Raw genomic sequence first — 230,686 nt, 5'->3', positions numbered from 1 at the left:
GTACTGGCCGGTGAAATGCCCGATCGCGGTCGAGCTGCTCACCAGGATCGTGCCCGTCGGCGTGGCGGCCGCGCTCCTGGTCGGCAGCGAGACGTGGCTTATCCGCGTATCGGAGAGATCCATCGTGGAGGAGCCCAGGCTCGGTCGGTGCGCCTCCGGCAGCTCCCGCGGCCGGACGCTGCTGCGCCGGAGCATGAGCATGTCCTCGAGGAACGCCACGATGTGGGCGGCGGACGGCCGCTCCTGGGGCCGCTTCGACATGCAGCGGCGCAGGAGCTCCGCGAGGAGCGGATCGATGTCCGGCATCGACAGCTTCGGATCCGGGACGGGCGAGTGGCAGTGCGCCTGGAAGCAGCCGGCGAGGTCCCTCGCCGAGTACGGCGTCCTGCCCACGAGCAGGTGATAGAAGGTGCAGCCGAGGCTGTAGATGTCGGACGGGGGCGCGATCTCCTGCCCGGTCCACTGCTCCGGGCTCATGTAGAAGGGGGTGCCCTCCAGCGTGCGGGCGGCGGCGCTGCTCCCGAGCGGGCCGCTCCCCGTCCCCGGGTGGGATGCCAGGCCGAAGTCGGCGATCTTGAGCGTCCCCGAGGCGTTGAGCAGGAGGTTCGCGGGCTTGATGTCGCGGTGGGAGATGCCGAACGACGCCGCGAGCTCCAGCGCCGCCGCGGCCTCGCGCATCTTCTCGATCCCGAACTGCTCCGGCAGGCGGCCGCCGTGCTGCTTGGCCGCCTGGGCCATGGTCAGGCCGTGGACGTACTCCATGGCGATGTAGCGGACGTCCTCGTCCTCGCCGACCTGGAAGATCTGCACCACGTTCGGGTGGAGCAGGCGCGCCGCCGCGCGCGCCTCGCGCAGGAAGCGGTCGCGCCGATCGAGATCGGTGTCCGCGCTCCCCTTCGCGATCAGCTTCACGGCGACGTCGCGCTGGAGGACGCTGTCCCTGGCGAGGTACACGGCGCCCATCGCGCCGATCCCGAGCAGCTGCACGAGCTGGAATGGTCCCAGCCATTGTCCCGCCAGGTGGGTCAGCGTCGGCGCAGGATCCGCGATCATCGGATTTTCATTCCCATGGTGCCATCAAACCCTTGCGCTCGCCGGGCGCATCTGTCCACCCGAGGTCACGTCACGCGCGTCACCCGCGTCACCTCATTCCGCCGTCGCCCCGCGCCCGACCCCGCCCCAGGATGTGGCCCATGGTGAAGGCGGAGAGGACGAGGACCGTGACGATGATCGGCACGGCGTAGGTGGCGAGGGACGCGACGTTCTGGGAGGCCCTGTCCGCCGCGGCGCCCGCCCCGGCCGCGGCGCGGTCCGGCCCGCCCACCGTGAGCAGGATGGCCGTGGCCATCGAGGCGGCGATGGAGAGCAGGGCGATCGCGAGCCCCGCGACGAGGCCGCTCGGCCCGGTCGGCTCCGTCGCCGCCGGCGCGGCGAGCGCCGGGGCAGCGGGCGCCGCGGCCGGGACCGTCACGAGCGGGCCGTCCAGCTTGACGTGCACGTTGACGACCATGTCCTGCCCCGCCCACGGGATGACGATCCCCTGCGGGCTCGCCACCGGCGCCGGGGCGCCGGCCGCGGGCCGCGGCGCGTCGAGGCTCGATCCGCTGACCTCATGCGCCGGGTTCGTCTGGTAGTGCAGCGTGTCGGCGTCCTCGTCGAGCGGGCTCTTCTGCCGCTTCTTCGGCGGCATCACCTCCGTGACGCTCTGAGGCGCCGGCGCCCGCGGCTCGGACATGGGCGGCCGCTGCGGGCGCTCGCGCGCGGGCGGCGGTGCGTCGGCCACGGGGCCCCCGCGGCCGACGTGCTCGGCGGCCGCCTTCTTCATGACGTCGGCGACGAGCCCGTAGACCTCTTTCCACGCGGTCTCCACGTCGCGCGTGAAGCCGTCGCCCAGCCCTTCGCGCAGCGTCCAGAGCAGCGCCTCGCCCACCACGTCGTAGTGGCGATCCTCGACCATGTAGCCGTGGTGGCGCACGCCGAGCGCCTGGAGCACGGGCACGAGCTTCTGCAGGTTGTTCAGCCCGTCGACGGCCACGGAGAGCGTCTGCATGAGCTTCCGCTTCTGCTCGTTCATGTCGTTCTTGAAGAGCGGCCGCGTCGACGGATCGAGCTCGAAGAGGCGCTCGTAGAAGAGCGCCGACGCGGCGTCCGAGATGGGCATCACCTTCGCCCACGAGCGCTGCACGAGCTCGATGGTGCGCGGGCTGATCGGCGCGCCCGCGTTCGCGGGCGCCGGCGGCGGAGGCGGCTCGTTCTGCTGCCAGGGGGGAACGACCCCGACGAGCGTCCGCGCGGCGACCTGGTGGGCGGAGGACGGGGGCGGCACCGACTTGGGCCGATCGGCGGCGCCCGGCCGCGCGGCGGGGCCATGCGCCGGCTGCGGGGGGCTCGACCGGGCGCCGAGCGCCGGCTGCATCGCGGCCGGGGGGAGCGCCTGCGTGGTGCCCACGGCCGCGTGAGACGCGGCGGCCTTCTTCATGACGTCGGCGATGACGCCGTAGACCTCTTTCCACGCGGCCTCGACGTCGCTCGAGAAGGCGTCGCCGAGCCCCTCGCGCAGCGTCCAGAGCAGCGCCTCGCCCACGAGATCGTAATGGTGCTCGGCCACCATGTACCCCTGGTGTCGAACGCCCAGCGACTGGAGCACGGGCACGAGCTTGGGCAGGTTGCTCAGCCCGTCGACGGCGACGGAGAGCGTCTGCATGAGCTTCTTCTTCTGCTCGGTGATATCGCTCTTGAAGAGCGGCCGCACCGACGGGTCGAGCGTGAACAGCCGCTCATAGAACAGCGCCGACGCGGCGTCCGAGATGGGCATCACCTTCGCCCACGACGACTGGACGAGCTCGATCGTCCGCGGGCTCACGAGGTCGGACGGCTGCGCGCGCGCGGCCTTGCTCAGGAAGTCGGGCGCGCCGTACGCCCCCGGCCCTCGCTGGGTGGCGGGCCCCGCCGTGGCCGGCACCGCGCGCGCGGGCGCAGGCGCGCTGACGCCGCGCTGCGGCCGCGCGCCGTCCCCCGGGGTCGCGGAGCTGCGCGTATTGGTGGGGGGCGCAAAGGGATCGTTCGGTTTGGCCATCGTGGGTTGTCCGCTGGAGGTTTCCGGGATTGCTTCGGTGAGGTGCGCGCCGTGAGGCGCGTGTTCAGAGCACAGGAGCCGCCGCTACATCCATCCTACATCAGGGAGCCGGCGTCTGCCTACGGCGCGGCGAGAGGGTCGCGGCCGCACGACGCCCGGCGGAAGCGAGCACACCGCGGCGGGGACCTGACCGGTGCGCGACGGCAGGGCGAGCGGCGGCGCGCCAGGGTGTCGTGCGTCCCGAAGCGGCCCCCTGCAGCGGCGCGGCGCGCGCTCCCGGGCGACGCTGCCCTGGCAAGCCTCACTTATGCAACCGTCACCGACGCGGCGGCTGCGACCGCGGAGCCCGAGGCGGCGGGTGGCACGTCCGCCGAGGGTTCCGTGGGACTGGATTCCCGGGGGTACCCGGCGCGACGCCGCTCCAGAGAGCGCGCGCCATGACCCCTATCGAGGCGGGCCGCCGCATTCCCCTCGCGGTGATTGGCCTGCTCTGCCGCGAGCTCGCCCTCACCCAGGTGAGCGCGCCACGCCCACGCAGCAGGCGTGTTCAATGACAGAGAGGGGGGGACCTCTCCTCTTCTTCCTATCTCCGCAGAGGATGACTTCCTGTGCGGAGGCCCCGGCGGCTCGCCCGATCGTGGGTGAGGATACCGACGGAGGCGAAGCGGCCGGCGCCGCGCTCAAGCATCCCTGCACAGGACCTCGCGCCCGCTGCCATGGTGAAGCAACAGGCCGGTTTCCTTGACCATGCCCCCGGCGCCGGCGCCTGGTTCACCCTCGTGGACCATGGCCCGCGGAAGCGTCATCGAGGCCAGAGGTGCTCCGAGCTCACGATACGTGCCGGCGCAGCCCGGCAAGGTCAGCCTTCCGCACCGTGGTCCGCAGCTCCGGAGCCCCCGGCGCCGGCCGGCCAGGAGACCAGGGACCAGAGACCAGGCACCAGAGACCAGAGACCAGAGACCAGAGACCAGAGACCAGAAACGAAAAACGCGAGGTGGCCAGATTCGGCCAATCCTCGCGTCCTCATTGCTGCTTACTGCTTGGGTCGTGGTTGCGCGGGCGGGATTTGAACCCACGACCTTCGGGTTATGAGCCCGACGAGCTACCAGGCTGCTCCACCGCGCGAGAGGGAATCTACTCACGGCCCCCCGTTGGTCAAGGATTCTCTCACGGCCCCCTGTCGATTGTGTCCATCTGCCTTGCCGGGCTTGCCGAGCGCCTGCCGAGGGCGGCGGGCCTCGGTTCAGCCCGGCCGCCGCCCTCCCCCGGAGCCTTCAGCCCAGCCAGTCCGGCACGAGCGGCGACGGCGCCGACGTGGAGATCACCCAGAGCTGGTGCGCGGCGCGCGTCGCGCCGATGTGCAGCAGGTGCCGCGACTCGTCGTCCGCCGAGTAGGTCGACGCGTTCACGTCGACCAGCACCACGTAGTCGTACTCCAGGCCCTTCACCTGCCGGATCTCCGTCACCTCGACGCCGGGGCGGAACGCGAACTCGTAGGCGCGGATGCGCCGGAGGTTCGGGATCTCCGCCATCTTCAGGGCGTCGTAGTACACGTCCGCCTGCTCGGGGTGGCGCGCCAGGATCGCCAGGGTGGCGCGAGGCTCGCGGGCGAACAGCGGGCGGATCGCGTCGGCCAGGAACGCGACCGCGGCGCCGGCGCTCGGGAAATGGTGGTGCTCGACCGGCGCGCCGCTGCGCGGCGCGAGCGGCGGCGTCGGATCGGCCAGCGGGCCCAGCACCGCGCGGGCGAACGCGAGCACCTCGCGCGTCGAGCGGTACGCGATGCGCAGCGGCTCGACGTCGACCCGCGACAGGCCGAGGTCGTCGAGCGTCGCGCGCCAGTCGCGGAAGCCGGAGTCCATGAAGAGCCGCTGCGCCGTGTCGCCCGCCAGCGTCACGCTGCGCGGCTCGGCCACCACGCCGAGCAGCACCGCGAGGTCGATCGGCGCCAGATCCTGCGCCTCGTCCACGAAGAGGTGCTCGTAGACGAGCACGTTCTTCCCCTTGCGGAGCTCGCCCCGGAGGAGCTGGTACGCCCGCAAGAGGAGCGCGTCGTCCTCGGGGTCGAGCACGGCGCGGTCGTCGTTCGAGACCTCGCCCCTGTCCGCGCCGCGCTCGTCGTCGTCGTCCGCGGGCTCGTCGGCCATCGCCGCCTTGCGCTCGGCGCGATCGCCGGGGTCGAGATCGAGCACCGCGGGGCAGCGGTCCGCGCACCAGCGCCACGCCCGCTTCACCTGCTCGGGGCCGAACTCGGGGTCGCCCGCGGCCTCGAAGGCGGCCGTCACCCGGTCGAGATCGGTGAGCACGTCGGCCCAGAAGGCGAGCGTGCCGCGCGAGTCGCGCCGCGCCCGCGCGTCGTCCTTGAGCTCCGCCGCGCGCTGCTCGAGCAGGTGGAGCATCGCCGGGTGGGTCTTGTAGCGGGTCACCACCGAGGGCGTGTTCTCCTCGACCGGCGCCTCGAGCCACGGGAACGCGCGCTTGCGGGCCGCGCGCGCCCACTCGGAGAACGTCTCCACTGCGATGCCGGCCAGGCCGAGCGCGGGGAGCGCCTCGCTGATGTACGCGCGGAGCGCGGGGCTGCCGACGATGACGAGCATCTTGTCGGCCGTGAAGCGGCGGCCGCCGTTGTAGGCGAGGAAGGCGAGCCGGTGGACGCCGATCGTCGTCTTGCCGCTGCCGGCGCCGCCCTGGATGACCACGATGCCCGAGTCCGGCTTCGAGATGAGCTCGAACTGCCGCGGGTCGAGCAGCGCGGCGATCTCGGGCAGGTGCCGGTCCTCGCGCGCGTGGAACGTCGCCCCGGTCCCGAGCCCGCCGCGCGCGGCCGCCGCGCCGGCGAGCGCGATGTCGCGCATGTCCTCGGGGCGGACGGCGCTGCCCTGGCCTCCGGAGAGCTCGGTCGCCCGCGTCGCGATCTCGCGGAAGCTCCCCGAGGGCGCGCGCACGAACGTCCCTTGCGGCGCCGAGATGCGGTAGAGCTCGCCGTCGTCGATGGTGACGGTGCGCCGCACGAGCACAGTGCCCTCGACCTCGCGCTCGCCGAAGGTCTCCTCGTACTCCGCGCCTTCCTCGTAGCGGTAGTAGATCTGGCTGACGGGCGCGTGGCGCCAGTCGACGATGCGCACGCCGGCGCTCGCGTCGACGAGCGTCGTGCGGCCGATGAGCACGTCGCGCTCTGGACGGCCCTTCTCCCGCAGGCGCAGGTGGCCGAAGTAGGGCGACTTCGGATCGACGGGCTCGACGACGTTCTCGTTCCGCCGCGCGGCGATCCCCTGCAGGCGCTCCATCTGCTGCACCAGCGCCGGCACGTCCTCGAGCCGCGCCGCCGCGATCTGGTCGCGCAGCGAGAGGAGCTGCTCCTCGTAGTTCTCGATGGGCGGCGGCCGCGACGGCTTGTTCGCCGCGGCGGCGAGGTGCGCGCACACGCGGGCGAGCACGGCTTCCTCCTCGCGCACGATCGCCTCGCCTCGCTCGCTCAGCCCGGCGCCGGGCGCGCCGTCCTTGGGCGCAGGTGGGCTGACCTGGCTGATCGCGGCGGCGCTCGCGACGGTGGCCGAGGTGGGCTCGGTGGACTGCTCTTCGGTGGGCGTGGGGCTCGTGGGACGATTCGCGGTCACGGGAATGCCGATGCGATGATCAGGTGACAGGCCGATCAGGGAGCACCGGCGCGCGCGACATCCGTCGCGGCCCGCCGGCGCAGGAGGGTCGGACCTATTGACCGATCCCGCACAGCTCCGCAACCGTCGCGTGGGGTCCCCCACCTCGCCGGCGCCTCGGCGGGGCGAGGCGCCACGCGGGCGCCCGCGATGCGTAACGCACCCCGCGCTCGCCGGTCGATCCGCCGCGGGCGGTGGCGTTCTGGATTGAGGTCCCGTGGGGGAACGCCGTAAAAGGCGGCGATGCAAAATTGCGCGACCCGGTCCGACCGGCTCCTCGAGCTGATCCTCTACTCGCTGCGTGACCGCGGGGCGCTCTGCGCGCTGGTGCTCGCGACCTACCGCGTCGAGCTCACCGGCCTGCTCGACCGCGTCTCTTCGGGATCGATCGGCGATGGTGACGACGAGCGCGAGGTCGCCGCGCTCGTCCGTGAGGACGGCGCGGGCGGCACCCCGGCGCGCGCCGGGGCGCGCCGCGGGCGCCGCGCGGAGCCCCGGATCAGTGAGGAGGACGCGTTCCTCGTCTACGATCTCGCCGGGTGCATCGCCGAGGCGGCGGCCGCCGCCCGGCTCCCGGTCGTCCGCCGCGACGCGCTCACCCTCCGCGAGAAGGCGGCCGAGGTGCACGCGGGGGGCGAGCGCGCCGAGCGGGACATGCTCGCGGCCGGGCTCAGGGTGATCGACAGGATCCTCGACGCGGCGCGCGCGCAACCCGCGCCGCGGAACGAGCCGACGAGCAAGGACCTGAACTGAACGCGGCCCGCGGGCGGCGCGGAGCTCGCGGCGCGCGGCGGGCGCGTGATCTCCGTCCGCAACTCAATTGCAAGGAAGGACGCGCGGCGCGCGTGCGCCTGCGGAGGACGGCGCTGGGAGCCGCGGTTCGGGCGCTGTTCGGGGGCGGGCGTGCGTGCACGCCGGGCGCTCCATGACTGGCTCGCTCCCTGCACGAGGTGCCGCCGCGGGCGCTCCGCGTCGGTCCCTGGGATTCCTCCTCTGCCGGCGGGTCGCGCCCGCGCGGGAGCGTTGAGGCGTTGAAGAGGCGTTGAAGACGACATGAGCACCCCCTGCGCCGGCTCTCTCCTCGCGTCGCGAACGCTGCGAAGCCCGCTCTGGCGCGCGGCCGCGAGCGCCCCGATGCGCGTCTCCTTCGCCGGAGGAGGCAGCGACCTGCCCGGCGTCGCCCGGCACGACGGCGGTCGCGTCGTGGGCGCGGCGATCGATCTGCGCGTCCGCGTGGTCGTGGAGCCGTTCGATCGAGGCTGGGTGCGGCTGGAGCTCGCCTCGCGCGGGCGCGGTCGGGAGCAGCCGGGCGGGAGCGCCGAGGCCGTGGAGGCCACCGAGGCCAGCGCGCCGCGCGTGCTCACGCGGCGCCGCGGGGATCCGCCGCGCGACGACCTCGCGTTCCGGCTGATCGAGGCGACGCTCGCCGCGGCGGGCGTGGGCGACGGGGTCGCGCTCCGGGTCGAGGCCGAGACGTCGCCCGGCGCTGGCCTCGGCGGCAGCGCGTCCGCGGCGGTGGCGGCGCTGTTCGCGCTGCGCGCCTCGGTGGGTGAGGTCGCGTCGCCGGAGGAGCTGGCGCGCGAGGCGGTCGCGATAGAGCGCGAGCGCCTGGGCAACGCGTGCGGCGCGCAGGATCAGGTGTTCGCCGCCTTCGGCGGGCTGCTCGATCTCGCCTTCGACGCGCGGGGCTGCTCGGGGGTGCGGCCGCTCTCGATCGGCTGCCCGGAGCTCGTGCCGGCGCTCTCGGCGGGGCTCTTGCTGGTGGACACGGCGCTGCGGCGCGTGTCCGGTGACGTGCTGGACCGGGTGGACGCCGGCGCGGCGCGCGAGGCGAAGGGCGAGCTCGTGGCGGCGGCCGGCGACGTGGCGCGCGGGTTCGAGATCGGCTCGCTCGCGCTGGTGCTCTCGGGCATGCGCCGCGGGGCGGCCGCCAAGGTGCGGCTCTCGGAGGCGGCGAGCGCGATCGCGCTGTCCATGCAGCAGCGGCTCGACGGGATCGGGGTCGAGGTGCTCCGGATGTGCGGCGCGGGCGGGGGCGGGCACATCCTCGTGTGGGCGCCTCCCGAGCGCCACGCGCGCCTCCTCGACGCGCTCGGCCCCTGCGTCGTGCGGCGGCCATCGCTCGGCGCGCCCGGGGTGCGGCTCGAGCCGGCGTGAGGCCCAAAGCGGAAGCGGAGGCCTCGCCGAGCTGCCCGGCCCGCGGAGGGACGCAGCTCGCGAGGCCAGCGGGGCCGCCTACCTCCAACGCGGCCGCCGAGCTGCGCCTCGACGCGCGCGAGGACCGATGCGGTCCGCGCGCGCGGCTCGGCTGGGGTCGTTCATGGTGCAAAGACCGTCGTCCAGGCGGAGACGAGTCTGTGTTCGTTCGCTATCGGCGGTCGAAGGTCCGCGTCTCTTGATAATTCGTGCTGAGCTCGCACCGTCCGTCGGTGCCTATGATCACCGCTCTCGCCGTGTTCTCCTGGATCAGCTCCCAATAGCCATACATGACCGTGACGCAGCCGTCGCTGGTGTTTCTCCTGTTGACCTGCATGGTGACCTTGGTCGCGGTGTCGTGCGTACCACTGAGGGTATGCTCGAAATGGCCGGCGTTGAGCGTGCCCGACACCGAGAATCCGGTGTCGCTCAGGTTGACGACGACCCCGTCCGGTTCTCGCGACTTCCACACGCCGCTGAAGTTTGCGGCGAACGCCACGCTCGGGATGACGAGGCAGCACAGCGCTGCGAGCAGAGAAAAACCCTTCATGTAACCCCCCACAGACAATCCTCGGAAGAGCATGACGCTCGGAGAGCGCACCACGCTCGGAGTCCGTAGAGACGCATAGGGTGACAGCCTTGATACCGCAAGCCGCGAGGAATCCGTGGTCTGGTGTCGTGAGCGAGGACTAGCCGCCACGCTCCGCGTTCAGGCAGGGGGGGCAGATCCGCGGGCCGGTGATGGGGAAGGGCTCCGCATCCCGGTGAACGGCCCGCCGCTCAGCGCCCAGACCAGCGCGTCCGGCGCCCGGCAGCGCGTCCGACGCCTGGCAGCGCGTCCGGCGCTGGCAGCGGAGGCGCAGATCGACGTGGGGGATGCAGGCGTAGGCGGCTAGGGTGCGCCCGTGCGATGCACGGTGAGGGACCTCGATATCCAGGTCGAGGCGATCGGCTCCGGGACACCCATCCTGATGCTCCACGGCTGGGGGCCCGACCACAGGCTGATGAAGGGGTGCATGGAGCCGGTGTTCCGGTCGGCGCCGGGGAGCTGGAGGCGCATCTACTTCGACCTGCCGGGCATGGGACGGACCCCGGGGCGACCTTGGATCGACGGGTCGGACCGCATGCTGGAGGTGGTGCTCGGGATCGTCGATCAGATGCTATCCGGCGAGCGGTTCCTGGTCGCCGGCGAGTCCTACGGCGGCTACCTGGCCCGGGGTGTGGTCCACGAGCGGCCGCGGAGCGTCGCGGGCCTGCTGCTCGTGTGCCCGGTGGCCGTGCAGGAGACGCGGGAGGCCAACGCGCCCCCGCTGCGGGTGCTGGAGCGCGACGAGGCGTTCCTCGCGACCCTTCCCGATGAGGACCGGCGCGCGTTCGAGGCGATCCACGTGCGCCAGGTGCCCGCCGTCTGGGAGCGGTTCCGGGACGAGATCCTCCCCGGGCTGCGCGCGGCGGACACGGTCTTCCTGGAGCAGCACCTCGGCCGGAAGGTCCCCTTCAGCTTTGAGGTCGACGACCTGGAGGCGCCGTTCCCTGGGCCGGCCCTGATGCTGGTGGGACGCCAGGACAGCGTGGTCGGCTACCGCGATCTCTGGGGCATCCTCGAGACGTACCCGCGGGCGTCGTTCGTGCTGCTCGACCGGGCCGGCCACAACCTGCAGACCGAGCAACCGGCGCTGTTCGAGGCAGCCGTGAAGGAGTGGCTGGAACGGGTGGCCGCTACCCGTTCGCCTCCCTGACGGGGACGGCCCGGGCGCGCGCCTTCGCCCCTGCTGGGCGCGCGCGTGCCGGGCGCGATGGCCGCGGGGTGGCGGGTTTGGAACCGCCTGGCGGCCGCCAGGTCCCGGAGCGCGGGGAGGGTCATAAAACCCGGCAAAATAGCCGCGGCACACCGCTCGCAAAGCGTGCCCACCGGAGCGCCGCGAGGTCCGACCTCGCGCTGGCCTCGCCGTTGCGAGGCAGCGCGGGGACCCGGACACGGCGCGCTAGCTCGAGCCGGCGCCGCGCGCCGCGCTCGGATGGAGGCACCTATGTTGGCTCGTCATTCCATGTCCATGCTCCTCCCTGTCCTCGCGCTCGCGTGCTCTGCCGCGCAAGGCGCCGCCCCGGAGCGACCGGATAGCGCCGCTCCGCAGCACGACGACGCAGCGGCCCCGGTCGGCTCGACCAGCGCCAGGAGCTTCGTCGAGGCCGGGTCGTACTTCACGAGCTCGGACGCGATCGACGCCTGGTACGGGCTGCTTCGCGCGCTGGACGACGACTTCGACGCCGTGTGCGGCGACACGTTCTGCGAAGGCGATTACAGCAACTACGAGTCGCTTCGATTCCGTTGCTCCGTCGAGGAGCACACCGGGACGATAGGCCGCTGCGTCTGGATCTTCGCCGCGAGCAGCGAGGAGATCCTGCCCTCCACGGGCGCCGTGGAGGTGGACGCCAGGACCTTCGTCTGCGACATGCCCATCGCCCCGAACACCGCGGTGGTCGACCTCGTCGAGGCGCTCTCGGCGCCGGCAGATCGGGCGATCGACGCCGCGCTCCCCGGAACGGAGAGATCGCTCTACGACGGCCTCGTCGATTGCTTATGAGAGCGCGCCGGCCCTGACCCGCAGGCTCGTCGAGCCGCGCTGGCGCCAGCAGACCCCGCTGCGCGCCGGCGCGGAGGACGAGGCCGGCGACGTGCGCGCGGCTGGTCGTCCCTGGACGACGCGGTGCTAGGCGCTCGTCCGGAGGCGGGCCTTCCGCGCGCCCCGCTCGAGCGCGAGGTCGATCAGCCGCGCGATGAGCTCGCGCGCGGGGATGCCGCTCGCCTCCCAGAGCTTCGGGTACATCGAGATCGCCGTGAAGCCGGGGATGGTGTTGATCTCGTTCACATAGAGCGAGCGGTCCGGGGCGAGGAAGAGGTCGACGCGGGCCATCCCCGACGCCTCCAGCGCGCGGAACGTGCGGAGCGCGAGGAGCTGCACGGCGTTCGCCTCGGCCGGGGAGAGGTCGGCCGGGATGCGGATCGTGGCGCCCTCGGCGTCGATGTACTTCGCGGCGTAGGAGTAGAAGCCGTCGGCGTGCCCGACCACGATCTCGCCGGGCACGGAGGCGATCGGGTCGTCGTCGCCGAGCACGGAGCACTCGATCTCGCGCACGCCCTCGATGCCCTGCTCGCAGACGATCTTCAGGTCGAACTCGAAGGCGTGCTCGACGGCCGCCTCGATCTCGGAGCGCGTCGTCACGCGCCGGACGCCGACGGACGATCCGAGGTTCGCGGGCTTGACGAAGATCGGGCCGAAGCCGCTCCCGGCCGGGGACAGGGCGGCGATCTGCTCGAGGCACGCGCCGCGGTCGCGGTCCCACGCGGCCCGGCGGAGCGACACGTGGGGCACGATGGGGATCTCCGCCTCGCGGAGCAGGCGCTTCATGACGTCCTTGTCCATCCCCACGGCGGAGCCGAGGACGCCGGAGCCGACGTACGGGACGCCGGCGAGCTCGAGCAGGCCCTGGACGCACCCGTCCTCGCCCGTGGGCCCGTGCAGGACGGGGAAGACGACGTCGATCGGGGAGCGCGCGCCGCCGGGCACGGTCAGCGTGGCCTCGCCGGCGGGGCCCGGGTGGGCGTCGAGCGCGATCTCCGGCATCGCGTCGTTGAGCCGGGCGAGGCGGGGGTCGCGGGCCGCGCTGAGGAGCAGCGCCTCGTCCTGGAGCAGCCAGCGGCCGGACTTGTCGATGCCGATGAGCACCGGCTCGAAGCGATCGCGGTCGAGCGCCTCGACGACGAAGCGCGCGGAGAGGAGGGAGATCTCGTGCTCGGCCGAGCGCCCGCCGAACAGCACGGCGACGCGCACCTTCGCGGAGTTCCGCATGGCGGCACCCTAGCCGCGTTCGGGCGCGGGGGCGAAGAAGCGGCGATCGGCTACTCGGAGAGGGTCGGCTACTCGGAGAGGACGCGGAACGACGCGCGGACGGTCGCCATGGCCACGCGCGCGATGTGGCCGTCGGCGAGCTCGACGTCGACGGCGGTGACCCGGCCCTGCCGCTCGATGAGCCTGGCGACGCTCACCGTGGAGCCCCGGGCGACCTCGGCCCGCGCGACCTTGACGTCCGCGACCGCCTCCAGCCGAACGCCGACGGCGATGTCGGTCGCCACCTTGGCGGGCGCCTCGTCGGACGCCGGCGCCTCGTCGGCCGTCGGCGCCTCGTCGGCCGTCGGCGCCTCGTCGGACGCCCCCGCCGCTCCGCCGGGGACGATGGCGGCGAGCGCCGCGACGACCGCAACGATGAGGCTGCCAGGCATGCTCCTTCGACCGCGGATGAGCATCGGGGGGTGATTCTACGCGGAATGTGGGCGATGTCACCCGCGTTGTCGCGCGATCCGGCGCTCCGTCCAGGAGGCGCCTCGCGACGACATCGAGCGCGGCTGTCCGCAGAGGGGCGCGTCGCTCCCCTCCCCCGGAGCGAGCAGGGCGGGCCCTCGACGCGAGAGGCTCGAGACGGGCGATCCGATCGCAGCGACCGCGCAGGCGTGCGCCGGGCTCCATCATCGGGGTCAGCAAAAGATGCCCAATGCGCGGTCCTCGCTCGTGTCCGATGAGAGCGAGGAGGCTTGATGAAATCGCGATCGCTCTTTTCGGCCAAGGCCGCGCTGCTGGTCCTCTGCGTCTCGATCCCCGAGGCCGCTGCGCAGGACAGGACCTCGATCAAGGACGAGAATTACAGCTATACCTTCGTGGACGACCTTCTCGATGCGTCGAATCGCGACGCGGGGGGCGCCGTGCTCCAGGTCCGTCAGCCCGGGCGTCGCGACAGGCTGCTCCGGCCGAGGCTCCACTTCGTCCCGGAGATGCTCAAGTCGGTCGAATCGATGTGATGGGCCGTCTCGCCCCCCCGGCGTCCGTGCAAGCCGCAGTCCCTGCGACGCCGGGAATCATTCACGACGGGACGAGTTCCTGCCTGGAGCGGCGCTGCGAGCCAGAACACGACCATGGCGTGGCTGGCACACCCGGCGAACTTCAGGGTGCGATGCTGCTCGACAAGCGCGGTGTTGACAGGCCCATCGCATTCTGTGATTGTGGGCTATCGTGAGCGACACGAGCTCCACGGACAGGCCTGCCGGTGACCCGCGCCGCCGCAAGCTGATGAGGCGGGTCACCGGGCGCCGGCCCGAGATCCATGCGGGCACACGCGACGTGTCCAGCAGGGGATTTTCATGCAAATCGCTTCTACGCTGCTCGTCCTCCTGGTTGCCATCGAGCATATCTACATCCTCGTTCTGGAGATGTTCCTCTGGACCACGCCGCGCGGCCTGCGCACCTTCGGAATGACGCAGGAGCTCGCCGACACCACGGCGACGCTGGCGAAGAACCAGGGGCTCTACAACGGCTTCCTCGCCGCCGGGCTCTTCTGGTCGCTCCTCTCGCACGACGCGGGTGACGCGCTCGCTCGAAAGACGTTCTTCCTCGTCTGCGTCGTCGTCGCTGGCGTCTACGGGGGCCTGACCGTGGGGCGCAGGATCTTCTTCGTGCAGGGCGCGCCCGCGCTGCTCGCGCTCGCGCTCGTGTGGCTCTCGCGGGGCGCCTGAGCGCTGGCATCGTCGTCCTGCGGCTCGTGGGGAATCGAGGAGGCGGGCCGCCTCGCCTCCTCGACCGCGGACGGGTCGAGGCGGCGAGGAACGCGCGGCGGGCTCCTCCCGCCCTCCCCGAGGCTTACGCCTCGTCGGCGACAGGCAGCGGAGCCGCTGCCGGAGCCGCCTTGCGGCTCTTCCGCGTCGCGGCCCCCGCGGCGGTGTTCTTCCGCATGAAGTCGATGACCGGGGCCAGGACATCCATGACCTTCCGATCCGTCTGCGCGTGCGCCTTGGCGATCCGGTAGGCCGCATAGAGCGTCTCGCGGAACTTGATGGCCGTGTAGAGCGCCGAGTCGCCGAGCTCTCCGCCGACCGGCGCGAGGCTCTCCGCGACCTTGCTGAAGAGCAGGTGCTTCTCGACCCGCTCCCGGAGCAGCGCGGTCTCGAAGCGGTTCGGATCCATGCCTTCGTCCTGGTCCGCGAGCGACTCGAACAGAACCGGCTTCATTTCCACAACATCGAGCACCTTGTGCAGCATCGCGTGCTCGCCGTCGCGCAGCCGCGGCGCGGTTTGTCGCTGTTCCTTCGTCAGCGTCACGAGACCCGGGAAGAGGTCATCGAGCTCCTCGACGAACTCAGCGGCCATCGCTTTGGCCTTCTCGGCGCGCGATCGGAACTCGTCGATCGGCATGTCTTCCCAGGTGGTCCAGTTCGAATCCTTCTTCTTCGAGGGCATTGATATATCCTCCCGTGATGCCGTTGCGAGCGGGTACGTTAAGATCTCATGGAAGCGCTCACAAGCATGCCTGTTTGCCAGAGCAAGAACACCGCGCTTCAGGAAGCGATGAGATCCCCGCCAGGCGCACCTCAATCGCAGCAGCAAGGGTTCCAAGTACGCTACAAGAAACAACGAACGACCGCCTCATGCCCGCGGTGCCATCCCTCCGGCGCGGCGGCGACCCCTGCGCCGAACCCTGATGGCCGTACCCGACGCGGCCATCCACCTCGTCATCGCCCGACGCGGACGCAGCCCAACGAGCTCACTCGGCCGCGTGCCACTGTCTACACCACGCTGGCTCATAACGGCCAGCGCTCGAGGCTCGTCTGCACGTGTGGTCTCGAGGGGCGCAGGACGGCCGGGGCCGGCTTCCTGGACGCAGGCGCCGGGAGCTCGCGTGCAGCTTGACCCGACGGGAACCACGTCTTCACCACGGACCTCGGGCCAAAGAAATACGAGTCGCACTGGGGCCCTCCCGCGTAGCGGGCGTTGTTGAGCAGGATCCGGTGCGCCTTGGACAGGTTCACCATCGGGACCTTGGGGATGAGATGGTGAACCAGGTGGTAGTTGTCGTTGAACGGGTGCAGGAGCCAGGAGAGAGCGTTCTTGGGCATATTGCGCGTGTAAGCGATGATGGACGTGGTCGGGAGCCGCGCGTGGTCGCAGAGCTCGCAGAACGCCTGGACGCAATGGTAGGTGGTGGCCTTCGACAGCATCCAGAGCCCGAGGAAGCAACCGACCGCCGCAGCGCTGGTCACGACCCCGAGGACGGCGGAGAACGTCGCCCACCAGCCCACGATGTAGAGCCGCTGCTTGCCGTTCAGCCTGGGGAGGCTCTCGCCGACGGAGAACTTCCACATCGACCAGCTGAGCAGCATCTTGAGGTACAGGCGCCACGCGCTGCCGTTGGTGCCTCGGTCGTCCGGCGGCATGAAGTCCGGATCCTTCGCCGAGCCCAGGTGGGCGTGGTGGAGCATGTGCTTCTCGCGGTAGACGTCGAAGTCCTCGAAGGTCAGCGGCGCAAGCAGGTACCTCGCGAGCAGGTCGTTCCACCTCACGCTGCGGGAAAGGTTCCGGTGAGAGGCGTCGTGAACGAAGTTCTTCAGCGCTCGCTGCTGCGACGCCACGACGATGATGCTGACCGGGATGAACCACCACGACACGTACAGCACGACGGCCGTGGCGCCGGCGACGAGCGCCCCGATCAGGGACAGATTCATCAGCAAGATCCCGTCGCGCGGGCGGTACAGGCGGGTGATCGCCTCGAGCAGCCCATCCCGACTCAGCTCGCTGCGGAAATCCTGGCACTCCTTTGCAGGGCGAATGGTGCTCACCTTCATGTCTCCCATGTGTAAGAATTTCGAGAACAACGCGCGGCTTGGTCCGCTCGGGTCGCCTTCGCGGTCAGGGCCGCTGCCTGCTGCCGTTGCGGATCAGCCGATCATGTGGATGCGCGAGATGCCAAGTGATGAGACGCGCAATCCGGCGCACTCCTCGACGTTCAGGTGTCCTGGGTGTCAGCGCGAAACGGCCGTCGAGCACGCAGCACGCATCCGCCGCGCGTGCCATCGAGAAGGCAGTCGAAGCTCCTCTGGCGGCACGCGTCCGTCATGGACCGTGTTGGCGGACTCAGGCGTTCCTCGATTCCCCGCTGTCCGTGACCCCAGCACCCCTCCCGTCGACGGGCGCCCCATAGCAATCGATGTGCCGAACGTACCAGACCTGGAAATTGACAATTGTCGTACTCACCGTCAGGTACGGGGTTGCGTGATCACGCAACCTGTTGCGCACCAACCCTCGTGGCTGCCCTGCCAGCGCGCTGCTGCGCAGCAGGAATTCACCCTGTCACGGCGGCGTAGATGCTTGGGATGTCACGGTGTCACGACACCGAGGTCATGGCGGAGTGGCGTCGAATTCTTGGCGTCACGCCGCCAGGGTCACGGTGACACCGTGCCAGGGTCACGGTGGCACCGTGCCAGGGTCACGGTGACACCGTGCCAGGGTCACGGTGACACCGTGCCAGGGTCAGGGTGTCACGCTGCCAAGGTCACGCCTCGAAGGTGAGACCAGCGGAAGTTGCCTTGCTTTGAGTCGCGAGATGCGGGTTGCAGGGGCGGCTGCGACCGGGTACGACGCTCCTCTTACTGTTACTGGAGAGACAGGTATGGGATCGCAAATTATCGTCGCTCTGCTGGAAGGACTGGCCCTCGGCGCGAGCCTGATCATCGCCATCGGACCGCAGAACGCCTTCGTGCTGCGCCAGGGGCTTGTGCGGCGGCACGTCGGTCCGCTCGTCGCCATCTGCGCCCTCAGCGATGCTGCCCTGATCCTGGCCGGCGTGGCGGGCGTCGGCTCGCTCGTGAACTCCTCGTCGAGCCTGTTCACCGCGCTCGCCTTGGGCGGAGCGGCCTTCCTCGCGTGGTACGGGGTCTCCGCGGTGCGCCGGGCGCTCTCGCCGTCGAGCCTCGGCACGGAGCGAGGCGAGGGAGGGTCGCTGCGCCAGGCGATCACGACGGTCCTGGCGCTCACGTGGCTCAATCCCCACGTCTACCTCGACACGGTGGTGCTCCTCGGCGGCATCTCCGGTCGCTATCCGGTCGAGACCCGCGCCTTCTTCGCGGGCGGCGCGATGCTCGCCTCCGTCCTCTGGTTCACGGCGCTCGGGTACGGCGCGCGGCTCCTGGCGCCCGTATTCCGGCGGCCGTTCGCCTGGAGAGTCCTCGACAGCATCATCGCCCTCGTCATGTTCGCCATCTCCGCGCGTCTGTTCGTCGAGGGCATCACGCTGCTCAGCGCGAGGCTGAACGCCTGACCGCGGAGGGGCGCGGCGCTCGTCGGGGCCCTCAGCTCGACGCCGCGCGCCGCGCTGGTCGTGAGTGCCCGACGCGCGTCGCCAGCACGAAGCCCGCGAGGGCGAGAGGGAGCATCGCCCGCGGCGATTGCATCCAGTTTCCCGGGCGAGGTTTGCCCGCGCAAAGCCATCCGTCGATTCGGTGTAACAAAACGCCTCGCCTCCTCGGCCGCGAACGGGCCAAGGAGGCGAGAAACGCGCGGCGGGATCCCCCGCCCTCTCCGAGGCTACGCCTCGCCGGCGACGGCGTCCGGGCTCGGGCTCGGCGCCGCCTTGCGGTTCTTCTTCGTCGCGGCCCCCGCGGCGGTGTTCTTCCGCATGAAGTCGATGACCGGGGCCAGGACATCCATGACCTTCCGATCCGTCTGCGCGTGCGTCTTGGCGATGCGGTAGGCCGCATAGAGCGTCTCGCGGAACTTGATGGCGGTGTAGAGCGTCGAGTCGCCGAGCTCTCCGCCGACAGGCGCGAGGCTCTCCGCGACCTTGCTGAAGAGCAGGTGCTTCTCGATCCGCTCCCGGAGCAGCGCTGTCTCGAAGCGGTTCGGGTCCATCCCTTCGTCCTGATCGGCGAGCGACTCGAACAGCGCAGGCTTCATGTCCACCACGTCGAGCACCTTGTGCAGCATCGCGTGCTCGCCGTCGCGCAGCCGAGGCGCGGTCTGCCGCTGCTCCTTCGTCATCGTCACGAGCCCCGGGAAGAGGCCGTCGAGCTTCTCAGCGAGCTCCGCGGCCATCGCCTCGGCCTTCTCGGCGCGCGACCGGAACTCGTCGATCGGCATGTCTTCCCAGGTGGTCCAATTCGAATCCTTCTTCTTCGAGGGCATTGATTTCTCCTCCCGTACTGCGGTTGCGAGCGCACACCGTAAGATGGCGTGTCTGCACTGGCAAGCATGGCAGGTCGCCGGAGCAAGAACTCCGCGCCGCGGGGAAGGCGACCTGAGGTACAGGAGTTCACGAGCGCCGCGACGTCACGCGGGCGGCCGGCAGCAATACCTCACAAGGCCTACCGGCCTGATCTCGCCGCTCTGCTCGCCGCCTTTGGGCGCGCACTCGGCGATGCTCTCGAGGGTGTACGTCGCGCTGACGCTGCGCGGAGAAGCGCCGGGCGGCAGGTCGTGGCATCGACCGTCACCCCAGGTATCGGTGCTCGGCATCGGCTCCGTACAGTGCTCGTCGGCGTAGAAGGTGAGCGCCTGCTGGCGCTCCCAGGACCCGTTTATCCGATCGGCATCGCACGGGGAGCACCCGGCCACGCCGAGGTAGGCCTGCACGAGCTCCGGGTGGCTGCGGGGACACGCCTCGAGCTCGCCATCCGCGCGGTATTCAAGGCACTCACGGAAGCCTGGCGCCATGTCCGGGATGCAGAGGGCGTCAAGGTCCTCGCAGTCCTGGTCGAGCCTCCAGGAGCGGCTGCACGTCCGGACCATCTTTCCCCAGAGGGCGTCCACGTCGTCGAGGGAGAGCGACGTCCGGCAGGCATAGCCTACAGGCTCGGTGCTGCCCATGGCGAGATCGAAGTCCTCCGGTGGGGGCGACATGTCCGACCTCTGGGACACGCAGCTTCCGTCCCACCCGGCCGGAACGACGAACGCGCCGGCGACGAGGGCATCGTTGTAGGTGCCATCGCCACAGTGGCCACCCTTGCGGAGATCGACCCTCTCGTACCGCTCGTCCCTGTGCGGCTCGGCGATGCAGCGGGGGCAGCGGTCGATGGACTTCGGCTCTTGATAGTGGTCTCCCGAAGGAAAGTAGTTGGACGATTCACAGCTCGGCGCGTCGCGCGGCCTGCCCACCCAGAGGGCGAAGACCACGCCGTTGCTGAAGCCGTCGACGGAGTAGCTGGTGCCGTCCCACACGGGCTCTGCGCAATGCCAGGGACACGTGCCGGTGCGGGGACCAGGGCAACCCGGGCCGCGACACTGGCCGTAGTGGCACGACGCCCCGAGCAGCGCCGCTCCGGCGCCGAGCGCGACGATCGCCGCCGCCATCGATGTCACCCGGTTCCTCGTCGTCTTGATCGCGCGCGTCATGTTCCCTCCGGCAAACAGCAGGCTGTCACCTGGCCGCTCAAGCTCAGCTCGCCCACGAGCTCCCCGCCGCTCGGCGCGCAGCTCCCCGGCGCGTCGACGAGCCACGCCGCGCTCACGCTCCCGAGCGCCGAGCCCGGCTCGGCGTCGTGGCAGACGCCGTTCCCGGCGACGACGGCGGCGGCGACGAGATCGCGGCAGGCGCCGTCCTCGAACGTCGACACGAGCGCCTCGCACGTGCTCGGCGCGGTCTCGGTGCACGCGCACGGCGTGCACGCGCGGCTGTCCTCGACCTCCTCCCAGAAGGTGAGCTTCTCCGAGAAGTGGAGGCCCGCGGTCCTGTCGCTGGAGGGACACTCGGCGTCCTCGTCCTCCGCGAGGAGGCACCGGCGCCAGCCCGGGCGGAGCTCCGCCGCGCCGAGGACACAGGAGTACCCGACGGCCGGGCAGCCGTCTTCTCGCCGCGCGTAGCAGGTGGTGACGGCCTGCCCTCCTGCGTGCGCATCGCCGTCGCGCGGCACCGGGGACGTCACGACCTCGCAGGCGCGCGCGGTGACGGGCGCGATCCGGAACGAGCCGAACGCCTCGGCCCCGACCGCGCCGGGCGCGACGCACGCGCCGTCCCAGCCGGCCGGCGCGTCGAACGGGGTCAGCGTCACGCCGGGGCTGTCGTCGCACATCCAGCCGGAGCTCACCGTGAGCCCGGCCGGGAAGGCGCACGCGGGCGCGGTGCACGCGCACGGCGCGCACCCCGGATGCGCTCCCGGCGCGACGAAGAAGTCCCTGTGGGGCGGCGGGCTCATCGCCTTGCGCTGCTTCAGGTCCAGCCCCTCGGTCTGCAGAAGCGCGTCGGCGCACTCCAGGTCGTCGAGCCCTGCCTTCCTGCCGACGAGGTACACGCCCGCTCGAAAACCATAGACCTCGGTGGGGACACAGTTCCCCTCGCAGCCGCCGTTGCTGCTCCCGTCTGGGTTGATGACCTCGCACGCCAGGTACTCGTCGCAGTCGTACCCGTCGACGGCCCCGCAGCCGCTCGCCGCCGCGACCGCCGCGCCGCCCGCGCTCGCCAGCGCCGCCAGGACCCGCCCGGCCTCCCATCGCCTCATCGCCGCTCCTCCTTCTGCCCGCCGGGCCTCACCACGCCCCCCCGATCCGGACGCCGCCGCCGTGCGCCGTCACGCGCGGGACGACGCGGACGCCGCGCTGGTCCGGCGAAGGCGCCCACCAGAACGACGAGAGCGCCGCCGCGCCGACCACACCGCTCGCCACAAAGCTCGCGACCGCGATCAGGCCCAGGGCGTCGCGGGCATCGACCGCGTCCCGCAGATGGGCGCATCGCGTGTCGGGGATCGCCTTGCTCGGGCCGCACGCGTGCGCCCCGCTCTCGCCGCGTATCTGCTCGCGCAGCGTCCCGGCCTCGCCGTCCTTCACCGCCCAGGCGATCGCGAACCCCGCGCCGACCACGACGCCCGCCGACGCGAGCGCGAGCCCCCCGACCCGGACCGCCGGGCCGATCGCCGTCCCCTCGGCCCCGGGCCGCAACGCCGCCGGCCCCACCGCAGCCGCCGCGGCGCGCGGCGGTACCTCTGGCACCGACGCCGGCGGCTTCTCCTTCAAGGCCAGGCCGATCGCCGGCGTGTCCCCGCGCTGCGCCTCGAAGCGCCCCACCCCGTCCTCGTGGCCTGCGAGCGTCGCCCGCGCCTCGTGGCTGCCGGGCTCGACATAGACAACGTACGTGGCGAGCCCCTGGCCGACGCGCCGGCCGTCCATGAACAGCTCGGCCTCGGGCTCGCCCACCACGATCGCGACCGCGGCGACCTCCCGCGCGGCGCGCTGGAGCCCCTGCTGAAACCGGGCCCGCGCCCCGGCCGCGAGCGCGTCCGCCGCGTCGAGCGCCCGACGCAGGTGCTCCGCGGCGTCGCGGTATCGACGCAGCGAGAGCTCCGCCAGCCCGAGCTCCCCGGCCCAGCGAGGGTCGCCGGTCGACTCCCACGCCGCTCGATACGCCGCCGCCGCGTCCTCCCATCGCCCGGCGCGCCGCGCCTGCTCCGCGCGGCGGAGCGTCTCCGCGAGCGCCGCGGGCGAGACGCCTGGGGACGAAGCTGTCGCACGCGCGGCTCCTGAGGACGAGTCCGCCGAAGGCGAGCGCCCCGCCCCCGTTCCAGGCAACGGCGGCGCCTCGGCAAGCGCGCCGCGGCTCCAGCCTGAAGCGCACAACACGAGCGTAAGCCCCAGGCCCCTCGTCCAGCGCATGGGCGGCGAGCCTATTCAGCTCACCGATCGCCCGCAAGCACGCATCCCGGGCGCCGCGCGTGCGAGATTTTTCATGGCGAATCAGAAGATACCCACGTAATGCAGCCAGAAACCGCCCTGCCGTCGCACCTCGCCACGTCGGTTCAGCGCCTGGTGGGATCCGGAATCCACCAGGAACGCAACCTCGGCACCCCGGCGGCGCGGGAACGATTTCGAGCACCATCGAGTAACCGGCGGCTAATGAAACGGGCATGGATGCAAAGGATCCGCGCGGCGTATCCGCCGGAGCGCCGCCCACCTGGGAGACCGTCGTCCGCGAGCACCTCCGCTACCTGCGCGGCTGCGTGGCATCGGAGAGGATCCCGGAGGCCGACAGGGAGGATGTGCTTCAGGAGGTGCTGCACAGCATCTCGCGGGCCCTCAGCACCTTTGATCCGGCGCGTGGCGAGCTGCGTGCCTGGTTGAAGGCCATCGTCCACAACCATGCATCCAACTACCGGCGCCGCGCCTACCGGCGGCGCGAGCAGCCGTGGCCGGACGGGCCGCTGGAGGTCGCCGACGAGGCGCCGAGCTCCGAGGAGCGCCAGATGGAGCACGAGCGGCGGCAGCTCCTGTCGGCGCTGCTCCTCGAGTTACCGCCGGAGCGGCGCCAGGCGGTGATAGCCCACGAGCTCGACGAGGCGGGCATTCCGCGTGTCGCGGAGCAGCTCTCGATACCCGCCACCACCGCGAAGAGCCGGGTCCGCCACGGCCGCGCGGAGCTCAAGGCGGCGGCGCGCCGCTGGCAGGCGCGCCATCACCGCCGCCTCGCCGCGCTGCTGCCGATGCGCGCGACCGGTTGCTCGGGGGAGCGTTCCCGGCGCGCCGCATCGCGGGAGCACCTGCTGCAGCGCGCCCGGCGCGCGCTCCGGGATGCGGTGCGCGGCGCGCGGGCCTCGCGGATACGGACGGTCGCTCACGCCTGCACCTCGCTCGCGGTGAGCGCCTGGAGCGTTGTCCTGGCCGCAGGAATCCTGCTCGCCGGGCACGGCGGTTTTCGCTCCGGGGGCGCGGCGCTGTCGGGCTCTTCTCTCGCGGCGCGCGCTCACGCCCCATCGAGCGCGGCGCCGGCGGTGGAAGCGCGCGAGCTATCGTATCTATCCGCGGACGACAAGCTACCTTCGCCAGGAACCATGGCGGCATCGAAAGTCAGCGACAGCGCGCCTCGTCGTCCTCGAGACATGTCGCGCCCGCCGCAGCGCTGGCCCGTCGCGCCGGGCGACGAGCAGGAGCGCCTGAGGATGGCCGCCGCCGCGCGCGCCATCGGGAACGACGCGCTGGCGCGTGCGCTGCTGGAGCGGACCCGCCGCGACGTGCCGGGCGTCGCTCCCGGGTCCGACCGCGACGAGTCCCTGGCTTTCGCGACTCCCGCAGCGCGCGTTCGCTGAAGACAAGCGCCTCCACCGCGGCGACTCACGAGCATCGTCAACCGAGGGCCTCGACGCTGGTCGGCTCGACCCGCGAGCTGCGGTGTCGGCCGGCGCGCACGGCCGCCGCGTGGTTTTCACGGGCGCGCGATGGCGTCGAGGGCTCTTCGACAGACACGACTTGCCGAGGTCCGGTATGCAGACTCGACGCCGCACGACCACCGCTGTCCACGAGCGCAGCGCTCCCCGGCGGCGCCGTCCGTCGTTCGCCAGCCACCCCGCGATCCGCATTCCTGTGGAGCGCATCATCGCCGAGCGCCCCTGGATCGCCGCGCTCGTCACCGCCGGCGGTGTATCGCCCCGCGACCGAGAGGACGTGGTGCAGGCCGTGGTCATGGCCGCATGGATGGCCGTCGAGGAGGGCCGGTACCGCCCGGACCCGTCCGTCGATCCGCGGCGAGCGCTCCTCGGCTGGCTCCATGGCATCGTCTGGCGCAAGGTGGGGCACCACTGCCAGCGCGCCTGGGTCCGCCGGGAGATCCCGGTGGCGGACCCGTGGCGCGTGCAGCCGGAGCCGCCGCGGGACGACGAGCTCCGCGTCGCGGCGCGCGAGCGCCTCCTCGCCGTACGCCTGGCCCTCTCCAGGCTGCCGCAGCGCGACCGGCAGATGCTCGCCCTCTGCGCGGCCGGCCATGGCGTCTGCGAGGTCGCCCGCACACGCGACATGCCGAACTCGGCGGCGGTGCAAGAGATCGGCCGAGCTCGAAGAAGGCTGCGCGTTCTCCTCGGCCGTTGAATACCAGCGACTGGCAGCCGAGGAGGTGAGCTGCCCGGGCCGGTCCAGTCGCCCTGGAGGTGGCGACCATCAATCGCTCCACGGTTGCCCCGAACCGCTTCATCGCTGCCCCGAACCGCTTCATCGCTGCCCCGAACCGCTTCATCGCTGCCCCGAACCGCTTCATCGCTGCCCCGAACCGCTCCACCGTCGCCCTTTTCGCCTCACACCCCGGGTGGCCCCCCCCCTGGAGCCGCAAGGGCAGCATGACGCCTGGCAGGAGCCACCGCGCGAGTTCGTCGTGCAGGCGAACGTCCGCGGCCGCGACGTGAGCACCTGCGTCAACGAGGCGAGAGCGAGGCTCGATCTGGAGGTCGAGCTCCCGCCGGGCTACCATGACACGAGAGACGTCATGACAAGCAACGCAACGGCCAGACTGCTCGACAAGAGGCACTCCCACGATCGCGGCACCGAGATGCCCTCCCCCGAGGCGAAGACGCGCCGAGGCGTCGCGCTCACGTTCGTGATGACGGTCGTCGAGCTCGCCGCTGCACGCGCGGCGCACTCGAGCTCGCTCGCCCTGGACACCGATGGCCCGGCGGCGGGGGTATCGTGAGCTTCGGCGCCATCTTGCTCCTCGCTCTCGGCCTCGCCATGGATGCGACGGCGGTCTCGGCCGCGCGGGGGCTGGCAGTCCCCGAGATCCGCGCACGGCACGTCGCGCTCGTCGCGGGTTTCTTCGGCGGGTTCCAGGCGCTCATGCCCTTGATCGGGTGGCTCCTCGGCGCACGTGTCGGGCCCCTCGTGCAAGCGTGGGATCACTGGATCGCCTTCGGGCTCCTCGGAGCCATCGGCGGCAAGATGCTGTGGGAAGCGCGGGCCAGCGCTGACGACAAGGACGATGACGCCCCGAAGGACCTGTTCGCCCTGAAGGTCATGTTCGTCCTGGCCGTGGCGACCAGCATCGACGCGCTCGCGATCGGCTTCACCCTTCCGATGTTGAATGCGCCTCTCGCGCTCTCCCTCGTCACCATCGGGATCACGACAGCGGTCCTGAGCGCGATCGGCCTCTACGCCGGCAGGCGCTTCGGAGCGATGCTCGGCAAGCGGCTCGACGCGGCTGGCGGCGTCGTGCTCATCGGCCTTGGCGTGAAGATCCTGATCGAGCACCTGCAGGCGACTTGAGCGCTGTCCCCTGGCTTCGGCGTGGCCGGCCTCGCAACGGGCGGGCAAGTCCTCCCCCCTCGAGGCGCTCGCTGGCGTCGCGCTGGTAGCAAAAAAATCCAGCGAATCTAACCGGTTGCACGCCGGTGCTGGCGGTGGTCGCCGTCCGCCGCCTGGGCTGCGCCGGGTTCGGCGCAGGGAGCTTGCTCGCGGTGCTCGGCGCGCTGGCGGCCGGCGCCGTCGTGGCCGTGCCGCTGGCGGTATGCCTGATCCGGAGCGGCGGAGCGGCGCCACCCGAGGGCCTCGACGTCGGCCGCCGCCGCTCCGCGGAGCGTGCGGCCAAGACCGCCGTGATCGCCGTTCTACGGCGCCCAGAGCACGGAGAGGTCGAGCTCGATGGCCTCGAAGGGCGCGAGGCGGACGCGCGCGGCGTCGCGGTGGACCGGGCCGCGCTCCCACCCCGGGCCAGGGACGAGAGAGAAGGTCTCGAGCGTACGCTTGACCGGATCAACGAGCCAGGCGTGCCGCACGCCTTCGCGTGCGTACACGGGCATCTTCTCCTCGCGATCGACCCGCTCCGTCGACGGGCTCAGGACCTCGCAGATCCCAATCCGGGGCGAGTGGGAAGTAGGCCGTCTCCATCGAGGCCAGCCTCCGTGCCGCGCGACGCGGAGAGCGACGCCTTCCATCAAAGAAGCATACGTTCCCAGATATCAATCATCCTGTTCTCTGCCGGTCTTCCATCACTCCCCCCTGCCACGCCCACCGCTGCCGCCGGATCCCCCCATTCATCTCTTCAACGGACGTCCAGGCGTGAGCGCCGGGGTGGGGCTGTGCGCGGCAGCGCGCGGGGGGCGCGGTGGAGCACCGAACGAGGTGCAATAAGGTCTCCGCGGGCTCCACGTCTCAGGCGCGCCTTGTGTGGCGCGCGACGAAACGTCTCAGATGGCATGGCCCGAAGTGAGACATGCCGGGCGGTGTTCCCATGCGCAAGCTCTCCCGCCGCCCGTCTTGGCGGATGGCCGAGCGCCCCCCGCGCGCTGCCGCGCACAGCCCCACCCCGGCGCGTGCCCCCTGGAACCTCCGTCACTCCTCCCGGGACCACGGCAGCAGCCCCGTCGCGAGGCTCTTCACCGCCGCCGCCAGTTCGATCGGCTCGATCGGCTTGGGCACGTGCATCTGGTAGCCCGCCGCGAGCGCCCGCACCCGGTCCTCGGTCCGCGCGTACGGCGTCAGCGCCAGGGCCGGCGTGCGCCCCACCTTGCGCGGCAGCAGGTCCCGCACCTTCCGGATCAGCGAGTAGCCGTCCTCCCCGGGCATCCCGATGTCGACCACGAGCAGCGCCGGCTCCGACGTCTCCAGCAGCTTCAGCGCCTCGGTGCTCGACGTCGCCGTGCTGACCTCGGCACCGCAGCGCCGCAGCACCGACGAGAGCATCGCCAGCGTGTCGGGATCGTCGTCCGCGATGAGCACGCGCACGCCGGTGAGCCGCGGGAACGGGTTGCGCGGGTCGGGCGCGATGCCGGCGCTCGTCAGCGCCGTCGCCGTCGCGCCCGTCGACAGCGGGAGCTGCACCGCGCACGTCGTCCCGCGCCCGGGGCCGGCGCTCGTCATGCGCACCGTGCCGCCGTGCAGCCCGACCACGTGCCGCACGATCGACAGGCCCAGCCCGAGACCGCCGTGCCGGCGACCGCTGGGGTTGTCCTCGTGCCGGAAGCGCTCGAAGACGTGCGGGAGCTGATCCGCCGAGATGCCCTCCCCGTCGTCGATCACCTTGACCTCGGCGAAGCGCTCGTCCTGCGAGAGCTGCACCTGAACCAGGCCGCCCGGCCGCGCGAACTTCACCGCGTTCGAGAGCAGGTGCCACACCACCTGCTGGAGCCGCGCAGGATCGCCCTCCACGAACACGCCCTCCGGGTCGAGCCGCGTCTCGATCGCCACCCCCTTGCCCGCCGCGGAGGGCAGGATCGACTCGACCGCGGTCTGCACCGGCAACGTCAGCTCCACCGCCAGCCGCTCGATCTTCAGCGTGCCCGTCACCACCTGCGAGGCGTCGAGCAGCTCGTCGATGAGCGTCACCTGGTGCTCGGCGTTGCGCTCGATCGCCGACAGCGCCCGCGTCTCCGCCACCCGGTCGAGCGAGCCCGCCTGCATCATCCTCGCCCAGCCGAGGATCGCGTTGAGCGGCGTGCGCAGCTCGTGCGACACGGTCCCGAGGAACTCGTCCTTCAGCCGGTTGGCGTCCTGCACCTCGCGGTAAAGACGCGCGTTGTCGAGCGCGAGCGCGGCGCGGTGCGCGACCTCCTCCGCGAACGCGACGTCCGCCCGCTCGAAGAACCGGCCGGACTCGGACGACACGAGCGAGATCGCCCCGAGGATGCGCCCGCGCGCCCGGAGCGCCACCACGAGGTACGAGAGCGGCGCGAGCGCGCGGTTCGCCGCGGCCTCCTCCGTCGTCAACGCCTCGTGCAGCAGCACGTCGCCGCGCACGTCCGCGTAGAGCTCCGACCGGCCCGTGCGCAGCACGCGCGCCACCGGGCCGGGCTCGCCGTCGACGCGGCTCGGGTGGAAGTAACGGAGCAGCGGCTCCTTCAGCGGGCTCACGTGCGCGACCGCGACGTGGCGCAGGCCGAGGCCGTCGTCGATGTCGACCAGGCAGAAGTCGGCCAGCATCGGGAGCACGAGCCGCGCGAGCGACTGGAGCGTGGCCGTGAAGTCCAGCGACGCGGCGAGCGCCGTGCTGACCTCCGCGAGGAACGCGAAGCGGCGCGCCGCCTCCTCGGCCTCGGCCCGCGCCGCCTGCACGCGGATGAGCCGCGCCCGCTCCTCCTCGGCCCGCTTGCGATCGGTGATGTCGCGGTGGATGCCGACAAGGAACAGCGGCCGGCCCTCCTGATCGTGCACGGCGTAGGCCGTGACCTCGATCGGCACCTCGGAGCCGTCCCGCCGCACGCACGGGACCTCGCCGACGAACGTGCGCGAGTCCTCGATCTGCTGGAGGATCCGGCCCGTGGTCTCCTCCCGGACGTCCTCGCGGTGGAGGAGCGCCATGCTCTTGCCGACGATCTCCTCGGAGAGGTAGCCGAAGATCGACTCGGCCTCGCCCATCCAGTAGCGGATGTTGCCCTCGACGTCCGTCACCAGGATCGCCTCGGGCATCTGCTTGAGCACCTCGTGCGAGAGGTGCATCGCCTCCTCCGTCTGCAGCGCGGAGAGGCGCGCCCGCTCGAGCGCCTGCGCGCTCTGCTGGACCAGCGCGAGCATGAACGCCCGGTCGTCCTCGGTGAACGACTGCGGCGTCGGGAAGCCGAAGCCCACCGCGCCGAGCACGCGCCCCTCGAGGAAGAGCGGGATCGCGGCGTACGCGTGCTCGCCCGTCGTGGCGCAGCACGCCGCGAAGCCGGGATCGAAGTCGCCGAAGCGCTCGTCCGAGCCGAGGAAGATCGGCTGCCGCTCGCGGACGGCGCGCGCGAGCGGCAGCTCCGCGTTGAGATCGTAGCTCTTGAAGCGCGCGACCTGCGCCTCGAGGTAGCCCGTCGAGCGCACGGTCTCGAGCTCGCCGCCGAGCCCGGCGCGCAGCGCCACCATGCCCGTCATCGCGCCGGCCGCCGCGACGACGTCGCTCGCGAGCACGCGGAGCACCGCGGGCGGCGTGATCGCGTCGGACAGCGCGGCCGTGACCGCGAAGAGCCACGCGGCCCGGTCGGCGCTCCGCTCCGCGGACTGCCGCGCCTCCTCCGCCTTCCGGTAGAGGTAGGCGTTGTCGAGCGCCAGCGCCACGCGGTGCGCGAGCTCGGCCGCGAGCACGAGGTCGTCGGCGGAGTAGACGCGGTTCGACTCGGAGACGCCGAACGAGAGCACGCCGAGCTTGCGGCCGCGCGCGATGAGCGGCACCGCCATCGCGGAGCGCGTGCCGAGCTGCTCGAGCGCGGCGGCGCGCTCGGCGGCCTCCTCGCTCTGGCCGCCGTCGAGCTCGTGGAGCAGCTCGGACTCGCCGCTGTGCAGCACCTTCGCGATGCCGAGGCGCTCCTCGGCGTCGGGCGCGATCGCGCGCAGGAGCCCCTCGCGCTCGGGGTTCACGTGCTTCGCCGCGACCCGGCAGAACCGGCTCCTCGACGCGCCCGGCGGGCCCGGGCGATCGGAGCCCGCGGCGTCGGCCGCGGCGCGCTGGCGCCGCGCGGCGTAGATGCCCTGCGGGGGCGCCGCGTCGCCCGCGTGCGCCCCGGGCGCGAACGGCAGCGCGTCGCCGTCCGACGGCGGCGGCACGGAGCCGACGAGGCCCATGGTGTCCGCGGCGCCGCGTTCGATCAGGTCGACCGTGCACCAGTCCGCGAGGAACGGCACCGACAGGCGCGCGAGCCGCTCGAGGATCGTGTGCGGATCGAGGGATCCGGTGAGCTGCTCGCTCGCGTCCGCCAGGAACATCAGCTCATTATGGATCGCTCCACCGCGGGGCTGCTTCAGGACCTGCCACACCGTGGCGGCCTCGCTGGGGTTGCCTTCACGCTCCATGATGGTCGACGGCCGGCCGCATGGTAGCGAGGCGCGATCGCAGAAGCCAGCGGCGCAGGCGCGCGATCGGCGCGCGGCGCGCTTATGCGTCGGACACGTCGGAGCCGAGCCGCGCGCGGGCGCGCCGGACCAGCGCCTGGACGGTCCGATGCGCTTCGTCGCGGACCGCGTCGACGTCCTGGCCCGCCGTGGCGATGGGCTCGCCGACCTCGAGCGCCACGGGGATACGTCGCGCACGGCTCACCCGGGCCATGTGCGCCGCGAACGACTCGTCCACATAGGAAGATTCGGCGCCGCCGTACACGAGGCCGACGGGGACGATCTCCGCGCCGACGCGGCACGCCGCGGTGAACGCGCCCGCGCGGAACGGCCGCACCTCGTCCCCCGAGAACGTGGTCCCCTCGGGGTAGACCATCACACCACGGCCGCGCTTGAGCGCGGCGCACATCGCCTGCACGACCGCGGAGCCGCTGCGCTTGCTCGATCGGTCGACGAAGAGCGTGCCGACGCGGCGCGCCGCCATGCCGACCACCGGCCAGCCGGCGAGGTCGGCGCGGCTCACGACCGTCGCCTCGAAAAATGCGAGCGTCACCATGATGTCGAGCGCGGAGCGGTGGTTCATCACGAACACGCGCCCGACGCCGGAGGCGGCGCGGCCGGGGTAGTACGCCGCGCCGGGTCGATCGCCGCCTGCGCCGGGACCCGACGCGGGCTCGCCGTGGACGAGGCCGCCCACGCGCGCGTCGAGGCCGTACAGCTTGAGGAGCGCGCGACCGTACCGGCGCATCCATGTATGCAGGACCACCTCGCGATCGGCCGCGCTGGAGATCGCTGTGTCGACCTCGAGCAGGCCGTACATGCCGAAGGTGAGGCCGACGAAGCCGGCGGCGCGAAGGGGGAAGCGGAGGACGTCGAGGGGGTGAGCGCTGGGCATGCTCCGGGTGTCCTGGCAGGATTTCTGACCCGCGGTCGCAGCCGCCGGAGGGCCGGGACCGCGCGGGCCGCCGAAGAGCGGCTACCCTATTTCACGCCCGGGCGCGGAGAAAGCTCCTTCACGCGCCCGCGACAGGAGCGCCCTCGAGCAGCCGCTTGAGCACCTCGTTCACGACCGCCGGGTTCGCGCTGCCCCCCGTCTGCTTCATGATCTGCCCGACGAAGTAGCCGAGCAGCGCGGTCTTGCCGGCGCGGTACGCCGCGGCCTGCTTCGCGTTCGCGGCGATGACCGACGCGGCGATCGCCTCGATCGCGGACGCGTCGCTCATCACGGCCATCCCCTTGTCGCGGACGATGTCGCCGGGCGCCCGGTCGGTGCCGGCCATCTCCGTGTACACCTCCTTCGCCTGCTTGCCGCTGATCGCGCCCTCGTCGACGAGGCGCAGCAGCGCGGCCACCTGCGCCGGGGAGACAGGGAACGCCGCCGACAGGCCCGTCGTGCGGGCGTCGCGCAGCACCTCGCTCTGGACGAAGTTCGCGACCTTCACCGCGTCGCCGTGCAGGCGCGCCGCCTCCTCGAAGAACGCCGCGATCTGCGGGTGGCCCGTCAGGACCGACGCCGCGTACGGCGTGAGCCCGAGCGACTCGGTGAGGCGGCGCCGCTTGTCGACCGGCGGCTCCGGGAGCGCGGCGCGCACCTCGGCGAGGAACGCCTCGTCCACGACGAGCGGCGGGAGATCCGGCTCGGGGAAGTAGCGGTAGCCGGACTCGTTCTCCTTGTCGCGGAGGAGGTACGTCTCCTTCTTCTCCGCGTTGTACCCGCGCGTCTGCTGGCGCACCCGGCCGCCCTGCTCGATGAGCGCGATCTGCCGCCGGATCTCGAGGTCGATCGCCTCGGCGACGAAGCGGAACGAGTTGATGTTCTTGAGCTCCGTCCGCGTGCCGAGCTTCGTCTCCCCCGCCCTGCGGACCGAGACGTTGGCGTCGCAGCGGAAGCTGCCCTGCTCGAGGTTGCCGTCGTTCACGCCGATGAACATCAGGATCTCGCGCAGCCGCTTCAGGTACTCGGCCGCCTCGATTCCCGAGCTCAGGTCGGGCTCGCCGACGATCTCGATGAGCGGGGTCCCGGCGCGGTTGAGATCGACGACCGACAGGCCCCCGATGCCGTGGAGGTTCTTGCCGGCGTCCTCCTCCATGTGGACGCGCGTGATCCCCGCCCGCTTCTTCCCCGCCTCGGTCTCGATCTCGAGCGCGCCCTTCAGCGCGAGCGGCCGGTCGTACTGGCTGAGCTGGAAGCCCTTCGGCAGGTCAGGATAGAAGTAGTTCTTCCGCGCGAAGATGCTGCTCTCCTGGATGGCGCAGCCGAGCGCGAGCGCGGCGCTCACCGCCATCCGGACCGCCTCGCGGTTCAGCACCGGGAGCGACCCCGGGAGCCCGAGGCACACAGGGCACGTGTGCGTGTTCGGCGGGTCGCCGAAGCTGGTCGCGCAGCCGCAGAACGCCTTGGTGCGGGTGAGGAGCTGCGCGTGGACCTCGAGCCCGATGACCGCCTCGAAGGAGCCGTACGTCGTCGCCATGGCAGGCTCTTCTAGCAGAACCTCGCCCGGGCGAGGGGCCCCCGGCTCCGCCGGCGGCGGGCCAGGGCGCGCGCCGGGCGAGCCGGCTCAGTGATCGGCGTGGTCGCGGGTCAGGCCGGGGTGCGTCGGATCACCCGGCTCGTGGCGCTTGTTCGCGGTCAGGCGCGAGCCCGTGCGATCCGCGAGGCTCATGAGGAGGTCGCGCCGGTAGATGAACTGCTCGCGGGAGTCGTAGGGCACCGCGTGCAGGCCCGTGTCCATCCGGATGGCGTCGACGGGGCACGCCTCGACGCAGTAACCGCAGAACACGCAGCGGAGCTCGTCGATGACGAAGCTGCTCGGGAACCGCTCGTAGCCCTGCCGGCGATCGCCCTCGGGGTACTCGGCCGGATCGATCGCGATGCACTGCGCCGGGCACGCCGTCGAGCAGCAGAGGCACGCGACGCAGCGGGGCGAGCCGTCCTCGCGCAGCGTGAGCCGGTGGATGCCCCGGAAGCGCTCCGGGTAGGGGCGCTTCTCCTCCGGATAGCTGATCGTCGTGACGCCGGGCCCGAGCGAGTCGAGCACCGGGTCCGGCTTCTGGCCGAGCACCATCTCCTTCGTGTTCTTGAAGAAGTGCTTCATCGTGATGCCCAGCCCCTTGACCATCTCGGGGATGTAGGCCTGCACGTCGGCGCTCCGGGAGGGGCGCGGGATCGGCTTGCCGGCGACGGGCCGGCCGGCCGGCTTCGTCCAGGGGTTGCTGGGGGTAGCTCTCGCCATGGGACTCTCTCCTCTTCGCCTGATCACGCCTGCTGCGGCGCGGCCTTGGTGCCCCCCGCCGCAGCGGCGAAGCGGGCCGAGGTGGAATTGAGGATGCGGTGCCGCTCGACCGGCTCGAGGAGCCCCGCGATCATCGCCACGACCGCGGCGAACCCGCCGAGGGCCACGACGCCGTGGGTGATGTCGGCCGCGACCTGGAGGCCGCCGCGGACCCCCGCGGGCGCCGCGTCGACCGCCAGGATCACCACGCCGGTCACCATCATGTTCACGAGCGTGAGCGGCAGGAGCTTCGTCCACCCGAGCCGCATCACCTGATCGTACCGGAAGCGCGGCAGCGTCCAGCGGAAGAAGACCTGCACCCACGTCATGAGGATCGTCTTCCCGAAGAACGCGAGGAAGTACGTCAGGCTCACGGCGAAGTGGGTCATCTTGTACTGGAACAGCGTCGTGTCGCCGAAGGCGATGTTGATGCCGTCGCGGTCCAGGAACGGCAGGTGGTAGCCGCCGAAGAAGAGCGTCACGAGGAGCGCGCTCGACGTGATGAGCTCCACGTACTCGCCCGTCATGAACATGCCGAACTTCATCCCGGAGTACTCGACGAAGTAGCCGGCGACGATCTCGCTCTCCCCCTCGGGCTGATCGAACGGGATGCGCTTCGTCTCGGCCGCGAGCGCCGCGAGGAACAGGAAGAACGCGACCGGCTGGACGAAGATCCCCCACGCGTGCTCGGCCTGCCACTGCACCATGTCGCCGAGCCGGACGCTGCTGTAGATCATGAAGAGCCCGACGACGCTGAGGCCCATCGCGACCTCGTAGCTGACCATCTGACTCGCGGCGCGCAGGCCGCCGAGCAGCGAGAACTTGTTGTCGCTCGACCAGCCCGCGAGCGCGGCGCCGATGATGCCCGTGCCGGCCATCGCGAAGATGTAGAGGATGCCGACGTTGAGGTCGGCGACCTGCAGGTTCACGACGTGGCCGTTGCACGAGAACGCCTGGTCCATCGTGCGCTTGAGGAGCGGGAGGTCGCCGAAGCCGAAGACCCGGTCGCCGTTGTCCTCGAAGCAGAGCTTGTCGCCGAAGGGGATGACCGCGAACGTCACCAGCGCCGGGAACATCGCGAGCAGCGGCGCGAGCGAGTGGAGGAGCCGGTCGGCGTTCTTCGGGATGAAGTCCTCCTTCCAGATCATCTTGATCGCGTCCGCGGCCGCGTGGAGCGTGCCGAGGAGGCGCAGCGGCACCTTGCCCTCGGGCACGCGCAGCGCCGTGTAGCCGCCCGCGAGGACGAGCAGCGCGCCGAGCAGCACGCACGCGACCCGCGCGGCGGTGGGCGCCGCCGAGAGCGGGACCGCCTGCGTGACGAAGAAGGCGAGCACGTGGGCCATGACGCCGGCGTAGAAGACGCTCCGGGGGTCGAACCTGGCGAGCAGCTCCTCGAGCGCGTTGCTCGGGCCGCCGCGGCGGGCCGACGCGCAGATCACGAGCAGGCTGAGCCAGGCCACGAAGACGGCGAACTGCGCGCTGATCACCAGCGTCTCGACGGCGCCCGGCCCGGACATCGGGCGGGTCGCCGTGAACACGGCGAGCGCGCCGAGCGCCGCCGGGGGCAGGAACACGACGCCGCGCGCGAGCATCGACGGCAGGTAGACGACCGCGCGGTTCGGGCCGACGCGGTCCTGCACCATCGCGCCCTGGCGCCGGTCGGCCCAGGTCGCGATCGCCGCCATGTTCAGCAGGAACATGACGACGATGAGGATCTTCACGATCGCGAGAACGAGCTCGACGAGTGTCATGCCGTGGCCTCCGTCTTCTTCGGCTCAACCCGCGACCCGTCGGCGATCGCCGTCGCCGCCGCGGCGTGCGCGGGCGGCGCGGCGCCGATCACCGCCTCGGGCGCGGCGGCCCCGCCGGCGACCGCGCCGGGCGGCATCGCGCGGCGGAGCTCGGCGAGGGTCTTCCACCCGGTCGCGTACCCGAGCGTGCGCCCGAGCCGGCCGATGAGCTCCCAGGCCGGGCGCGCGTCGCCGTGCGGGAGCAGCGCCCGCTCGCTCCGCTGCGCCAGGCCCTTGCGGTTCACGTACGTCCCCTCGGCCTCGGCCCACGAGCACGCCGGCAGGGACACGCGCGCGGCCTTCGCCAGCGGCCCCTCGTGGGCGGCGATCGTCACCACCCCCTTGAGCCGCGACAGCGCCCGCTGCGCCTCGACCGCGTCGACCTCGAGGTCCGACCCGAGCGCGACCACGTACGCGTACTGCCCCGACGCGATCCCCTGGAGCAGCTCCGCGACCGGGCGCGGCGGGGTCGCCGCCGCGATCTGCACGGCGCCGCGGGTGTTCGGGTTCTTGTCCTCGCTGATCAGGATGTCGTCGCCCTGGCCGAGCGGCTTGCCCGACACGAAGAAGTCGGTCGCGCCGAGGTACGTCGTCGCGAGGTGGTAGAGCGCGAAGTTGTCCTCGTTCGAGTGCTGGGCCGACAGGACGATCGCCACCTTCGACGGGTCGTCGGCGTGGCCGCCGAGCTGCTCCTTCGCCGCGGCGAGCGCGTCCTCGACGCTCGCGTCGTCGTTGCCGACGAGCGCCGTGAGCAGCCGCCCCTCGACCGCGCGGCGGTACGAGAGCATCCCCTCGTCGCACATCCAGTACGTGTTGACCGCCATGTTCTCGCGCGGGCGGTGCCGGTACGGCGTGTTGTTGCGCGGGTCGTAGTCGAGGTACGCGTTGCACCCCGTCGCGCAGCCCTGGCAGACCGTGCGGGCGCTGCGGAGGAACCAGACGCGCGCCTTGAACCGGAAGTCGCGCGAGGTGAGCGCGCCGACCGGGCAGACGTGCTCGGTCATCAGCGTGTAGTTGTGGTCGAGCTCGCGCCCCGGCGAGACCGTGATCTCCCCGAGGTTGCCGCGCTCGCGGACGGAGAGCACCGGGTCGCGGGCGAGCTCGTTGCAGACGCGGATGCAGCGCGTGCAGACGATGCAGCGCTCGGCGTCGTAGACGATGGTCGGCCCGAAGGTGACCGCCTTCGGCTTGTGCACCGGCTCCTGCCGCATGCGCTTGCCCTTGCGCTGGTGCTCGAGCCAGTAGTCCTGGAGGCGGCACTCGCCGGCCTGGTCGCAGATCGGGCAGTCGACCGGGTGGTTCAGGAGCAGGAGCTCCTGCACCGCCGAGCGCGCCTCGGACACGTGGTCGCTGCTCTCGGACAGCACCTCCATGCCGCTCGCGCACGCCATCTGGCAGGCCGGCTGGAGCTTCGGCTTGGCCGCCGGCACGTAGTCCTGCTTGGCCGGGTCCCAGCGGAGGATGTCGAGGCTCATCGCCGGGCGACCCGGCGGCGGGAGCACCTCGACCAGGCACATCCGGCAGTTGGCGGCGACGCTGAGGCCGGGGTGCCAGCAGTAGTGGGGGATGTCGATCCCGGCGCGGTGCGCCGCCCGGATGATCGTGTCACCGCTCTCGAAGGGGATCTCCCTTCCGTCGATCTTGATCGTAGGCATCGTGATCTCGATTCCAGGCGGGGCCGCGCAGGGCCCCCGCTTCCTTAGCTCGATGACGGGAGCGCTCCGCTCGTCGTCGCTAGTGGTCGCACTCCCCGCCGATCATGTTGAGGGAGCCGAACGTCGGCACGACGTCCGGGATCATCAGCCCGGTGATGAGCTGGGAGAGCCCCTGCGTGGTGGCGAAGCACGGCGGGCGGATGCGGACGCGGTAGGGCGTGCCGCTGCCGTCGGACACCAGGTAGAAGCCGAGCTCGCCGTTGCCGGCCTCGGTGTACGAGTAGCACTCGCCGGCGGGCACCTTGATGCCCTCCATGACGATCTTGAAGTGCTGGATGGTCGCCTCGATGGTCGTGTAGACCTCCTCCTTCGGCGGCAGCACGATGCGCGGATCGTCGATGTTGATCGGCCCCTCGTCGGGCATCTGGTCGAGCGCCTGCTCGATGATCCTCGCCGCCTGGCGGATCTCCTCCTGGCGGCACATGAACCGATCGTAGTTGTCGCCCCGCGTGCCGACCGGCACGTCGAACTCGAACCGGTCGTAGACCATGTACGGGTTCGCGCGGCGCACGTCGTACGCCACGCCGGAGGCCCGGAGGACGACGCCGGTCCAGCCGAGCGCGAGCGCGTCCTCCTTCGAGATCACGCCGACCCCGTCGAGGCGATCGAGGAAGATGCGGTTCTTGAGGATGAGCTTCTCGGAGTCGTTCACGAGCGTGAGCACGCGCGCGAGGCCCGACCGCACCATCGACTTGAAGTCGGCCGTGGGCGGCCGCGCCATGCCGCCGACGCGGCCGAAGCTGTGCGTCAGGCGCGCGCCGGTCTCCTCCTCGAAGATCTCCCAGAAGATCTCGCGCGCGCGGCACAGGTAGAGGAACGGCGTGAACGCGCCGAGCTCCATGCTCATGGCGCCGCTGCAGATCATGTGATCGCAGATGCGCGCCATCTCGCCGAGGATCACGCGGTAGTACTGGCAGCGCTCGGGCACCGTGACGCCGAGCATCTTCTCGACCGCCAGCGCGAAGCCGACGTTGTTGAGCATCGGCGAGACGTAGTTGAGCCGGTCGACGTACGGGAACACCTGCGTCCACGTGCCGCGCTCGCACATCTTCTCGAAGCCGCGGTGCAGGTAGCCGATCTGCACGTCGGCCTTGTTGATCGTCTCGCCCGAGAGCTCGAGCACGATCCTCACCGTGCCGTGCATCGCCGGGTGCGAGGGCCCCATGTTGAGGAGCATCGGCTCGCTCGGCAGGTCGAGGTGGGCCTCGTCGAGATCGCGATCCAGGGGTTCCATCGTTCAGCTTCGCTCCTGCAGCGCACCCACGCCGATGCCCTGCGGTTTGCCCTTGTCCGAGGCCTCGTCCCCGCCGGTCGACTCGAGCGACGTCCCCGTGCCGGCGTTGAGCAGCGCGAAGTCGTGCGTCTGGCGGCCGAAGCTCATGCCCTCGTCGGGGCCGAACGGCGGCAGCTTGCCGATGTTCGGCACCTCCCGGAACGGGATGAGCGGCTGGATCCGGTTGGCCGGGTAGTCCTTGCGCAGCGGGTGCCCCTCGAACTCCGGGTACATCAGGATGCGCCGGAGATCGGGGTGCCCACGGAAGACGATGCCGAGCAGGTCGTAGCACTCGCGCTCGAACCAGTTCGCGCCCTTCCACACCGGGACGATCGAGTCGATCTCGGCGCCGTTGCCCTCCTCGTCGCCCACGCGCGCCTTGATGCGGATGCGGTGGTTCCGCTCGAACGAGCGCAGGTGGCAGACGACCTCGAAGCGGGGCACGTCGCCGCGCCAGAGGTAGTCGACCGCCGTGAGGTCGACGAACATGTTCATCAGCGTCCGCGGGTCGTTGCGGAGGAACAGGGCGACGTCGCGCCACGCGGCCGGGTCGATCACCGCCGTGTCGTCGCCGAACTGCGAGTGCGTCTCCAGGACGGCGCCCGGGAACTGCGCCGTGAGGATCTCGAGGACCTTCTTGCTCATGGCTGGCTCCGCTCCTTGCGCTGGAGGGTGACGAGGCGCTCCGCGGTCTGCGCGGGGTCCTCGCGCGGCTTGACGATCGCCGGCGTGCGGTCGCCGCGCGCGATCTTGTCCTGGAGCAGCATGAGGCCGTCGAGCACCGCCTCGGGGCGCGGCGGACAGCCGGGCACGTAGACGTCGCAGGGGATGATCTTGTCGATGCCGGCGACGGTCGTGTAGTTGTCGTAGAAGCCGCCGCACGAGGCGCACGTGCCGAAGGCGAGCACCCACTTCGGGTCCGCCATCTGCTCGTAGATGCGCCGGAGCGCGGGCGCCTGGCGCTGGCTGATGGTCCCCACGACCCAGAGCAGGTCGGCCTGGCGCGGCGAGAAGCGCGGCACCTCGGCGCCGAACCGCGCCATGTCGTAGCGCGGGCTCGCCATGGCCATGTATTCCATGCCGCAGCAGGCCGTCACGAACGGGTACTGGAACAGGGAGTACTTCTTCGCCCAGTTGAGCAGCGCGTCGAAGCGCGTGGTCGCGAACCCGTGCTCGGAGCCCTCCATCACCCGCGTCGAGGGGCCTCCGCCCATCATTTCTCCCATTCCAGAGCTCCCTTCTTCCACACGTACACGAGCACGACGACGAGCATCGCGACGAACGAGCTCATCGTCGCGAGGCCCGTCCACCCGAGGGAGCGGAACTGGACCGTCCACGGGTAGATGAGGACCGCCTCGATGTCGAACACGACAAAGAGGATCGCCGTCAGGTAGAACTTCACGCTCGGCTTGACGAACCGCCCGCCCGTGGAGTCGCTGCCGCACTCGTACGGCATCATCTTCTCGGGCGTCGGGTTCCTCGGGCCGAGCAGCGACGTCAGCGTGAACATGGCGAGCGCGATGACCGCGGCCACGAGAAACAGCAGGAACAAGGGGATGTAGGTGGCCATCGAGAGAGCACTCCTACGGGTCGGACCCCTGGAGGGTCGACCGTCTCGCCGCAGCGCGCGGCTTCTCGGGCGAGACCTCAGGGCCCGCGGCCCCGAACCATGCAGTCCAAAAAGGTGAGAGCGACGCGGCGATGCTGGGTTGAAACAGCAAAAATCCGAGCGATCCCGGCTTAATCCGCGCCGGATCTAGTCGGCCGCCGCGGGGGTGTCAATGGAGGCGGTCCGTCAACCGGCGGGCAACCAGCGGGCCGCAATCCTAGGAGCGGTTCGCCACGAGGACCAGCCCTCGCCACGCGGTGAGCGCCGTCCCCAGGCTGGCCTCGATCTCCCGGATCTCCTCCACCATCTCGGCGTCCGGCACGCCGGCGCTCCGCGCCTCGCGGACGCAGGCGAGCGCGGCGACGAACTTCTTGCGGTGCACGAACGCCCGCGCGAGGAGCGGCCAGATCTGCTTCGGCGGGGCGCCGAGGTTGGCGGCGCGCCGGAGGGGGCCGATGGCCTCGCCCGACCGCCCGTCTTCGAGCATGGCCTCGCCCAGCCGGCGGAAGATGTCGCCCGCCGCGGCCCCGTCGTGCGCGTACTGGACCGCGAGGCGCATGACCTCCTCGCCCTGGTGCTCCTCGCCGAGCTTGACGCACGCGGTGCCGAGCAGGCCGAGCCCCTTGGCGATGAGGCTGCGGGCGTCCGGGGTGAGCATCTGCCCCTCGGGCGTGCGCAGGAAGATCGCGAGCGGCGCCGGCCAGGTGCCGAGGAGCTGGATCACCTTGGGGTAGTCGCCGCGCTGCGAGGCGACCTCGGCCTCGGCGACCTTGGTGAGGTCGATGGCGGAGCGCGCGCCGGCGGAGGCGCGCTCGAGCTCGTCGCGCACGTGCGAGCGGATCCGGGCGCGGAACTCGTTGAGCTCGTGGGTCTCCTCGATGCCGTCGCGCAGGAGCAGGAGGCGCGAGGTCTTCCCCTCGACGGAGAGCTTGCGGAGGCTGTAGCCGTAGAGCGGGGCGAGCAGCAGGTAGCGGACGCCGATGTGGAGCTGGATACCCTCGAGGTCGGTGTCGCGCTCGGGGGCCGCGGGCGTCGTGTCCTCGGTGAGGAGCGCGCCGACGAGCCGGTGGCGGAAGTCCGCGAGCGTGAGGCGCTGGACGTCGCCGTCGATCTCCTCCTCGCCCGGCGGCGCGATAACGAAGTCGACCAGCGTGTTGTCCGGGTTGCGGCGGTCGACGGTGAGCGCCGTGATGCGGGCGCCCGTAATCATCGAGAAGGCAAAGAACGCCTCGCCCACGATCTCGCAGAGCGCCTGGAAGCTGCCGATGCCGTCGCCTATGCGCTCGAACCAGCCGTCGGTCCGAACGGCATCGAGGGAGAACACGCGTTCCTTTGGCATGGTTCGACCCGGATCACAGGGCCGCGTCCCGGTGGAAGGACGCGTAGCCCAGGGGGTGCGAGACTCGCACGGGCGCGCGCCGCCCTCAAGAAAACTCCTAGCCAGCGCGCGTCGAAGCTCGAGCGCGCCGGCCGTCCCGTCCCCTGGCGCCGCCCGCCATCCATCGCTCCACGCGCGTCCACCTGCCCCCACGCACCCCGCCGCCGCCCCGCCCTCGCCGAGGCCGCAGCGGCCGACCCGACACAGCCCGGCGTCGCGCGCCCAGGACCGAGCCGCCGGCGCTGGCGCTGTCGCGACACGCGCAGCAGCGCCGCACTTCTACACGCGCACCAGGCCGAGCGCACACCAGAGCGCCCCCCTCTCTGCGCGCAGCGGCGGGCCCTCCCGCACAGGAGACGGGCCCAGATCGGCGTTTTCGGCGCGGAGGCGTACTCCAGTACGCCGAGCACCGAAAACGTCGAGGTGGGCCCGTCTCCGAAGCGGGAGGGCCCGCCGCTAGGGGGCGGCGGTGATGTGGAGGGTCAGGTTGCCGGAGGAGGACGGCTTGCTGTCGCCGACGATCGTGATCACCTGCCCTGCAGTCAGGGTCACGCTCACCCGCGAGCTGACGCCGCTCGCGTTGTCGTTGCACGCGAGCTCCGCGCCGGCGCAGCTCTCGCCGTCGTGCACGTGGAGGACCGTGTCGAAGGTGGAGGACAGCGTGTCGATGATGTAGGTGCCGTCCGCGGGCGCGGTGAAGCGATAGACCCTGTCGTTGCCGCTCGACGCCGTGCAGCTCGGCGCGCCCGAGTTCGGCTGGAGCAGCGTGGGGCCCGTCGCCGTCTGCGGGACCGTCGAGCCGAGGTCGATGGGGTTGTCGCAGGTGGCGTTGCCCTCGAACAGGGTGATGTTGAGGTGGAACGCGCCCGAGGCGGCGGCCCCGGCGCCGTCGACCACGGCGACGACCGCCTGCCCCGCGACGAGCGGCACCGCGACCCGCGACTGGAGGCCGGCGGTGTTGTCGTTGCAGCCGAGCGACGCGCCGCCGCAGGTGCCGTCGTGCACGTGAACCACCGTGTCGAAGCTCGATCCGAACGTGTCGAAGATGTACACGCCGTCGGACGGCGCCGTGAAGCTGTAGGTCTGCTCCGCGCCGCCGGCGGCGCCGCACGGCGCGCTCACGAAGTCGCCGAGGCCGGCCGTCGTCCCCGTCACCGCCTGCGGGACGGCCGACTCGAGGGTGTTCGCCGGGCAGGCGGGCGCGGCGATGCCGCTCACGTTGAGCGTGTAGGCGCCCGAGGACGAGTACGCGCCGTCCACGGCCACGTACACCGTCTGCCCCTCCGCGAGCGGCGTGACGACCCGCGACTTGGACGAGGGCGCCCCGTTGTCGTCGCAGGCCAGCGACGGGCCGTCGCAGCTCCCCTCGTGGACGTGGAGCACCGTGTCGAAGGTCGAGCCGATCGTATCGAAGGTGTAGCGGCCGGCGACGGGCGCCGTGAAGCTGTAGGTGACCTCGGGGGCGCTGTCCGTGGCGCAGGGCGCCACGAGGTAGTTGTCGAGGCCCGACGTGTTGCCCGTCACCGTCTGCGGGTAGGTGGTGCCGAGATCCACCGTGGGGCACTCGGGCGGCGCCCACTCGGAGACGTGCAGCGTGTAGGGCCCGCCCGCGCCCTCGAAGCCGTCGACGATGACGACGACCGTCTGACCGGCGGTGAGCTCCGCCGTGATGCGCGACTGCGCTCCTCCGCGCGAGTCGTCGTTGCAGGCGATCACGTCGCCGTTGCAGTCGCCGTCCCGCAGCTCCAGGACGGTGTTGTACCCGGAGTCGAACGTATCGAAGACATACTTCCCGTCCGCGGGGGCCGTGAAGGTATAGCTCACGTCGGGCCCGCCCGGCTGGCCGCAGCTCGGCGTGATCGCGTCGCCGAGCAGCGCGGTGTCGCCGGTGAAGGTCTGCGGGAGCGTGTCGCCGACGTCGCCCGAGGGGCAGATGGGCGGCCCGGCCTTCGCCAGGTTGAGCGTGAAGTCGCCTTCCGCGCCGTCGAAGCCGGTCACGACGATGAGGACCGACTGGCCCGCATCGATGACCGCGCGGACCCTGGATTGCGCGGTGTCGGTGTCGATGTCGTCATTGCAAGCGAGCTGATCGCAGGTGGCCGCCCCCACCACGCCAAGGGCCGTATCGAACATGGACCCTGAGGTGTCCATCGTGTAGGTCCCCGCCTCGGAGGGCGTGAAGAGATAGACCCGCTCCGACGCGCCGGCGGCCACGCACGCGAGACCGTAGTTCGACTCGCCCGCGACCGTGGTCCCCGTCACGACCTGCGGGAACGTGTCGCCGAGCTCCTCGTGGGTGCCGACGACGCAGGTGCACGCGCCCGCCTGGCAGAACGCCCCCCGCCCGCACGCGTTCCCGCAGCTACCGCAGTGGAGCTCGCTCGTCTGCAGGTTGGCGCACGCGCCGTCGCAGTCCGTGAGCTCGGCGGAGCAGGAGCAGGCGCCCTCGACGCAGAGCTGCGTGGGCGCGCAGGAAGACCCGCAGCCGCCGCAGTGCGCCCGGTCGCTCTGCACGTCGACGCACGCGCCGTCGCACTCCATCAGCCCGTCGGCGCAGGCGCAGTCCCCCTCCACGCACTCCTTCCCCGCATCGCACTGGACGTCGCAGTCGCCGCAGTTCCGCGCGTCCGTCTCGACGTTCACGCAGCGCTCGCCGCAGGCGGTCTCCTCCTCGCTGCACTCCTCGGGCCCGCCCATATCGACGCCGCCCTCGCCGCCGCCGCCGGCGCCCCCCGCGCCGCCGCTGCCGCCCGCGCCGCCGCCCCCCTCGCAGCGTCCGTCCGTGCATTGCTGCCCCTCCGCGCAGGCGTCGCCGCACGCGCCGCAGTGCTCGGCGTTCGTCTGGGTGTCGACGCACTGGCCATCGCACGGCGACTGCCCGTCCGTGCACGCGCTCGGCTGGCTGTCGCCCTCGGCGCAGGACGCCGCGAGGACAACCCCTGCGACGAGGAGCAGCGCGGCGGACGAGAGGGTGGGCCTGAGGCGCAATCCGGATTTGTTCATAGCCATCCTTGGGGGTACCTGGCCGTTTGAGGCGGAGCGGATAACGAGTCGCGCGCCAGGATACGCGCACGTCCGAGGGTATCGCAACCGGCGGGGGCGCTGGAGGTGTGCCGGGTTCGCCCCGGGAGCGCGCGCCGCGCCGCTGCCGGGACGGCGCCGGCGGCGCCTCGCGAGGGCGTCGCCGGCGCCCTCAGCAGAGCGGATCGCAGCATCGTCGGCCGGACTTCAGGGCGCACGCGGCGCGGGCTCAGGGAGCGGCGATGTTCAGGGTGAAGCTGCCCGACGCGCTACCGTAACCGTCGACAACGATGGTGATGACCTGACCGGCGGTGAGCGTCACCGTCGCCCGCGACGTCGAGCCGACCGAATCGTCGTTGCAAGCGACCGAGGTGCCGCTGCAGCCGTCCGTGTGGACGTGAAGGACGGTATCGTAGGACGAGCCGATCGTGTCGATGACGTAGCGGCCTTCGGCCGGCGCCGTGTAGGTGAACACCATCTCCGAGGCGGTCGACGCGGCGGCGCAGCTCGGCGTGACGGAGTTGGGCTGCCCCGCCGTGGAGCCGGTCCTGGTGAGCGGCAGCTCCGAGCCGAGATCGATCGCCGTCGAGCAGGTCCCCTCGCCGTCGAACTTGTCGACCTGGAGCACGTAGTCGCCGCTGCTCGTGTTGCGGCCGTCGATGGCGACGAGGGCGGTCTGACCGGCCACCAGGTCGACGGTGAGGCGCGACTGCGGGCCGCCCGCATCATCGTTGCACCGGAGCGCCGTCCCCGCGCAGCTCCGATCGAAGACCTGGAGGATCGTGTCGAAGCTCGATCCGAGCGTGTTGAAGATGTAGGTTCCGTTCTCCGGCGCGGTGAAGCTATAGATCATGTCGGGAGCGTTGGAGGATCCGCACGTCGGGGTGACGGACTCGGGCTGTTCGGCGGTGCTCCCGGTGACGACCTGCGGGACGGTGGAGCCGAGATCGATCGGAGTCGAGCAGGTCCCGCCGCCTTCGTACTGCTGGACGTTGAGCGTGAACTCGCCCGACGCGCCCGCGGAGCTGCCGTCGACGACGAGGAGGATCGTCTGGCCCTCGTCGAGGTCCATCGTCAGCCGCGACTGCACGCCTCCGGCCGCGTCGCCGTTGCATTTGAGCACGGCCCCGGAGCAGTCGCCGTCGCGCGCGGAGAGGACCGTGTTGAAGCTCGATCCGAACGTATCGAAGATGTACGTACCGACGGCGGGCGCGGTGAAGCTGTAGGTCGCCTCGTTGCCGCCGGTGCCGCCGCAGGTCGAGCTCATGATGTCGACCGCGCCCGCGGTCGTCCCGGTCACCGTCTGGGGCACCGTCGATCCGAGATCGATCTCCGGGCACGGGGGGATGATGGTCTCCTTGACATTGAGCGTGTAGGCGCCGGAGCTCGACGTGGTGTAGCCGTCCACGACGACGACGACGGTCTGCCCCCGCTGGAGCCGCACCTTCACCTGCGATTGAACGCCAGACGTGTCGTCGTTGCACCCCAGGTTCGGTCCGCTGCACGTCGCGTCGTGGACATGGAGGACCGTGTCGAACGCGGTGCCGAAGGTGTCGAAGGTATAGAGCGCGTCCGCGGGCGCGGTGAACGCATAGGTGGCCTCAGGGCCGCTGCCACCCGCGCAGGGCGCCGAGATCGCGCTCACGCGATCCATGATCGCGGTCGTGCCCGTCACCGTTTGCGGGAAGGTCGAGCCGAGGGTGTGCTCCGGGCACGGCGGCGGCACGTACTCGGTGACGTTGAGCGTGAATGGCCCGGAGTCGCCGTCGAAGCCGTCGACGATGGCGACCACCGTCTGGCCCGCCGAGAGGCTCGTGATGACGCGGGACTGCTCCGTGTCCGCGGTGTTGTCGCTGCAGGAGATCACCGAGCCAGCGCACGTGCCGCTGCGCAGCTCGAGGATGGTATTGTACGAGGAGCCGGCCGTATCGAAGATGTACCTGCCGGCGCGCGGCGCGGTGAACGTGTAGCTCGCGTCGGGGGTATCGACCGACCCGCAGCTCGGCGCCACGGCGTCGCCGAGGAGCGTCGTGTCGCCGGTGATGCGCTGCGGGAGCGTCGGCTCGATGTTGCCCGACGGGCACACCGGCGGCACCGTCTTGTCGATGCTCAGGGCGAAGTCGCCCTGCGCGCCGTTGTAGCCCGACACGACGACGAGGATCGCCTCGCCCTCCTCGAGGAGCACCGAGGCGCTCGCCTCGGGCCCGCCGCGATCGTCATTGCACGCGCGCTCGTCGCACAGGTCGAAGCTGAGCAGGCCGATGGCGGTGTCGTAGCTCGATCCCGCGGTATCGAACCTGTAGCTGCCGGCCTCGTCCGCCGTGAACCTGTAGACGACCTCGGTCGATCCGATCGCCACGCAGGCGAGCCCGAAATACGTCTCTGCGCCGAGCGTGGTGCCCGTCACGACCTGCGGGACCGCCCCGCCGATGTCCTCGTAGTCGCCGACGATGCAGGCGCACGTGCCCTCCTGGCAGACCAGCCCCGGGCCGCACGCCGCGCCGCATTCGCCGCAATGCTCCGGGCTGTGCATCAGATCGGCGCACTTTCCGCCGCAGTCGGTGAGGCCCTCGTTGCAGACGCACGCCCCGTCCGTGCACGTCTGGTTGTGGGCGCACCGCGCCTCGCAGCTCCCGCAGTGCTGTGGATCGCTCGCGAGGTCGACGCAGGCGCCGTCGCACGCCTCGAGGCCGGCGTCGCAGACGCAGGCGCCGTCCTCGCAGCGCTCCTCGGCCGCGCACACGTTGCCGCAGCGCCCGCAATGCCGGCGGTTGGCGTCGAGATCGACGCAGCCCCCATCGCACGCCTCGAGGCCGGGGGCGCAGGCCGCGCCGCCGGTGCCGCTGGCGGCGTCGGTGTCGTCCTCCCCTTGGCTCGCGCCGTCGCCGCCGCTGCCGCCGACGCCACGATCGCTGACGCACTCGCCCGCCTCGCAGCGCTCCCCGCTCGCGCAGACGCTGCCGCACTCGCCGCAGTGGTCGGCGTCGGTCTGCGTGTCGACGCACGCGCTCGCGCACAGCGCCAGGCCTTCATCGCACGTCATGCCCGAGTCGTCACCGTGCGCACAGGACGCGGAGGAGACGAGGAGGGCGGCCGCCGTCAGCCAGCGCGCCCTCGACGACAGAGGGGACGACAGGTCGAATCGGGAGCGCAATCCGGGTTGACTCATGAACATCCTTTGGCGGACACGCCGGCCACCGCGTGGCGCGAGAAACCCGTCCGCGAGAGTACGCCTGTTCGCTTTCGCTCTGCAATCGCAGACCCGCGCGCCGCGACGCGCGATCGTCCGATTTCGTTGCGGCTTTCACTTCCACGTCCACTTCCACGTACGCGATGAGTCTGGATGATATGGAAGGCGCGGAGCCGAGCGCGCCGGGGCGGCCCGGACGAAGCACCGGTGAGCCGAGCGCGCGAGCGTCGGTCAGGCGGCGGGGAGATCCGGCAGCGGATCGGCCTCCTCGGAGGTGGGCTGACGCGCCTGGATGGACTCCAGCGCCGGTGCGCCGGTCTCCGGCCCCGGCGCGCCCTCGGGCTGCGGATCCGGGCCGAGGAAGCGCGCGATCGGCTCGAAGAGCTCGGCGCCGGTATACGCGCCGACCGCCAGGTCGCCGTGGCCGTAATCTTCGCGCGCCCCGAAGTCGCGCCCGAGGACGAGAAAGCGCTTCGGGGTCTCGGGGTGATCGCGCCCCCACGCGTCGAACGCCGCGCGCACCGACGAGACGGGGGCTATCCGGTCGGCGCTGCCCGCGATGAACAGGGCCGGCGCCGCGACGGACGCGAGGCCGTCGAGGACCCTCTCTCCGTCCACACGGATCTCCCCGTCGCCCGTCATCCACGCGGCGAAGTCGGCGTTGAGCGCAGCGGGGATGTCCTCGATGCAGTTGACGAGCGCGAGCCGCGTGACGCCCGGAGGCACGTTGCGCGGGTTGGCCACGGCGTGATGGAGCGGCGTGGGCAGCCACTCCGAGGCGAACGCGACGCTGCGCGCCATGAGGCGCAACGGCACGCCCGGGAGCAGCCGGCCCGGCAGGAACCGCATGAGGCGCGCCGGCGCGGTGAAGCGGCCTGGGGAGCCGACGATGACGACGCGGCGAACCTGAGGCTCCGGCACGCTCCGCCCCAGCGCCGCATAGAGGAGCATGCCGCCCATGGAGAAGCCGACGTAATCGAGCGATCGGGCGCCGGTGCGCTTCAGGATCGCCCCGAAGGCGCAGGGGAGATCGTACCGGACCATGGCCGAGAAGCGGACGCTGCGCCGCTCCAGGCGGGTGAGGAGGCGGCCGCTCCGCAACGTCAGCAGCCACACGTCGCGTCCGAGCGCGGCGAGGTGGCGCGCCAGCGAGTAATCGGGGTGGATGTCCTGGTTTCTGTGGTTCGCGGCGATGCCATGGACGAGGACGATGGGCGGCAGGTCCGGCTGCGCGGACGCTCCGGGCGGGAACGGGACGCGGCGGAGCTCGATCTGCGCGCCGTCCTCGGTCCGCAGCACCTCTTCCACGCTGTACTCGAGCGGCAGGGTCAGCCGTTTGACCCAGTAAAAGAGGTGCGCCCACAGCCCGATCGCGCCCAGCACCGCGAGCGCCAGCGCGACCAGGAGGTAAGCCCCGAATGTCCAGACCATACGCCCAATCTACCCGCCGGAGCCATTTCCGCATGCGAGCAGTCTCGACATCATGGCGCAGGGACGGAGCGAGAGCCAGTTACCGCTGAGGCCGCTTCCCGGCTCGCTCGCCCGGATGATCATCAATGATGCGAAGAATGCAAACAGCACGTTTCGCGATCATTTCCACGAGCGCGCGAGAAAGGCACACAGCGCCCGGGAAGGACATCGCCCTCACGCATCGGACTGCGCGCCTCGGGAACTGCCGTTGACGGACACGCATGTCGGCGCTGGCTCGTTTTCACCTGCGCCGCGTCTGGCCGCGACATTGCCGTGTGACCAGCCCCACTGCGATGCGATGCGGGGAGCCTCCAGCCCGGGCGTGCACAAAGGTTCCACCGCGCGGCGCGAGCGACGTGGCATGCGGGTCGCAACGAGGTGGGCGAGAGAAGCGGTGAGGATCCCGCAAGAACCCCGGTGACCCCGGGGTACGCACACCAGGGCGCCGCGGCGGAGCTCGGGGGGGCTCCGCTGCGGCGCTCTTCTTGTGCCGTACCCGGTGCGCCGTGCCGGACGTACGCGCACAGGCGCGCTCGCAGGAGACAACGGCGACAAAATGAAAAAAGCGCCTCGCGGACCTGGGGGGGGGAAGGTCTCCGCGACGGCGCTCGATGACCAGTAGAGCAGGCTCTGTGCCGACCTATCTGAAACAAGATTTCAGATAGTTATCGACCGGGGATCCAGCGACTATTGCATCCTTGAAAATCAGATTTGAAATCGGCTGCAGATCCGAAGGGAGTTCTGTTCCGGTCGGACAGACACGACGGCTGTTCCGGACGGACGAGGCCGTACACGACGTGCTCACCCTTCCCAGTACCGGCAGACGGCCTTCACGCCACAGCCCTCGCAGCGGACCGGATCGCGCCGCGACGGGCACTGCTGGAGCATGCCGAGGTGGCAGAGGGCGAAGTCGTACTTGACCGGGTCCGCCGGATCGAAGCCGCGGAGCGCGGCGGTGATCTCCTCGGCGGTCTTCCAGGTGGCTCCCCTGCGGTCGGTGAGGCCGATGTTGTAGCCGAGCTTCTCGATGTGGGTGTCGACCGGGATCAGGAGGGCGGACGGGGGTACCGGCCACAGGCCGAGATCCACGCCGTCGGCGGGGCGGATCATCCAGCGCAGCAGGAGCATGAGCCGCTTGGCGGCGCTGCCCTTCTCGGGGTCCGGGAGGATGTGCGCTGCCCCGCGGTCGCCCGGGCGGCGGTCGAGGCCGCCCGCGCGCCGGATCGCCCGCACCCACGCGCCCAGCGCCTGGCGCAGGTCGCCGGTGCGCGCGAGCTCGGCCGCGAACGCGGCGCCGAGCGAGCCCGAGGCGCGCTGCACCCGCCGCGCGCCGACGAGGAGCGCGGCGACGTCGCGATCGCGGTAGACCCGGTGCCGGAAGCCGCGCAGCCGCGCCGAGACGGCCCGGGGGTCGTCCGCCGTGAGGGCGATGTCCGGCCCGAGCCGATCGAGCGCCTCGGCGATCTTGGCGCGCAGCGCCTTCACGTTGCCGAAGGCGAGCGACGCGGCGATGACCGCCACGAGCTCCTGGTCGGCCGGGTTCGTGTAGCGATGGACGAACGAGACCGGGTCCTGCGCGCGGCGCTCCGCGACGGCGCACCGCGCGCGCACCTCGTCGAGCGCGGCCAGCAGGGCGGCGCGCCGCGAGGCGTCGCGCCGGGGCGCCGCCTCACCAGCGTCGCGCCGGGGCGCCGCCTCACCAGCGTCGCGCCGGGGCGCCGCCTCATCAGCGCCGCGCCGGGGCGCCGCCTCGCCAGCGCCGCGCCGGGGCGCCGTCACGTCGCCCCCGCGCCCGGCGCCTCGTCGGCCGCGCTCGAGGCGAGCTGCGCCTCGCGCTCCGACGCCTCCCGGCCGTGCTCCAGCGCGGGGAGCGACACCACGAAGGCGCTGCCGTGCCCGTCCTCCGTGAGCGGGCTCTCGACCCGCACGGAGCCGCCGTGGCTCTCGGCGATGTGCTTCACGAGCGCGAGCCCGATCCCGCTGCCGCGCACCTGCCGCTCGCTCGCCCGCCGCCCGCGCGCGAAGCGCTCGAAGATGTGCTTCTGCTCGTCCGGGTCGATGCCCGGCCCCCTGTCGCTCACCCGGATGGCGACGCGCCTCGCCGGGCGCGTCAGCGCCGAGAGGCGCCCGCCGCCGCCGCCCTCGGCGACGACCGCGACGTCGACGCGCCCGCCCTCCTTCGCGTACTTGAGCGCGTTGTCGAGCAGGTTCACGATCGCGAGCTCGAGCGCGCGCGCGTCGATGAGCGCCTCGGGCAGCTCCTCGGCGATCGTGAGCTCGACGCTCATCTCCTCGCGCTCGGCGCGGTAGCGGTACATGTCGACGGCGCGCGTCGCCACCTCGGCCACGCTCCCGCGCGCGAACTCGTAGGCGGCCTTGCCCCGCTCGACCCGGGCGAAGTCGAGGACGTTCTCGATCAGCGCGGTGAGCCGCTCGCTCTCGCTCACGATGATCTGCAGGTACTGGCGGCGCTTCGCGTCGTTGGGGACGCGGTCGCCGAGGAGGAGCTCGCCGAACATGCGGACCAGCGAGAGCGGCGTCTTGAGCTCGTGGGACACGTTGGCGACGAAGTCGCTCTTCAGCGCCGCGAGCCGCCGCTCGTTCACGGAGGCGACCACCACGATCGCCAGCCCGGCCAGGGCGACCAGGGCGGAGAAGCCGACCATCAGCAGCTCGATCAGCCGCTGCCGCTCCACCTTCTCCCCGAGCTCCTCGGCCGTGGTGAGCGCCATCTGGAGGCGCCAGTTGTAGAGCGTGGTCGGGAACGGGCGCCCGACGGTGAACTCGCCGCCGATGATGGGCGGGCCGAACACGATGCGGCCCTCCTCGTCGATGACGTTCATGCGGCTCTTCTCTCGATCGAGGTCGCGGAAGAGGCGGGGCATCACCTCGTGCACCAGGCGCGGGACCTCGTGCCACGCGATCACCAGGAACCGGCGGCCCATGTGCTCGCGCTGCCAGTAGCTCACGAGCAGGCTCTGCTGGTCGATGACGTGGTGGAGGTGCCGGAGCTCGCTCGCGTCCCCCGAGAAGTTCATCTGCGGCAGCAGGCGCGCGAGCAGGAGCTTGCGGAACGCGTCGTCCTCCCGCCCGGACGCGCCGCGCGAGGCGAACGCGAGCACGTCGTGCGCCTCGTGGTCCATGTCGAGGACGAGGATGGCGCGCACGGTCGGCGTCTCGCGGGCCGCGGTGGGGAGCCACCGGCGCGCGATGACCGAGAGGTTCGCGACGTCGACGTGCGCGGCGACGACGTTGTCCTGCGCGATGATCAGCTTGTCGAGCCGGTCGACGCGCTCGTCGGCGAGGGTGAGCGTCGCGTCGAAGACGGTCTGCTGGCGGGCCTTCTCGATCTGCAGCGTCGTGCGCAGGGCGATCCCGCCGAGCACGAGCACGGCCACGACGATGGCCGGCACGAGGGCGAAGTACGGGACGCGATGGCGCTGCCCGACCGAGGGGAGGAGGTCCATCGCTGCGCGCCGCTAGCGGGCGGCCCTCCTGGTGGCCGCGGTGACGAGGCCCGGCTCGGTGACCACGCCGCGCGCCCCGACGAACTCGGCGAACTGCTGGCCGATGTAGGTGAGCGCGTTGCCGTCGCTCTCGGAGAAGGGCTTGCCGTCGAGCGGGTTGGCGATCTCGAGGAGGCCGAGGTAGCGGCCCGCGAGCTCCACCGGCGCGCAGACGACGCTGCGGAGCTCGACGCCGGTGGCCTTCCAGCGTTCGTCCATGACGCGCTCGTCGCTGGACACGTCGGGCACCACGACGGCGCGCCTCGACCGCATCGCGGCCAGCGCGAGCGGCGCCCGCTCGGACAGCCTGGTGAGGAGCGCGGTCTTGCCGCCGTGCTGCCGGACGACGACGAACTCGCCCCGGTTGATGTCGAACAGCGACACGAGCCCGAGGGCGCACGGGATCTTGTCGAGCGTGAGCGAGAGGATGAAGTCCGCGCCGGCGAGGGTGTCCTGGAGGAAGTGCAGCTCGCTGCACGCCTCGAACAGCTCGGCGATCAGGTCGTCGCCGGAGAGGCGCCCGTTCCTGGGAGGGTAGGACGACCGCCTCCGCGGCGGGGGGCTCGGCGCGGGGGGAGCGGCCTCGGCGGCCGGCGACGCGGCCGGCAGCGGCGTCGCGGTGGCGGCGGGCGGCGCCGCGGCGGCCGGCAGCGGCGTCGCGGTGGCGGCAGGGAGCGGCGCGGCGCCCGGCAGCGGCGTCGCGGTGATGGCAGGGAGCGGCGCGGCGCCCGGCAGCGGCGTCGCGGTGGCCGACGGCCCCGCGGCCGGCGGCGGCGTGGTGCCGCTGGTGCGCGGACGGAACTGGATCTCGGGCTCCCCTGAGCGCCAGTCCTTCCAGGCCAGGGTCGCGAGCGGGCTGCGCTGAGGTCGGCCCTGGAAGACGTGGTCGAACACGGCGATGTGAATGAACTTGCCCGGACGGGCGTCGTCGATGAGCTTCCGTGCCACATCGAGCCGGTCGAGCAGCAGCGCATTGACGAGCTCGCGCGGGGTGCCGGTCGCGACCGCATAGACGAGCTCTCGGTACGTGAGCGGCGAGCGCTCGGACGGGTCCTCCGCGCGCTGCGACACGAGCTCGAACGCCGGCAGCGCGCCGGGCGCCGGCGCCGGCTCGGCCGCCACCTGCGCAGCGCCCGCGGGTTGCGCCGCGCCGTCCGCCGGCGGCGCCGCGCCGTCCGCCGGCGGCGCCGCGCCGTCCGCCGGCGGCGCCGCGCCGTCCGCCGGCGGCGCCGCGCCGGCGGCCGGCGGCGCCGCGCCGCTCGCCGGCTGCGTCACCACGAGCGCGGTCCCCAGCGAGATGAACGGGACCGTGGGCGCCGGCGCGCGCCTCGCCGGAGGGCGCACCTCCGGGGACGCCGCCGCGGCCGGCGGAGCGCCCGCGTCGTCCGTCAGCGCCGCGTCGTCCGGCGCGCGCTGCACGACGTACCGCACGCGCGTCGCCGGATCGATCGCCCGGTAGCCGGTCTCCAGCAGATCCACGGAGAAATTGTTGAGCGGCCCGTCGTCTCCGCGGAGCGCCCGGGCCTTCTGCAGCGCGGGCTGCCACTGCGCGGCCTCGACGCACACCTTCCTGCTCGGCGGTGCGTTCTGGCCTAACGACGAGATCTCGACGAACCAACGCATCGTTTGCGGTTCCCATCCGCGCTGGCGCTGACCGGGTCGCGCGCTCTGGCGCGAGGATCTTTCTACTCGACGCGCGCGAGATGGGTCAACGCGCAGGCCGCACGGAGAGAGCGCGCCGACGCGCGGGCACACTTGCGAGGAAGGCCTGAAATATTCTCAGAGCGAGGCCGGCAAGGAGAATCGGGCCTGTCCTGAGATCGCGCCGCCCGCGCGGCGAGGCGCCGCAGCCGCTCGGCCACTGAACGGCCGCCGGGTACTCCCTGCCGCTCACGGCGACACGAGCAGACCGGTGAACGCGTAATCCAGGCCGATCAGGGGGGTGGTCGGCGCGCGGCCCGGGGAACGATCCGTGAGCCCCGACTCTGCATCATGTCCACTCGTGCGCTGATCCACCCCTGTCGGGTCCGGCGACGAGCGCTATTGCGTCCGCAGGATGACGTGGAAGCCGAACGGCGTCTCCACGACCCCGCTCAGCGCGCCGACAGCGACGCTCTCCAGCGCCTGCTCGAACTCCCGCACCATCGCCCCCTTCGGGAACTTGCCGAGATCGCCGCCGCGCGCGGTGGCCCCCGGCTCGTCGCTGTACCGGGCCACGAGGTCCTCGAACCTCGCCCCCTGCTGCGCTGCCTTGAGCGCCTGCTCGGCGAGCGCGCGCGCCTCGTCCCGGCTGCGGGTCACGTGCGACGGGGCGCGACGTGAGCCAGCATACATCACGAGCAGGTGCCTGGCCCCCATGAGCCCCGGGTTCGCGGGCGGCTGCGCCGCGGCCGGCTGCGGCGGTGCAGCCGGATGCGCTGCGGGCGGCTTCACGCCGTGCAGCGACTCCATCGTGGGGGGATCGGGCGGGCCGAGCGCCTTGTCCACGAGCCGCTTGAAGCGCGCGGTCGCCTGCGCGCCGCTGAGGAAGTAGTCGTTGATCGCGAAGGCCGGCGTGCCGGTGATGTGGAGGCTCGCGGCGAGCTTGCTGTCCGCCTCGACCGCCGCGCGGTGCGCGCCCGAGTCGAGCGCGGCGCGGAGCTTCGTCGCGTCGAGGCCGATCGCGGCCGCGTGACGCTCGATGGCCTCGCGGCTGAGCCCGGTCTCGGACTGGTCCTCCCACAGGCGCTGCGCCATCGCCCAGAAGCCGGCGTCGCCCTTCTGCCGGAACGCCTCGATCGACGCCTCGGCGGCGAGGGGCGCCTGCTTGTGGAAGGGGAGCGGCAGGTGCCGGAAGACGACGCGGACCTTGCCCGGATAGGCGGCGATGATCTCGTCGAGCGTGGGCTGGACGCGCTTGCAGAACGGACACTGGAAGTCGGCGAACATCTGGATCGTCACCTTCGCGCCGGGCTTCGCCCCCTTGCCGGGGTTGTCCCTGGTCGGCGCGGGGGCGAGGACCCGCTCGAGGGGCGCGCCGGCCTTCGCGTCCTTCTGCAGCGCGTCGTAGACCTTCGCGGGCGGCGTGCCCGCGGCGACGAGCTTCGCGGCGCGCGCGAGCTGCTCGTCGATGAGGGCCTCGAACTTCTCCGCCGGCTGGGCCCCGAGCAGCCGCCTGCCGTTGATGAAGAAGTGGGGCGTGCCTTGCGCGTTGAGGGCTTCGGCGAGGCGCTGATCGCGCTCGATGCGCGCCGCGTGGCGACGGGCAGCGATCGCCTTCTGCGCGCGCGGCACGTCGAGGCCCAGGGTCTTCGCGTGCGCCGCGAGGTCCGCGTCCTCGAGGGTGCCCTGCCGCAGGAGCTCGTACGCCTGCCAGAACGCCGCGTCGCCCTTCTGCGCGCTGGCCTCGAGCGCGAGCTCCGCGGCGGGCTCGGCCCGGCGGTGGAAGGGCAGCGGGTTGTGCTTGAAGACGAGGCGGAGCTGCTGGCCGTACTTCTTTTCGAGGGCGTCGATGGTCGGGGCGACCTTGCGACAGAACGGACACTCGAGGTCCGAGAACATGACCAGCGTGACCGGAGCGCTCGGGTTACCCCGGGTCGGCGAGCCGTCGACAGGCACCTTCCAGTCGGTCGGGTCGTCCTCGGTCGGGGTCGACGACCGCGCCGGGGCCGGCGCGCGCGCCCTGTTCTGCGCGGACAGGGCGGCGTAGAGGCGCTCCCGCGGGACGCCGGATCGCCGGAGCTCCTCGGCCGCCCGGAGCTGCTCGTCGATGACGTCCCGGAACCTGTCGATGGGGTGCGCGCCGCTGACGAGCACGCCGTTGATGAGCGACGCGGGCGTCCCCGTGACCCCCGCGGCCTTGCCCGCCTGGAGGTCCTTGTCGATCTTCGGCGCGTGCTGCTGCCCCGCGAAGGACGCGCGGAACGCCGCCCGATCGACGCCCGCCTCGGCGGCCCACGCCTCGAGCGACTCCGGCGTGAGCGCGCGCTGGTTGGCGAACGCGAGCCCATGGAACCTCCAGAACGCCTCGGTCCCGCCGAGCCGGAACACCGTCTCTGCGGCGAGGTGCGCGGGGCGCGCGTTCCTGTGGAACGGCAGCGGGTTGTGCTTCCAGACGACGCGCAGCCGATCGGGCCCGTAGGCCTGCTTGAGCTGCTCCAGCGTCGCCATGTGCCTGCTCGTGAAGGGGCACTCGTAGTCCCCCCACACCACGACGGTCACCGGCGCGAGCGGATCGCCCCACCACGGATCGGCGCGGGTGACGGGCACGGCCGTGCCGGGGTCGGGCTCGGGCTCGGCCACCCTGACGGCGGCCGGCGCGGCGGCCGGCGCGGGAGGAGGCGGAAGCTCGACCGTCTTCGCGGGCTCGACCGCCGGCGGCGTCGTCGCGCTCGGCGCGCACGCGGCGAGCCAGATCCAGAGGAACAGCAGGATAGATGGGCGAAAGAGCGGCGCTGGCGCTGGCATGGTCCCCCTCGTGTGGCGTGGTCCCGCCCGCGAATCCTACACGGACAGCGGATGCTCAGGTCGCCTGGCGGCGCGCCGCGCTCGCCGGCCCGGCGGCTTCCCCTCGGACGGGGTTCCACGGGCTCGGATCGCGCGAAAGTCGTGTAAAAGGGCCGCGTGTCACCGTCCAGCGCCGACCCCGTGCCCTCCGCGCCGCCTGGAGGAGCTGCGCCCCCGTCCCGGCCGAGCAGCGCCTCTCCGGGCGAGCCAGAGGACGCGGCCGCCGGCGACGCGAGCCCCGGAGCGCGCGCCGGCCGGCTCGACCGCCTGGTGGCCGCCTGGCCGCGCGTCGATCCGGTCCTGTTCGCCGTCTATGCGGGGGCCTGCGTGCTCTACGCCGCGGTCGCGTTCTACGGGGCGATGCACCGGCAGACGGGCGGCATGTGGTCGGCGCCGCTCGACGACGTCTTCATCCACTTCGATTACGCCCGCGCCACCGCGCGCGGGTACCCGTTCGAGTGGTCCGAGGGCAACGGGTTCTCGAGCGGGAACACCAGCCTGAGCTACCCCTTCGTCCTCGCGCTCGGCTACCTCATCGGGTTCCGCGGCCTGCTGCTGATGCAGTGGGCCGCGATCATCGCGTGCGCCTCGACGCTCGGCTTCCTGCTCGTGGGCGCGCGGCTCCTGGAGCCGATCGGGCGCTGGGCCAAGTACCTGCTGCCGCCCGTGGCGCTCTGCATCGGCGCGCTCGACTGGTCGCTGTTCAGCGGGATGGAGAACGCCTTCCACCTCGGCGCCTGGGCCCTCGCCACGCTCGCCGCGCTCGAGGTCGCCCGCGCCGCCAGCGCCCCGCGCGCGCCGCGCGATCCGGGCGGCGCAGGGGACCGCGCCGCGGCGCCAGCGAAGCGCCTCGCCCGCCTGGGCTGGCTCGCCGGCCTCGCGGGCGCGCTCCTCTACGTCACCCGGCCGGAGTCGGTCGTCTGCGTCGCGGCGCTGGGCGTGTACGCCGCGATCGCCGTGGGGCGCGCCCACGGCGCGCGCGCCGCGATCGCGACCCTGCTGCGGACGTCGGTGCCGGGCGCGCTCGCGTTCGTCGCCCAGGCGATCGCCAACCGCGTGTTCACCGGCGAGTGGGCGGCGAGCGGCGCCATCGCCAAGCTCGCGCTGAACAACCCGTACATGACGTCCGAGGAGAAGTGGAACACCTACGAGTTCCTCGCGACCTACGTCATCACCCGCAACACCAACCACCACTTCTCGGACGCCCTCCCCTGGGGATGGCTCGTCCCCGCCCTCGCGCTCGTCCCGCTCGCCTCGCGCAAGACCCGCGGGATCGCGTCGCTGCTCTGGATCCAGGTCGTCGGCTGGCTCGCGCTCGTCGCGCTGAACGGCCAGGTGCGCTGGCAGAACGAGCGCTACACGATGCCGGCGGTCGCCTGGCTCCTGGTCCTCGCGGCGATGGGGCTCGCCCTGCTCGTCGCGCGGGCCGCATGGAGCGCGCCGGACAGCGCCGACGGCCGCCCCGCGCGGCGCGAGGGCGCCCCGGCCGGGCTCTGGGCGCGGCTCGCCGCCGTACCGGCGCGCGCCCTCGGCGCCCGCGGCGGCCTCGCCGGAAAGGGTGGCCTGGCCGCCAGCGGCCTCTGGGTCGCGCGCGTCGCGCTCGCGCTCGCCCTCGCCGCGGTCTTCTGGGCCCACCAGCTCCCGAGGATGCGCGACCAGATCTGGTTCTTCGGCCGCGCCAGCCGGAACATCCGCGACCAGCACCTCGTCGCCGGCAAGGTGCTCGCCCAGCTCGACGTGCGCCGCGTCCTCGTCGGCGACGCGGGCGCGCTCCTCTACGCCTCGGACCGGCCCGGGCTCGACCTCATCGGGCTCGGCGGCTACCACGACCTCCCGTTCGCGCGCGCGGGCGTCCACGGCCTGGGCGCCTCGCTGGAGCTCGTCGAGCGCATCCCGCCCGACGACCGCCCCGACGCGATGGCCATCTACCCGGGCTGGTGGGGCGAGCTCCCGGCCATCTTCGGCAAGCAGATCGTCTCGGTCCCCGTCGTCGGGAACGTGATCTGCGGCGGCGCCGAGAAGGTCATCTACAGGGCCGACTGGAGCCCGTTCGCGCACGGCGAGGCGCCCGCGTCGATGCGCGCGGACGAGCAGGTCCTCGACGAGCTCGACGTCGCCGACCTCGTGAGCGAGCGGGAGCACGGCTACACGTTCCCGAGGCCGCAGGCCGGCTTCGTCGGCTTCAACGTCCTCCCCGACCCGCGCGGGTCCGGGCGCGATCGGTTCGACGCGGGCCGCGTCATCCCGGGCGGCAGGAGCGAGACCGCCCGCCTGCGCGCCCCGCGCAACGGCCCGGGCAGGCTCGTGCTCCGCACCGCCGCGACCCGCCCCGCCGTGATCCGCGCGACCGCGGACGGCCGGGAGCTCGGCCAGGTCGCCGTCCGCGCGAGCGACGGCTGGACCGAGGCCTCGATCGCGCTGCCCGAGGGCCTGGCCGAGACGTTCACGCTCACGCTCACGCCGGTCGAGGGGGAGTGGATCGACCACCACGTCTGGGTCCTCGAGCGCGCCGCGCGCCCCGAGGCGCGCCCGCTCGCCGGGCCGTGACGTGCGCGCCGGACTGCCCCGCGACCCGGCGCAGTGGGTCGCGCTCGCGCTCTCCCTGGCCGCGCTGCTCGCGGGCGCCTGGCTCCTCCGCCGCGGCCGCTCGCCCGCGGCCTCGCGCCCGGGCCCGGCGCCCCGCGCGGGCGCGGCCCCGGGCCTCGCGATCGCCGCGGCCCTCGCGGTCGTCGCGGCGCTGATCTCGGCCGCGTACGTCGCGGTCTACCTCCGGGGCGGCCCCCGGATCATCGACGCCACGAGCTACTGGCTCGAGGCGCGCGCGATGGCGGCGGGGTACCTCGCGTGGCCGCTCGACGAGCCCGCGGCCTCGGTGCTCGGCCGCTTCCTCGTCCGCAGCGACGCGGCGGCCCACGGCGCCGCGGCCCTGAGCGCCGCGTCTCCGGGCGGCGCCGCCCCGGGCGACGTCGACCGCGTCGCGGTGCTCTTCCCCCCGGGCTACCCGGCCCTCCTCGCGCTGGGCTTCCTCGCGGGAGCGCCGCTCGCGGTCGGCCCCCTGCTCGCCGCCGCGCTCGCGATCGCGACCTACGACCTCGCCGCGCGGTTCGCGCCGGAGGACCCGGCCGCCGCCGGGGGCGCCGCGCGGATCCCCTTCGTGCCGGTCGTCGCCGCGCTCTTCTCGGCGCTCTGCGCCGCGCTCCGCTACCACACGGCCGACACGATGTCGCACGGGCTCGCGGCCCTCTGCTTCACGGTCGCGCTATCGTCGGCGCGGCGCGCGCTCGACGAGGCCCGCGACGCCCCGACGCGCGCTCGGCGGGCGCGTCGCCTCGCCCCGGCCGTGCGCGCGGCCGCCCTCGCCGGGCTCGCGGCCGGCTGGCTCGCGGCGACGCGCCCGCCGAGCGCGCTCGCCCTCGCCGCGGCGCTGCTCCTCGTGCTGCTGCCGGGGAGCGCGCGCGGGCCCGCCGCGGCCGCCCGTCGCGAGGGCGGCCCAGGGCCCCGCCCTGCGCCGCGGCTCGGCGGGCTCGCCGCGGCGATGGTGATCGGCGCGCTCCCCGGCCTCGCCCTGCTCGCGGCGCACCAGCGCGCGGCGACGGGCGGCCTCGCCTCGTCGCAGGCCGCCTACTACGCCGTCTCCGATGGCCCGCCCGGCTGCTTCCGCTACGGCTTCGGCGCCGGGGTCGGCTGCCTCGGCGAGCACGGCGATTTCGTCCGCCACAACCTCGCGGAAGGATACGGCTTTCTGGCGGCCGCCGGCACGACGCTGCGCCGCCTGAAGCTCCACCTCGTCGACGCGCTCAACGCCGAGCCGCTCGCGCTCCTCGTGATCGTCGGCGCCGCGATCGCGCTCCGGCGCCCGCGCTCGCGCCCCCTCGCGATCGCCCCGCTCCTCCAGATCGCCGCCTACGCCCCGTTCTATTTCGACGGCAACTACCCCGGCGGCGGCGCGCGCTTCTTCGCCGATGTCCTGCCGATCGAGCACGTCCTCGCGGCGATGGCCGCCCTCGCCGTCGTGGAGCGCGGCGTGGTCGAACCCCGCGCGCGCGAGGGCCGCGGCCGCGAGGGCCGCGGCCGCGAGGGCCGCGGCCCCGCGGGCCGGCCGCGCGCGCAGCTCGCGGCGGCGCTCGTCGCGGCGGCGCTCGCGCTCGCGGGCTTCGCCTTCCGCGCGGGGTTCGATCACGCCGCGCTGCGCGATCGCGAGGGCGGCCTGCCGATGTTCGACCCCGCCGCGGTCGCGCGGGCGGGCGTCGCGCGCGGCCTCGTGTTCGTCGACACGGATCACGGGTTCAACCTCGGCTTCGACCCCGCCCCGGGCGACGTCGCGGTGCTGCGCTACCGCGGCGACGCGCTCGACCGCATGGCCTGGGAGGCCCGCGGCCGTCCGCCCGCCTACCGCTATCGCTTCGCGATCCCGGACGACGGCGGCCTCGCCGCCGTCTCGATCGCGCCGCTCGTCTTCGACGGCGTCGACGGCCCCGGCGACACGGTGCCCGGCAACGCCCAGCGCGACGCCGTCATCGAGGGCGAGTCGCTGTGGCCGCCGCGCGCCCAGCGCGACGCCTGGGCGCTGCCCGAGCACGCCGGCGGCACCTGCGCTTCCGGAGGGCGCCTCCTCGCGGTGCACGCGGCGGCGGGCGGCGGCGCCGCCACGGCGAGCGGCGCCTCCGTCGTGCGCGTCGGCCTGCCCGCCCCGTGGCTCCGCGGCGCCCGGATCAGCCCGCGCATGGCGGTCTCGGGCGACGGCGCGGGCGAGGTGCGCCTCCTCGTCGACGGCGCCCTGCTCCACGTATGGCGGGTCGAGCCCGCCGCGCCGGGCGCCTCCGCAGCGCCGGGCTCCGCCGCGCCGCTCACCTGCGCCGAGCTCCCGCCGCACCCGATCCCCGAGCGCGCCGTCGAAATCGAGCTCTCCCTTGCGCGCAGGAGCGCCGCCGGCGCCGGCGCCGGCGCCGCGAGCCCGCCAGAAAGCCCAGAAAGCCCGCGCCGCCGCGCCGGAACCGACGGATCCGAAGGCGGAGCCGAGGGCCTCTTCGCGCTCGACGCGGTCCGGGTCGCGGGCGGAAATTCGATTGACCGCTAGTCCCGTAACATGCGAGCTTTTCTTAGGATTCTGTTGTCATGCGGCCCCTGGACCGGCGCATCCTCCGGGGCCCTGCGGTGAAGGCGGTAAGCCGAGCGCCGGCGGTGGTCCGCTCGGGTGGGGGAGGTGGACCATGACGAAAAGCGAGCTCATCGACGCGATCGCGGGACGGGGGGAGCTCACCAAAGCTCGCGCCGAGCTCGTGGTGAACTGCGTCTTCGACGCGATGACGCAGGCGCTGCAGCGCAACGAGGGCATCGAGATCCGCGGGTTCGGCAGCTTCACGGTCAGACCGTACAAGCCCTACAGCGGCAGGAACCCGCGCACGGGCCAGCCGGTGCCCGTGCCGGCCAAGCGGCTCCCGTTCTTCAAGGTCGGCAAGGAGCTCAAGGAGCTCGTCAACGCCAGCCGCGCCTACGCCATCTCGGGCGACGACGACGACGAGGATGACGACGACGAGGACACCGACGACGAATGAGGTGACGCGCCCCCTGCCCTGCCGGCGCGCGCGCGACGTCGGGGACGTCGCGCGCGGCGCGGGGGCCTTCGCCCCTCTGGCGGGCGGTTGCGCTGCGCGGTAGAAGCGGGCCCCCATGGTCCCCGCCGAACGTCAGCTCGAGATTCTCTGCAAGGGTGCCGTCGACCTCCACGTCCGCGCCGAGCTCGAGGAGCGGCTCCGCGAGGGCAAGCCGCTGCGCGTGAAGGCCGGCTTCGACCCGACCCGCCCCGATCTCCACCTCGGCCACACGGTCGTGATGCAGAAGATGAGGGAGTTCCAGGACTTCGGGCACACGGTCATCTTCGTCGTGGGCGACTTCACGGCCATGGTCGGCGACCCGACCGGCAAGAACGAGCTGCGCCCGCGGCTCTCGCGCGAGGAGGTCGTCGCCGCGGCGGAGACCTACCAGGCGCAGGCGTTCAAGGTCCTCGACCGCGACAGGACCGAGGTCCGTTACAACTCCGAGTGGCTGAACAAGCTCGATCCGACGCAGATGATCGAGCTCTGCGCGAAGTACACGGTCGCCCGCATGCTCGAGCGCGACGACTTCAAGAAGCGCTACGAGGAGGCGCGGCCCATCTACGTGCACGAGTTCATGTACCCGCTGCTCCAGGCCTACGACTCGGTCGAGCTCGAGGCCGACATCGAGCTCGGCGGCACCGACCAGCTCTTCAACCTGCTCGTGGCGCGCGACCTGATGCCCCGCTACGGCAAGCGCGCCCAGATGGTGATGACGATGCCGCTGCTGGAGGGCACGAACGCGCGGATCGAGGACGGCAAGGTGGTCGGCGCCAAGATGTCGAAGAGCGCGGACAACTACGTCGGCATCACCGAGCCGCCGTTCGACATGCTGCAGAAGCTCATGCTCGTCGATGACGGCGTGATCTGGCGGTACATGGAGCTCCTGTCGTCGCGCCCCCCCGAGGAGGTCGCCCGCCTGCGGGAGGCCGTCGTCCGCGGCGAGCAGGGCGTCATCGCGGTGAAGGAGCTCTTCGCGCAGGAGATCGTCGCCCGCTTCCACTCGGCCGAGGACGCGCGCGCGGCCCTCGAGCGGCGCCGCAGCGTCGCGGCCGGCGGCCTGCCGGACGTCATCGAGGAGATCCGCGTGGCGAGCGACCGCGACACGATCCCGATCGGCAACGCGCTCGCGCTGGCGGGGCTCGCCGAGTCGACCTCCGCGGCGCGGCGCCTCGTGAAGGGCGGCGCGGTGCACCTCGACGGCGAGGTGGTGAAGGACGAGCAGCTCAAGCTCGAGCGTGGGAAGCGATTCCTGGTCCGCGTCGGCTCGAAGAACCGCCGCTTCGCCTACCTCGTCGTTGGCTGACGCGCCCGGGCCGAGGCTGCGCCGGCGCAGCGTGATCGGCGGCGTCCTGGGCTGCGTCTTCGGCCTCGCGCTGCCCGCGTGCGGCGGCGCGCCGAGGCCGCCCGCCCGCCCGGCCCCGCCGCTGCCGCCGCTCGCCACGGCGGACCTGACGCGCCTCCTGCCGCAGGCGGGGCTCCGGTGGCTGGTCCTCGCCCGGCCCCGCGAGATCGCGGCGGTGCCGTGGCTCATCCCGTCGATCGCGATCGTGGCGCCCGAGGAGAACCTCGCCCGGCACGCCGGCGCGACCGGCGTGGATCTGCGGCAGGTGCGCGAGGCGGCGATCGCGTCGTACGTGTCCGACGAGGGCGAGGCCCGGCTCTACGTGGCGCGCCACAGCGGCGACCCGCGGACCATCGAGCGGCTGTTCCGGCGGCGGCTCACGGGCAAGGAGCGGCGCGCGCTCGATCGACCGGACGTCGTGCGCGTGACGGGCGACATCGGCAGGGCGCCGCACGCGCTCGTGCTCCTCGGCCCGGACGTTGTCGGCGTGCAGGACGGCGGCAGCCCGCTGCGCGGGCCGGCGCGCGTGGCGTCGCTGTACGCGCTCGGGCGCCTCAAGCGCTCGCCCACGGCGCTCTCGGAGGGGCCGCTGGCCGCGCTGGCGGCCCGGTTCGGCCCGGCGCCCGTGCGCGCGTTCGCGCCGGGGCCGTTCGACGGGGAGCTGGCCCGCGGCGCGCGGGGGCTGCTCGCGGCGGCGACCGCGGTGGGCGCGGCCGCGAGGCCGAGCGCGCGCGAGGGGATCGCGCTCGCGATCGCGGTGGCGGGCGATTTCTCGACGAGCGGGGAGGCCGCCTCGGAGGAGCTGCTGCTCGCGTGGAACGAGCTCGCGCGCGGGTCGTTCGGCCACCTGCTCGGGCTGGACGCGCCGGTCGAGCCGCCGCTCGCCACGCACGCGCCGGACGCCGTGGCCATCGCGGTCGAGCTGAACCCGCGGGCGCTCGCCCGGGGGCTCGCGGCGGCGACGGGCGAGCGGATCGAGGAGATGCTGCGGTAGGCGCGGCCGCGCCTCGCCGGTAAACCTGATCAGAGACATGCCCACCACGATCAGCGGCTCCTTCCTGCAATGCGCCACGAGCGGCGCGCTCGAGCTCGTCCTGCCGGCCGCCGATGCGCCGTTCGGCGTCGAGCACCACCGCCGCGAGGACGCCGCCGGGCCGTGGCGCCACGTGGCGACGTTCGCGAGGGAGCTCGGCCAGGTCGGCGCGGTGTCGATGATCCAGAGCAATTTCGGCGATCTGGGCAACCTCGAGGCGGTGGCGCGCGCGGGGGATCGGCTGGCCGCGTTCTGGTGCGCGCCCGCGGGCGAGCCGTCGTGGAGCGAGCCGCGCTTCTTCGCGGAGGGCGCGGCCGGCGACCCGGCGCTGATCCAGGGCGCCTCCGGGGGACGCGGCAACTTCGAGCTCGTGGTCCCTCACGTGAGCGGCGGGATCGCGCACTACCACCGCGACAACGACACCGCGGAGCTCGTCTGGCGCGGGCCGACGATCTTCGGCGCAGACCTCGGGCGGTTCGAGGCGGCCGCGATGATCCAGCGCGCGGGCGACCTCGAGGTCGTCGCGCGGGCCGGCGATCGCCTGCTGATGTTCTGGCGCTCTCCCGGGGCCGGGGCGGCGTGGCAGGGCCCCGAGGAGGTGGTCTCCGGGGTCCGGGGGACGCCGGCGCTCTTCCGGAGCGGGTCCGGCGGAGAGGGCGCGCTCGAGCTGTTCTCGCCGCTCGCGGGCGTGGGGCTGGCGCGGTGGTGCCGCAGCGACGGCGCCCGCGGGGCGCGCTTCCGCGGACCGACGGTGTTCGCCACCGAGCTGGGCCGGTGCGAGACGGTGTCCGCGATCGAGAGCCGCCCGCTCGGGCGGCTCGAGCTCGCCGTGCGCGCAGAGGGGCAGATCGCCCATCTCGTGCGCGACGGGGTCATCTGGTCGCGGCGCGCGGTGCTCCGCGGCGGGTCGTCATCCCCGTCGGCCGCTCCCTCCCCGGAGACGTCACGCCCGCCCTCGCCGCCTCCGCCTACTGCCGCGCCGCCTCCGCCCTCTGCCGCGCCGCCTCCGCCTGCTGCCGCGCCGCCTCCGCCCTCTGCCGCGCCGCCTCCGCCCTCCTCGCCATCGCGCCCGCCGTCCTCGCCATCGCGCCCGCCGTCCTCGCCATCGCGCCCGCCTGCGCCGCTCCCCACCAGCGCGGCGCCACGGCTGCGTCTCGGGCCACACCGGGCAGGGTTCCGCCGCATCGGCGCGCTCTCGCTGTCGGCAGACGCCTGTTACCCGGAGATCTGGGCGTTCCAGGGCGCGATCTACCGCTCTCCCGCGCGCGGCGCCGCGCTGCTCTACTACCCTGCGTCGGCGGACGGCGAGGAGGCGCCGCTCTCGCCGGGAAGCCCATTCCCCGTCCTCGCGATCGCACACGAGCGGCGCCTCGCCGCGAGCGCGGCCGCCGCCGGGTCGGCTGCGGGTCTCGGCCAGGACTACCGCCAGCTCGCCGGCGTCATGGCGCACCTCGCGCGCTGGGGCTTCGTCGTCGTCGCGCCGGACCTCTCGTGGCTCACGCCCGACGACGCGCCCCAGCGCCGCGCCGCGGTGCTCCGGGACGCGCTCTCGCACCTCCGGGCCGGCTCGCGGGGCCCGCTCCTCGCCGACTTCGATCGGGTGGGGCTCCTCGGCCATGGGCTCGGCGCGCAGGCCGCGCTCGCGCTCGCGCTCGACGCGGCTTGCCCGTTCGACATCCGCGCCCTCGCGCTGCTCGCGCCGGCGGGCGAGCCCGAGCGCGCCTCGCCCATCGACGCGCTCGCGCCGCGACCGGTGCTCCTCGTCCGCGGCACCGCCGACCCCATCGCCGCCGCCGTCCCGGCGGCGCTCTACCAGCGCGCGCGCGCGCCCAAGCACCTCGTGACCCTGCCCGGCGCAAACCACTTCGGCTACACGACCTCGCTCGGCCCGGCCGAGCCGCACGACGGCCCTGCCGAGCTCCCGCGGCGCGAACAGCAGGCGATCGCGATGGGCTACATCGCCGCGTTCTTCAATGGCTACCTCCGGGACGCGCGCGGGTGCCTCGACGCGCTCTCGGGCAAGGAGTCGATCGAGGGGCTCGAGGCGAGAGAGATCCCGGTCCGCGCGGAGCTGCCTGGCGGCGACGCTTGACCCTGGCGCTGGCCGCACGCCACACGGCCGGCGCAGCGGGTCTCCTCGACGGGACGTGCACCGGAGGCGCGGTGTTCGAGCGGCCGACGCGGCCGGACGGGCGAGCGACGCGATGCTACTTTCCGGCGGGTGTTCCAGCTCGGCGGCCTGGTCGTCACGCTCGTCAACGGGCTCCTCGGTCTCATCCTCTGGCGGCGGCTCCGCGCGGCGTTCCCGCGGCACGGAGCGCTGATCGACGGGGCGTGCGCCGCGGCGCTGCTGCTGCTCGGGCACCCGGCGCTGCTCTTTGCCGTGGCGAGCTTCTCGGGGCTGCGGGCGACCCAGCGCTACCTGCCCGATCCGCTGTCGATGATCGCGCTGGGCGCCCAGGTGGGCCTGCTCCTGTACGGGGTGCTCCTCGGTGTGGCCGCGGTCGCGCGCGCCGTCCTGCGGGCGCTTCGCAAGGCACGATCAGCGACGGACGCCAGGGCCATCACGCACGCCCAGGCCGGCATCGACTCCCGGGCTGGCGCGGACGCCCAGGCCGCTGCCACGGACGCTCGGGCCGCCTCGGATGCCGGGACCATCGACGCGCCAGGCGGCGGTGCGATCCGGCCGGAGGCCGTCGACGAGACCCGCCGCCGGCTGATCGTCGGCGCGACCTGGGCGCTGCCCGCGGCGGCGGTCGCTGTGTCGATGGGCGGCGTGCTCGCCTCGCGACAGCGCCCGGTCGTGGTGAGGGTCGCGCTGCCCGTGCGGCGCGAGCTGACGAGCCTGCACGGCATCACCATCGCGCAGCTCAGCGACGTGCACGTCGGCAGCTTCATGGACGCCGAACGACTCGACGAGCTCCGCGACGCCATCAACGCGGTCCGCGCCGACATCCACGTCATCACGGGCGATCTGCTCGATCACCACGTCTCCCAGCTCGAGCTCTCCACTCGGCTGCTCCGGGGCCTGCGCCCCACCCGGGGGCAGCTCTTCTTCTGCATGGGCAACCACGAGTACATCGCCGCGCGGTCGGCCAGCATCCCGGCGATCATGAAGGGCCTCGAAGAAGCGGGCGCCCAGGTGCTCGTCGACGAGGCGCGCGAGGTCCGCCTCGGCGGCGACCGCCTGTGGATGGGCGCCATCGACTACCCGAGCCGCGCGCGCCCGGGCGAGCCAGCCCGGCGCCCGACGGTCGACGGGCTGGCTCGAGCGCTCGGCCAGATGCAGGACGACGGCGCGCCGCGCGTCCTGCTCAGCCACCACCCGGGCACGTTCCGCGCGGCGCGCGAGCTGCCGTTCGATCTCATGCTGTCCGGCCACACGCACGGCGGGCAGATCTCGCTGGGCCGGATCGGCGATTACGCGCTCACACCGATGTTGCCCGCCGGGCTCTATCACAACGGCTCTTACGAGCACCGCGGCCGGCGACTCCACGTCAACGCGGGCGCCGGCGGGTGGCTGCCCGTGCGCATCAACTGCCCGCCGGAGATCACGCTGGTCGAGCTCGTGCCCGCCTGACGCCCCCTGAGTACGGGCTCTCGCCGCCTCCCCTACCTCGTGCGTTCGCTCTGCGGTGCGGCCCGGAGGGATCCCGCCCCCCTGCACGCGCTCCGCACTCCGCTCCGGAGGGGGTGCCGGACCCGGCCGTGCGCTCCGCACTGCGCTCCGGAGGGGTCCTGACCCCCTGTTGGCACAAGATCGAGCCCCTTCACCGGGGAGATGGCACAAAATGCCGCTCCACGGACCGAATTTTGGCACAGGTCCGCGCCGAAGAACGCTCCATGACGCGTCGGGGAGGGGGTCCGGACCCCGGTGTGTCGCAAGGCACTGCGGTTGAGCCAGTGTCCGACCCCCTCGAGTGGCACAGATTTTGTGAGGTTAGGCACACCCGGGCGCTGGCGACCGGACAGGATTGGCCCCCGGGAACGTCCTGTGGCGGGGAGCCGCTTCGCCGGTAGGGCCGAGGTGGCTGCAATCACGTCGGCGCCCGCCGCGCCCGCGCGGGCGCGGCGTCGCGCCGCCGCGTGGACGCGCTCCTCCCGATGGGTGAAGCTGCAGGCCATGGCACAAGCCGCGGTGCGCACCGGCCTTTCGCCGCAGGAATACCTGGACTTCGAGCGATCGTCGCCGCTCCGCCACGAGTACGCGGACGGCGAGATCTTCGCCATGGCGGGTCGCACGCTCGAGCACAGCGCTGTCGCCACCAGTGTCATCGGGGAGCTGCGGAGCGCGCTCCAGGGGCGAGGATGCCGGGTGCTCACCTCCGACATGCGCATCAAGATCGCCGCGACGCGCCGCTACGTGTACCCCGACGGCGCCGTCGTCTGCTCGCGTCCCGAGTTCGAGGACGAGCAACGCGATACGCTCCTGAACCCGCGCCTCGTCGTCGAGGTGCTCTCCGAGTCGAGCGAAGCCTACGATCGAGGGGAAAAGTTCGCCCAGTACCGGACGGTGCCGTCGCTCGAGGAGTACGTGCTCGCGTCGCAGAAGGCGCCGCGAATCGAGGTCTTCACGCGGCAGCCAGACGGGGCCTGGCTGCTCCGGATCCACGGTCCGGGCGAGCGGGCGGAGCTCTCGTCCCTCGGCTGCGCGCTCGACGTCGACCGGGTGTACCTGGACGTCTTCGAACAGGGTGCGACAAGCGATGAGCCGCCGGCCGCGCCCTGACCGCGGCGGAGCGCCCCCGCGCCCGGCCGCGGCGGTTACAGCGTCACCTCGAACGGCGCGCGCGCGAGCTCCTCGCCCGTCTCCGACCGCACCACCGCCGTCCACTCCCCTGCCCTGCGCACCCCGCGCGTGAACGCCCACGTGCGCCACCGCGGCGAGGGGCCGACCCCGAGCGTGACGTTGCCGACCGGCGCCCCGCCGTCCGGCGGGACGAACGACACGGTCACCTCCCCTTCCACGTCACCCCGGTTCTCGAGCTCCACGAACGCATAGAGCCGCTCCGTCTCCGGCGCGCGGAACGTTGTCCCCGGCGCCACCGGCTCTCGGTCCTTCACGCCCTCCGCGATCACGAACCGCTTCACCTTGAGCTCCGCTGCCCCTGTCGCCTTCTCCTTGCGCTCCTTGCCCCCGGCGACGCTCGGCGCCGGCGCCGGCACGGGCGCCGTCATCGTCGCGGCCGGCGGGCTCGCGGGCGCTGCCGCCGCGGCGACCGGCTCGGGGCACTGCGTCGCCGCGGGGGTCGCGGCGGCGGACGGCGCAGGAGGGCGCGCGTCGTGCCGCTCACCGCAGCCAGCGAGCGAAACCGTGCCGAGCGCCAGAAACATCATCCGTCGAGCCATCTTCGTCGCCATGGAAGTACTCCTCCGTGTTCCGGGGCGTCCCCGTCTCGGCGCTCGATATGGCAAGGCGCGGACCGCTCCTGGGCCCTTGAAATCATTGAGGATTCCTGGTGGGCGTGTGGTCGCCCGACCGCGCCCTGTGTGTCCAGCGCGACGGCCGACCCGCGCCGGCGTCATCGGCATCCCGGCGGCTCGCGGGAGCAGGGAGGCGGCGAGCGCCCCGTTCAGGCGGCGTCGTCCATGCTCATCCCCGACGCCGTGATGGGGAAGAGATTGAACCACAGAGGCACAGAGGGCACAGAGGGGAGAACAGAGAGAGCGTGTTCCCCGTGCCTCTCTGCCGCCATGCCGCTGGGGTTTCTCCCATCACGGACCAGGGGCGAACTTGGGAGATGCGGCGGTCGGCTTGTACGTGGCAATCCACCAGATGTTGCCGAACGAGTCCTTCACCCCGGCGGCGCGCTCGTCATAGGGCTTGTCCTCGGGCGCCGAGATCGACACCGCGCCGAGCTCGAGGGCCCGGGCGTAGGCAGCGTCGACGTCGTCCACGTAGACATAGACCGAGGCCACCGTCGCGTCCGCCGGGCGCGGCTCGCCCGTCTCCAGCACCACGACCGAGTCGGCGATCTGGAGCTCGACGTGGAAGGACTCGGGACCCATCTGCTGACGCTCGAGCTCCACGGCGCCAAAAGCCTTCTTGACGAGATCCGTGAGATCGAGATGGCCGAACACATAGGGTCTGACAGCCCCTATGCCATGACGGATATGGCCGCGATGAGTCATCCTGCGCTCCCTCGGCGTCGCTGCCCGACCAGCCATCAACCGTCATGAGACTGCCGCTGGTCAGCGATGAGTCCGGTCAGAGTATCCGACCGAACTGCACCTCGGTCAACCCGATTCCCTGCCATACTTGACAGGACACGCTCAGGAAACACCCGATCGTCAGGAGCGGAACACGTCGAGAAACGTACCCACGAGCACCGGTGAACTGCACCTCCGTCGGCCCGATTCCCTACCATCTCCAACGGGATCTACTGGACACGTTCAGGAAACACCCGATTGCCATGTTCCGCCCCCGTCGAGAAACTCATCCGCCAGGTTTGGTAGAATTCCCCCCTGCGGCCGGGTCGATCCCGTCCGCGCGCATCCGATCCGCGCTCGCCGGTCCGGCCACGGTGCCGGCCGGGTGCGTGTACCAGCCGTTGGGGTCGGCCTTGTCCGGCTCGTCGCGGACCTTGAGGATCGTGAACATGCCGCCCATGTCGATGTACGAGAACGGCCCGGCGCCGCCGCGCATCGGCAGGCTGTTCGCGGGCATCGGCATCTGCATCTCGCCCATGCCGCCCATCCCCGTGGTCCCCATCGTCATGTAGCCGGGCATCACGCGGCTCATCCGACGATCGAGCGTGCGGGTGTCGGCGCCGACCATGTTCGGCAGACCATGGCCCATCTGCATCATCGTGTGGTGCGTCATGTGGCAATGCACCGCCCAGTCGCCCGGCTCCTCGGGGACGAACTCGATCACCCGCGTGCTGCCGACCGGCACGAGGACCGTCGTCTCCGGGTACTGCGCCGACTCGGGGACATACCCGCCGTCCGTCGCCGTGACGTTGAACGCCAGGCCGTGCAGGTGGATCGGGTGGTGATCCATCGGGCCGAGGTTCCCGAGGCGGATGCGCACGCGCTCGCCGCGGCCGACGACGAGCGGCGCCGTCGCGGGGAACGCCTTGCCGTTGAACGTGAGGACGTTGAAGTCGCTCATCGCGTTCGGGTCCGGCCGGCGCGCCCCCGCGTTGATCTTCCACTCGTGCGTCATCAGCACGAAATCCCGGTCCACGCGCGGACCGCGAGGCCGCTTCGGGTGCACGACGAACATGCCCACCGCGCCCAGCGCGATCTGGGTCATCTCGTCGAAATGCGAGTGATACATGTACGTCCCCGGATACCGGACGATGAACTCGTAAACATACGTCTCGCCGGGCGGGATCGGGCGCTGGTTGAGCCCGGAGACTCCATCCATGCCGTTCGGCAGCACGAGGCCGTGCCAGTGGACCGTCGTGGCCTCGGGCAGGGAGTTCGTCACGTAGATGCGCAGGCGATCGCCCTCGACCGCCTCGATGGTCGGGCCCGGGGAGCCGCCGTTGTAGCCCCACACCTCGCACTTCAGGCCGGGCGCGAACTCGTGCTCGAGCGGGCCCGCGACGAGGTGGCCGACCTTCACGCCGTCCACCACCCGGAGCGGGAGCGTGCTGCCGTTCGGTGTCACCACGGCGGGCTGCGCCCCGGGCGCCGCGGTCCGGCGCGGCGGCGCGCCCGGGCGCTCCTGCGCGTGCGCGACGCCGCGCGAGATCAGGGCAGCGCCGGCCGCCAGGCCGCCCACGTGAATGAACGAACGTCGATCCATGTCAGTGCCCTCCTTCGCCGGCGCCCGAGGCCCTCGGCATCGCAGCGGGGGCGTCCGCCCCCCCAGAGTCGACGAGGCGCCCCGCAAGGAGCGCGTCGAACGCGGCCTTCGCCGTCCAGTACTCGCGCAGCGCCTCGACCGCCGCGAGCTCGGCGTCGAGCTGCCCGCGCTGCGCGTCGAGGAGCTGGAAGACCCCGACCTGCATCGCGTTGTACTGGAGCAGCGTCTGCTCCAGCACCCGCTTGCGCGCGGGGACGACGACCCCCTCCTGGTGCCGCGCCCGCGCGTGCGCGGACACGAGCCGGTTGCGCGCCTCGCGCAGCGCCGATCGGAGGTCGATCGCGCGCCCGTGGTAGCGCTCGAGCAGGCCGTCGAACTCCGCCGCCTGCGCCGCCTGGGCGCCGCTCCGCCGGTCGAAGAGCGGGAGCGCGACGCGGAGACCGGCGCCGATGACCCACGGGTGGGCGTCCGCCTCGCCGCTCTCGGGGAGCTCCCGCTCGCCGCGCACGCCGACCGACATGTCCGGCACCCAGCCCTCGGCGCGCAGGGCGCCGGCGCGGCCGGCCGCCGCGTCGAGCCGGCTGCGCAGCTCCGCGAGCTCAAGGCTCGCCCGCACGGCCTGCGTCTCCGCGCGCGGCGGCGTCGTGACCGCCGCGGGCGCCTTCGGGATCGCGCCGGCGAGCGTCCAGGTGGTCGCCGCGCCGGAGAGGCCGAGCAGCCGGTGCAGCCGCTCGCGCCGCGAGAGGAGCTCCAGCTCGAGCTGCGCGGCCGTGACGCGGGCCTCCTCGTAGCCCGCCTCCTGCGTGGCCACGTCGAGCTCCGGGATGTTGCCCGCCGCGAACAGCGCGCGGGCGGCGTCGCGGGCGGCGGCGAGCGCGTCGAGCGCGCGGTTCGCGACGCCGAGGCGCTGCTCCGCGGCCTGCGCGGCGTAGAACGCGGCGCGCACCTGGTAGCCGAGCTCGACGACCGCGCCGGCGGCGCGGAAGCGCGCGGCCAGGTGCTCCGATCGCGCCGCCCGCGCGCGGAGCGGCGCCAGCAGCGCCGCGGTCAGGTCGATCTCCACCGCGAGCTCGACGTGCGTGTGCTCGTTCCCCTCCTGCCGCGGCGTCACCTCGACCTCGATCTCCGGGTTCGGCAGCGCGCCCGCCTGATCGAGGTTGCCGCGCGCGATGCCGACCTCCTTGAGCGCGGCGCGCAGCTCGCGGTTGTTGATCAGCGCGACGCGCACCGCGGCGTCCGCGGTGAGCGGCCGCCCCTCGAGCGCCCGCGCGTCGCCGGCCGGCTCGGGGTCGACCTCGTCCGACGCGGCGCTCGGCGGGAGCGCCGCGCCGGAGAGCTCGCGGATCCGCGTCATGTCGGCGGTCGCCGAGGGGGCGGCGCAGCCGGCGGCAGAGAGCAGCGCGAGGCCCGCCGCGAGCGGGAGGAGGCGCGCGGCCAGCGAGCGCGCGCGCGGGCGCTCGCCGCGCAGGGGACGGCTCGGATCAGTGCGCATGGGACGGCTCCGGGGTCGAGGGCGGCGCGCTGGCGGGCGGCGCGCTGGAAGGCGGCGCGCTGGCGGGCGGCGCGCTGGCGGGCGGCGCGCTGGCGGGCGGCGCGCTGCCGTGCTGATGGTGGTGGTGATGCTGGTGAGGATCGGCACCGGCGCCCGGCGCCCTCGCCGGCTCGAGGCCGACCCAGCCCGTGGTGGGCGCGCCCGGCAGAGGGGGGTCCTCCGCGAGGGCGACGCCGATCCGCGGCGGGGGAGCCTCCGCGGCCTGCGGCGACGCGGCGGACGAGGCGGGGAAGCTCGCGGGGCGGCTGCGCGGGGCGCAGCCGGCGAGCGCAGCGACGAGGATCAGCAGGGCGTTCAGCCCGGCGCGATGAGGTGCATTCATGGAAGCCGCTCCAGCATGGGCGAGTGCGATCACTTGCGAGGCTCGACGACGATCACGCCCCGCAGCATGTTCATGCCGCATTTGAACTCGATCTCTCCAGGGCTCAGCGAGGGCAGGTCGATCACCACCGGCACGTCGGTCGGCAGCTCGCGCCGGATGCCGAGCGAGGCGAACACGATCTCGCGCGTGCAGGGCGAGTAGTCCCGCCGGACGAGCTTCAGGCGGATCCGCTCGCCCTCGGTGACGACGATGCGGCTCGGCTTGTAACCGCCGTCCACCACGATCTCGATCTCCCGGACGGCCTGCGGCGAAGGGGCCGGCGCCTGCTCGGCCGCGGCGCGCGAGACGAGCAGCGAGGGGGCGAGCAGCGAGGCAGCGAAGAGACCGGAGACGACGAAGAGACGCTCCATGAGCATCGGGCACCTTCCAGTGGGGGTTCTGCACGGCCGACGCGCGCGGTCCGGCGGCATTACAGGCCCTCGCGGGGCGCCGGGCGGCTCGCCGGGCGATGGCGAGGGCCCGGCTCGCTCGGCGGCTCGGCCTGACCCCTGTCGAGCCGGTCAGCGCCGCTCGCCGTGCGAGCAGCCGCCGGCAGGCCCGGGCGCCCCGGCCGGCGGGCGCGTGCCGCAGGAGCAGTCGAGGCACCCCTCGGCGGCGCAGGCCCCGCACGTGGCGGCCACGCGCTTGCGGAGCGCCTCGCGCGCGCGGAAGAGCCGCACCGCCGCGTTGTTCGGGGTGATCGACGCCTCCTCGGCGAACGCCTGGACCGAGAGCCCGTCGATCTCCACGCGCTGCAGGGCGGCGGCGTACTCGGGCTTCAGCACGCCGGCGAGCCCCCGGACGCACTGGCACACGGCGCGGTGCATCTCGACGTCGGGCTCGACCGCCTCGTCGAGCTCGGCCGCCAGCGCGGCCATCGCGCGCTCCGACGCCCCGCGGCGCCGGTAGTGGTCGACCACGGCGTTGCGGAGCGTGCGGTAGAACCAGGCCGTGACGGACTCGTCGCTGCGCAGCTCGCCGATGCGGTCGATGCCGCGCGCGAACGCCTCCTGGAGGATGTCCTCGGCGACGGCCTCGCTGCCCACCCGGCGCTCCAGGAAGCGGCGAAAGTCGCGGTACCCCCCGACGAGGGTCGCGATGGCTTCGTCTGTCGTCGCGCGCTCGACGTCGCTGCCGGGACGCTCCGGGTCGCTCATGGCCCGAAGCTAACCTCGCTCCCCACCCGGCGCTACACGTCCCGGGCCGCGACGTCGACCACCTCTCGAGCTCCGCGGACGCGCACCGCGCACCGCGCCCGCCGCCGTGACGCGAGATCGCCGGTGGGGCTCCACGAGCGGGCGGGTCGGTCAGGCGTGGATGAAGACGAGCGTCCCGCCCTTGTCGTTGAACGCGGCGTGCCAGCCGTCAGGGACGGGGGGATCGGTCCACTCGAACAGCCACGCGGCGTCCGCGGGCGCGAGGTTGACGCAGCCGCTGCTCCGCACCTTGCCGAACGCGTCGTGCCAGTAGACGCCGTGCAGCGCGTAGCTGTTGTGGAAGTACTGGACGTAGGGCACGTCGCGCAGATCGACGGACGTCTCGCTGAGATCGTCGCCGTCCATCGTCGCGGTGACGTGCTTCTCGCGGACGAAGAACGTGCCCTGCACGGTGGCGCTCGTGGTCGCGGGGTCGCCGAGCTCGCCGCGGCCCGTCGAGACGAGGGTCGCGAACACGGGGCGCGTGCCCTCGTAGGCGACAAGCATCTGGAGCTCGATCGAGATGTCGATCCACTTCCTGCCGCGCGCCGCGTGCCCCCAGAAGTCGCGGCCCAACCGCGCGACGCGCAGCGCGGACGCGGGGATCCACGCGCCCGCGTCCGTCTCGACATAGGCCCCGCCGGCGGCCGTCTTGCCGGTGAGCACCCAGCCGGAGCGGTGCGCGGCCCAGCCGTCCGGCTTGAGCTCGCCCGAGGCGTCCGGCTTCAGCGTGCGCACGCCGTGGTGCATGACGAACGCGGGCGTCCCCTCGGTCTTCACCTCCACGCCGCGCATCGCGGTGGGGACGACGGCCGAGGTGCGATCGATCGGGATGAGGTCGAGCTCGGTCGTCAGGCCGAAGCGCCGGCCGTTCCACGCGAACGTGGAGATGAGCCCGAACGCCGAGTCGGCCCGCGCGCGGCCGCGGTGCGCCGGGAAGCGGACCTTCTCGGCGGCGCCGAACGGCTTCGGCAGGTCGCGGCGGCTCTCGAAGAAGGGCGTGAGCGGGTCGGGCTCGCCGAGGAGCGCCTCGTCGCGGCGGGACCAGGCCGGGGTGCCCTGGCTGCGCGAGCGCCCCTCGACGCGCCGCTGCTCCGCCTCGCTCGGCAGGTGGACATAGAGGTGCGGCGGCGGCTTGCGCGAGACGACGTAGCGGTACGGGTACGGCTCGCCGCGGCGGGGGCCGGCCGGCGTGGCGGCGACCACGTCGTGGCCGAGCTCGAGCGAGGCGCCCCGGCCGACGCACACGAAGCCGCGCGGGTGCACGGCGTACCAGCCGCCGGGGCACCCGTCGTCGCCCGACGGCGCCGCGGCGCGCTCGACGATCGCGCCGGCCCGCAGGTAGCCGAGCTTCGCCGCGCGGCGCTCGGGCGCGGCGTACACGAACGTGCGCATCGCGATGCTCGCGAGCTTGTCGCCGCGCCCGGGGCGCCGCGCCTCCCGCGTCGCCGCGGGATCGGCCTCGCCGGCGGTCCCGCCGTCCGGCGCGGGCAGCAGATCGGCGGCGCCGGCGGCGGCCAGCGCTGGATCGGCGACGGCGGGCTGCGCGGCGGCGGAGCGCCCGGGCGGCTCCTCGCCGGGGCCGCAGGACGCCGCGAGCGCGGACGCCGCGAGCGCCAGCGCGCGGAGCGAGCGCCCCGGGCCGCCGCGACACCGCGCGCGCGCTTCCGGGAAAGGACAAGCCATCATCGACAAGGGCCCTCGTCTAGCTCAGAGGCCGCCCGCCGACCAGACCGCCCGCGCGCCGCGACGTGCCTCCCCCCCGAGCAGACCCGGCAGTTCGCCCCCTCCCCCTAGCGTCGCCGAGCGGCGCTCACCCGCACAGGAGACGGGCCCAGATCGGCGTTTTCGGCGCGCAGGCGCACTCCAGTGCGCCGAGCACCGAAAACGTCGAGATGGGCCCGTATCCGCAGCGGGTGAGCGCCGCTCACCAGCGGGCGTCGGCCTCGAGCACCCAGCCGAGCGCGCGCCGGGTCTCCTCGGCGACCGGCCCGTCGTAGCGGTGGCCGGCCTCCTTGCCGCGCACCACGCGCGTGAGCACCCCCGCCTTCTCGAGGCGCGCGGCGGCCGCGGCCGCGGCGGCGCCGCAGCCGGCCTGCGCGCAGACGAAGAGGACGCGCTGCCCGCCGCCGTCCGCGAACGCCTTCGCCGCCGCCGGGGTCCACTTGTCGTGTCCACCCTCGACCAGCACGAGGCGCGGGAAGAGCGACGCCCGGCGCGCGGCGATCGCGGAGCCCATGATCGCGCCCAGCGAGAAGCCGGTGTAGAGCGCCGGCCCGGGGTCCACGTGCTCGGGGAAGCGCGCCCGCAGCGCCGCCAGGCCCGCGTCGATCTCCTGCTCGAGGCGCGCATTGCTCTCGTACGTGAAGCGCACATCGCTCGCCGACGGCGAGTCGGATCGCGCGACGCCGCGCGGGCACAGGATGAAGGCGTCGCCCCCCGCGATGCCGCGCCACACCTCGCACTGCCACTCGGGCCGATCGTAGTTGCCGTGCGACGCGATGAGCACCGGGCGCCGCGCCGTGGCGCCGATCGGCACCGACACCACCGCGCTCGGGAACCCCTCGACGGCGAGCTCCACGAGCGGCGCCTCCGCGCGCAGCGGCGCGACCCTCGCCGCCATGGCCGCGGCGTCCGCCGCAGGGGCCGCGGCATCTGCGCCGGCCGCCGGCGTCGCGCCGCCGTCAGCGGCCTGCTCCGCGCCGCTCGCGGTCGGCGCGGGCGTGACGCCGGCCGGCGCGGGCGCCGCGCCGGCGGCGCGGCCCGGGCGATCGCAGCCGAGCGCCGCCGCCGCGAGGAGCGAGATGCATGCGATGGATCGAGAGAGGATCGCGGCGGGGAGCGTCATCGAACGCAGGATGACGTATCCGCGCTGCAGAGACGACGATCAGGCCGCGGCGCCCCGCCCGGCGCTCCTACGGGAGCGCCTCCGCGAGCTTGTCCGCGAGCGGCGCGCCCCAGCCGGTCGGGTAGTCCCATCCGGGCCCCGCGCTGAACCCCGGGGTGTACTCGTCGCCGGTGGTCTTCCCCTCGGTGATGTCGCGGAACGCGGCCTGCACCTCTTTCCGCTCGTAGAGGGTCTTGTTCAGCCATCCCGCGACCGGCTTGCCCTGGGCGAGCCGGTAGCTGTTCACCGACGCCATGATCCCGGCGAACACCGGCGCGGCGAACGACGTGCCGCCGCGCCGCTCCCACTCGCCGAGGTAGTAGAGCCAGTACGTGGCTTCCGGCGAGGCGTTCAGCGCCACATCGGAGACGGCGCGGGTGCCCTGCGCGTCGGTGACCACGGCCTCCTGCCAGGAGGGCGTCGTGAAGGAGCGCGATCGGCCCGACCCCGAGCGGTCCCACGCCACCTCGCGCGCGACCTCGCCGTCCGCGCCGAGCTCGAGCAAGGTCCCTCCGACGCTCGTCACGTACGGGCTCGACGACGGCACGTCGGGCCTGCCCGAGTCGCCGCCCGCGACGACGATCGTCATCCCGAGCGCCGCGCCCATCCGCGACGCCGCGTGGTACTGCTGCTGGATCGGCCCCGCCTCCGTCTCCTCGCGGTGCGCGAACGACGTCGAGAGCACCGACACCTCGCCGGCGCCGATCGCCTCGTTCCACGCGTAGAGGATGGAGATGGTGCGCGCGTCCGGCCCCTCGTATGCAATCAACTCGGACTCGGGCGCCATCACGCCCGACCACTGCGTGTCCAGCGTCGTCTCGACGTAGCGCGTCGAGATCGGATCCGCCGTGACCACGACCTCGGGGTTGTCGCGCGAGACGCCGAACGTCCGCCAGAACGACTGGAGATCCCTGGTCTTGAACGTCGCCCCGACCACGACGCCGAGCTTGACGCCCTGCCCGAGGTGCCCGCCCTCGTGCAGCTTGTCGAGCCCGTACGCGTGCGCGATCTGCGCGGGCGTGAACCCCTGCTCCTGCTGCTCCGGCGGCGCCGTCTCGATCGAGCCGCCCTCCGCCGCGAGCGGCTGGGTGTCCGCCGGGACGTCGACCGCGATCACGCCCGACGTCAGATCGATGATGTTCTGCGGCGGCCTCAGCGGTTCGAGCGCGCCGAAGGTGCGGAGCGGCCTGCCGCCGGCCGACGGGTTCTCGCGCTCGAAGTCACGGAGCTCGACGTCGAAGGCGGTGTTGAACTGCTCGACCGTGCCCGCGAACTCGATCAGGAGCCGGTTCCGGGACCGGCGCCTGATCTCCATCTTGTGCCCGATGAGCCACGCCTCGACGGCGGCGATGTCGCTCTCGGATGGGGCATGCCGCTCCATCCAGGTCTCCACCGACATGTACTTCCGGAACGTGTCCGGGTTGCCGGGATCGTACATGGCGTCGATCGCGGCCTCGAGCCCGGGGACATCCCGGGTCGGGAACCCGATCAGCGCGCGGAAACGATCGTCCTCCGGCGCCGGGCCGAAGTCCATGTAGACCCCCGCCATCGGCCCCGGGAGGCCGCTCGGGAGCACCGGTCCATCGTCTCCGCACGCCGCGCTCGCCAGGGCGAGCGACGCAACGCACCAAACCGAGAGCGATCGCATCAGAGATGCCTTGCGGGAGAGAGGGTGAGCTTCAGGCCAGGCTCAGCACCACACGTGCTCGATGTAGTAGCAGGTGTACGTCCCCGGATACCAGGTCTCGGGCCACCCGCCGGTCTCGTTGTCGACGCAGACCTCGCAGTACGCGTGGATGCACTCGGGATCGGTGGTCTGCGGGCCGGCGTTCGGGGCCTTCACCGGCACCTCGGAGTAGAAGAACCCGTCGGTCCGGAGCTGGTCGAGCTCGCTGTCCGAGAGCTTGCCGAAGGCGGCCTCATCCGAGGCGACGCTGAACCGCTGGTCCGAGGCGTCGGTCAGCTTGGGCGCCGGGAGATCGCCGTAATCGGCGTTCTCGATGGCGGCCATCTGGTCCGCGAGCAGGACCTCCTTGCCGTTGGGGGTGGAGAGCTTGATACGGCTGTAGTCGATGGGCGCCGCCGAGTAGTCGAGGGCGTACACGGTGTCCCGGCTCATGTCGAGGCTGAGGAGCTCGCCGGCCGGGAGGGCGGAGACCTCGGCCTGGGTGATCCGCTCGTGCTCCACCACCGGTCCCTGGTCAACGGGCTCCGACGCGGTGCATCCGGTGAAACCGGCCGCTGCGATGACGCCGAGCGCAACACTGAGAGCGAGCGACTTGGATGAACGGATCATGTTGGCATTCCTTTCTATTGGCTCACTGACGGAGGTCATCTGGCCTCGGGCTGGCCAGAGGGAGCTCCACCCCTTTCGGTCCTTCGAGCGATCGCTGCTTGTTGGACCCCACGACTCCCGCGAGTTGAGTGGAATGAGGGGAGATGATTTCATTTCAAACGGTGCCCCAACCCCCCCATATCTGGCAAGTAAATTCCCGGCGGGGAAGAGAATTCCATCGTTCTTTCTGCGGCGCAGTGGTCTGGACGGTGCGCTGTGCGGGTGCCGCTCACATGCGACGATACAGCGGGGCCAGGGTCTCAATCAGGGGTTGCCTTGAGCGCCGCTCACGGACATACCGGAGCCTACATGGAGGACGTGCCGAGACAGCCGTCCGGGCCAGTCGCCGTGGCCTCGGGGGCTGACATCGTGATCCTCGACGGCCCGCTCGGGACCGAGCTCGCCGCGCGGGGGATCGAGACGCCGGCGCCGCTCTGGAGCGCCGCGGCGCTGCTCGACGCGCGCGGCTGCGAGGTCGTCCGCGCGATCCACCGGGATCACGCGCGCGCGGGCGCGACGGTGCACACGGCGAACACGTTCCGCACCAGGCGGCGTCAGGCGGGCGCCGCGTGGGCCGAGCTCGCGGCGCGCGCTGTGTCGCTCGCGCGCGAGGCCGTCCCCCCGGGGCACCGGGTCGCCGGGAGCATCGCGCCGCTCGAGGACTGCTACCGCCCGGATCTGAGCCCGGCCGACGCGCGGGCGGAGCACCGCGAGCTCGCGCGGGCGCTCGCGTCGGCGGGCGTCGACGTCCTCCTCTGCGAGACGTTCCCGCACGTCGGCGAGGCGCTCGTGGCGCTCGAGGAGGCGGTCGCCACGGGCGTCGAGGCGTGGGCGTCGTTCACGGCGGGTCCGGAGGCGGATCTCCTCTCGCCGGAGGACGTCGAGGTCGCCGCGCGAGAGGCCGCCGCGCGCGGCGCGCGCGCGGTGCTCGTCAACTGCACCCCCGCCGCGCGCACGCTCGCGTACGTCGAGCGGCTCGCGGCGTGCGGCGCCCCGTTCGGCGCCTACGCGAACGCGGGCGCGCCGGGCGAGGGGCTCGGCTGGCGCGCGGCGCCTGGCGGCTCGGCGGCCGCGCGCTACGCGGACCTCGCGCGCGGCTGGATCGAGGCGGGCGCCACGATCGTGGGCGGGTGCTGCGGGACGGGGCCCGAGCACGTCGCGGCGCTGCGCGCGCTCGTCGACGACGGCGCGCGGGCGCCCGCGCGCCGTCGTCGACGAGCGGCGGGCTCGCCGCGCTGAGGCGTCGATCGCCGGTTGCTCTTCGCGGGGCGACGTGCCACCGATGCTCCCGGAGCAGGGCGACGCCGCGCGGCAGCGCCACGACCCCTGCCGGACGATCCCGAGAGACAGCACGCCGTCGCGATCGGCGAACCATCACTGGAACCACTGGAGGCGGAGCGCACGATGATCGATCTCTATTACTGGCCCACCCCGAACGGCTGGAAGATCAGCATAATGCTCGAGGAGACGGGCCTCCCGTACAAGCTCATCCCGGTCAACATCGGGAAGGGCGATCAGTTCAAGCCGGAGTTCCTCGCGATCAGCCCCAACAACCGGATGCCCGCGATCGTGGATCACGATCCGCCGGGCGGCGGCGCGCCGATCTCGGTGTTCGAGTCGGGCGCGATCCTGCTTTACCTCGCGGAGAAGACGGGCCAGCTCATGCCCTCGGATCTCCGCGGTCGTCACGAGGTGACTCAATGGCTCATGTGGCAGATGGGCGGCCTTGGCCCGATGAGCGGCCAGGCGGGCCACTTCGGCCAGTACGCGCCCGAGAAGATCCCTTATGCGATCGAGCGCTACACGAACGAGGTGCGCCGGCTCTACGGCGTGATGGACAAGCGCCTCGCGGACCGGGCCTACCTCGCGGGCGAGTACTCGATCGCCGACGTCGCGAGCTTCCCCTGGGTGACGCTGTACGATCGGTACGGTATCGCGCTCGACGCGCTCCCGAACCTCAAGCGGTGGATCGAGGCGCTGCGCGCGAGGCCGGCAGTCCAGCGCGGGCTCGCGGCCGGGAGCGAGCTGCGGAATCAGAGCCAGCCGATGGACGACGAGGCGAAGAAGTGGCTCTTCGGGAAGAAGCCCGAGGCGTGAGCCGTCCGTCCACGGAGCGCGCGCGGCGCGCCGCCCCGGCGCCCACGCCGGAGCGCCCTTGCGCCACGCGCAACCGATGAAGCGCTGACCGCGCTACGCCGCGGACGGGCGGAGGTCGTCCCGGTGAGAACCGTCCGTTCCGGCGCTCCGGTGCTGCACACGCGATTCGACACGCGGCGTCCTGAGCAGGGCGGGGCCATCAGGTCGATGCGCCCTGCGGGCAGGGCTTTGCCCGGCGCCCCGGGTCCGCTGGGTGCGCCCACGCCGGACTCGAGATGCCTTGTTCCGTCTGTCGTGCAGCGCGCCCCGTCTGTTCCGGTCGTGTGACGCGCGCGGAGCGCGACGGCCGCGGTCGGCACGGGGCGCCTTGGCGCGACGAAACGCCGGCTCCGGCCAGGCGCGGAGACGGTCGCGGGGGGCGTGGACGCTGCCCGGGAGGAGCGCCCTTCGGAGGTCCGCTTTCCCCGGATCGGGAGAACTCCCGCGCGGGTTCGGATCGAGCAACTACGCTCGATCGTCGCCCGCGCGGCCGTCAAGCACCCTGTGAGCGGAAACGTATGCACACGCCTACCAGGCACACAGTCTGCTCTGCGGTGAACCCGAGATGTCCGGGCCTCGTGGCCCTCGCGGACATCAGGGGGACCAATCATGTCGATGCGTAGCAAGATGCTGGTGCCTGCGTTTCTCTTTGCCGCGCTGGCCGCCGGTTGCGCGGTGGGCGCGGACGAGGCGGACTTCGATCAAACCGAGCTTGATGACGAGGCGGTCGAGTCGGCCGAGCAGGCGCTCGAGGAGGCGAGGGGCGGATACAGTCAGCTCGGCCCCAGCAAGGGCGCTTTCACCCCCAGCAAGGGCGAGATTGGCCCCAGCAAGCTCGGGTATGGCCCTGGCAAGGGTCAGCTCGGCCCCAGCAAGGGTGCTTTCGCCCCGAGCAAGGGCGAGCTCGGCCCCAGCAAGCTCGGCCCCAGCAAGGGTGAGCTCGGCCCCAGCAAGGGCTCTTTCGGTCCCAGCAAGGGCGAGTTCCCGTCGAAGACCGGGGCGGGCGGTTACGCCGGCCAGCACTCGGGTCAACAGGCCGGTTATGGCCAGTCGACCGTGGGCCAGACCGCCGCCATCGGCCAGCTCGGCGTCGGCCAGCAGGGCGCCATGGTCGGCCAGTCGACCGTGGGCCAGACCGCCGCCATCGGCCAGCTCGGCGTCGGCCAGCAGGGCGCCATGGTCGGCCAGTCGACCGTGGGCCAGAGCGCCGCCATCGGCCAGCTCGGCGTCGGGCAGGCGGGGTCCTTCGCGCCCGGCCAGACCGCGGCGCTCGGCCAGCAGGACCACCCGTAACACCCCGCCAACGCGCTCTCCCCGGGCTCCCGGGGAGAGCGCGCCCCGCAGTCTCCGACCGCCGCTGACACGGGCGATCCATCACAGAGCGGCGATCACCCGCACAGGAGACGGGTCCAGATCGGCGTTTTCGGCGCGGAAGCGCACTCCAGTGCGCTGAGCACCGAAAACGTCGAGATGGGCCCGTATCCGAAGCGGGTGACCGCCGCTCTAGAAGACGATCGTCCGGCGGCCTTCGACGATCACCCGCCGCTCGAGGTGCGCCCGCACGGCGCGCGAGAGGACGATGCGTTCCACGTCGCGCCCCACCCGCGTCATCTCCTCGGGTCCCATCTGGTGGCTCACGCGCGCGACGTCCTGCTCGATGATCGGCCCCTGATCCAGATCCCGGGTGGCATAGTGCGCCGTCGCGCCGATGAGCTTCACGCCGCGCGCGTGCGCCTGATGGTAGGGCTTCGCCCCCTGGAAGGCGGGGAGGAACCCGTGGTGGATGTTGATGACCGGCGGGCCGTCATCGAGCATCTGCTCGGAGAGGATCTGCATGTAACGCGCGAGCACCACGAGATCGACATGGTGCTTCTTCAGCAGGTGCAGCACCTGGCCCTCCTGCTCGCGCTTCGTCTCCGGGGTGAGCGGGAGACAGAAGAACGGGATCCTGAAGCTCTCGGCCACCGCCTCGAGCGTGGGATGATTGGAGATGACGAGCGGTATCTCGCAGCGGAGCTCGCCCGCGCGCTGCCGGAGCACGAGGTCGTAAAGGCACGCAGGATCCCTCGTGACCAGGATCGCCATCTTGGGGACGTGATCGCTGTAGTCCACCGACCATCGCGCCGAGAGCGACGTGGCGAGCTCGCGAAACGCAGCCTCGATCGCGCTGCGGGTGGCCGACCCGCCCAGGGCGGTGACCGCGGCCGGCGAGGAGAGGCCCGCCAGATCGACGACGAGGCGCATGAAGAAGCGGGGTCCCTCGTCCGTGAACGCATCCGTGTGGTTGCTCGCGTCGATGATGTTCAGGCCGATGTCGTAGAAGAACCCCGCGAGCCGCGCCACGAGACCGGGCTGATCGGGAGCGGCGATGAGGAAGGTTGCGTGAACGGGACCCATCATGCGGGTCATGTAGCTCGCCCGGCGTCGGCGGTGCAAGCCGCGCAAGGCGACGGGCCGCCGCCGACCGTCGCGGGCGCGCGCCGGTGCGCCTCGGACGCAGGGCCCCGCCGGCGCGCGGGAGCTCCGCGCGCGCCGCCTGGGACGCGGCGAGACGAAGGCCCCCTCGCGTCCCCGGTGCGCGCTAGACGCCCTCGCCGCTCTCCGAGGACGGGGGCCCTGCGTCATCGACCATCCTGGGAGCCAGCGTGGAGAGCTCCGCCCAGGGGATGCGCACAGTCCGCTCGACGTCGCGCAGGTGAGCGCTGTCGTTGTAATAGACGAGGTGCCAGGCCTCGTTTCGACCCCAGCGCCGCCGTCGCTGCCAGTGGGTGAGCGAGGTGTGGCGCGTCGCGAAGTGCGCGACAGGGAACGCGAGCGCGTTCATCTTGAAGAAATGGAGGAACGCGACGTCGATGAAGCCGCCGTGCGTCACGACCGCGATCGTCCGGCCCTCGTGCTCGCGGGTGATGCGGTCGAGGGCGACGGAGACCCGGAGCATGAACTGAGCCCAGCTCTCTCCGCCGGGGCTGGCCGGGCGGTACGGCTCGCGCTCGAAATCGATCGCGTAGCGCACCATCGCCTCTCCGACCGGCATGCCGTCCGCCTCGCCGGGGCGGAGCTCCTGCACGTCGTCGTCGAGCGTGAGGGGCAAGCCCAGGGCGGGCGCGACGATCTCGGCGGTCTGCTGCGCCCGGCGGAAGGTGCTGGCGATCAGGACATCGGCGGAGATCTCGCGCGTCGCGGCCAGCCGGTCGCGCAGCCGCTCCGCCTGGAGCACGCCGAGCTGCGTCAGCCCGGTGTCCCCCCGCATCCCGCCCACGATATGGTTCACGTTGACGAGCGCTTCTCCGTGCCGGATGAGGTAGAGGTTCGTCACGATGGAAGCCTCCGAGGCGCGCAACCTGGCGAAGGGAAGGGCCGCGAGGGCGGTCCGCGCACGCTAGGAAGAGCAAGGCGCCTCTCGGATGTCAAGCCTTTGTACCCTCGCCGCGCAGGCCCGCTCAGGGACACCCCTGGAGCAACGCGAAGAACGCCGCGCTCTCGGAGCAGACTTGCTCGCCGCGCAGGGCGCTGCAGTACGCGTCCTCCGTGCTGAAGGCCTTCCTCCCCGTGCTGCCCTCGATGCACGAGATCGAATAAACGTACCGCGGAGCGCTCTCGCCGGCGCTCCCCGGATCGGCGGCGCTGCCCTCCTGAGGGCCGCTGCCGGCGTTCCCCGGCGGGTCGACCTCGATCACGGGAACCACGACGAACGGCCAGAGGCCGAAGAGACCAGCCACGAAATGCGGGATCATGTGCTCACCTCCACCATCGATGGAACATCCATCGATCGTCCGAGATGTCCATTGCATCTCACAGGCCAGCTCGGGTCATGTCCGCCCATTGCACAGGGGCGCGCCGGCCCGCGCCGCGCTCCCGCCCTCGCGTGAAGGGCCGCCCGCCCGGGTCGGAGCGCGCCCGCGCGGCTGCCGGCCCGCCTGCGGCCGCGCCGCGCCGGGCGGCCCTTGCCAGGGCGCGCGGACATGGCCTACAAGGCGGGCCCCCTGAAGGAGCCCCTCATGCACCGTCGCAGCTTCATCGCGGCCACGCTGGTCGGCGCCGCGGCCCTCGCCGGGTGCGCGCCGCGCTGGCGCGTCGTGACCCAGGCGAACCCCGATCCGTTCGTGGGCCAGCGGTATTTCGCCCTCTTGCCCATCGACTTCGTGAACCTCCGCATCCTCGACGAGCCGGAGGACAGGTTCCTCGCCAGCAGGGACGCGGACGAGCACCGGAGCTTCGTGAGCGACAAGGCGTCCATCGACGAGGAGTTCGCGAAGGAGCTCATCGCCGGCGCCAGGGACCACGGCATCGAGGTCGCGCAGGTCAGCAACCCCACGTCGGGTCCGTTCGTGCTCAGGCCCTATGTCAGCTACATGAACCCCGGCTATTACGCGGTCGTCTCCTCGTCCCCCAGCCAGATCATCCTGACGCTCCGGATCACGACGCTGGACGGCAAGGTGCTCGATGAGGTCGAGCTCTCGAGCCGCACGGCGTCGCCCAACCCGAAGACGTCGCTGAGCCGGGCCGACGCGGACAAGCTGACGAGCGGCGGCCGCTGGCGCGAGGACGCGCGCATCATCGGCGAGGCCGCGTCCAATTACCTCGCGTCGCGCGTGAGCCCGTAGCGCGGCGGCGCGCCCGCCTCACAGCAGCACGCCCCGGAGCAGCAGCTCGGCCGCGCTGAAGTAGATCACGAGGCCGGAGACGTCGACGAGGGTCGCGACGAACGGGGCCGAGGCGCTCGCCGGGTCGAAGCGGAGCGCCCGGAGCACGAACGGCAGGAGCGCGCCCGAGAGCGTGCCCCACGTCACGACGCCGATCAGGCTGATCGCGACGGTCAGCGCGATCAGCCGGTAGTGCTGGCCATAGGACCCGAACAGCTTCTCCCAGGCCACGACGCGCGCGAAGCCGATCGCGCCGAGGATCCCGCCGAGCGCCAGGCCCGACGCGAGCTCCCGGCGGCAGACGCGCCAGAAGTCGGCCAGCCGGATCTCGCCGAGCGCCATCGCGCGGATGACCAGCGTCGTCGCCTGAGAGCCCGAGTTGCCCCCGCTCGAGATGATGAGCGGCACGAACAGGGCCAGCACGACGGCGCGGGCGATCTCGTCCTCGTAATGCCCCATCGCCGTGGCGGTGAGCAGCTCGCCCAGGAAGAGCGCCGAGAGCCAGCCGGCGCGCTTGCCGAGCATCCTCAGCAGCGGTGTCCGCAGGTACGGCGCGTCGAGCGCCTGCATGCCGCCGAGCTTCTGGATGTCCTCGGTCGCCTCCTCCTCCACGACGTCCACGATGTCGTCGGCGGTGACGATCCCCTTCATGCGCCCCTCGCCGTCGACGACGGGTATCGCCACGAGGTCGTGCTCCGCGAAGCGCCGCGCGACGGCCTCCTGGTCGACGTCCTCGGTCACCGACACGACGTCGGTCTTCATGACGTCGCTCACGCGCCGGCGGCCCGGCGCGATCATGAGCTGCCGCAGCGACACCACCCCGAGCAGCCGCTGCTCGGCGTCGAGCACGTAGCCGTAGTAGATGGTCTCCAGGTGATCCCGCGCCTGCCGCTTGAGGTAGGAGATCGCCTCGTCGACGGTGGCCTCCGGCCGCACGCGCGCGAACCACGGGCTCATGAGCCCGCCGGCCTCGTCCTCCGCGTACGCGAGGAGCGCGCTCACCTCCCGCCTCGTCGGCTCGTCGAGCAGCGAGAGGAGCTCTTCCTGCTCGCCCGGCGGCGCCTCGTGGAGGATGTCGGCCACGTCGTCGGGCGCGAGCAGGCGGAGCCACAGCCTGCGCTCGCCCTTCGTGAGCGCGGCGAGGAGCGCGGCCTGGTCGGCGGACGAGAGACCCTGGAAGAAGTCCTCCGCGTCCTCGCGCCGGAGGCGGCGATAGGCCTGCGCGCGCTCCTCGCTCCCGAGGTCCGGCCACGACATGGACAGCTCGGCTGCCGTCATCGTCTCGGCCCCCCTGAAAGGCGGGCGTTCCACCATGGCCTCACCTCATCGAGCGCCTGGCCCGCCGCGTGGGCGTCGCCCGGCAGAAGGTGCTCAGTCGGAAGGGCCTCGTGTCAGGCTCGAACGACGATCCACAGCGGTAGCAACGTGCGCGCCACCGCGTTACTCGAACTTTTCCCTGACAGCCGAACTGTACCGACGTGCCGTGAACCGGTTTGACAGGAATCGCCCGCGCGCCCTAGGATGCAAGCGCTTGCCTTCAGGTTGGCTTGTTGATGTACATGAAATCTTCGTCTGAGGCGGTCACGACGAGCGCCGGCCCACGGCCGTCGGTGCGCATGGAGGACGTGGCCCGTCACGCCGGGGTCTCTCCGGCGACGGTCAGCAGGGTCCTCAACGATCGTGGCAAGTGCAGCGCGGAGACCCGCGAGCGGGTGCTCGCGGCGATACGCGATCTCGGCTACGTGGTGAACGCGGCGGCGCGGAGCCTCGCGCAGGGCAAGACAGGGGCTCTCGGCCTGCTCCTGCCCGCCGTGAGCACCGATTTCATGTCGAGCTTCCTCCAGATCGTCGCGGGCGCGGCGACGGACGAGGGATATGATCTCCTGATCGCGCTGCGGTCGGAGGGCTCGCAGCGGCGGATGCTCGGGCGGCACAACACCGATGGCGTCCTGATCTTCGGCGGCGCCATGGGGGATCCGAGCCTGAGGAGGCTCTCGTCCGAGGGGTTCCCGGCGCTATTGCTGTATCGATCCTCGCCGCAGGGCCTGTCGCTGCCGAGCGTCGTCATCGACAACGAGGCCGGCGTGCGGGCGGCGGTCGATCACCTGATCGAGGCGCACGGCCGGCGGCGCATCGCCTTCCTGCGGGGCCGGCCCGGCAGCGAGGACGCGGCGCGGCGCGAGGAGGCCTACCGGGAGTCGCTGGCGCGCCACGGCGTCCCGGTCGACCCGCAGCTCTGCCGCGCCGGGCTCAGCGCCGAGGAGGCGCGCGCCTCGACGGTCGCGCTCCTCCGCGAGCGGGCGGCGTTCGACGCGGTCGTCGGCTGGTGCGACGGCGCCGCGATCGGCGCGATCGACGCGCTGCGGAGCGAGGGCATGCGCGTGCCCGCCGACGTGTCCGTCGTCGGGTTCGACGACATCAGCCCCGCGCGGCACCTCGATCCGGCGCTCACGACCGTCCGCGCGCCGACGGAGCTCGTCGGGCGCCTCGCCGTCCGGGAGCTCGTGCAGCTCATCCAGCGCGGCGTCGCGGAGCCGCAGGCGCGGCTGCCGGTCGAGCTCATCGTCCGCCGCTCCTGCGGCTGCGCGCGCTGAGCGGGCGCGCCGTCCAGCGGCGCGCGCTTACACCCCGGGAGGCGCGTCGAGCGGGTCGACCCCGAAGCGGCGCAGCAGGCGGCAGAGCGGGACGAGCGGCAGCCCCACGATGGCCGTCTCGTCGGCGTGGCGCACGTCGTCGAACAGCCACGGACCGCGCTTCTCGAAGAGGTACCCGCCGGCGCTGCCGATCGGCCGATCCAGCTCGACGTAGCGCCGGATCTGCGCGCGGCCGAGCGGGCGCACGCGCAGCTCCACGGTCGCGATCTCGGTCATCAGGGTCCGCTCGACGCCGGGCGCGGGCGGCACGCCCGGCGGCGCGTGCACCGCGACGGCGGTGTGGAGCGCGTGGACGCGCCCCGCGAGCCGCCCGAGCTGGTCGGCCGCCTCGTCGAGCGTGGCCGGCTTGCGCAGGAGCTCGCCGTCGAGCTCGAGCGCCTGATCGGCGCCGATGATCAGGGCGTCGGGGCGCGCCGGCGCGAGGCTCAGCGCCTTCCCCTCCGCGAACAGGCGGGCGCACGCGGCGGGCGGCAGCCCCTCGGGCGCGATCTCGTCGAACGCCGGCGCGACCGCCTCGTACGCGAGCCCGAGGCGATCGAGGAGCGCCCGCCGGAAGGGAGACGTGGAGGCGAGGACAATCCGGGACATGCCCGGCTCCATGGCACGGAACGACGCGCGTGCCGAGGGGAACCGCCGGCGCCGCGCGGCGCTCTTCCACGCTCTTCCGCGCTCCTCAATTACCGTGCCGAACGCCTCTCGAATGCGACTGGCGCTCTTCGTGCTACCGCGGCGATTCGCTTCGTTTTACCCGCATTCCCTCGACAATGGCCGCGCACAGGGAGAGTCGGCAATGGGGAGAACGCCGGGCGACATCGAAGGACCGGCAGAGACTCCTGTCGTCAGGCGTATCCCTAATTACCCATCGTGCATTTCATTAAAAAGCTGCTTGCGCCATGACTCCACAGCACGCGAGATTGGGGCGATGCAGCAACTCAACACAAGGCACCTCCTCACCCTCTCTCTCGTCGCGCCGGCCCTCGGGCTCTCGGCGCTGCTCACCGCCTCCCCGGCGAGCGCGGCGACGTACGAGGTGGGCCGAGGCAAGCCTTATTCGAGCCTCGCGGAGGTCGCCCCCCGCCTCGCTGCCGGCGACGTGGTCGAGGTCGAGGGTAACGCCACCTACCCCGGCGACGTGTTCTTCAAGAAATCGGGCACCGAGTCGCAGAAGATCACGATTCGCGGCGTCCGCGTGAACGGCCGCCGCCCCGTGCTATCCGGGGGTTCGAACACGGTGATCTTCGGCGGCAATCATTATGTCTTCGAGGGCTTCGAGGTCACCGGGGGCTCTGGCCGCTGCGTGTTCAACAAGGCGCACGACGTCACGATCCGCGACGCGGTGGTGCACGACTGCCCCGGTCACGGCATCCTCGGGGCCGACTCCGAGTCGGGCTCGCTCACGCTGGAATACGTGGAGGTCTACGCCTGCGGCTCCGGCGACACGAGGCACCCGATCTACATCGCGACCGACGAGGAGACGCGCCTCGGCTCGGTGTTCCGCATGCGGCATTGCTACGTGCACGACAGCAACGGCGGCAACAACGTGAAGAGCCGCGCCGAGCGGAACGAGATCTATTACAACTGGATCGAGGGCGCGAAGTACCACGAGATCGAGCTGATCGGGCCCGACGGCCAGGACGAGGGGCTCGCCCGCGAGGACTCCGACGTGGTCGGCAACGTCTTCCGCAAGACCGGCAAGCACTTCGTCGCGCGCGTCGGCGGCGACGGGACGGGGCAGACGTTCGGCCGCTTCCGGTTCGTCAACAACACGTTCCTGCTCGCCCCCGGCTCCAACGCGGCGATCCGGATGTTCGACGGCATCGAGAGCGTCGAGATGAGCAACAACGTGTTCTATCGGTCCGGCGGCGGCGGCGTGGAGGTCTACGTGGATCGGTCGGCGAGCTGGGCGACGGGCAAGGCCCTGATCGCGGGCGCGAACAACTGGGTTCCGAGCGGCTCCTCGTCGATCCCCGCCGGGTGGACAGGCACGCTCCAGGGCGCCGACCCCGGCTTCGCGAACGTCGGCGCGCTCGACCTCCGCCCGTCGGCGACCAGCCCGCTCGTCAACGCCGGCGCCGGCTGGACGCCGAGCCCGGCCGGGCACCCCTTCCCGCGGCCGCTCGCCGCGCCGCGGTTCGCGCCGACGCGCTCGGCGCGCGCGGCCAGCGGCGCGCTGTCGCGGCCGGCCACGGGCGCCATCGACATCGGCGCCTACGAGCACGGGGTCGGCCCCGCGGCGCTCGTGAGCGCGATGCGCGCCGACGCGCGCGAGCTCGGCCTCGACGACGTCGACCTCGAGCGCGACGTCGCCGAGGGCGACGCGGACCCCGCCGGCTGCGACGCGGCCGCGGAGGAGCACGCCGGCGCGGACGCGGCGGACGCGGACGCCCCCTGCGCCGCCCACGCGGGCTCGTGCAGCGTCGGCGGGGCGCTCGCCGGCGGCGCCGGCGGCGCGGGCGCCGCCCTCGCCGCGGCGACGGCGCTCCTCGGGGCCGCCCTCCGGCGCGGCCGCCGCCCGAGGGCGTGAGCTCCGGCGCACGCGCGCGCGCTCACGAACGCGCGCGCCCTCACGAGCGCGCGCGCGCTCACGCGACGAGCGCGCGCAGCAGGCGCCGCGCCGAGGCCGGGTCCGGCAGCTGAAACGCCGCGGAGCTCTCCCCGCCGCCCACGTGCACCGTGAGCGCCGTCGGGGGGAGCGCCGCGAACAGATCCTCGTCGGTCCTGTCGTCGCCGAGCGCGACCACCATCGCGTCGGGCGGCACCGTCGACAGCGCGCGCGGCACGATCACCCCCTTGTTGACCCCGCGCAGCCGCACCTCCAGCACCTTCCGTCCAGGGATCAGCTCGAGATCGTGCTCGCGCAGCAGCTCCTCGAGCCGCGCGGGCACCTCGCGGGCCATCTGGCTGGCGAGCTCCGGATCCGCGCTCCGGTAGTGCCACGCGATCGACACCACCTTCTCCTCGATGAAGCTGCCCGCCGTGCGGTCCACGAAGCTCTGCAAGACGTCGCGGACCTTCGGCTTCCAGTCGAGCGAGGCCTCGCGGAGCGCGACCCACGGCTCGCCGGGCGCGGCGCGCGAGAAGAACCCGTGCTCCGCGTGGAGGCAGATCGGCAGCTCGCCCAGCCACCGCTCGAGGTCCTCGCGCGGCCGGCCGCTCACCACGTGCACCTGCGTCCGCGGGCGCGCCGCGAGGCCGCGCAGATCGGCGATGAGCTCCTCGTCCGGCGGCGCGAGCTCGGGCATCGCCGCGAGCGGGACGAGCGTGCCGTCGTAGTCGAGCATCACGACCAGCGACGGCGCGCTGCGCGCGCTCGCGATCGTGTTGAGCTGGGGCGCGTCCGTGCGCCGCCGCGCCGCGCCCACCGCGGGCGCCGCGGCGCTCGCGCGCTCGAGGTCGCTCAGGAAGCAGTGCGACCAGCGGTGCGCGTCGTGCGTCACCACGCGGCGCCGGAGCGCCTGCATCCTGACGCGCTGCTCGGACCGCGGCATGACGAGCGCCCGCTTGATCGTCGCGGCCACCGAGTCGATGTCGTACGGGTTGACCGGGAGCGCCTCGATCAGCTCGGCGGCCGCGCCCGCGAACTCGCTCAGCACGAGCGCGCCGGTGTCGTCGAGCCGCGAGGCCACGTACTCCTTGCAGACGAGGTTCATCCCGTCGCGCAGCGGCGTCACCATCATCACGTCGGCCGCGAGGTAGAGCGCGACCACCTCGGCCATCGGCATCGACCGGTGCAGGAAGTGGATCGGGACGTCGTCGAGCGTCGCGTAGGCGCCGTTGATCTGGCCGACGAGCTCGTTCACGACCCGCCGGAAGTCGGCGTACGCGTCGACCTTCTCGCGCGTGGGCACCGCGAGCTGGATGAACCGGACCTTGCTCCGCAGCTCGGGCTCGCGCTCGAGGAAGCGCTCGATGGCGAGCATGCGCCGCGGGATCCCCTTCGTGTAGTCGAGCCGGTCGATGCCGAGCACGATCTTCCGCCCCTGGGCGCGCTCGCGGAGGCGCTGCGCCTCGGCGCGGACGTCCTCGTCCCGGGCGAGCCGCACGAACTCGTCGACGTCGATGCTGACCGGGTAGACGCCGAGCCGCACCTTCCGCCCCTCGTACGCGAGCGTCTCGAGGTCGGGATCGAGGCCGAGCACGCGCGCGGCGGAGTAGACGAAGTGGTACCGATACGACGTCGTGTGAAACCCGACGACGTCGGCGCCGAGCATGCCGCGCAGCACCTGCTCCCGCCACGGCAGGATCCGGAAGACCTCGGCCGCGGGGAACGGGATGTGCAAAAAGAAGCCGATCCGCGCGTCGGGGATGCGCTGGCGCAGCATCGCCGGCACCAGCGTGAGCTGGTAGTCGTGGATCCAGACCCTGTCCCCCGGCCTGTACCGGGCGGCGACCGCGTCGGCGAAGCGCTCGTTCACCGCGCGGTAGCTCTCCCAGTCGCGCCGCGCGTCGAGGTGCACCTTCTCGACCAGGTAGTGGAACAGCGGCCACAGGACGCCGTTCGAGAAGCCGTCGTAGTAGTGGCTGATCTCGGTCGGGGTGAGGTGGACCGGGACGGTGCCGAGCTGCTCGAGCTGCGCCTCGAGCTCCTGGCGCTGCTCCGCGCCGAGGCGCGAGACGTCGCCCGGCCAGCCGAGCCAGAGCCCACCGTGGCGCTCGTGCGGGCCCCGGATCGCGGTGACGAGGCCGCCCGTCGAGGGCACGACGGACACGTCGCCCTGCTCGGCGCGGACGGTCACGGGGAGGCGGTTCGAGACGATGAGCAGGCGGGACATGCGCAGCCACGAAGCTAGCGCATCGCCCCTTCGCCGCGCCGCCCGGCACGGCGAAATCAGGGGCGCGCCGCGCTGGACGGCGCGGCGCGATCAGGGCGCGCCGTTGCTCCGTGTCGGGCGCGTCCTGATCGTTACCGGTCGATCCGGATCGACGGCGCCGAGGGCTCGGTCGCGGTCGGCTTCGACGTGGGCGGGGGCGGCGTCGGCGCGCGGGGGCGTCCCCAGTTCCGCTTGCTGCCGCCCGAGCCCTGCGACGGCTGCTCCTCGACCTTCGCCGGCGCCGACGCCTGCGCGAGGCGCGCGACGGTCTGCACCGACATCTCGGACGGCCCCTGCACGATGGAGTAGGGCTGGAAGCCCTCCTTCTGCAGCGTCAGCCGGCGAGGCGCCGCGCGCACCTGATCGTTCTCGATCGAGAGCTGGAGCGGCGTCTGGCCGAGCGACTTGCCGTCCTCGAGGACCTCGGCGCCCGGCGGGATCGACTCGATGATGAGCATGAACGAGGGCGCGCCCTTCTGCTCGTTGGCCGCGGCGGTCGGCGCCGGCCCCGGCGCGGGCGTGGGCGTCGTCGTCGCCTCGCTCTGCGCGGGGTTGCGGGTGAGCACGAAGACGACCGCGGCCACGATGATGGCGCCGATCGCGGCGAGGATCGCCGCCTTGCGCCCGCCGCCGGGTCGCGCGTCCTGCGCGCCCACGCCGCTCTTCCCCGGGTCCGTCGCCGCCGCCGCCACGCCGCCCGGGCCCGTGCCGACGCCCGAGGTGCGGCCGCTCGCGTCGTCGTCCGGCGCCGGGAGCGTGACCGCCTCCTTGAGCGCTTGCACCGTGGACGAACGCGACGAGATCTGCACGCCGGGCAGCGACTCGAACGAGGTGATCTGCGTGCCGCCGAACGCGGTGGTCACGCCCATGCCGCGCGCGCACTCGCCGAGGCCCTGGATGAGCGCGTCCATCGTCGCGGGCCGGCCGTCCGGATCCTTCGCGAGGCAGCGCATCACGAGCGCCTCGAGCGGCTCCGGGATGTCGACGTCCGGGTTCCGATCCTTCATGCGCGGCACCGGCTGCTGCAGGTGCGCCATCAGGATCTGGATCGACTTCTCGGACTCGAACGGGACCTTCCCGCAGAGCATCTGGTAGAGGATCACGCCCAGCGAGTAGATGTCGGTCCTGAGATCGACCTTGCCGTGCGAGATCTGCTCGGGCGACATGAAGCGCGGCGAGCCGAGGAACGCGCCCTGCTGCGTGAGCTCCTCCGAGTCGTCGCCGAGCTGCTTCACGAGGCCGAAGTCGAGGATCTTGACCGCCTCCTCCGCGTCCTCGTTGGAGACGAGCATGACGTTCGACGGCTTGAGGTCGCGGTGGACGACGCCGTGCTTGTGCGCCTCGCGCAGCCCGCGCGCGATCTGCCGCGCGATGCGCATCGCCTCGGGCGGCGGGAGGCGCCCCTGCCGGCGCACGCGCCGGAAGAGCGTCTCGCCCTCGAGGAACTCCATCGCCATGAAGAACCGCTCTTGATCGTCGGCCTCGATCTTGCCGTAGTCGAAGACGGTGACGATGTTCGGGTGCTGGAGGCGCGCGAGGATGCTCGCCTCGAGGAAGAAGCGCTTGTGGAAGTTCGGGTCGAGTTGCCGCGAGGCCTGGTTCGGGATCAAGACCTTGATCGCCACCGGGCGCCCGAGCGGGATCTGCTCGCCGCGATAGATCGTGCCCATGCCGCCGGTCGCGAGCTGGGACAGGATCTTGAACTTGCCGTTGAGCACCTTTCCGAGCAACGGATCGATCGGCTCGCTGCGCGCTACTTCATCGACGACGTTTTCGTTGGCACTCATATGAACTCCGTCGCCTTCCCCGTGCGGGCGCGGGCGAGCCCTCCCCTCGGTATCGATGCCTCGCGATGCGTGAGCCTGGACCTCATGATCGTGGGGGACGTCGACGCGTGGGGCCGTCGAGGCAGTCTAAACGGAAGAAAAGTCCTTGGCGACCTTTCCTCGATCGCCCCGTTCGCGAGGCCGGTTCCCCCCTCCCAGAGGCCCGGCGGCACGCCATGCGGGAGGCGCTGCACCATGCGTCGTGCGCCATAGCCCCGATCCACGGGAGCCGCCAGTTGCTGGCATCGAGCGTCCGCATCCCACCTTCGTGCCACGAGATCCTGCGAGCAGATTACACCGCTCCGCGTCCGCGCGATGCCCTTCTACGACCGTCCGTGCATCGTCCCGCCGCCGCGGTCGCCGGACGTCCCCGCCCCCACAGCGCGCGCTCGCCCCGACGGTCGGGGGCGAGGTAGTAGAGGGGGCATGCGACCCGATCGCGCCGTGCGGCGCTGGTGGAGGGGGAGAGAGTACCGGAGCCTACTCGACGAGGCGGCGTCGGCGCTGGCCGCCTCCCGCCACGCCGAGGCGGAGGCGACGTGCGCGCGGGCGCTCGGGATCGCCGAGGAGATCTACGGCCCGGCGGACGCCGAGCTCACGGGGCCGCTCTACGCGCTGAGCTCGGCGCAGCTCGCGCAGGGCCGGCTCGAGGAGGCGCGGGCGAGCTCCGCGCGGGCGATCTCCATCGCGGAGGCGGCCGGGGCGAGCGCCGACCCGCCGCTGCCGAGGCTGCTCGAGCAGCTCGCCGCCATCCTCGAGCGGCAGGGCAAGGCCGAGGACGTGGAGGCGCTGTTCCGCCGGATGCTCGCGGGGTACGACCGGATGCGCGACCCGGATCCGGTCGAGCTGTCGGCGCTGCTGAACCGGCTCGGCCTGCTGCTCGGCCGCCGGGGGGCGCGCGCCGAGGCGGCGCCGCTCTTCCAGCGGGCGCTCTCGCTGCGCGAGGGGGCGCTCGGCGACGATCACCCGCTCGTCGCGGAGGCGCTCTACAACGCGGCGACGTTCCTCGAGGAGGATCGCCCGGCCGCCGAACGGGAGGCGATGCTCCGGCGGGCGCTCGGCATCGCCGAGGCGAACCCGGCCGTCGAGGGGGCCCTCCTCGCGTCGATCCTCCACAACCTCGGGGCCGCGCGGGAGGCGCTCGGCGATCCGGCCGAGGCGGCGGCGCTGTACGAGCGCGCGCTCGCCGCCCGCGAGGCGCTCGGCGGGGCCTCCCACCCGTCGCTCCGGCCGACCCTGGTCCGGCTCGCGCAGGTCCACCACGCCGCCGGGCGGGTCTCCGCGGCGCTGCCGCTGTACGAGCGGGCGCTCGCGCTGGCCGAGGCGGATCTCGGGGCAGATCACCCGGTGACGGCGGCGATCAATGCCTGGATCGACGAGGCGCGGAGCCGGAGCTGAAGCGCGGCGGACGGCTGGCCGGCGGGCGCGCGCTCGTACGGCGCCGCCGGTCAGCGGGGAGGCGGCCTCAGGGGTCGAGGGGGCGGGGGTCGCCGCCCTCGCTCCAGCGCTCGACGAGCTCGGGGAGCACGGTCGACGCCATCTGGAGCAGGTGCGCCATGTGGTGCTCGGGGGTGTTGCCCCGGAAACCGCGGACGTGGAGCTCGCCCACGTGCGCTTCCGTGGTCGGGATCATCTGCTTCTCGAGCTTCCTCGAGACGGCGCCCTCGGCCGCGCGCAGCCGGAGGTGCGGCGGCGCGTCGAGCGCGATCGCGCGCTCGACGGGGTAGCCGGCGGCCGCGTCGAGCAGGTAGCTGGCCGTCGCGCTGGAGCTCGCGTACGCGATCGGGTCGATCTCCGAGTGCGTGATCGTGAACAGCAGCTGCCCCTCGGCGGCGCGCTGCGCCGCGCGCGCGAACGAGGCGAGCTGCAGCGTGTTGAGCCCGCTCGGCTGGTCGGGGACGAAGCCGCAGTGGATGCCGTCGGTGACCAGGATCGCGTCGAGCGTCTCGGTGCCGCGGCGGAGCTCCAGGATCTTGGCGACGGCGCCGTAGCCCGCGCTCCACGAGGAGAGCGCGACCCGGCGGAGCCGCGGGGTCGGCAGCCCGCGCTGCGCGAGCGCCCTGTCGATGTCCGCGAGCAGGCTCTCGTACGCGCCCCACTGCGCGTAGAGGTCCTCGTAGGCCCCGGAGCCGATGCCGAGGTTGATGACGGCGACCGCGGCGTTCAGCCCGGCGACCTCGGCGCTCTCGCGGACGAGCTGGGTGTTGCCGTGGAAGTGCAGCAGGAGGTCGTAGCTCGACCCGGCGGGCCTGAACGACTCGGGCGTGAACAGCACGCCGCCGCGGATCGACGCGTACCCGTCGTGCCGGATCGCGGGCGGCGGGGTCGCGCCCTGCCAGCGGGCGAACACCTCGGGCGCGACGAGCACCCGGGCCGCGGCGCCGTCGCGCGCGGCGCGCGACGCGACGAGGAGCGCGCGGCTGACGGGCGTCATGCCGCGGAAGGCCTCGGCGGAGACGCCCGGCATCCGCGCGGCGATCCCGCGCGCGGTGAGCACGACGACGAAGATCACGGTCGCCGCGGCCAGGACGAACGCCCCGAGGGCGCGCCACCGGCGGGCGCGGCGCTCGTCCGGGGAGGGCGCGGACCAGCTCCCGTACGGCGCGACCCCGGCCAGGTGGAGCGGCGAGGGGCCCGGCGCCGGGTCGAGGCCCGGGGGAAACCCCTGGTCCTGCAGCGCAGGCGCCGCGCCGAGGGGCGGCGGCTCGAAGAGGAACCCTGGCTCCTCCGGAGCGGGCGTCGCGCCGAAGGACGGCGGTTCGAGGGGGGGACCGCCCTCCAGGGGCTCCTGGATCACGGTCACGGGCGGCGGCGTGGGCGTCATCGAGAGGTCCGCAGGCGACCTGTCAGCGCGCACGTTTCCCTTCATGCGATACCCCTCCTCAACAACGGGGACGTAGCGCTCGGCCTTCTCCGGCCGGGCGCTGGTTCGTGTGCTGGAGCGCGTTGCACTGACGGCGCCGCGCTGCGTCTCTGCTCCTGCCGCCGAGCCCGGAAGGCGCCGTGGCAGCGGGAGCATCGACCAGCACGGTAATAAGCTCAAGCGGCAACCGTGCCGTGCGCGCATATTCAAGGGAGATCGGAATACTGTGTGCCCTGCTGGATCACGCGTAGGCGAGCGCGTCCGCCCGGCGAAGCGGGGGAGCGCGCGGGATCTGCGCGCGGCGTGCAGGTGAGGTGCGAGCGCCTGGGCGAGCACGGCGGCGATGAAACGCGCACTTGCACCCCCCTCGCGCCCCCACCAAGGTGCTCCGCGCTTGCTCCCCCGTGAGGTCCGCTTCCTGCTCGCAGCGACGCTGCTCCACGCCGCCATCCCGGGGCTGGCGCGCATCGCGGGCGGCGCGGCGCCGGCGCTCGTGGCCCGCTCGAGCGGCGCGGGCCGCGAGGTGGAGATCGAGGTGCAGCAGGTCGAGCCGCTGCGGCCGACGCAGGACGAGGCGCGCGCCGCGCCGCCGGACGCGGCACGGCCGCGCGAGGAGGCGGAGCCGCCGGTGCTCGGGCGGACGGCGCGCCGCGATCGGCGCGACCTTCCGTCGGCGGAGGCCGCGGCCCCGCCGCCGGAAGGCCCCGCGGCGCCGCCCGTCACGGCGCCGTCCACCGAGTACGGCGGTCCGCCGAGCGCGGAAGGTCCGCCGCGCGTGGCGGGGCTCGACGGCGTGCCGGTGTGGCAGCTCCGCGGCGTGCTGCCGGATCAGGCGCCGCCGGCCGCGGCGCCGACCGCGCCGCCCGCGCGGCGCGAGACCTCGATGGACAGGGCCGGCGAGGTGCTGCGCGAGACGATGCGCGATCGCGACAAGACGCTCGGGCTGGATCTGCCCGCCGCCGGCACGATCGCGTCCGTGATCGCGGAGGCGGTGCGCTCCTCCGAGACGCCCGGGACGGCGCGCGCGGTGTTCGAGGTGCAGCTCAGCGGCGCCGGCCTGGTGCTCGGGGTGCGCGCGCTGTCGTCGACGGCCGGGGCCACCGCGCTCTGGGCGCTGGTGGCGCGCGAGGCCGCGGCGCGGCTCGCCGGGCGCGCGCTCGCGATGACCGCCGCGTTCGCCAAGGGCGCGAAGGTCTACGTCACGGTGAGCTCGTCGGTGAAGATGCCGAGCGGCGCGACGTCGGGCGGGATTCACCAGCAGGGCGCGGGCTTCGGGTTCGACGTCGCCGACCTCGGCGCCCGGCCGCACCGCCTGGTCCAGTCGAGCTTCCGCGTCGAGGCGCTCGACTGAGGCGCGCGAGCGCGGGAGCTCGGTCGCGGCGCGCGGGCGCGAGCGCCCGGTCGATCAGCGGCCCCGGCGCTCCGTCCAGCGCCGGTAGCGCGCGGCGCTCGCGACGAGGCCGAGGCCGAGCAGCGCGAGCAGGCTCAGCGCGGCGGGGACGCCGGTGAGCCACACGAGGAGCGGCGGCCACGGGCGCGTCGGGCAGGAGCGCCGCAAGGCGAAGCGGCAGGCGTGGCGCAGCTCGAGCTCCTCGGCGGCGGCGCGGACCTCGGGCGCGTCCTGGGGCATGCCGCGCAGGGCCGCCGAGGCCATCATGTAGGCCGCGGAGGCCGCGCGGTCGTGCGCCGGGTCCGCCGGCACGCGGTCGCGCACGAGCTCGACCAGCCGGGCGGCGCGCGGCGCCGTCTCCTGCTCGGCCAGCGCGCCGGCGAGGTGGCGCGCGAGCGGCTCGTCGAACTGGAGCGCGCAGGCGACGGCGCGGTCTTCGCCGAGCGTGAGGTAGACCGTCTCGCCCGACGCGGTCTGGCGGGGCTCGGTGCCGGACACCGCGACCGGCCTGCGCAGCGCGACCCGCGCCCCGCGGACGCAGCTCGGCACCTTCGGCAGCGCGCGCAGGTGCACCGCGGCGTAGCGCTGGAACGCGATCCCGGCGACCGCGCCGAGCGAGAGCGCGAGCGCGAGGAGCGCGAGGGCTGCGCGCGCCCTGACGCCGGAGCGCGCGCTGGCGCTGGCGCGGGCGGCGCGGCCCTCGGGCGCGCTGGCGCTGGCGCTGGCGCGCGCGGCGCGGTCCTCGCCGGCCTCCGCGTCGGGAGCCGGCTCGCCGGAGGGCGCTCGGGACGACATGGCCGCGGGTATGGACAGCCGCGACGATGCTGTCAATGCGCCGTCACGAGGGGGGCGCCGCGCCGGCGAGGCGCGCCACGTGCGCCCACGTGCGGGCCGCGTCCTCGTGCCCGGTCGCGGCCGCGAGGCGCGCCAGGAACTGCGCGCAGGCCTGCTCGCCGCGGCGATCCTCGGCCTCGCGGGCGCGCGCGAGGGCGCTCAGCCCCTCGAGCAGGGCGCCCTCCGTCCGGCCCGCGGCCGCCAGCGCGACGCCGTAGGCGAGCAGCGCCCGCGCCCGCTGCGCGGGCGGCGCCTCGGCCTCGGCGGCGATCCGGAAGCGACGGAGCGCCTCGTCCTTCGCGCCGCGCCCGAGCGAGATGAGGCCGCTCATGCGCTCGACGAGGTCGGCGTGCTCGCCGGTGCGGCGGAGCTCGCCCACGAGCCGCTCCAGCGTCCGGAGATCGCCCTGCACGAGCGCCTGCCTGGCGAGCTCGGCGAGGCGGACCGCGATGTCGTTCATCGACAGGACGGGCGACTCCGAGGTCTTCGCGAGCGGATCCCCCGAGGCGTCGCCGGGCGGGAGCTCCATTTCCAGGGCGGTCACGTCGGCGAAGTCCGCGGGCGCCTCGTCCAGGAGCCCAGCGCGGCGGTCGTCCAGCCACGGCGCCCGGGGCACGCCGCTCGCCGACGAGGCGTCCGCGCTGTCGGCCCCCGCGGGGAGCGTGGAGCCCCGCCGGCGCGCGGCGCTGTCGGCGGCCTCGCGGCGCGCCTCGATGTCGGCGAGCTCCCCGGCGGAGAGCGCGCGCTGCGGATCCGGCGCGTCGCCGACCACCTCGATCGGCGTGCGGAAGGTGGGCGGCTGGCTCGAGCTGCTGTCCGGCGCCTCGTCGAGCCGGTGGTCCCGCGCGGTCTCCTGCTCGTCGGCGAACGCGAGCAGCTCGGCGGCCGAGGACTCGAGCAGCGCCTCGCCGGCGGCGCGCGCGGCGCGCGCGGCGAGATCGGCCGCGGAGCGCCGGTCGCCCGCCCTCGCGGCGTGCCACGCGGCGTCCGCGAGGCCGAGCACGCCGGCGTGATCCTCGACGACGCGCGCCGCGGCGAGGTGCCACGCGGCGCGCTCGCCGGGCGGGACGGCGGCGAGCACGGCGTCGCGCAGCGTGCGCGAGGAGAGCTTCAGCCAGCCGGGCTCCGGCCGGAACGCCCAGCCGGCGCCGAGCAGCGCCGCCTCGATCGAGGCGACCTTCGGGGCGCCGGTGCCGTCGCACAGGGCGTCGATCGCCGCGTCCGACGCGTCGCCGCCGAGCGTCGCGAGCGCGGTGAGGATCGTGCGGTGCCCGACCGCGAGCAGGCGCAGCCGGCCCTCGATCGGCCGGACGGCGGGCGGCGCCGCGAGCTCGGCCCCGGTCATCGTGCGCGCGGGCCGGCCCCGCCCGGCGCTGCGCCGGCGCGGCCCGACGCTCCTGCCGATCCAGCGCAGCGCGCCGGTCTCCAGGGCCTCGCAGAGGAGCTCGCGCAGGGCCAGCGGGAAGGCCGGCACGCGCGCGGCCCACCGGCGCGCGGCCGCCTCGTCGATGCAGCCGTCGAGGAGGCGGCGGACGAGGTCCTGGGCGATCGGGGCGGAGAGCGGGCCGAGCGTGACGGAGGCGGCGGGGGGGATCGCGGCGAGCGGCGCGGGGAGCGGGTCCGCGCGCCCGAGCCGGACGACGGCGCGCAGGCCGCTGCCCATCTCCATGGCGATCGCGATCGCGTCGAGGCTCGCGGCGTCGACCTCGGCCGCGTCGTCGACGGCGAGCAGGCCGAAGCGGGCGTCCGACGGCGCGAGCCACGCGGCGAGCACCTCGGCGGCCGTCCACGGCTCGACGCCCTCGCCGGCGAGGATCCGCGCGAGCGCGGGCGTCAGCCGGTCCGGGAGCGCCGGCGCGCGGGCGCGCGCCTTCTCGGTGCGGGGCGCCGCGCGCGCGAGCGCGCGCCGGAGCGCGCCGAACGGCTCGCGCGAGGCCCCGATGGGCGCGACGAAGAGGCTCCGCGACGGGGACAGGAGCCGGAGCAGCTCGAGGAGCAGCCGCGAGCCGCCGGCGCCGGCGTCGGCGCGGACGATCGCGAGGGCGCCGGGGGGCACGGCGAGCTCGGCGAGCTCGCCTTCGCGGCCGAGCAGCGGCGGGTCGCACACGCGCGCCACGCTCTCGACGACCTGCCTGCGCAGCGGCTGCTGCGCGTCGAGGCGCAGGCCGCGCACGCGGCGCGCGCCGTCGATGCCGCGGTGGAGGCCGAGGGTCATGAGCTCGCCCGACAGCACGGCGGGGAGCGCGGGATCGAGGAGCACGTCGCCCGGGAGCGCGACGCGGGCGAGCGTGACGGCGACGAGCAGCGGCTGCCCCCAGGAGAGCGCGGTGAAGCGCCCCGCCTCGCCGACGTAGGTCATCTCCCCCTGCGCGATGCCCGCGGCGAAGCGCGCGTCGGGGTGCACGGACGCGTCCTCGGCGGCGAGCGCGGCGAGCAGCACGGCCTCCTCGATGTCGTCGGCGGTGAACTCGAACGAGAAGGTCTGCGCGCTCCAGGCGCACAGCGTCGCGCCGAGCGCCTCGGCGCGCTTCTTCAGCGCGAGCGCCCTCGCGAGGTAGCTCTCCTCGCCGCGCGCCGCCCCGCCCGCGTCGTGCGGCGCGCTCCGGTGGCGCGACGGCGGCCCCGCCGCCCGCGGCCGGGACGCCGCCGCGCGGCCGGGCCCCGGCACGACCGCGTCCGTGCTGCCCGGCTGCGAGAGGGCCGCGGTACCTCGAAAGGACACGACGATGCGCTCCGGCATTGCGGCGAGTCTAGCGGGGCGCCGAGGGCACGTGGGCGCTTCTTGGCGAGCGCGAGGCGCGGGTCGGCGGGCGCGAGCGCGCGGCGCGGGTCGGCGGGCGCGAGCGCGGCGCGGGTCGGCGGGCGCGAGCGCGAGGCGCGGGTGGCCCGCGATAGGATGGATCCTCGATGCCATCTGCTTCCATGCCCGCTTCCGTGCCCGCCCCCGTGTCTGCTCCTGTGTCAGCCTCCGTTCCTGCTTCCGCGCCTGTCCGCCGGCCGAGGTCTCGCCCGGCGCGCGCCGCGCTGCTGCTCGCTGCGGCGCTCGCGGCGCTGCCCTCCCCTGCTGCCGCGAACGGCGTCTTTCCCTCCGCGGACCAGATCGTCTTCGACCCGGCGGACCCGGCGCGCGCCGTGGCCCGGATGACGTACGGCCTGCTCACGACGCGGGACGGCGGCGCGAGCTGGCGCTGGATCTGCGAGGGCGCGGTCGGATACGACGACACGGGCGGCCAGGCTCCCCCCATCGCGGCCGCGGCGGGCGGCAGGGTGCTCGCCGCGCTGGGCGACGGGCTCGCGGTCGGCGCCGAGGGCGGCTGCGCCTGGACGGGCGCGGCAGAGCTCGCCGGGCGACCGATGGTCGATCTCTCGGTCCGGCAGGGCGACCCGTCGCACGCCGTCGCTGTCGCCGCGGGCGACAGACCCGGGCTCTGGGCGTCGCGCGACGGCGGCGCGCGCTGGGAGAGCGCGGGGACGCCGCTCCCGGCCGGCTTTCAGGCGCGCACGGTCGACATCGCCCCGTCGGATCCGCGGCGCGTCTATGTGAGCGGCCTCTCGAGCGGCGGCGGATCGGCCAAGGGGGTGCTCGCGCGGTCGGTCGACGGCGGGGAGACGTGGGAGACCGCGGCCGTCCCGGGGAGCACGACCGCGCGCGAGCCGTACATCGCGGGGGTCGATCCGCGCGACGCCGACGTGCTCTACGTGCGCGTCGCGAGCGCGCCGGGGCGGCTGTTCGTGTCGAGGGACGGCGGCGCGACGTTCGAGCCGGTGTTCGAGACGGAGGGCTTCGTGCGCGCGTTCGCGATCTCGCCCGACGGCGCCACGGTGGCGGTGGGCAGCGACATCGACGGCGTCTTCCGCGCGCCCTCGTCGACGCTCGCCTTCGAGCGGGTCTCCACGATCGCGCCGCGCTGCTTCACCTGGACCGAGACGGGCCTGTACGCGTGCGCGAGCGAGTTCCTGGACGGCTTCACGATCGGCCGCTCGCTCGACGGCGGCGCGACGTTCGAGCCGCTGCTCCACCAGGCGTGCCTCCTCGGCCCGCTCGAGTGCGGCGCGAGCACGCCGGTCGGGGCCCTCTGCCCGGCGGACTGGCCGCGCATCGCGCTGATGACGGGCCACAAGGACTGCACGCCGGACGCCGGCTCACCCGACGCCGGCAGCGGCGCAGGCGGCGCCGGCGCGAGCGGGGCCGGCGGAGCGACGGCGGCGAGCGGAGGAGGCGCAAGCGCAGGCATCGGCGCGGGCACGGGCGGAGCCGTGCCCGGAGGAGACACCGGGCCGGGCGCCGACGGCGGTTGCGGGTGCCGCGCCGGCGACGCTGGCGCGGGCTGGGCCGGCGTGATGGCCGTGGCGGGCCTCGCGGCGACCGCGGCGGCGCGACGTCGCAAGCGGGGTGAGCCGGCGGCCCCGGGAGGCCGCGACGTGCCCGCGCCGCCTCGCGAGGGGCGGTGAGTCGATCCGCGACTGAAACCGGCAGCCTCGGCAGGTCGCGACCTGCCCGCGCCGCCTCGCGAGGGGGCGGCTCTCGTCACGGCGCGATGACGATCCGCTGCGCCGCGGTCGCGACGTCGCCGTTCGGGTCCTCCAGGACGATCTCGGCGTCGAGCGCTCGACCCCGCACGGACTCCACCGGGAGGCCCCGGTCCACCTGAAAGCGGATTCCGTAGATCTCGCAGCCGGCGTCCCCTGCCCTGCGCAGCGTGACCAGCGAGGTGAAGGAAGGTAGCTCGAACGCGAGATCGGGGTAGTGCCCACCCACCGTCAGGCGCGAGCCCATCTGCCGGAGTCCCGTGACGCGCAGCGCGAGCCAGACGTGGTGGCCCCCTTGAGGGCCCGGTTCGATCGTCACCACATCGCCGCGCTCCAGCGGAGCGAACGCGCGCTCCCCCTGGCCGATCACGACCGTCGGGTCGCCCGATGAAGGCATCTTGCACGCGTCGCTCGCCGACGCGATCCACGCCGGATCGTGGTCCGCGAGCGTCGACGGCTCGATGAAAGGATCGACGCACGCCCCCGCCGCGCACGTCGCGCCGGCCGCGCAGGAGATCGCGGAGCACGCCGCGTCGAGCGAGACGGGCAGGAACAGCGCTCGCCCGCTGACCGCGCGGGTCGCGGCCGTCCGCGTCACGACGGGCGCCCCCTCGCCGTCGCGGAACGCCGCGATCGTCAGCGCGACCTCCGCGCCGCCATGCGCTGGCTCGACCGCGAGCTCCGACGGGAGCGACAGCTCGCCCCTCCCATACGAGAGGCTCTCGGCGCGCGTGATGACGCCATCCACCTGGGTGGTGCGCTCGACGCGGTCGATCTCGAAGCCGACCGCCATGTCCGTCGTGAGGCCGACCACCACGAGCGCGTCGGCGTCCTCGCTCCCGCACCCCGCGGAGCACAGGAAGAGCAGCGCGATCAGCGCCCGGGGGGTCGGCCGCACGATCATCGGGAGACGGTCAGCGCGAGGAGCGACGGCGGCGCCGCGCGAGCCAGCCGGCCGCCGCGGCGAGCGCGGCGAACGGCGCGCCCAGGGAGACCTTGCTTCCCGCGGGGCTGAAGGCGCACATGCCGGCGGCGATGTCTCCGTTGATGCCGTCTGGACCGATGGTGACCTCGGCCTTGGCCTCCACCTCGATGCCCTGCTCGAGCAGCGCGTTCACGCAGGCCGGGATCTGAGAGCCGGAGATGATGTACTTGCCGTCGCAGAAGAGCGCGCCGTCACCGCTGCAGGAAGCGTCGCAGTTCGCACGGAACTCGTGCTCGCACTCCTCGAAGATCTCGTCCTGGCAGGTGGTCTGACAGTCCATGTTCGCGTCGGCCGTGCACGAGCCCCCGCAGCACTCGACGCAGTGCTGATAGCAGCCGCCGTCCACCGTCACGCACTGGGCGTCGCACTCGGCGTCGCAGTTCGCGTCCCACGTCGCGGCGCACTGCGAGGCGTCGGTCGCGCCGGCGCACTCGACGTCCCGCGTCGTGGTGCACTCGGCGAAGCAGTTATGAGAGCAGATGACGTTGACGCCCCTGTCGCAGTCCGCCGTGCACTGCGTCGTGCAGCTGTCCGTACAGGTCGCCTCCGCCGAGAGGGTGCACTCCGACTTGCACACCGGCACGAGCTTCGTGGCGCACGCCGTCTTGTAGATCCCGAGCTCGGTGCAGCTCGCGGCGCACTCCGCCGTGACGCGCACCTCACAGCTCGACAGCGCGTCGAACCGGATATTGCCGCACTCCTCGACACCCGCGCTCACCGGGAGAGCGGCCGTCAGACAGGCGGTGATCGCCGCCAACCCAAGAAAACCAGTTCTTCGCATGAGCAAACTTCCTTCCTCGCGACGGTAAACCAAGCATTCTACACAGGGCGCTTTCCGAGGGAAGCGCCATCTCCTCCGCGCACGCGCGTTGCACACGCGCGTGCGGGCGCATCCTGGGACTCTCCCGTCTCCCCCCCTCCCCACTCCTGCCTCCCCCGTCCTGCCTCCCCCCTCCTGCCTCCCCCCTCCTGCCTCCCCCCTCCTGCCTCCCCCCTCCTCCCTCCCCCCTCCTCCCTCCCCCCTCCTCCCTCCCCCCTCCTGCCTCCCCCCTCCTCCCTCCCCCCTCCTGCCTCCCCCCTCCTCCCTCCCCCCTTGCGCGGTTCCACATCGATGGATACGCGCGGCCGAGGAGCGATCTCCCGCGATCAGTCGGCGGGCCAGGGGTTCGGCGGATCGGCCGGCGTGTAGGGCTGCACGTTCGCCTCCGCCTCGATGAGGTTCTCGATGAACAGGTCGACGTAGCGCAGGTCGTCCTCCACGTCCGGATCCGGGCTCTCCTCGAGCCACGCCTCCACGTTCGGGCGCAGCGCCTCCAGCGTGCGGCGCGCGGTGCGCGGATCGGCGTCCGCGGCGAGCTGGGCGGCGAGCTTGAACCCGGCGAAGAGGTTCAACATCACGAAGCCCTTCTCGACCGTGGCGTCGGAGAAATAACCGGCCCTGGGCGGCGCGTCGGGCGTGCTCGGCGCCTCGACGTCGACCTGCTGCGAGCGCGCCTCGCCGGTCAGCGGGTGCTTCCAGGACAGCTCGAGGCTGCCGACGGCGTGCGGATCCTCGACGCGGCTCTGGTCCTCCCTCGGCACGAGCTCGAGCAGGATCGCGCCGCCGCCGCCGCGCCGACCGGCGCCGATCGGCTCCGCGGCGCTGGTCCGCCCGGCGAGGAACAGGCTCGGGATGTGCACCGTGCCGCCGCCCTCGCCGACGCGCCAGCCGTTCGTGCCGTACGCGCCGCGCACGACGTAGCCGTCGCCGAGCGTGACGTCGAGATCGACGTCGAGCGCCAGGGGCACGAGGAACGTCTTCACCTCCTCCGTGAAGACCTCCTCGACCGCCTTCGGGTCCTCCAGGAAGTAGAAGTTGCCCGCGCCGACCTCGCTGATCCCGCGCATCGCGTCGACGTCGAACTGGCTTCCGACGCCGACGGCGGTGACGCCGATCCCCATCTCCGCGTAGCCCGCCGCGAGCGTCTTGAGCCGCTCGGGCGACGTGAGCCCGACGGTGGCCACGCCGTCGGACAGGAAGATCACGCGGTTCTGCCACGCCGGATCGAGGTGCCGCTCGGCGAGCGCGAACGCGGTGAAGAGCCCGCCGTACAGGTTGGTGGACCCGTCCGCGACCAGGCTCTCGAACGCCTCCGTCAGCGCGTCCCGATCCGAGGCCTCTGCCCGCTCGAGGACGACCTCGGCGGCGTCCGCGTAGCGGACGAGCGAGATCCGATCGGTCGGCTCGAGGGCGTCGATCATCTCGACGAGCCCCGCCTTCACGTAGGTGATCGGGTCGCCTTCCATCGAGCCGCTCGTGTCGACCGCGACGACGAGGTGCAGCGGCGGCCGCTCGAGCGCGCCGAGGTCCACCGGCGAGTTCATCCCGATCTGGATGAGCGTGCAGGGCGACCCGCTGATCATGTTGCCCATGATCCCGAGCAGGCCGTGCATGCACACGTCCTCGCCGCAGGTCGCGGCCGGGTAGTCGAGCTTGTGCTCGGCGAAGAAGCCGACGTCGTCGAGCGTGTCGGGCCCCGGGATCTCGCCGTCCTCGAGGATCTGGCGGAACAGGCCGAAGTCCTGCGAGCCGCTCTGGGAAACACCCACGCTGCCGGTGGGCCCGGGCACCCCGGGCGCCGTGGGCGGGGCGGCGCCGTACGCGTCGTCCGCGTCGCCCGCGTCCATGCTGCATCCGGACGCGCCGAGCAGGGAAGCGGCGCCGAGCGCGAGAACATCAAGGATTCGAAGCTTCATGGCGTGACCTCCTACGGGGCCGCGGGGGCGGCGACGAAGACCGACTCGAGCAGGCGGGTTTGATCGATGGGGGCGGAGAAGCACTCCGTGTCGCGGACGGGCATGTCCTCCGCGCGCACGAGGTGGAGCGTCCCGACGCCCTCCTTGAGCACCTCGCTCTCCCCGGCGCGCAGCGAGACGACCCCGGAGATGCCGTCCCCGAGGAGCGACACCTCGAGCGGCGCGACAAGGCTGCCGCACGCGTCGTGGAACCCGTCGCAGCCCGCGATCGGCGAGAGTTCGACCGTGAAATCGCGGGCTGTCGCGCCCCGGTCGAGCATCCACGGGCGGGCGAGCACGTTGCCTTGCAGCGCGACGACGGCGTACGCCTCGCTCTCGATGGCGACGCCGCGCGCGTGCGCCTGCTCGCCCTGCCGGAGCTCCGGGTAGGGCCCGCCGACGATCCCGGTGATCATGACGGAGCGCAGGCTGACCATGTCGCCGGCCTTGACCGGCAGCGCCTCGGCGGGCAGGCAGAGATAGAAGACCCTCTTGTCGGGCTCGAGCGCGATCGCGTGGCACCCGTCCGGCGACGACGTGACGCTGGCCACGACCGCGGTCACCTCGTCGCGCACCGTCCAGTCGAGCCGGCTCCCCTCGGTGGAGGGGCTGCACGCCTCGGCGGGCGGCGGAGATTCGGCCGGCGGCGCATCGAACACCGCGGGGTGCTCGGCGAGCTCGAGCCGCGCCCCGGCGCGCTGGAGCGCGATCACCCGCGCCGGCTGCGGGTTCTGCGTCGACGTGGTGAGGATCTGCTCCGGGAACTGCAGCGCGGACCACGCGAGCAGCGTGAGCGGCAGCCCGTCGGCGTCGATCAGGTAGGCGTCGCACCCCGCGTTCCCCAGCGGCAGCGCGCGGCCCGGCTGGATGAGCCAGGTCTCGGCGTCGGCGAACAGCTCGCGCGAGAGGGCGCCCGTCGGATCGCCGAGCAGGACGCGGCAGTCGACCCGCACCGACTCGCGCAGCCGGCGCACGCGGATGAGCTGCTCGGTCTCGGTCGAGTTGCCGATCACGAGCGACGCGAGCTCCTGCGGCTGCTGCGGCAGGCACCCGTTCGTCCCGCCGCACGGCTCCGGCTCCGGCGCGCGGCTCGTGGCCACGCACGCGAGGCTGCCCGCCATCAGCGCCAGCCGGTGCGCGACCGGCTGCCGCGCGGGCTCGGGCCCCTGCGCGGCCTCGCCGAGCGCGCGGTACGAGAGGAAGAGCATCGGCAACGCGATGAGGTCCGTCGGATCGACGGTGATGCGCCACGGGATCGGCGTGAGCGCCATGAGCGCCTCGACCGCGTGGGCGGCCTCCGGAGCGAGCTTGATGGCCGAGAAGACGGCGCCGGTGGCGAGGTGGGCGCCGAGGAAGCCGCGGCGCGAGGAGACGCGGAGCAGCGCGGCGAGGACCGCGGGCGCGACCAGCAGCCCGGCGAGGTCGCTGAGCTTTCCGGTCAGCCATCCGGGGAGGAGGCCAGAACCTTTGAGGGCGTGATCGTTGAGGACAAGGAGCGCCAGGGCGCCGAACCACAAGGGGTGAAGGAGCGATCGATGCGGGCGCAGAGGTCGAACCATCAGAGCTATCCCTCCGTGCGATGACGGGCCGGCACGGGTGCCCAGGCAAGCGGGCGGCCTGCCGAGGCCGGCGCTGAGCAAGCGACATACCCGGAAGGAAGCTGTGTGTTTTCGATGACTTACAACGCAGCGTCGCGGGGCGCCCCTGACGCCGGTGTCAGCCGGCGCGCGCTGTCGAGCGTGGCCGAGCGCGCGCCGGGCGATCGGAGGGCGGGGCGTCAGGGTTGGAGGACGACCTTGACGCAGTCTTCGAGCTTCTTGTTGAAGACCTCGTAGCCGTGCGGAGCGCGCGAGAGCGGGAGACGGTGGCTGATGATGTCGTCCGCCCGGAGGTGGCCGTCCTGGATGTGCTTGAGGATCTGATCGATGTAGTTCTGCGCCGGAGCCTGGCCGGCCCGCATCCTGAGGCCCTTGTCGAAGAACTGGCCCAGCGGGAAGTTGTCGTATGGCACGCCGTAGACGCCCACGACCGGCACGACGCCGCCCCGGCGCACGGCGCTGAAGGCGAGCTTGAGCGCCGATATCGTCCCGACCTGGCCATGGATGACGTTGGCGGCCTTCTCGAGGACGGTGCGGTGCGCCTCCATCCCGACAGCGTCGACGCACACGTCGGCGCCGCGCCCGTCCGTCATCGAGCGGATCGCCTCGACGGCGTTCACCTGGTCGACGTTGATCGTCTCGGCCTGGGCGACGTCGCGGGCCTTCTTCAGGCGGTACTCCTCCCGGTCGACGCCGATGACGCGCCCCGCGCCGCGGAGCCAGGCGATCTTCATGGTCGCGAGGCCGACCGGCCCACAGCCGAACACCGCCACCGTCTCTCCGCCCTTGAGCTCGGCCCACTCGATCGCCGTCCACCCGGTGGGGAGGATGTCGGTCGCGAAGAGGACCTGCTCGTCGGTGAGCCCGTCGGGCACCTTCCGCGGCCCGACGTCGGCGTAGGGGACGCGCACGAGCTCGGCCTGGCCGCCGTTGTAGCCGCCGTAGAGGTCCGTGTACCCGAAGAGGGCGGCGCCCTTGCTCTCGATCACGCCGCCCTCGGGGCCGTAGTGCTTGGGGTTCGAGCGCTCGCAGTGGACGGGGAACTCCGCCTGACAGAAGAAGCAATGCCCGCACGCGATCGGGAACGGGACGACCACCCGGTCGCCCTTCTTCAGCTTCGTGACCTGCGGGCCGACCTCCTCGACGATGCCCATGAACTCGTGGCCGAGCACCATCGGCCGCGGCTGGGGGAAGAAGCCGTTGTAGATATGGAGATCGGAGCCGCAGATCGCGGTCGCGGTGACACGCACGATGGCGTCGGTGGGCTCTTCAATCCTGGGATCCGGAACGTTATCGACGCGGACGTCGGAAGGTTTGTGGAAAACAAGGGCCTTCACGATACCTCCTCTTCAGGTGAAACATCGGTATCGGGCGATCGACGGCTCTACCCGGTCGAGCCCACTCACGAACTGCTGGACCGCTGCGCCGGTCGCATAAAGCGAGCCATGGAGGAAGCTGCGCCCGTGGACGGAAAATGAACGGCGGCAGCGAAAGCGGATGTGGCGCGGTGCCCCAGGGTGGCGGTTTGTCTCGGAGTCGCACGGCAGCGGCGAGCCGAGCCGGTCCGCCGCTCGTTCACGGCCTCTCGGGCCGCACTCCACCCGTCCGCCGCTCGTCTCTGCCCGTCCGCCGCCGTCTCTGCCCGTCTCGCGCGCGAGCGGCCCTCCCCCGCGACCCCGCTGGCACCGCCGGCCACAACGATGTCTACTCCTCCCCGATGCTCCCCTCCTCTCCCGAGCCGCTCCTCGGCGCGAGCTTCGTCCGCGAGCTCGAGGTCCTGCGGCGGCGGCTCGAGATCCGCGCCCGGTCCGGCGGGACCGGCGAGCACCTCGCGCGGCGCCGCGGCGGGTCGGCCGAGTTCAAGGAGCACCGGGCCTACGCGCCCGGCGACGACATGCGGCGCATCGACTGGGCCGCCTACGCGCGCACCGGCGAGCCGGTGCTCAAGCTGTTCCGCGCCGAGGAGGACGTCATCGCCCGGATCGTCTGCGACGCGTCGGCGTCCCTCGATTTCGGCGAGCCCACGAAGCTCGACGCCGCCCGGCGGCTCGCGGCCGCGATCGGCTACATGACGCTCGCGCGCTCCGAGCGCGCGCAGCTCTTCGTGGCGGGCGACGGCATCGCCCGCGAGCACGCGCCGGTGCGCGGGCGCGCCGGGCTCGCCGCGCTGCTCCGCGCCCTCGACGGCGTGAGGGCGTCCGGCGGGACCCACCTCGCGCGGGCGATCGACGCCGTCGTGCGGCAGAGCGCCCGGCCCGGCATGCTGTGCGTGCTCTCCGATTTCTTCGACCCGGGCCCCGTCACCGCCGCGCTCGGGCGCGCGGCGCAGGCGGGCCACGACGTCGCCGTCGTCCAGGTCGTCGCCGCCGAGGAGCTCGCGCCGAGCTTCGAGGGCGACCTGACGCTGGAGGACGCCGAGACGGGGGCGCTCGTCGACGTGACCATGGACGCCGCGGCCCTCGCCGCGTACGCCGCGCGCCTCGCCGGCCTGTGCGAGGCGCTGCGCGCCTGGGCGCGCCGGCACCGGGCGACGTACGTGCGCGCGCGGAGCGACGAGCCGCTCGAGGGCGCCGTCCGCCGCTTCGTCTCGAGGAGCGTCGACTGAGGTGGCCGCGCCGCTCGCACAGGCCTCGGCGGGCTCTCCGCTCTCGCTGCTCGCCCCCGGCGGCCTGTGGCTGCTCGCGCTGCTCGGCCCGCTCGTCCTCCTCTACATCCTCAAGATCAAGCGGAGCCGCCGCCGCGTCCCCTCGACGTGGCTCTGGGCCGCGGCGCAGCGCGACCTCATGGCGCGCGCGCCCTTCCGCAGGCTCATCGCCCAGCTCCCGCTCGTCCTGCAGGTGCTCGCGATCGCGCTGCTCGCGCTCGCCCTCGCCCGCCCCGCCTCGCGCGGGCGCGCGTTCACCGGCGACCACGTGGCGATCATCCTGGACACGAGCGCCTCGATGTCCGCGGCCGCGCGGTCGCCGTCCGGCGAGGCGACCACGCGCATCGAGCTCGGAAAGCGGCTCGCCAGGGATCTCCTCTCGGGCCTCACGCCGGGCAGCGACGCGCTGATCCTGGAGGCGGGGCGCGACGCGCGCCTCGTCGCGGCGCTCGATCGTGATCTCGTCCGGCTCAAGGCGGCGGTGGACACCGTCGCCGCGCGCGAGGTCGAGGGCGACCTCGGGGCCGCGGTGGCGCTCGCGGTCGACCGGCTCCGGCAGCTCGGCGGCGCCCGCCGGATCGTCGTGATCACCGACGGCAACCTGGCCCGCCCCGCCGCGCTGCGCGGGGTGTCGCTCCCGCTCGAGGTCATCACCGTCGGCGCCCCGGTGGACAACGCCGCCATCGTCCGCGTCGACGTGCGCTCCGGGAGCGGCTCAGCGAGCGCGAGCGGCGCGAGCGGCGCGGACGCTCCGCGGCCCGACGATCGCGAGGAGGTGCAGGCCTTCCTCGTGGTCGCGAACCTCGGGGCGCAGCCGCGCGATCTCTACGTGACGATGCGGCAGGACAACGCCTCCGACGTGCTCAGCTCTCGGCGCGTGCTGGTGAAGCCGGGCGAGCGCCTGCCCGTTGTGCTCACGTTCCGCCCGTCCCCCGGCGACTACCGCAAGGGGCTGCTCTTCGAGCTCTCACCGCGGGACGCGATGCCGATCGACGACGTCGCGTACGGCCGCGTGCCGGCGGGCGACAGGCTCCCGGTGTTCCTCGCGTCGGGCGGCGGGGGCGAGGCGGGGCCGGGTCAGGGCGGCGCCGGCAAGCCCGGGCTCGTCGCCCCGAGCGGGCCGGCGGGGGCGACGACCTCCAGCGGCTCTCCGTGGCTCGCGCGGGCGCTCGCGTCGGACCCGATGACCTCGGTGACGTCGGGCTCGCTCGCGGAGCTCCTCGGCGCGCCCGCGCTCGATCCCGACACGTTCGTGGTGGTCGACGGCGCGTGCCCGCCCGACGTGCCGGGCGGCGACCTGCTCCTCGTGAACCCGCCGCCCGGGCGCTGCTTCGGCACGGTCGTCGGCCCGACGATCGTTCGGCCCACGCTCACGTCGTGGGACACGGCCGATCCGCGGCTGCGCTTCCTCACGCTCGACGGCGTGCACCTGCGCGCCGCCTCGTCGCTCGCGCCCGAGTCCGCGACGAGGGCGCTGATCCGCGCCCAGGAGGGCACGGTGGCGACCGACATCTCCACCGCCTCGCGGACCGGCACGCTGCTCGGCTTCGACGTGGGCGAGAGCGACTGGCCGCTCAAGGCGTCCTTCGTGCTCTTCGTGCGCAACCTGCTCGAGCAGGCGCGCGCCCACCGCGCGAACGGCATCACCGGCCCCGCGCGCACCGGCGAGCCGCTGCGCGTGAGCGTCCCCGCGACCGCGCGCGATCTCCAGGCCATCGGCCCTGCCGGCGAGCGGCTCGACGTCGCGCAGCGCGGCGGCGTCGCCGTGATCGCCGAGACGCCGCGCGCCGGCTTCTACCGCCTCTCCTGGCAGGGGCCGCAGGCCGGCTCCGTCCTGGTGCCGGCCAACCTGACGAGCGTCGCCGAGAGCGACCTCACGCCGAGGCCGCTCGTCGCCGAGGGCGGCGGCGAGGTCGCCGTCTCGAGCGCGTCGAGCGAGCCGGACGCCCACACCGAGTGGACCTGGCTGCTCGCGCTCGCGGCGCTCGCCTTCGTTGTGTTCGACGTCTGGTATTTCACGCGCGTGCCCCGGCGGCTGCAGGGCCACGACAGCCCTGCCGCCTAGCGCCTCGGGTCAGACACCCTGCCTGGGCTCAGCCTCACCAGAGAGGAGACATTTCAACGCAGCGGCGCAAAGGCGCATGGGGACTCGCTCCCCGGCCCGACGCCCCGCGGCAGCGCCAGGATCCTACACGATCACGCTGGCTGATATGGTCTTCGTCTCGATATCGACCCACAACCGAGATCTTCGAGCTTCGAGCTCCTTCGCGTAGAAGATCTTCGGGTAGAGCTGACCGTTGAGCATCACCCCTTGTTTGCAGGTGGCCGCGATCGCCGCCTTCGTTGCGGCGAACAACCTGGCCACGTGGGTCTCCTTGGCCAGAGGGCGAATGGTGACCTGCTCGAGATCCTCACCGCGCTGACGCGCACCGGCGAACTCGAGCAGATCGGCGGCCTCACGGTCGACGAAGCTCCAGTCCTGCTCGCTCGCGGGCGCCTTCCGCAGCGCCAGATACGCCAGCTCGTAGCCGCCGCTCAGGTACTCGTCAGCCGCGAGAGGGGTTGCTTCGACGACGGAGAGCGCCGCGCCGTGATGAGCGGTCTCGAAACGCTGGAGCACGAGGCGCGCCTTGTGGGGACGAGCGACGTCGGCGATCATCTGAAAGAGCATCGCTGTCGGAACAAACGCCTCTATCCTGGCCATGCGGTGTTCTAGGCCTCCTCGTCCTCGTCGAGCCCCTCCCACCACTCGGCCAGGTCGATCTCCACGTCCTCGAACGGCGCCGCGCGCACCTGCTCGTCTCGACCGTGGAGCCCCAGCTCGATCCACCGCCCGTTCTCGAGCTGGCTGACCAGCAGCGTCCGCCGGGCGGGATCCACGTACCAGAGGTGAGGCACGCCGATCTCGGCATAGAAGCGGCGCTTGACGAGGTTGTCGTAGCCCGCGGTGCGCGGCGAGAGGATCTCGCAGGCCCAGTCGGGGACCAGGTTGATCGGCTCCCTGGACCGCGGCGGCCTCGGCATGCGATCCCGGCGCCAGCCGGCGACGTCGGGCGAGATCTCGGGCGCGCGATCGAGCTGAATTCCCGGTTCGGAGAGAATCCACCATCCGCCAGGGCCGCCCCTGCCCCGCTGAAAGGGGTTCTTGAGGTCGGCCGTGATCAGGTCCTCGATGTTCGCGTGAACGAAGCGCGGACGAGGAAAGGCGTACAGCGTGCCGTCGATGATCTCGCCCCGCCAGTCGGACGGAAGCTCGTCGAGGTCGGCGAGCGTGGCGGGCTGGACGACCTTCTCGGCGAGGTTCATGCGCGACCTGTCGCGAGCATACCCCGCGGCGGCCGCGACGGCTGGGGTCCCGGGCGCCCCCCTGCCCTCAGTGGCAGGCCGCCTGCTCACCCGCCGGCCGGACCCGGTTCAGCCGGTGCCCCCGCCGACGCGACGACCAGCGGCGGCTTGGCCGGCCCCGCTCTTCCACCCATGAAAGGCGTGGCGTTACGCCACAGTTGGCCGGCACACAGACCTCCTCGCAGGGGATCCACTCTCCCTGGAGCGACACCCCGCGCGCGTCCTCGCGGACGCCCCGCGACCAGAGCCACGCGGCGAGCGCCTCGCCGAGCTCGCGCAGGCTCGACCAGCGCGCCGTCGGCTCCTTCTGCAGCCCGCGCTCCAGGATCGCCCAGAGATCCGCGTCGAGGTTGCACGTGTCGACCAGCGACGGCACCGCGTCCTGCAGGACCGCCCGCAGGCCGTCCAGCGCGTTCCTCGACGAGAACGGGGGACGGCCCGACAGGAGCTCGTACAGCATCGCGCAGAACGACCAGACGTCGGCCCGGCGATCGACGGTGGGCGCCGCGAGCGCCTGCTCCGGCGGCATGTAGTCCGGGGTCCCGAAGACCTCGAAGCTCGCCGACGCCGGGCTCTCCTCGCGCTCGGAAAGGAGCTTGGCGACGCCGAAATCGATGATCTTCGGCTGCATCCGGCCGCCGGCGCGGCGGACCAGCATCACGTTGTCCGGCTTGAGATCGCGGTGGACGACCCCCTTGTCGTGCGCGGCGTGCATCGCGCCCGCCACCGGCAGGAGCAGCGCGATCGCCCGCTCCGGCGTCATCCATCCCTCGCGCGCCAGCACGCTCCGCAGCGACTCGCCCTCGATGAGCTCCATCACCAGGTACGGATCGCCCGCGGCGGTCTCGCCGAGGTCGAACACCCGCACGATCTCCCCGTGGTTCATCCGGCCCGCGGCCCGCGCCTCGCGCTGGAAGTACTCCACGAGCTCCGGCGACCGCAGCTCGGGCCGCATCAGCTTGATCGCGACCGTCGACTCGACCGCGACGTTCGTCGCGACCCAGACCGTGCCCATCGCCCCCTCGCCGATCTTGCGGAGCAGCCGGTACTTGCCCGCGATGAGATCACCCTCCTGGTAGTGCACGCTACAGGGCGACTCGCCGAACCCCTCGCCGAGGTCCCATGAGCTGTCGTCCGTGCTGCTCCAGGCGTCCGTGGTCTCGATGCGCGACATGATCTCTCCTGCCCCCTGCCACGCGGCCCCGCCGCGGTCGTGACCGGTTCGTGAACAGTGGGAAGCAGACGGCGTGCCATCCCTGGCAAAACTGGAAAGCTTTCCAGGAACGGCCGAAATGCCGCATGAAACACGCAAGACACCGACAGCGGCGCCGCACGGTTGCCCCGATGGGGCAGTCGGCCACACCCCGCCGAAGCGGCGTGCCCCGACGCGCCCCAAAGGTGGTTTACTGCGGCACCCCCGCATGCGGATCGAACGGAGGCCTTCCTGATCCCGGCGGCCGCGCTGCGCGCCCTGCCCTTTGCCGCCACGGCGGCCGGCGCGCTCGCCTTCGCCGTGCTGCTGCGCCTCGCCCTCCGCCGCGGCGCGCTCCGCCGCCCGATCCTGCTCGCGTGGATGCTCGCGGGCGCGCTGCCGGCGCTCCACGTCGGCCTGGTCTGGTGCGGCCTGCTGCCGGACGTCTACCTGCGGCTCGCGCGCCCCTGGGGCGCCGTGCTCGCGCTGGGCGCGACGTCGTTCGTCGCGCTCCGGTACCTCGCGCTCTCGCTCGCGTCGCCGCGCGTCCGCGCGCAGGGGGCGTGGCGCGCGCGGCTCGGCGATCTCCTCGCCCCCTTCGCCGCGTTCGCCGCGGCCATGGCCGTGGCCGGGCCGGAGATCGGCCGGCCACTCGATCGGCTCACCGTCCTGGTCGCCGTCGATCGCAGCCGCTCCATCGATCTCGTCCCGAACGCCGACAAGCGCGTCGCGCACGAGCTCTCCATCGCCGAGCTCGGCATGCGCGACGACGACCGGATCGCCACGATCGCGTTCGCCGCCGGCGCGGCCACCGAGGACCCGCCGCGCCCGCGATCGCAGCTCCCGGCCCCGCAGCGGGTCGCGCTCGGCCGCGACGGGACGGACCTCGCCGCGGGCATCCGGCGCGCGCTCGCCGAGGTGCCGCCCGACTCCGCGGCGCGCGTCGTGCTCGTCACCGACGGCGTCGCGACCCGCGGCGACACGATGGCCGCGGCCGCGGCCGCCGTGGCGGCCGGCCTCCCGGTCGACGTGATCCCGCTGGAGCAGCGGGCGGTCCCCGACATCCGCGTGGTCGCCCTTCGCGCGCCCGCGCGGGCCGACGAGGGCGAGGCGCTCGACCTGCGGCTCGTCACGTCGTCGCCGTCGCCGGCCGAGGTCGAGATCCGCCTCCGCCGCGACGGCGAGCTCATCGCCCGCGCCGACGCCTCGATCGCCGCGGGCGAGGACGTGCTGCGCATCCGCGAGAAGGCGCCGGGACCGGGGCTGCACCGCTACGACGTCGAGATCACCGCGAAGGATCCGCGGCTCGACGAGGCCGCCGAGGACAACGCGGCGAGCGCGTTCCTGCGCGTCCGCGGCGCCGCCGCGGCGCTCGTGCTGGAGGGCGACGCCGGGCAGGGCGCCTTCGTCGCGCGGGCGCTCGAGGGCGGCGCGTTCCGGGTGGCCGAGGGCGGCCTCGACCGCGTCCCCGCCGACCTCGGGGGGCTCGCGGGCTACGACGTCGTGGTGCTCAGCGACATCCGCGCCTCGGATCTCTCGCCGGGGCAGATCGACGCGCTCGCGAGCTACGTCCGCGACCTCGGCGGCGGCCTCGTCCTGATGGGCGGCGACCGGAGCATGGGGCCCGGCGGCTACGCGCGGACGCCGATCGAGGAGGTCTCGCCCGTCTCGTTCGATCTGAAGCAGGAGCGCCGTCGGGGGAGCCTGGCCGAGGTGATCGGCATCGACATCTCCGGCTCCATGGCGGCGAGCGCCGGCGCCCACACGAAGCTCGAGCTCGCCAACGAGGCCGCCGCCCGGTCGGCGGCGCTGCTCGGCCCCGGCGACCGGCTCGGCGTCGCGCACGTCGACACGGCGGTGCGGTGGAGCGTGCCGCTCGGGCCGGTCGTGGACAACGCCGCGATCGACAGGGCGATCCGCGCGGTGGGCCCGGGCGGCGGCGGCATCTACGTCGACATCACGCTCGAGGCGGCCTACCGCGCGCTCGACCAGGACGCCTCGAACCTGAAGCACGTGCTGCTCTTCGCCGACGGCTCGGACGCGGAGAACATGGGCCCTTGCCGCGCGATGGTGGAGGCGGCGGTGCGCCGCGGGATCACGACGAGCGTCGTGGCGCTCGGCCAGGGCAGCGACGTACCGGAGCTCGAGACGCTGTCGCGCCTGGGCAACGGCCGCTTCTACCTGGTCGAGGACGCCACGCGCCTACCGGCGGTGTTCACGCAGGAGACGATCCTCGCGGCGAGGAGCGCGCTCGTGGAGGAGCCGTTCCACGTCGCGCTGGGCGCGCCCTCGTCGATCACGGCCGGCGTGCCGTTCGGCGAGGCGCCGCCGCTCGCGGGGTACGTGGTGACGATCCCGAAGAGCCGGGCGACCGTGCTGCTGTCGGGGCCGGAGGGCGATCCGGTGCTCGCGGTGTGGTCGGCCGGGCTCGGCCGGGCCGCGGCGTTCACGAGCGATCTGAAGGGCCGCTGGGGCGCGGCGTGGACGCGGTGGCCCGGCGCGGCGCGGATGATCGCGCAGGCCGCGCGCGACGTGACGCGCAAGGCCGAGGATCCGCGGGTGCGCCTCGAGGCGGACGCGTCGGGCGGCGAGCTGTCGGTGCGCGCGAGCGTTGTCGGCGACGACGGGCGGGCGCAGTCGTTCCGCCGGCTGGTGGTGCACGTCGCGGGGCCGGACGGCTTCGCGCGCGAGCTGCCGCTCGAGGCGACGGGCGCGGGGTCGTACACGGCGACGCTGCCGCTGTCGCGGCCGGGGACGTATGTCGCGGTGGCCCGGGACGAGCTCACGGGCGAGGCCGTCGGGACCACGGGCGCGGCGATGACGGCCGGCGAGGAGCTGCGCCCGACGGGCAGCGATCTGTCGCTGCTCGGGCGGATCGCGGAGTTCACCGGGGGCAAGCGGCGCGACACGCTCGCGGGCATCTTCGAGGACCGGGCGTCGCGGCGCTTCGCGTACCGGGACGCGACGCCCCCGCTCGTGCTCTTCGCCGCGCTCGCGCTGCTGCTCGCCGTGGCGGCGCGGCGCCTCGCGCTGCCCGAGGCTGCGGCGGCGTGGGCCGCGCGCGCGGCGGAGCGGCTGCGGGCGCGCCGGTGGGGCGCTGCGGCCGAGGCGGCCGGCGCGGGAGCGACGGTGGGGGCGCTGCTGTCGGCGAGGGAGCGCGGGCGCGAGCGGCGCGGGAGCGCGCCGGAGAGGCCGGGGACGCAGGTCGAGGGGCGCGGCGAGCGCGATGGGCCTGGCGAGCGCGGGCCGGCCTTGGCGGCGCCTCCCGGGAGGCCGGCGCCGCCGGCGTGGACGCCGCCGCCCCCGGAGGCGGCGCAGCCGGCGTGGACGGCGGAGCAGGCGGCCGCGCGACCGGATCAGCGCGGAGCGGCCGGAGCGCCGGAGGCGGGGCGGAGCGCGCGCGGGACGGCGGCTCCGGGAGCCCACGAGCCCGCGCGCGCGGAGCGGCCGCTCACCGCCGCCGAGAAGATCCTGGCGAGGCGCCGCGGTCGCCTGTGACATGGCCAGTCGGCCATCGTGAGCGCGCTCGACGGTGCGCGAGGAGCGGCGGTATCCGCAAGGCGCCGTCGATCCGCGCCGCGTCGCCCGACTTCATCCCCGGTTCATGAGAGAGAGGGAACCACAGAGGCACAGAGGGAGAGAGAGAGAAAAAAATCTCTTCCTCTCTCCTTCTCTCCCTCTGTGCCCTCTGTGCCCCTGTGGTTCAAATTCTTCCCATCATGCCCCCAGGAACGAGCTTGGCATCCGGCAGGGCGCCGACGTTCGCGGTCGAGCGCTCGCCGGCGCGAGAGGAGCGCGTGGCCAGCGAGGGCCGCTATTGACGTACCTCGCTGGCCAGGGAGCGCCGCCGATCACAGCGGGACTTCGATCACGTCCTCGCAGGTGAACTCGACGCTCAGCGACGCCGCGGGGTCGGCTTGCACCGTGGCGCACGCGCTGGCGCAGAGCTCGATCGACGTCGGATTCGCGGGGTCGTCGTAGCGCCATGCGCTCTCGACCGCGCAGTCCTGATCATACAGGAGGTTCGTCGGGGTGTTGCCCGTGCCGCTCGTGTACGTCACGTTGACCTTCTGCTTGTCGAACGTCCTGCCATCGGGCGCCGACGGGATCGCGATCGTGCACGAGATCGCGGTCCCGCGGATCTGGTCGATGGCCGCCTTGAACGTGGCCGTGGTCTGCGCCGGGTCGCCGGTGTCGATGATGAACGCCTCGCCCGTGCCGCCCGCCTCGGCGATGTCCTGCAGGTTCTCGACGTTCTCCGGCGCGTCCGGCACCGGCGGGTTCGCGACGCCGACCACGTAGGTCGCGATGCCGTTCTCGCGCGCCGCCCGGACATGCCGCACGACCGCCTCGATCGAGTCCGACCCCTCGCAGAGCTGCGGGTAGCCGTCGGTCACGAGCACGACCGCGTATTTCCCGGGGCTCTGCTGTCGCTCTTCCTCGATGAAGCCGACCGTGCCTTCCACCACGAACGCCGTCGGCGTGCCCATGCGCCAGTCGTCATCGCGCCTCGGCGTGACGTCATCGATCGCCTCGCCGAACGCCTGCGAGGGCAGCGACGTCATCGGGACATCCGGGCTCTCGTACGTGCCGGCCCTGCACATCCGCCGCCGATCGGGGCCGGGGAAGAACGTGAGCGACGCCATGAGCCCGGTGGACCCGGGATCCGAGAAGAACTGCTTCGTGGCGGCGACGACGGGATCCCACTTGAGCGCCTTGTCGTGCCACTCCTCGTTGTTCGCGCCCATGCTGCCCGACACGTCGAACGCAAAGGCAAGATACACCTGTTGAAGACCGGTCTGCGCAGACTGCGCGGCGCACGCCTGCCCTGCGCCCGTCGAGCCGACAGCGCCGCTGCCTGAGCCGGAGTTCCCGCCCGGGCCAGCGCCGGCGCCCACCCCGAAGTCGCCGGTGCTCGCCGAGCCGGTCGGCGAGCCGCCGCTCTGCGAGCTACCGCCGCCCGAGCTACCGCCGCCGTCGCTGCTGTTCGAGGCACCTCCGCACGCAGCGCCGGCCAGAGCCACCATCGACAAAGCAATGGTCATCGTAAGCAATCGCATGGTCCAACTCCTCTTAAGCACGTGCCAGCGCCGTCGACGGCGCTGTAGCAACTAGAAGCGAGGAGGCCTCCGGAGACGGCACCCTGCCGGACCACATCGTGAAACTCCGGGACCAGTGTGGAGTATAACCGAGAACGCTGCACCGTGCGTGACAACTGCATGAAAAAGAGATCGCGACGATCACAGCGCAAGATATTCATGCGCGTGCAACGCGCCTGTGTGCTCGTGTGACCGAGGGTCTCACACAGAAGGGTGATGGGAGCTCAGCGCGCGTTCCGTGAGCGTGAGGCCGTGAGCGTGAGGCGCGCCGCCGTGTTGCACATCCGGCGGCGAGCCGAAGGATGGAAGGTCTTATCGGTGCTACGCGAGCGCTCCCCCGGCGTGCGCCTGCGCTCCCGGGTGCCCGGGCGACAGCCCGAGGCGCTGCCGCACCTGCGCGAGGCCGACGCCGACGCCCCCCGCGGCGAGCGCGAGCGGCCACGGGCGGCCTGTCTTCTGCCCGATGAACGCGCGCACCCGCCCCACGTCCTCGAGGATCGGCGTCAGCTGGGCCGGGTCGGCGAAGTTGTTCACGAACGCGTTCGCGAGCGCCTGTTGCCTGCTCGTGTTGTCCGCCCGCCCGTCGCTGCCGTATTGCGCGAAGAGGAGGTGAAACACGCCGGCCGAGGCCGCGAGGAGGAGGTTGTTGAACCTGTCCGTGGGCCCGCCGTGGCGGGCATAGAAGCGATCGAAGGTGCGCGTCATCCATCCGGCGTCGAAGGGGCCGTCGCCGTGCTGCGCGACGCACTCGACCAGGTTGCGCACCATCTTGTTGCCGCTGTTGGCGCCCTGGCCGCCGATCGGATCGAGCGAGAGCGCCGTGTCGCCGAGCGGCGTCACGATCCGGCCGGAGGGCAGCCTTCCGACGGGCTTGCGCACCGCCGGGACGACGCGCCCCACCTGCCATCCATGCCTGTCCGACAGCTCGGCTGACCTGAACCATTCATGGTCCCAGGGGATGAACTCCTTCACCAGCCGCTTCGTGATCGCGACGGCCTCCTCCCCCGTCTTGACGCCCTGGAACCGGTCCAGCGGCCCTCCGGGGATCGCCTCGATGATACAGTTCCAGCTCGGTCCCACGTCCTTGTGGTGGTAGGGCACCCAGAACGCCTCCCCGACGCCCGCGAACAGGTTGAACTTGACCGGGAGCAGCGGGACGCCGTCGAACCCGAGCTTCGGGCCGGTCACGCAGACCATGGCGAGGTTGCGCTGCGCGTCGGTGTGGACGCTGCGCGCCGGGTCGCGCTCGAACAGGCTGCACAGGTCGCCTCGCCCTGCAGCGACGATGGTGAGGTCGTTCTCCGCCGCGATCTGGTCGAGCCGCGCGACCGAGACGGGCTCGATGGCGATCTTGCCGCCGCGCGCCTCGAGCTCGAGCATCCACCGGTGGCTCTGGAGCCGGAGATCGATCGCCATGAACGGGCGCTCCAGGCGGCCCGCCAGCGTCAGGAGGCGGTTGCCCGGGGCGGCGCACGCGGTGAGCTGGGCGCCCTCGCCCCTGGGCGCGGCGTCCTCCCAGAAGGCCAGGCCGAGCTCGCGCTCGAACGCGAGGGCCATGTCGAACCGGGCGGCGGTGCCGGTCGGCTTCGACTCATTCAGCCACTGCTCGGGCGTGCGATCCGAGTAGAGCGTCACGTCATGGCCGGCCTTCACCAGGCCGTGCGCCGCGAGCAGGCCAGCCTGTCCGGACCCCACGATAGCTATCTTCCGCATAGGACACCCCCAGGTTGCGTTCGTCCGCGTTCGCCTCACGACGACGCGCGCCGAGCCGTCCAAGTCGCTTCATCGTCCGGCGCGCCGGGCGCGTCGCGCGCATGGAAAGCCCAGTCAAATCGCACCCTATCACCAGAGCCAGCCCCTCAGGAAGCCTCCCGCAGCGCCCCGAGTCCCCCGCTGCCGATCTGAACCACCCCCCATTCACCAGAGAGAGCGCGGGAGGGGTGGGGTGTCGCGCGGGGGGCCGAGGGGGAGGGCCCCACGAACCCGAGCGCCGGCCCGCACCGCAGCGGGTCGCCCCCGGACTCGACACTTCCGCGCAGCGGGCAACAGCCACCACGAGGCGCGAGTTCGTGGGAGGGCCCCCCTCGGCCCCCCGCGCGACACCCCACCCCTCCCGCGCTCTCCGTTGCCCGCGCGACACCCCACCCCTCCCGCGCTCTCCGTCGCCTCGTCGCCTGGTTGCGAGGCGCGACGCCTTGGAGTAGCGTCCGCGCCGCCGCGGGGCCTGGGCGACGTCGCTCGCCCAGCTCCAGCGGACGAGCCGGGCTTCTGGTGCGCGCCCCGGCTCACGCGGCCCCCACCGCGCACGGGAGACGAGAATGGCCCGAGGCTCGACAACCACGCGCAGCGAATCGGACGCTGCCGAATCGCTCATCGGCCGGGGCGCCCGCATCCGCGGGCGGGTCCACGGCGACGGCTCGCTCCGGGTCGAGGGGAGCGTCGAGGGGGACATCCGCCTGGCCGGCGACCTCGAGATCGAGGACGGCGCGTCGGTCACCGGGGACGTCGAGGCGAGCTCGCTCGTCGTCGCCGGGCAGCTCACGGGAGACGTGGCGTCGCGCGGCCCCGTCACCATCCGGGCGACCGCGCAGTACGCCGGCAACCTGGGGGGCAGCGAGGTGATCCTCGAGGAAGGCGCGGCGTTCGCCGGCCGCATCGAGGCGGAGTTCGACCTCCCGGCCGAGCTCTCGGAGCGGACCGGCGGGCGCGGTCAGGGCACCCGGCAAGCGGCGGGGCGGTAGCGCGCGTCGGGCGGCAGCGCGCGTTGACGGACGAAGCATCGCGCCCCGAGGGCGCGACGAGGAGCACGAACGTGGCGGGTACGATCATCGGAAACGGGCTCACGATCGAGGGCGAGATCACCTCCGACGAGGAGGTGATCGTCGCCGGGACGGTGCGCGGGCGGCTCACCGTCGAGGGGCCTCTGACCATCGACGCTGGGGCGCTGGTCGAAGCGGACATCGGGGCGGCGTCGCTCCAGGTGGGCGGCAACGTGACCGGCAACGTCACGGCGGCCGACCGCGTGGACCTCCTCGCGGGCGGTCGCCTGGTCGGCGACGTGAAGGCGTCGCGGCTCACCATCGCGGACGGAGCCTCGTTCAAGGGCAACGTCGACATGGACGTGTAGCCGATGGCCTCCCAGTCCTCGATCGGGCCGACGACGGCCATCCGCGGCAACGTGCAAGGCGACGGGGATCTCGAGATCCTCGGGCGCGTCGAGGGGAGCGTCGTCATGACCGGCGACGTGACCATCGGCGAAGGCGCGCTCATCCAGAGCGACGTGCGCGGGCGGCGCGTGGTCGTCCGCGGCGCGGTCGCCGGCAACATCTCCGGGGAAGAGGCCGTGATCCTCGAGCCCGGCGCGCGCGTCGTCGGCGACCTCGGCGCGCCGCAGATCGGCATCCACGCGGGCGCGCTGGTGCGCGGCAACGTCACGACCGGCGCGCCGCTCGCCGCGCAGCCGGCCCCGGCGCGCGCCGCAGCGGCAGAAGCCGCGCCGCGCGCCGCCGCGCCCGCGGCCGCGCGGCCGGCCCGCGCGCCGGCCCCGGCGCCGGCAGCCCGGCCTGCGCCCCGCGTCGCGCCTGCGGCGGCGCGCCCCGCGCCGGCAGCGCGCCCCGCGCCGGCGGCGCGCCCCGCGCCGGCAGCGCGCCCCGCGCCGGTCGAGGCGGCGCCCGAGCCGCGCCTCGCGGCGTCGCACGACGAGGACGACGCCGATCTGGCGGCCTCGGCGGGCGGCGAGGGCGACGAGCTCGAGGCGGCCGAGGGCGCCGGCGGGCCGCCGCCGCCCGTCGTCCCTGCGCTCCGGAAGGGGGCCGCGAAGGCCTCGCTCCGCAAGCGGGGCGGGCGGTGAGCGCCCTCGGCACCTCGGAGCGGGAGCGGCTCGTCGCGCTGCTGCGCGAGCGGTCGTTCGAGCAGAAGCGCGTCGTGCTCGCGTCCGGGCGCGAGAGCGACTTCTTCATCGACTGCAAGCAGTCGGTGCTGACCGCCGAGGGGCACGCGCTCGTCGGCGCGCTGATGTTCGAGGCGCTCGACGCGCTCCCCCGGTGCGAGGCCGTCGCCGGCGTCGAGCTCGGGGGGTGCCCCCTCGCGAGCGCGGTGTCGCTCACGAGCTTCCTGCGCGGCCGCCCCCTCCCCGCGCTCTACGTGCGCAAGGAGGTCAAGGACCACGGCTCGCGCCGCCTGGTCGAGGGCGATCGCGGGCTCGTGCCCGGGATGCCGGTCGCGATCCTCGAGGACGTGATCACGACCGGCGGCTCGACGCTGAAGGCGGTCGAGAAGCTGCGCGCCGCGGGCGCCTCGGTGGTCGGCGTGGTCGCCCTCGTCGACCGCCTCGAGGGCGGCGCGGAGGCGATCCGCGCGGCGGGGCTGCCGGTCGTCGCGATCTGCACGCGGCGGGATTTCCTGCCGGACAGCCCGCCCGGCTGAGGCGCCCCGCGCTCTCGCGCCCCCCTCGGGGCGCGGGCTCGGCCGGTCGGCGGCGGCGCGCTGCTCGACCGACCTCGCGGCGCGCGCTGCTCCGCGACCCTCGCCAGCGCGCGCCGCTCCGCGACCCTCGCCAGCGCGCGCTGCTCCGTCGCGTGCGGCGCTACTCCGCCGCCTTCGCCTGCTGCTCGCCGAGGAGCGGGAAGCCGAGCGCCTCGCGCTGCGCGAGGTACGTCTCGGCGACCGACCGCGCCAGCGCGCGGACCCGGCCGATGAAGCGCTGCCGCTCGGTCACGCTGATCGCGCCGCGCGCGTCGAGGACGTTGAAGCGGTGCGCCGCCTTCACGACGAAGTCGTAGGCCGGCAGCACCAGCGCCTTGCGCGGATCGATCGCCGCCCCCTTCGCCGCCGGATCCGCGCCCCGGTACAGGAGCCGCTTCACCTCGGCCTCGCACACGTCGAACGCCGCGAAGTGCTCGGCGACGTCGGCCTCCTCGAAGTTGTAGGTCGACCACTCCCACTCCGCGCGCTGGTAGAGATCCCCGTACCGCACGACCTTCCCGCCGGCGTCGGAGTAGACGACGTCGTAGATGCTGTCCTTGTCCTGCAGGTACATCGCGATCCGCTCGAGGCCGTACGTGAGCTCGCCGGACACGGGGCGGCAGTCGATGCCGCCGATCTGCTGGAAGTAGGTGAACTGCGAGATCTCGAGCCCGTCGAGCCACACCTGCCAGCCGAGCCCCCACGCGCCGAGGGTCGGCGACTCCCAGTCGTCCTCGAGGAACCGGACGTCGTGCTCGAGCGGGTTCGTGCCGATCGCGCGCAGCGACTCCAGGTAGAGATCCTGGATGTCGATCGGGCTCGGCTTGAGGATCACCTGGAACTGGTGGAACTGCTGAAGACGATTCGGGTTTTCGCCGTAGCGACCGTCCGACGGCCGACGGGAAGGCTCGACGAAGGCCACGTTCCAGGGCTCGGGGCCGAGCGCACGCAGGAACGTCGCCGGGTTGAAGGTGCCGGCGCCGACCTCCGAGTTGTACGGCTGCACGACGAGGCAGCCGCGCTCGGCCCAGAACTTCTGCAGTGCGAGGATGAGGTTTTGGAAGGTCATGGGAGGGCCGGTTCTTAGCGTGAATCTCGCGCGCGGGCGATATGCAGCCCGGCGCCGCGCGAAAAGCAGCCGACGACCGACCATCCCGTCGAGGACGACGCGGGCCCCGGGTCCCCCTCCAGCGCAGAGGGGCGCTCCCCCTTCCCGCGCGGGCGCAGGGGGGCGTGGGTCAGGGCGGGGGGCTGCACGACGGGTAAAGCGCGGTGAAGCCCGTCTCGTCGAGGAACGTCGAGATCGCCTCCGCGTACACGGTGTTGCCCGGCGTCCTGCAGACCGGGTTGCCAAGGCTGTTGAGCGAGCAGTCGGCGCCCGCCTCGTCCTGGCACGCGCCGAGGAGGGTGATGCCGCAGAGCGACGAGCCGTCGCAGATGCGCAGGTCCGCGAAGGCGCTCCAGCTCAGGCCGCACGCCGCAGCGGCGGCGGCGTCCGCGCAGGCGAAGACCTCCACCTTGGCGGGGTCGAAGATGTTGCCGAACATCGTGGCGTCCGGAATGGAGTAGTTCACGGCGTCCTGCGCCGAGGCGTCCGTGAGCCCCCCGTGGCTGCCCACCATGCGGATCGGCACCTTCGCGCCGATCCCGTTGAGGGTCTGGAGCAGACATGCCGTCACCCAGCGCTGCGACGACAGGGCGCCCAGCTTCCCCGTCTTCCACGTCGGCGCGAGGCCGATCGCGCCCTTGAAGGAGACCGCTGGCATCGACGTGTTCACCGTGGTGCCGCGAGGGAGCGCGCAGCCCACGACGTAGTGGAGAACCTTGCGCCCCGCGTCGCTGGCCAGGAGCCGCGTGGGCGTGAGCAGGCCGGTCGCGGGGTCGACGAGCGGAGACAGCGCGAGCCGCTGCAACAGCTGCTGCGTGGTGGTCTGCCAGAAGAACGACGGCCCGTCGCCGTTGGTCCAGATGATCGCGTCCTCCGCGACCGCGAGCTCGTCGTCTGCGCCGTCCTGCGGCGCCGCGACGCAACCGGACGCGAAGAGGAGAGAACCGGCAACGACAGCAAGGGACGATCGGGCGTTGAACATGCTCTTCCTTCCGCCGCTGGCGCGGCATGCGACGCGCTCGCTCAGTCCATGGATCGTGCCAGCGACGCGCGGCGCCGCCGCCGTCGACCGGACCGCCGCTTCCGGCCCGAACAGCGCCGTGTCTCGACCCGCGAGGCCGGCGGCGCCCGGGCGGCGCCATGGCCGACCGGAGGCGCTGGCCTTCAGCCCATGGAGGCTCGCGCCTCCACCTCCCGGAAGCGGCGCCACAGGTCGTCGAAGCGAGGCTGCCAGATCGGACACGCGACGAGGAGCGCCCCGGCCTGCGCGAGCGCGCCGGACGCCTCGTCCCGCTCGCCGCGCCGGATGGCCATCGCCGCGCGCCAGTGGAGGAGCTCCAGGAGCTCGAACGGGAGCAGCCCACCGCTGGCCTCGTCGAGCAGCGCGGCCCAGCGACGCCCCAGCGCGCCGGCGTCGGGCGGCCCCGCGCCGAGCTGCTCCAGGACGAGCGCGAGCATCCGGAAGAGCGCGGACAGCGAGGGGGCCGTCGCGGCGTCCGGCGGGCAGCGCCGGGCTATCCAGTCGACGAGGCGCGCCGCCTCGTCGCGGCCGCCGCGCGCGATCAGGATCCGGGCGAGCAGCAGCGAGCTCTCCGGCACCGGGACCTCCACGAACCGCTCCTCGAGGACGAGGGCGCGCCGCGCGAGCGGGAGGGCCTCCTCGTCCTGGTGGTTGGCGTGGAGCAGCTCGGCGACGTTGTGCGTCGCCATCCGCTCGAAGAGCGGATTGCCGATCTCCCGCGCCAGGGCGATCGTCCGGCGCATGTCGTCGATCGCGAGGAGCAGCTCGTTCCTGGTCGTCCACAGCAAGGCGCGGTTGACGTACAGCGCGCAGACGTGGGGCCAGTCCTCGACCTGCGCCGCCAGCGCGATGCCCGTCTGGAACGTCGCCTCCGCCTCCTCCAGCCGCCCGGCGAACACGAGCGCCGCCGACCGCAGGACGAGCGCCACGACGCGCGCCTCGTAGTCGCGCGCGACCTCTGCGGCCGCGACGCCCTGGCCCAGGAGGTCGGCCGCCTCCGCCATGCGCCCCTGCCGCATGCAGGTCCGCCCGAGCCCCACCACGAGCCGGGCGGCGAGGCCCGGCGATCCGGCGCGCTCGACGAGCGGGCGCGCCTCCTCCACCCGCCTGGCCGACGTCTCGAAATCGTTGGCCCAGTCGAGGACGGTCGCCTCGACGAGGAGGGCGTCGGCCAGGAACGCGGCGTCCCCGAGCTGCTCCGCGAGCGCCCGCGCGGCGGCGAGATCCTCCAGCGCCTCGCGCGGGCGGTGGACGCCGTAGCGGCTCTTGCCGCGCCCGAGGCGCGCGAGCGCGCGCGAGCGCGGCTCGCCCTCCGCCGCGAACGAGAGGCACGCGGTGTAGTGCTGGTCCGCCTCGACGTGTCGGTGCCGCGAGAGCGCGGCGTCGCCGAGCCGGAGGCACGCGTCCGCCGCCTCCTCCAGCGCCCCGCACCCGCCGGCGTGCCGCGCGAGCGGCTCGAGGAGCTCGGGGCGGGGCCCCTCCGCCTCGACCCTGGACCGGAAGTACGCGAGCGCGTGCCGATGGATCTGCGCGCGCTGCGCCGGGTCGAGCAGCTCGTAGACCGCGTCCTGGAACACCGCGCTCTGGAACGAGCAACGCTCGCCCGCGCCGCGCTGGAGGATCCGCCGCTCCGCGAGCGCGCTCAGGCCGTAGCCCGCGTCGATCGGCGTGCCGGCGCCGCCCGCGCGGTCGATCGCGTCCTGGACCTGCTCGAGCTCCGCCCGGCCGAACGAGACGCCCAGCACCGAGCAGAGCCTGACGCAGGCCGCGAGCTCCGGCGGCAGGGCGTCGATCTGCCGCTCCGCGAGCCACTGCCACGCCGGCGAGGGAGGCAACGCGTCGAGCTCCGCCGTCGCGACGTAGTGGCTGCCGGAGCCCGCGCGGCGCCGCACGATGCCGGCCCGCTTCAGCGAGCGCACGAGCTCCGAGAGGCAGGCGGGGTTCCCGCCCGCCCAGCCCGCGAGCCGGCGCAGCGTGGCGGCGGGCGGGTACTCGGCCGGCCGCAGGAGCTCGGCGGCGAGCGCCATCCCGGCCTCCTCGTCGAGGGGCGCGAGCGCCGCCCGGCGGTGGCGCTGCGTGCGCGCGCCCCACGCGCGGCGCACCTGCTCGAAGCGGGGGTGCGCGGCGACAACGACCCAGAGCGCGACGCCCGCGCCGTCGAGCGTCGCGTACTCGAGCGCGTCGACCAGCGCGTCGTCGGCCCGGTGCGCGTCGTCGAGGAGCACCGCCACCGGGCCGCGGCGCGCGAGCCGGCGCAGCCCCTCCCCGAGCGCCTGCACCACGCCGAGGTGGAGCGACGCGGGCGCGCCGCCGCCGCCCGCCGGGGGCGACCAGCCCAGCGCCGCGGCCACCGCCGGCCACGTCGCCGAGCCGAGCGCGTCGCCGAGGCGCTCGCGGCAGAACGCGGCGGGATCCGCCGGCGGGTCCGCGGGCGCCTCGAGCACCTGGCGCAGGAGCTCCGCCGCGTCGCGCGCCGGCTCCCCGGGCAGCGGCTGCGCGGCGCGCAGGGAGATCACCCGCGCCGCGGGCGCCCGGGCCGTCAGGCGGCGCGCCACGGCGGCGGCCTCCGCCACGAGGCGGCTCTTGCCGAGCCCCGGCTCGCCGACGAGCGTGAACAGGCCCGGGCACGTCCCGTCGAAGGCCGCCCCGGCGCTCGCGGAGAGCGCCGCGACGACGTCGTCGCGGCCGGCGAGCGGCGCCTCGAGCTCGGCCGAGGGCGCGGCGCGCGACGAGGCGGGGCCCGGGTCGTCGCGCGCCGGCAGGGCGCGCTCGAGCTCCTCGGTGAGCGCGACGCCCGACCAGGGCTCCGGGGGCAGCCAGGTCTCCGGGCGCTCGACGGCGGCGCCGTACGCCGCGGCGCTCCGCGCCTTGCGGCGGAGCGTGACGGAGGCCAGGTGGAGCGCCGCCCGCGCGCCGTGCCGCTCGGCGAGCTCGCGCGCGGCGGCGAGCGCGGCCTCGGCCGGGTGATCGGCGCTCCGGCCGGAGAACACGGCCACGTAGCGGCTGCCGCGCTGCCGCGCGATGAACCCGTTGCGGCCGGTCACGGCGGCGATGACCGGCGCCGCCGGGGCGACCGTGTCGGCGACGAGCAGGACGACCGGGTGCCCCCCCTCGGCGATCAGCCTGGCCGGCGCGGCGGCCGCCCGCGTGGCGACGGCGCGCGCCGCCTCGGCGCGCGCCGCCGCGAGCGCGCTTCGCAGCGCCGAGGCGCTCGCGGGGCGGCGGTCGCGGTCCTTGGCGAGGCACGCGAGCGTCAGCGCCTCCAGCGCGGCGGGCACGGGGGCGAGCTCGCCCGGACGCCGCGGGCGCAGCGCGAGGTGGCCGTGCTCGACGGCGCCGCCGTCGCCCGCGAACGGCAGCTCCAGCGTGAGCAGCTCGAACAGGACGACGCCGAACGCGTAGAGGTCGGCGCGCTCGTCGATCGCCTCGCCCCGGATCTGCTCGGGGGCCATGTAGTCGGGGGTCCCGAGGACCGCGCCGGTGCGGGTGAGCTGCGCCTCCTCGCCGGGGGCGCCCGCGGCGCGCTTCGCGAGGCCGAAGTCGAGCAGCACGACGCGCGCTCCGGGGGCGGAGGGCGCGCCCCCGGAGCGCGCGATGAAGAGGTTCTCCGGCTTGAGATCCCTGTGGATCACGCCCTCGGCGTGCGCGGCCTCGAGCGCGGCGAGCACGGCGTCGGCCCGCGCGGCGGCCCAGTCCGGGCCGGGCGGCTCGGCGAGCGAGGCGAGCTCCGAGGCGAGCGTGCGGCCGGAGAGCCGCTCCATCACGAGGTAGGGGCGGCCGTCGTCGAGCCGACCGCGCCCGTGGAGCCGCGGAGCGTGCGGAGGGCCGATGCGCTGGAGCGCCTCCGCCTCGCGGCGGAAGCGCTCCTCGAGCAGCGGGGTGGCGGAGAAGCCGACCTTGACGGCGACCTCGGCGCCGTCGCTGCCCGAGATCCCCGCCCACACCGCGGCGAACCCGCCTTGCCCGAGGCGCTCGCCCAGCGAGATGCCGTCGACGCGCGGCGGCGCGGCCGCCGGACGCTCGCTCGCCGGCGGGGGCGTCCACCCGTCGAGGGGGCACGGAGAGCCGCCTTCGCGGCGCCGGTGACAGGAGGGGCAGCGATGCACTCGATGATGGCTCCGGCGGAGGGACGCGCGCGAGCGCCGACCTTCCCTGTGATACTCTCGCGCCCGCTGGCAGATGGCACGCGCCGAAGATCGTACCCTCCAGAGCGCGCTGCCCGAGGTCACGGGGCTCGCCGGCGAGACGACGGTCGCCCTCCCCGCGGGCGAGGGGCAGGCGGCAGTCGCCGGGGGCGAGCCCACGCGCGAGGCGCCGGATCGTGCGGGCGATTACCGGATCGGGCGCGCCCTCGCCGCGGGGGGCTTCGGCGTCGTCTACCGCGGGGAGCACGCGGAGCGCGGCACGCCGGCGGCGGTGAAGGTGCTTCACCCCGAGCTCGCCCTGCACCCCGACCTGCTCGTCCGCTTCGAGCGCGAGATCGAGGCGACGCGGCGGGTGCGGCACCCGGGCGTGGTCGAGATCTTCGACGTCGGCCGGCTCGCGGACGGGCGCCCCTACCTCGTCATGGAGCTGCTCGAGGGCGCCGACCTCGCGCAGCTCCTGCGCGACCGCGGCCGGCTGCCGCCGGAGGAGGCGCTCGCCGTGCTCGAGCCGCTGTGCAGCGCGCTCGAGGCGGCGCACGCGCAGGCGATCGTGCACCGCGACGTCAAGCCGTCGAACGTCTTCCTGTGCGCCGGGGGCGACCGCCCGCGCGTGGTGCTGCTCGACTTCGGGGTGGCGAAGCTGCTCGACGCGCCCGGGCCCGCGCTCACGACGTCGCGGCACGTCGTGGGCTCGCCCTCGTGCATGTCCCCCGAGCAGCTCATGAGCCGCCCGGTCGACGCGCGGTCGGACATCTACGCGCTCGGCGCGCTGACGTACACGATGCTCGTCGGGGAGCCGCCGTTCTCGGGCACGTCGCTCGTCGTGCTGCGCCAGCTCCACCTGTTCGCGAGCCCGCCCCGCCCGAGCGCGCGGGCGCGCGTGAGCCCGTCGCTCGACCGCGTGGTGCTGCAGGCGCTCAGCAAGGACCCCGCGGAGCGCCAGGCGTCGGTGGGCGAGTTCATCGCCGGCCTGCGCGCGGCGATCGCGGCGCCCGAGGCGCGCGGCGCCGCCGAGCGGCGCTCCGCGGTGGGCATCCACGTCGAGGTGCAGGCCGACCCCGGCGCCCTCGAGGAGCCGGACGCGGAGCTGCTCGACGATTTCGAGGCGGTCCTGCCGCTCGCGCTCGGCGCGCTCGCGGACGCGGGGTTCGCGGCGGCCGTCGAGGCGGGCACGGCCGCGCTGGTCACCGCCGACCGGCCGCTGGATCCGGCGGGAGACCAGGCGGCGCGGCGCCGCGCGGTGGACGCGGCGCTGTCGCTGATGCGGCGGCTCGACGCGCGCGCCGGGCGCGACCCGAGGGTCCACGTCCGCCTCTGCGTGCACGCCGGCGAGCTCGTCGCGGGCACGGACGGCGCGCTGACGGGCGGCGACCTGCTGGAGCTCGCCGCCTGGCTTCCCGAGGGGACGGCCCACGGCGTGTTCGCCTCGCCGGCGGTGCTCGACGGGCTCGGCATCGCCGCGCAGCCCGCGCCGACGTCGCGGCGCTCGAGCGCGCTGCTGCGCGTGATCGACGTGGATCGGCGGTAGCGGGATCCCCCCGCCGGCGGGAGCCCGGGCGGGCTCGCGCCTCGAGCGCGCCGCGCAGAACGACGCGGCCTGCGCCGTTCTGCGCGGCGCGGCAGAGGCGGCTTGCGCCTGCCCGGCCGGCGGCGTAGCTTCCGGCGCGATTGTATGGGGTCCCATGCATCACCACCCGGGCGGCGAAAGACCGCCGCGCAGCGGGCGCCCGGCGGGCCGGACGCGCAGCGGGTCATGGACGCGATCCGCGCCATCGTGCAGCGCCTGCGCGTCTCCTCGCGCGCGTGCGAGCGGCAGCTCGGCGTGAGCAGCGCGCAGCTCTTCGTGCTGCAGCAGCTCGACCAGGCGGCGGCCGCGTCGATCGCCGAGCTCGCGCAGCGCACGCTGACGCACCAGAGCTCGGTGTCGGTCGTGGTGACGCGCCTCGCGGAGCGCGGGCTTGTCGCCCGGCGCGCCTCACCCGAGGACGCGCGCCGGACCGAGATCGCGCTCACCCCGGCCGGTCGCGCGCTGCTCCGCCGCGCGCCGCGCACCGTTCAGGCCGAGCTCATCGCCGCCGTGGACGGCCTGCCGGCCGACGAGCGCCGCGGGCTCGCGCAGAGCCTCACCACCCTCGCCCGGGCGCTCGGCGCCGGGGACGAGGCGCCCCCCCTGTTGTTCGATGGCGACGAAGCCCGCTCCGGTCCCGGGGCGGGAGATCACGAGGAGAGCTGACATGTCGAGCGCGAACGCCCCACATACCACCGCGGCCGCCGGGAGCCTCCCGGTCGCCCCCTCGATGGGCCCGGCCCTCGAGGACCTCCGCGTCCCCGCCCCCGCGGCCGCCGTCGACCGGCGGGTCGTCCTCGTGAGCGGCCTCGCGATCGCGATCGCCGGCGTCGCGTTCCTCGCGGCGGAGCTGCTCACCGCGCTCATCGCCGTCATCACGAACCTCGCGTTCTTCGGCCGGCTCTCCGCCGCGCCCGCGTCGCCCGCCGAGCACCAGGTGGGCCCGTTCGTGCTCGTCGTGCCGATCGTCGGCGCGCTCGTCGTCGGCGTGATGGCGCGCTACGGCTCGCAGGCGATCCGCGGCCACGGGATCCCGGAGGCGATGGAGCAGGTGCTCTTCAACCAGAGCCGCATCCCGCCCCGGATGACGCTGCTCAAGCCGCTCTCCGCCGCGATCGCGATCGGCACCGGCGGGCCGTTCGGCGCGGAGGGGCCGATCATCGCGACCGGCGGCGCGCTCGGCTCGCTGGTCGGGCAGGTGCTCCGGATCACCGCGGACGAGCGCAAGACGCTGCTCGCCGCGGGCGCGGCGGCGGGCATGTCGGCGACGTTCGGGAGCCCGGTGGCCGCCGTGCTGCTCGCGATCGAGCTCCTGCTCTTCGAGTACCGGCCGCGCTCGGTGATCCCCGTCGCCCTCGCCGCCGCCACGGCGGCCGCCGCGCGCCTGGCCGCCGGCCAGACCGCGCCGGCGTTCGAGATGCCGGCCGTGGCGCCCTCGACCGGCCCCGCGCTCGCCTTCTACATCGCGCTCGGCGCCGTCCTCGGCGTCGCGGCGATGGGCGCGACCCGCGCGATCTACGCGATCGAGGAGGCGTTCGAGCGGCTGCCGCTGCACTGGATGTGGTGGCCGGCGATCGGCGCCGTCGCGATCGGCGCGGTGGGCTACTTCGCGCCGCAGACGCTGGGCGTCGGGTACGACAACATCGACGACATCCTGAGCGGCCGGCTGGCGCTCGCCGCGCTCGTGTCGCTCTCGGTGCTGAAGTTCGTCTCCTGGTCGATCGCGCTCGGCAGCGGCACCTCGGGCGGGACGCTCGCGCCGCTCTTCACCATCGGCGGCGGGCTCGGCGCGGCCCTCGGCCTCGCCGCCAGCGCGCTCTTCCCCTGGCTCAACGCGGACGCGCGCGTCGCCGCGCTCGTCGGCATGGCGGCGATCTTCGCGGGCGCCTCCCGCGCGCTGCTCGCCTCGGTGGTCTTCGCCTTCGAGACGACCCGGCAGCCGATGGGGCTCCTGCCGCTGCTCGGCGGCTGCAGCGCGGCCTTCCTCGTCTCGAGCCTGCTGATGCGGCACTCCATCATGACGGAGAAGCTCGCCCGCCGCGGCGCGCGCGTGATGGTGGAGTACGCGGCCGATCACCTGGCCCAGATCACCGTGCGCGAGGCCGCCTCCTGCCCCGCCGTGACGCTCGCCGCCGACGAGACGGTCGAGGCGGCCCGCGCCTTCCTGCTGTCGCAGGGCAAGGGTTCGCGCCACCAGGGCTTCCCGGTCGTGGACGGCCGAGGAGAGCTCATCGGCGTGGTCACCATGCGCGACGTGCTCGCCCAGCAGGCCGGCGATCTGCCGATCCGCGACCTCGTCCGGCGGCCGCCCGCCGTCGTGTTCGAGGACAGCTCCCTGCGGGAGGCCGCCGATCACATGGTCACCGAGGGGGTGGGCAGGCTCCCGGTCGTGTCGAGGGAGGCGCCCCGCAAGGTGCTCGGGATGCTGACGCGCAGCGACCTGCTCGACGCGCACAGGAGCCGGATCGACGCCGGGCAGCGCCGCGAGCAGGCGCTCGCCCGGCGGGGCAGCGCGCCGCCCGAGCGCCGGCGAGGCGCCGCGAGCGAGGAGCTCCCGTCCTGAGGGGCCAGTCGACGAGTCAGTCGACGAAGTAGTCGCGGTCGCCGGCGAGCCCCTGCTCGAGCGCGGCCATGCCCTTGGCGACGTCGAGCTTCACGCCTTCGCGCCGGAAGCTCATCCCCATGGCGTAGAGCGTCTTGAACAGGTTGTGCGAGCGGCACTGCTCGCCCATCTGGCCGACGCGCACGATGTTGAGGCCGAAGGCGCCCGAGATCTCGACGCGGAAGGCCTTGGTCATGTACTCGCGGATGCGCGCGCTGTCGACGCCGCTCGGCAGCTTGATGGCGAGCACGCTGTTGAGGCGCACGTCCTTCGCCGCGAACAGCTCGAGCCCCATCGCCTCGACGCCCGCCTGCATGGCCAGAGAGCTCATCTCGTGGCGGCGGAAGCGCCGCTCGAGCGTCTCCTCGCAGACGAGGCGCAGCGCCTCGTGCAGCGCGAGCACGCCGGGCACGGGCGCCGTGTAGTGGTATTGCTGGTAGCCCCAGAACCGCTGCGCGCGCGTGGCGTCGTAGCACCAGTGCGGGCGCGGCGAGGGGCGCTCCTCGACCACCTTCCACGCGTCCTGCGAGAACGCGCAGGCCGAGACGCCCGGGATCGACGACAGCGCCTTCTGCCCGCCGACGATGCCGACGTCGATGCCCCACTCGTCCATGTGCACCGGCATGGCCGTGAGCGTGACCACCGCGTCCACGATGGTGAGCGCGCCGTGCGCCTTCGCGAGCTTGCAGATCTCCGGCAGCTCCACCATGCGGACGCCGCAGGACGTCTCGCCGTGCGCCATCGTGATCACGTCGTAGCGCTGCTTCTTCAGCGCCTCACGCACCTCCGCGAGGGTGACGGGCCGCCCGGGTGGCCCCTCGAGGAAGGTCACGTCGGCGCCGACGCCGAGCGCCATCTCGCCGAGGCGGCCGCTGAACGTCCCCACCTTCAGGCAGAGGACCTTGCGCCCGGGCCAGCACAGGTTCGCCACGGCCATCTCCATGGCCGCGGACGCGGGCCCGGCGATGCCGAGGATCTTGTCGCTGCGCGTCTGGAACGCGTAGGCCGCCATGTACTTCACGTTCTGGATGACGCGGTCCATGGTGGGGCCGAGGTGATTGATGATGACCCCGTTCGCCTGCGCCACCGCCTGCGGGATGGGCACCGGACCGGCGCCCATGAGGAGCAGCGGCTCGGACGGCAGTATCGCGGCGAGGGGCGTGATCGGCGGGGGCAGGATGGAGAACGACATGGCCAGGACCTTGGGCAAAAGCGCGGAGCGCGCTAGCAAGCCCAATGCATCCTGCCGCGTCAAGTTTTACCCGGCAAGCGGGCGCGACACCTGACGGACGCGGGCGGCCGGCGGACGCCGGCGTGCGTTGATCCCGATTGCCGACGGCGTCGTTCTCGGGATCTCCGGCGCCGGCGCGGGCTGCCGGCCAGGAGAGGCCCTGCTCGTCGCACGACCCTTTGGGGGGGGTGAGCCATGCGACGAGCGGGACCTCCGCTGCCCCTGCTCCGAGGAGGCCCTGCTCGTCGCACGACCCTGGGGGGGGTGAGTCATGCGACGAGCGGGACCTCCGCTGCCCCTGCTCCGAGGAGGCCCTGCTCGTCGCACGACCCTGGGGGGGGTGAGTCATGCGACGAACAGGGCCCCCTCTGGCCTACCGTGACGCGTGGAAGCGAGCGCTGCGTCGGCTGAACCCGAGTCGGGCTCATGAACAGCAAGGCTTCCTCCACGCCGCGTACGATAGACCCAAGGTGATCCCCGACGTCACAGGGCGCAGCAGCGGAACAGGAGCTCCTCCATGTCGCGCCCTGTGACGGTATCGGGCGTAGCGCCTCGGCAGAGGGTCAATCGACCCGTTCATACCACCGAGCGACGCCGCGTGATCGCCTGATAGCCCGCGGTGAGCAGGATGGCGCCGATGAGGGACATGAAGAACCCCGCCGGCTCGCCCTCCCGGTACATGAACAGCATGCGGCCGAGCAGCCCGCCGACGAACGAGCCGACGACGCCGATGATCATCGAGATGACCCACCCGCCCGGCTCACGGCCCGGGACAATAAGACGCGCCAGAGCACCGACGACGAGGCCAAACAGGAGAAAGAGAATGAACGACATGATGAACCTCCCAGGAAGGAGCGAAGTGCTCCTCGTTGCTTGCAGACTGTTCAGCAAGCGCCGCGCCATGTCGCGAAGTCCGCGCTCTCCACGGCCGCCCGGGCGGACAGGACGTCCCTGACAGAGCTCGAGGGGCACCGTTTCACCGCAGAATCCGCCTGCAGCACGGAATGCGACCGGGAGAGCCGGGACGGCCAGCTCGCCCGGCGGGGACGCTTCCGCCGTATCTGCGTGGCGTATTGCCTCAAACGAGCTGAAAAGGAGAGCGCGGGCGAGGTAGCCTGCCTCAATGTCCCTTCCGCCCTCCCGATCGGGTGGGTTCGCGCCGTCATGGCGTGGCGGTTGCACGTGGTGGACAGTGATGGCGCGCCGCAGAAAGGCGTGGCCGACGTCCAGTCAAGAGGAGGGTACGATGAGCAACGAAAGCGACCGTAACGAAGGAGCCGCCGAGGAGCTGGGCGGCAAGCTCAAGAAGGGGCTCGGCAAGCTGATCGGCGACGAGCAGATGGAAGCGGAGGGCCGGGCCAAGGAGGTCAGGGGTAAGGTCCAGCAGGAGGACGCCAAGGCAGAGGAACGCGCGAAGGGCGCGCTCGAGGAGGCCGCCGGCGCCATCAAGAACCGGGTCGGCAAGCTGGTCGACAACGAGCAGATGGCCGCCGAGGGGAAGGCCAAGGAGCTCCAGGGCGAGAACCGGCAGAGGGCCAATCAGTAGGTAGAGCTCACGCCCGGAACGGGGCGCTGCCCCCGGACAGCACGCTGCCTGCGGCGCTGTTCGAGGGCAGCGTCCGGCCGACCCACTGCCGAGCTCAGCAGCTCCGCAGGACCATCATCGTAAGACGCCCTACAGTCAAGCCGATGCGCGCACTACTCCGCCGACTCGACAGACGGTCGCGGTGGTTCGGAGGTTTGCGCCTCGGCGGACGTCCCGCGCCGGAGCTGATCCAGCAGGAGCGGCATCGCGCCGAACCCGGCGTTGACGAGGCGCTCGTCGAGCCTGGCCAGGCCGCAGCGGAACTCATACGCCCTGAGGTGCGCCTCGTTGTGAAAGTACCTGAGGTTCACGCCGGGGCCGACGGCGGCGTCGATCTCCATGGCCACGATCCGGAATCCCGCCTTCAGCTTGGCGATGAGCACCGCGTTGTTGCACGGGGCGTGCTCGCTGACCACGTAGTCGAAGCCGAGCTCGCGCGTGTAGGCGAGGATCCGCCGGACGATCTCCGCATAGATGCCGCGCCGGCGGTAAGCGGGGTGGACGTTCGAGTGCCACATCCGGTAGGTCTCGTCATCCTTCTGATGGCCAGAGAACATGGCCACGATCGCCTCGCCGTCGCGCGCTACCCAGAAGTCCGCGAGGCGATGGGCCCCCTCCGACGCCGCGAGCAACGCGCGGGCGCGCTGGCCCTCCCCGCCCGACAGCGCCCGGAGGTCGAAGAAGACCTCGGCAGGGAAATGACGGCGCAGCTCGGCGTCGTGCAGCGCCCAGTACGCCTCCGCGCCGGCGAGCCGCTCGACCGGATAGAGGCCGGCGAGCGGCTCACCAAAGTGCTTCTGGCGAATCGGAGTGACCCAGTCCCAGGCGTCGCTCATGCGGAGAGCCTACCATGGCGGGTCGCTTCACCCCGAGTTTCCGCAGCCGGGAGGTGGATCGACTCCCCACCTCCCGGGCGCGCCGTCACGCCGTCGCGTGGTAGCGCTGTCGCGCCGTCACGCCTCGGTCGCCGACACGGCGTGCCGCTGGAGCAGCTCGCGCAGGTGGCTCCGGTCCATCCGGGCGGCGCGCGCGGCGCGCGAGAGGTTGCCGCCGTTCGCGCGCACGAGCGCCGTCAGGTACGCCCGCTCCCAGCGCGCCACGGCGCGCTCCTTCGCCTCGCGGAACGACAGGCTGAGATCGTCCTCGCGGAGCGCCTCCAGCGCGGGGGGAGTGCCCTCCCTGCCCTCCGAGCCCATCACGGCCTCGCGAAAGAGCGCCGGATCGATCATCAGCACCGCCCGCTCCACCGCGCCGCGCAGCTCGCGGACGTTGCCCGGCCAGTCCTGGCGCATGAAGGTCTCGAGGAGCTCGCCGGGCGGGCTCTGGTCCTGCCCCTGCGCGAACTGCCGGTAGAAGTGCGCCGTGAGCAGCGCGATGTCGTCCGGGCGCTCGCGCAGCGCCGGCACGCGGAGGCGGACGATGTTCAGCCGGTAGTAGAGGTCCGACCGGAAATTGCCGCGGTTCACCTCCTGGCGGAGATCGCGGTTGGTCGTCGCGATGACGCGGATGTCGAGCTTGGTCGGCTCGACCGTGCCGATGCGCCGGATCTGCCGCTCCTCGAGCACGCGCAGGAGCTTCGGCTGCATGTCGAGCGGGAGCTCGCCCATCTCGTCGAGCAGCACCGTGCCGCCCCGCGCCGCCTCGAAGGCGCCGACGCGCGCCGCCTGCGCGCCCGTGAACGCCCCCTTCGCGTGCCCGAAGAGCTCGGCCTCGATCAGCGTCGGCGGGATCGAGCCGCAGTCGATCACGACGAACGGCCCGCCCGCGCGCGGGCTGCTCTCGTGGATGGCCTCGGCGAGCAGGCCCTTGCCCGTGCCCGTCTCGCCCTCGATCAGCACCGTCGAGTCCGACGCCGCGATGCGCGGCAGCGCCGCGAAGATCCGGCGCATCGCGGCGCTCTGCCCGAGCACCCGGCCGTACCGGTCCTCGTCGCCGAGCGGCTCGCGGATCTCCTCGGCCAGCGGCTCGAAGCGGAGCGTCGACTGCCCGAGGCCGAGCGCGGCGCCCGGCTGGAGGTAGGCTGCCTCGATGCGGAAGCCGGACAGGGTCGTGCCGTTCTTGCTGCCGAGGTCGCGGAGCAAGAAGCCCCGCGGGGTGACGGTGATCACGCAATGGTGCCGCGACACCGCGCGGTCGCTCAGGATGAGCTGGTTGCCGGGCGCCGTGCCGATCACGAACTCGGCCGCGTCCGACACCTGGGCCGCCCCGGCGTCGGGCCCGGCCGTGACCTGCACGCGGAAGCGGCTGAACGCGATCTCCTTGGAGCGGACCTTGAGGAGCGCCGTCTCGGCGCTCGCGTGACCTTTCGGCTCGGAGCCCATCGCGCCAGCGTACCACGCCGCCGCGCAGGGCCGGGGCCGGTCGGTGACCTCCCCGGGGGCGCGCCGGCGCGTCGCGGGCGCCCCCGCCTGTCGCGGGCGCACCGGCTTCCCGGGAGCGCACCGGCGCCCTACAGGGAGCTGCCATGACCCCGGCCAGCCCAGGCGCGCGGCGCGGCGCTGACGCGGACGTCCTCGTGATCGGCGCCGGCTTCGGCGGCCTCGGCGCGGCGCTCTCCCTCGCGGAGCGGGGGGCGAAGGTGGTCCTGTGCGAGGCGCTCAGGTACCCCGGCGGCTGCGCCAGCACCTTCGAGCGCGGCGGCTACCGCTTCGAGTCGGGGGCCACGCTGTTCTCCGGGCTCGCCCCGGAGCAGCTCTTCGGCCGGTGGATCGCGCGCCACGGCCTCGACGTCGCGGTCGACTGGATCGACCCGCTGGTCGAGCTGCGGACGCCCTCGCTCCGCCTCGCGATCGGGCGCGACCGCGGCGCGCTCGTGGACGCGCTCGCCGGCCTGCCGGGCGCCCCGGCGCGCGGGATCCGCGGCTTCTTCGCCTACCAGGCGCGGATCGCCGACACCCTGTGGGCGCTCTTCGACGACCCCGCGCTGCTGCCGCCGCTCGGCGTCCGCGCGCTCGTGCGCCACGCGGCGAGCACGCCCCGCTACGCCGCGCTGCTGCCGGTGCTCGGGCGGCCGCTCGAGAGCGTGCTCGCGCGGTTCGGCGTGGCCGGCTTCGCCCCGCTCCGGCAGTACCTCGACGGGCTCTGCCAGATCACGGTGCAGTGCGGGGTCGCCGAGGCCGAGGCGCCCTTCGCGATGGCGACGATGGACTACTACTTCCGCGGCACCGGCCATGTCCGCGGCGGCATCGGCGCGCTCGCGTGGGCGCTCGTCCGGGCCGTCGAGCGGCTCGGCGGCGAGGCGCGCATGGCGAGCCGCGTGCGCTCGCTCGAGCCGGTCCCTGGCGGGTTCCGCGCCGCGACGCGCTCGGGCGAGATCCGCGCGCGCCACGTCATCGCGAACCTGCTCCCGCAGGACCTCCGCGCGCTGCTCGGCGCCGCGCCGGGCGCGCTGCCGCGGCTCGACCGGCTCGCGCGCGACGTCGAGGGGGGCTGGGGCGCGGCGATGCTCTACCTCGTGGCGCGCGCGCCCGAGGGCGCGTCGGCCGCGGCGCACCACCTGGAGCTGGTGCAGGACCCGCGCGCGCCGTTCACGGAGGGCAACCACCTGTTCGTGTCGGTGAGCGGCGCCGCCGACGAGGGCCGCGCGCCGCCGGGGCACCGCACGCTGACCGTGTCGACGCACGTCCCGCTCGCGAAGCTCCGCGCGATCCCGCCCGCGCAGCAGGGCGAAGCCATCGGCGCGATCCAGGCGCGGATGCGCGAGGGGCTCGCGGCGCTCGCGCCCGAATGGAGCGAGAACATCGTGCACGCGCTGACGGCCTCGCCGCGGACGTTCGCGCGCTTCACCGGGCGCGCGGGCGGCGCCGTCGGCGGCGTGCCGCGGCGCGCGGGGCTCGGGCACTACCTGTCGGTCTGGCCGCGCCCGGTGCAGGACGGGCTCTGGATGGTGGGCGACTCGGTCTTTCCCGGGCAGAGCACGCTGGCGACGGCGGTAGGCGGCGTGCGCACCGCGGAGAGCGTCGCGCGGCGGCTCGGGCTCGCGCCCGGCGGGGGGTGAGCGGCCCCCGGTGACCCGGGAGCGCCGGAGAGCGCGACGCGGAATCGCGTCGTCGGTGGCTCATCCCGGAGCGCCGAGCAGCTCCGCGTCCCACCCCTCGGCCCCGGGCCCGAGCGGCTGGCCGTAGGAGAACTCGACATAATTGCCGTCCGGATCCCTGAGCGCGCAGAAATAGGCGACGGGATAGGGTAGCTCCCTGGGAGGCCAGACGAGGTGTGCTCGGCCGCGACTCGCCACCTCGTCGACGGCGGCGCGGCTCTCGAGCGCGAACCCGAAGTGGCTCATGTCCTCCGGAGCCTGCGGCGCGCGGCGGCCCCCCTCGATCATCACCAGGACGAACGTCCGCTCTTTCCCCTCCTCGGCCAGCCATGCGACCCGCGTGCCGGCGTCGTTGCGCTCGTGAACCACCTTGAGCCCGCAGAACTCGCGATAAAAGGCGATCGTCGCGTCGAGGTTGCCGACGTGGAGCGCGACGTGGGTCATCATGGGCTTCATTGTAAATGCTACTTCCTTTTCCTCGCAGGCGAGTATGGACGGGCGGACCGGCTCGACAGCAACGGGAATCGCGGCCCGACCGGCCGCGGCGAGGGCCCTGTCCTCGCTAGGCGGGATCGAGCGCCTTGCTCGCCGCGTACCTGCGCGCGGAGGCCCGGATCTTCTCGATCTGCGCCGCGTCGAAGGAGACGGGCGCTCCGGTGCGCGTGTAGCTCATCACGTTGTCGTCCGTGCCGCTGTGGCCGAGCCCGAAGAAGTGACCGAGCTCGTGCGCGAGCACGGTGGGCCGCGCGTTCGCCGCCAGGATGACGAACCGGCGCTCGGGCGTCGCCCGGCGGCGCCAGTGCACGCCCATCCGGAACCGCCGCGGATCGTCGACGTCCCGCAGCGACGCGACGACCATCACGTTGATCCGGCGCGCCTCGATGGCCGAGGCGAGGGCGTCGCGGTCCTCGCGCGTCTCGATCCGCGAGGAGCCCGGGGACAGCGCGCGCGATCCGGCCTTGCGCAGCGCCACGCCGGCGGGCTCGAACAGCCGGACCGCCTCGGCGATCTGCGCGTCGACCCAGGCCTCGTCGCGCACCGGCTGCCCCGCCTCGCCCTCCGCCACGGCGATCGACAGGGGAAACGCATGGACGGGCGAGGCCGCGGGCCCCGCGGCGCGGGCCAGCCTCGAGGCGAGCGCGCCGGCGGAGAGCAGGCCGGCTGTGGCGAGCAAGGCGCGGCGGGAGACCATGGATAAGGCACTGTACCATGCGCTCTCCAACCACCGCGAGAGCGCCTGTGGAGCCGAGAACCACCGACGCGCGGGGCGATGTAACGCGGCCCGCCGCGGCCGCTTGCTCCCCTTGTCGCTGCGGCGCGCGGCGGGTAAGAGGTCCCCCCATGATGCGAGGCGCGCTCAGCGACATCACGAGGGCGGTCGGCAACACGCCGATCGTCAAGCTGAACCGGGTCACCGAGGGGCTCCAGAGCGACATCTACGTCAAATGCGAGTACCTGAACCCGGGCGGCAGCCACAAGGATCGGGTCGCGCTGAACATGATCCGCGACGCCGAGGCGCACGGGCTCAGGGCGGGCGGCACCATCGTCGAGGCGACCAGCGGCAATACGGGCGCCGCCCTCGCCATGGTCGCCGCCATCCGCGGATACAAGTGCGTCTTCGTCATGCCAGACAAGATGTCGCAGGAGAAGATCGCGACCCTGCGCGCCTACGGCGCCCGCGTCGTGGTCTGTCCGACCGCCGTCGAGCCCGACGACCCGCGCAGCTATTACCAGGTCGCGAAGCGCATCGCCGACGAGACGCCGAACTGCTTCTACGCGAACCAGTACCACAACCCGTCGAACCCCGAGGCCCACGTCGGCTCCACCGGCCCCGAGATATGGCAGCAGTGCGGGGACGAGCTCGACGTCTTCGTCGCCGGCATGGGGACGGGCGGCACCATCAGCGGCGTCGGCAAGTTCCTCAAGCAGAGGAAGCCCGAACTCAAGATGGTCGGCGTCGACCCGGTGGGCTCGCTCTATTACGACTACGTGAAGACCCAGCGGATCACGAAGCCCTTCGCGTACAAGGTCGAGGGGATCGGCGAGGACTTCTTCCCGAGCACGATGAACCTCGAGATCATCGACGAGATCATCCGGGTCGACGACAAGGAGTGCTTCCTCATGACGCGCGATCTCGTGCGGCTCGAGGGCCTCTTCGTGGGCGGCTCCGCGGGCGCGGCGGTCGCCGGCGCGATCAAGTATGCGCGCCAGAGCGGGAAGAAGGAGAACATCCTCGTCCTCTTGCCCGACGGCGCGTCCAAGTACATCTCGAAGATCTTCAATGACGACTGGATGCGGGAGAACGGCTTCCTCGAGGAGGAGAAGAGCCTCGGGACGGTGCGCGACCTGCTCGCCGGCAAGCCCAGCGCGTCGGTGGTCATCGCCGACGCGAACGCGCGCGTCCGCGACGTCATCGACATGATGAAGTCGCACGGGATAAGCCAGCTCCCGGTCATCCAGGACGGCAAGCTGCGCGGGCTGGTCCACGAGGTCGACCTGCTGCGGCACCTCGTGGAGGGGAGCGGCACGCTCGACTCGAGCGTCAGCGGGCTCGTCGAGAGCGACTATGCGACCGTGACGCCGGCGACGAAGGTCGAGCTCCTGAAGGGCGTCCTGAGCGACGCGAGGATCGCGCTCGTCGTCGACGAGGACACGGTGCTCGGCGTCGTGTCCAAGATCGATCTCATCGATTACCTCGCTCGCAAGGCGACGCCGGCGGCCAGCTAGCGTCTGGACAGGAAAGGAAGTTCGCGTGACGGTCGATATCGACACGGTGCGGCGCGCGCTGCACGACCATATCGTCAAGGAGATATTGCTCCGCAAGGCGCCGCTCGCGCCGGACGAGGATCTCTTCGCCGGCGGGTCCGGGTTCGATTCGATGTCGCTGACGCGGGTGCTCGTGTTCATCGAGCAGCGCTTCGGCGTGAAGATCCCGGACGAGGAGGTGGACCTCGACGAGGTGTCGACGGTCGACAGGATGGCGCGCTTCGTCGCCGGCCGCATCGCGGCCGCGCAGGGCTAGCCGGGCCGCCATGGCCGGCCCCTACCGGCTGCGCGCCGAGGACCTGGCCGCGCGCGGCGACGCCATCGCGCTCGCGGCGCGCGGCGCCGCGGTGACCTACGCCGAGCTCGCGGCGCGCGCGGCCGCCGTGGGCGCGGCGCTCGCCGGGGCGGGCGCGCGCCCGGGCGACCCGGTGGCGCTGCTCTCGTCGGGCCGCGCGCACGACGAGCCGGCGGCGCTCGCCGGGGTGCTCGCCGCCGGCGCCGTGGCCGTCCCGCTCGACGCGACCGCGCCGCCCGCGCGGCTCGGCCGGATCGCCCGGGCCCGCGGCTGCCGGGCGCTCGTGCTCGACACGGCGGCCACCGGCCTCGCGGACGGCATCGACGTCGCGCTCGGCGCAGGCCTGCCGCGCGTGGAGCTCGACGCCGAGGGCCGGGTGGTGCGCGCGACGGCGTCCTCCGACGCAGGCGGCGAGCGACACGCAGGCGGCACGGGCGGCGCGGGCGGCGGGGCGCAGGACGTCGCGTGCATCCTGCACACCTCGGGCAGCACCGGGGAGCCGAAGCCGGTCCCCATCACCTGGGCCGGGCTCGACGCGTTCACGGCCTTCTGCGTCGATCTCATCGGCCTCTCGCCGGCGGACCGGGTCCTCCGCGTGGCCGAGCTCGTCTTCGATCTCGCCTGGTTCGACCACCTCGCGACGTTCCGGGCCGGCGCGACGCTCACGACGATGACGCGGCGCGATCTCGCCTCGGGCCGGGCGCTCCGCGACGCGGTCTTCGCGCTCGCGCCGACGGTCATCTACGGCGTGCCGTCGATGTTCATGAAGCTCGTCGCGGCGCTCCCCGCGGGCGGCGCGAGCGCGCCCGCGGCGGCGCTCTCCCCGCCGGTGCGCGCGATCCTGTTTGCCGGCGAGGTGTTCCCGCCGCGCGAGCTCGCCGCGCTGGCGGCGCGCGCGCCCGGCGCGGCGCTCTACAACCTGTACGGCCCGACCGAGACGAACGTCTGCACGTTCCACCGCGTCGACAGCGCGGCGCTCGACGGGGCGAGCGAGATCCCGATCGGCGTCGCGTGCCCCTACGCCGCCTGCGCGCTGATCGCCGAGGACGAGGGCGGCCGCGTCATCGAGGGCCCCGGCACGGGCGAGCTCGTCGTCTCGGGGCCGACCACCGTGAACGGCGGCCCCTACCGGACGCGCGACAGGGTGGAGCGCAAGGCCGACGGGCTGTTCTACTTCCGCGGCCGCATCGACCGGATGGTGAAGATCCGGGGTTACCGCGTCGAGCCGGGCGAGGTCGAGGCGGCGCTCGCGTCGCACCCCGCGGTGCGCCAGGCCGCCGTGATCGCCGTCGAGGACCCGCGCCTCGGCAAGACGCTCCGCGGCTTCGTCGCGCTCACGGCCGACAGCGGCGACGCGGACGACCGCGCGCTCAGGATGTACCTCGCGGAGCGGCTGCCCCCGTACATGGTCCCCGAGAAGATCGTCGCGCTGGACGAGCTGCCGCGGACCTCGACAGGGAAGATCGATTACCGCGCGTTGCCCGGGTGAGCGTTCGCCCGCTCCCCGACCTCGTAGGAGCCGGGGACCTTCCGGAGCGCGATGGCCATCCGGTTCCACGCGTTGATCGTCGCCACGAGCCAGGTGAGATCCGTGAGCTCCCGCTCCGAGAAGTGCGGGCGCACGGCGTCATGGACGCGATCGGGCACCTGCTCCTCGGCCACGAGGGTCACCGCCTCTGTCCACTCCAGCGCGGCCCGCTCACGCTCGCTGTAATAAGGCGCCTCGCGCCACGCGCTCAGCCCGTAGAGCCGCTGCTCGCCCTCCCCCGCGGCCCGCGCGTCCTTCCAGTGCATGTCGATGCAGAACCCGCAACCGTTGATCTGCGAGGCGCGGAGCAACACCAGGTGCTTCAGCGCCTCCTCCAGCGCGCAGCGGTTCGCGCAGGCGCTGAGCCCGAGCATCGCTCTGTACGGTTCGGGGGCGACGCTGGCGTAATCGATACGTGGCTGCATGCTCACCTCGTCCTCCTTGGAATCCCTTCCCGCGCCGGCCACGCCGCGCGCGACAGCCCACCCTCTAGATGGCGCGCGGCGCCGCGACGAGAGCCACTTCGCCCCGATCGACTGGATCCACCGCGCGCGGAGCGCTCGCGCCGCGCGCCAGGTCTCCCGATCCGACGCCGGCGAGTGAGGTGCTGCGTCAGGACACCGATCCCGATGAGCAAGCGAGAAATGATCCGCCAGGACACCATGGACGCCAAGATGGTCCTCCGTTCTTGGCGTTCCTGTCGCCATGGCGGCGAGAAATTCTGCGCTTTTCAGGCAGCTTCAACCCGTTTGTCGCTCCAGGACACCGACGATGAGGCAGCCCTGAGAAAACGAACCACAGAGGCACAGAGAGCACAGAGTTTTTTTGGTTATTCCTCTGTGCCCTCTGTGCCTCTGTGGTTCAAATCTCTTCATTCCTGCGTGTTTCAAGCCGATCGGCGCTCTAGCGCAAGGCCGTCCTGAGCCGCCGGACGCCCTCGTCGATCTCGTCCTCCGGCACCGCGGCATAGCCGAGCAGCAGGGCGCCGCGGCCGGCGGTGTCGACGCGGAGCTCGGACAGCGCGACGCACCGCACGCCGTTCGCGGCCGCGCGCTCCGCCGCGACGCCGTCGGCGCGCCCGGCCGGCAGCCACCCGAGGAGGTGCATGCCGGCGGGCGCCGGGGGGACCTCGAGGAGCCCCGCGAGCTCCCGCCCCGCCGCCGCGACGAGCGCGGCCTGGCGCCGCTCGTACAGCACGCGCATGCGGCGCACGTGGCGCGCGAAGTACCCCTCGGCCATGAAGTCGGCCAGGACCGCCTGCTCCAGCGGGGGCGACGACACGTCGGCCAGCACCTTGGCCGCGACGAACGCGTCGACCAGCGCCTCCGGGACGACGAGGTAGCCGAGCCGCAGCGACGGCGAGAGCACCTTGCTGAACGTGCCCGCGTAGATCACCCGCGCGTCGGGCGACAGGCCCTGAAGCGCGGCGAGCGGCCGGCCCGCGTAGCGGAACTCGCTATCGTAATCGTCCTCGAAGACCCAGCCGCCCGACGACCGCGCCCAGTCGAGGAGCGCGAGCCGGCGTCCGGGGCTCATCGTCACGCCCAGCGGGAACTGGTGCGACGGCGTCACGACGGCGAGCCGGGCCGGCGCCGAGGCCCGAGCGCCCGCCGCCACGTCGAGCCCCTCCCCGTCCACCGGGACCGGGACCGGGATCGCCCCGGCCGCGACGAGGGCGCTGCGCGCCGCTGTGTAGCCCGGATCCTCGACCCAGACCGGATCGCCTGGATCGAGCAGCACCTCGGCCGCGAGCGAGATCGCCTGCTGGGCGCCGCTCACCACGATGACCTGGTCCGGCGTGCACCGCACGCCCCTCGCCGTGACGAGGTAGTCGGCGATCGCCCGGCGCAGCGGCGCGTACCCCTGCGGCTCGTGGCGCGGCAAGAGCGCCCGCCACGAGCGGTCCCAGCGCCGGCTCATCAGCCGGCCCCAGGCGGCGGCGGGATAGGCGTCGTACGCGGGCGCGCCCACCTGGAACGCCAGGCCAGCAGGCCCGGGCGGCGAGGAGGCGCGCCGGAACGGCGACGCCGCGCTCGCCACGAGGGCGCCGCGCCTCGACAGGGCAGCGCCGCCCGGCGGGGGCGCCGGCCGCGGCGCGGGCTCGCGCCCGGCGAGCAGGAGGTGCTCCGGGAGCGCGTCGGCGACGTACGTCCCGGAGCCGATCCGGCCGCGCAGGTACCCCTCCGCGAGGAGCTGCGCGTACGCGCCCAGCACCGTGTTGCGCGACAGGCCGAGGTGCGCGGCGAGGGCCCGGGTCGACGGCAGCTTGCTCCCGGACCGCAGCCGCCCGGCGAAGATCGCGCCGCGCAGCGCCTCGTAGACCTGCCGGTGGAGCGGGGCGCTCGATGCAGGATCGAGCACCACGGCCGTCACCGCGCCCGCGGGCGCAGCGGCCCGCCCCGGGCGCCTCGCCGAGGTCTTCCGCATCAACGGTGCGCTCTCCGAAGTGGATCTATCGTGGATCCATCCGCTCGACCAGGGCGGCCTCGGAGGTCGGTCTCCTCCGCGCCCCGGGAGCGTCTCGGGAAGGGCCCGCCGGGCGACGCGCGCCGCCCGGCCCCCTCCCCCGCAGGCGTCAGCGCGTCCCGACCTTCGCGCCCGCGCTCGCGCGGGCCGACGCCGACGCCTTGAAGGTCGGCTTGGGGATCGAGATGCTGGGCGCCTTGATCTGCACGTTCACGCTCGGCGGCGTCACGCGGACGCTCGGCGCCTTGACGTGCACGTTGGCCTTCGCGTTGGCCCTGGCGGCGGCGCCGGACGCCGCGTGGACGTGGACCTTCGGGTCGATGTCGGCCTTCGCCTTCAGGTCGGCGTGCGCGTGGGCGTGCGCGTGCCAGTCGGTCTTCATGCGCACCTTCACGCGCGGGGCGTGCGCGTGGACGGCGAACGCCGCCCCGGCCCGGTAGCCGCAGAGGGCCACCGCCGAGCGGCCCGCGTTGCGCACCGCGATCGTCACCTTCAACGGATCGGCGGCGAGCGCGAGCTTGCCGGTCAGGTACGCGCCCGCGGCCACGCCCGCGGTCGCGGTCGCCGCCACCGGCGCGAGGACGACCACCTGCGGCGCGTCGGCGACCACGCCGAGCGTGATCTTGCGCTCGCCGATGTCGACGGGCTTCAGGTCGACGTCGAGCACGTAGACGCGGACCTCGCCGGTCGCCTCGTCGACCAGGAGCTCCAGGCGGTCGTCGCCCACGATCTCGATGCGCCCGCCGTGCGGGCCGAGCTTCCCCTCCGGGAGCCCGAGATCCGCCGCCCCCTTGGCGTTGGCGTGGAGCTCGGCGGTGCCGCCGGCGGGGACGTGCAGCGTGCCGCTCCACGGCTTGCCGGCGACGTTCAGCGTGTAGCCGATCTGCGTGAGGTCCGCCTCGAGCTTGGGTCCGGCGGCGACCAGCAGGCCGGTCTTCGCGTCGAGCGTCAGGGGCACGGTCTTCTCCTCGCCGGACGCGTCCTTCCACAGCAGCGTGCCGCCGACGTCCTCCCGGATCGGCTTGCCGTCCGGCCCGGTCACGGCCGCCTTGACGTTCCCGTCCGCGGCGACGTTGAAGGCGGCCTTGCCGCTCTCGTGCTCCTCGACATAGGCGCCTTCGCCGATCGCCGACTCGGCGGTGGCGGTCACCTCGGCCGTCGCGTTCGCCTCGACCTGCTGCTCGCCCTTGCCGCATCCAGCCGCGGCGGCGATCAGCAGCATGGCAAACACTCCGGAAAGCTTGGTGATCTTCATGAAATCCTCCTCGGTTCGAGCGAACCCTCGGCGGGAGCCGCGACTTCGCTCGAGCCGGCGCGCCGAGGCCGAAACCTCCCCGGGCGCCCCGGCTTCGGAGCCCATCATACGACGAGATGCCGCCGGAGGCGCGGACGAGCGCGAATATCGGTGGGAATCGAAAGATCCAGGCGAACGGAGGTGGGACAATGGGGCTCACGGCCGCTGAGCGGCCGTGACGCGCCTACCCGCAATTCGTTCAGGCGGCGATCCGCCGGCGCTCCGTCGGCGTTCCCCGCGCCGATTCCATCAGCCGCGCCGCAGCGCCGCGATCAAGGATTCTCGGTGCCCTGCCCCTCGCCTTCGTCGTCCGTGGCGATGATCTGCGGGCACTTCCGCGCCACCGTGTCGCAATCCGGAGGAGCGTTGTCCAGCGAGGTCAGGGTCGAGTCGCACGTGAGCGCCCGGATCATCTGGGTCTGGGCCAGCAGGCAGACCTCATACTCGGCCAGCGTGGCGGTGCAGCCCGCGCGCTGCTCGTCCGGAGGCAAGCAGTCACCGTCGACGGCCTGCCCCTGGGCCGACTCGTCGGACGCGGAGATGCACTCGTCCTTCAGCGTGCCGCACGGCTTCCCGAGGGCGGGAGCCGCCATGAGGCCGAGGTATTCACAGGCGTCTTCCTTGGAGAGCTTCACCCTCGCCTCGAGCGACTCGCACGTGGACCGGACGTCATCGGCCGTCAGATCCTTGAGCTGCTTGCTGCTCATGGCGGTGTCCGTCGGGGCGGAGTCTGCACCTTCGCCGCCGCACGCGGCGAGGGACAGGACGGTCACAAGGGCCCCGAGATGAATCGTACGCTTCATTCGTTGTCTCCCTTTCTAAGTCCGGCCGCGTGCGCGGCCGTGGCGGCACTCGGGAGCAAGGCATGTACCGCGAGCACAGGTGTGCACGATCGGACCGCGCGGCGGCGCCGCGCGCCCGGCGAAGCAGGACAATCCCATCGGAGATGCCGGATCCAGCAAGCGGGGAAAGAAAACCTTTCTTGGCGCGCCGAGCGCGCCGACGAATCGAGACGTTCTGGCCCGAGCGCCGCGCCGCCAGCCTCGCCGTGAATTCGCGGCTCGCCGCCCGCCGCCGGCGGCGGCGCACGCTGGCGGCGGAGCGGCGCTCCGCCGAGTCCCGGCTCCGCCGCGCCTCGCGCCACGGAACGCCCGAGGCGCGCTCTCCGCCGGGGGCTCGCTCCCGTGCACGCGCCGCCCGCGCCGCGCGCCGGCGCGCCGTCTGCGGGGCAATCACGGCAAGGAGCGCGCGCGGCGCAGGCGGGGCCAGGCGATGGAGACAGGCACTCTCACGCCGCGTCGCGTGTGGTCCCCTGTCGGTGCAAGAGCCCTTCACGCGGCGTCCGTGCGATGACCGGGGCTCGATACAGACTTGTTGTACGGTCGGCCGCTCCGTGACATCATGGCAGGCCGTCGGGTGGATGTACTCAGCCTCAGCGGCGATGTGGGGAGCTCGCCTCGGGGCTACCACCTGGAGCGGATCCCGGCCCAGGCCAGGGACGCCTCGGTCCCCAGATGATCACGACGCCGAGCTCGTCACAGGCCAGGCCCTCCCCGGACGTCCCGGCTTCCGTCGGGCCGTGGCGGGTGCTCGAGCCGCTCGGCCGCGGCGGGATGGGGGTCGTCTACCGCGCCCAGCACAGCGCCACGGGCGCGCTCGCGGCGCTGAAGACCGTCTCCGTGGGCGACGAGAGCCTCGTCTCGAGCATCCGCCGCGAGATCCACGCGCTCCGCGGCGTCGAGCACCCGGGCGTCGTGCGGATCCTCGACGAGGGCATCCAGGGCGGGATCCCGTGGTACGCGATGGAGCTGCTCGAGGGGCGCACGCTCCGCGACCACAACCAGGAGCGCTGGCGCGGCCGGGCGAGCATGAACAGCGAGCCCACCGTGAGCGTGTCCGAGGGCTACGAGGCGCAGACCATCGCCGCGACCGCGACGGCCGAGATGGCCCCCGTCTCGATCGTCCCGCGCTCGTACCAGCCGTTCGCGCCGCGCCCGTTCCACCGCGCGGCCGGCGGGGCGCTCCGGCAGACGCTGACGCTCCTGCGCGCGATCTGCCGGCCGCTCGCGTACGTCCACGGCCGCGGCCTCGTTCACCGCGACCTCAAGCCGGACAACGTCTTCATCCGCGAGGACGGCGCCCCGGTGCTCTTCGACTTCGGCCTCGCCTTCCAGTTCGAGGGCCACAAGGGGCGCGACGAGCTCCAGCCGGGCGGCCGGCTGATGGGCAGCCCCGACTACATGTCCCCCGAGCAGATCCGCGGCGACCTCGTCGACGCGCGCGCGGACCTCTACGCGCTCGGCTGCATGCTCTACGAGGCCGTGACCGGGGCGGTCCCGTTCCTCGGCGACTCGAGCTCGGTCGTGCTGTCGATGCACCTCTACGCCGAGCCGCTCCCGGCCTCCGAGCTCGTCGCCGACGTGCCCCCCGAGCTCGACGCCCTCATCGCGCGGCTCCTGAAGAAGCGCCCCGAGGAGCGGCTCGGCTACGCCGACGACGTCGCGACCGCCCTGGCCAGGCTGGGCGCGGACGACGCGCCGCCGCGCCACGAGGCGCGCGCGCCCGCGGCGCAGCCGTACCTCTACCGGCCGCGGCTCGCGGGGCGCGGCGAGGCGCTCCGGCAGCTCAGCGAGGCGCTCGAGCGCGCCCAGGAGCGCCGGCAGGGCGGCCTCGTCTTCGTGGGCGGCGAGAGCGGCGTCGGCAAGACGCGCCTCGCGGTCGAGGCGGCGCACCAGGCGGCGCTCATCCACATGACCGTGGTCGCGGGCGCGTGCGCGGCCGTGTCGGCGGCGGCCGGGCGCGCGGGCGCGGTCAAGGCCGCGCCGCTGCACCCGTTCCGCCCGCTCCTGCTCGCGGTGGCCGACCGGTGCCACGAGCTCGGGCCCGGCGGCTACGACGCGCTGCTCGGCCCGCGCGGCAGGGTCCTCGCGCCGTACGAGCCGTCGCTCGCCCAGCTCCGCGGCCACGAGCGCGACCCCGAGCCGCCCGAGCTGCCCCCGGACGCGGCCCGCTACCGGCTGCGGACCGCGCTCGCCGACACGCTCGCCGCGTTCGCGGCCACGCGGCCCGTCCTGCTCGTGCTCGACGACCTCCAGTGGGCCGACGAGAACTCGCGCGGCGTCCTCGAGCACCTCGACGCCGATTACTTCGCCGCCCACCCCGTCGTCCTGCTCGGCACCTACCGCACCGAGGAGACGTCCCCCGCCCTCGCGTCGCTCCTCGCGGCGCCGTGGGCCTCGCGCATCGCGCTCGGGCGGCTCGACCGGCCGTCGGTCGGACGGATGGTGCGCGACATGCTCGCCCTCGACGAGCCGCCCGAGGCGTTCGTGCGGTACCTCTTCGAGCAGTCGGAGGGGAACCCGTTCGTCGTCGCCGAGTACCTCCGGGCCGCGATCCAGGAGCGGATGATCTACCGCGACGAGGCCTACGTGTGGCGGATCCGCGCGGGCGCCGAGGGCGCCGCCGCGGAGCTCGCCCGCGCCGCGCGCGCGAGCCAGCCCCCCGCGGCGCTGCCGCTGCCGGGCTCGCTGCGCGAGCTCGTCGCGCGCCGGCTGTCGGGCCTGAGCCAGGGGGCGCTCGCGCTCGCGCGGCTCGCGTCGGTGCTCGGCCGCGAGCTCGAGGAGCGCCTGCTGCTCGGCGCCGCCGGCCTCGCCGAGGTCGAGGCCATGGACGCGCTCGCGGAGCTCGCCGCCCGCTGCGTGCTCGAGGCGACCGAGCCGGGGCAGCTCCGCTTCGTGCACGACAAGCTGCGCGAGACCGTCTACGCGGGCATCCCCGAGCCGGAGCGGCGCGCCCTGCACGCCGCGGCCGCGCGCGCCATCGAGCAGCGGCACCGCGACGCGCCGGATCTCGCGCTGTCGTACCCGATGCTCGCCCACCACTACGCGATCGCGGGCGTCGTGGAGAAGACGCTCGAGTACCTCGACAAGGCGGGCGCCCAGGCGCTCGCGACCGGCGCGTCCGGCGACGCGGTGGATTTTTACAGGAGGGCGCTCGACCTCGACGGCGCGCTCCCGCCGGAGCAGCGCGCGCCGCCGCTCCGGCGCGCGCGCTGGGAGCGGCGGCTCGGCCAGGCCCACTACAACCTCGGCGACCTGCTCGGCGCGGAGCGGCACTGCGCCGCGGCGCTCGATCGGCTCTCCCGCGACGACGCGGCGTGGCTCCGCGCGGCGGGCCGCGGCGCGCCGCTCCGGGAGCGGCTCCGCCCGATGACGGCGTCGCTGCGGCAGCTCGGCCTGCAGCTCGCGCACGTCGCGGGCGTGCCGATCATCCCGCCCGCGCGGGATGAAGGCGAGCGCGAGCGCCTCGCCGAGGCGTCGCTCGCGGCGGAGAAGCTGTCGGAGACGTACCTGTTCCGCAACGAGCCGACGCGCGCGTTCCTCGCCGCGCTGACCGCGACGAACGCCGCGGCGCGCCTCGGCCCGTCGCTCGCGCTCGCGCGCGGCTACGCGACCCTGAGCGTCGCGTTCGGGTACGTCCCGTGGAAGGCCGTCGTGGACGCCTACGCCGCCCGCGCGACGGAGGCGGCGGCGGCGCTCGACGATCCGCGGGGCGTCGCCTTCGTGTCGTGCCTGCGCGGGCTGACCGCGCTCGGCGAGGGCCGGTGCCGGGACGCGCGCGCGCTGCTCACGGAGGCGGAGCGGCTGGCGGAGGCGCTGCAGGATCGCCGCCGCAGGGAGGAGTGCATCGCGCTGCTCGCCAGCGTGGCGCACACCGAGGGCCGCTGGATGGAGGCGCTCGACCGCTACGGCGCGCTCTCGGTCGCGGCGCGGCGGAGCGACAACGCGCAGGGCCACGTCTGGGCGGAGAGCGGCCGCGCGCAGTGCCGGCTGCTGCTCGGCGACGGCGAGGGCGCGGTCGCGATCTTCGACGAGCTGGCCGCCGAGGTGCAGCGGCTCGGCGACCACTCGCAGCAGATCACGCACGGCCAGGTCGCGCTGGGGCACCTGCTCTGCGGCGCGCGCGACGAGGCGCGCGCGGCCGCCGAGCGGACGCTCCGCCTGATCTGCGGCGGGCAGCCGGCCGGCTATCACTGCCTGTACGGCTACGCGGCGACGTGCGAGGTGCTGCTCTCGCTGCTCGAGGACGCCGGGAGCCCGGCCGAGCGGCGCGAGCTGTCGCGGCTCTCGGCGCAGGCGTGCCGCGCGCTGGGCCGGTACGCGCGCATCTTCCCGCTCGGCCGCTCGACGTCGCTCCGCCTGCGGGGGCTCGCCGCGTGGCTCGCCGGCCGCCGCGCGCGCGGCAGGCGGCTCTGGGCCGCGGCGATCGGCGAGGCCCTCGCGCGCGGGCTGCCCGTCGACGAGGCGCGCGCCCGCTTCGAGCTCGCGCGGCACCTCGCGCGCCGCGATCCGGAGCGCGGGCGCCACATCGCGCGCGCCGCCGCGCTCTTCTCGACGCTCGATCTCCAGTACTGGCGCGACCGCGTGGAGCGCCTGCGCGAGCGGTAGCCCGGGTCGGCGCCGCGCGGCGCGTCGTCCGGCGCCCGCGTGGTGCTGCTCACGTCCGGGCGCGTCCGCGTCCGCCCGCGCGAGAGCGCCGGGCGCAGCTCGCCAGGGCATCTCCTTCATCTCCTGTGTCTGGAGCGGATATCCCGTGGACGCGCCGAGCGTGGATGGCGGTTTCAGGTGGTGATCACAGCCACAGATTCGCCGCGTTCACCACGGCATGACGACAAGCGCTGAATCATTCAGCGCGCGAGATCGTCTAGCATCGCGCCGATCGCCGCTCGGAGCGCCCGAATCGCGCCGCGCGCCCTGGAACACTGCGCGCGAGAAGGACGAGAAACAGCGATTCGCCGGGCGGCGTTCACGCGGCGTCGCGCGGCCTGGCGCGCCGGCACCGCCGCGGCGCTGCGGTATCCACCAGGAACTCCGGAAAACCCATCTGCCCAGGACACCAGAGGGAGCGCAGCGACAGATCAGGAAGCGGCAAAAACGCCGGGGCAGCCCCGGTTTTATCCGTTGGACAACGTATCAGCCCGGGGTATACACCGACGCTCATTGACGGCGTGGCCGCAGCGCACCGGCAAATCACGCAAGGAATCCATGCATTGTCCGCGGCGCCCGTGCCCTGGACGACGAATTTCCGCGTCGACTGGGAGACTATAAGGTCTCATAAAGGAAGGCGAGCGGGCGTCAGCTTGCATCTCGGGGAGGAGCGGAAAGTTCTACCGGACCGCGGACAACGCGTCGTCGCCTGCACAGGCGATCCGGATCCTCGGGATGGGCAACAGCCATCATTGCCAATGACCGCACGCGAGCGCAGGGCGACACCAGCGACAGGCACAATCAACGGCGGCACGCGACCTCGTGAAACCTACTCAACCCACCTCCCCTCGACTGCCTTGCGTACCCGCCGCGGCGCCGGTGTCGGAGAGGAGTGCTTACCAGCCCATCTCAGCGGTCGTCGGCTCATCGCACTATCGCGCCCTGTCGGACGACGCCTTGAAGGACGAGGACAACGCCGCCTGGGTGCTCGGCCTCGACCCCGACGTGAAGCAGGCGTGGCTCGACCGCATCCGCTGGATCCGCATCGTCGACCGTCTGGCCGAGAACGAGCGCATCGAGCCTCACGAGCGGCGTTTCAGCCGGTTCATGGAGGCGTGGAGGCTGCTCCGTTCACGCGGCTTCGTCGATCCGAGCTGCCCCTTCGCGAGCGAGCTCTCGGCCATCCGCGCGCTGTGGCTCCGCGACTCGAGCGCACCAGGTCAAGGCGCCGCGCGCGAGCCACGTGAGGCAGACGACATCCAGAGGCGCTCGCTTGCCGCCTGGGACGCTTACCTGCTCGCCCTCGCCGACTACCACGCCCCCGGCCTCCTCATCCGCACGATGAAGGAGCACGACACGATGCTGATGCGGCTGTCAGGCCACATCTTCCAGCTCGTTCCGTTCCTGACGATGGAGCACTGGGACGCAGCCGGGGAGTTCGGCCGGCTCGATCAGTTCTTCAACAACCTCAGGGACATGCAGGAGGACGCCGATCGCGGCCTCTGCTACCTGCCCGAGGAGGAGCTCGCGCGCCATGGCGTCACGCGCGCTCAGGTGATCTCCGGGCGCTGCGTCGGTACGTCCGGATACGAGCGCCTGATGCGGTCGTGGCTCGATGAGGTCATGCCGGCGCTCTACGCGCGGGCAGCGCCGTTCATCGAGGCGCGGGGCCTCCATCCCTCGCTCGAGATCATGAGAGCATGGAGCCTGCGCCGATATGCCCGCATCACCCGCGTGTTTCGCGCGACCGGCTTCGATCACCGGCGGTTCCCCGCGCGGTACTGGGCCGAGGTGCGGCGCGACCTCGCCGGACGCCGGCAGCTCCCGCGCGCTCACCCTGTGTAACGCCTCACCGTCGAGAGCAGCGCGTCCGGGTCGAACGGCTTGCCCAGCCACGCGTCCGCGCCGACCTCGGCCGCCCGCCGGTGCGCGTCCGCCGCGGCGGTGAGCACGATGATGGGCGCCTGCCGCCCGTGCCGGACCTCGAGCTCGCGCGCGAACTCCGGGCCGTTCATCACCGGCATCTTCATGTCGAGCAGGATGAGATCGGGGATGTCGTTCTCCAGCTTGGCGAGCGCCTCGCGGCCGTTGCACGCGATCTTCACCCGGTAGCCGTCTTCCTGGAGCACGAGGGAGACCAGCGCCACGAGGTCCGCGTCGTCCTCCACCAGGAGCACCGTCTTTCCATGTCTGTCGCTCATCGTCGGTCGACCGCGGGGGCCTCGCTGCGGAGTGGAACGGTGAAATAGAACGTGCTGCCCTTGTCCTCCTCGCTCTCGAACCACATGCGACCGCCGTGGCGGGCGATCATGTCCTTCGCAAGGAACAGCCCGATCCCCATGCCGCCGTAGTCGTGCCGGGTGTCCGTGTGCGCCCGGAAGAAGCGCTCGAAGATCCGCGCCTGCTTGTGCGCCGGGATGCCGACGCCCTGGTCGCGCACGGACACGACCGCCTCGAAGCCCGGCGACGAGCCGTGGCGCTGCGAGAAGAGCGCGGCGTCGCAGAGCGACTGCGAGGACGCCGGCGCGCGCTCGGCCACGGCGACGCGGACGTCGATGTCGCCGCCGTCCGGCGAGTACTTCACCGCGTTGTCGAGCAGGCTCGCGAGCACCTGGCGCAGCCGCTCCGGGTCCGCGCGCACCACGGTCGGCCGCTCGGCGTCGACCGACAGCCGCACGCGGTGGCGGCTCGCCGACTTCGCGACGCAGTCGACCGCCTGCTTCACGAGCTCCTTCAGGTCGACGTCCTCCTCGGAGACGTGGAGGACGTCGAGCGAGACCTGCGAGATGGCGAGCAGGTCGTCGACGATGCGGTTGATCCTGTCCGCGCCGCGGTCGATCGCCTCCAGCATCTTGCGGCGGGGCGCCGGCAGGTCGTTCGTGTTGCGCAGCAGGGCGAGCGCGTAGCCCTTCATGATCGCGACCGGCGTCTTGAGCTCGTGCGCGCCGACGCGGATGAACTGGTCCTTGACGAGGTCGAGCTCCATGAGCTCCGTCACGTCGCGGGCCACCGTGACCGCGCCGAGGATCGCCCCGTTCTCGCTGCGGATCGGCGCGGCGCTGGTGCGCAGGAAGACGTCCCGGCCCGCGCGGCCGTTCGCGAGCACCTGCTCCTCCTGCACGATGGTCTCGCCGGCGAGCGCCCGCACCATGGGCAGCTCGTCGCGCGTGAACGGCCGGCCGTCGGTGTGGCGCATGCGGCTGAGGTCCATCACCTCCTCGACCATGCGGCCGACCTGCCCGGAGCGGCCCGACAGGCCGAGCAGCCTGAGCCCCGAGGCGTTGAGCATCGTCAGCCGCCCCTGGCGGTCGCACGCGAACACCCCCTCGACGAGGTTGTCCAGCACGGCCCCGAGCTGCGCCGCGCGCTGCGCCGCGTCCTGCAGCAGGCGCTCGCGCTCCGCCAGGTAGCTGCGCATGCGCCGGGACGACTCCTCGAGGCGATCGACCATGGCGTTGACGCCGCCCGCCAGGGCGCCGATCTCGTCCTTGAAGTACACGGGGATGCGCTCCAGCCGGTCGACCTCGCCGCGCTGGACGATGGTCTGGATGACCGCGGCGACCTGCTGGAACGGGCCGGCCAGGGCGCCCGCGAGGAAGCCCGCGCAGACGGGGGCCCAGGTGACGGCGACCATCGAGAAGATCGCCAGCGTGAGGTTCAGGCCGGGCCTGGCCGGCACCGCCGTCTCGCCGAGCACCATCGCCGCCATCCAGCTCGTCGGCGCGATGGCGAGGCAGGCGCCGAGGATCACGAGGCGGACCGCGAGCGAGTAGCCCTTGCCGGGCACGGTGAGGCCGCGCTCGCGGGCGAGGAGCGAGATGACGCCGGCGGCGGGCGAGAGCAGGCGGCCGAGGATGCTGTAGGCGAGCGGCAGCGCGGCCGCGAAGAGCGCCAGCGCGAAGAGGGCCAGCGCGACGCCGCGCTGGACGCCGATCGGGGCCTGGTCGGGCGCGATGAAGTAGAACGCCACGGTGACGGGCAGGTACAGGAGCGCCCAGGAGACCGACCAGACCGTCGCGAACGAGAGCGGCGTGTCGTAGGCGGCGTTCGCCGCGGCGAGGATGAGATCCTCCGGGGGCGCCGCGCCGCCGCCGGTCTCCTCGAAGGCCGCGCCGCTGCGGAGGGGGTGGCCCACGGCGTACCGCCGCAGGCGCTCGATCGGGCGCAGCATGTGGACGAGCAGCGCGATCAGGCCCGCTGTCTTGACGATGTACAGGAGCCCGATCAGCCCGAGCATGCGCGCCTGGACATGCGAGTCCACGACGCCGAGCAGCCGCAGGTGAGCGACCGGGACAAGCAGGCTATACGGCAGCTCGATGCCGAACGCATAGGCCACGACCCGGGGCGTGAAGGAGGGAGTCCGCGCCCTCCCCAGATTCCAGACTCTGAACCAGGCGGCTCGGCTGATCGCCACGTCCGTCACCCCCACCGGTTGAAGCATGGCCCTGGGGTCCGCGCCTGCGGGGCCCTCGGCGACGAGTCGATGAGTCAGGTCGCCAGGCCAGCCTTGCTATGGAACCAACCCGCGAGTTGGTCGACCGATTTGCGTGGCCCCTCGTGTCGATTCGTTCGACTGACACATTCCGTCCTGGCCTGGTCAGCCTGCATTTCCCGGCTCAACTCAGGCGCTGCCTTAGGACGTTCCCGGCGATGACCAAGAGTGGTCAGCCAGTGTTTCCTGGCTCAACTCAGGCGCTGCCTGAGGACGCTCCTGGAGAGGAGGAAGAGAATGGTGAGCACGTGGCGCGCGCGCAGGCCGCTCGCCTCGCCGCGGTAGACGGGGCGCACGCTGACCTCGCGGACGCGGAGGCGGCGCGCCGCGAGGGCGGCGAGCAGGTCGTTCGGGTAGCCGTAGCGGGGCCAGAGCCCGTCGAGATCGAGCGCGTCGAGCGCGCGCGCCGAGATGGCGGTGTATCCGCACTGGCTGTCGGAGAGGGCGTCGAGCCCCGCCGCGCGGCGGGTGAGCGCGGCGAGCGCCGCCGTCGCGGCGAGCCGCTGGAGGGGCATGACGCGCCACACGTCCGGGTGCCGCAGGCGATCGCCCTTCACGTAATCGGCCTCGCCGGAGGTGATCGGGGCGACGACGCGCGGGAGGTCGCGCGGGTCCATCTGCCCGTCGCCGGCCATGACGGCGACGGCGGCCGCGCCGAGGGCGCGAGCGCGCCGGTAGCCGGCGACGATCGCCGCGCCGACGCCGCGGCACGCGGGGTGCGTGACCACCTCGAGGCGCTCGTCGCCGGCCGCGCGCGCGAGGTCGGCGGTGCCGTCCCGGCTGGCATCGTCCACGACGATCACGTGGTCGACGAAGGCGGGGACCGCCCCCACCGCCTCGGCGATCCAGCGCGCCTCGTTCCGCGCGGGGATGACCACTGCGACACGCGCACCGTGGAGCACGCCGGTTCGTAGCGGAAGGCGCGGCTGTCGGCAATGCGCTGAGGGCTACGGCAATGCACTCGGGGCTGTCGGCAATGCGCTCAGGGTTGTCGGCAATGCGCTCAGGGCTGTCGGCGATGCGCTCAGGGCTGTCGGCGATGCGCTCAGGGCTGCGGCAATGCGCTCAGGGCTGCGGCAGCGCACTCGGGGCCACGGCCACATGCGCCCGGCGCTGCCTCGCGACCCCTGCGGGCCCGACGCGTCGCCTGCTGCTGCCCGGTGGGTCGCTTTACGCGATGGGTCGCTTTACCTGCCGGCCTTCTGCCGGAGCTCGGCGTACGACGCGCCGGGCGTGGTCGTCTCGACCGGCAGTCCGGCCGGCCCCCATCCCCGCTCGGTCAGCGCGCCGAACGCGTCGCGCGGGCCGTCGAAGCCGGCGCGCTGGTCGATGACGGCCGTGTAGCCGGCCGACACCATGGCCTCGGCCGCGCGCATCGAGCGCTGCCCGGACCGACAGCCCACGACGATCTTCGCGTCCTTGGGGTAGAGGGCGCAGACCACGTCGAGGAAGTCCGGGTTGGGCTTCATGCCGCCCGCGCCGGCGTGCAGGAGCGGTACGTTGTGGGCGCCGCTCGGGTGGCCAGCCGCGTATTCGGGCTCGCTCCGGACGTCGAGATAGAGATACCCCTCCTCCTCGATGAGCTTCTTTGCCTGTTCGGGTGATACGCGCTTGATGTCCGCCATGCGCGCAGTCTACCCCCGGCGGGGCGCGCTGGTCAGAACGTATGCACGAAGAGCCCGCTGCGGAGCTTCGGCTCGAACCACGTGCTCTTCGGCGGCATGAGCAGCCCCGCGTCGCTGACCGCGAACAGCTCGCCGATCTGCGTCGGGTAGAGGAGGATCGCCACCGTGAACGCGCCCGAGTCGACGCGCCGCTCGAGCTCGGCGATGCCGCGGATGCCCCCGACGAAATCGACGTGCTTGTCCCGCCGTGGGTCGCTGACGCTGAAGATCGGACCGAGGATCTGGTCCTGGCATATCGAGCAATCGAGCGAGGCCACCGGGTCCTTCGCGTCGAACGACCCCGGGCGCACCCGGGCGGTGTACCAGCGGCCGCCGAGGTAGAGCCCGAAGGCCTTGGGACCTGCCGGGGTCGCGGCCGCGCCGTCCTGGACCGGCGCGAGCTCGAGCCGCTCGCCGAGCGCGGCGACGAGCGCCTCCGCGCTGCGGCCGGCGAGGTCTCGCACCACGCGGTTGTACGGCATGATGTTCATCTGGTCGTGCGGGAAGACCACGGCCAGGAACACGTCGTGCTCGCCGCCGTCGCCGCGCAGCTTCCGGTGCACGCGCGCCGCCGCGGCGCTGCGGTGGTGGCCATCGGCGACGTAGAGCGTCGGGATCTGCCGAAAGCGCTCCTCGAGGTCGGCGGTCGACGCGCGGCCGAGGACCCAGAGCTTGTGCTCGACGCCGTCGGCCGTCGTGAAATCGTAGATGGGCGGCGACTGCGTGGCCTGCGCGACCACGCCGTCGATGCTCGGGTCGGCGCGGTACGTGAGGAAGACCGGCTCGTCGTGGGCGCCCAGCTCCTCGATGTGGCGGGTGCGGTCGTCCTCCTTGTCGGGGCGCGTCTTCTCGTGCTTCTTGATGACGTCCTGCTCGTACTCCGCGACCGAGGCGCAGCCGACGACGCCGATCTGCCGGTGATCCCCCATCTTCTGGGCGTAGAGGTAGAGGTGCGGCTCCGGGTCCTGCGCGAGATCGCCGCTGGCGATGAGGTCGGCGAGGTTCTGCGCGCCGCGTGCGTAGACCGCGTCGTCGTGCTCGTCGGTCCCCTCGGGCAGGTCGATCTCGGGGCGGGAGACGCGCAGGAAGCTGTGCAGCCCCCCCGCCGCGAGGGCGCGCGCCTCGGCCGTGGAGATCACGTCGTACGGCGGGCTGGCGACGCGGGCCGCATGAGCCTGGGGAGGTCGGTAAGCGCGGAAGGGTCGGACGGTGGCCACGGCGGAGCGCCTACCCCAGCGGCCGGGGCGCGTCGAGGCGGCTCTGGCGGCAGGCGGCCGCGCGCCGGCCAGCGCGGGGCCGCGGCGACGGCGACGCTGATGGCGGCGCGCGGCGCGTGCTAGGAGGGACGCGCCCGCTCCCACGAGGCATGCAGCTCGCCGCGCCGCGTCTCGAGACCGCACACCGCACACCGCATCACGAGGAACCTTGTCCAGCTCCGGTGAGTCCTACCCGCCGTCCCGCTATTCGACGCTCCCGCCTGGCTCGTCGGACGACGACCTCGCCTTGCCGGGCGAGGTCCCCTCGTTCTCCACGTCGCGCTCCCGCCGCGTGATCGCCGTCGGGGGTGGCCGCGGGGGCGTCGGGAAGGCGACGCTCGCGGTCAACCTGGGGGTGTACTTCGCGCAGCTCGGCCGCGACGTGATCATCATCGACACCGACGCCTACAGCCCGGGGCTGCACGCGGCGCTCGGGATCGAGGCGCCGCCGCTCGTCACGCGCGAGGACATCGAGGAGGGCAAGGCCGAGCCGATCGCGACCACGGTGCCCGGGCTCCGGCTCGTCCCGACCGCGTACGACCCGATGACCGCCACGCCGCTCCGGCCGAGCCGCGCCGCCTACTGGATGAAGATGATCCAGGAGCTCGACGTCGACTACGTGATCGTCAGCCTCGGCGCGGCGACCGGCTCCTCGACGCTCGACCTCTTCCTGCACGCCGACGTCGGCATCTGCGTCACCACGCCCGAGCCGCTCGCCGTCGAGCACGCCTACCGCTTCTGCCGCGCGCTCTACCAGCGCACCCTGCGCCGCGCGCTCATGAAGGAGCGCTTCAAGATCCGCCTCGTGGAGAAGGTGGCCGCGTCGCTCCCGGCGCTCGCGACGCCGCGCGACTTCATCATGGAGGTGAAGCGGTTCGACGAGGGGGTCGCGTCGCTCGCGGCCGCGCAGCTCCCGCGGGTGACGCCGCACCTCGTGGTCAGCCAGACGCGGCACCGCTCCGACCTCGAGCTCGGCCCGGCGATGAGCGCCGTGTCGCAGCGCTTCCTCGGCATCTCCCTCGACTACCTCGGGCACATCGAGCACGACGACGCGGTGTGGCTGACCGCGCGGCGGCGCCAGCCGCTCCTCATCGACAGCCCGACGTCGAAGAGCGCGCGCAACCTCGAGCGCGTGGCCCGGCGCATCCTCGCGCTGCTCGCCGCGCGCGACTCGCGCCCGGCCGAGGCGCACGCGCGCGCCCTCGCCGCCGCCGCGAAGAGCGCCGCGCCGGCCACCCTCTACGAGGCGCTCGGCCTCGCGCGGACGGCCGCCGACGACGAGATCCGGCGCGCCTACAAGCGGCAGCGCGACATCTACCGCGAGGGGAGCCTGCCGGTGGTCAGCGTGCTCAGCCCCGCGGTGCTCCAGAAGGAGCAGGCGCGCATCGAGGAGGCGCACGACACGCTCCTCGATCCGGTGCGCCGCCGCGCCTACGACCTGTCGACCTACCCCGACGATCCGCGCACGCCGCTCGGCCCGGCGCGGGCCGAGAACTCCGCGGCCGCGGCCGAGCTCGCCATGCTCCAGGCCGAGCTCGCGCGCGAGATCAACGCCGAGACGCAGTTCAGCGGCGCGCTGCTGCGCAAGGTGCGCGAGTCGCAGGGGGTCGAGCTCACCGACATCTCGCAGCGGACGAAGATCTCGCTGGCGCACCTCCAGGCGATCGAGAACGAGTCGATGGGCGACCTGCCCGCGTCCGTCTACGTACAGGGATTCGTTCAGGAAATTGCCAAGTACCTGCGGCTCGATCCGGCCCAGGTCGCGAAGACCTACATGCGCCGCCTGCGCGAGATCTCCGCCGGCACGCGCGCGAAGCAGCATGGCTGAGGCGGCGCCGGCCGGCGCCGAGGCGGCGCGCGCCGGCCGCGACCCGGCGAGCCGCGGCGGGGATCTCGGGTTCTCGGCGATCGCGTTCGTGCTCGCGCTGCTGCCGCGGCTCTACGTGGCGCTCGCGTGGGCGCGCGAGCCGGTGTGGGACGGCCATTACTACGACTTCGGCGCGCGCCGGATCGCCGCCGGCCTCGGCTACTCGGACGATCTCGTCGTCGGCGGGCAGCCGGTGTGGCACCCGTGGTGCCACTACCCGGTCGGCTACAGCGGCTTCCTGGGCCTCGTCTACAGGCTGTTCGGCGCCGGGCCGCACGTGGCGACGGTCGCGAACGCGGTGGCCGGCGCGCTGCTCGTCGTCGTTGTCCATCGCCTCGCGCGGCACGCGACCACGCCGGCGCGCGCCCGCGTCGCGGCGCTCCTCGCGGCGCTGTCGCCGGGGCTCATCGTGTACGCGGCGCTGCTCATGACCGAGCCGCTCGCGGCGCTCGGCCTGGTGACGGCGCCGTGGCTGCTCGCGCGCGACGCCGCGCGCGGCCGCCTGGTCCGCGGCGCGCTCCTCGCGGGCGCGGCGCTCGGCCTGACGGCGCTGGTGCGGCCGCAGAGCTTGCTCTGCGCGCCGGCGCTCGCGCTGCTGGCGCTGCGAGGCCCGCGCAGCGCCGGCGCGCGGGCCGGCCACGCGGCGGCCTCCGGGCTCGGCGCGTGGAGGCGCGGCGCCCTGGCCGTGGCGCTCTCGGTCGCCGCGGCCCTCGCCGTCGTGGCCCCGTGGACGATCCGGAACTGCCGGGTGATGGACGGCTGCGCGCTCGTCTCGACGAACGGCGGCTGGAACCTCGCCATCGGCGCGTTCCCGCGCGCGACGGGGCGCTTCGAGACGCTGCGCGCGGGCGACGGCTGTCCGATCACGCGCGGGCAGGTCGCCCAGGACCGGTGCTGGATGGCCGAGGGGCTGAAGTGGATCAAGGCCGATCCCGCCCGCTGGCTGGCGCTGATCCCGAAGAAGCTGAGCTTCACCTTCGATCACGAGTCGTTCCCCATCGGCTACCTGGGCGAGGCGAACCCCGCGGCGTGGCCCGAGGAGCGGCGCGCGGCCGGGCGCCGGGTGCTCACGGCGTCGCACCTCGGCCTGCTTTCGGTCGCGGCGCTCGGCGTCGTGGCGCTCCCGCGGCGGCGCCCGTGGCGGGCGCTCGTCGCGCAGCTCGCGGCGCTCGCCGCGGTGCTCGGGCTCGTCACGTGGGGCGTGCTCGGCGACGATCACGCCTTCTGGCCGCTCGCCGTGGCGATCCCCGTCATCGCCGCGCTGCCGCTGCCGGGCCGCCCCGCGAACGGGGGGGTCGTCGGCTATCTCGCGTTCGCGGTCGCCTCGGTCGCGCTGACACACGCGGTGTTCTTCGGCGAGGACCGCTATCACATGGTCGTCACGCCCGCGCTGTGCGTCCTCGCGGCGTGCGCGCTGCGGCGAGGGGAGACCGCCGGCGAAGCGGCACGGTAGAGCGCTCCGTGAGTCGGCGAGGCGGTTCTAGAGGGCGCGAGCGAGCCAGTACAGCGGGCGGCGCTTTGCATGCGCGATCGCCAGCACGAGCACGCGCTCGGCGTGCGCCTCGAACGCGATCACATAGGGGAAACGGCCGAGAACCGCCCTGCGGATGTGCACCGAAGCGGGGGACGTCGTGGGCCACCTCGGAAAAGTCCCGGGGGCTTCTCCGATCCTGGCGATGATCGACGATACCTCGTCCACGAACTCGTCGCCGGAGCCCGGGGCGCCGCTCATCGTACCAGACAGCGACGGCGCGAAGCTCTGCGCGCGCCTCAGGATGCAGCTCGACGCGCACGACGCACCTCGAGCTCCATCAAGAGCTCCGTTCGCGCGGAGCCCCAGTCCACCGTCTGGACGTTGCCCTCCGCGACCTCGCGCGATCGGCGCTCCAGCTCACTCGCCCACGCCGCCGCAACTTCCTCGTCGTCCGTCTCCTCCAGGCTGGAAAGCAGCTCCTCTGCGAGCCGAGCTCGCTCGTGGCGGGGTAGTCGGAGGATCTGCGCCAGGAGCTCTTCGGTGGACATCCGCGGAGCATACCACGGCCAGGGCTCACCACCTTCGCTGGCCGCCGAGCCTCCCCGCTCACCAGGGCGGCGAGGAGTTTCCGCATTCACGCACGTCGTCTGTGCTGACGGTGATTCAATGCACCTGCCAGCGCCCGACCGAGCACCAGGCCAGGAAGGATGTCTGTCGGGCGCATTGTCGTGCTGGCCAGCGCTGATTCCGTTTCCCCCGAAGCGCCGCCCGCCGGACTCGTGCCCTTCACGGCGCCGCCGCCGCCCCCGCCTCGCCGGGCGCCTTCCCCGTCTTCCCCGCCTCTTGCGGCTCCGCCAACAACACGATTTCGATACGCCGGTTCCTCGCCCGCCCCGCCTCCGCGGCGTTCGACACGACCGGCGCGAACTCCCCGTGTCCGGCCGCGGAAAGGCGCTGTGGCGATATCCCGCGCTCGATGAGCACCTCGACGACCGCCACCGCGCGCGCCGCCGAGACGTCCCAGTTCGACGCGAACCTCGCGTTCTTCTTCAGCTTTTTGTCGTCCGTGTGCCCGGCGACCTGGAACCTGTGATCCGGTATCGTCCGGAGCACCCCCGCGATCTCGGCCAGCGTCTTCCGGCCGGCCGGCTTGACCTCGGCCTTCCCGGCGTCGAACAGCGCGTCGCTCGAGATCTCGAGCAGCGGCAGCCCGCCGCGGATCTCGACGCGGACCTTCCCGCCGTCGACCATCGCCTGGAACCGGCTCGCGAGGTCGCGCATCTGCGCCGCCCGCGCCTCGGCCGCCGCCTGCTGGCGGCGCAGCTCGTCGACCTTGGCCCGCGCCTCGGCGAGCTCGGCCGACAGGCTGCCGCGCTCGTTCGCGAGCTGGCCCACGCTCTGCCCGGCGCTCCGGAGCCGCGCCGACAGCTCCTCGTTCATCGCGGCGAGCTCGTCCAGCCGCCGCACGAGCCCGGCCTCCGCCGTGGTCGCCTCGGACAGCGTGAGGTCGCGCGCCCGGAGGTCGTCCTCGAGGCGCCCGAGCTCTGCCTCGAGCGCGGCGACCTGCGCCGACCGCTGCACCGCCTCGGCGCGGGCGGTCTGGGCCTCGGCCCTGGCCTTGTTTCCTTCCTCACGCTCTCTCTGGATCTCGGCGCGCGCCTGGTCGTAGAGCTCCTGCCGGACGAGGCAGCCCGGCGTCGCCAGCCCGAGCAAGCCCACCGCGAGCAGCCGCGCCGCGGCGGGCGAGCGCCGCGAGAACCACGCCGGGATCGTGCCGGCCATCGTCGTGTGTCTCATGAATCCCGCCGACTCTGGCACGAAACCGCGGGCAGGACGAAATTGCGGGCGCGCCCCGCTCTCGCTGCGCCGCGCGAGCCCATCGCGCAGCGCCACGAACCCCTGGTACCCTCGGCCCGTGAGCTCTGGGCGAACCTGGTTTTCCGCGGGCGCGCTGGCCGCGATAACGCTGGCGGGCAGCGCCGCGGCGGCGTTCCCGCACGTGGTCCGCGAGGGCGAGACGCTCGCGCAGATCGCGGAGCGCACCTACGGGCGCGTGCAGATGGAGCAGGTGCTCGTCGCAGCCAACGCGCTCGACGCGGGCGCCGGCGTCCCGATCATCCCCGGCCTCCGGCTGGAGGTGCCCGCGCTCGGCCACCACCGCGTCACCGCCGGCGAGACCTGGGCGAACCTCGCGGAGCGGCTGCTCGGCGCCGCCGACCGGAGCGACGTCCTCGCGCTCTCGAACGACACCATGCCCTGGATCGAGCCGACCGACGGGATGGAGATCATCGTGCCGTACAACCTGCGGTACGTCGTCGGCCAGAACGACAACCTGCTCACCATCGCCTACCGCTTCCTCGGCAAGCGGGACAAGGCGTGGATGCTCCACAAGTACAACCACCTCAAGAAGGACAACCTGCACCGCGGCATGGTGATCCTCGTGCCGCTCACCGACCTGCCGCTCACGACGCAGGGCAAGGCCGAGGCCGCGAGCGCCGGCGCCCTGGTGCGCTCCGAGGGCGCCGGCCGCGCGCGCGAGGCCCAGCGCCGCGTCGACGCCGAGCTGCCGCAGCTCGCCGGCGACGTGCGGAGCGGCCGCTACATCGACGCCGTGGCGCGGGCGAACCGCCTGCTCGGCTACGGCGACCTCGCCCGGATGCAGACCGCCACGGTGCACCGGCACCTGCTCGAGGCGTACGTCGCGCTCGACGCGACCGGGCTCGCCGAGACCGCCTGCGCCGCGTGGCGCGAGTCCGATCCGACCGCGCGGCTCGACCCCATCGAGCTGAGCCCCAAGATCGTGAGCGCGTGCACCTCGTCGACGGAGCTGCACCTCGGCCCCCCGCCCCCGGACCCCGCGCCGCCGCCCCCCGCGGACGCGGGGATCGCGCGGTGATCTCCCCGGAGCCGGCGCCCGAGCGCCTGCCCGCCGGGCACCGCGTCGCCTCGCGGTACACGGTGGAGTCGGTCATCGGCGAGGGCGCGTCCGGCGTCGTGTACCGCGCCGCCCGCGACGAGGACGGCCGGCGCGTCGCGCTCAAGGTGATCCACAAGCACCTCTCCGGCACGCCCCAGATCTTCCGGCGCTACCACCGCGAGGCCGCCATCCTGAGGCGGGTCGAGGGGCCCCACGTCGTCCGGATGCTCGACTTCGTCGAGGAGGACGGGCTCCTCGCGATCGCGCTGGAGCACATCGACGGGAGCTCCCTCGAGGAGCTCTTGCAGGAGCGCGCGCCGATCGCGGTCGACCTCGCGATCGAGATCGCCGTGCAGATCTGCGCCGCGCTGGAGACAGCGCACGCGGCGGGCGTGATCCACCGCGACCTCAAGCCGGCCAACGTGCTCATCGATCGCCCGGCGGCGCCGCCGGACGGGCCCTACGGCGCCGCGCCGTCGCCGCTCGCCGGCCGCGTCCGCGTTGTCGATTTCGGGCTCGCGAAGGTCGTGCACGGCGAGCTGATGACGACCGGGCTCACCGAGCAGGACATGATCTTCGGCACGCCCGAGTACATGGCGCCGGAGCAGGTGCGCGGAGAGGACGTCGACCCGCGCTGCGATGTCTACGCGCTCGGCTGCATCCTCTACGAGATGGTCGTCGGCGCCGTGCCGTTCAGCAAGCGGACGCCCATCGCCGTCATGACGGCGCAAATCGCCGAGCAGCCGCTGCCGCCGCGGTCCAGCGAGCACGGCGGGCTCATCTCGGCCGGCCTGGAGGCGGTCATCCTGAGGGCCCTCGCCAAGGACCCGGCCGAACGGCACCCGAGCGCCCGCGCCTTCGCCGACGCCCTGCGCGCGTGCCGCGAGCGGCGCTTCATCGGCCATTCCCGCGCCAGCCTCGCCAGCCTCCACGACGCGGACTCGATCACCGAGCTGGAGCTCGAGCAAACGGGCCTGGACCACGCCGCCGCCCAGAACGACGTTTCCATTCCGGACGTCGCGCTCCTCCCCCCGTCGCGAGAGAGCGCGGTGGTCCAGGTGCTGCCCGAGGCCAGCGCTGCGGTGTTCACCGAGGCGTCCGGCAACGGCGCGGCGAGGGCGGGCGCCTCCTCGCGCGAGCGCATTCTATGGACCCTGGTGGCCATTCTCTGCGCGGCCGCCGGAATCGCGGTCGGCACGCTGATCGGGGCACGTTGAGGCCGCCCCGCCCTGGAATGCGGTGATGACGTGGAGCGCGCGGATCGCGATAATCGCGATCATGCGCTCCCTGCTGTTCGGCGACGCTGTCCTCGCGGCCTTCTCCTCGGCTCGGCGCCGTCGGGCGCGCGCTCTCCGCGGCACCGCCGCGGCGCTCACCCTCCTCGCCCCCGCCGCGGCCTCGGCCTACGACTCGCTCGCCGCGCCGTGCCCCGACGACCCGCTGTTCTGCAGGCGGGGACCGGTCGCCTTCCAGCGCAGAGACGCCATCCCGCTCGAGCTCGATTTCGAGACGGGCTGGATTCCGCCGAGCTCACCGCTGCAGCTGAGCTTACGGGCCGCGGTCTACGCGAATACCGAGGTGTCCCTGAGCGGCGCGCTCGAGGCGTCGTGGCCAGAGGCGCTCTCGCTCGCCGCCCCCGGCGACCCGGGCGGAGGTGTGTTTGCCTGCGATTACGGGCTCGACGTCAGCGCCCAGGGGCGCGTCAGCATCTCCGTCCTGGGCCAGGACTTCGACTGGACAGGCGATATCCCCTACGTCCCGCAGATCGACTTCCAGGTGCACACCCGCGACAAGTTCGACGCCTGGGGCTGGGATCCGGGCGTCACGCTGGCGAGCTCGACGGACGTGCAGCGGCTCGCGTCCGTCTCCCTCGCCGACATCATCGGATCGATCCCCGGCATCGACGGCAGGTTCGAGCTCGACGTCGCCATGGATGTCACCGCGCGTTACGCGACACACCGCGTGGCCGTCGAGACGCTCGATCAGGCGACGGTGAGCGGGGGCGACATCACCCCGGAGCAGCGCGCGTCCTCGACGGAGTACCTGGGCGGCCCGTCGGTCGAGCTCAACGTGCGCCCGGAGGGCTCGGTGCGCTACGAGGGCACGCTCCACCTCATCCCCGCGTTCGGCGTCAGCCTGCTGGGCCGCGAGTGGTCGATCCCGATCGCCGACATCCCGCTCGCCTTCCCGCTCACCGAGCAGGCCTGGCGCTTCGAGAGCGAGCGCGTCCACGTGCCGCTCCCGGACCTCGCGCTGGACAAGCAGGAGATCGATTTCGGCACGGTGGAGGTGGGGCAGGCCAACGCGGAGCTCGTCACGCTGTCCAACGTCGGGGAGGCGCTGCTCGACGTCGCCGTGACGGCGGGCGACGCGGAGAGCTTCGAGCTCGCGGACGCCGCGCTCGAGATCGACGGCGAGACGGCGACCGACTTCGCGATCCGCTTCGCCCCGAAGGCCGCCGGCGAGTTCACCGCGACGGTCCTCCTCGCGTCGAACGATCCGGACGCCCCGGAGCAGGCGATCTTCGTGAGGGGCGTCGGCGTCGACAGGCCGGAAGAGCCGCCGGACAGCGGTGAGCCCGCGGCGCAGGACGGCGGCTGCGCTTGCCGCGCGGCCGCCGGCGCGCAGGGCGGCGGGGCCTGGGCCGCCGCCGGGCTGTCGCTCGCCGCGCTCGCGGGCGGCCTCCGGCGCCGGCGCCGCGTGGCCTGAGCCTCAGGCGGCGCTCGGCGACCCCACGGAGATCTTCCGCCGCGTCGACACCGCCGCGATCCGCTCCAGCTCCTCGCCGCGCAGGGTCTCCTTGAGCACGAGCGCCTCCGCGGCCGCCTCGAGGCCCTCGCGGCGGTCGACGAGGAGCTGCTTGGCCTTCAGGTACATCTCGCCGAGCCGCTCCCTCACCTCCTCGTCCACCTCGCGCGCGGTCTCCTCGCTGCAGGTGCGCTCTTCCTGGATCACGCCGAGCATCGGCGCGCCGACGTTGCGCGACAGCGCGGGCAGCCCGAGGCGCCGGCTCATCCCGAGGCGGGTCACCATCTCGCGGACGAGCGCCGTGGCCCGCCCGAGGTCGTCGTGCGCGCCGCTCGACACCTGGCCCAGCGCGATCTCCTCTGCCGCCCTGCCGCCGAGCATCACCGTGACGCGCGACTCGATCTCCTGCTCCGTGATGAGCTGGCGCTCGTCGCGGGGCACCTGGATCGTGACGCCGAGCGCGCCGATCGTCCGCGCCACGATCGACACCCGCTCCACCGGATCGGCGGCCGGCAGCGCGAGCGCGACGAGCGCGTGCCCGGCCTCGTGGTAGGCCACGCGCCGCCGCTCCTCCGCGGTCATGATCTGCCCGCGGCGCCGGAGCCCGAGCTGCGAGCGATCGAGCGCCTCGTCGAAGTCGGCCTGCCCGATCTCCTTGGCGCCGCGCCGCGCCCCGGCGAGCGCCGCCTCGTTGACGATCTTGGCCAGGTCGGCCCCCACCATGCCCGGCGTGCGCCGCGCCACGAGCCCGAGGTCGACGTCGCTCGCGAGCGGCACCCGGCGCGCGTGCACGGCGAGGATCGCCTCGCGGCCCCGCAGGTCGGGCCGGTCCACGATGACCTGCCGGTCGAAGCGCCCGGGCCGCAGCAGGGCAGGATCGAGCACCTCGGGCCGGTTGGTAGCGGCCATCAGGATCACGGTGGTGCGCGCGTCGAAGCCGTCGAGCTCGGCGAGGAGCTGGTGGAGCGTCTGCTCCCGCTCGTCGTGGGTCGAGATCGCGCTGAGGCCGCCGCGCGTCCTGCCCACGGCGTCGATCTCGTCGATGAACACGATGCTGGGCGCGCTCTTGCGCGCCTCCTCGAAGAGCTCGCGCACCCGCGCGGCCCCGAGCCCCACGAACATCTCGACGAACTCGCTCGCGTTGAGCGAGAAGAACGGCACGTTCGCCTCGCCCGCCACCGCGCGCGCGAGCAGGGTCTTGCCCGTGCCGGGCGGCCCGATGAGCAGCAGGCCGCGCGGGATCCGCCCGCCGAGCGACCGGTACCGCGACGGCTCCCGGAGGAAGTCGACGACCTCGACGAGCTCGTCCTTGGCCTCGTCGACCCCCGCCACGTCCGAGAAGCGCACCGGCTCCTGCTTCGACCGGTCGTAGATCTTCGCCTTGCTGCGCAGGAACCCGAGCGGCCCGCCGGCCCCCTGCCCCGCCCGGCGCAGCATCATGAAGAACGCCGCGTTGATGAGGACGAGCGGCACGAGCCAGATCGCCGCCTGCATCCACGCCGAGGACGAGGCGCTCTTCGCCTCGATGCGGACCCCCTGGTCGAGCAGCGCCCTCACGAGCGGCTCGTCCTCGACGCCGGGCAGCCGCGTCACGCGGACGCGCTCCCCGGGCCGCTGCGCCTCCCCCCGGCGGCTCAGCTCGATCTCGTCGGGCTTCACCACCGCCGCGGCGACCTCCCCGCGCCGCACCTCGGCCACCGCCTCGTCGTAGGGCACGAGCGGCCGCCCCAGCGGCCCGAGGATCCCGGAAAAGACCAGGATCGCGGCGGCGATCAGCAGGTACCCGAGCCACGCGCGCGACACCGGTCTCCTCTCGTCAGCCATTCCATGGAGCTGATGTGTGGTGGGCGTCGCCACGGCAAGCCCTCGGCCCCGGAGGAACGGGAAAGCCAGCGGTAAAGCCGCGCCGCCGAGGGAGCCCAGCGCCGGCCGCGCGCGGCCCGGCGCGCCCGCGCGGCGAGGTGATCGCCCCGGGGATCCACGCTAAAGAAGCGCCCCTGTGCCGCCCTCTCCCGATCGCGCCTCGCTCGCCGCATTTCCCATCGACTGGGGCGGGCTCGCCCCGCTCCGCCTCAAATCGCGGGCCGTCGCCGAGGGCGTCTACGCCGGAATGCACCGCAGCATCCGCAAGGGCGCCGGCGTCGAGTTCGGCGGGCAGCGTCCCTACGTGCCCGGCGACGATCTCCGCTTCTTCGATCGCCGCGCGCTGCTCCGCCACGACCGCCTGATGGTGCGCGAGTTCGAGACCGAGACCGATCGCGCCCTCTGGCTGTGCGTCGACGCGACCGCCTCGATGTCGTACCGCGGCCGGCGCGCGCCCGGCGCCAAGCTCGCCTACGCGGCGCTCATCGCCGCGGCCATGGCCCGCGTCGCGCTCGCCACCGGCGATCCGGTGGGGCTCGCCTGGCTGGGCGGGGCCGGCACCCACGGCCTGCCCGCCATGGCGGGGCGCGAGGCGTTCGAGCGGATCGTCGGCGCCCTGGAGGCCACGTCCGCGGCCCAGGACTGGAGCGGCGACGCGAGCGCCATCGAGCGCGCGCTCGCGCCGGTCGCGAAGAAGGCGCGCCGCGGCGCCGTGGTGCTGCTCATCTCGGATCTCCTCGATCTTGCTGGTGAATCCGGCGCGGAGGGTGCGCTCTCCGCGTTCACGCCGCTCAGCACGGGCGGCCGCACGCTGATCGCCCTCCAGGTCCTCGATCCCAGCGAGGCGGAGCTCGACTTCGAGGGCAACGTGCGCCTCCGCGCCCTGGAGGGCGGCGCCGTGGTCGAGGCCGACGCGGGCGCGGTCCGCGCGCAGTACCAGGCGCGCCTCGCCGATCTCACCGACGCCTGGTCGCGCGCGCTCGCCTCGCGCGGCGGCCGCGTGCTCCGCGCGACGACCGCCGAGCCCCCGACCGACGTCGTCCGCGCGCTCGTGCAGGCGATCGCCGAGGTGCGCCGATGAGCTTCGTCACGCTCGGCGCGCTCTTGGTCGCGCTGCTCGTCGGCGCGCCGATCGCCGCGCACCTCCTGCGCCGCCGCCGCGCCGAGGAGCGGCCGTTCCCGCCGGCGCGCCTGGTCCCGGCCACGCCGCCGACGGCGCGGCGCCGGAGCCTCCTCGAGGACCGCGCCCTCTTCGCCACCCGGGCCCTCTCGGTGCTCGCGCTCGCGGTGCTCGGCGCGACGCCGCTCCTGCGCTGCTCGCACCTGTCGCTCAGCCGCAGGGCCGGCGCGTCCGTCGCCCTCGCGATCGTCGTCGACGACTCGCTGAGCATGCGGGCGCGGTCCCGCGCCGGCGACGCCGCGGGCGACGCGCGGCCGAGCGACGCGGCCTCGCGGTTCGAGCGCGCGCTGACGGCCGCGCGCGAGCTCGCCGGCGGGCTCGCGCCGGGCGACGCCGCGGCGATCGTCCTCGCGGGCGCGCCGGCCCGCGTCGCCCTCGCGTCGACGACCAACCTGGCCGCCGTCACCGAGGCGCTCGCCACGGTGACGCCGTCGGACCGCGCCACCGACCTCGACGGCGCCCTGGATCTCGCCCGCGATCTGCTCCGGGGGCTACCCCAGAGCGACAAGCGGATCGTGCTCCTCAGCGATCTCGCGGACGGCGCGCCCGGCGCCCCGCCCATCTCGGGCACGCCCGACATCGCCACGTGGGTGCCGCTCGAGGAGCTCGAGGCGGGCGGAGAGGACTGCGGGATCGTGCGCGCCGATCGATCCGGCCAGAAGGCGCGCGTCCGCGTCGTCTGCACCGCCGCGTCGGCCGCCGCGTCGGCCGCCGCGCCCGGGCCCGACCTCGCCGCAGCGGAGCGCGACGGCGGCGCAGCGGCGCCGCCCGCCGCGGGCGCCTCCGCCGCCGCGGGGCGCTCACTCGAGGTGCGCGCCGGCGACGCCGTGCTCGGCAAGGTCGCGCTCCCTCCGGCGCTGCGCGCCGAGGAGATCTCGATCGACCTGCCCTCCGGGACGCCCGAGATCCTGATCGCCGCGCTCACCGGCGGCGACGCGATCGCCGAGGACGATCGCGCGCCGATCATCCCTGCCGGCGGCCCGCTCTCGATCGCGGTCGTCGTCGACCCCGCCACCACGCACGTCGAGACGGGCGGCCCTCCGCCGCTCGAGCAGGCGCTCTCGGCGCTCGACCTCGACGCGCAGATCAGGCCCCTGCCCTCCGTCCCGGAGCACGCGGACGAGCTGGCCGCGCACGCGGGGCTCATCGTCGACGACGCGCCCGGGTTCACGCCGGAGGTGCGCCGCTCGCTCGCCGCGTGGGTGGAGCGCGGCGGCGTCGCGCTCCTGACGCTCGGCCAGCGGGCGGCCGCGGCGCCGCTCGGGGCCGGGTTCGAGCCGCTGGTGCCCGGGGTCGTCCGCTGGTCGTCGTCCCCGGTGCCCGGCGTGGATCCCGCCACGGCGGGCTGGCTCGGCCCGCCCGCGGCCGGCCTCGCCGACGTCGCCCCGCGCGGCCGGGCCACGCTCGGCCCGGAGGCCTCCGAGGGCGCCGAGGTGCTCGCCCGGTGGAAGGACGGCGCCCCGTTCCTGGTGCGCCGCCCGCTCGGGCGCGGCGTCGTGCTGTTCATGACGTTGCCGCTCAGCACGGAGGAGAGCGACGTCTCCCTGCGGCCGGCGTTCCTGTCGCTGCTCGACGGGTTCGTGGGCGCCGCGCGCGCGCGGGGCGGAGCGCGCCGCCTCGCTGCCGGCGAGATGTGGACGTTCGACGGCTACCGCGACGTGAAGGTCGAGCGCGTGCGGGTCGACGGCAGCGAGGGCTCCGCGGGGCGCGAGCCGCTCCCCGTCGCGGAGGTCGAGCGGCGGCTGCGCGTGTCGCCCCCGCTCGCCGGCCTCTACGAGCTCACCCTCGACGGCGAGCGCTCGACGCGCGTCGTCTCGGTCCCCGAGCGCGAGATCGACCTGCGCCCTCGCCGCGTCACCGAGGGCGCCCGCGCCGCGGAGCTGGGCGGCATGTCCGCGTCGATCGACGCTTCGCCCTATGTGGCGCTGCTGCTGCTGGTGCTGCTCGCGGCCGAGCTCCTGCTGCGCGCCCTCGGCGCGCGGCGGGAGCCCGCGGAGGCCCGGGCCGGCTGAAGCCGGCCGAGGCTTTCAGTGCGTCTGCCAGTGCGCGGGGATCTCGTCCGCCGGCGGGAACTCCGGCTTGGCCGGCGCCGCGGCGACGGCCGGGGCCCGGCGCGGCCCGTTCGGCTTGAAGCTGTGCTCCGCGGCCGGGAACGTGCGCGACTGCACCTCGTCCACGTAGGCGCGCGTCGCCTCCACGATCTGGTCGCCGACCTCGGCGAAGCGCTTCGCGAACTTCGGGGTCAGCTCGCGGAACATCCCGAGCAGGTCGTAACAGACGAGGACCTGCCCGTCGCACCCGGCCCCGGCGCCGATGCCGATCGTCGGGACGGAGACCGCCGCCGTCACCTCCTGCGCGAGGTCCGGCGGGATGGCCTCGAGGACGATCGCGTAGACGCCCGCCTCGTCGAGGATGCGCGCGTCGGCGATGAGGCGCTCGGCCGCCTCGTCGCCCTTGCCCTGCACCTTGAAGCCGCCCATCGCGTGCACGGACTGCGGCGTGAGCCCGAGGTGGCCCATCACCGGGATGCCCGCGGCGACGATCCGGCGCACGTGCTCGGCGATCTCCGCGCCCCCCTCGAGCTTGATGCTCTCGAAGCTGCCCTCCTTCATCATCCGCCCGGCGTTCTCGAGCGCGTGCACAGGGGAGAGCTGGAAGCTCATGAACGGCATGTCGCCCACGACGTGGGCGCGCCGCGCGCCGCGCGTCACCGCGCGCCCGTGGTAGCAGATCTCCTCGACCGTCACGGGGAGCGTGGTCGTGTGCCCCTGCACGACCATCCCGAGCGAGTCGCCGACGAGCAGCAGATCGGCGCCGCCCTCGTCGAGCAGCCGCGCCATCGTGAAGTCGTAGGCCGTCACCATCGCGATCGGCGAGACCCCTTTGCGGGAGCGGATCTCGGGGACAGTGACCTTCGCCGAGCGCTGCGCCTGTCTGCGCGCGCCGCCGCCACCATTGCCTTGCGGACCGTACATTGTGCCTCCGGGTCGCGGCCGCACCTGCGGTCCACGCCTCCGGAGAGGCTAGAGCGGCGCCCGCTCACCGGCAAGACGCGGCGCGCGGGCCGCCGCGACGGCCGCGGTCAACCGGCCGTAATCTCCAGCGATCTCCCGTGCTTGCGAGCCGCGAGGGGCGTCGCGCCGCCGCGCAGCCAGGTCATCCGCGGCGCTGGCCGGCGCTCCCCGACGGGAGACCCGCCGCCGGCGCTCGCGAGGCGCCCGGTGGCGCGGCGCGGGGGTTCGTCAGCGCGGTCAGGACGTGGTCGCGCCAGGCGCCGTCGATGTAGAGGTAATCGCGGGCGTACCCCTCGACGACGAAGCCGAGGCGCCGGAGCAGCCGGCCGCTGCGCTCGTTGTGCGGCAGGTAATTCGCCATCACCCGGTGGAAGCCGAGCGTGTCGAACATGTACGCGAGCGCCGCCTGGATCGCCTCGGACATGACCCCCGAGCCCACGGCGCGCTGGTCGAGCGAGTAGCCGAGGGTCGCGGCCTGGAAGGCGCCGCGGACGAACTGGTTGAAGTTGCAGACCCCGATCACCTCGCCCTCGGCAGCGCCGCGCCACTGGAGCGCGAGCCGGAGCGCCCGGTCCGCGGCGAGGTCGTCGCGATCGCGGAGGACGCGCTCGCGCCAGAACGCCTCGGTGTAGAAGCCCTCGGGGCGCGGCGGATCCCACCGGGCCAGGTGGTCGCGGTTGCGCTCGAAGTAGCCGAGGTAGCGGCCGGCGAGCTCGGGGGGCGGGATCGAGAGGCGCAGCCGCGGGGTCTCGATGCAGACGGCGCTCTTCAACCCGGCCTCCACGCGCGCGGCGCGTCTACGACAGGGTCCCTTCGTCGAGGCGGCGCATCCCTTCGAGGAGCAGCGCCTCGGGCGAGGCGGTGATGCTGCGGGTGCTGGGCGAGAAGCTCGGGTCGAGGCGGAAGTCCCCCTCGCGGAGCGTGAGCATCCGGTAGAACGCGTCCTCGCCCTGCGCGCCGGCCCAGAGCGCGTGGACGACCTGCCCGTCGGCGAAGTGGATCTCGCCGGCCATCGAGTTCGCCTGGATCTTGAGCGCGCACGTCTTCCGGCCATGCCAGAGGATCTGGATCATGTCCGGCAGGCCCATCTCGGCGAGCGAGCCGGACACGCCGCGGGGGACGGCGGTCGAGGAGCGCCGCTCGATGAGCTGGCGGAGCTTGGCGGCCATGACGTCGGTCGACGCGGGCTTCGAGACGAAGTCGTCGACGCCGAGATCGAAGGCGCGCTGCGCGGTCTGCCGGTCCGTCTTCGCGGTGAGGATGACCCACGTCTTGTCGCGGCCGAAGCCGAGCTTCAGCGCGTCGGCCCGGAGCGCGAGGCCGGCGTCGGGCTCCTCGAGATCGATCTCGCTGACGACCACCTCGATGTCCTTCGTCTCGAGCTCGCGCCGCGCCTGCGCCACGTTGCGCGCGATCGAGACCTCGAATCCCTGCTCGAGGAGCCGCAGCTCGAGCACCGTCGTCTCCTCGGGGTCCGGGTCGACGATGAGCGCCTGGTGCCGGTCGGACAGGAGCTTCGCGCGCATGTCGTCGCCGGTCATGACCTGGCGGAAGAGGTCGACGATGTTCGGATCGAAGATGGTGCCGCGGTACTGGGCGAGCACGTCGCAGGCCTCGGGCGGGCGGAGCGCCTTGCGGTAGGGGTTGCGCGGGTTCTGCGTCAGGTCCGCGTAGGTGTCAGCGACCGCGAGGATCCGCGCCCCGAGCGGGATCTCCTTGCCGGACAGGCCGTCGGGGAAGCCGCTGCCGTCGTAGCGCTCGTACATCAGGTTGATCGCCGAGACGACGTCCTGCGGCAGGCCCACCGACTCCATGAGGTGCGCCGGGAGGTCGACGCTCTTCGTCGCGGCGAGCCGGTGCCCCTCGTACTCGGCGACGTTGAGCGCGGTGAGGTGGTACGGGCCGTTCTTGCCGAGGTCGTGCAGGTAAGCCGACGCCACGTAGCTCGCGACCGTGGTCGGCGGCAGGCCGATGCGCTCACAGAGCTTCCGGACGATGCGCGCGACCGTGGAGGAGTGGCCCCGCAGGTCCTGCCGGTTGTTCTCGAGCAGGCTGACGAGGACGTTGAGCGTCTCGACGTACGCGTGGCTGGTGGTCGGGTGCGGCGGCGGCGGGACCGGCGCGGACACCGGAGCGATCTGCTGCGGCTGGGCGGGAGGCGACGGCGGCACCGGCGTCGGCGGAGGGCCAGCCGTGGCCCCCCGGGGCGGGGCCGAGGGCGCCCGCATGACGGCCGGAGCCAGCGGCGTCGTGACGAGCGGCACGGGCACGGGCGCGAGCGCCGGCGTCGCGTGCGCCGGCACTCCGTGCATCGTCTGCGTGTGCATCGGCTGGGCATGCGGAGGCGTCACGTGCGCGGGCTGCCCGTGCATCGTCTGCCCGTGCATCGTCTGCGGATGCGCCGCGGGCACGTGGGTCATGGAGGCCCGATCGTGCATCATCGGCGCGCGCTCATGCGTCATGGACGCGCGCTCGTGGGCCGTCGACGTGCGCTCGAAGGGGTTGTTGTTGGCGTTGTTGTAGAGGACCTCGTCGAACGAGCTCACCGGCCGGAGCAGCGAGTTGAACGCGGTCGTGTCGCCCCGGTAGTGGTACGCGATGGCCGCGCGCACGGCCGCCGGCCGGGCGACGATGGCGCGAACGTCCCGCACGCCCGCAGCCAGACGGATCTCGTGCAGCGCGACGTCGTTGTCCGGGTCCGCGGTCGCGACGGAGAGCGTCGTGTTCCGTTCGTCGAGCAGGACCGGGAAGACGCCGTGCAGCGTCGCGGTGATCGCCGAGACCTTGGCGAGCACGCGCGGCTCGATGATCGCCTTCGAGAGCTTCTCGGTCGAGACGAAGCGGGTGTTGTGGACGGTCGCGATGAACTTCAGGAGCTCGGCCTCGTTGACGATATCGAGCTCGATGATGGCGTCCTCGATGCGGCCGCGCGTACGCATGGCGTACTCCACGGCGCGACGATGATCGTCCGGGGTGATGCGCCCCTCGAGGACGAGGCGATCGGCAATCCGCTGGTTCAATCCGTGAACGGAAGCCATCGAAACCCTGATTCTACTCAAAAATTGGGGGTGGGCGCGCGCCGGAGAACCCTCGCGGACGGGAGCACGCGGGGAGAGCTGGCCTGCCGCTCGCGGCGTATGCAGCCATGGGGTGCGTTCTATGAATGAGAGCAGAGCTGGGGGCTCCGCGCGAGCCCCGTGAACATCCGGGCGAACGCCGGTTGAATCCCGTGACCCCGCTCGACCGATGCGCTGCTACGTGAGGTGAAGACTGACCCCGGGTGGGCGTGCGCGCCACGTCTGGCGCGGTTCGCCAGACCGGGAGGCCCGAGGCTGCGGGCGGGAAAGCGGTCTCCTGACCGGCGCGAGAGCGCCTCGCAGGAGGCGGGCGCGCTCAGGGGCGAAGCTGACCCCGCCCCTGGCGCGCCGCGTGGCCGCTACTCCTCGTTCACGGCGGTGAGCGTCTCCTCGGGACGCGGCCGCGGGGCGACGTACGGGGCCTGAACCACCGGCTCGCCCTCGACCACGACCTGGAGGCGCTTGTAGGCGGGCAGCCCCGTCCCGGCCGGGATCAGGCGGCCCATGATGACGTTCTCCTTGAGACCGCGGAGATCGTCCGTCTTGCCGTTGATCGCGGCCTCGGTGAGCACCTTGGTCGTCTCCTGGAACGACGAGGCGCTGATGAACGACTCGGTCGACAGGCTGGCCTTGGTGATGCCGAGGAGGAGCGCCTCGGCGATGGCGGGCTTGCCGCCGCGCTCGAGGACGGTCTCGTTCTCCTTCTCGAAGATGTGCTTCTCCACCTGCTCGTCGACCAGGAAGTTGGTGTCGCCGACCTCGCGCACGCGGACCCGCCGGAGCATCTGCCGGACGATGACCTCGATGTGCTTGTCGTTGATACCGACGCCCTGGAGCCGGTAGACCTGCTGGATCTCGTTCACGAGCCAGGCCGACAGCTCCTTCTCGCCCTTCACCCGGAGGATGTCGTGCGGGTTCGGCGGGCCGTCCTGGAGGGGGTCACCCGCGCGCACCCGGTCACCCGGCTGCACCTGGATGTGCTTGCCCTTCGGGATCAGGTACTCGCGCGCCTGATCGCCGAGCGCGTGCCCGTCCGGCGAGTACGGCGTGATGATGACCTTCCGCTTGCCCTTCGTGTCCTTGCCGAACGTGACCTCGCCGTCGATCTCGCTGATGATCGCGTGATCCTTCGGCTTTCGGGCCTCGAACAGCTCGGCGACGCGGGGCAGACCGCCGGTGATGTCCTGCACCTTCGTCGTATCGCGCGGGATCTTCGCGATGACCTCGCCGGCCTCGATGAGATCCCCCTCCTGGGCGACGATGTGCGCGCCGACAGGCAGCAGGTAGCGCGCCTCGAGCTCGCTGTTCGGGAGCTTCAGCGTCCTGCCGGACTCGGGGTCCTTCAGCGAGATGCGCGGGCGGACGTCGGCCGCCTTCGACTCGATGACGACCTTCCGGGAGAGGCCCGTCACCTCGTCGAGGCGATCCTGCACGCTGACGCCCTCGATGAGGTCGCCGAACTTCACCACGCCGGAGACCTCGGTGAGGATCGGCGTCGCGAACTGGTCCCACTCGGCGAGCAGCTCGCCGGGCTTGGTGCGCTCGCCGTCGGCCTTCTTGAGGATGGCGCCGTAGACGAGGCGGTTGTGCTCGCGCTCGCGGCCCGTCTCGTCGACGACCACGATCTCGCCGTGGCGGTTCATGACCACCATGGTGCCGTCCTTCTTCTTCTGGACGACCGCGCGACGCAGGCGGACGGTGCCCTCGGTGCGGGCCTCGAGGTAGCTCGCCTCGATCTTGCCGCGCGCCGCGGTGCCGCCGATGTGGAAGGTGCGCATCGTGAGCTGCGTGCCGGGCTCGCCGATCGACTGGGCGGCGATGATGCCGACCGCCTCGCCGATGTTGACCCGGTAGCCGCGCGCGAGGTCGCGCCCGTAGCACAGCGCGCAGACCCCGCGGCGGAGCTGGCACGTGAGCACCGAGCGGATGACGACCTCCTCGATGCCGGCGTCCTCGATGGACCGCACCGCCTGCTCGTCGAGCTCGGTGTTCGCCGTGATGAGCACCTCCCCGGTGAGCGGGTCGACGACGTCCTCCAGCGCCACGCGGCCGAGGATGCGGTCGCCGAGCGGCTGGATGACCTCGCCGGCCTCCTCGAGCTTCGCCACGCGGATACCGTCGAGCGTGCCGCAGTCGAACTCGGAGATGACCGCGTCCTGCGCCACGTCGACGAGCCGCCGGGTGAGGTAACCCGAGTTCGCCGTCTTGAGCGCCGTGTCCGCGAGGCCCTTCCGCGCGCCGTGCGTCGAGATGAAGTACTGGAGCACGCTGAGACCCTCGCGGAAGTTCGCGGTGATCGGCGTCTCGATGATCTCGCCGGACGGCTTGGCCATCAGGCCGCGCATCGCGGCCAGCTGCCGGATCTGCTGCGTGGAGCCGCGCGCGCCGGAGTCGGCCATGATGTAGATGGGATTGAAGCTCGGCTCGATCGAGGACTTGCCCGTCTCGTGGTCGACGATCGTCTCCTTGCCGATGCCGCCCATCATCTCGGTCGTGACCTGGTCGGCGATGCTCGCCCAGATATCGACGATCTTGTTGTACCGCTCGCCGTCGGTGATGAGCCCCTCCTGGTACTGCTCGACGACGCGCTCGACCTCCTTCTGCGCCTCGCCAAGGAGGACCTTCTTGGCCGCGGGGATCACCATGTGATCCATGCAGATGGAGATGCCCGCCCGCATCGCATGGTCGAAGCCGAGCGTGCGGAGCCGGTCCGCGAGGAGGACCGTCTCCTTGTTGCGGTGGATGCGGTAGCAGACGTCGATGAGCGCCGAGAGCGCCTTCTTGTCGAGGGTCTTGTTCGCGTACTCGAACGCGACCCCCTTCGGGAGGACCTCGGAGATGATGACGCGGCCGACCGTGGTCTCGACGATCCGGCGCTTCACGTGGCCGAACTCGTCGAGCTGCGGGTTGCCGTCGTCGTCGATGATCGGCACGCGGACGCGGACGCCGGCGTGCAGCGCGACCTCGCCGTTGTCGTAGGCCATCCGCACCTCCTCGGGGGAGGCGTAGATGCCCCGCAGGTAGCCCTGCGCCACGCCGTCCTCGCCGAAGGAGAGCGTGTCGGCGCGGTAGGATCCCTTCTCGAACTTCCGCTCGCGGGTCGCGTAGTAGAGCCCGAGCACGATGTCCTGCGTCGGGTTGATGATCGGCTTGCCGCTCGCGGGCGAGAGGATGTTGTTCGTGCTCATCATGAGCACGCGCGCCTCCATCTGCGCCTCGACCGACAGCGGCACGTGGACCGCCATCTGGTCGCCGTCGAAGTCGGCGTTGAACGCCGCGCAGACCAGCGGGTGGAGCTGGATCGCCTTGCCCTCGATGAGGACCGGCTCGAACGCCTGGATGCCGAGGCGGTGCAGCGTCGGGGCGCGGTTCAGGAGCACCGGGTGCTCGCTGATGACCTCCTCGAGGATGTCCCAGACCTCCGGGCGCTCCTTCTCCACCATCTTCTTCGCGCTCTTGATGGTGTTGACGTAGCCGCGCTCTTCCAGCTTGTTGTAGATGAACGGCTTGAAGAGCTCGAGCGCCATCTTCTTGGGCAGACCGCACTGGTGCAGGCGCAGCGTCGGGCCCACGACGATGACGGAGCGACCCGAGTAATCGACGCGCTTGCCGAGCAGGTTCTGGCGGAACCGGCCCTGCTTGCCCTTCAGCATGTCGGAGAGCGACTTGAGCGGGCGCTTGTTCGGGCCGGTGATCGTCTTGCCGCGGCGGCCGTTGTCGAACAGCGCGTCGACCGCCTCCTGCAGCATCCGCCGCTCGTTCCGGATGATGATCTCCGGCGCGTTCAGCTCGAGGAGCCGCTTCAGACGGTTGTTGCGGTTGATGACGCGCCGGTAGAGGTCGTTCAGATCGCTGGTGGCGAAGCGGCCGCCGTCCAGGGGGACGAGCGGGCGCAGATCCGGCGGCAGCACCGGGATCACGGTCAGCATCATCCACTCCGGCCGGTTGCCGCTCTCGCGGAAGGCCTCGACGACCTTCAGCCGCTTGGCGAGCTTCTTCCGCTTCGCCTCGCTGGTCGCGGCGCGCATCTCGGTCCTGAGCAGCTCGGCCAGGCCGTGGACGTCGACCTGCTTGAGCATCTCGAGGATCGCCTCGCCGCCCATCCCGGCGCTGAACTTGTCGTCACCGTACTCGTCGAGGAGCTGCAGATAGCGCTCCTCGCTCAGGAGATCGCCCCGCATGAGGCCGGTCTCCTTCGGGTCGATGACGATGTAGGCCTCGCAATAGAGCACCTTCTCCAGGTCCTTGAGCGTGATGTCGAGCATGTTGCCGATGCGCGACGGGAGGCTCTTCAGGAACCAGATGTGGGCCACCGGCGTGGCCAGCGAGATGTGCCCGAGCCGCTCGCGGCGGACCTTGGACTGGATGACCTCGACGCCGCACTTCTCGCACACGATCCCACGGTGCTTCATGCGCTTGTACTTGCCGCAGTTGCACTCGTAGTCCTTCACCGGCCCGAATATCTTGGCGCAGAACAGACCATCCCGCTCCGGCTTGAACGTCCGGTAGTTGATGGTCTCCGGCTTCTTGACCTCGCCGTGCGACCACTCGCGGATCTTCTCCGGGCTCGCGAGCGAGATGCGGATAGCGCTGAACGACAGCGGGTCTTTGGGCTTCTCGAAGAAGCTGAAGATGTCACGCATGGAGACCTCCGGAGACGGAAACGAAACCGATGAACCTGTCCGCGCCCACTGTGTCAGCGCTCGGGGGCGCGCCGCCCTCGCCGCGCGCCTCCCCTGTCATCACCGACCAGGCGCGCGGCGCTCGTGACGTGACGAACTGCATCACTCCTCTTCCTCCGCGGCCGAGGCCTCCACGCCTCCGCTCGTCTCGACCAGCTCGACGTTCAGGCAGAGCGACTGGAGCTCCTTGATGAGCACGTTGAAGCTCTCCGGCAGCCCCGCCTCCAGGGTGTAATCCCCCTTCACGATGGCCTCGTACATCCGGGTGCGGCCCATCACGTCGTCGCTCTTCACGGTGAGGAACTCCTGCAGCGCATACGCGGCGCCGTAGGCTTCCATCGCCCAGACCTCCATCTCGCCGAGCCGCTGCCCGCCGAACTGCGCCTTGCCGCCGAGGGGCTGCTGCGTGACCAGCGAGTACGGCCCGATCGAGCGAGCGTGGATCTTGTCGTCGACCAGGTGGTGGAGCTTCAGCATGTACATGATGCCCACCGTGACGTTCTGGTCGAACGCGTCGCCCGTCCGGCCGTCGAAGAGGATCGCCTGACCCGAGGTCGGGAGTCCGGCGAGCTCGAGGGCGCCCTTGATGTCGGACTCGTGCGCGCCGTCGAACACCGGCGATCCCATGAAGACGCCCTCATCGACCGTCTTGACGAAGCGCTTGACGTCGGCGTCGTCGAGGTTGTCGAAGAAGCCATCCATCGACTCGTCGCCGGCGTAGATGGCCTTCAGGTGCTCCTTGACCTCGGCCGTCGCCCGCTGCTGCTCCAGCATGCGCTGGAGCTGATTGCCGAGCTCGAAGGCGCCCCACCCGAGGTGGATCTCGAGGATCTGCCCGACGTTCATGCGGCTCGGGACGCCGAGCGGGTTGAGCACGAGGTCGACCGGCCTGCCGTCCTGGAGATACGGCATGTCCTCCTCGGGGAGGATCCGGCTGATGACACCCTTGTTGCCGTGGCGGCCCGCCATCTTGTCGCCGACCTGGAGCTTGCGCTTGATGGCGATATAGACCTTCACCATCTTGATGACGCCAGGCGGCAGCTCATCGCCCTTGGAGAGGCGATCGATCTTGTCGCGGAAGTGCTCCTCGCGCGTGCGGACGAGCTCCTCGAGGTCGCGCAGGATCTGCTGGACGCGCTCGGCGTCGTCGACGGGGATCTCGCCCCAGTACTTGCGCGGGATGTCGACGAGCGACGCCTCATCGATGATGGCGCCCTTCTGGAAGAGCACCTTGCCCTTGTCGTCGACGAGCTTGCCCGTCGTCTCCCTGCCGAGGAGGATCTCGCGGATGCGGCGGAAGAACGAGTCGCGGAGGATCTTGATCTCCTCGTCGCGCGTCCGCTCGATCCGGGCCCGCTCCTGATCCTCGATGTCCCGCGCGCGGTCGTCCTTCTCGGTCCCCTTGCGCGAGAACACCCGGGCGTTGATGACGATCCCGCCGACGCCGGGCGGCACCTTCAGCGAGCTGTCGCGGACGTCGCCGGCCTTCTCGCCGAAGATCGCCCTGAGCAGCTTCTCCTCGGGCGAGAGCTGGGTCTCCCCCTTCGGGGTGATCTTGCCGACCAGGATGTCGCCCGGACGCACCTCGGCCCCGATGCGCACGATGCCGGAGTCGTCGAGGTCCTTGAGCGCCTCCTCGCCGACGTTCGGGATGTCGCGGGTGATCTCTTCCTTGCCGAGCTTCGTGTCGCGGGCGACGCACTCGAACTCCTCGATGTGGATCGAGGTGAACACGTCGTCCTTGGCGATGCGCTCGGAGACCAGGATCGAGTCCTCGAAGTTGTAGCCCTGCCACGGCATGAACGCGACGAGCACGTTCTGGCCGAGCGCGAGCTCGCCCATGTCCGTCGACGGCCCGTCGGCGAGCACGTCGCCCTTCTTCACCACCTCGCCCGTCCTGACGACCGGCTTCTGCGTGTAGCAGGTCGACTGGTTCGAGCGCTGGAACTTCATGAGGTGGTAGATATCGGGCACCTCGGCGCCCTCGCCCTCGGCCCGGACGACGATGCGCGTCGCGTCCACGCTCTCGACGACGCCAGGGCGCCGCGCGATGACGCAGACGCCGGAGTCGCGGGCGAGCCGCTCCTCCATGCCGGTGCCCACGAGCGGGGCGTGCGACTGGACCAGCGGCACGGCCTGGCGCTGCATGTTGGCGCCCATGAGCGCGCGGTTCGCGTCGTCGTGCTCGAGGAAGGGCACGAGCGCGGCGGCGACCGACACCATCTGGTTCGGCGCGACGTCCATCAGCTCGACCATCTCGGGCGTGACGATCTTGAACTCGCCGTTGTAGCGGGCCGAGACGAGGGACTCCTTGAAGCGCCCGCCCTCATCGAGGTTCACGGTCGCCTGCGCGATGTACTTGCCCTCCTCCTCGAGCGCGGAGAGCCAGATCACGTCCTCGGTCACTCGACCGTTCTCGACCTTGCGGTACGGCGTCTCGACGAAGCCGAACTCGTTCACGCGGGCGAACGTCGACAGCGACGCGATGAGGCCGATGTTCGGGCCTTCCGGCGTCTCGATCGGGCAGATGCGGCCGTAGTGCGTCGCATGGACGTCGCGCACCTCGAAGCCGGCGCGCTCACGGGTGAGGCCGCCCGGCCCGAGCGCCGACAGGCGGCGCTTGTGGGTGACCTCCGAGAGCGGGTTGGTCTGGTCCATGAACTGCGAGAGCTGAGAGCTCCCGAAGTACTCCTTGACCACCGCGCTGACCGGCTTCGCGTTGATCAGGTCGTGCGGCATGAGCGTGTCGATCTCCTGCGACATGCTCATGCGCTCCTTGATCGCGCGCTCCATGCGGACGAGGCCGATGCGGTACTGATTCTCCATCAGCTCACCGACCGCGCGCACGCGGCGGTTGCCGAGGTGGTCGATGTCGTCGACCGAGCCGCGGCCGTTCTTGAGCTCGATGAGGTGCCGCACCGTCTCGAGGATGTCCTGCGGGGTGAGCACGGTGAGGTCGAGCCCCGGCCGCTCCTCCTCGGGGACGTCCCGGTAGAACTTGTAGTTCAGCTTCAACCGGCCGACCTTCGACAGGTCGTAGCGCTCGGCGTTGAAGAACAGGTTGTGGAACAGGGTCTTGGCGGTCTCGAGCGTGGGCGGATCGCCCGGCCGCAGGCGCCGGTAGATCTCCAGGATCGAGTCCTCCATCGTCTTCACCTTGTCGGTGAGCAGCGTGTCGCGGAGGTACGAGCCCACGTTCAGGCCGTCGATGAAGAGGATGCGGAACTGCTCGATGTTCGCGTCGCGCAGCCGCTCGAGCTTCGCCTCGGTGAGCTCCTCGTTCACCTCGACCACGACCTCGCCCGTCTCCGGGTCGACGATGTCGTGCGCAGCCACCTTCCCGACGAGCTCCTCCGGCTCGAGGCTGAGCCGCTCGAGCTTCGCCTCCTTCATCTTCCGGATGGCAGCGCGCGTGAACTTGGTGTTCTTCTTGACGATGACGTCGTTGCCGATCTTGATGTCGCGCGTCGTCCGCTGGCCGGCCAGGAGGTCGTACTCGATGCTCTTCGCGTACTTGCCGCCCTTCTCGAGGTACACGGTCTCCGTCGAGTAGAAGTAGTTCAGCAGGTCCTGCGTCGAGTAGCCGAGCGCGCGCAGCAGCACGGTCGCGTGCATCTTCCGCCGGCGGTCGATGCGAACGTAGATGATGTCCTTCGGGTCGAACTCGAAGTCGAGCCACGAGCCGCGGTAGGGGATGACGCGCGCGGAATAGAGCAGCTTGCCGCTCGAGTGCGTCTTGCCCTTGTCGTGGTCGAAGAAGACGCCGGGGCTGCGGTGGAGCTGGCTGACGACGACGCGCTCGGTGCCGTTGATGATGAACGTGCCCGTCTCGGTCATCAGCGGCAGCTCGCCGAAGTAGACCTCCTGCTCCTTGATGTCGCGCACGATCCGCTCCCCGCCGTCGCGGGTGTCGTAGATCATGAGCTGGTTCGTGACCTTGATCGGCGCCGAGTAGGTCATACCGCGCTGGCGACACTCATCGACGTCGTACTTCGGCGGCTCGAGGTTGTACGAGACGAAGACGAGCTCGCTCGTGCCGTTGAAGTCTTTGATCGGGAAGACCGAGCGGAACACCGCCTGCAGCCCGACTTCCTCCCGCTCGTTCGGCGGAACGCTCATCTGGAGGAATTTGTCGTAGCTCGACTTCTGGATGTCGATCAGGTTGGGGACGTCGATGATGCGACGAACGCGACCCAGGTTCTTACGGACGCGGAAGTTGGATTGGACGACCGACGGCATCGATTTCCTCCGGCTCACACGAGGCGTGCGGGGCGGGCGCACGGCTCGAACCGAGCAACGAACACGAAGCTACGCACCAATGGCGAGCGAGCGTCCCCAGGGTGTGAGGACCCAGAACATCTTGGCTGTGGGGGCAGAGCGGACCGCGTGGCGACCCATTGAGCTCCGGCATTGGTCGAGGACCCGCACCCGCGGTCCTCTTCAGAGTTGACCGAGGACCCGTACCTGCGGTCCTCTTCTTCAGCAGCGGTCGAGGACCCGTACCCGTGGTCCTCGTCGGAGGGCCCGCACGCGCGGCCCCTTTCTTCAGACAAAAGCGGGACGTGCGGCAGGGACGACCGCCCCTGCCGCCGTCCTCCGGCGGATCCCGATTTCCCTAGCAGGGAGCGGTGATCGTTACTTGAGCTCGACGGTAGCACCTGCCTCGACGAGCTTCTTCTTCATCTCCTCCGCGTCCGCCTTGGAAACCTGCTCCTTGACGGTCTTCGGCGCGGCCTCGACCAGGTCCTTCGCCTCCTTCAGGCCCAGACCGGTGATCTCGCGGATCGCCTTGATGACGCCGATCTTGTTGCTGCCCGAGTTCGCGAGGATGACGTCGAACTCGGTCTGCTCCGGGGCCTTCTCGGCCGGAGCGGCGCCGGCAGCGGGGCCAGCGGCGACGGCGACGGCCGCGGGGGCAGCCTTGACGCCCCACTTGTTCTCGAGGTCCTTGATGAGCTCGGCGATCTGGATGACAGGGAGGTTGGAGAGGTAATCGACGACCTGCTCGCGCGTGATCTCAGCCATTGCAAGACTCCTTCAAACTCTTCTGCGCGCCCCGGGGAGGGGGCCATGTAAACCAAAACCAGACGGGCGCAAGGCCCAATTGATACGAAAGCGCCCGCTCAACCGGACGAGCCCGCGTCTTCCTTCGCCTTCAGGAGATAAGCGAAATTCTGGAGAGGCGCGTTGAGCTGCTGCACGAACTGCTGGAGCGGCGCCTGGAGCGTCGCGAGCAGGGTGGCACGGAGCTCATCCTTGCCGGGCATCGTCGCGAGTTGCGTCTCGACGGCGTCGCCCGAGAGGATCTGCCCCTCGATGAGCCCGGCCTTGATCTGGAGCTTCTGGTTGTCCTTGCGGAACGCCTTGACGACCTTGGCTGCCGCGCTCGGATCCTCGTAGCTCCAGGCCACACCGGTCATGCCGGCCAGGCTCTTCACGAGGGTGTTCGCCCAGGGGTGCTCCTTGATGGCGTGGCGGACGAGCGTGTTCTTCACGACCCGGTACTCCACGCCGGACTTCCGGAACTCATCGCGAAGCTTGGTGACCGCCTCGACGTTCATTCCCTTGAAATCCAGGAAGACCGCGGAAGACATCCGCTCGAACTTCTGCCGGACTGAGCCGACAACCGCTTCCTTCTGGGACCGTTCCATGGGCTACGCCTCCTCTGCCTTGCCGATGAAGTGGACCGGGTCGATGCGAACCCCCGGGCCCATCGTCGAGGACATCGTGATGCTCCGGAGGTAGATGCCCTTCGCCGTCGCCGGCTTGGCCCGGACGAGCGCCTGGATCAGCGCGTCCGCGTTCACGTGGAGCGCGTTCTCCGCGAAGGAGACCTTGCCGATGCGGGCGTGCACGATGCCCGCCTTCTCGACGCGGTACTCGACCTTGCCGGCCTTGGCCTCCGAGATGGCCGTCTTCACGTCGAACGTCACGGTCCCGACCTTCGGGTTCGGCATCAGGCCGCGCGGACCGAGGATACGGCCGAGCTTGCCGACCAGACCCATCATGTCGGGCGTGGCGATCACGCGGTCAAAGTCCATGAAGCCTTCCTGGACCTTGTTCACGAGATCCGCCTCACCGACAAAGTCGGCGCCGGCAGCCTCGGCCTCCCTGGCCTTCTCGCCCTTGGCGAACACCAACACCCGGAGCGACTGCCCCGTGCCATGCGGGAGCACCACGGCGCCGCGGACCATCTGGTCAGCGTGCCGCGGGTTGACCCCCAGCCGGACCGCGAGGTCCACGGTTTCGTCGAACTTGGCGGGTGCGGCTTGCTTCACGAGCGCGCACGCCTCCTGCAACGTGTACTTTCGAGCGCGATCGACGACTGCTCGCGCTGCGACCTTCTTCTTGGCGACTTTCGGCACATGCCCTCCTTCTTAACGGCTCTCGCCTCCCACGGTGCGCCTAAAACTACCGTGGTAAGTCCTTACTCTGCCCGCCGTGGCCCCCTCGTTCGAGGGCCGCCTGGGCGGGCGCGCGCCCCGATCGCGGGGCGCGGCTGCGACCAACCTCAGTCGACGATGTCGATGCCCATCGAGCGGGCGGTGCCCGCCATGCTGCGCATCGCGGACTCGAGGTTCGTCGTGTTCATGTCCTGCATCTTGAGCTGGGCAAGCTCCTGCAGTTGCTTCTGCGTCACCTTGCCCACCTTGACCTTGTTGGGCTCCTTGGAGCCCGCGCCCGGCTTCTTCTTCGTCTCAAGCCCCGCCGCCTTCTTGAGGAGCACGGAGGCCGGCGGCGTCTTGAGGATGAACGTGAACGAGCGGTCCGAGAAGACCGTGATCACCACCGGGATGATCATGTCTCCCTGCGCCGCCGTCCGCGAGTTGAAGTCCTTGCAGAACGCCATGATGTTGACGCCGTGCTGGCCGAGCGCCGGACCGACGGGGGGCGACGGGTTGGCCTTGCCCGCCGGAAGCTGCAGCTTCACGTACCCAGTGACTTTCTTCGCCATGATGAATCTCGCACCCTATCGAACCGCCGCCCGACGGGCGGTCTACTTTCAGAGAAACAGTGAAGTACCGCGGAGGCGCGGTCCTCGCCCGCAGGTTTGCAGCCGTTCGTCCCTGGCTAGCGCTTCTCCACGGCAGAGAAGTCGAGCTCGACGCTGGTGGGCCGGCCGAAGATGCTGACCTTCACCTTGAGCTTCTGCTTATCCATCTTCACGTCGTCGACCGTGCCGGTGAAGTTCGCGAAGGCCCCGTCGAGCACCCGCACCTCCTCACCCACCTCGAACGTGAGCCGGGGCTTCGGCTTGACCGCTCCCTCGACGATCCCCCGCCGGAGATTGTCGATCTGAACGATCGGGACCTCCTGCGGCGTCTGGTTGCCGATGAAGCCGGTCACCTTGGGTGTGTCCTTGACCAGGTGCCAGACCTGCTCGTTCATGTCCATCTCGACGAAGATGTAACCGGGCAGGCTGAGCTTCTGGCGAACGCGAGTCTTGCCACCAGGACGGTTCTCCGTGACCGTCTCGCTCGGGATGAGGATCTCGCCGAACCGATCTTCCAGTCCGTACTGCTTCACGCGCTGCTGGAGCGCGTCGCGCACCTTCGCCTCGTATCCCGAGTAGGTATGGATGACGTACCACTTCTTGGCCATGGCGCTTGATTCCCTCAGGATCTCCCTGCTTCAGCTTCCATCGCCGTAAACGATGTTGGTCACGAATGCCCAGAAGCGGTCGAGCAGCGCCAGGTAGAGGGTCGCTACGGTGGTCGTCGCGATCACGACGAACGTCGCGTTCGTCACCTCTTTCTTGGTCGGCCACTTCACCTTGGCCAGCTCGGCAGCGACCTCGTCGCTCCAGGTGCGGAGCTCCGCGTTGCGGAACGAGCGCACCACGACCACGAGCGCGACGATGCCGCCGACGACCATCCCGTAGGTCGCCTTGTCGTCGTCGCCCACCGCCGACAACGCCGGGAGCGTCCGGCTGAACCAGTCCTTGTTGGAGAGGGTCGCCCAGACGCCGTGGACGATCTTGCCGAGCAGGTAGGCGAGCAGCATCCCGGCCGCGAAGAAGCCGGCAAGCACGTAACGCTCGGTCCCGAGCTGAGCGGCAGCGGCCTCTTCCTCCGCCTCTTCCGGCTCGCCGGCGCCGTCTGCGTCAGCCGCCTCCGGCTCGTCGCTCCGCGTCGCGAGGGACGACGTCTCGGCGGGCACGATCGGTCCGGATTCCTCCGGCTCCCCATCCTCCGCGACCTTCGGCGTCTGCTTGTCTTTTTGACCCTTCGCCATAACCACACCAAACGCGCCGACCCGCGGCAGGCAGAAACCTGCTCGATGGGGCTCCGAGGGCCGCCCCTGGGCGCCCGCATTCCCCGGCAGGGGCAGAGAGGCTCGAACTCCCGACCTGCGGATTTGGAATCCGCTGCTCTACCAACTGAGCTATACCCCTAGAACCGCTGCGCCTTCCTGAGCACCCGTTCACTTCGTCTCGTTGTGAACCGTGTGCTTTTTGCACTGCTTGCAGAACTTCTTGAGCGAAACCACCTGGTCGGGCGACTTCGTCGTCTTGTAGTTCCGCGACTTGCACTCGCTGCAGGCCAGTGAGACGGCGATGCGCGCCGCACGCCACCCACCGGCCTGCTCGCCCACGTCGGCCTCCTACGCGAGGATCTTGGTGACGACGCCGGCGCCCACCGTCTTGCCGCCCTCGCGGATGGCGAAGCGCATCTGCTCCTCCAGCGCGACCGGGGCGATGAGCTCGATCGTCATCGTGATGTTGTCACCCGGCATCACCATCTTCACCCCCTCGGGGAGGTTCACCGTGCCGGTCACGTCCGTCGTCCGGATGTAGAACTGCGGCCGGTAGTTGGTGAAGAACGGCGTGTGGCGCCCGCCCTCCTCCTTCTTGAGGACGTACACCTCACCGGTGAACTTCGTGTGCGGCGTGATCGACCCGGGCTTCGCGAGCACCTGGCCGCGCTCGATCTCTTCCTTCTCCACGCCGCGGAGGAGGCAGCCGACGTTGTCGCCCGCCTGACCCTGATCGAGCAGCTTCCGGAACATCTCGACGCCGGTCACGACCGACTTCTTCGTGTCCTTGAAGCCGATGATCTGGACCTCGTCGCCGACCTTGATGATGCCGCGCTCGATGCGGCCCGTGGCCACCGTGCCGCGGCCCTTGATCGAGAACACGTCCTCGATCGCCATCAGGAACGGCTTGTCGATGTCGCGCACCGGCTCGGGGATGTAGCTGTCGAGCGCGTTGAGGAGCTGCTGGATCGTCTCCTCCCACTTCGGGTCGCCCTGAAGCGCCGGCAGCGACGCGCCCCGGATGACCGGCGCGTTGTCGCCGTCGAACTTGTACTTCGACAGGAGCTCGCGGACCTCCATCTCGACAAGGTCGAGCATCTCCGGGTCGTCCACGGCGTCACACTTGTTGAGGAACACGACGATGTGGTTCAGGCCGACCTGGCGGGCGAGGAGCACGTGCTCGCGCGTCTGCGGCATCACGCTGTCGAGCGACGACACGACGAGGATCGCCCCGTCCATCTGCGCCGCGCCGGTGATCATGTTCTTGATGTAGTCGGCGTGCCCGGGACAGTCGACGTGCGCGTAGTGGCGGTTGACCGACTCGTACTCCACGTGCGCCGCCGCGATGGTCACCGTCTTGGTCTCGTCACGGACCGTCCCGCCCTTGGCGATGTCGGCGTACGAGATCGCCTTCGCCAGCTGGCGCTTCGACTGCACCTTGACGAGCGCCGCGGTGAGCGTGGTCTTGCCGTGGTCGATGTGGCCGATGGTGCCCACGTTCACGTGCGGCTTCGTACGAGTGAATTTCTCCTTGGCCATCGAGATGTCTCCTGCCGGAATGAAGTTCGCGGATGCGTTGCGCTGTCCTCGCTGGAGCCCACCATCGGGATTGAACCGACGACCTCGTCCTTACCAAGGACGTGCTCTGCCAACTGAGCTAGGTGGGCAAACGACCGACCACAGAGCGGGCGACCGGGTTCGAACCGGCGACGTTCAGCTTGGAAGGCTGACGCTCTACCAACTGAGCTACGCCCGCGGGCGCCCGCCGGGAATGGTCCCGGCGGATGTGTATCTTGGTCGGATCGCTGTCGGAGCGAAAGACCGCCCCGGTGGAGGGTGATGGATTCGAACCATCGTAGGCATTGCCGGCAGATTTACAGTCTGCTCCCTTTGGCCGCTCGGGCAACCCTCCAGAATTCTTCTACTATCCGATCTTACCGGATCTTCTCCCTACCGTGACCTCCAGAACCGTCGACCTGCTGCCTTGCATCGGAGCTGGCGAGGGGACTTGAACCCCTAACCCCCTGCTTACAAGGCAGGTGCTCTACCGATTGAGCTACGCCAGCGACATCGACCCGCTGCTCGCCCCCGAGGCTCCGGGAGGCGTGCGTGCTGACCTAGCGAACTGTCCCAAGACCGATCACTTCTGTGCGAGCAATCTACTCCCGGCCCTGCTGGACCGTCTGCCTGCGCCGTTCGGAGTGTCCCGATCGGGCTGGACCGCAGCGAGGTGAAGCCGTTGGTACCGCTCACGTCGCTCCGAAGGTAGACGAGTCCCGCGAAGGGAGGAGGCTCTTAGCCCCCTGCAAGAGACGTGTCAAGCGGTGTGCATCGTTTTCGTCCGTTTCGCTGGAATCCGCGCCGGGAGCGCGGTCCGTCGCGTCGGGCGGCGGGAGCGCCCGCCCCGTCCGGCGGCGCGTATCTCGCTCGAGAGCTGCCCGCTTTCAAGATGAACGTCACACGTTCGGCGAAACCTGCGTCGAATCTCGCGTCGCAGCGCGCGCCGACCCGCGCGCTCCCGCGCCGTCCAGTCGTGCGCGGCGAGGCCCGCGCCGCAGCGCCTGACCCGGCCCGCGACGGCGCGCGGCGCTGCCGCGAGCGCGCCGCGCGCCGTCACGGCGGCACCGCGAGAGCTCCCTTGCGCTCGGCGCGCGGCTGCTGCGATCCTGCCCCGCGCACCTTCGCCCGGGCGCGCAGCAGCGCGGCCCGAGACGACGGGCGCGTCTCGTCATGCTTCGGGGGTAGAGGTTCGATCGCATGGACTGTCCCGCTTGCCATCAGCCAAACATCGATGGGGCGCGCTTCTGCGCCACGTGCGGCGCGCTCCTCCCTGTCGCGCCGGTGGAAGCAGATCCGCTCATCGGCACGATCGTCGGCGGCCGGTTCCGGATCGTCGGGGTGCTCGGCGAGGGCGGGATGGGCCGCGTCTACAACGGCGAGCAGCCGATGGGGACGTCGGTGCGGAAGGTCGCCGTCAAGACGCTGCTCTCGCAGCACGCGAAGGACCCGCAGGTGGTCGCGCGCTTCATGCGGGAGTGCGGCACGGTCAGCGAGCTCGAGCACCCGAACACGATCAAGGTCTACGACTTCGGTCAGACGAACACCGGGGAGCTCTACATCGCGATGGAACTCCTCAACGGGCAGTCGCTCGAGGAGGCGCTCGAGAGGGGCGGCGCGCTCTCTCCCGAGCGGGTCGATCGCATCGTCGCGCAGGCGTGCGGGTCGCTCCAGGAGGCGCACGAGAAGGGGATCGTGCACCGCGATCTGAAGCCCGCCAACATCTTCTTGACCAGGCGCGCCGGCGAGGAGGACTACGTCAAGGTCCTCGACTTCGGCATCGCCAAGCGCGACGACCGCAGCGCCAAGGCCGAGCAGAAGCTGACGCAGCAGGGAATGGTGCTCGGCACGCCGCCGTACATGAGCCCCGAGCAGTTCACGGGGACGGAGCTCGACGCGAGGAGCGACATCTACTCGCTCGGCGTGCTGACCTACGAGATGCTCACCGGGCGCCTGCCGTTCGAGGCCGACACGCCGTGGGCGTGGGCGACGCAGCACATGACAGCGCAGCCGTTCCCGTTCGAGGCCGTGCCGATGGGCGCCGCGGCGCCGCCGAAGATGAAGGCCGCCGTCATGAGGGCCCTCAGCAAGAAGCGCGAGGACCGCCAGCAGTCGGCGCGGGAGTTCTACGAGGAGCTCACGATCGGCGCAGGGCCCCGCCTCTCGGTGCTCGGGGCGGCGCCGCGCACCCAGGTCGGCCTCGAGGCCCCGACCAGCGGGACCGCGCTGATGCCGTCGCGCTCGAGTCAGACCCAGATCGGCGAGCCGCTCTTCGTCGCGGGACCGCCCACGGGGGCCGGCAGGACCGTCGTCAACCCCCAGGCCGGCCATCACGCGGCCACCGTCATGGATCAGGCGGCGATGCCGTCGGGCGCGGTGCCTGCGCACCCGCCCGTGCACACGGGCAGCGGCCAGGTGTTCCCCGCGCCGCCGCCCCCACCCGCGCAGAAGAACAAGACCGCCCCGATCCTCGCGGCCGTCGCGGCCGCCGCGGTGCTCGGCGTCGTGGGCATCATCATGATGACGAGGGGGGGCAGCGGGAATGCGACCGACGAGAGCGCCTCGAACCTGATCCCGCTGCCGAGCGCGCCGTCGGTCACCGTGACCTCGGACCCCACCGTGGCCGTGCCCACGAGCGAGCCCTCCGCCCCCGAGCCCCCGCCCGACAAGGAAGAGCCCGTCAAGGCGTCCCCGGGCGAAGGTCCGAAGGGCACGCCGACGGCGACCGCCGGGCCCAAGGCCGCGCCCGCTGGCAACGAGAAGGCCGAGCAGGAGTGCAGGGCCGCGATCAACCTGGCGAACGGCGGCAACACGGACCTCGCGGTGAAGCGCTACGCGGGCTGCGACGGACCCAGGAAGGCCGAGGCGCGATCCGCGATCGGCGCGAGCGCCAAGCGAGCCGTGGCGTCCAAGGGATGTGGGGCCAAATCCCACGCGCTGGCCGCCGCGCGGATCGGGGCGAGCGAAGCGATGTCCCAGCTACCGGCGCGCTGCCAGTGACGACGTAACGTCGTGAGGGGCTGGGTACAACGCCCAGGGGGTCCCAGCTGTTCCAGGCTTGCCTTGACGCCCGATTTTGACAGGTGCTAGATCCCGCCCTGAGGTTCTGAAAGCTCATTGGACGCCGCACCCTGGCTTGTTAGGTCGGCTCTTGACTTTGGAACATGGGGGAGAAGGTCGCTCACGGGAAATGGGCAGTAAGATTCGTTTGGCCGCGCCTCGAATGACATGGCGCGACATATGTCGTTCTGAAGAGTTCGCTGGGCGATGGGTCGCCCTTGACAATGTCAGGTACGTTCAGGGCGCTCCCCAGCCGGCCGAGGCCGACGTTGTGGACGCCGATGACGACCTGGCCGACTTATGCGCGAGGATGCGCGAAGCCGACCGCACGGCTTGCGCGATCCTCTTCGTCGAGGACGAAGGCGCGGTCCCCTCGCGGGTCCAGCGCCTGCCGCAGCTCTGGCGTCGCGTCGCACATCACTGACCTGCCAGAACATCGCCACCCACCCAGCCACCAGACGTAGCGAGCGCCCTTTAGGAGCGCAGCGAGCCGAGCATTGCGCGGCGAGCTCAGCCTCCTGGCGCTCGCGGCGTCGGGTTCTGTCCGTGCGTCATGACGCTGCGACGCCGGCCTTGACCGGTCGCGTCCGTGCTCGCTGATGGCGTCGGCCCTTCGGCTGCCGGTTACTTGAGGATCGGCTTCAGCAGCGTCTTGCCGTCCTTGACGACGACGTCGTAGTCGACGGACCTGGCCGGGTTCGTCGCGCGCAGCTTCGCGGCCTGCGCGCGGAGGCTCTCGGCCAGGCGCTCGTAGGTGACGCCGGCCGTCGACTCGCGCGCCGCGCGCTTGGTCTCGACGTACTTCGCGTAAATCTGACGCAGCCGCTGCTCCGGGAGATCGTCGTCGCGCGCGGCGGGCCGCTGCGGGGGCGGCGCGGGTCGTGCGCGCACGCCAGCGTCGAGGCCCGCGCGCGCGGCCTCCGGGGGGCGCGACGACGCGCGCTGTGCCGCATGCCGAGCTCCGCTCGTCGTGCCGGCGTCCGCGGCAGGCGGCACGGTGGAGCGACGGCGCCGGGTCGACGGCGGGCGGTCCGAGTGCACGCGCTCCTGCCGCCTCGCTCCAGCGCCCGTCGCCGCGGGCGCCACGGCGGGGGCGGCCGCTGGCGTCGGCGCGGGAGGGGCCGGCGGCGGTCTGACGGGGGGCGGCGGCGGTCGCTTCGGCGGGGGCGGGGGTTCAGGCGCGACGTCCGCCTGGAGGACCGGCGGTGCGGCCGCGACCTTCGTCGCGTCGCCGACCGGGCCGCTCTGCGCGCGCTGAGCGCGCATCTCCGCCGCGAGCTCGGCCAGCCGTTGACGGCTCGTGGTGCCCGCCGCCGCGGGCTGGCTCCGGTCGGCTGCGGGGCGCGCGGACGTCCTGCCGCCTGTGGGGGAGGCCTCCGACGGCTTTGCCTCCGCGGGCTTGATCGCCGCGGGCTTCTGCTGAGGCCTGGTGAGGCCGAGCCCGCGAGGCAACCCTCCGAGCGGGGCGGGCTTCACGGCGGCCGTGGCCTGGGGTGGAGCAGGCGGCACGAGCGCGACGAGCGGGCGTACCTGCGGGCCTGCGGGCGCGGCGCTCGATGCCTCCGGCGCGATCGGCTGCGCGGGGGCGTCGCGCAGAGCGGCGCCCTCGACGGCGAGCGCTTGCTTTCGCGCCGGCGGCGCGGGGGGCAACGGCGGAGGCGCCAGCGTGACCGCCTCGTCGTCGACGTCGATCTCCTCGTGATCCTCGGCGTCATCGCCGCGGCGGGGCTCCTCGCGCGCCGTCGCCTGCTGCTCGGCGAGGCCCGCGTAGCGCTCCGCCCGCTTGCGCCCGACGATCGTGAGCGCTTCCTTCGCCCCGACCCGCTTCGCCGCGCGGATGACGTCGCGGCGGTACGTCCCGTTCTCGATCTCGCGCGCGATGCGGCCCCAGTACTGCTGGAACGTGTTGTAGCGCTGGAACAGCATCTGGAACTTGAACCGGAGCCCGGTGTTCCTGATCTGCTCGCGCCGCATCACCCAGATGCGACGGTCGACGTCCTTGCGCGGGATGAGCGGCTCCAGACGCTCGATCCCCATGAAGTACTGCTCGTACAGCGCGCGCAGCCGCTCGATGCGCGTCTCCAGCTCCTCAAGCTCCCGCTCGATCTCGCTCGATTCCATCGCGGCTAGACGGGCGTGATCCGCAGGTTGTCGAAGCAGACCGGCGCATCCCATTCGTTGAAGCCCAGGTGCTCGTGCCCCGGTCCGGAGAGCGGCTCGGGATCGCTGAGCTCCAGGTACTCGACGCCGTTCACCGACCAGGAGAGCGTCTTTCCGTCGTGGCGCTCGATCCGGAAGCGGTACGGCTGCCCCGGCGCGACCGGGCGCGCTCGCTCGTCATCGCTGTCCGGATCGACGTCGATCTCCAGTCGATCTTCGCCGTGCTCGTCGAGCCGGGCGAGCACGTGCTTCGTGTTCTTCCACCCGCCGAGGATCACGAGGTAGCTCGTCGCGTTCGTGTAGCTCGCCGCCGTCGCACCGCTCCGTCCATCTCCCCAGAGCTCCGCCTTCAGATCGCCGTCGGGGGCCTCGGCGATGGCGTCGAACTCGATCCGCGCGTTCACCGGCAGCGGCCGCTTCAGCCACACGCCGCGGTTCCTCGCGGCGCGCGCGCAGAGCCGGCCATCTTCGATCTTCCACGCGGGGCTGAGCGCGTTCCAGTCGGCGCCAAGCGCCGACCGGTTGAAGTCGTCCTCGAACACACCCGCGCCCTTCGCGCCCTGAACCGCCCCCGCCGCCGCGGAGGACGCCGACGTGGCGACCGCCCCGGCCGGCCGCGCGCTCGCGTCGCCTGTGGCCGGCCCTTCGGGGACGCACGACGCGCTCGCGAGCAGCCCGGGGACTGCGAAGACGCTGACGGCGGCACGGCCAGAGAGCACGGAATCGATGCTAGCAGCGGCGCGCGCGGACTTCGAGGGCCGCTCGCGGACGTCATCGTCAGAAGGGGGACGACGCTGCGCTGTCAGCCCGGGCGCATCGCGTTCGCCCGATGCGGCCGGACAAGCGTCTACGAGCGCCTTGGCCCGCTGCGTCATGCCCGAGAGACGGCGCTTGATGGTGCCCAATCCCAGGCGTAAGGAGAGGCGCCATGCATCCCATCCTGTTTCGCGTCCCGCTGCCCGTGTGGACCGTGCCCCTGCTCTGGGTCTTCCTGATCGCTGCGGGCATCGCTTTCGCGGGCGCGATCGGGCTGTTCCTCGCGAAGAACAAACCGGCCGCCACCGCGGCGGGCATCGCGGGCGTCGCGCTCGCCGCCCTCGCCTCCCAGTTCAAGGGGCAGACCTACACCCTGGGTCCGCTGCCCATCTACAGCTACGGCGTCATGCTCGGCCTCTCGCTCGTCGTGGGCTGGTACCTGACGCTCGGGCTCGCGGAGCGCGACGGCCTGCCGAAGGAGACGATGGCCAACTGCTACGTCGTCACCGCGCTCGCAGCGGTCGTCGGCTCGCGCGTGCTCTACATCCTCACGAACCTCGACGAGTTCGACTCGCTCGGCGCGATGTTCGACATCCGCCGCGGCGGGCTCGTGGCGTACGGCGGGTTCCTGGGCGGCTTCGTCGGCTCCTACCTGTTCCTGCGCTCTCATCGCATCCCGCTGCTCCCGTGGGCCGACGTCGCCGTCCCGAGCCTCGCCTCGGGGCTCATGATCACGCGCGTCGGGTGCTACCTCTTCGGCTGCGATTTCGGCCGGCCGCTCGGCGAGACGGCGCCGGCCTGGCTCAAGAAGCTCGGCACCTTCCCGCACTGGCCCGAGGGTACGCTGGACCACGGCAGCGGGTCCCCGGCGTGGGTGCAGCACGTCAAGGAGCGCGGGCTGGATCCGACCGCCGAGGCGTCGCTCGCCGTGCACCCGACGCAGATCTACGAGTCGCTCGTCGGCGCGGGGCTGCTCACGCTCCTGCTCCTCGCGCGAAGGCGGCAGAAGTTCCGCGGAGAGATCTTCCTCCTGTTCACGTTCTCGTACGGCGTCTGCCGCTACCTGCTCGAGCTCCTGCGCGACGACGCGGAGCGCGGCTCGATCCCGCCCTCGCTCCCGGAGCACGTGCTGCTCCCCGCCGGCCTCGTCATCTTCGCCGTGGGGTACGCGATCGGGTTCTCCCACGTGGTCCGCGACAGCGTGGCGCGGAAGGTGACGCAGGCGCTCGCCTTCGTCCCGGCGATCGCCCTGTACGTGGTCCTCAAGCCCGAGACGTTCGGTGCGTCCGCGACGATCCAGTATTCGACCTCCCAGGCCGTCGCGCTGGCGACCGGGCTGGCCGCGTCGATCGCGTTCGCGATCTACTACAAGGCCGCCCTCGACCACCCGGAGCAGGCGATGGCGCTCAACCTCCCGGACAGCCCCGCCGCCGCCGCGGACAGGGCCGCAGACGACGACGAGGACGAGGACGACGAGCCGGGCGACGACGAGGACGAGGACGACAAGGCGGGCGAGAAGCGAAGCTCGCCGGCGAAGGCCAGCGACAAGCCGTCGCGGGGCAAGCGCGGCATCGTGAAGGACGAGGGCCGGGCGACGGCCCGCGAACCCGGCGCCGCCGCCGAGGCGCCCGACACCACCGGAGAGGCATAGGCTGTGAAGATCGCATTCGGAGAGGGCAAGCTCATACCGGCCGTCGTGCAGGATCGGCTCACAGGACAGGTCCGGATGCTCGCGTACATGACGCGGGAGTCGCTCGCCCGGACGCTGGAGACGGGGCGCGCGACCTTCTTCAGCCGATCGCGCGGCGAGCTCTGGGAGAAGGGGGCGACGAGCGGCAACACGCTGGCGGTGACGAGCGTCCACGCCGACTGCGATGGGGACGCGCTCCTGATCCTCGCCGAGCCCCGCGGCCCGACATGCCACACGGGGAGCTCGAGCTGCTTCTTCCGGCAGGTCGACGCCCGCGGCGACGACGAGCCGGAGGCCGCCGACGAGGGGCAGGACGCGACCGCGCTGCTCGAGGCGCTCGAGCGGGAGATCGAGGCGCGCAAGGCGTCCTCGGCGACGAAGAGCTACACCCGGAAGCTGCTCGACGGCGGCGCGCCGCTCATCGGCGCGAAGCTCCGCGAGGAGGCCGGCGAGCTCGCGCAGGCGATCGCCGGGGAGACCGACGAACGCGTGGCGTCCGAGGCGGCCGATGTGATCTACCACCTCCTGGTCGGCCTCGCGTCGCGCGGCGTCCCGCTGCGCGCGGTCCTCTCGGCGCTCGCGTCGCGCATGGGCACGAGCGGCCTCGTCGAGAAGGCGCAGCGCGCGCAGAAGCGAACGTCGGAGGACCCGTGACCGGCCGCGCACCGCCGCGTCAGCGCGTCGGCTCGTGCTCCGCGCACCGCTGGAAACAGTCGATGAGCCGCCGAGAGCTGTCGGACCGCACCTCGTCACAGCTCGCGTCGGCATAGCAGGCGACCCTGCACCGCGATGCGCCCTCGCACGCGTTGGCTTCGAGCTCCGTGCCCCGACACTCCCAGTGCCTCTGCACGCCCCGCTCGCACAGGGGGCCGAGCACAGGCACCCTGACGCCGCACACGGCCAGCGCCTGCTGCTCGCGCTCGCAGCTCGTGGGCTCGGCGGCGTCCCTGTCCGCCGCGCATTCCAAGCCCGCGCTGACGCAACGCGCGAGGCCGTCCGCCGCCTCTGGGCAGCCCCTCCGCTCGGCGCTCTGGACGGTGTCATCCATGCTGTCCAGGCACTCTTCGTACTCAGCGGCGCTGCATTCCCAGCAGTCGCAGAGCCCATCGCAGACCGAGGAGGTTGAGTCCCTGCAGCCGGGGCTGCCGATCAGGAGGCCCCCGATCGCCGTGGCGCCGGCGAGAGCGAGGCCACCGACGGCGATGCTTCTCACACGCCGAGGGTATCGACCGTGCGCAGCTGGCGCAATCCGTCCGCTGCCGTCCGACAGGCCGCGAGCCGCAAGCCGGCCGCATGGTGCTCACCGCGCGCCTGGACGGAGCGCTTCCGCGGCCGCCGCGACGCTGCGCGCTGTGCGGCGACGGTCGCGCCGGCGTGCTTCGCGCCGGCGAGGGATGGGCTATCCTGGATGCGTGAGCCCGTTCCGTGAGCCGCCCGGCATCGAGCTCGGCCCGCTGGAGGTCGGCCTCGGGCGCGCGGCGCGGCGAGCCATGGTGGGCCTCATCCCGAGCGGCGGCCGGCTGATCGCGCCCGACAGCTACGCGCGGATCCTCCAGGGCGAAGGCGAGCCGTGGCGCGGCCGGTCGCATGCGGCGGGCGCGCTCGGCTCGCTGGGGCTCTTGCTGGTCGCCGGCTGCGCCTTCGTCGCGGCGACCGGCGGCTGGGAGCTGCGCGGCGCCGGCGCCACCGCCGCGACGGTGGCGCTCGTCATCGCCGGAGGGCTCTCGCTGGCCGCGGTGCTGCACGCCGTCGACGCGCCGCGCGCGCGGCTCACCGTGCGCGGCGCCGTGGTCGGCAGGGCCGCGCGGCGCGCGCTCCGCAGGGCATTGCGCCTCGCGCGTCACGCGGCGCGCGCGCCGGATCAGTTCGGCCCGCGCCGCGTCGCCGCGCTACGCAGGACGCTGACCATGCTCGCGGATCCGCTCATCGCCGACTGGATCCCCGCGGACGTGCGCGGACGCGCGGAGCTCCTCCTCGCCCGCGCCATCGCCGCGAGCGTCGGCGCGCGCTGGACGCGCGACGCCAGCGTCCGGACCGAGGTCCAGGGGCTGCTGCTCGCAGCGGCCGATCACCTGGTCGAGCCGACGCCAGCCCGGCTGGACCTGCGCGCGCTGACGGAGCACACGGACGCCGCGCGCGCGGTCGAGCCCGACGCGGCGGACCCCTGCGGCGAGGGGATCGATCATGCTACGGTGCGCCGCTGAGATCTCCGGAGGCTCTGGCGGTCTCGCGGAGATCCGGCGGCTCCTCGTCGATCCCGGAGTCCCTCACGCGCCCCGGCCATCCCCCTGCCCCCCGTGCTCAGCCGCGCACTCCTCGCGCTCTGTAGCGCGCTGCTCGTAGGGTCGTGCCCAGGGCGCGCCTTCGGGCAACGCGCCGGGACCGCCGCCGGCGCTGCGCCCCCGGCGGCGGCGCAGCAACCTCACGCGGCCGCGCGCCTCCACGCGACCGGGCTGTCCGCCGGCGCGGCCCTCCAGGCGAGGCATCGTGTCCGGTACGTCCTCGATGGGGTCGAGATCCGCGGGAACGCGCGGACCGCCGCGCGCGTGCTCCTCCGCTACGTCAGGTTCCGCGCGGGGGACGTGCTCGACGTCGAGGATCCGGAGATCGAGCTCACCCGTTATCGCCTCCTCGGGACCGGGTTCTTCGCCTCGGTCGGGCTCTCGCTCCGCAAAGGGGTCGAGCGCGGCAGCGCGACGCTCGTGATCGACGTGGTCGAGCGCAACACGTTCGTCGTCCAGGACCTCTGGCTGGGCATCGCGGCCGACGAGGACACGGCCGGCAACGCGCGGCCGCTCTCCGCGTTCACGGGCGTGCAGGTCGCCGAGACCAACCTCGCCGGCACCGGCATCACGCTCGGCGCCGGCGTCGGGCTCGCCGCGGACCAGCTCGCGCTGAGGACCCGCTTCGTCGACCCCGCGTTCGTGGGGACCCGCTGGTCGGCCGCGGTGACCTTGCTCTACAACGACGCCCGCGACTTCTTCGGCAACCGGGACGTCTCGTTCGAGTCCCCGCTGCTCGAACAGCGCGAAGTCACGGGCTACGCCGTCGTCGCCTACAAGCGGTTCGGCGCGACGCTCGGCACGGGTCACGACGTCTCGTCGTCCTCGCAGCTCTCGCTCGACTACCACCTGGAGCAGATCGACGCGACCGTGCCCACGGTCGCGTCGCACATGCGCGGCGACAGCCGCGAGCCCATCGATTTCGACATCCTGGGCGGCAGGACGGTGCTCTCGTCGCTGCGCGCCGCGATCGACCATGACACGCGCGACGCGCCCTTCCTGACGACGCAGGGCACGCTCGCCTCCGTCGCGGTCACGGTGGGGGTGCCGCCGCTCGGCAGCGATTACGGCTACCAGAAGTTCGAGTTCGGCGCGCAGCGGTGGTTCCGCCTGCCGCTGCGGCACGTGCTCCGCGTCGAGGCGTTCGCCGGCGCTGTCGCGGGGGACGCGCCGTTCTTCGAGAAGTTCTATGTCGGCGACCTCACCGACCTCTTGCCGGACCGGCTGCTCGACCTCGCTCCGGATCGGCGGCAGCCGCCGAACTTCCTCAGCACGGACATCATCGAGGTCCGGTACGGCGACTTCGCCGCGAAGATCGAGGCGGAGTACCGCATCCCGGTCTATGCCGGACGCGGCTCCATCTACGGCGTCGATCTCTTCGCCGCCGCGGGAGTGTACGGGCTCGCGACCCGCCGCGAGTTCACCGACGCGCCGACCGGGTACGAGGGCTTCTCCCGCGTGCCCGTGGACATCACCTACAACCTCGGTCTGCGGGTCGACACGGCGGTCGGCGGCGTGACGCTCGCCTTCTCGAACCTGCTCGGGATGATCCCGGCGCGGCGCGGTGAGCGGAAATGACCTGCTCGGACGCCGGCCGCGGGCCGAGACGCGCGGCGCGCGGCGCGCGGCGCGCGGCGGAAATCCGGCGGCGCGCGCGGCGAGCGCTCGCGGCGCTCAGATGGCGCGCGGCGCGGTGGATCGAGGTGGCGCTGCTCGCGGCGCTCTGCCTCGGCGCGCGCCGGTCCCTGGCCCAGGAGCGGCCCGGCGCGGCGGAGGGCCGGCAGCCGTCGAAGGAGATCGCGGACGCCGACGCGCAGCAGGCGCTCGGCGCGCCGGCCGCGCTGCCCACGCGGGCGGCGAGCCTGACGCTCGACCGGACGATCGTGCAGCTCACCGTGAGCTTCCGCGACGTCGTCGACGGCGAGATCTCGAAGAAGCTGCTCAGCGGGCTCCCCACCGTCATCACGATGCGCGGCTACCTCTTCCACGAGAGCGGGGGCACCCCTCTGGCGCTCGCCGCCAAGAGCTGCCGCGTCGTCTATGATCTCTGGGACGAGGTGTTCCGGATCCAGCTCATCCAGGCGGGAGGCCAGTCGAGCACGGTCGCGGTCAATGTCGAGGGCGTGCTCCGCAACTGCGCCGAGGCCCGGAGGCTGCCTCTCGCGGAGCGCTCCCTGCTCCGTGACGGCAGCCGCTATTTCGTCGCCGTCCTCGTCGAGGTGAACCCGATGAGCGCCGAGATGCTCGACCGCATCAAGCGCTGGGTCACCCGCCCGCCCGGCTCCACCGCGATCGGCCCGGGCGACTCGCTGTTCGGCTCCTTCGTCGGCCTGTTCGTGACCCGCATCGGGAACGCCGACCGGAAGCTCGCATTTCGAACGCAGCCGTTCCTTCCCCCGACCCCCCCGCCGCCCCAGAGCCCGCCCAGCCGTTGACCCGCTCGCGGCGCGGACGGGCAGCGAGCTCGCCGCGGTCCTCCGCCTCCCCCGCCGGGCGTCGTGCCGGTCGACGAGCGCTGCGCGGACGCTCGCGTTCGTGTCTACTCCCTTCATGCGCCTCTTCCCCATCGCGCTCGATCTCAACGGCCGGCGGGCCCTCGTCATCGGCGGCGACGGCGAGGCGCCGTACACCGTGGAGCGGCTCCTCGCCGCCGGCGCCCGCGTCTCGGTCATCGCCCCAGGGCAGGTAGACGGGGCGATCGAGCGAGCCAGCCGGGAGGGGCTGCTCGAGCTGCACCGGCGCGCGTACGTCGACGACGATCTCGCCGGCGCGGCGATCGTGTTCCTCGCCCCGGGCGACGACGCGCTCTCGCGGCGCCTCCATCGCGAGCTCACGGACGCCGGGCGCCTCGTCTGCACGCTCGACCGTCCGGAGGTATCGAATTTCGTCAATCCCTCGGTCGTCGCTGCCCCCGGACTGACCATGAGCTTCAGCAGCCATGGCGTCAGCCCGGGAACGATACGGCGCATCCGGGAGGACCTCAGCGCGCTGTTCTCGGATCCTCGGTTCACGCGCTACATCGAGGCGCTCCGGCGGCTCCGCGAGAGCCTCCCTCGGGGCGCCGAGCGGACCGCGCGCATGCGCAAGGCGACCCTGGGCTTTGGCGTCGAGGCGAGGCTTCGCTTCCCTTCATGGCTGGAGCGAGGCGACGAGCCTTGATGTCCTGAGGCGCCGCGGGCGAACCTGGCGCCACGCGCGCCACGAACCGTCAATTCGAGGGCGCGCGCGACCAAACGAACGCGAAAACCCTTGTGTAAAGCGGCCTTCAAGGCTTAAGTGGGCGCCCACGCGACACTATCCGCGGAGGAGGGCTTACGGTATGCGTTCACGATCGGGCCGGCTGACGATGTTGACCTCGGCGGCGATGGTCTCTGGGCTCCTGACGCTGACGAACGTCAGCCCGGCATCCGCGCAGACGGATGCCAAGCCGGCGGCGCCGCCGGCGGCCAAGCCGGCCGCGCAGGCGCCCGCCGGGGCCGCGCCGACGATGGCCCCGGCAAAGCCCGCCGCCCCCGCGGCGCAGGCGGCCCCCACCGCGCCCGCGGCGCCCGCGACCGGGACGACGCCGCCCGCGGCCGGCACGCCCGCGGCCGCGGCCCCGGGGAAGGCCGCGGAGCCCGCGGCCACGGTGACCACCACGAAGCCGAAGAAGCCGCTGACCGAGAAGCAGAAGAAGGACGAGGCGAAGAAGCTCTACAAGGAGGCCGAGACCAGGTTCGACAAGGGCGAGTACGCCGTCGCGGCCGACCTCTATCGCCAGGCCGACGAGCACGTCCCCGGCGCCGCGCCGAAGTACAAGCTCGCGCTCTCGCTCGACAAGCAGGGGCTCGCGGCCGAGGCGGTCGCGGCGTGGCAGTCGTTCCTCGACTCGAAGCCGGACGCCGAGAAGTTCAAGGACAAGATCACCGAGGCGCAGGGGCGCATCGAGGCGCTGAAGAAGACGCCGGCGAAGGTTCGCGTGGCGACCACGCCGGAGACGCCGCAGGGCCTCAAGGTCGCGATCGACGGCGTGGCGCAGACGGGCACGGAGCTCTCCGTGCCGCCCGGCAAGCACACGCTGACCGTCTCGGCCGAGGGGTTCGCGGACGCGAGCCAGGAGATCGAGGTCAGCTTCGCCGAGACGCGCGACGTCAGCGTCACGCTGACGCCGCAGGCGCCGCCGCCGGTCGCCGCGACGCCGGCGCAGCCCCCGGCCCCGCCGCCGGCCACCACCCCGCCGCCGGCCCAGCCGCCGCCGCCCGCAGCGCCCGTCGAGCCGCGCTCCCCGGTGCCGGCCTACGTCACGCTCGGCCTCGCCGGCGCTGGCGTCGTGGTCGGGACGATCTTCGGCATCCAGGCGCTCAGCGCGAAGAGCGACTTCGACAAGGATCCGACGACGAAGACGGCGGACCGCGTCGACCGCAACGCGCTCATCGCGGACATGTCCTTCGCCGTGGCGCTCACGTTCGGCGTCACCGGGGCGGTCCTGCTCCTCAGCGACGACACGTCGGCCGAGACGAAGACCGCGGCTTCGAGCATGAAGAAGAAGGCGTTCGTCGCTCCGTTCGTCAGCCCGACCGGCGGCGGCGCCGCTGCGCGGTTTACCTTCTAAGGGGACTACTATGTGGAAGAACCAGCACCTTCTCGCGATAGCGCTCTGCGCCGGCACGATCTCGATTCTCGGGATGGGCTGCGAGCTCATCGCCACGGTCGATCGTTCGCGCATCCCGGGGGACGAAGGCGTCACCGATCCCTGTGCTGACGGCACGAAGAACGGCGAGGAGACCGACGTCGACTGCGGCGGCCCCACCTGCCCGCAGTGCGCGGCGGCCAAGGCGTGCGCGGAGGCGGACGACTGTACGAGCGGCTTCTGCGCGGACAGCGTCTGCTGCGACACCGCCTGCGACGAGGACTGCGACTCCTGTGCCGCGGAGCTCAAGGAGTCGGGCGACGAGAGCGGCACGTGCGGCCCCACCAAGGCCGAGGCGGCGTGCGGCGAGGCGACGTGCTCCGACGGCGTCGAGACGGGCCGCGGCACCTGCGACGGGACGAGCGTGGAGTGCGAGCCCGGCGAGGAGAAGGACTGCGAGACGTTCGCCTGCGATCCGGAGGAGAACGCGTGCTTCACCAAGTGCACGGAGGACGCGCACTGCACGCTCTGTCATGTCTGCGGTGAGGAGGGCGAGTGCGTGCTGGCCGAGGCGGGCACGACGGGCCGGGGCTGCGAGGCGGACCAGGCGTGCGACGCCGCGGGCGCGTGCAAGGCCGCGAACGGTCAGGAGTGCACGGAAGCGGAGACGTGCGGAAGCGGTAGCTGCGTCGACGGCGTCTGCTGCGACACCGGGTGCGACTCGGCGTGCCAGGCCTGCAACATCGAGGGCTCGGAGGGCACGTGCTCGAACGTCGCGGCCGGCGGCGAGGACGGGACGGACTGCAGCGGCGCCAACGTCTGCAACGGCGAGGGCGCCTGCGGGCTGGCGCCTACCGAGGACTGCACCACGGACGAGCAGTGCGCGAGCGGGAACTGCCTCAACTCTCCCGGCGGCACGTTCGTCTGCGCCGACTTCCCGGCGGAGGAGGAGCCCTGAGCTCCCCCTGAGCGCCCGCCGGGCTCCGCAGGGAGCCCGGCGGAGCGCTGTCCATCATGTGAGCTGAACCGGGCAAACCGGGCTCGGCACCGAGCCCGGCCGACGCTCACGCCCCGAACGTCCCCCTCACCCGCGAGCCGACACCTTCGGCGCTGGAACCCGAAGGCGGACCGAGCACCGTCATCGACTCGGCCTCGCCGTCGAACAATCCGCCGTCATCCAGCTCGCCGTCCGCAACCTCCACCTCGTAGGCGGGCACCGTCGCGGCCTCTTCCCAGCGGCTCTTCAGCCGATCCGCCAGCTTCGCGAGCAGCTCCCGCGTCGTCTCCCTGTCGGTCGCGGACAGGAGCACCGCGTCGGGGTGCCCGAGGAGCAGCCGCCGCCCCTCCTCCGGCGCGATGAGGTCCGCCTTGTTGAACACGAGGATGCGGGGGATGCCGATGAGGTCGAGCTCGGTCAGCAGCGCCTCGGTCGTCTCGATGTGCTGGTCGCGCGCGGGATCGCTCGCGTCCACGACGTGGAGCAGGAGGTCGGCGTCGGCGGCCTCCTCGAACGTCGCCCGGAAGGCGGCGAACAGGTCCTTCGGGAGCTCGCGGATGAAGCCGACGGTGTCGGTGATGACCACCTCGCGCTCCTCGGGGAAGCGCAGCCGACGCGAGCGCGTGTCGAGCGTCGCGAACAGCTTGTTCTCCGCGAGCACGTCGGCGCCGGTCAGCGTGTTCAGCAGCGTGCTCTTGCCGGCGTTCGTGTAGCCCACGATCGAGACGACCGGCACGCCGAGCCGGGCGCGGCGGCGGCGGCGCTGCTCGCGCTGCCTGGAGAGCCGCTTGAGCTGCCCCTCCAGGAAGGAGACGCGCTCCTTCGCGCGGCGTCGCCCGATCTCGAGCTTCGTCTCGCCAGGACCGCGCCCGCCGATGCCGCCGGTCAGGCGTGACAGCGAGTCGTCCTTCTGCCCGAGCCGAGGGAGCGTGTACTTGAGCTGGGCCAGCTCGACCTGGAGCTTGCCGTCCGACGACTCGGCCCGCTGGGCGAAGATGTCGAGGATGAGCTGCGTCCGGTCGAGCACCTTGAGGTCGGTGTGCTTCGCGATCGCCGACGCCTGCGACGGGGTGAGATCCCGGTCGAAGACGAGCGTCTCCGCGTCGAGCTCCGAGGCCCGCAGCACGACCTCATCCAGCTTGCCCCTGCCGAGCACGAGCCGCGGGTCGATGCGGTCGCGGAGCTGGAGGACCGTGTCCGCGACGTCGACGCCCGCGGTCCCGGCGAGCTCGGTCAGCTCGCGCAGGCTCTCCTCGGCCCGCGCGAGCGCGCCCACCTTGGATTTCTCGGCGACGTGGACGAGGATCGCCCGGCCGTCCTTGGCCGCGACCGACCGGGTGCGCGAGCGCTTCGTGAACTCGTCCTCGAGCGCCTGGATGAGCGCGCCGAAATCGACGTCGACGCGGCCGATCGCGACGGGGCCCACGGTCCGGTACGGCAGCTCCGCCTGCCGGCGGCCGTCGCCGTCGCCGTCGCCCGCGGCGCCCTCCACGGTGACCGTGACCTCGTCCTTCCCGTGGACCGGCACGTTGTACGCGTACTGGATCGTACGCGGCTCGCCCTGCGGGGTGAGCTGCACGGCCGCGACCAGGTCGAGCCGGAGGCGGACGAGGTCGACGAGGTCGTCTCGCGTGAGCGGCTCGTTGAAGAGGTGCGTGTGGACGAGCCGGAGCGCCCTGAAGCGCCCCTGCGCGGCGCGGAGGCGCCCGATGTCCGGCAGCATCAGCCGGGTCGCGTCGCCGACGACGACGTAGTCGATCTCGCCTGAGCGGTGGACGAGCGCGCCGACCTGGCGCCCTGTCTCATGCGACGCCTCGGCGAGCGCCTTGATGAGCTCGGGCGTGGCGATGGTGGCGAGCGGGACCTTGCGGCGGTAGATGCGCTCGAGGGTCTTGGTGGCTAGGGGGCTGAGTCCGGTGGTGTTTCCGTAGAGTGTGGGCATTCGATAGCGGAAGGGTATGTTGCTCCCACTCATTCATAATGCACCCGGGTCCGGTCCGCGAGCAGGGCCCCTGCAGATCGTGGCGCGGAGCCTCCATTTTCTCGCTGCGCGTCGCCGTCTCCCATCCGTCTCGCATCCGTTTGCCGCCGTTTCCCCCAACCCTCCTCACCTGCTCGGCGCGCCCCAGATTGCCGGCGGTCGCCCGTGTTCCCTGGTAGCCACCAACTTCCTGTGGAGGCTCCGCGCGCGTCGAGGCTACCCTGCGCGCGATGGCTATCCTGACCCCGCTCTCGCTCGCGGATGCCCGCCGCATCGGCGCGCTCTACGGCCTGGAGATCGCCGACGTGCGCGGCCTCCTCGCCGGGAGCGTGAACTCCAACTTCGCGCTGACGCTCGCCGACGGCCGCGGTCAGGTGTTCCTGCGCGTGTACGAGGAGCAGCAGCTCGCCGCGGCCTCCCGCGAAGCGCGCATGCTGGAGCACCTCGCGGCCGGAGGCGTCGCCACGCCGCAGCCGCTCCGGCGCCGGGACACGGCGCCCGGGTCGGAGGGCGCCGCGTTCATCGCAGAGCACGCTGGGAAGCCCGTCGCGCTGTTCCCGTGGGTCGCCGGCGATTCGCTGTGCCAGGCGCGCGTCACGCCGGACGCGACCCGTCGCGTCGGCTCGGCGCTGGCGCGGGTGCACCTCGTCGGCGCCTCGTTCGAGGGAGCGAGCGCGAGCCGGTTCGACCTCGACGGCCTCGACCAGCGGCTCCGAGGTCTGCGCGCGCACGCGGGCGGCGCGCCTGCCCTCCCGCCCGAGGTCGCTGCAGCCGTGGAAGAGCTCACCGGCCGGCTCGAACGGATCCGCGCCGCCACGCCGCGGACGCCCGGGCCCGAGACGCTGATCCACGGCGATCTCTTCCGCGACAACGTGCTCTGGCACGGCGGCGAGATCTCCGCCCTGCTCGACTTCGAGAGCGCCTCGCGCGGGAGCGCCGCGTTCGACCTCGCCGTCACGATGCTCGCGTGGTGCTTCGGCGACGACCTCGACCCCGCGCTCGCGGCCGCGCTCGCCGCCGGCTACACGTCGGTGCGGCCGCTCTCCGCCGAGGAGCGCGGCCGGCTCTTCCACGAGAGCCTGGTGGCCGCGCTGCGCTTCTCGATCACGCGGATCACCGACTTCGAGCTCCGCCCCAAGGGCAGCGGCGTCTACAAGGACTTCCGGCGCTTCCTCGCGCGGCAGCGGACGCTCGAGCGCCTCGGCCCGGAGGGGTTGCTCGCGCTCCTCGGCCTCTGAGGCGCGCCTGATGCGCCGCGCCTGATGCGCGTCCGCTCCGCCTCGACTCGAGTTCGGGTGGGAGCGAACGTCGGCCCGTGATTTTGCGTTAAGTTCGCGGCGCCGGTCGAGGGTGGCGTTGCGCGGCCGCTGCCCGACCGTTACCTTCGCCGGATGGCACAGGTCGGATCGCTCGATTTCAAGGGCTTCATCGAGAGACGGAAAGGCCAGCGCGCGGGCGGCGGCGATGGCGCTGGCAACGCGTATGCCTACGTGTCCGATAAGAACACGCGGCTCGCGTTCGAGAAGATGCGTCCGGTCGAGCTCGCCGTGACCGCCGCGGTCAGGCTGTTCAAGACGGTCGGCAAGAACGAGCTCCTCGGCCACGCCGTCAAGGTCGGGCCCGCGCAGTTCCCCCGCGTCCACAACCTCGCGGTCCACTGCGCCGAGACGCTCGGGATCGCGACCCCGACGATCTACATCGTCAACAGCCCCACCCTCAACGCCGCGACCTACGGCACGAACGACGACTCGTTCATCATGGTGCACTCGGCGCTCGTGGACCATTTCACCGACGACGAGCTGCTCAGCGTCATCGGCCACGAGTGCGGCCACATCCACAACAGCCACGTCGTCTACCTGACCGCGATGCACTACCTGACGCGGATGGCGTCGGTGTTCGTGAAGTGGATCGTCGGCCCGGCGATGCTCGCGCTCTCCGGCTGGTCGCGCCGCGCCGAGGTCACCTGCGACCGCGCCGGGCTCCTCTGCGCGAAGAGCCTCGACGTCTCGACGCGCGCGCTCACCAAGCTCGCGCTCGGATCGACCAAGCTCTACGAGGAGCTGAACCTCGAGGCGTTCATCGCCCAGCACGACGAGGGCAAGGGCGGGATCGGCAGGTTCGCCGAGTTCACGGCGAGCCACCCGTGGCTGCCGAAGCGCGTCCTGGCGCTCCGGGCCTTCGCCGAGAGCGATCTCTACAAGCGCCACGCCGGGCTCGGCTCGGGCGGCCTCTCCATGGAGGAGGTCGACGAGAAGGTGCACGAAGTCATCAAGATCTGGGGCTGAGGGGCACCCTTCTCACCAGCTCCCCGACCAAGGCCGAGGTCCAACGCACATGCTCGAATCCTTCCACAGCCGCAAAGACGACGTGACCGGGGCGCTCCGGGATCTCGTGGTGTTCGCCGAGTCCCTCGGCGCCAGGAGCGTCGCCACGCGCATCACGAACGATCTCGTGAAGAAGCTCGACGCCGACCGGTTCCACCTCGTCGTGGTCGGCGAGTTCAACCACGGCAAGACGACCTTCGTGAACGCCCTGCTCGGCGCCTCGATCCTCCCCGTCGGCGTGACGCCCACCACGGCGGTCATCCACCACCTCGAGTACGCGGCCGACCCGCGCGCCGAGGTGGTCTACGCGTCGGGCGAGCGCACGTCCCTGCCCTTCGAGGACGTGCGGGCGTTCACCGTCGGGGGCGAGCGCTCGTCGAGCGCCGGCGAGGTGCAGTTCCTCGAGGTCGGCTACCCGGCCGAGCTCCTGCGCGAGCGCGTGGTCCTCGTCGACACCCCCGGGGTGAACGACCTCTCGCTCCAGCGCGCCGACATCACCTACAGCTACATCCCGCGGTCGGACGCCGTGCTGTTCCTCATCGACGCCGGCCAGCCGCTCAAGGAGAGCGAGCGGGTCTTCCTCCAGGACAAGCTGCTCGGGCAGTCGCGCGACAAGATCCTCTTCGTCGTCACGAAGCGCGACATCTGGAGCCAGGACGAGGAGGTCGAGGCGCTCGCCTACATCCGGAGCGAGCTCGGCAAGCTCGTGAAGGGCCCGGTGGTCTTCCCGGTCTCGAGCGAGCGGGCGCTGGAGGGCGATCGGCCCGGCAGCGGGATGCCGGAGCTGCTCGATCACCTGACCCGGTTCCTCGCCGAGGAGCGCGGGCGCATCCTCCTCGACAACGCGCTCGGCGAGGGCCTCGAGGCCGCGCGCCTGCTCGTCAAGGGCGTCGACGCGCGGCGGCGGGCGACCGCGATGTCGCGCGACGAGCTCAGCCGCCGCATCGAGATGATCGAGAAGGATCTCGCCGGCCAGTCGCGCACGATCGAGGAGCGGCGCGCGGGCATCCGCGAGGAGGTGAGCGCCATCCGGGCGTGGGTGCGCCGCGACCTCGATCGCTTCGTCGACGACGTGCTCCGGCAGCTGCCGGCGATCATCGACGAGGCCAACACCGACGAGATCAAGGTCTACCTCGGCGCCTTCCTGGAGCGCACCTTCGCCGAGTGGGCGCAGGCCGAGACGAAGGAGATCGCCACGGCGCTCGAGACGCTCGCCGAGAAGACGATCGCGCTCGTCCGGGAGGACGCGCACGACGTGGCCAAGCGGGTCAGCGAGGCGCTCGGGGGCGACGTGAAGCCGCCGAACGTCGAGGTCGACACCTTCGGCTACGATGTCGGTGTCTTCGCGCTCTTCACGATCGGGCTCGGCGTGATGTTCACGAACGCCCTGCTCGGCGGGATCCTGGCGCTCGCCGCCCCGGTCCTGGCCGTCTACGTGAAGGAGAAGGTCGAGGCCGAGACGCGCAAGAAGGCGAAGGAGATGGCGCCCGTCGCGCTGCGCGAGGCGGCCGTCCGGATCGGGCCGAAGCTCGACGAGATGATCCAGGAGTTCGCGAGCCGGCTCGACGCGTGGGTGGTCACGGCCGGCCAGGAGCTGCACCGGGAGGTCATCGAGGTGCTCAAGGCGGCCCGCGAGGAGCGGGCGCGGGTCGAGCCGAGCAGCGAGACCCAGCTCAAGGCGTGCGACGCGCAGGCCGAGACGCTCCAGGGGCTGACGGCGCGCCTGGAGGGGCTCCGGAGCGCGCTCTGGACTGTCGAGAACGGCGAGAGCAAGCCGATCCCCCCGCCCGTCTCCAGCGTCCCCAACGCGCCCGGCGGCTCGGCCTGAGCGCCGCGCACGCCTCCTGACACAGGGGAGGAGACGGCGCCCGAGCCGGGCTCCTCGTCCGCGCCGCCGTGGCCGTATCCAATCGTCCGGCGCTCATGCGAGAATGCGGCCGTGCAGCTCGATTTCGCAGCCCGTGAAGTGACGATCAAGCTCGTCTATTACGGCCCCGCGCTCAGCGGCAAGACGACGAACCTCGTCTCGCTGCACGGCCTCGCCGGGTCGGACGCTCGCGGACGGCTGATGACGCTCGAGACGCAGGACGATCGCACGCTGTTCTTCGATCTCCTGCCGCTCACCTTCCGCGCGAAGGACGGCGACGTCTCGCTCCGCATCAAGCTGTTCACCGTGCCGGGGCAGCCGATGCACGCCGCCACGCGGCGGCTCGTGCTCCAGGGCGCTGACGGGGTCGCGCTGATCGCGGACTCGCAGACCTCCGAGACGCAGCGCAACGCCGAGGCGTTCTTCGATCTCCGCCAGAACCTGCGCGAGAACGGCCTCGATCTCGCGCGGATGCCGCTCGTCATCCAGTTCAACAAGCGCGACCTCCCCGACATCCGGAGCGACGAGGAGCTCGCGCGGCTCGCCACGCGCGGCAAGGAGCCGGTGTACCGGGCGATCGCGACCCGCGGCGTGGGCACGGTGGAGACGTTCATGGGGCTCCTCCACCTCACGTGGGAGACGCTGGATCAGACGCACCAGCTCTCGAAGCGCCTGTCGATCAGCGGCGAGGAGCTCCTGAACAGCGCGGCGCGCCAGCTCGGGGTGACGGGCTCGGTGAACGACCTCCTGGCGAGGCGAATGGGCGGCAGCCCATGAAGCCCGACGCCCACAAGGGGACGCCGGCGGACTTCGGCCTCGACGACGAGGATCTCCTCAACATGCCGAGCTCCGCGCCGGTCCCGTCGGCCCGCGTCGCGGACGCGCCCAGCTCCTCGAAGCGCGACGGGGCGCCGAGCGAGCCGGAGCCCTCGACGCTGCCGCCCCCTGCGGCCGCGCCGGTGGTCGATCTGGTCGGCATCGGCCCGCTCTCGCTCGAGGATCTCGTGGATCGCCAGGCCCTCGGCGAGATGACGGCGTCGTTCCACAAGCTGTTCGGGCTGCCGATCCGGATCCAGTCGACGGGCGGCGCGACGCTCGCGGAGTCCGGCGGTGAGCTCGCGGACGCGCCCTTCGCCGGCGCGCTCCACCAGGTGTTCCCGATCGAGTACGACGGCCGCACGATCGGCCGCTCGGTCCTCGGGCCGTACCTGCCGGAGGACGCCGATGCCGCGGCGCAGACCGGGGCGGCGGCGCAGGCCGAAGCTCCCCGCGCGGCGGAGGGGCTCCCGCGCGTGGCGCGGCTCCGGCCAGAGCGGCTCGGCGAGATCGCGGACCACCTCCGCTCCGTCCTCGACCTGATCCTGTTCAGCGGGCACAAGTCGCTGCTCACGTCGACGATGCACGTCGCGTCGATCCGCGAGAGCTTCCGCGAGCTCTCGCAGAAGAACGCCGAGCTGCAGCAGGCGTACGAGCGGCTGAAGGAGCTCGACCGGCTCAAGTCGAACTTCCTGGCCACGGTGTCGCACGAGCTCCGGACGCCGCTCACGTCGATCATGGGCTACAGCGAGATGCTCGCCGAGGGCATCGGCGGGCCGCTGACCGGTGAGCAGCGCGAGTTCATCGAGACGATCCGGTCGAAGAGCGAGCAGCTCCTCGGGCTCATCATGAGCCTCCTGGATCTCTCGAAGCTCGAGAGCGGCACGCTCATCGTGCACCGCAGCGAGGTGGCCGTCGGCCCGGTGCTCTTCGAGGCGGCGTCGACCATCGCGCCGGCGGCCGCGAAGAAGGGGGTCGAGCTCCGGATCCAGGCCGAGACCGATCTCCCGCCGGTGCTCGGGGACGGCGACAGGCTGCGGCAGGTGTTCATCAACCTCGTCGAGAACGCGGTGAAGTTCACCGAGCCGGGCGGCGAGGTGATGCTCGTCGCGCGCGCCGTGAGCGACGACATGGACGACCTGCCCGGGCTGGTGCTCGTCGCGCCGCTCCAGCAGGCGGTCGAGATCCGCGTCGTGGACACGGGCGTCGGCATCCCTCCAGGCGAGCGCTTGAAGGTGTTCGACCCGTTCTACCAGATCGATCAGAGCTCGACGCGGGAGCACGGCGGCACGGGCCTCGGTCTCTCGATCGTCAAGCGCCTGGTCGAGGCGCACAGCGGCACCGTGCGCATCGAGCCGAACGAGCCGCGCGGCACCGTGTTCGTGGTCAAGCTGCCCACGGTCGCGGGCTCGCCGGCGAACAGCGTCGTGCCGCCCATCTTCCAATGACCGCGCGCTCCGAGTGGAAGCGCATCGAGATGCTGCGCGCCGTGCTCGGGGCCGCGGCCGGCGAGCACGTGCTCTGCGGCATCGGCGACGACGCAGCGATCCTCGCGCCCGCGGCGCCGCCGGGCGGGGCGCTGGCCGGGGCCGCGGAGCCGCTCGTCTGGACGGTGGACAGCGCGGTCGAGGGCGTTCATTTCCGGCGCGATCTGATGAGCTTCGAGGATCTCGGCTACCGGGCGACGATGGCCGCGGCGAGCGATCTCGCGGCGATGGGGGCGCGCCCCGTCGGCCTGCTCGCCGCGCTGGTGCTGCCCCTCGACGTGAGCGACGACGAGCTCGGCGCCCTCGCCCGCGGCCAGCGCGCCGCGTGCGACGAGATCGGCACGGCGATCATCGGGGGGAACCTCTCCCGGGGCGGCGAGATCTCGATCACGACGACCGCGCTCGGCGTCGCGGCCACGCCGCTCCGGCGCGACGGCGCGCGGCCCGGGGACGCGCTCGCGCTGGCGGGCCCGGTCGGCCTCGCCGCGGCGGGCTTCGCGCTGCTCGACCGCGGCATGTCGCCGCCCGGCGCGGCGGCCGAGCGGGCGATCCGGGCGTTTCGCCGACCGGCTGCGCGCATCGACGCGGGCCTCCGCGCTTCCGCGGTCGCCCGTGCGGCGATCGACATCTCCGACGGCCTCGCCGCCGACCTGGCGCACCTCGCGCGCGCGAGCGGCGTGCGCGTGCTGCTCGATCCTGCGGCGCTCGTGAGCGCCGACCTGCGCGACGCCGCCGCATGGCTCGGCGCGGATGCGCTGGAGCTCGCGCTGCACGGCGGTGAGGACTACGCGGTCGCGGTCGCGGGCCCCGACGTCGGATCGCTCCCGGGCTTCGTGGCGATCGGCCGCTGCGCGCCGCTCGAGGAGGGCGCGAGCGACGTGGCGCTGCTCGGGCCGGAGGGGCAGGTGACGAGCGTCGCGGCGCGGGGGTACGACCACTTCGCCTGAAGGCGCGGGGAGGGCCTCGTGCGACCGCGCCTCGCGCCTCGGTCATCGCCTACGGACCCGGGCGACCGCGCCCGGCGCCCTGGCCTCGCGGTCGCGCAAGCACGACCTCGCGGCCCGCCGCGGCGCTCACCCGTCCTCGGGCGCGGGGCCCCTGCGCCTCCCCGGCGCGACGCTGGTGGGAGCCGCCGACGGCGCGTCGGCCTCGGTCAGCCCGGACCGGCGCGACGACGGGCGCACCTGGTTCGCCAGGTCTGCGTGGCCTGCCAGCCGGAAGAGCCCTCCCAGGAACGTCGCGATGCGGCCGAACCGCTCGTCGAACAGCGCGATGGCCGTGCTCTTGGCCATCCGCGTCGCCTCGGCCTCGCGCGCCTCGCGCGCCACGTCCTTCAAGTGGCTGAGGAGCGCGTCTCGCCGGCGCTCGATCCGGAGCACCGCGTCGTCGACGTCCCAGCGAACCCCGTCCCGGCGCGGCTTCGGCAGCTCCTTGCTGCTGAGCGCGCGCGTCACCTCGCCGGCGAAGCGCTCGAGCTGCACCGGATCGTGCGGCGTGGCCCCGGCGAAGCCGAGCTGCTCGGGCGCTGCAGCGCCGTACAGGCTGGTGAGCCAGTCGCGGAGGTCCGTGAGCTCGTCGTGGAGCTCGTGGGCGACCTCGTCGCGGCCCTCCCGCGGCGGTCCATCGTCGGCGAGCTCGTCCGCGAGGGCCTCATCGGCCGTCACCATCCGCTCGCGCGCATCGGCGAGGGCGCGGGTGACGAGGTGCGCGAGGAGAGCAATGTTCGGCATCTTCTCTCCCTTGTGGAGGTAGGGAGAGAGCAGCGCCTCGATCTCCGTGGCGACCCGGTCCGCGTGGGTCTCCCCCGCTGCGATGACCGAGCTGGCGCTCTTCTGACGATCGGTAACCCGCTTGGAGGGCATGGCAGGCTCCTGGGCGCGGCCTCCCGGCGCCGTTTGGCGTCGCGGCTCAGTTGCACTCGGCGGGCGGCGTGGTCCCGGTGAGGCTCGCTCGGATCTGGGTGAGCGCCTTGGCGCGCGGGGTCTTCCCGCTCTTCACGAGCTTCTCGATCCCGGCGCAGAGGTGGGATGCCGTCGCCGCCTTCGACTTGGCCTCCTCCGACTTCCCCGACTTGGTGGCGACCGCGTGGAGCGCCGTGCAGCACGCCTGGATGGAGGCACCTCCCCCGCGGCCCGCCGTCGTCCCCGTCGCCCCCGCCCCCACATTTGCATCTGCCGCTGCTGGTTCAGCAGACCCCGCAGCGGCGGGCTCCTGCGCCGCCGCGGGCTCCTGCGCCGCCGCGGGCTCCTGGGTCGCAACGGGCGTCGGGGTCGCGGTGGGCACGGGATCGGCGGCCACCGGCGCGACGGATGGCGTGGGCGCGGCGATCGTCTCCGGCTCTGCTTCTTCTTTCTGACAGGCGCCGGACAGGATGCCGCAGGAGAGAACGATGAAGGCAATGGACGAACGCGACCGGATCATGCGTCGTCTTTTACAGAGCTCCGCGAAGCACAGCCATCCGGCTGGCCCGGTACAAGCACGTCCGGACGTCCCCGCAGCACTCCCGCGCAGCACGAGGTCCCCTCTCCCACCGCCCGCGCTCACCGCTCCCCGCCCTGCCGCCCGCGATCCGCATCACCGCCTGCGGTCACCGCTCCCCGTTCCGCCGTCCGCGATCTCCCAGGCGATCGCCCCCCGCCCCCCTTTTCCCCCCGGGCTGGCGGGGGTGGCGGTGATGCGGGAGGGGCGGGCGGGGGTAGGGCCCCACGAATCCGAGCGCCGGCCCGCAGCGCAGCGACGCGCTTCAGTCCCGGCACCCCCGTTCACGAGGCACTAGCCGCCAAGAGGCGCGAGTTCGTGGGAGGGGCCCCCCGCCCGCCCCTCCCGCATCACCCCCACCCCCGCCCGTCGCCTAGCTGCATCCCATGCTGTTGCCGCAGTTGAGGCACTTGTAGCAGGCCCCGTTGCGCACGGTGATGTGCCCGCACCCGTCGCAGACCGGCGCGTCGCCCATCATGTCCTCGAGCTGCGCGTCGAGCGCGCTCGCCGCCCGCCCCCCGCCCTCGAGCAGCACGGCTGCCGGCGAGGCCTGCGAGAACGACGCCACGCCGCTCTCCTGGGCCCGCGACTCGACCGGGTCCTCCATGGCCGAGGTGACCGGCTGCACGTGGGCGAGGTCGTAGCGGTTCAGGTACTCGACCCCGAGCACGCGGAAGAGGTAGTCCACGATCGACGTCGAGAACTTCACGTAGTCGTGACCCTCGACGACGCCCTGCGGCTCGAACCGGGTGAAGGTGTACTGCTCGACGAACGTCTCGAGCGGCACGCCGTACTGGAGCCCGATCGACACCGCCATCGCGAAGCAGTTCATCATCGACCGGAACGCGGCCCCCTCCTTGTGGAGGTCGATGAAGATCTCGCCGAGCGTCCCGTCGTCGTACTCGCCGGTGCGGAGGTAGATCTTGTGCCCGCCGACGCGCGCCTCCTGCGTGAAGCCCTTGCGCTTCCTGGGCAGGCGGAACCGCTCCGGCGCCGCCGCCGAGGGCGAGCGCGGGCGCGGCTGGAGCGCGGCCGCCGCCTGGAGCACGGGCCCGGCGATCTCGGCCTTGTCCGCCTTGTCGGCCTTGCTCTTCGCGTCCTTGCTCTCGCTCGTGCTCGAGGTCGACGAGAGCGGCTGTGACGCCTTGCAGCCGTCGCGGTAGAGCGCGACCGCCTTGAGCCCGAGCCGCCACCCCTCCTCGTAGATCCGCTGCACCTCCTCGACCGTCGCGTCGTTCGGCAGGTTCACGGTCTTCGAGATGGCGCCGGACAGGAACGGCTGCGCCGCGGCCATCATCCGGACGTGCGACATCGGCGCGAGGTACCGCCGGCCCTTCTTGCCGCAGCGGTTGGCGCAGTCGAACACCGCGTAGTGCTCCTCGCGCAGGTGCGGCGCGCCCTCCACCGTCATGCGGCCGACGATCGTCTCGTTCGCCTCCTCGATCTCCGCGGGCGAGAAGCCGAGGTGCTGGAGCAGCGAGAACCCGAAGCGCGCCCGCGACTCCTTGGAGACGCCGAGCCGGTCGTACGCCTCCTCGCCGAGGATCCAGGGGCCGAAGGCGAGATCCAGATCGAACACGCCCGGGATGGCGGCCTCGACCTTCGCGAGGTCGTCGTTCGTGAGCCCCTTGGCCTTGAGCGACGCCCGGTTCACGTGCGGCGCCGCGAGGAGGGTGTTCGTGCCGGAGACGTAGGCGACGATCTCCTGCACCTCGGCCTCGGGGTAGCCGAGCCGCCGGAGCGCCTCGGGCACCGACTGGTTCACGATCTTGAAGTAGCCGCCGCCCGCGAGCTTCTTGAACTTCACGAGCGAGAAGTCGGGCTCGATGCCCGTCGTGTCGCAGTCCATCAGCAGGCCGATGGTGCCGGTGGGCGCGAGCACCGTCGCCTGGGCGTTGCGGTAGCCGTGCTCCTGCCCGAGCCGCACCGCCTCGTCCCAGTCGGCGCACGCCGCCCGCCAGAGCGACTCCGGGCAGCGGTCGCGGTCGATCGCGTACGCGGCGTCGCGGTGCATGCCCATCACCCGGAGCATCGGCTCGCGGTTCCGCGGGAAGCCGGCGAACGGCCCCTTCGCGGCGGCCATCTCGGCCGAGACCCGGTAGGCGTGGCCGCAGAGGATCGCGGTGAGCGCGCCGGCGACCGAGCGCCCCTGGTCGGAGTCGTACGGGATGCCCTGCAGCATGAGCAGGGTGCCCAGGTTGGCGTAGCCGAGCCCGAGCGGCCGGTAGTCGTGCGAGTTCTTCGCGATGTTCCGGGTCGGGTAGGCCGAGAAATCGACGAGGATCTCCTGCGCGACGAAGAACACCCGGACGGCGTGGCGGTAGCCCTCGATGTCGAACGAGCCGTCCTCGCGGAGGAACCGGGTGAGGTTCAGGCTCGACAGGTTGCAGGCCGAGTCGTCGAGGAACATGTACTCCGAGCACGGGTTCGAGGCGTTGATGCGCGCCGTGTTCGGGCAGGTGTGCCAGCGGTTGATCGTCGTGTCGTACTGCACGCCCGGATCGGCGCAGCCCCACGCCGCCTCGGCGATATGGCGCCAGAGGTCCTTCGCGCTCAGCGTGTCGACGACCTCGCCGGTCGTCCGGGAGCGCGTCTCCCACGACGCGCCCGTCGCCGCCGCGCGCATGAACTCGTCGCTCACGCGCACCGAGTTGTTCGAGTTCTGCCCGCTGACGGTGTGGTAGGCCTCACCGTTGAAGTCGGAGGGGTACCCCGAGGCGATGAGCGCCATCGCCTTCTTCTCCTCGCGGACCTTCCACTGGATGAAGTCGACGATCTCCGGGTGGTCCATGTCGAGGCAGACCATCTTGGCGGCGCGCCGCGTCGTCCCGCCGCTCTTGGTCGCGCCGGCCGCGCGGTCGAACACCTCGAGGAAGCTCATGAGCCCCGAGCTCGTCCCGCCGCCCGAGAGCTTCTCCTGCTTCCCGCGGATCGCGCTGAAGTTCGTCCCCGTGCCCGACCCGTACTTGAACAGCCGGGCCTCGCTCTTCACGAGGTCGTAGATGCTCATCAGGTCGTCCTGGACCGCCTGGATGAAGCACGCGGAGCACTGCGGCCGCTCGTAGGCGTTCCGGGTCTCGACGATCTCGTCGACCGCGCCCGCCCGCTGCGCCGCCGCGCCCGCCTTCACGGCGGCGCTCCCGTTCCCCGCGTCGGCCGACGCCTCGTTCCACGCGTAGTTACCGCCCGACCCCTCGATGCCGTAGCGGTGGTAGAGCCCGCAGTTGAACCAGACGGGCGAGTTGAACGCGCCGTACTGGTGGACGAGCAGGTACGAGAGCTCCGCCTCGAAGGTGTCGGCCTCCTTGGTCGAGGCGAAGTAGCCGCCGAAGTGCTCGCCCGCCTCGCGGATGGTGCGCGCGAGCCGGTGCACGACCTGGCGGACGCTCGTCTCGCCGAGCTCCTTCTTGCCGTGGATCCCTGCCTTGCGGAAGTACTTGGAGACGACGATGTCGGTCGCGAGCTGCGACCAGCCGGCGGGGATCTCGGCCCCTTCCATCTTGAAGACGACCGAGCCGTCGGGGTTGGTGATGACGCTCGAGCGGCGCTCCCAGGTGACCTCGTCGAGCGGGTCCGCGCCGCGCTGCGTGAACCGCCGCTCGAACGCGAGCCCGCGCGGCCGCGAGGCCCCCTTCTTCGCGGCCGTCTTCGCGGCCGCGCCGTTGGTCTGCGCCTTGGCAGCCCCCCCGGTCACCGGACGGGCCCCTCCTTCTTCCTTCGTCCGCGCCGTCATCTTGCCGTTCCCGGCGGGAAGCTTACCGCCGTCACCCACAACTGCCGACTGGGCCATTTCCAAGTCCTCCTGTGAGCCACCGCACCTGTCGGTGGCCCGGGTCCTACCGAAAGCACAAAGAGTTCCCTGGAGACGACGAGGCGCTCATCGCCTCGATCTCCCACGGGTCCTCGTCGCTTCTCCCCAACTACCTGCTCAAACGTTCCGTTTCCCGAGCAGTGAGCATAGTTTCAGGTGCCATGCCTGAAAGGCGTGCGCCGACATTCGGGAGCGCCTGACCGCCTGCTAGTCAAACCCGCGAAGGGTTCGTGCGTCAAGGAGAACCGCTACATCTTGGGATCCCGGGCCGAACAGGGCCCACATATGGGGTCCCGTCCGTCCGACCCACGTTTCGTAGCGTTCTCTGAGCAGCTCTGAACAAGTGCTACCCA

At 72.6% G+C, this 230,686-nt stretch carries 170 protein-coding genes, 6 tRNA genes and 1 pseudogene (1 of these 177 only partly in view); 67 read left to right on the top strand and 110 right to left on the bottom strand.

Annotated elements, in window-relative coordinates:
- The 4 genes from WME76_RS03475 to WME76_RS03460 all read right to left on the bottom strand — a co-directional run.
- A protein-coding gene (locus WME76_RS03475; protein ID WP_437958795.1) for a protein kinase domain-containing protein crosses the window boundary here: on the bottom strand, positions 1-1,053 show its 5' portion. 840 nt of this gene lie to the left of the window's left edge; the window shows 1,053 of its 1,893 coding nt (coding positions 1-1,053); its start codon is at positions 1,051-1,053; its stop codon lies off the left edge, out of view.
- A gap of 88 nt (positions 1,054-1,141) precedes the next feature.
- Positions 1,142-3,076: a globin family protein gene (locus WME76_RS03470; RefSeq protein ID WP_437958794.1), complete on the bottom strand. Its 1,935-nt coding sequence runs from the start codon at positions 3,074-3,076 to the stop codon at positions 1,142-1,144.
- A 1,048-nt stretch (positions 3,077-4,124) separates the two neighbouring features.
- A tRNA-Met gene (locus WME76_RS03465) sits at positions 4,125-4,201 on the bottom strand.
- Between the two features lie 149 nt (positions 4,202-4,350).
- Positions 4,351-6,693, bottom strand: coding sequence for an ATP-binding domain-containing protein (locus WME76_RS03460; protein WP_437958793.1), 2,343 nt, complete (start codon positions 6,691-6,693; stop codon positions 4,351-4,353).
- A gap of 282 nt (positions 6,694-6,975) precedes the next feature.
- On the opposite strand from WME76_RS03460, the gene WME76_RS03455 reads away from it, so the two are divergent.
- Both WME76_RS03455 and WME76_RS03450 read left to right on the top strand, forming a co-directional pair.
- Positions 6,976-7,485: a hypothetical protein gene (locus WME76_RS03455; protein WP_437958792.1), complete on the top strand. Its 510-nt coding sequence runs from the start codon at positions 6,976-6,978 to the stop codon at positions 7,483-7,485.
- A 300-nt stretch (positions 7,486-7,785) separates the two neighbouring features.
- Positions 7,786-8,889: a GHMP family kinase ATP-binding protein gene (locus tag WME76_RS03450; protein ID WP_437958791.1), complete on the top strand. Its 1,104-nt coding sequence runs from the start codon at positions 7,786-7,788 to the stop codon at positions 8,887-8,889.
- A gap of 211 nt (positions 8,890-9,100) precedes the next feature.
- On the opposite strand, the gene WME76_RS03445 is transcribed toward WME76_RS03450, so the two are convergent.
- The gene (locus WME76_RS03445; protein ID WP_437958790.1) at positions 9,101-9,478 is read right to left on the bottom strand and encodes a hypothetical protein; all 378 of its coding nucleotides are present in this window, start codon (positions 9,476-9,478) and stop codon (positions 9,101-9,103) included.
- Positions 9,479-9,833: 355 nt separating this feature from the next.
- Here WME76_RS03445 and WME76_RS03440 point away from each other — a divergent pair, with 355 nt between their 5' ends.
- Both WME76_RS03440 and WME76_RS03435 read left to right on the top strand, forming a co-directional pair.
- Positions 9,834-10,667: an alpha/beta fold hydrolase gene (locus tag WME76_RS03440; protein ID WP_437958789.1), complete on the top strand. Its 834-nt coding sequence runs from the start codon at positions 9,834-9,836 to the stop codon at positions 10,665-10,667.
- Between the two features lie 309 nt (positions 10,668-10,976).
- Entirely contained in the window at positions 10,977-11,513 is a 537-nt protein-coding gene (locus tag WME76_RS03435; RefSeq protein ID WP_437958788.1) for a hypothetical protein, read from the top strand.
- Between the two features lie 126 nt (positions 11,514-11,639).
- Here the strand turns inward: WME76_RS03435 and WME76_RS03430 are convergent, their stop codons facing one another.
- Both WME76_RS03430 and WME76_RS03425 read right to left on the bottom strand, forming a co-directional pair.
- Positions 11,640-12,779, bottom strand: coding sequence for a D-alanine--D-alanine ligase family protein (locus WME76_RS03430; protein ID WP_437958787.1), 1,140 nt, complete (start codon positions 12,777-12,779; stop codon positions 11,640-11,642).
- Between the two features lie 68 nt (positions 12,780-12,847).
- On the bottom strand, positions 12,848-13,210 hold the full coding sequence (locus WME76_RS03425) for a hypothetical protein (protein ID WP_437958786.1): 363 nt from the start codon (positions 13,208-13,210) through the stop codon (positions 12,848-12,850).
- 312 nt (positions 13,211-13,522) lie between these two features.
- On the opposite strand from WME76_RS03425, the gene WME76_RS03420 reads away from it, so the two are divergent.
- Together WME76_RS03420 and WME76_RS03415 are read left to right on the top strand one after the other, a co-directional pair.
- The gene (locus tag WME76_RS03420; RefSeq protein ID WP_437958785.1) at positions 13,523-13,783 is read left to right on the top strand and encodes a hypothetical protein; all 261 of its coding nucleotides are present in this window, start codon (positions 13,523-13,525) and stop codon (positions 13,781-13,783) included.
- A 339-nt stretch (positions 13,784-14,122) separates the two neighbouring features.
- Positions 14,123-14,494, top strand: a complete 372-nt coding sequence (locus WME76_RS03415) for a DUF1304 domain-containing protein (RefSeq protein ID WP_437958784.1) — start codon at positions 14,123-14,125, stop codon at positions 14,492-14,494.
- A 124-nt stretch (positions 14,495-14,618) separates the two neighbouring features.
- On the opposite strand, the gene WME76_RS03410 is transcribed toward WME76_RS03415, so the two are convergent.
- Both WME76_RS03410 and WME76_RS03405 read right to left on the bottom strand, forming a co-directional pair.
- Positions 14,619-15,215 carry a hypothetical protein gene (locus WME76_RS03410; protein ID WP_437958783.1) on the bottom strand — a complete coding sequence of 199 codons (597 nt, stop codon included), beginning with the start codon at positions 15,213-15,215 and terminating at the stop codon, positions 14,619-14,621.
- A gap of 341 nt (positions 15,216-15,556) precedes the next feature.
- Positions 15,557-16,606, bottom strand: a complete 1,050-nt coding sequence (locus WME76_RS03405; RefSeq protein WP_437958782.1) for a fatty acid desaturase family protein — start codon at positions 16,604-16,606, stop codon at positions 15,557-15,559.
- Positions 16,607-17,421: 815 nt separating this feature from the next.
- Here WME76_RS03405 and WME76_RS03400 point away from each other — a divergent pair.
- A complete protein-coding gene (locus tag WME76_RS03400) occupies positions 17,422-18,069 on the top strand; it encodes a LysE/ArgO family amino acid transporter (protein WP_437958781.1) in 648 nt (215 codons plus the stop codon).
- Positions 18,070-18,335: 266 nt separating this feature from the next.
- On the opposite strand, the gene WME76_RS03395 is transcribed toward WME76_RS03400, so the two are convergent.
- The 4 genes from WME76_RS03395 to WME76_RS03380 form a co-directional block, all read right to left on the bottom strand.
- On the bottom strand, positions 18,336-18,932 hold the full coding sequence (locus tag WME76_RS03395) for a hypothetical protein (RefSeq protein ID WP_437958780.1): 597 nt from the start codon (positions 18,930-18,932) through the stop codon (positions 18,336-18,338).
- Positions 18,933-19,076: 144 nt separating this feature from the next.
- Positions 19,077-20,138: a hypothetical protein gene (locus WME76_RS03390; protein WP_437958779.1), complete on the bottom strand. Its 1,062-nt coding sequence runs from the start codon at positions 20,136-20,138 to the stop codon at positions 19,077-19,079.
- A complete protein-coding gene (locus WME76_RS03385; RefSeq protein WP_437958778.1) occupies positions 20,135-21,241 on the bottom strand; it encodes a hypothetical protein in 1,107 nt (368 codons plus the stop codon). The genes WME76_RS03390 and WME76_RS03385 overlap by 4 nt, the downstream gene beginning before the upstream one ends.
- A gap of 28 nt (positions 21,242-21,269) precedes the next feature.
- The gene (locus tag WME76_RS03380; protein WP_437958777.1) at positions 21,270-22,304 is read right to left on the bottom strand and encodes a hypothetical protein; all 1,035 of its coding nucleotides are present in this window, start codon (positions 22,302-22,304) and stop codon (positions 21,270-21,272) included.
- Positions 22,305-22,639: 335 nt separating this feature from the next.
- On the opposite strand from WME76_RS03380, the gene WME76_RS03375 reads away from it, so the two are divergent.
- The 4 genes from WME76_RS03375 (at position 22,640) to WME76_RS03360 (ending at position 25,754) form a co-directional block, all read left to right on the top strand.
- Complete coding sequence (locus tag WME76_RS03375) at positions 22,640-23,815, top strand: RNA polymerase sigma factor (RefSeq protein WP_437958776.1); 1,176 nt, start codon at positions 22,640-22,642, stop codon at positions 23,813-23,815.
- Positions 23,816-23,990: 175 nt separating this feature from the next.
- Positions 23,991-24,590 carry an RNA polymerase sigma factor gene (locus WME76_RS03370; RefSeq protein WP_437958775.1) on the top strand — a complete coding sequence of 200 codons (600 nt, stop codon included), beginning with the start codon at positions 23,991-23,993 and terminating at the stop codon, positions 24,588-24,590.
- A 214-nt stretch (positions 24,591-24,804) separates the two neighbouring features.
- A complete protein-coding gene (locus tag WME76_RS03365; RefSeq protein ID WP_437958774.1) occupies positions 24,805-25,185 on the top strand; it encodes a hypothetical protein in 381 nt (126 codons plus the stop codon).
- Entirely contained in the window at positions 25,182-25,754 is a 573-nt protein-coding gene (locus WME76_RS03360; RefSeq protein WP_437958773.1) for a manganese efflux pump MntP, read from the top strand. The genes WME76_RS03365 and WME76_RS03360 overlap by 4 nt, the downstream gene beginning before the upstream one ends.
- A gap of 341 nt (positions 25,755-26,095) precedes the next feature.
- On the opposite strand, the pseudogene WME76_RS03355 reads toward WME76_RS03360, so the two are convergent.
- From WME76_RS03355 to WME76_RS03265, 19 genes and pseudogenes are all read right to left on the bottom strand, one after another.
- A pseudogene (locus WME76_RS03355) lies at positions 26,096-26,372 on the bottom strand (Uma2 family endonuclease); the annotation flags it as partial.
- A 447-nt stretch (positions 26,373-26,819) separates the two neighbouring features.
- A complete protein-coding gene (locus WME76_RS03350) occupies positions 26,820-30,245 on the bottom strand; it encodes a GAF domain-containing protein (protein WP_437958772.1) in 3,426 nt (1,141 codons plus the stop codon).
- A gap of 82 nt (positions 30,246-30,327) precedes the next feature.
- Positions 30,328-31,179: a lysophospholipid acyltransferase family protein gene (locus WME76_RS03345; protein WP_437958771.1), complete on the bottom strand. Its 852-nt coding sequence runs from the start codon at positions 31,177-31,179 to the stop codon at positions 30,328-30,330.
- Between the two features lie 118 nt (positions 31,180-31,297).
- Complete coding sequence (gatB, locus tag WME76_RS03340; RefSeq protein ID WP_437958770.1) at positions 31,298-32,755, bottom strand: Asp-tRNA(Asn)/Glu-tRNA(Gln) amidotransferase subunit GatB; 1,458 nt, start codon at positions 32,753-32,755, stop codon at positions 31,298-31,300.
- A gap of 87 nt (positions 32,756-32,842) precedes the next feature.
- On the bottom strand, positions 32,843-33,517 hold the full coding sequence (locus tag WME76_RS03335) for a NuoI/complex I 23 kDa subunit family protein (RefSeq protein ID WP_437958769.1): 675 nt from the start codon (positions 33,515-33,517) through the stop codon (positions 32,843-32,845).
- 23 nt (positions 33,518-33,540) lie between these two features.
- Positions 33,541-35,307 (bottom strand): complex I subunit 1/NuoH family protein, encoded by a 1,767-nt coding sequence (locus WME76_RS03330; RefSeq protein ID WP_437958768.1) that lies wholly within the window; start codon positions 35,305-35,307, stop codon positions 33,541-33,543.
- A complete protein-coding gene (locus WME76_RS03325) occupies positions 35,304-37,001 on the bottom strand; it encodes a 2Fe-2S iron-sulfur cluster-binding protein (RefSeq protein ID WP_437958767.1) in 1,698 nt (565 codons plus the stop codon). Before WME76_RS03325 ends, WME76_RS03330 begins: the two co-directional genes overlap by 4 nt.
- A gap of 79 nt (positions 37,002-37,080) precedes the next feature.
- Positions 37,081-38,295, bottom strand: a complete 1,215-nt coding sequence (locus tag WME76_RS03320) for an NADH-quinone oxidoreductase subunit D (RefSeq protein ID WP_437958766.1) — start codon at positions 38,293-38,295, stop codon at positions 37,081-37,083.
- Between the two features lie 3 nt (positions 38,296-38,298).
- Complete coding sequence (locus WME76_RS03315; RefSeq protein ID WP_437958765.1) at positions 38,299-38,979, bottom strand: NADH-quinone oxidoreductase subunit C; 681 nt, start codon at positions 38,977-38,979, stop codon at positions 38,299-38,301.
- Positions 38,976-39,521 carry an NADH-quinone oxidoreductase subunit B gene (locus WME76_RS03310; protein ID WP_061610860.1) on the bottom strand — a complete coding sequence of 182 codons (546 nt, stop codon included), beginning with the start codon at positions 39,519-39,521 and terminating at the stop codon, positions 38,976-38,978. The genes WME76_RS03315 and WME76_RS03310 overlap by 4 nt, the downstream gene beginning before the upstream one ends.
- A gap of 26 nt (positions 39,522-39,547) precedes the next feature.
- Entirely contained in the window at positions 39,548-39,904 is a 357-nt protein-coding gene (locus tag WME76_RS03305; protein WP_061619784.1) for an NADH-quinone oxidoreductase subunit A, read from the bottom strand.
- A gap of 256 nt (positions 39,905-40,160) precedes the next feature.
- A complete protein-coding gene (locus WME76_RS03300; RefSeq protein ID WP_437958764.1) occupies positions 40,161-41,267 on the bottom strand; it encodes a hypothetical protein in 1,107 nt (368 codons plus the stop codon).
- Positions 41,268-41,777: 510 nt separating this feature from the next.
- Positions 41,778-44,324: an MXAN_6577-like cysteine-rich protein gene (locus tag WME76_RS03295; protein WP_437958763.1), complete on the bottom strand. Its 2,547-nt coding sequence runs from the start codon at positions 44,322-44,324 to the stop codon at positions 41,778-41,780.
- Between the two features lie 247 nt (positions 44,325-44,571).
- Complete coding sequence (locus WME76_RS03290) at positions 44,572-47,385, bottom strand: MXAN_6577-like cysteine-rich protein (protein ID WP_437958762.1); 2,814 nt, start codon at positions 47,383-47,385, stop codon at positions 44,572-44,574.
- A gap of 378 nt (positions 47,386-47,763) precedes the next feature.
- A complete protein-coding gene (locus tag WME76_RS03285) occupies positions 47,764-48,963 on the bottom strand; it encodes a lipase family alpha/beta hydrolase (RefSeq protein WP_437958761.1) in 1,200 nt (399 codons plus the stop codon).
- An 840-nt stretch (positions 48,964-49,803) separates the two neighbouring features.
- Entirely contained in the window at positions 49,804-50,781 is a 978-nt protein-coding gene (locus WME76_RS03280) for a TIGR02757 family protein (RefSeq protein WP_437958760.1), read from the bottom strand.
- Positions 50,778-52,469 (bottom strand): sensor histidine kinase, encoded by a 1,692-nt coding sequence (locus tag WME76_RS03275; RefSeq protein WP_437958759.1) that lies wholly within the window; start codon positions 52,467-52,469, stop codon positions 50,778-50,780. Before WME76_RS03275 ends, WME76_RS03280 begins: the two co-directional genes overlap by 4 nt.
- A gap of 12 nt (positions 52,470-52,481) precedes the next feature.
- A complete protein-coding gene (locus tag WME76_RS03270; protein ID WP_437958758.1) occupies positions 52,482-54,131 on the bottom strand; it encodes a GAF domain-containing protein in 1,650 nt (549 codons plus the stop codon).
- 417 nt (positions 54,132-54,548) lie between these two features.
- A complete protein-coding gene (locus tag WME76_RS03265) occupies positions 54,549-56,954 on the bottom strand; it encodes a thioredoxin domain-containing protein (RefSeq protein WP_437958757.1) in 2,406 nt (801 codons plus the stop codon).
- 156 nt (positions 56,955-57,110) lie between these two features.
- On the opposite strand from WME76_RS03265, the gene WME76_RS03260 reads away from it, so the two are divergent.
- From WME76_RS03260 to WME76_RS03225, 8 genes are all read left to right on the top strand, one after another.
- On the top strand, positions 57,111-59,540 hold the full coding sequence (locus tag WME76_RS03260; RefSeq protein WP_437958756.1) for a hypothetical protein: 2,430 nt from the start codon (positions 57,111-57,113) through the stop codon (positions 59,538-59,540).
- 1 nt (position 59,541) lies between these two features.
- Positions 59,542-62,070 carry a hypothetical protein gene (locus tag WME76_RS03255; protein WP_437958755.1) on the top strand — a complete coding sequence of 843 codons (2,529 nt, stop codon included), beginning with the start codon at positions 59,542-59,544 and terminating at the stop codon, positions 62,068-62,070.
- A gap of 133 nt (positions 62,071-62,203) precedes the next feature.
- Complete coding sequence (locus tag WME76_RS03250; protein WP_061618911.1) at positions 62,204-62,548, top strand: HU family DNA-binding protein; 345 nt, start codon at positions 62,204-62,206, stop codon at positions 62,546-62,548.
- Positions 62,549-62,663: 115 nt separating this feature from the next.
- Positions 62,664-63,893 (top strand): tyrosine--tRNA ligase, encoded by a 1,230-nt coding sequence (gene tyrS / locus WME76_RS03245; RefSeq protein WP_437958754.1) that lies wholly within the window; start codon positions 62,664-62,666, stop codon positions 63,891-63,893.
- Positions 63,886-64,926: a hypothetical protein gene (locus WME76_RS03240; protein WP_437958753.1), complete on the top strand. Its 1,041-nt coding sequence runs from the start codon at positions 63,886-63,888 to the stop codon at positions 64,924-64,926. The genes tyrS and WME76_RS03240 overlap by 8 nt, the downstream gene beginning before the upstream one ends.
- 37 nt (positions 64,927-64,963) lie before the next feature.
- Positions 64,964-67,057: an alpha/beta hydrolase gene (locus WME76_RS03235; RefSeq protein WP_437958752.1), complete on the top strand. Its 2,094-nt coding sequence runs from the start codon at positions 64,964-64,966 to the stop codon at positions 67,055-67,057.
- 129 nt (positions 67,058-67,186) lie between these two features.
- The gene (locus WME76_RS03230; RefSeq protein ID WP_437958751.1) at positions 67,187-68,545 is read left to right on the top strand and encodes a metallophosphoesterase; all 1,359 of its coding nucleotides are present in this window, start codon (positions 67,187-67,189) and stop codon (positions 68,543-68,545) included.
- Between the two features lie 543 nt (positions 68,546-69,088).
- Positions 69,089-69,694 (top strand): Uma2 family endonuclease, encoded by a 606-nt coding sequence (locus WME76_RS03225; RefSeq protein WP_437958750.1) that lies wholly within the window; start codon positions 69,089-69,091, stop codon positions 69,692-69,694.
- Between the two features lie 35 nt (positions 69,695-69,729).
- Here WME76_RS03225 and WME76_RS03220 read toward each other — a convergent pair whose 3' ends face one another.
- The 11 genes from WME76_RS03220 to WME76_RS03170 all read right to left on the bottom strand — a co-directional run bounded on the left by WME76_RS03220 (position 69,730) and on the right by WME76_RS03170 (position 81,010).
- Positions 69,730-70,326 carry a DUF2914 domain-containing protein gene (locus WME76_RS03220; protein WP_437958749.1) on the bottom strand — a complete coding sequence of 199 codons (597 nt, stop codon included), beginning with the start codon at positions 70,324-70,326 and terminating at the stop codon, positions 69,730-69,732.
- 354 nt (positions 70,327-70,680) lie between these two features.
- Positions 70,681-70,995, bottom strand: coding sequence for a VOC family protein (locus WME76_RS03215; RefSeq protein ID WP_437958748.1), 315 nt, complete (start codon positions 70,993-70,995; stop codon positions 70,681-70,683).
- Between the two features lie 406 nt (positions 70,996-71,401).
- Positions 71,402-72,718 carry a multicopper oxidase family protein gene (locus WME76_RS03210; protein WP_437958747.1) on the bottom strand — a complete coding sequence of 439 codons (1,317 nt, stop codon included), beginning with the start codon at positions 72,716-72,718 and terminating at the stop codon, positions 71,402-71,404.
- A 1-nt stretch (position 72,719) separates the two neighbouring features.
- Positions 72,720-74,210, bottom strand: coding sequence for a TolC family protein (locus WME76_RS03205; protein WP_437958746.1), 1,491 nt, complete (start codon positions 74,208-74,210; stop codon positions 72,720-72,722).
- Positions 74,200-74,592, bottom strand: coding sequence for a hypothetical protein (locus WME76_RS03200; RefSeq protein WP_437958745.1), 393 nt, complete (start codon positions 74,590-74,592; stop codon positions 74,200-74,202). The genes WME76_RS03205 and WME76_RS03200 overlap by 11 nt, the downstream gene beginning before the upstream one ends.
- A gap of 29 nt (positions 74,593-74,621) precedes the next feature.
- On the bottom strand, positions 74,622-75,002 hold the full coding sequence (locus WME76_RS03195) for a cupredoxin domain-containing protein (RefSeq protein WP_437958744.1): 381 nt from the start codon (positions 75,000-75,002) through the stop codon (positions 74,622-74,624).
- A gap of 150 nt (positions 75,003-75,152) precedes the next feature.
- Complete coding sequence (locus tag WME76_RS03190) at positions 75,153-75,788, bottom strand: RNA polymerase sigma factor (RefSeq protein ID WP_437958743.1); 636 nt, start codon at positions 75,786-75,788, stop codon at positions 75,153-75,155.
- 150 nt (positions 75,789-75,938) lie between these two features.
- Positions 75,939-77,516 carry a L,D-transpeptidase gene (locus tag WME76_RS03185; RefSeq protein WP_437958742.1) on the bottom strand — a complete coding sequence of 526 codons (1,578 nt, stop codon included), beginning with the start codon at positions 77,514-77,516 and terminating at the stop codon, positions 75,939-75,941.
- Between the two features lie 238 nt (positions 77,517-77,754).
- Positions 77,755-78,675: a hypothetical protein gene (locus WME76_RS03180; protein WP_437958741.1), complete on the bottom strand. Its 921-nt coding sequence runs from the start codon at positions 78,673-78,675 to the stop codon at positions 77,755-77,757.
- A 67-nt stretch (positions 78,676-78,742) separates the two neighbouring features.
- Positions 78,743-80,362 (bottom strand): S53 family peptidase, encoded by a 1,620-nt coding sequence (locus WME76_RS03175; RefSeq protein ID WP_437958740.1) that lies wholly within the window; start codon positions 80,360-80,362, stop codon positions 78,743-78,745.
- Positions 80,363-80,404: 42 nt separating this feature from the next.
- Positions 80,405-81,010, bottom strand: coding sequence for a hypothetical protein (locus WME76_RS03170; protein WP_437958739.1), 606 nt, complete (start codon positions 81,008-81,010; stop codon positions 80,405-80,407).
- Between the two features lie 348 nt (positions 81,011-81,358).
- Between WME76_RS03170 and WME76_RS03165 the strand changes: the two genes are divergently transcribed.
- The 3 genes from WME76_RS03165 to WME76_RS03155 all read left to right on the top strand — a co-directional run bounded on the left by WME76_RS03165 (position 81,359) and on the right by WME76_RS03155 (position 84,478).
- Positions 81,359-82,288, top strand: coding sequence for a homocysteine S-methyltransferase family protein (locus WME76_RS03165; RefSeq protein ID WP_437958738.1), 930 nt, complete (start codon positions 81,359-81,361; stop codon positions 82,286-82,288).
- Between the two features lie 165 nt (positions 82,289-82,453).
- On the top strand, positions 82,454-83,146 hold the full coding sequence (locus WME76_RS03160; protein WP_437958737.1) for a glutathione S-transferase N-terminal domain-containing protein: 693 nt from the start codon (positions 82,454-82,456) through the stop codon (positions 83,144-83,146).
- A 654-nt stretch (positions 83,147-83,800) separates the two neighbouring features.
- Positions 83,801-84,478 carry a hypothetical protein gene (locus tag WME76_RS03155; RefSeq protein ID WP_437958736.1) on the top strand — a complete coding sequence of 226 codons (678 nt, stop codon included), beginning with the start codon at positions 83,801-83,803 and terminating at the stop codon, positions 84,476-84,478.
- Positions 84,479-84,688: 210 nt separating this feature from the next.
- Here the strand turns inward: WME76_RS03155 and purU are convergent, their stop codons facing one another.
- From purU to WME76_RS03140, 3 genes are all read right to left on the bottom strand, one after another.
- Positions 84,689-85,582 (bottom strand): formyltetrahydrofolate deformylase, encoded by an 894-nt coding sequence (purU, locus tag WME76_RS03150; RefSeq protein WP_437962068.1) that lies wholly within the window; start codon positions 85,580-85,582, stop codon positions 84,689-84,691.
- A gap of 184 nt (positions 85,583-85,766) precedes the next feature.
- Entirely contained in the window at positions 85,767-86,501 is a 735-nt protein-coding gene (locus WME76_RS03145; protein ID WP_437288683.1) for a histidine phosphatase family protein, read from the bottom strand.
- 124 nt (positions 86,502-86,625) lie between these two features.
- Positions 86,626-86,919: a hypothetical protein gene (locus WME76_RS03140; protein WP_437958735.1), complete on the bottom strand. Its 294-nt coding sequence runs from the start codon at positions 86,917-86,919 to the stop codon at positions 86,626-86,628.
- 264 nt (positions 86,920-87,183) lie between these two features.
- On the opposite strand from WME76_RS03140, the gene WME76_RS03135 reads away from it, so the two are divergent.
- The gene (locus tag WME76_RS03135) at positions 87,184-87,789 is read left to right on the top strand and encodes a hypothetical protein (protein WP_437958734.1); all 606 of its coding nucleotides are present in this window, start codon (positions 87,184-87,186) and stop codon (positions 87,787-87,789) included.
- A gap of 18 nt (positions 87,790-87,807) precedes the next feature.
- On the opposite strand, the gene mgtE is transcribed toward WME76_RS03135, so the two are convergent.
- Complete coding sequence (mgtE, locus tag WME76_RS03130; protein ID WP_437958733.1) at positions 87,808-89,142, bottom strand: magnesium transporter; 1,335 nt, start codon at positions 89,140-89,142, stop codon at positions 87,808-87,810.
- A 245-nt stretch (positions 89,143-89,387) separates the two neighbouring features.
- Here mgtE and WME76_RS03125 point away from each other — a divergent pair, with 245 nt between their 5' ends.
- Positions 89,388-90,422, top strand: coding sequence for a LacI family DNA-binding transcriptional regulator (locus tag WME76_RS03125; RefSeq protein WP_437958732.1), 1,035 nt, complete (start codon positions 89,388-89,390; stop codon positions 90,420-90,422).
- 27 nt (positions 90,423-90,449) lie between these two features.
- Here the strand turns inward: WME76_RS03125 and WME76_RS03120 are convergent, their stop codons facing one another.
- Positions 90,450-91,070 (bottom strand): Maf family protein, encoded by a 621-nt coding sequence (locus WME76_RS03120; protein ID WP_437958731.1) that lies wholly within the window; start codon positions 91,068-91,070, stop codon positions 90,450-90,452.
- 334 nt (positions 91,071-91,404) lie between these two features.
- On the opposite strand from WME76_RS03120, the gene WME76_RS03115 reads away from it, so the two are divergent.
- Positions 91,405-93,006 carry a right-handed parallel beta-helix repeat-containing protein gene (locus tag WME76_RS03115; RefSeq protein ID WP_437958730.1) on the top strand — a complete coding sequence of 534 codons (1,602 nt, stop codon included), beginning with the start codon at positions 91,405-91,407 and terminating at the stop codon, positions 93,004-93,006.
- 58 nt (positions 93,007-93,064) lie between these two features.
- Here WME76_RS03115 and WME76_RS03110 read toward each other — a convergent pair whose 3' ends face one another.
- Both WME76_RS03110 and WME76_RS03105 read right to left on the bottom strand, forming a co-directional pair.
- Positions 93,065-95,254, bottom strand: a complete 2,190-nt coding sequence (locus WME76_RS03110) for a bifunctional alpha,alpha-trehalose-phosphate synthase (UDP-forming)/trehalose-phosphatase (protein WP_437958729.1) — start codon at positions 95,252-95,254, stop codon at positions 93,065-93,067.
- A 131-nt stretch (positions 95,255-95,385) separates the two neighbouring features.
- Complete coding sequence (locus WME76_RS03105; RefSeq protein WP_437958728.1) at positions 95,386-97,080, bottom strand: serine/threonine protein kinase; 1,695 nt, start codon at positions 97,078-97,080, stop codon at positions 95,386-95,388.
- Between the two features lie 465 nt (positions 97,081-97,545).
- On the opposite strand from WME76_RS03105, the gene WME76_RS03100 reads away from it, so the two are divergent.
- Positions 97,546-98,517: a tetratricopeptide repeat protein gene (locus tag WME76_RS03100; RefSeq protein WP_437958727.1), complete on the top strand. Its 972-nt coding sequence runs from the start codon at positions 97,546-97,548 to the stop codon at positions 98,515-98,517.
- A 67-nt stretch (positions 98,518-98,584) separates the two neighbouring features.
- Here WME76_RS03100 and WME76_RS03095 read toward each other — a convergent pair whose 3' ends face one another.
- On the bottom strand, positions 98,585-99,988 hold the full coding sequence (locus WME76_RS03095) for a hypothetical protein (RefSeq protein WP_437958726.1): 1,404 nt from the start codon (positions 99,986-99,988) through the stop codon (positions 98,585-98,587).
- A gap of 388 nt (positions 99,989-100,376) precedes the next feature.
- Here WME76_RS03095 and WME76_RS03090 point away from each other — a divergent pair, with 388 nt between their 5' ends.
- Positions 100,377-101,333: a hypothetical protein gene (locus tag WME76_RS03090; RefSeq protein ID WP_437958725.1), complete on the top strand. Its 957-nt coding sequence runs from the start codon at positions 100,377-100,379 to the stop codon at positions 101,331-101,333.
- A gap of 54 nt (positions 101,334-101,387) precedes the next feature.
- On the opposite strand, the gene WME76_RS03085 is transcribed toward WME76_RS03090, so the two are convergent.
- Together WME76_RS03085 and WME76_RS03080 are read right to left on the bottom strand one after the other, a co-directional pair.
- Entirely contained in the window at positions 101,388-102,167 is a 780-nt protein-coding gene (locus WME76_RS03085) for a hypothetical protein (RefSeq protein ID WP_437958724.1), read from the bottom strand.
- 43 nt (positions 102,168-102,210) lie between these two features.
- Positions 102,211-104,946 (bottom strand): hypothetical protein, encoded by a 2,736-nt coding sequence (locus WME76_RS03080; protein ID WP_437958723.1) that lies wholly within the window; start codon positions 104,944-104,946, stop codon positions 102,211-102,213.
- A gap of 218 nt (positions 104,947-105,164) precedes the next feature.
- On the opposite strand from WME76_RS03080, the gene WME76_RS03075 reads away from it, so the two are divergent.
- Positions 105,165-106,658, top strand: a complete 1,494-nt coding sequence (locus WME76_RS03075; RefSeq protein ID WP_437958722.1) for an MYXO-CTERM sorting domain-containing protein — start codon at positions 105,165-105,167, stop codon at positions 106,656-106,658.
- A gap of 76 nt (positions 106,659-106,734) precedes the next feature.
- Here WME76_RS03075 and WME76_RS03070 read toward each other — a convergent pair whose 3' ends face one another.
- The 5 genes from WME76_RS03070 to WME76_RS03050 form a co-directional block, all read right to left on the bottom strand.
- Positions 106,735-107,640, bottom strand: a complete 906-nt coding sequence (locus WME76_RS03070; RefSeq protein WP_437958721.1) for a hypothetical protein — start codon at positions 107,638-107,640, stop codon at positions 106,735-106,737.
- Between the two features lie 10 nt (positions 107,641-107,650).
- A complete protein-coding gene (locus WME76_RS03065) occupies positions 107,651-108,502 on the bottom strand; it encodes a hypothetical protein (protein WP_437958720.1) in 852 nt (283 codons plus the stop codon).
- A 365-nt stretch (positions 108,503-108,867) separates the two neighbouring features.
- Positions 108,868-110,457, bottom strand: coding sequence for a vWA domain-containing protein (locus tag WME76_RS03060; RefSeq protein ID WP_437958719.1), 1,590 nt, complete (start codon positions 110,455-110,457; stop codon positions 108,868-108,870).
- Between the two features lie 11 nt (positions 110,458-110,468).
- On the bottom strand, positions 110,469-112,055 hold the full coding sequence (locus WME76_RS03055; protein WP_437958718.1) for a hypothetical protein: 1,587 nt from the start codon (positions 112,053-112,055) through the stop codon (positions 110,469-110,471).
- A gap of 218 nt (positions 112,056-112,273) precedes the next feature.
- Complete coding sequence (locus tag WME76_RS03050; RefSeq protein WP_437958717.1) at positions 112,274-113,431, bottom strand: zinc-dependent alcohol dehydrogenase; 1,158 nt, start codon at positions 113,429-113,431, stop codon at positions 112,274-112,276.
- A 380-nt stretch (positions 113,432-113,811) separates the two neighbouring features.
- Between WME76_RS03050 and WME76_RS03045 the strand changes: the two genes are divergently transcribed.
- Together WME76_RS03045 and WME76_RS03040 are read left to right on the top strand one after the other, a co-directional pair.
- A complete protein-coding gene (locus tag WME76_RS03045; protein ID WP_437958716.1) occupies positions 113,812-114,699 on the top strand; it encodes a DUF58 domain-containing protein in 888 nt (295 codons plus the stop codon).
- Between the two features lies 1 nt (position 114,700).
- Complete coding sequence (locus tag WME76_RS03040; protein WP_437958715.1) at positions 114,701-116,803, top strand: BatA domain-containing protein; 2,103 nt, start codon at positions 114,701-114,703, stop codon at positions 116,801-116,803.
- Positions 116,804-116,926: 123 nt separating this feature from the next.
- On the opposite strand, the gene WME76_RS03035 is transcribed toward WME76_RS03040, so the two are convergent.
- The 3 genes from WME76_RS03035 to WME76_RS03025 form a co-directional block, all read right to left on the bottom strand.
- Positions 116,927-117,442: a hypothetical protein gene (locus WME76_RS03035; RefSeq protein ID WP_437958714.1), complete on the bottom strand. Its 516-nt coding sequence runs from the start codon at positions 117,440-117,442 to the stop codon at positions 116,927-116,929.
- 8 nt (positions 117,443-117,450) lie between these two features.
- Positions 117,451-118,044: a Uma2 family endonuclease gene (locus tag WME76_RS03030; RefSeq protein ID WP_437958713.1), complete on the bottom strand. Its 594-nt coding sequence runs from the start codon at positions 118,042-118,044 to the stop codon at positions 117,451-117,453.
- A 67-nt stretch (positions 118,045-118,111) separates the two neighbouring features.
- Entirely contained in the window at positions 118,112-119,257 is a 1,146-nt protein-coding gene (locus tag WME76_RS03025; RefSeq protein ID WP_437958712.1) for a serine/threonine-protein kinase, read from the bottom strand.
- A gap of 339 nt (positions 119,258-119,596) precedes the next feature.
- Between WME76_RS03025 and WME76_RS03020 the strand changes: the two genes are divergently transcribed.
- On the top strand, positions 119,597-122,773 hold the full coding sequence (locus WME76_RS03020) for a VWA domain-containing protein (RefSeq protein WP_437958711.1): 3,177 nt from the start codon (positions 119,597-119,599) through the stop codon (positions 122,771-122,773).
- 353 nt (positions 122,774-123,126) lie between these two features.
- Here the strand turns inward: WME76_RS03020 and WME76_RS03015 are convergent, their stop codons facing one another.
- Together WME76_RS03015 and WME76_RS03010 are read right to left on the bottom strand one after the other, a co-directional pair.
- Positions 123,127-124,335: a vWA domain-containing protein gene (locus tag WME76_RS03015; RefSeq protein WP_437958710.1), complete on the bottom strand. Its 1,209-nt coding sequence runs from the start codon at positions 124,333-124,335 to the stop codon at positions 123,127-123,129.
- Between the two features lie 360 nt (positions 124,336-124,695).
- Entirely contained in the window at positions 124,696-126,087 is a 1,392-nt protein-coding gene (locus WME76_RS03010) for a styrene monooxygenase/indole monooxygenase family protein (protein ID WP_437958709.1), read from the bottom strand.
- A gap of 605 nt (positions 126,088-126,692) precedes the next feature.
- On the opposite strand from WME76_RS03010, the gene WME76_RS03005 reads away from it, so the two are divergent.
- The 4 genes from WME76_RS03005 to pyrE all read left to right on the top strand — a co-directional run bounded on the left by WME76_RS03005 (position 126,693) and on the right by pyrE (position 128,799).
- Positions 126,693-127,115, top strand: a complete 423-nt coding sequence (locus WME76_RS03005) for a bactofilin family protein (RefSeq protein ID WP_437958708.1) — start codon at positions 126,693-126,695, stop codon at positions 127,113-127,115.
- A 71-nt stretch (positions 127,116-127,186) separates the two neighbouring features.
- Positions 127,187-127,501: a bactofilin family protein gene (locus WME76_RS03000; protein WP_061611987.1), complete on the top strand. Its 315-nt coding sequence runs from the start codon at positions 127,187-127,189 to the stop codon at positions 127,499-127,501.
- Between the two features lie 3 nt (positions 127,502-127,504).
- Positions 127,505-128,224 carry a bactofilin family protein gene (locus tag WME76_RS02995; protein WP_437958707.1) on the top strand — a complete coding sequence of 240 codons (720 nt, stop codon included), beginning with the start codon at positions 127,505-127,507 and terminating at the stop codon, positions 128,222-128,224.
- Positions 128,221-128,799, top strand: coding sequence for an orotate phosphoribosyltransferase (gene pyrE, locus WME76_RS02990; RefSeq protein WP_437958706.1), 579 nt, complete (start codon positions 128,221-128,223; stop codon positions 128,797-128,799). The genes WME76_RS02995 and pyrE overlap by 4 nt, the downstream gene beginning before the upstream one ends.
- A gap of 160 nt (positions 128,800-128,959) precedes the next feature.
- Here pyrE and glyQ read toward each other — a convergent pair whose 3' ends face one another.
- The 3 genes from glyQ to WME76_RS02975 form a co-directional block, all read right to left on the bottom strand.
- On the bottom strand, positions 128,960-129,907 hold the full coding sequence (glyQ, locus tag WME76_RS02985) for a glycine--tRNA ligase subunit alpha (protein WP_437958705.1): 948 nt from the start codon (positions 129,905-129,907) through the stop codon (positions 128,960-128,962).
- Between the two features lie 169 nt (positions 129,908-130,076).
- Positions 130,077-130,928, bottom strand: a complete 852-nt coding sequence (locus WME76_RS02980) for a hypothetical protein (protein ID WP_437958704.1) — start codon at positions 130,926-130,928, stop codon at positions 130,077-130,079.
- A gap of 182 nt (positions 130,929-131,110) precedes the next feature.
- Complete coding sequence (locus WME76_RS02975; protein ID WP_437958703.1) at positions 131,111-135,073, bottom strand: serine/threonine-protein kinase; 3,963 nt, start codon at positions 135,071-135,073, stop codon at positions 131,111-131,113.
- 73 nt (positions 135,074-135,146) lie between these two features.
- Between WME76_RS02975 and WME76_RS02970 the strand changes: the two genes are divergently transcribed.
- From WME76_RS02970 to WME76_RS02960, 3 genes are all read left to right on the top strand, one after another.
- Positions 135,147-136,640: a serine/threonine-protein kinase gene (locus tag WME76_RS02970; protein WP_437958702.1), complete on the top strand. Its 1,494-nt coding sequence runs from the start codon at positions 135,147-135,149 to the stop codon at positions 136,638-136,640.
- A gap of 225 nt (positions 136,641-136,865) precedes the next feature.
- Positions 136,866-137,345: a MarR family winged helix-turn-helix transcriptional regulator gene (locus tag WME76_RS02965; RefSeq protein WP_437958701.1), complete on the top strand. Its 480-nt coding sequence runs from the start codon at positions 136,866-136,868 to the stop codon at positions 137,343-137,345.
- 1 nt (position 137,346) lies between these two features.
- Positions 137,347-139,242 carry a chloride channel protein gene (locus tag WME76_RS02960; protein WP_437958700.1) on the top strand — a complete coding sequence of 632 codons (1,896 nt, stop codon included), beginning with the start codon at positions 137,347-137,349 and terminating at the stop codon, positions 139,240-139,242.
- 16 nt (positions 139,243-139,258) lie between these two features.
- On the opposite strand, the gene WME76_RS02955 is transcribed toward WME76_RS02960, so the two are convergent.
- Together WME76_RS02955 and WME76_RS02950 are read right to left on the bottom strand one after the other, a co-directional pair.
- Positions 139,259-140,473 carry a pyridoxal-phosphate-dependent aminotransferase family protein gene (locus WME76_RS02955; protein WP_061615358.1) on the bottom strand — a complete coding sequence of 405 codons (1,215 nt, stop codon included), beginning with the start codon at positions 140,471-140,473 and terminating at the stop codon, positions 139,259-139,261.
- A 615-nt stretch (positions 140,474-141,088) separates the two neighbouring features.
- Complete coding sequence (locus WME76_RS02950; RefSeq protein ID WP_437958699.1) at positions 141,089-141,346, bottom strand: GlsB/YeaQ/YmgE family stress response membrane protein; 258 nt, start codon at positions 141,344-141,346, stop codon at positions 141,089-141,091.
- 412 nt (positions 141,347-141,758) lie between these two features.
- Between WME76_RS02950 and WME76_RS02945 the strand changes: the two genes are divergently transcribed.
- The gene (locus WME76_RS02945; protein WP_437288647.1) at positions 141,759-142,058 is read left to right on the top strand and encodes a CsbD family protein; all 300 of its coding nucleotides are present in this window, start codon (positions 141,759-141,761) and stop codon (positions 142,056-142,058) included.
- Between the two features lie 152 nt (positions 142,059-142,210).
- Here the strand turns inward: WME76_RS02945 and WME76_RS02940 are convergent, their stop codons facing one another.
- Positions 142,211-142,933, bottom strand: a complete 723-nt coding sequence (locus tag WME76_RS02940) for a GNAT family N-acetyltransferase (protein WP_437958698.1) — start codon at positions 142,931-142,933, stop codon at positions 142,211-142,213.
- 117 nt (positions 142,934-143,050) lie between these two features.
- A complete protein-coding gene (locus tag WME76_RS02935; RefSeq protein WP_437958697.1) occupies positions 143,051-144,418 on the bottom strand; it encodes a sigma 54-interacting transcriptional regulator in 1,368 nt (455 codons plus the stop codon).
- Positions 144,419-144,561: 143 nt separating this feature from the next.
- Between WME76_RS02935 and WME76_RS02930 the strand changes: the two genes are divergently transcribed.
- Positions 144,562-146,094, top strand: a complete 1,533-nt coding sequence (locus WME76_RS02930; RefSeq protein ID WP_437958696.1) for a phytoene desaturase family protein — start codon at positions 144,562-144,564, stop codon at positions 146,092-146,094.
- Positions 146,095-146,154: 60 nt separating this feature from the next.
- Here WME76_RS02930 and WME76_RS02925 read toward each other — a convergent pair whose 3' ends face one another.
- Positions 146,155-146,589 carry a VOC family protein gene (locus WME76_RS02925; RefSeq protein ID WP_437958695.1) on the bottom strand — a complete coding sequence of 145 codons (435 nt, stop codon included), beginning with the start codon at positions 146,587-146,589 and terminating at the stop codon, positions 146,155-146,157.
- A gap of 106 nt (positions 146,590-146,695) precedes the next feature.
- The gene (locus WME76_RS02920) at positions 146,696-147,325 is read right to left on the bottom strand and encodes a hypothetical protein (RefSeq protein WP_061619946.1); all 630 of its coding nucleotides are present in this window, start codon (positions 147,323-147,325) and stop codon (positions 146,696-146,698) included.
- A gap of 149 nt (positions 147,326-147,474) precedes the next feature.
- On the opposite strand from WME76_RS02920, the gene WME76_RS02915 reads away from it, so the two are divergent.
- From WME76_RS02915 to WME76_RS02905, 3 genes are read left to right on the top strand one after another with little or no spacing between them, the layout of a single operon-like run.
- Positions 147,475-148,860 carry a cystathionine beta-synthase gene (locus WME76_RS02915; RefSeq protein WP_437958694.1) on the top strand — a complete coding sequence of 462 codons (1,386 nt, stop codon included), beginning with the start codon at positions 147,475-147,477 and terminating at the stop codon, positions 148,858-148,860.
- Between the two features lie 25 nt (positions 148,861-148,885).
- The gene (locus WME76_RS02910; protein WP_437958693.1) at positions 148,886-149,155 is read left to right on the top strand and encodes an acyl carrier protein; all 270 of its coding nucleotides are present in this window, start codon (positions 148,886-148,888) and stop codon (positions 149,153-149,155) included.
- Between the two features lie 10 nt (positions 149,156-149,165).
- Entirely contained in the window at positions 149,166-150,683 is a 1,518-nt protein-coding gene (locus tag WME76_RS02905) for an AMP-binding protein (protein WP_437958692.1), read from the top strand.
- Here the strand turns inward: WME76_RS02905 and WME76_RS02900 are convergent.
- The 4 genes from WME76_RS02900 to WME76_RS02885 form a co-directional block, all read right to left on the bottom strand.
- Entirely contained in the window at positions 150,662-151,147 is a 486-nt protein-coding gene (locus WME76_RS02900) for a carboxymuconolactone decarboxylase family protein (protein WP_437958691.1), read from the bottom strand. The two genes, WME76_RS02905 and WME76_RS02900, sit on opposite strands and share 22 nt — an antisense overlap.
- Positions 151,148-151,625: 478 nt before the next feature.
- A complete protein-coding gene (locus WME76_RS02895) occupies positions 151,626-153,149 on the bottom strand; it encodes a PLP-dependent aminotransferase family protein (RefSeq protein WP_437958690.1) in 1,524 nt (507 codons plus the stop codon).
- 148 nt (positions 153,150-153,297) lie between these two features.
- A complete protein-coding gene (locus tag WME76_RS02890; protein WP_437958689.1) occupies positions 153,298-154,443 on the bottom strand; it encodes a hypothetical protein in 1,146 nt (381 codons plus the stop codon).
- Positions 154,444-154,754: 311 nt separating this feature from the next.
- A complete protein-coding gene (locus tag WME76_RS02885) occupies positions 154,755-155,285 on the bottom strand; it encodes a hypothetical protein (RefSeq protein WP_437958688.1) in 531 nt (176 codons plus the stop codon).
- Positions 155,286-155,996: 711 nt separating this feature from the next.
- Here WME76_RS02885 and WME76_RS02880 point away from each other — a divergent pair.
- Together WME76_RS02880 and WME76_RS02875 are read left to right on the top strand one after the other, a co-directional pair.
- Positions 155,997-159,929 (top strand): serine/threonine-protein kinase, encoded by a 3,933-nt coding sequence (locus WME76_RS02880; protein ID WP_437958687.1) that lies wholly within the window; start codon positions 155,997-155,999, stop codon positions 159,927-159,929.
- 996 nt (positions 159,930-160,925) lie between these two features.
- Positions 160,926-161,813, top strand: a complete 888-nt coding sequence (locus tag WME76_RS02875) for a squalene/phytoene synthase family protein (RefSeq protein ID WP_437958686.1) — start codon at positions 160,926-160,928, stop codon at positions 161,811-161,813.
- On the opposite strand, the gene WME76_RS02870 is transcribed toward WME76_RS02875, so the two are convergent.
- From WME76_RS02870 to WME76_RS02850, 5 genes are all read right to left on the bottom strand, one after another.
- Entirely contained in the window at positions 161,801-162,169 is a 369-nt protein-coding gene (locus WME76_RS02870) for a response regulator (protein ID WP_433933057.1), read from the bottom strand. The genes WME76_RS02875 and WME76_RS02870 overlap by 13 nt on opposite strands.
- On the bottom strand, positions 162,166-164,304 hold the full coding sequence (locus tag WME76_RS02865; protein WP_437958685.1) for a HAMP domain-containing sensor histidine kinase: 2,139 nt from the start codon (positions 164,302-164,304) through the stop codon (positions 162,166-162,168). The genes WME76_RS02870 and WME76_RS02865 overlap by 4 nt, the downstream gene beginning before the upstream one ends.
- Before the next feature lie 347 nt (positions 164,305-164,651).
- Positions 164,652-165,362, bottom strand: coding sequence for a glycosyltransferase family 2 protein (locus WME76_RS02860; protein WP_437958684.1), 711 nt, complete (start codon positions 165,360-165,362; stop codon positions 164,652-164,654).
- 285 nt (positions 165,363-165,647) lie between these two features.
- Positions 165,648-166,085 (bottom strand): rhodanese-like domain-containing protein, encoded by a 438-nt coding sequence (locus WME76_RS02855; RefSeq protein WP_437958683.1) that lies wholly within the window; start codon positions 166,083-166,085, stop codon positions 165,648-165,650.
- A gap of 32 nt (positions 166,086-166,117) precedes the next feature.
- Positions 166,118-167,341 carry a DUF1015 domain-containing protein gene (locus tag WME76_RS02850; RefSeq protein WP_437958682.1) on the bottom strand — a complete coding sequence of 408 codons (1,224 nt, stop codon included), beginning with the start codon at positions 167,339-167,341 and terminating at the stop codon, positions 166,118-166,120.
- 208 nt (positions 167,342-167,549) lie between these two features.
- Here WME76_RS02850 and WME76_RS02845 point away from each other — a divergent pair, with 208 nt between their 5' ends.
- Positions 167,550-169,208 carry a helix-turn-helix domain-containing protein gene (locus WME76_RS02845; protein WP_433933050.1) on the top strand — a complete coding sequence of 553 codons (1,659 nt, stop codon included), beginning with the start codon at positions 167,550-167,552 and terminating at the stop codon, positions 169,206-169,208.
- Positions 169,201-170,700: a glycosyltransferase family 39 protein gene (locus WME76_RS02840; RefSeq protein ID WP_437958681.1), complete on the top strand. Its 1,500-nt coding sequence runs from the start codon at positions 169,201-169,203 to the stop codon at positions 170,698-170,700. Before WME76_RS02845 ends, WME76_RS02840 begins: the two co-directional genes overlap by 8 nt.
- A 27-nt stretch (positions 170,701-170,727) precedes the next feature.
- On the opposite strand, the gene WME76_RS02835 is transcribed toward WME76_RS02840, so the two are convergent.
- The 3 genes from WME76_RS02835 to WME76_RS02825 all read right to left on the bottom strand — a co-directional run bounded on the left by WME76_RS02835 (position 170,728) and on the right by WME76_RS02825 (position 172,518).
- Positions 170,728-170,979 carry a type II toxin-antitoxin system RelE/ParE family toxin gene (locus WME76_RS02835; protein ID WP_437958680.1) on the bottom strand — a complete coding sequence of 84 codons (252 nt, stop codon included), beginning with the start codon at positions 170,977-170,979 and terminating at the stop codon, positions 170,728-170,730.
- Between the two features lie 38 nt (positions 170,980-171,017).
- Positions 171,018-171,269: an addiction module protein gene (locus WME76_RS02830; RefSeq protein ID WP_437958679.1), complete on the bottom strand. Its 252-nt coding sequence runs from the start codon at positions 171,267-171,269 to the stop codon at positions 171,018-171,020.
- 238 nt (positions 171,270-171,507) lie between these two features.
- Positions 171,508-172,518, bottom strand: a complete 1,011-nt coding sequence (locus WME76_RS02825; RefSeq protein ID WP_437958678.1) for an OmpA family protein — start codon at positions 172,516-172,518, stop codon at positions 171,508-171,510.
- A 118-nt stretch (positions 172,519-172,636) separates the two neighbouring features.
- Here WME76_RS02825 and WME76_RS02820 point away from each other — a divergent pair, with 118 nt between their 5' ends.
- The 3 genes from WME76_RS02820 to WME76_RS02810 all read left to right on the top strand — a co-directional run bounded on the left by WME76_RS02820 (position 172,637) and on the right by WME76_RS02810 (position 176,347).
- Entirely contained in the window at positions 172,637-173,617 is a 981-nt protein-coding gene (locus tag WME76_RS02820; protein ID WP_437958677.1) for a LysM peptidoglycan-binding domain-containing protein, read from the top strand.
- Entirely contained in the window at positions 173,614-174,855 is a 1,242-nt protein-coding gene (locus WME76_RS02815; RefSeq protein ID WP_437958676.1) for a serine/threonine-protein kinase, read from the top strand. The genes WME76_RS02820 and WME76_RS02815 overlap by 4 nt, the downstream gene beginning before the upstream one ends.
- A 61-nt stretch (positions 174,856-174,916) precedes the next feature.
- Complete coding sequence (locus WME76_RS02810) at positions 174,917-176,347, top strand: choice-of-anchor D domain-containing protein (RefSeq protein WP_437958675.1); 1,431 nt, start codon at positions 174,917-174,919, stop codon at positions 176,345-176,347.
- Positions 176,348-176,350: 3 nt separating this feature from the next.
- Here the strand turns inward: WME76_RS02810 and ftsH are convergent, their stop codons facing one another.
- Positions 176,351-178,189: an ATP-dependent zinc metalloprotease FtsH gene (gene ftsH, locus WME76_RS02805; protein WP_437958674.1), complete on the bottom strand. Its 1,839-nt coding sequence runs from the start codon at positions 178,187-178,189 to the stop codon at positions 176,351-176,353.
- A 196-nt stretch (positions 178,190-178,385) separates the two neighbouring features.
- Between ftsH and WME76_RS02800 the strand changes: the two genes are divergently transcribed.
- Both WME76_RS02800 and WME76_RS02795 read left to right on the top strand, forming a co-directional pair.
- The gene (locus WME76_RS02800) at positions 178,386-179,330 is read left to right on the top strand and encodes a DUF58 domain-containing protein (RefSeq protein ID WP_437958673.1); all 945 of its coding nucleotides are present in this window, start codon (positions 178,386-178,388) and stop codon (positions 179,328-179,330) included.
- On the top strand, positions 179,327-181,441 hold the full coding sequence (locus tag WME76_RS02795; RefSeq protein ID WP_437958672.1) for a VWA domain-containing protein: 2,115 nt from the start codon (positions 179,327-179,329) through the stop codon (positions 181,439-181,441). Before WME76_RS02800 ends, WME76_RS02795 begins: the two co-directional genes overlap by 4 nt.
- Before the next feature lie 15 nt (positions 181,442-181,456).
- Here WME76_RS02795 and panB read toward each other — a convergent pair whose 3' ends face one another.
- The 18 genes from panB to WME76_RS02705 all read right to left on the bottom strand — a co-directional run bounded on the left by panB (position 181,457) and on the right by WME76_RS02705 (position 200,524).
- Positions 181,457-182,404 (bottom strand): 3-methyl-2-oxobutanoate hydroxymethyltransferase, encoded by a 948-nt coding sequence (gene panB / locus WME76_RS02790; protein ID WP_437958671.1) that lies wholly within the window; start codon positions 182,402-182,404, stop codon positions 181,457-181,459.
- 181 nt (positions 182,405-182,585) lie between these two features.
- Positions 182,586-183,215 carry a GNAT family N-acetyltransferase gene (locus tag WME76_RS02785; RefSeq protein WP_437958670.1) on the bottom strand — a complete coding sequence of 210 codons (630 nt, stop codon included), beginning with the start codon at positions 183,213-183,215 and terminating at the stop codon, positions 182,586-182,588.
- Between the two features lie 25 nt (positions 183,216-183,240).
- Positions 183,241-185,481, bottom strand: coding sequence for an HD domain-containing phosphohydrolase (locus tag WME76_RS02780; protein ID WP_437958669.1), 2,241 nt, complete (start codon positions 185,479-185,481; stop codon positions 183,241-183,243).
- A 398-nt stretch (positions 185,482-185,879) separates the two neighbouring features.
- Positions 185,880-190,163: a DNA-directed RNA polymerase subunit beta' gene (gene rpoC, locus WME76_RS02775; protein ID WP_437958668.1), complete on the bottom strand. Its 4,284-nt coding sequence runs from the start codon at positions 190,161-190,163 to the stop codon at positions 185,880-185,882.
- A 141-nt stretch (positions 190,164-190,304) separates the two neighbouring features.
- On the bottom strand, positions 190,305-194,441 hold the full coding sequence (gene rpoB, locus WME76_RS02770; RefSeq protein WP_437958667.1) for a DNA-directed RNA polymerase subunit beta: 4,137 nt from the start codon (positions 194,439-194,441) through the stop codon (positions 190,305-190,307).
- Between the two features lie 396 nt (positions 194,442-194,837).
- The gene (rplL, locus tag WME76_RS02765; RefSeq protein ID WP_437288610.1) at positions 194,838-195,227 is read right to left on the bottom strand and encodes a 50S ribosomal protein L7/L12; all 390 of its coding nucleotides are present in this window, start codon (positions 195,225-195,227) and stop codon (positions 194,838-194,840) included.
- Between the two features lie 98 nt (positions 195,228-195,325).
- Positions 195,326-195,853, bottom strand: coding sequence for a 50S ribosomal protein L10 (rplJ, locus tag WME76_RS02760; RefSeq protein WP_061618348.1), 528 nt, complete (start codon positions 195,851-195,853; stop codon positions 195,326-195,328).
- Between the two features lie 3 nt (positions 195,854-195,856).
- Complete coding sequence (gene rplA / locus WME76_RS02755; RefSeq protein ID WP_061618349.1) at positions 195,857-196,567, bottom strand: 50S ribosomal protein L1; 711 nt, start codon at positions 196,565-196,567, stop codon at positions 195,857-195,859.
- A 146-nt stretch (positions 196,568-196,713) separates the two neighbouring features.
- A complete protein-coding gene (gene rplK, locus WME76_RS02750) occupies positions 196,714-197,157 on the bottom strand; it encodes a 50S ribosomal protein L11 (RefSeq protein ID WP_020732610.1) in 444 nt (147 codons plus the stop codon).
- A 116-nt stretch (positions 197,158-197,273) separates the two neighbouring features.
- Positions 197,274-197,804, bottom strand: coding sequence for a transcription termination/antitermination protein NusG (gene nusG, locus WME76_RS02745; protein WP_061618351.1), 531 nt, complete (start codon positions 197,802-197,804; stop codon positions 197,274-197,276).
- A gap of 30 nt (positions 197,805-197,834) precedes the next feature.
- Positions 197,835-198,437: a preprotein translocase subunit SecE gene (gene secE / locus WME76_RS02740; RefSeq protein WP_437958666.1), complete on the bottom strand. Its 603-nt coding sequence runs from the start codon at positions 198,435-198,437 to the stop codon at positions 197,835-197,837.
- 87 nt (positions 198,438-198,524) lie between these two features.
- Positions 198,525-198,597, bottom strand: a tRNA-Trp gene (locus WME76_RS02735).
- A gap of 29 nt (positions 198,598-198,626) precedes the next feature.
- On the bottom strand, positions 198,627-198,797 hold the full coding sequence (gene rpmG, locus WME76_RS02730; protein WP_437958665.1) for a 50S ribosomal protein L33: 171 nt from the start codon (positions 198,795-198,797) through the stop codon (positions 198,627-198,629).
- A 9-nt stretch (positions 198,798-198,806) separates the two neighbouring features.
- Complete coding sequence (gene tuf, locus WME76_RS02725; RefSeq protein WP_433933685.1) at positions 198,807-199,997, bottom strand: elongation factor Tu; 1,191 nt, start codon at positions 199,995-199,997, stop codon at positions 198,807-198,809.
- A 52-nt stretch (positions 199,998-200,049) separates the two neighbouring features.
- Positions 200,050-200,125 (bottom strand) — tRNA-Thr (locus tag WME76_RS02720).
- A 16-nt stretch (positions 200,126-200,141) separates the two neighbouring features.
- Positions 200,142-200,214: transfer RNA gene (locus WME76_RS02715), tRNA-Gly, on the bottom strand.
- Between the two features lie 74 nt (positions 200,215-200,288).
- Positions 200,289-200,370, bottom strand: a tRNA-Tyr gene (locus tag WME76_RS02710).
- 81 nt (positions 200,371-200,451) lie between these two features.
- Positions 200,452-200,524: transfer RNA gene (locus WME76_RS02705), tRNA-Thr, on the bottom strand.
- Between the two features lie 691 nt (positions 200,525-201,215).
- On the opposite strand from WME76_RS02705, the gene WME76_RS02700 reads away from it, so the two are divergent.
- Positions 201,216-203,015 carry a serine/threonine-protein kinase gene (locus WME76_RS02700; protein ID WP_437958664.1) on the top strand — a complete coding sequence of 600 codons (1,800 nt, stop codon included), beginning with the start codon at positions 201,216-201,218 and terminating at the stop codon, positions 203,013-203,015.
- Between the two features lie 684 nt (positions 203,016-203,699).
- On the opposite strand, the gene WME76_RS02695 is transcribed toward WME76_RS02700, so the two are convergent.
- Both WME76_RS02695 and WME76_RS02690 read right to left on the bottom strand, forming a co-directional pair.
- On the bottom strand, positions 203,700-205,196 hold the full coding sequence (locus WME76_RS02695; protein ID WP_437958663.1) for an MXAN_5187 C-terminal domain-containing protein: 1,497 nt from the start codon (positions 205,194-205,196) through the stop codon (positions 203,700-203,702).
- A gap of 5 nt (positions 205,197-205,201) precedes the next feature.
- On the bottom strand, positions 205,202-205,954 hold the full coding sequence (locus WME76_RS02690) for a hypothetical protein (RefSeq protein WP_437958662.1): 753 nt from the start codon (positions 205,952-205,954) through the stop codon (positions 205,202-205,204).
- Positions 205,955-206,163: 209 nt separating this feature from the next.
- Between WME76_RS02690 and WME76_RS02685 the strand changes: the two genes are divergently transcribed.
- Positions 206,164-207,642 carry a prolipoprotein diacylglyceryl transferase gene (locus tag WME76_RS02685; protein WP_437958661.1) on the top strand — a complete coding sequence of 493 codons (1,479 nt, stop codon included), beginning with the start codon at positions 206,164-206,166 and terminating at the stop codon, positions 207,640-207,642.
- Positions 207,643-207,645: 3 nt separating this feature from the next.
- Positions 207,646-208,335 carry a bifunctional phosphoribosyl-AMP cyclohydrolase/phosphoribosyl-ATP diphosphatase HisIE gene (hisIE, locus tag WME76_RS02680; RefSeq protein WP_437958660.1) on the top strand — a complete coding sequence of 230 codons (690 nt, stop codon included), beginning with the start codon at positions 207,646-207,648 and terminating at the stop codon, positions 208,333-208,335.
- Positions 208,336-208,354: 19 nt separating this feature from the next.
- Here the strand turns inward: hisIE and WME76_RS02675 are convergent, their stop codons facing one another.
- Positions 208,355-208,729, bottom strand: a complete 375-nt coding sequence (locus WME76_RS02675; RefSeq protein WP_437958659.1) for a hypothetical protein — start codon at positions 208,727-208,729, stop codon at positions 208,355-208,357.
- A gap of 364 nt (positions 208,730-209,093) precedes the next feature.
- Here WME76_RS02675 and WME76_RS02670 point away from each other — a divergent pair, with 364 nt between their 5' ends.
- The 6 genes from WME76_RS02670 to WME76_RS02645 all read left to right on the top strand — a co-directional run bounded on the left by WME76_RS02670 (position 209,094) and on the right by WME76_RS02645 (position 215,530).
- Positions 209,094-209,885 (top strand): hypothetical protein, encoded by a 792-nt coding sequence (locus WME76_RS02670; protein ID WP_437958658.1) that lies wholly within the window; start codon positions 209,094-209,096, stop codon positions 209,883-209,885.
- Positions 209,886-209,978: 93 nt separating this feature from the next.
- Positions 209,979-211,541 (top strand): BamA/TamA family outer membrane protein, encoded by a 1,563-nt coding sequence (locus tag WME76_RS02665; protein ID WP_437958657.1) that lies wholly within the window; start codon positions 209,979-209,981, stop codon positions 211,539-211,541.
- Positions 211,542-211,666: 125 nt separating this feature from the next.
- A complete protein-coding gene (locus WME76_RS02660) occupies positions 211,667-212,398 on the top strand; it encodes a hypothetical protein (protein ID WP_437958656.1) in 732 nt (243 codons plus the stop codon).
- Between the two features lie 100 nt (positions 212,399-212,498).
- Complete coding sequence (locus WME76_RS02655) at positions 212,499-213,122, top strand: precorrin-2 dehydrogenase/sirohydrochlorin ferrochelatase family protein (RefSeq protein ID WP_437958655.1); 624 nt, start codon at positions 212,499-212,501, stop codon at positions 213,120-213,122.
- A gap of 160 nt (positions 213,123-213,282) precedes the next feature.
- Entirely contained in the window at positions 213,283-214,554 is a 1,272-nt protein-coding gene (locus tag WME76_RS02650; protein ID WP_437958654.1) for a PEGA domain-containing protein, read from the top strand.
- Between the two features lie 10 nt (positions 214,555-214,564).
- The gene (locus WME76_RS02645; protein WP_437958653.1) at positions 214,565-215,530 is read left to right on the top strand and encodes a hypothetical protein; all 966 of its coding nucleotides are present in this window, start codon (positions 214,565-214,567) and stop codon (positions 215,528-215,530) included.
- A 106-nt stretch (positions 215,531-215,636) separates the two neighbouring features.
- Here WME76_RS02645 and hflX read toward each other — a convergent pair whose 3' ends face one another.
- Positions 215,637-217,511 carry a GTPase HflX gene (hflX, locus tag WME76_RS02640; protein WP_437958652.1) on the bottom strand — a complete coding sequence of 625 codons (1,875 nt, stop codon included), beginning with the start codon at positions 217,509-217,511 and terminating at the stop codon, positions 215,637-215,639.
- 269 nt (positions 217,512-217,780) lie between these two features.
- On the opposite strand from hflX, the gene WME76_RS02635 reads away from it, so the two are divergent.
- The 6 genes from WME76_RS02635 (at position 217,781) to thiL (ending at position 224,991) form a co-directional block, all read left to right on the top strand.
- Positions 217,781-218,788 (top strand): homoserine kinase, encoded by a 1,008-nt coding sequence (locus tag WME76_RS02635; RefSeq protein ID WP_437958651.1) that lies wholly within the window; start codon positions 217,781-217,783, stop codon positions 218,786-218,788.
- A 153-nt stretch (positions 218,789-218,941) separates the two neighbouring features.
- Entirely contained in the window at positions 218,942-219,835 is an 894-nt protein-coding gene (locus WME76_RS02630) for a M48 family metallopeptidase (protein WP_061619741.1), read from the top strand.
- A gap of 49 nt (positions 219,836-219,884) precedes the next feature.
- Positions 219,885-221,702 (top strand): dynamin family protein, encoded by a 1,818-nt coding sequence (locus WME76_RS02625; protein WP_437958650.1) that lies wholly within the window; start codon positions 219,885-219,887, stop codon positions 221,700-221,702.
- 111 nt (positions 221,703-221,813) lie between these two features.
- Entirely contained in the window at positions 221,814-222,518 is a 705-nt protein-coding gene (locus WME76_RS02620) for a GTP-binding protein (RefSeq protein WP_433933012.1), read from the top strand.
- On the top strand, positions 222,515-224,005 hold the full coding sequence (locus WME76_RS02615) for a sensor histidine kinase (protein ID WP_437958649.1): 1,491 nt from the start codon (positions 222,515-222,517) through the stop codon (positions 224,003-224,005). The genes WME76_RS02620 and WME76_RS02615 overlap by 4 nt, the downstream gene beginning before the upstream one ends.
- Complete coding sequence (gene thiL, locus WME76_RS02610) at positions 224,002-224,991, top strand: thiamine-phosphate kinase (RefSeq protein ID WP_437958648.1); 990 nt, start codon at positions 224,002-224,004, stop codon at positions 224,989-224,991. Before WME76_RS02615 ends, thiL begins: the two co-directional genes overlap by 4 nt.
- Before the next feature lie 126 nt (positions 224,992-225,117).
- On the opposite strand, the gene WME76_RS02605 is transcribed toward thiL, so the two are convergent.
- From WME76_RS02605 to WME76_RS02595, 3 genes are all read right to left on the bottom strand, one after another.
- Positions 225,118-225,906: a hypothetical protein gene (locus WME76_RS02605; RefSeq protein ID WP_437958647.1), complete on the bottom strand. Its 789-nt coding sequence runs from the start codon at positions 225,904-225,906 to the stop codon at positions 225,118-225,120.
- Between the two features lie 46 nt (positions 225,907-225,952).
- Positions 225,953-226,465 carry a hypothetical protein gene (locus WME76_RS02600; RefSeq protein WP_437958646.1) on the bottom strand — a complete coding sequence of 171 codons (513 nt, stop codon included), beginning with the start codon at positions 226,463-226,465 and terminating at the stop codon, positions 225,953-225,955.
- Positions 226,466-226,895: 430 nt separating this feature from the next.
- Positions 226,896-230,312, bottom strand: coding sequence for a vitamin B12-dependent ribonucleotide reductase (locus WME76_RS02595; RefSeq protein WP_437958645.1), 3,417 nt, complete (start codon positions 230,310-230,312; stop codon positions 226,896-226,898).
- Positions 230,313-230,686 lie beyond the last annotated feature (374 nt).

Origin of the sequence: Sorangium sp. So ce119 (assembly GCF_051524405.1) — a bacterium.
Taxonomy (GTDB): Bacteria; Myxococcota_A; Polyangia; order Polyangiales; family Polyangiaceae; genus Sorangium; species Sorangium cellulosum_G.
The sequence above is the reverse complement of the archived record's forward strand: the minus strand, read 5'-3'. Positions and strand labels throughout refer to the sequence as shown.

Bases quoted from the DNA above. Each gene is read 5' to 3' on its own strand.
- WME76_RS02825 (WP_437958678.1), bottom strand. From the start codon at position 172,518: ATGAGACACACGACGATGGCCGGCACGATCCCGGCGTGGTTCTCGCGG.
- WME76_RS03385 (WP_437958778.1), bottom strand. From the start codon at position 21,241: ATGAGGCGATGGGAGGCCGGGCGGGTCCTGGCGGCGCTGGCGAGCGCG.
- WME76_RS02935 (WP_437958697.1), bottom strand. From the start codon at position 144,418: ATGGGCTCCGAGCCGAAAGGTCACGCGAGCGCCGAGACGGCGCTCCTC.
- rplJ (WP_061618348.1), bottom strand. From the start codon at position 195,853: ATGGAACGGTCCCAGAAGGAAGCGGTTGTCGGCTCAGTCCGGCAGAAG.
- WME76_RS03210 (WP_437958747.1), bottom strand. From the start codon at position 72,718: ATGGATCGACGTTCGTTCATTCACGTGGGCGGCCTGGCGGCCGGCGCT.
- WME76_RS02890 (WP_437958689.1), bottom strand. From the start codon at position 154,443: ATGAAGATCACCAAGCTTTCCGGAGTGTTTGCCATGCTGCTGATCGCC.
- WME76_RS02965 (WP_437958701.1), top strand. From the start codon at position 136,866: ATGGACGCGATCCGCGCCATCGTGCAGCGCCTGCGCGTCTCCTCGCGC.
- WME76_RS02685 (WP_437958661.1), top strand. From the start codon at position 206,164: ATGCATCCCATCCTGTTTCGCGTCCCGCTGCCCGTGTGGACCGTGCCC.
- WME76_RS03070 (WP_437958721.1), bottom strand. From the start codon at position 107,640: ATGATCGTGCGGCCGACCCCCCGGGCGCTGATCGCGCTGCTCTTCCTG.
- WME76_RS03325 (WP_437958767.1), bottom strand. From the start codon at position 37,001: ATGCCTACGATCAAGATCGACGGAAGGGAGATCCCCTTCGAGAGCGGT.
- WME76_RS03110 (WP_437958729.1), bottom strand. From the start codon at position 95,254: ATGTCCCGCCTGCTCATCGTCTCGAACCGCCTCCCCGTGACCGTCCGC.
- WME76_RS03345 (WP_437958771.1), bottom strand. From the start codon at position 31,179: ATGCCCAGCGCTCACCCCCTCGACGTCCTCCGCTTCCCCCTTCGCGCC.
- WME76_RS02600 (WP_437958646.1), bottom strand. From the start codon at position 226,465: ATGATCCGGTCGCGTTCGTCCATTGCCTTCATCGTTCTCTCCTGCGGC.
- WME76_RS03005 (WP_437958708.1), top strand. From the start codon at position 126,693: ATGGCCCGAGGCTCGACAACCACGCGCAGCGAATCGGACGCTGCCGAA.
- WME76_RS02810 (WP_437958675.1), top strand. From the start codon at position 174,917: ATGCGCTCCCTGCTGTTCGGCGACGCTGTCCTCGCGGCCTTCTCCTCG.
- WME76_RS02630 (WP_061619741.1), top strand. From the start codon at position 218,942: ATGGCACAGGTCGGATCGCTCGATTTCAAGGGCTTCATCGAGAGACGG.
- WME76_RS03420 (WP_437958785.1), top strand. From the start codon at position 13,523: ATGAAATCGCGATCGCTCTTTTCGGCCAAGGCCGCGCTGCTGGTCCTC.
- WME76_RS03320 (WP_437958766.1), bottom strand. From the start codon at position 38,295: ATGGAACCCCTGGATCGCGATCTCGACGAGGCCCACCTCGACCTGCCG.
- WME76_RS02940 (WP_437958698.1), bottom strand. From the start codon at position 142,933: ATGAGCGACGCCTGGGACTGGGTCACTCCGATTCGCCAGAAGCACTTT.
- panB (WP_437958671.1), bottom strand. From the start codon at position 182,404: ATGTACGGTCCGCAAGGCAATGGTGGCGGCGGCGCGCGCAGACAGGCG.
- WME76_RS03310 (WP_061610860.1), bottom strand. From the start codon at position 39,521: ATGGAGGGCTCCGAGCACGGGTTCGCGACCACGCGCTTCGACGCGCTG.
- WME76_RS03235 (WP_437958752.1), top strand. From the start codon at position 64,964: ATGCCCACCACGATCAGCGGCTCCTTCCTGCAATGCGCCACGAGCGGC.
- WME76_RS03095 (WP_437958726.1), bottom strand. From the start codon at position 99,988: ATGAAGGGAAACGTGCGCGCTGACAGGTCGCCTGCGGACCTCTCGATG.
- WME76_RS02955 (WP_061615358.1), bottom strand. From the start codon at position 140,473: ATGTCGTTCTCCATCCTGCCCCCGCCGATCACGCCCCTCGCCGCGATA.
- WME76_RS03085 (WP_437958724.1), bottom strand. From the start codon at position 102,167: ATGTCGTCCCGAGCGCCCTCCGGCGAGCCGGCTCCCGACGCGGAGGCC.
- WME76_RS03335 (WP_437958769.1), bottom strand. From the start codon at position 33,517: ATGGCGAGAGCTACCCCCAGCAACCCCTGGACGAAGCCGGCCGGCCGG.
- WME76_RS03100 (WP_437958727.1), top strand. From the start codon at position 97,546: ATGCGACCCGATCGCGCCGTGCGGCGCTGGTGGAGGGGGAGAGAGTAC.
- WME76_RS02840 (WP_437958681.1), top strand. From the start codon at position 169,201: ATGGCTGAGGCGGCGCCGGCCGGCGCCGAGGCGGCGCGCGCCGGCCGC.
- WME76_RS03180 (WP_437958741.1), bottom strand. From the start codon at position 78,675: ATGACGCTCCCCGCCGCGATCCTCTCTCGATCCATCGCATGCATCTCG.
- tuf (WP_433933685.1), bottom strand. From the start codon at position 199,997: ATGGCCAAGGAGAAATTCACTCGTACGAAGCCGCACGTGAACGTGGGC.
- WME76_RS02700 (WP_437958664.1), top strand. From the start codon at position 201,216: ATGGACTGTCCCGCTTGCCATCAGCCAAACATCGATGGGGCGCGCTTC.
- tyrS (WP_437958754.1), top strand. From the start codon at position 62,664: ATGGTCCCCGCCGAACGTCAGCTCGAGATTCTCTGCAAGGGTGCCGTC.
- WME76_RS03045 (WP_437958716.1), top strand. From the start codon at position 113,812: ATGCTCCCCTCCTCTCCCGAGCCGCTCCTCGGCGCGAGCTTCGTCCGC.
- WME76_RS02895 (WP_437958690.1), bottom strand. From the start codon at position 153,149: ATGCGGAAGACCTCGGCGAGGCGCCCGGGGCGGGCCGCTGCGCCCGCG.
- WME76_RS03415 (WP_437958784.1), top strand. From the start codon at position 14,123: ATGCAAATCGCTTCTACGCTGCTCGTCCTCCTGGTTGCCATCGAGCAT.
- purU (WP_437962068.1), bottom strand. From the start codon at position 85,582: ATGGGTCCCGTTCACGCAACCTTCCTCATCGCCGCTCCCGATCAGCCC.
- WME76_RS03425 (WP_437958786.1), bottom strand. From the start codon at position 13,210: ATGCCTGGCAGCCTCATCGTTGCGGTCGTCGCGGCGCTCGCCGCCATC.
- hflX (WP_437958652.1), bottom strand. From the start codon at position 217,511: ATGCCCACACTCTACGGAAACACCACCGGACTCAGCCCCCTAGCCACC.
- WME76_RS03120 (WP_437958731.1), bottom strand. From the start codon at position 91,070: ATGTCCCGGATTGTCCTCGCCTCCACGTCTCCCTTCCGGCGGGCGCTC.
- WME76_RS03350 (WP_437958772.1), bottom strand. From the start codon at position 30,245: ATGGAGCGTGAAGGCAACCCCAGCGAGGCCGCCACGGTGTGGCAGGTC.
- WME76_RS03115 (WP_437958730.1), top strand. From the start codon at position 91,405: ATGCAGCAACTCAACACAAGGCACCTCCTCACCCTCTCTCTCGTCGCG.
- WME76_RS02995 (WP_437958707.1), top strand. From the start codon at position 127,505: ATGGCCTCCCAGTCCTCGATCGGGCCGACGACGGCCATCCGCGGCAAC.
- WME76_RS03315 (WP_437958765.1), bottom strand. From the start codon at position 38,979: ATGAGCAAGAAGGTCCTCGAGATCCTCACGGCGCAGTTCCCGGGCGCC.
- WME76_RS03430 (WP_437958787.1), bottom strand. From the start codon at position 12,779: ATGCGGAACTCCGCGAAGGTGCGCGTCGCCGTGCTGTTCGGCGGGCGC.
- WME76_RS03065 (WP_437958720.1), bottom strand. From the start codon at position 108,502: ATGCGAAGAACTGGTTTTCTTGGGTTGGCGGCGATCACCGCCTGTCTG.
- WME76_RS03250 (WP_061618911.1), top strand. From the start codon at position 62,204: ATGACGAAAAGCGAGCTCATCGACGCGATCGCGGGACGGGGGGAGCTC.
- gatB (WP_437958770.1), bottom strand. From the start codon at position 32,755: ATGGCGACGACGTACGGCTCCTTCGAGGCGGTCATCGGGCTCGAGGTC.
- WME76_RS02925 (WP_437958695.1), bottom strand. From the start codon at position 146,589: ATGAAGCCCATGATGACCCACGTCGCGCTCCACGTCGGCAACCTCGAC.
- WME76_RS02855 (WP_437958683.1), bottom strand. From the start codon at position 166,085: ATGGCGGACATCAAGCGCGTATCACCCGAACAGGCAAAGAAGCTCATC.
- WME76_RS02595 (WP_437958645.1), bottom strand. From the start codon at position 230,312: ATGGCCCAGTCGGCAGTTGTGGGTGACGGCGGTAAGCTTCCCGCCGGG.
- WME76_RS03400 (WP_437958781.1), top strand. From the start codon at position 17,422: ATGGGATCGCAAATTATCGTCGCTCTGCTGGAAGGACTGGCCCTCGGC.
- WME76_RS03055 (WP_437958718.1), bottom strand. From the start codon at position 112,055: ATGGTTCGACCTCTGCGCCCGCATCGATCGCTCCTTCACCCCTTGTGG.
- WME76_RS02950 (WP_437958699.1), bottom strand. From the start codon at position 141,346: ATGTCGTTCATTCTCTTTCTCCTGTTTGGCCTCGTCGTCGGTGCTCTG.
- WME76_RS03155 (WP_437958736.1), top strand. From the start codon at position 83,801: ATGCGTAGCAAGATGCTGGTGCCTGCGTTTCTCTTTGCCGCGCTGGCC.
- WME76_RS03225 (WP_437958750.1), top strand. From the start codon at position 69,089: ATGGCACAAGCCGCGGTGCGCACCGGCCTTTCGCCGCAGGAATACCTG.
- WME76_RS02605 (WP_437958647.1), bottom strand. From the start codon at position 225,906: ATGCCCTCCAAGCGGGTTACCGATCGTCAGAAGAGCGCCAGCTCGGTC.
- WME76_RS02900 (WP_437958691.1), bottom strand. From the start codon at position 151,147: ATGCAGCCACGTATCGATTACGCCAGCGTCGCCCCCGAACCGTACAGA.
- WME76_RS03220 (WP_437958749.1), bottom strand. From the start codon at position 70,326: ATGGCGACGAAGATGGCTCGACGGATGATGTTTCTGGCGCTCGGCACG.
- WME76_RS02905 (WP_437958692.1), top strand. From the start codon at position 149,166: ATGGCCGGCCCCTACCGGCTGCGCGCCGAGGACCTGGCCGCGCGCGGC.
- WME76_RS03275 (WP_437958759.1), bottom strand. From the start codon at position 52,469: ATGGACCTCCTCCCCTCGGTCGGGCAGCGCCATCGCGTCCCGTACTTC.
- WME76_RS03165 (WP_437958738.1), top strand. From the start codon at position 81,359: ATGGAGGACGTGCCGAGACAGCCGTCCGGGCCAGTCGCCGTGGCCTCG.
- WME76_RS03195 (WP_437958744.1), bottom strand. From the start codon at position 75,002: ATGGAGCGTCTCTTCGTCGTCTCCGGTCTCTTCGCTGCCTCGCTGCTC.
- WME76_RS03080 (WP_437958723.1), bottom strand. From the start codon at position 104,946: ATGCCGGAGCGCATCGTCGTGTCCTTTCGAGGTACCGCGGCCCTCTCG.
- thiL (WP_437958648.1), top strand. From the start codon at position 224,002: ATGACCGCGCGCTCCGAGTGGAAGCGCATCGAGATGCTGCGCGCCGTG.
- WME76_RS02650 (WP_437958654.1), top strand. From the start codon at position 213,283: ATGCGTTCACGATCGGGCCGGCTGACGATGTTGACCTCGGCGGCGATG.
- WME76_RS03025 (WP_437958712.1), bottom strand. From the start codon at position 119,257: ATGTCGCGCATCGAGACCACGGACGCCTGGAGCAGCACGGACGACAGC.
- WME76_RS02930 (WP_437958696.1), top strand. From the start codon at position 144,562: ATGACCCCGGCCAGCCCAGGCGCGCGGCGCGGCGCTGACGCGGACGTC.
- WME76_RS03010 (WP_437958709.1), bottom strand. From the start codon at position 126,087: ATGCGGAAGATAGCTATCGTGGGGTCCGGACAGGCTGGCCTGCTCGCG.
- WME76_RS03135 (WP_437958734.1), top strand. From the start codon at position 87,184: ATGCACCGTCGCAGCTTCATCGCGGCCACGCTGGTCGGCGCCGCGGCC.
- WME76_RS02645 (WP_437958653.1), top strand. From the start codon at position 214,565: ATGTGGAAGAACCAGCACCTTCTCGCGATAGCGCTCTGCGCCGGCACG.
- WME76_RS02625 (WP_437958650.1), top strand. From the start codon at position 219,885: ATGCTCGAATCCTTCCACAGCCGCAAAGACGACGTGACCGGGGCGCTC.
- WME76_RS02870 (WP_433933057.1), bottom strand. From the start codon at position 162,169: ATGAGCGACAGACATGGAAAGACGGTGCTCCTGGTGGAGGACGACGCG.
- WME76_RS02695 (WP_437958663.1), bottom strand. From the start codon at position 205,196: ATGGAATCGAGCGAGATCGAGCGGGAGCTTGAGGAGCTGGAGACGCGC.
- rpoC (WP_437958668.1), bottom strand. From the start codon at position 190,163: ATGCGTGACATCTTCAGCTTCTTCGAGAAGCCCAAAGACCCGCTGTCG.
- WME76_RS03185 (WP_437958742.1), bottom strand. From the start codon at position 77,516: ATGATGGCTTGTCCTTTCCCGGAAGCGCGCGCGCGGTGTCGCGGCGGC.
- WME76_RS02780 (WP_437958669.1), bottom strand. From the start codon at position 185,481: ATGGCTTCCGTTCACGGATTGAACCAGCGGATTGCCGATCGCCTCGTC.
- WME76_RS03265 (WP_437958757.1), bottom strand. From the start codon at position 56,954: ATGCCAGCGCCAGCGCCGCTCTTTCGCCCATCTATCCTGCTGTTCCTC.
- WME76_RS02795 (WP_437958672.1), top strand. From the start codon at position 179,327: ATGAGCTTCGTCACGCTCGGCGCGCTCTTGGTCGCGCTGCTCGTCGGC.
- WME76_RS02980 (WP_437958704.1), bottom strand. From the start codon at position 130,928: ATGTTCAACGCCCGATCGTCCCTTGCTGTCGTTGCCGGTTCTCTCCTC.
- WME76_RS03395 (WP_437958780.1), bottom strand. From the start codon at position 18,932: ATGCCCTCGAAGAAGAAGGATTCGAATTGGACCACCTGGGAAGACATG.
- WME76_RS03390 (WP_437958779.1), bottom strand. From the start codon at position 20,138: ATGACGCGCGCGATCAAGACGACGAGGAACCGGGTGACATCGATGGCG.
- nusG (WP_061618351.1), bottom strand. From the start codon at position 197,804: ATGGCCAAGAAGTGGTACGTCATCCATACCTACTCGGGATACGAGGCG.
- WME76_RS02675 (WP_437958659.1), bottom strand. From the start codon at position 208,729: ATGGATGACACCGTCCAGAGCGCCGAGCGGAGGGGCTGCCCAGAGGCG.
- rpoB (WP_437958667.1), bottom strand. From the start codon at position 194,441: ATGCCGTCGGTCGTCCAATCCAACTTCCGCGTCCGTAAGAACCTGGGT.
- WME76_RS03370 (WP_437958775.1), top strand. From the start codon at position 23,991: ATGCAGACTCGACGCCGCACGACCACCGCTGTCCACGAGCGCAGCGCT.
- WME76_RS03290 (WP_437958762.1), bottom strand. From the start codon at position 47,385: ATGACGTGCGATGAAGGCCTGGCGCTGTGCGCGAGCGCGTGCGTCGAC.
- WME76_RS03295 (WP_437958763.1), bottom strand. From the start codon at position 44,324: ATGAACAAATCCGGATTGCGCCTCAGGCCCACCCTCTCGTCCGCCGCG.
- WME76_RS02915 (WP_437958694.1), top strand. From the start codon at position 147,475: ATGATGCGAGGCGCGCTCAGCGACATCACGAGGGCGGTCGGCAACACG.
- WME76_RS02880 (WP_437958687.1), top strand. From the start codon at position 155,997: ATGATCACGACGCCGAGCTCGTCACAGGCCAGGCCCTCCCCGGACGTC.
- WME76_RS03450 (WP_437958791.1), top strand. From the start codon at position 7,786: ATGAGCACCCCCTGCGCCGGCTCTCTCCTCGCGTCGCGAACGCTGCGA.
- WME76_RS03470 (WP_437958794.1), bottom strand. From the start codon at position 3,076: ATGGCCAAACCGAACGATCCCTTTGCGCCCCCCACCAATACGCGCAGC.
- WME76_RS02835 (WP_437958680.1), bottom strand. From the start codon at position 170,979: ATGAGCGGCGCCCCGGGCTCCGGCGACGAGTTCGTGGACGAGGTATCG.
- WME76_RS02920 (WP_061619946.1), bottom strand. From the start codon at position 147,325: ATGGTCTCCCGCCGCGCCTTGCTCGCCACAGCCGGCCTGCTCTCCGCC.
- WME76_RS02830 (WP_437958679.1), bottom strand. From the start codon at position 171,269: ATGTCCACCGAAGAGCTCCTGGCGCAGATCCTCCGACTACCCCGCCAC.
- WME76_RS03160 (WP_437958737.1), top strand. From the start codon at position 82,454: ATGATCGATCTCTATTACTGGCCCACCCCGAACGGCTGGAAGATCAGC.
- secE (WP_437958666.1), bottom strand. From the start codon at position 198,437: ATGGCGAAGGGTCAAAAAGACAAGCAGACGCCGAAGGTCGCGGAGGAT.
- WME76_RS02945 (WP_437288647.1), top strand. From the start codon at position 141,759: ATGAGCAACGAAAGCGACCGTAACGAAGGAGCCGCCGAGGAGCTGGGC.
- WME76_RS03205 (WP_437958746.1), bottom strand. From the start codon at position 74,210: ATGCGCACTGATCCGAGCCGTCCCCTGCGCGGCGAGCGCCCGCGCGCG.
- rplK (WP_020732610.1), bottom strand. From the start codon at position 197,157: ATGGCGAAGAAAGTCACTGGGTACGTGAAGCTGCAGCTTCCGGCGGGC.
- WME76_RS03105 (WP_437958728.1), bottom strand. From the start codon at position 97,080: ATGAGTGCCAACGAAAACGTCGTCGATGAAGTAGCGCGCAGCGAGCCG.
- WME76_RS02615 (WP_437958649.1), top strand. From the start codon at position 222,515: ATGAAGCCCGACGCCCACAAGGGGACGCCGGCGGACTTCGGCCTCGAC.
- WME76_RS03140 (WP_437958735.1), bottom strand. From the start codon at position 86,919: ATGATCCCGCATTTCGTGGCTGGTCTCTTCGGCCTCTGGCCGTTCGTC.
- WME76_RS03445 (WP_437958790.1), bottom strand. From the start codon at position 9,478: ATGAAGGGTTTTTCTCTGCTCGCAGCGCTGTGCTGCCTCGTCATCCCG.
- rplL (WP_437288610.1), bottom strand. From the start codon at position 195,227: ATGGCTGAGATCACGCGCGAGCAGGTCGTCGATTACCTCTCCAACCTC.
- WME76_RS03405 (WP_437958782.1), bottom strand. From the start codon at position 16,606: ATGGGAGACATGAAGGTGAGCACCATTCGCCCTGCAAAGGAGTGCCAG.
- WME76_RS03060 (WP_437958719.1), bottom strand. From the start codon at position 110,457: ATGAAGCTTCGAATCCTTGATGTTCTCGCGCTCGGCGCCGCTTCCCTG.
- WME76_RS03270 (WP_437958758.1), bottom strand. From the start codon at position 54,131: ATGCGTTGGTTCGTCGAGATCTCGTCGTTAGGCCAGAACGCACCGCCG.
- WME76_RS02885 (WP_437958688.1), bottom strand. From the start codon at position 155,285: ATGAAGCGTACGATTCATCTCGGGGCCCTTGTGACCGTCCTGTCCCTC.
- WME76_RS03435 (WP_437958788.1), top strand. From the start codon at position 10,977: ATGTCCATGCTCCTCCCTGTCCTCGCGCTCGCGTGCTCTGCCGCGCAA.
- WME76_RS03170 (WP_437958739.1), bottom strand. From the start codon at position 81,010: ATGATCCGTTCATCCAAGTCGCTCGCTCTCAGTGTTGCGCTCGGCGTC.
- WME76_RS02635 (WP_437958651.1), top strand. From the start codon at position 217,781: ATGGCTATCCTGACCCCGCTCTCGCTCGCGGATGCCCGCCGCATCGGC.
- WME76_RS03305 (WP_061619784.1), bottom strand. From the start codon at position 39,904: ATGGCCACCTACATCCCCTTGTTCCTGCTGTTTCTCGTGGCCGCGGTC.
- WME76_RS03330 (WP_437958768.1), bottom strand. From the start codon at position 35,307: ATGACACTCGTCGAGCTCGTTCTCGCGATCGTGAAGATCCTCATCGTC.
- mgtE (WP_437958733.1), bottom strand. From the start codon at position 89,142: ATGGTGGAACGCCCGCCTTTCAGGGGGGCCGAGACGATGACGGCAGCC.
- WME76_RS03035 (WP_437958714.1), bottom strand. From the start codon at position 117,442: ATGGCCAGGATAGAGGCGTTTGTTCCGACAGCGATGCTCTTTCAGATG.
- WME76_RS02970 (WP_437958702.1), top strand. From the start codon at position 135,147: ATGGCACGCGCCGAAGATCGTACCCTCCAGAGCGCGCTGCCCGAGGTC.
- WME76_RS03125 (WP_437958732.1), top strand. From the start codon at position 89,388: ATGAAATCTTCGTCTGAGGCGGTCACGACGAGCGCCGGCCCACGGCCG.
- WME76_RS03375 (WP_437958776.1), top strand. From the start codon at position 22,640: ATGGATGCAAAGGATCCGCGCGGCGTATCCGCCGGAGCGCCGCCCACC.
- WME76_RS03455 (WP_437958792.1), top strand. From the start codon at position 6,976: ATGCAAAATTGCGCGACCCGGTCCGACCGGCTCCTCGAGCTGATCCTC.
- WME76_RS03190 (WP_437958743.1), bottom strand. From the start codon at position 75,788: ATGAGCGACCCGGAGCGTCCCGGCAGCGACGTCGAGCGCGCGACGACA.
- WME76_RS03175 (WP_437958740.1), bottom strand. From the start codon at position 80,362: ATGCGATCGCTCTCGGTTTGGTGCGTTGCGTCGCTCGCCCTGGCGAGC.
- WME76_RS03200 (WP_437958745.1), bottom strand. From the start codon at position 74,592: ATGAATGCACCTCATCGCGCCGGGCTGAACGCCCTGCTGATCCTCGTC.
- WME76_RS03410 (WP_437958783.1), bottom strand. From the start codon at position 15,215: ATGCCCTCGAAGAAGAAGGATTCGAACTGGACCACCTGGGAAGACATG.
- WME76_RS02960 (WP_437958700.1), top strand. From the start codon at position 137,347: ATGTCGAGCGCGAACGCCCCACATACCACCGCGGCCGCCGGGAGCCTC.
- WME76_RS03030 (WP_437958713.1), bottom strand. From the start codon at position 118,044: ATGAACCTCGCCGAGAAGGTCGTCCAGCCCGCCACGCTCGCCGACCTC.
- WME76_RS03285 (WP_437958761.1), bottom strand. From the start codon at position 48,963: ATGGTCTGGACATTCGGGGCTTACCTCCTGGTCGCGCTGGCGCTCGCG.
- glyQ (WP_437958705.1), bottom strand. From the start codon at position 129,907: ATGACCTTCCAAAACCTCATCCTCGCACTGCAGAAGTTCTGGGCCGAG.
- WME76_RS03015 (WP_437958710.1), bottom strand. From the start codon at position 124,335: ATGCGATTGCTTACGATGACCATTGCTTTGTCGATGGTGGCTCTGGCC.